The 213,398-nt window shown below is 32.5% G+C and carries 201 protein-coding genes, 6 tRNA genes, 1 pseudogene and 1 riboswitch (1 of these 209 cut by a window edge); of the genes and pseudogenes, 106 read left to right on the top strand and 102 right to left on the bottom strand.

What is annotated here, in order from left to right; translation table 11 throughout:
* The 7 genes from V1T75_RS06150 to V1T75_RS06120 form a co-directional block, all read left to right on the top strand.
* Positions 1 to 774 (top strand): hypothetical protein (locus V1T75_RS06150; RefSeq protein WP_330487676.1); only part of this gene is annotated, 774 nt, incomplete at its 5' end.
* Positions 731 to 1,153 (top strand): hypothetical protein, encoded by a 423-nt coding sequence (locus V1T75_RS06145; protein ID WP_330487675.1) that lies wholly within the window; start codon positions 731 to 733, stop codon positions 1,151 to 1,153. The genes V1T75_RS06150 and V1T75_RS06145, both read left to right, overlap by 44 nt.
* A 28-nt stretch (positions 1,154 to 1,181) precedes the next feature.
* Positions 1,182 to 1,745, top strand: coding sequence for a hypothetical protein (locus V1T75_RS06140; protein ID WP_330487674.1), 564 nt, complete (start codon positions 1,182 to 1,184; stop codon positions 1,743 to 1,745).
* A gap of 12 nt (positions 1,746 to 1,757) precedes the next feature.
* The gene (locus tag V1T75_RS06135; protein ID WP_330487673.1) at positions 1,758 to 2,171 is read left to right on the top strand and encodes a hypothetical protein; all 414 of its coding nucleotides are present in this window, start codon (positions 1,758 to 1,760) and stop codon (positions 2,169 to 2,171) included.
* Positions 2,172 to 2,251: 80 nt separating this feature from the next.
* On the top strand, positions 2,252 to 2,401 hold the full coding sequence (locus tag V1T75_RS06130) for a hypothetical protein (RefSeq protein WP_330487672.1): 150 nt from the start codon (positions 2,252 to 2,254) through the stop codon (positions 2,399 to 2,401).
* Complete coding sequence (locus tag V1T75_RS06125; RefSeq protein WP_330487671.1) at positions 2,355 to 2,846, top strand: hypothetical protein; 492 nt, start codon at positions 2,355 to 2,357, stop codon at positions 2,844 to 2,846. Before V1T75_RS06130 ends, V1T75_RS06125 begins: the two co-directional genes overlap by 47 nt.
* 405 nt (positions 2,847 to 3,251) lie before the next feature.
* The gene (locus tag V1T75_RS06120; RefSeq protein ID WP_330487670.1) at positions 3,252 to 4,106 is read left to right on the top strand and encodes a hypothetical protein; all 855 of its coding nucleotides are present in this window, start codon (positions 3,252 to 3,254) and stop codon (positions 4,104 to 4,106) included.
* A gap of 74 nt (positions 4,107 to 4,180) precedes the next feature.
* Here V1T75_RS06120 and V1T75_RS06115 read toward each other — a convergent pair whose 3' ends face one another.
* Entirely contained in the window at positions 4,181 to 4,633 is a 453-nt protein-coding gene (locus V1T75_RS06115) for a hypothetical protein (protein ID WP_330487669.1), read from the bottom strand.
* 165 nt (positions 4,634 to 4,798) lie between these two features.
* On the opposite strand from V1T75_RS06115, the gene V1T75_RS06110 reads away from it, so the two are divergent.
* The 6 genes from V1T75_RS06110 to V1T75_RS06085 all read left to right on the top strand — a co-directional run bounded on the left by V1T75_RS06110 (position 4,799) and on the right by V1T75_RS06085 (position 11,246).
* Entirely contained in the window at positions 4,799 to 6,634 is a 1,836-nt protein-coding gene (locus V1T75_RS06110; RefSeq protein WP_330487668.1) for a tetratricopeptide repeat-containing sensor histidine kinase, read from the top strand.
* A gap of 1 nt (position 6,635) precedes the next feature.
* The gene (locus tag V1T75_RS06105; RefSeq protein ID WP_330487667.1) at positions 6,636 to 7,385 is read left to right on the top strand and encodes a LytR/AlgR family response regulator transcription factor; all 750 of its coding nucleotides are present in this window, start codon (positions 6,636 to 6,638) and stop codon (positions 7,383 to 7,385) included.
* A gap of 91 nt (positions 7,386 to 7,476) precedes the next feature.
* Positions 7,477 to 7,887, top strand: coding sequence for a hypothetical protein (locus V1T75_RS06100; RefSeq protein WP_330487666.1), 411 nt, complete (start codon positions 7,477 to 7,479; stop codon positions 7,885 to 7,887).
* A gap of 33 nt (positions 7,888 to 7,920) precedes the next feature.
* Entirely contained in the window at positions 7,921 to 8,562 is a 642-nt protein-coding gene (locus V1T75_RS06095) for a hypothetical protein (RefSeq protein ID WP_330487665.1), read from the top strand.
* Positions 8,563 to 8,582: 20 nt separating this feature from the next.
* On the top strand, positions 8,583 to 9,743 hold the full coding sequence (locus tag V1T75_RS06090) for a DUF6882 domain-containing protein (RefSeq protein ID WP_330487664.1): 1,161 nt from the start codon (positions 8,583 to 8,585) through the stop codon (positions 9,741 to 9,743).
* A gap of 12 nt (positions 9,744 to 9,755) precedes the next feature.
* Positions 9,756 to 11,246: a M48 family metallopeptidase gene (locus tag V1T75_RS06085; protein WP_330487663.1), complete on the top strand. Its 1,491-nt coding sequence runs from the start codon at positions 9,756 to 9,758 to the stop codon at positions 11,244 to 11,246.
* Positions 11,247 to 11,288: 42 nt separating this feature from the next.
* Here the strand turns inward: V1T75_RS06085 and V1T75_RS06080 are convergent, their stop codons facing one another.
* From V1T75_RS06080 to V1T75_RS06065, 4 genes are all read right to left on the bottom strand, one after another.
* Positions 11,289 to 11,672, bottom strand: coding sequence for a DUF423 domain-containing protein (locus tag V1T75_RS06080; RefSeq protein ID WP_330487662.1), 384 nt, complete (start codon positions 11,670 to 11,672; stop codon positions 11,289 to 11,291).
* 13 nt (positions 11,673 to 11,685) lie between these two features.
* On the bottom strand, positions 11,686 to 15,324 hold the full coding sequence (locus tag V1T75_RS06075) for a ShlB/FhaC/HecB family hemolysin secretion/activation protein (protein ID WP_330487661.1): 3,639 nt from the start codon (positions 15,322 to 15,324) through the stop codon (positions 11,686 to 11,688).
* Between the two features lie 66 nt (positions 15,325 to 15,390).
* On the bottom strand, positions 15,391 to 15,975 hold the full coding sequence (locus V1T75_RS06070) for a nucleotidyltransferase family protein (RefSeq protein ID WP_330487660.1): 585 nt from the start codon (positions 15,973 to 15,975) through the stop codon (positions 15,391 to 15,393).
* Between the two features lie 4 nt (positions 15,976 to 15,979).
* Positions 15,980 to 16,999 (bottom strand): XdhC family protein, encoded by a 1,020-nt coding sequence (locus V1T75_RS06065; protein WP_330487659.1) that lies wholly within the window; start codon positions 16,997 to 16,999, stop codon positions 15,980 to 15,982.
* Positions 17,000 to 17,096: 97 nt separating this feature from the next.
* Between V1T75_RS06065 and V1T75_RS06060 the strand changes: the two genes are divergently transcribed.
* The gene (locus V1T75_RS06060; RefSeq protein ID WP_330487658.1) at positions 17,097 to 18,329 is read left to right on the top strand and encodes a Pycsar system effector family protein; all 1,233 of its coding nucleotides are present in this window, start codon (positions 17,097 to 17,099) and stop codon (positions 18,327 to 18,329) included.
* Here the strand turns inward: V1T75_RS06060 and V1T75_RS06055 are convergent, their stop codons facing one another.
* The 4 genes from V1T75_RS06055 to der all read right to left on the bottom strand — a co-directional run bounded on the left by V1T75_RS06055 (position 18,330) and on the right by der (position 26,774).
* Positions 18,330 to 20,714: a GAF domain-containing protein gene (locus V1T75_RS06055; RefSeq protein ID WP_330487657.1), complete on the bottom strand. Its 2,385-nt coding sequence runs from the start codon at positions 20,712 to 20,714 to the stop codon at positions 18,330 to 18,332.
* A 322-nt stretch (positions 20,715 to 21,036) separates the two neighbouring features.
* Positions 21,037 to 22,434 (bottom strand): hypothetical protein, encoded by a 1,398-nt coding sequence (locus V1T75_RS06050; protein WP_330487656.1) that lies wholly within the window; start codon positions 22,432 to 22,434, stop codon positions 21,037 to 21,039.
* 179 nt (positions 22,435 to 22,613) lie between these two features.
* The gene (locus V1T75_RS06045) at positions 22,614 to 25,388 is read right to left on the bottom strand and encodes an outer membrane beta-barrel protein (protein WP_330487655.1); all 2,775 of its coding nucleotides are present in this window, start codon (positions 25,386 to 25,388) and stop codon (positions 22,614 to 22,616) included.
* Positions 25,389 to 25,466: 78 nt separating this feature from the next.
* Complete coding sequence (gene der, locus V1T75_RS06040) at positions 25,467 to 26,774, bottom strand: ribosome biogenesis GTPase Der (RefSeq protein WP_330487654.1); 1,308 nt, start codon at positions 26,772 to 26,774, stop codon at positions 25,467 to 25,469.
* A 105-nt stretch (positions 26,775 to 26,879) separates the two neighbouring features.
* Here der and V1T75_RS06035 point away from each other — a divergent pair, with 105 nt between their 5' ends.
* Entirely contained in the window at positions 26,880 to 27,392 is a 513-nt protein-coding gene (locus tag V1T75_RS06035; RefSeq protein ID WP_330487653.1) for a GTP-binding protein, read from the top strand.
* On the opposite strand, the gene era is transcribed toward V1T75_RS06035, so the two are convergent.
* Complete coding sequence (era, locus tag V1T75_RS06030; protein ID WP_330487680.1) at positions 27,389 to 28,315, bottom strand: GTPase Era; 927 nt, start codon at positions 28,313 to 28,315, stop codon at positions 27,389 to 27,391. The two genes, V1T75_RS06035 and era, sit on opposite strands and share 4 nt — an antisense overlap.
* A 94-nt stretch (positions 28,316 to 28,409) precedes the next feature.
* On the opposite strand from era, the gene V1T75_RS06025 reads away from it, so the two are divergent.
* The 11 genes from V1T75_RS06025 (at position 28,410) to V1T75_RS05975 (ending at position 38,441) form a co-directional block, all read left to right on the top strand.
* A tRNA-Met gene (locus V1T75_RS06025) sits at positions 28,410 to 28,482 on the top strand.
* Positions 28,483 to 28,856: 374 nt separating this feature from the next.
* A tRNA-Met gene (locus V1T75_RS06020) sits at positions 28,857 to 28,929 on the top strand.
* 144 nt (positions 28,930 to 29,073) lie between these two features.
* Positions 29,074 to 29,520, top strand: coding sequence for a protein-disulfide reductase DsbD domain-containing protein (locus V1T75_RS06015; protein WP_330487652.1), 447 nt, complete (start codon positions 29,074 to 29,076; stop codon positions 29,518 to 29,520).
* 19 nt (positions 29,521 to 29,539) lie between these two features.
* On the top strand, positions 29,540 to 31,531 hold the full coding sequence (locus V1T75_RS06010; RefSeq protein WP_330487651.1) for a protein-disulfide reductase DsbD family protein: 1,992 nt from the start codon (positions 29,540 to 29,542) through the stop codon (positions 31,529 to 31,531).
* A gap of 544 nt (positions 31,532 to 32,075) precedes the next feature.
* Positions 32,076 to 32,513, top strand: a complete 438-nt coding sequence (locus tag V1T75_RS06005) for a GNAT family N-acetyltransferase (RefSeq protein ID WP_330487650.1) — start codon at positions 32,076 to 32,078, stop codon at positions 32,511 to 32,513.
* Position 32,514: 1 nt separating this feature from the next.
* Positions 32,515 to 33,378 (top strand): sigma-70 family RNA polymerase sigma factor, encoded by an 864-nt coding sequence (locus V1T75_RS06000; RefSeq protein ID WP_330487649.1) that lies wholly within the window; start codon positions 32,515 to 32,517, stop codon positions 33,376 to 33,378.
* A 53-nt stretch (positions 33,379 to 33,431) separates the two neighbouring features.
* Entirely contained in the window at positions 33,432 to 33,626 is a 195-nt protein-coding gene (gene rpsU / locus V1T75_RS05995; RefSeq protein WP_099215800.1) for a 30S ribosomal protein S21, read from the top strand.
* A 78-nt stretch (positions 33,627 to 33,704) separates the two neighbouring features.
* The gene (locus V1T75_RS05990) at positions 33,705 to 35,063 is read left to right on the top strand and encodes a sodium:solute symporter family protein (RefSeq protein WP_330487648.1); all 1,359 of its coding nucleotides are present in this window, start codon (positions 33,705 to 33,707) and stop codon (positions 35,061 to 35,063) included.
* A complete protein-coding gene (locus tag V1T75_RS05985; protein ID WP_330487647.1) occupies positions 35,051 to 36,187 on the top strand; it encodes an amidohydrolase in 1,137 nt (378 codons plus the stop codon). Before V1T75_RS05990 ends, V1T75_RS05985 begins: the two co-directional genes overlap by 13 nt.
* Complete coding sequence (alr, locus tag V1T75_RS05980; protein WP_330487646.1) at positions 36,187 to 37,341, top strand: alanine racemase; 1,155 nt, start codon at positions 36,187 to 36,189, stop codon at positions 37,339 to 37,341. Before V1T75_RS05985 ends, alr begins: the two co-directional genes overlap by 1 nt.
* 2 nt (positions 37,342 to 37,343) lie before the next feature.
* Complete coding sequence (locus V1T75_RS05975) at positions 37,344 to 38,441, top strand: alanine racemase (protein ID WP_330487645.1); 1,098 nt, start codon at positions 37,344 to 37,346, stop codon at positions 38,439 to 38,441.
* A gap of 18 nt (positions 38,442 to 38,459) precedes the next feature.
* Here V1T75_RS05975 and V1T75_RS05970 read toward each other — a convergent pair whose 3' ends face one another.
* Positions 38,460 to 39,770, bottom strand: coding sequence for a S28 family serine protease (locus tag V1T75_RS05970; RefSeq protein WP_330487644.1), 1,311 nt, complete (start codon positions 39,768 to 39,770; stop codon positions 38,460 to 38,462).
* A gap of 130 nt (positions 39,771 to 39,900) precedes the next feature.
* On the opposite strand from V1T75_RS05970, the gene V1T75_RS05965 reads away from it, so the two are divergent.
* Positions 39,901 to 40,854 carry an ornithine cyclodeaminase family protein gene (locus tag V1T75_RS05965; protein WP_330487643.1) on the top strand — a complete coding sequence of 318 codons (954 nt, stop codon included), beginning with the start codon at positions 39,901 to 39,903 and terminating at the stop codon, positions 40,852 to 40,854.
* Positions 40,854 to 41,927 carry a proline racemase family protein gene (locus tag V1T75_RS05960; protein ID WP_330487642.1) on the top strand — a complete coding sequence of 358 codons (1,074 nt, stop codon included), beginning with the start codon at positions 40,854 to 40,856 and terminating at the stop codon, positions 41,925 to 41,927. Before V1T75_RS05965 ends, V1T75_RS05960 begins: the two co-directional genes overlap by 1 nt.
* Positions 41,928 to 41,938: 11 nt before the next feature.
* Here V1T75_RS05960 and V1T75_RS05955 read toward each other — a convergent pair whose 3' ends face one another.
* From V1T75_RS05955 to V1T75_RS05930, 6 genes are all read right to left on the bottom strand, one after another.
* Positions 41,939 to 43,726 (bottom strand): aminopeptidase P family protein, encoded by a 1,788-nt coding sequence (locus V1T75_RS05955; protein ID WP_330487641.1) that lies wholly within the window; start codon positions 43,724 to 43,726, stop codon positions 41,939 to 41,941.
* Between the two features lie 10 nt (positions 43,727 to 43,736).
* Positions 43,737 to 44,981: an NAD(P)/FAD-dependent oxidoreductase gene (locus V1T75_RS05950; RefSeq protein WP_330487640.1), complete on the bottom strand. Its 1,245-nt coding sequence runs from the start codon at positions 44,979 to 44,981 to the stop codon at positions 43,737 to 43,739.
* A gap of 155 nt (positions 44,982 to 45,136) precedes the next feature.
* Complete coding sequence (locus V1T75_RS05945; RefSeq protein WP_330487639.1) at positions 45,137 to 45,502, bottom strand: four helix bundle protein; 366 nt, start codon at positions 45,500 to 45,502, stop codon at positions 45,137 to 45,139.
* Positions 45,503 to 45,701: 199 nt separating this feature from the next.
* Positions 45,702 to 46,709 carry a 4-hydroxyproline epimerase gene (locus V1T75_RS05940; RefSeq protein ID WP_330487638.1) on the bottom strand — a complete coding sequence of 336 codons (1,008 nt, stop codon included), beginning with the start codon at positions 46,707 to 46,709 and terminating at the stop codon, positions 45,702 to 45,704.
* A gap of 155 nt (positions 46,710 to 46,864) precedes the next feature.
* Positions 46,865 to 48,451, bottom strand: a complete 1,587-nt coding sequence (locus V1T75_RS05935; RefSeq protein ID WP_330487637.1) for an aldehyde dehydrogenase (NADP(+)) — start codon at positions 48,449 to 48,451, stop codon at positions 46,865 to 46,867.
* 80 nt (positions 48,452 to 48,531) lie between these two features.
* The gene (locus V1T75_RS05930) at positions 48,532 to 49,452 is read right to left on the bottom strand and encodes a dihydrodipicolinate synthase family protein (protein WP_330487636.1); all 921 of its coding nucleotides are present in this window, start codon (positions 49,450 to 49,452) and stop codon (positions 48,532 to 48,534) included.
* A 157-nt stretch (positions 49,453 to 49,609) separates the two neighbouring features.
* On the opposite strand from V1T75_RS05930, the gene V1T75_RS05925 reads away from it, so the two are divergent.
* Positions 49,610 to 50,452: an AraC family transcriptional regulator gene (locus tag V1T75_RS05925; RefSeq protein ID WP_330487635.1), complete on the top strand. Its 843-nt coding sequence runs from the start codon at positions 49,610 to 49,612 to the stop codon at positions 50,450 to 50,452.
* A gap of 106 nt (positions 50,453 to 50,558) precedes the next feature.
* A complete protein-coding gene (locus tag V1T75_RS05920) occupies positions 50,559 to 51,539 on the top strand; it encodes a PorP/SprF family type IX secretion system membrane protein (protein WP_330487634.1) in 981 nt (326 codons plus the stop codon).
* On the opposite strand, the gene murI is transcribed toward V1T75_RS05920, so the two are convergent.
* From murI to V1T75_RS05880, 8 genes are all read right to left on the bottom strand, one after another.
* Positions 51,536 to 52,330, bottom strand: coding sequence for a glutamate racemase (gene murI, locus V1T75_RS05915; RefSeq protein ID WP_330487633.1), 795 nt, complete (start codon positions 52,328 to 52,330; stop codon positions 51,536 to 51,538). The two genes, V1T75_RS05920 and murI, sit on opposite strands and share 4 nt — an antisense overlap.
* A gap of 68 nt (positions 52,331 to 52,398) precedes the next feature.
* Positions 52,399 to 52,908, bottom strand: coding sequence for an OmpH family outer membrane protein (locus V1T75_RS05910; RefSeq protein ID WP_330487632.1), 510 nt, complete (start codon positions 52,906 to 52,908; stop codon positions 52,399 to 52,401).
* Between the two features lie 37 nt (positions 52,909 to 52,945).
* Positions 52,946 to 53,749, bottom strand: coding sequence for an OmpH family outer membrane protein (locus V1T75_RS05905; RefSeq protein ID WP_330487631.1), 804 nt, complete (start codon positions 53,747 to 53,749; stop codon positions 52,946 to 52,948).
* A 61-nt stretch (positions 53,750 to 53,810) separates the two neighbouring features.
* Positions 53,811 to 56,354 (bottom strand): outer membrane protein assembly factor BamA, encoded by a 2,544-nt coding sequence (gene bamA, locus V1T75_RS05900; protein WP_330487630.1) that lies wholly within the window; start codon positions 56,352 to 56,354, stop codon positions 53,811 to 53,813.
* The gene (locus V1T75_RS05895) at positions 56,347 to 57,099 is read right to left on the bottom strand and encodes an isoprenyl transferase (RefSeq protein ID WP_330487629.1); all 753 of its coding nucleotides are present in this window, start codon (positions 57,097 to 57,099) and stop codon (positions 56,347 to 56,349) included. Before V1T75_RS05895 ends, bamA begins: the two co-directional genes overlap by 8 nt.
* A gap of 2 nt (positions 57,100 to 57,101) precedes the next feature.
* The gene (gene porG, locus V1T75_RS05890; protein WP_330487628.1) at positions 57,102 to 57,782 is read right to left on the bottom strand and encodes a type IX secretion system protein PorG; all 681 of its coding nucleotides are present in this window, start codon (positions 57,780 to 57,782) and stop codon (positions 57,102 to 57,104) included.
* Positions 57,783 to 57,886: 104 nt separating this feature from the next.
* Complete coding sequence (locus tag V1T75_RS05885) at positions 57,887 to 58,783, bottom strand: NAD kinase (protein WP_330487627.1); 897 nt, start codon at positions 58,781 to 58,783, stop codon at positions 57,887 to 57,889.
* A gap of 30 nt (positions 58,784 to 58,813) precedes the next feature.
* A complete protein-coding gene (locus tag V1T75_RS05880; protein WP_330487626.1) occupies positions 58,814 to 59,473 on the bottom strand; it encodes a CBS domain-containing protein in 660 nt (219 codons plus the stop codon).
* Between the two features lie 59 nt (positions 59,474 to 59,532).
* Here V1T75_RS05880 and V1T75_RS05875 point away from each other — a divergent pair, with 59 nt between their 5' ends.
* A complete protein-coding gene (locus tag V1T75_RS05875; RefSeq protein ID WP_330487625.1) occupies positions 59,533 to 60,246 on the top strand; it encodes a pyridoxine 5'-phosphate synthase in 714 nt (237 codons plus the stop codon).
* A gap of 2 nt (positions 60,247 to 60,248) precedes the next feature.
* Positions 60,249 to 61,016: an alpha/beta fold hydrolase gene (locus V1T75_RS05870; RefSeq protein WP_330487624.1), complete on the top strand. Its 768-nt coding sequence runs from the start codon at positions 60,249 to 60,251 to the stop codon at positions 61,014 to 61,016.
* A gap of 72 nt (positions 61,017 to 61,088) precedes the next feature.
* On the opposite strand, the gene V1T75_RS05865 is transcribed toward V1T75_RS05870, so the two are convergent.
* Positions 61,089 to 61,349: a hypothetical protein gene (locus tag V1T75_RS05865; RefSeq protein WP_330487623.1), complete on the bottom strand. Its 261-nt coding sequence runs from the start codon at positions 61,347 to 61,349 to the stop codon at positions 61,089 to 61,091.
* Positions 61,350 to 61,494: 145 nt separating this feature from the next.
* Between V1T75_RS05865 and V1T75_RS05860 the strand changes: the two genes are divergently transcribed.
* Positions 61,495 to 61,866 (top strand): hypothetical protein, encoded by a 372-nt coding sequence (locus tag V1T75_RS05860; RefSeq protein ID WP_330487622.1) that lies wholly within the window; start codon positions 61,495 to 61,497, stop codon positions 61,864 to 61,866.
* Between the two features lie 22 nt (positions 61,867 to 61,888).
* Here the strand turns inward: V1T75_RS05860 and V1T75_RS05855 are convergent, their stop codons facing one another.
* The 3 genes from V1T75_RS05855 to V1T75_RS05845 all read right to left on the bottom strand — a co-directional run bounded on the left by V1T75_RS05855 (position 61,889) and on the right by V1T75_RS05845 (position 63,647).
* Positions 61,889 to 62,338: a TlpA family protein disulfide reductase gene (locus V1T75_RS05855; protein WP_330487621.1), complete on the bottom strand. Its 450-nt coding sequence runs from the start codon at positions 62,336 to 62,338 to the stop codon at positions 61,889 to 61,891.
* A 100-nt stretch (positions 62,339 to 62,438) separates the two neighbouring features.
* Complete coding sequence (locus tag V1T75_RS05850; RefSeq protein WP_330487620.1) at positions 62,439 to 63,017, bottom strand: NAD(P)H-dependent oxidoreductase; 579 nt, start codon at positions 63,015 to 63,017, stop codon at positions 62,439 to 62,441.
* 63 nt (positions 63,018 to 63,080) lie between these two features.
* Entirely contained in the window at positions 63,081 to 63,647 is a 567-nt protein-coding gene (locus V1T75_RS05845; protein ID WP_330487619.1) for a Crp/Fnr family transcriptional regulator, read from the bottom strand.
* 198 nt (positions 63,648 to 63,845) lie between these two features.
* Between V1T75_RS05845 and V1T75_RS05840 the strand changes: the two genes are divergently transcribed.
* The 4 genes from V1T75_RS05840 (at position 63,846) to clpX (ending at position 67,718) form a co-directional block, all read left to right on the top strand.
* Entirely contained in the window at positions 63,846 to 64,193 is a 348-nt protein-coding gene (locus tag V1T75_RS05840) for a phage holin family protein (RefSeq protein ID WP_330487618.1), read from the top strand.
* A 131-nt stretch (positions 64,194 to 64,324) separates the two neighbouring features.
* Positions 64,325 to 65,647, top strand: coding sequence for a trigger factor (gene tig / locus V1T75_RS05835; RefSeq protein ID WP_330487617.1), 1,323 nt, complete (start codon positions 64,325 to 64,327; stop codon positions 65,645 to 65,647).
* A 129-nt stretch (positions 65,648 to 65,776) separates the two neighbouring features.
* Complete coding sequence (clpP, locus tag V1T75_RS05830) at positions 65,777 to 66,436, top strand: ATP-dependent Clp endopeptidase proteolytic subunit ClpP (protein WP_330487616.1); 660 nt, start codon at positions 65,777 to 65,779, stop codon at positions 66,434 to 66,436.
* Between the two features lie 43 nt (positions 66,437 to 66,479).
* Complete coding sequence (gene clpX / locus V1T75_RS05825) at positions 66,480 to 67,718, top strand: ATP-dependent Clp protease ATP-binding subunit ClpX (protein ID WP_330487615.1); 1,239 nt, start codon at positions 66,480 to 66,482, stop codon at positions 67,716 to 67,718.
* Positions 67,719 to 67,790: 72 nt separating this feature from the next.
* Here clpX and V1T75_RS05820 read toward each other — a convergent pair whose 3' ends face one another.
* Positions 67,791 to 68,714, bottom strand: coding sequence for a leucine-rich repeat domain-containing protein (locus V1T75_RS05820; RefSeq protein WP_330487614.1), 924 nt, complete (start codon positions 68,712 to 68,714; stop codon positions 67,791 to 67,793).
* Between the two features lie 128 nt (positions 68,715 to 68,842).
* Here V1T75_RS05820 and dnaG point away from each other — a divergent pair, with 128 nt between their 5' ends.
* The gene (dnaG, locus tag V1T75_RS05815; RefSeq protein WP_330487613.1) at positions 68,843 to 70,852 is read left to right on the top strand and encodes a DNA primase; all 2,010 of its coding nucleotides are present in this window, start codon (positions 68,843 to 68,845) and stop codon (positions 70,850 to 70,852) included.
* Positions 70,853 to 71,066: 214 nt separating this feature from the next.
* Here dnaG and nadE read toward each other — a convergent pair whose 3' ends face one another.
* Positions 71,067 to 71,855, bottom strand: coding sequence for an NAD(+) synthase (gene nadE / locus V1T75_RS05810; RefSeq protein WP_330487612.1), 789 nt, complete (start codon positions 71,853 to 71,855; stop codon positions 71,067 to 71,069).
* Between the two features lie 91 nt (positions 71,856 to 71,946).
* On the opposite strand from nadE, the gene gldB reads away from it, so the two are divergent.
* Both gldB and gldC read left to right on the top strand, forming a co-directional pair.
* On the top strand, positions 71,947 to 72,909 hold the full coding sequence (gene gldB, locus V1T75_RS05805; RefSeq protein WP_330487611.1) for a gliding motility lipoprotein GldB: 963 nt from the start codon (positions 71,947 to 71,949) through the stop codon (positions 72,907 to 72,909).
* Positions 72,909 to 73,247: a gliding motility protein GldC gene (gene gldC, locus V1T75_RS05800; protein WP_330487610.1), complete on the top strand. Its 339-nt coding sequence runs from the start codon at positions 72,909 to 72,911 to the stop codon at positions 73,245 to 73,247. The genes gldB and gldC overlap by 1 nt, the downstream gene beginning before the upstream one ends.
* 28 nt (positions 73,248 to 73,275) lie before the next feature.
* On the opposite strand, the gene folK is transcribed toward gldC, so the two are convergent.
* From folK to tamL, 6 genes are all read right to left on the bottom strand, one after another.
* Positions 73,276 to 74,406, bottom strand: coding sequence for a 2-amino-4-hydroxy-6-hydroxymethyldihydropteridine diphosphokinase (gene folK, locus V1T75_RS05795; RefSeq protein WP_330487609.1), 1,131 nt, complete (start codon positions 74,404 to 74,406; stop codon positions 73,276 to 73,278).
* Positions 74,407 to 74,685: 279 nt separating this feature from the next.
* Entirely contained in the window at positions 74,686 to 76,923 is a 2,238-nt protein-coding gene (locus V1T75_RS05790) for a polyribonucleotide nucleotidyltransferase (RefSeq protein ID WP_330487608.1), read from the bottom strand.
* A gap of 187 nt (positions 76,924 to 77,110) precedes the next feature.
* Positions 77,111 to 77,380 carry a 30S ribosomal protein S15 gene (gene rpsO / locus V1T75_RS05785; RefSeq protein WP_047788611.1) on the bottom strand — a complete coding sequence of 90 codons (270 nt, stop codon included), beginning with the start codon at positions 77,378 to 77,380 and terminating at the stop codon, positions 77,111 to 77,113.
* Positions 77,381 to 77,510: 130 nt separating this feature from the next.
* Positions 77,511 to 78,368, bottom strand: a complete 858-nt coding sequence (accD, locus tag V1T75_RS05780; protein ID WP_330487607.1) for an acetyl-CoA carboxylase, carboxyltransferase subunit beta — start codon at positions 78,366 to 78,368, stop codon at positions 77,511 to 77,513.
* 50 nt (positions 78,369 to 78,418) lie between these two features.
* Positions 78,419 to 79,477 carry a class II fructose-bisphosphate aldolase gene (fbaA, locus tag V1T75_RS05775; protein ID WP_330487606.1) on the bottom strand — a complete coding sequence of 353 codons (1,059 nt, stop codon included), beginning with the start codon at positions 79,475 to 79,477 and terminating at the stop codon, positions 78,419 to 78,421.
* Positions 79,478 to 79,571: 94 nt separating this feature from the next.
* Positions 79,572 to 82,025, bottom strand: a complete 2,454-nt coding sequence (gene tamL, locus V1T75_RS05770; RefSeq protein WP_330487605.1) for a translocation and assembly module lipoprotein TamL — start codon at positions 82,023 to 82,025, stop codon at positions 79,572 to 79,574.
* 71 nt (positions 82,026 to 82,096) lie between these two features.
* Between tamL and V1T75_RS05765 the strand changes: the two genes are divergently transcribed.
* Positions 82,097 to 82,831 (top strand): TrmH family RNA methyltransferase, encoded by a 735-nt coding sequence (locus V1T75_RS05765; protein ID WP_330487604.1) that lies wholly within the window; start codon positions 82,097 to 82,099, stop codon positions 82,829 to 82,831.
* A gap of 5 nt (positions 82,832 to 82,836) precedes the next feature.
* Here V1T75_RS05765 and V1T75_RS05760 read toward each other — a convergent pair whose 3' ends face one another.
* The 6 genes from V1T75_RS05760 to V1T75_RS05735 all read right to left on the bottom strand — a co-directional run bounded on the left by V1T75_RS05760 (position 82,837) and on the right by V1T75_RS05735 (position 88,054).
* Positions 82,837 to 84,072, bottom strand: coding sequence for a radical SAM protein (locus V1T75_RS05760; protein WP_330487603.1), 1,236 nt, complete (start codon positions 84,070 to 84,072; stop codon positions 82,837 to 82,839).
* Between the two features lie 78 nt (positions 84,073 to 84,150).
* The gene (locus tag V1T75_RS05755) at positions 84,151 to 84,378 is read right to left on the bottom strand and encodes a hypothetical protein (RefSeq protein WP_330487602.1); all 228 of its coding nucleotides are present in this window, start codon (positions 84,376 to 84,378) and stop codon (positions 84,151 to 84,153) included.
* 141 nt (positions 84,379 to 84,519) lie between these two features.
* Positions 84,520 to 84,744, bottom strand: coding sequence for a hypothetical protein (locus V1T75_RS05750; RefSeq protein WP_330487601.1), 225 nt, complete (start codon positions 84,742 to 84,744; stop codon positions 84,520 to 84,522).
* Positions 84,745 to 85,098: 354 nt separating this feature from the next.
* Positions 85,099 to 85,713 (bottom strand): deoxynucleoside kinase, encoded by a 615-nt coding sequence (locus V1T75_RS05745; protein ID WP_125069014.1) that lies wholly within the window; start codon positions 85,711 to 85,713, stop codon positions 85,099 to 85,101.
* 90 nt (positions 85,714 to 85,803) lie between these two features.
* Positions 85,804 to 86,484 carry a response regulator transcription factor gene (locus V1T75_RS05740; RefSeq protein ID WP_330487600.1) on the bottom strand — a complete coding sequence of 227 codons (681 nt, stop codon included), beginning with the start codon at positions 86,482 to 86,484 and terminating at the stop codon, positions 85,804 to 85,806.
* A complete protein-coding gene (locus tag V1T75_RS05735) occupies positions 86,477 to 88,054 on the bottom strand; it encodes a sensor histidine kinase (RefSeq protein ID WP_330487599.1) in 1,578 nt (525 codons plus the stop codon). Before V1T75_RS05735 ends, V1T75_RS05740 begins: the two co-directional genes overlap by 8 nt.
* A 120-nt stretch (positions 88,055 to 88,174) precedes the next feature.
* On the opposite strand from V1T75_RS05735, the gene V1T75_RS05730 reads away from it, so the two are divergent.
* The 3 genes from V1T75_RS05730 to V1T75_RS05720 all read left to right on the top strand — a co-directional run bounded on the left by V1T75_RS05730 (position 88,175) and on the right by V1T75_RS05720 (position 92,782).
* A complete protein-coding gene (locus V1T75_RS05730; RefSeq protein ID WP_330487598.1) occupies positions 88,175 to 89,017 on the top strand; it encodes a GLPGLI family protein in 843 nt (280 codons plus the stop codon).
* Positions 89,018 to 89,103: 86 nt separating this feature from the next.
* The gene (locus V1T75_RS05725; protein WP_125343369.1) at positions 89,104 to 89,961 is read left to right on the top strand and encodes a GLPGLI family protein; all 858 of its coding nucleotides are present in this window, start codon (positions 89,104 to 89,106) and stop codon (positions 89,959 to 89,961) included.
* A 34-nt stretch (positions 89,962 to 89,995) separates the two neighbouring features.
* On the top strand, positions 89,996 to 92,782 hold the full coding sequence (locus V1T75_RS05720; protein ID WP_330487597.1) for a carboxypeptidase-like regulatory domain-containing protein: 2,787 nt from the start codon (positions 89,996 to 89,998) through the stop codon (positions 92,780 to 92,782).
* A 47-nt stretch (positions 92,783 to 92,829) separates the two neighbouring features.
* Here the strand turns inward: V1T75_RS05720 and V1T75_RS05715 are convergent, their stop codons facing one another.
* The gene (locus V1T75_RS05715; protein ID WP_330487596.1) at positions 92,830 to 96,501 is read right to left on the bottom strand and encodes a GEVED domain-containing protein; all 3,672 of its coding nucleotides are present in this window, start codon (positions 96,499 to 96,501) and stop codon (positions 92,830 to 92,832) included.
* An 87-nt stretch (positions 96,502 to 96,588) separates the two neighbouring features.
* Between V1T75_RS05715 and lipB the strand changes: the two genes are divergently transcribed.
* Positions 96,589 to 97,293, top strand: coding sequence for a lipoyl(octanoyl) transferase LipB (gene lipB / locus V1T75_RS05710; RefSeq protein WP_330487595.1), 705 nt, complete (start codon positions 96,589 to 96,591; stop codon positions 97,291 to 97,293).
* A gap of 47 nt (positions 97,294 to 97,340) precedes the next feature.
* On the opposite strand, the gene V1T75_RS05705 is transcribed toward lipB, so the two are convergent.
* From V1T75_RS05705 to trxA, 13 genes are all read right to left on the bottom strand, one after another.
* On the bottom strand, positions 97,341 to 97,985 hold the full coding sequence (locus tag V1T75_RS05705; protein WP_330487594.1) for a YceI family protein: 645 nt from the start codon (positions 97,983 to 97,985) through the stop codon (positions 97,341 to 97,343).
* 65 nt (positions 97,986 to 98,050) lie between these two features.
* Positions 98,051 to 98,503 carry a D-aminoacyl-tRNA deacylase gene (dtd, locus tag V1T75_RS05700; RefSeq protein ID WP_330487593.1) on the bottom strand — a complete coding sequence of 151 codons (453 nt, stop codon included), beginning with the start codon at positions 98,501 to 98,503 and terminating at the stop codon, positions 98,051 to 98,053.
* Between the two features lie 72 nt (positions 98,504 to 98,575).
* Complete coding sequence (rsgA, locus tag V1T75_RS05695) at positions 98,576 to 99,517, bottom strand: ribosome small subunit-dependent GTPase A (RefSeq protein ID WP_330487592.1); 942 nt, start codon at positions 99,515 to 99,517, stop codon at positions 98,576 to 98,578.
* Between the two features lie 41 nt (positions 99,518 to 99,558).
* The gene (locus V1T75_RS05690) at positions 99,559 to 100,311 is read right to left on the bottom strand and encodes a DUF5995 family protein (RefSeq protein WP_330487591.1); all 753 of its coding nucleotides are present in this window, start codon (positions 100,309 to 100,311) and stop codon (positions 99,559 to 99,561) included.
* 78 nt (positions 100,312 to 100,389) lie between these two features.
* The gene (locus V1T75_RS05685) at positions 100,390 to 101,472 is read right to left on the bottom strand and encodes a bifunctional 3-deoxy-7-phosphoheptulonate synthase/chorismate mutase type II (protein ID WP_330487590.1); all 1,083 of its coding nucleotides are present in this window, start codon (positions 101,470 to 101,472) and stop codon (positions 100,390 to 100,392) included.
* Between the two features lie 11 nt (positions 101,473 to 101,483).
* Complete coding sequence (locus tag V1T75_RS05680; RefSeq protein WP_330487589.1) at positions 101,484 to 102,350, bottom strand: prephenate dehydrogenase; 867 nt, start codon at positions 102,348 to 102,350, stop codon at positions 101,484 to 101,486.
* Entirely contained in the window at positions 102,350 to 103,492 is a 1,143-nt protein-coding gene (locus V1T75_RS05675) for a pyridoxal phosphate-dependent aminotransferase (protein WP_330487588.1), read from the bottom strand. Before V1T75_RS05675 ends, V1T75_RS05680 begins: the two co-directional genes overlap by 1 nt.
* The gene (locus V1T75_RS05670; RefSeq protein ID WP_330487587.1) at positions 103,489 to 104,313 is read right to left on the bottom strand and encodes a prephenate dehydratase; all 825 of its coding nucleotides are present in this window, start codon (positions 104,311 to 104,313) and stop codon (positions 103,489 to 103,491) included. Before V1T75_RS05670 ends, V1T75_RS05675 begins: the two co-directional genes overlap by 4 nt.
* 264 nt (positions 104,314 to 104,577) lie before the next feature.
* A tRNA-Asp gene (locus V1T75_RS05665) sits at positions 104,578 to 104,651 on the bottom strand.
* 42 nt (positions 104,652 to 104,693) lie between these two features.
* A tRNA-Asp gene (locus V1T75_RS05660) sits at positions 104,694 to 104,767 on the bottom strand.
* Positions 104,768 to 104,822: 55 nt separating this feature from the next.
* The gene (locus V1T75_RS05655; RefSeq protein ID WP_330487586.1) at positions 104,823 to 105,743 is read right to left on the bottom strand and encodes a DUF58 domain-containing protein; all 921 of its coding nucleotides are present in this window, start codon (positions 105,741 to 105,743) and stop codon (positions 104,823 to 104,825) included.
* Positions 105,744 to 105,811: 68 nt separating this feature from the next.
* Positions 105,812 to 108,382 (bottom strand): M1 family metallopeptidase, encoded by a 2,571-nt coding sequence (locus V1T75_RS05650; protein WP_330487585.1) that lies wholly within the window; start codon positions 108,380 to 108,382, stop codon positions 105,812 to 105,814.
* A 76-nt stretch (positions 108,383 to 108,458) separates the two neighbouring features.
* Positions 108,459 to 108,776 carry a thioredoxin gene (gene trxA, locus V1T75_RS05645; protein WP_125068953.1) on the bottom strand — a complete coding sequence of 106 codons (318 nt, stop codon included), beginning with the start codon at positions 108,774 to 108,776 and terminating at the stop codon, positions 108,459 to 108,461.
* A gap of 318 nt (positions 108,777 to 109,094) precedes the next feature.
* Between trxA and metK the strand changes: the two genes are divergently transcribed.
* Positions 109,095 to 110,348 carry a methionine adenosyltransferase gene (gene metK / locus V1T75_RS05640; RefSeq protein WP_330487584.1) on the top strand — a complete coding sequence of 418 codons (1,254 nt, stop codon included), beginning with the start codon at positions 109,095 to 109,097 and terminating at the stop codon, positions 110,346 to 110,348.
* Between the two features lie 243 nt (positions 110,349 to 110,591).
* Complete coding sequence (locus V1T75_RS05635) at positions 110,592 to 111,356, top strand: hypothetical protein (RefSeq protein WP_330487583.1); 765 nt, start codon at positions 110,592 to 110,594, stop codon at positions 111,354 to 111,356.
* Positions 111,357 to 111,409: 53 nt separating this feature from the next.
* Here the strand turns inward: V1T75_RS05635 and sppA are convergent, their stop codons facing one another.
* Together sppA and V1T75_RS05625 are read right to left on the bottom strand one after the other, a co-directional pair.
* Positions 111,410 to 113,155: a signal peptide peptidase SppA gene (gene sppA / locus V1T75_RS05630; protein WP_330487582.1), complete on the bottom strand. Its 1,746-nt coding sequence runs from the start codon at positions 113,153 to 113,155 to the stop codon at positions 111,410 to 111,412.
* Between the two features lie 65 nt (positions 113,156 to 113,220).
* The gene (locus tag V1T75_RS05625) at positions 113,221 to 113,655 is read right to left on the bottom strand and encodes a DUF6146 family protein (RefSeq protein WP_330487581.1); all 435 of its coding nucleotides are present in this window, start codon (positions 113,653 to 113,655) and stop codon (positions 113,221 to 113,223) included.
* Positions 113,656 to 113,754: 99 nt separating this feature from the next.
* Between V1T75_RS05625 and V1T75_RS05620 the strand changes: the two genes are divergently transcribed.
* The 3 genes from V1T75_RS05620 (at position 113,755) to V1T75_RS05610 (ending at position 117,403) form a co-directional block, all read left to right on the top strand.
* The gene (locus tag V1T75_RS05620) at positions 113,755 to 114,315 is read left to right on the top strand and encodes a DNA-3-methyladenine glycosylase I (RefSeq protein WP_330487580.1); all 561 of its coding nucleotides are present in this window, start codon (positions 113,755 to 113,757) and stop codon (positions 114,313 to 114,315) included.
* A 46-nt stretch (positions 114,316 to 114,361) separates the two neighbouring features.
* On the top strand, positions 114,362 to 116,395 hold the full coding sequence (locus tag V1T75_RS05615; RefSeq protein WP_330487579.1) for a dipeptidyl-peptidase 3 family protein: 2,034 nt from the start codon (positions 114,362 to 114,364) through the stop codon (positions 116,393 to 116,395).
* An 87-nt stretch (positions 116,396 to 116,482) separates the two neighbouring features.
* Positions 116,483 to 117,403: an ion channel gene (locus V1T75_RS05610; RefSeq protein ID WP_330487578.1), complete on the top strand. Its 921-nt coding sequence runs from the start codon at positions 116,483 to 116,485 to the stop codon at positions 117,401 to 117,403.
* Positions 117,404 to 117,405: 2 nt separating this feature from the next.
* Here V1T75_RS05610 and V1T75_RS05605 read toward each other — a convergent pair whose 3' ends face one another.
* Positions 117,406 to 117,618, bottom strand: a complete 213-nt coding sequence (locus V1T75_RS05605; RefSeq protein ID WP_299009581.1) for a hypothetical protein — start codon at positions 117,616 to 117,618, stop codon at positions 117,406 to 117,408.
* 39 nt (positions 117,619 to 117,657) lie between these two features.
* Between V1T75_RS05605 and V1T75_RS05600 the strand changes: the two genes are divergently transcribed.
* From V1T75_RS05600 to V1T75_RS05590, 3 genes are read left to right on the top strand one after another with little or no spacing between them, the layout of a single operon-like run.
* Positions 117,658 to 118,389 (top strand): SDR family NAD(P)-dependent oxidoreductase, encoded by a 732-nt coding sequence (locus tag V1T75_RS05600; RefSeq protein WP_330487577.1) that lies wholly within the window; start codon positions 117,658 to 117,660, stop codon positions 118,387 to 118,389.
* Complete coding sequence (locus V1T75_RS05595) at positions 118,389 to 119,069, top strand: HAD family hydrolase (protein ID WP_330487576.1); 681 nt, start codon at positions 118,389 to 118,391, stop codon at positions 119,067 to 119,069. Before V1T75_RS05600 ends, V1T75_RS05595 begins: the two co-directional genes overlap by 1 nt.
* A gap of 11 nt (positions 119,070 to 119,080) precedes the next feature.
* Positions 119,081 to 119,467, top strand: coding sequence for a nucleoside triphosphate pyrophosphohydrolase family protein (locus V1T75_RS05590; protein WP_330487575.1), 387 nt, complete (start codon positions 119,081 to 119,083; stop codon positions 119,465 to 119,467).
* A 46-nt stretch (positions 119,468 to 119,513) separates the two neighbouring features.
* Here the strand turns inward: V1T75_RS05590 and V1T75_RS05585 are convergent, their stop codons facing one another.
* Positions 119,514 to 120,449: a TlpA family protein disulfide reductase gene (locus V1T75_RS05585; RefSeq protein ID WP_330487574.1), complete on the bottom strand. Its 936-nt coding sequence runs from the start codon at positions 120,447 to 120,449 to the stop codon at positions 119,514 to 119,516.
* A gap of 67 nt (positions 120,450 to 120,516) precedes the next feature.
* Positions 120,517 to 121,566, bottom strand: a complete 1,050-nt coding sequence (locus V1T75_RS05580) for a branched-chain amino acid aminotransferase (protein ID WP_330487573.1) — start codon at positions 121,564 to 121,566, stop codon at positions 120,517 to 120,519.
* 120 nt (positions 121,567 to 121,686) lie between these two features.
* Here V1T75_RS05580 and V1T75_RS05575 point away from each other — a divergent pair, with 120 nt between their 5' ends.
* The 4 genes from V1T75_RS05575 to V1T75_RS05560 all read left to right on the top strand — a co-directional run bounded on the left by V1T75_RS05575 (position 121,687) and on the right by V1T75_RS05560 (position 124,221).
* Positions 121,687 to 122,199: a DUF4920 domain-containing protein gene (locus V1T75_RS05575; protein ID WP_330487572.1), complete on the top strand. Its 513-nt coding sequence runs from the start codon at positions 121,687 to 121,689 to the stop codon at positions 122,197 to 122,199.
* Positions 122,199 to 122,618 (top strand): hypothetical protein, encoded by a 420-nt coding sequence (locus tag V1T75_RS05570; RefSeq protein WP_330487571.1) that lies wholly within the window; start codon positions 122,199 to 122,201, stop codon positions 122,616 to 122,618. Before V1T75_RS05575 ends, V1T75_RS05570 begins: the two co-directional genes overlap by 1 nt.
* A 7-nt stretch (positions 122,619 to 122,625) precedes the next feature.
* Positions 122,626 to 123,285 carry a tRNA (5-methylaminomethyl-2-thiouridine)(34)-methyltransferase MnmD gene (gene mnmD, locus V1T75_RS05565; RefSeq protein WP_330487679.1) on the top strand — a complete coding sequence of 220 codons (660 nt, stop codon included), beginning with the start codon at positions 122,626 to 122,628 and terminating at the stop codon, positions 123,283 to 123,285.
* Between the two features lie 216 nt (positions 123,286 to 123,501).
* The gene (locus tag V1T75_RS05560) at positions 123,502 to 124,221 is read left to right on the top strand and encodes a tRNA1(Val) (adenine(37)-N6)-methyltransferase (RefSeq protein WP_330487570.1); all 720 of its coding nucleotides are present in this window, start codon (positions 123,502 to 123,504) and stop codon (positions 124,219 to 124,221) included.
* 86 nt (positions 124,222 to 124,307) lie between these two features.
* On the opposite strand, the pseudogene V1T75_RS05555 reads toward V1T75_RS05560, so the two are convergent.
* The 7 genes and pseudogenes from V1T75_RS05555 to V1T75_RS05525 all read right to left on the bottom strand — a co-directional run.
* Positions 124,308 to 124,688: pseudogene (locus tag V1T75_RS05555) on the bottom strand (acyl-CoA thioesterase); the annotation flags it as partial.
* 65 nt (positions 124,689 to 124,753) lie between these two features.
* A complete protein-coding gene (metE, locus tag V1T75_RS05550) occupies positions 124,754 to 127,078 on the bottom strand; it encodes a 5-methyltetrahydropteroyltriglutamate--homocysteine S-methyltransferase (RefSeq protein WP_330487569.1) in 2,325 nt (774 codons plus the stop codon).
* A 186-nt stretch (positions 127,079 to 127,264) separates the two neighbouring features.
* Positions 127,265 to 127,451: riboswitch (cobalamin riboswitch) on the bottom strand.
* A gap of 111 nt (positions 127,452 to 127,562) precedes the next feature.
* The gene (locus V1T75_RS05545) at positions 127,563 to 128,318 is read right to left on the bottom strand and encodes a DJ-1/PfpI family protein (protein WP_330487568.1); all 756 of its coding nucleotides are present in this window, start codon (positions 128,316 to 128,318) and stop codon (positions 127,563 to 127,565) included.
* 7 nt (positions 128,319 to 128,325) lie between these two features.
* A complete protein-coding gene (locus V1T75_RS05540; protein ID WP_330487567.1) occupies positions 128,326 to 129,600 on the bottom strand; it encodes an NAD(P)/FAD-dependent oxidoreductase in 1,275 nt (424 codons plus the stop codon).
* An 82-nt stretch (positions 129,601 to 129,682) separates the two neighbouring features.
* Positions 129,683 to 130,252, bottom strand: a complete 570-nt coding sequence (locus tag V1T75_RS05535) for a Crp/Fnr family transcriptional regulator (RefSeq protein WP_330487566.1) — start codon at positions 130,250 to 130,252, stop codon at positions 129,683 to 129,685.
* Positions 130,253 to 130,319: 67 nt separating this feature from the next.
* Positions 130,320 to 130,793 (bottom strand): hypothetical protein, encoded by a 474-nt coding sequence (locus tag V1T75_RS05530; protein WP_330487565.1) that lies wholly within the window; start codon positions 130,791 to 130,793, stop codon positions 130,320 to 130,322.
* 134 nt (positions 130,794 to 130,927) lie between these two features.
* Positions 130,928 to 132,298: a saccharopine dehydrogenase family protein gene (locus tag V1T75_RS05525; RefSeq protein ID WP_330487564.1), complete on the bottom strand. Its 1,371-nt coding sequence runs from the start codon at positions 132,296 to 132,298 to the stop codon at positions 130,928 to 130,930.
* Positions 132,299 to 132,378: 80 nt separating this feature from the next.
* Here V1T75_RS05525 and V1T75_RS05520 point away from each other — a divergent pair, with 80 nt between their 5' ends.
* The 15 genes from V1T75_RS05520 to V1T75_RS05450 all read left to right on the top strand — a co-directional run bounded on the left by V1T75_RS05520 (position 132,379) and on the right by V1T75_RS05450 (position 146,664).
* Entirely contained in the window at positions 132,379 to 132,759 is a 381-nt protein-coding gene (locus V1T75_RS05520) for a DUF423 domain-containing protein (protein ID WP_330487563.1), read from the top strand.
* An 86-nt stretch (positions 132,760 to 132,845) separates the two neighbouring features.
* Positions 132,846 to 134,438 carry a phosphoenolpyruvate carboxykinase (ATP) gene (gene pckA / locus V1T75_RS05515; RefSeq protein ID WP_330487562.1) on the top strand — a complete coding sequence of 531 codons (1,593 nt, stop codon included), beginning with the start codon at positions 132,846 to 132,848 and terminating at the stop codon, positions 134,436 to 134,438.
* Between the two features lie 90 nt (positions 134,439 to 134,528).
* The gene (ade, locus tag V1T75_RS05510; RefSeq protein WP_330487561.1) at positions 134,529 to 136,151 is read left to right on the top strand and encodes an adenine deaminase; all 1,623 of its coding nucleotides are present in this window, start codon (positions 134,529 to 134,531) and stop codon (positions 136,149 to 136,151) included.
* Positions 136,152 to 136,159: 8 nt separating this feature from the next.
* Positions 136,160 to 136,714, top strand: coding sequence for a crossover junction endodeoxyribonuclease RuvC (ruvC, locus tag V1T75_RS05505; protein WP_330487560.1), 555 nt, complete (start codon positions 136,160 to 136,162; stop codon positions 136,712 to 136,714).
* A 180-nt stretch (positions 136,715 to 136,894) separates the two neighbouring features.
* Positions 136,895 to 138,019 carry a radical SAM family heme chaperone HemW gene (hemW, locus tag V1T75_RS05500; protein ID WP_330487559.1) on the top strand — a complete coding sequence of 375 codons (1,125 nt, stop codon included), beginning with the start codon at positions 136,895 to 136,897 and terminating at the stop codon, positions 138,017 to 138,019.
* Between the two features lie 12 nt (positions 138,020 to 138,031).
* Positions 138,032 to 138,781 (top strand): cyclase family protein, encoded by a 750-nt coding sequence (locus tag V1T75_RS05495; RefSeq protein WP_330487558.1) that lies wholly within the window; start codon positions 138,032 to 138,034, stop codon positions 138,779 to 138,781.
* A 236-nt stretch (positions 138,782 to 139,017) separates the two neighbouring features.
* Positions 139,018 to 140,235 carry an MFS transporter gene (locus tag V1T75_RS05490; RefSeq protein ID WP_330487557.1) on the top strand — a complete coding sequence of 406 codons (1,218 nt, stop codon included), beginning with the start codon at positions 139,018 to 139,020 and terminating at the stop codon, positions 140,233 to 140,235.
* Positions 140,226 to 140,603, top strand: coding sequence for a VOC family protein (locus tag V1T75_RS05485; protein ID WP_330487556.1), 378 nt, complete (start codon positions 140,226 to 140,228; stop codon positions 140,601 to 140,603). The genes V1T75_RS05490 and V1T75_RS05485 overlap by 10 nt, the downstream gene beginning before the upstream one ends.
* A 47-nt stretch (positions 140,604 to 140,650) precedes the next feature.
* Complete coding sequence (locus V1T75_RS05480) at positions 140,651 to 140,977, top strand: nucleotide pyrophosphohydrolase (RefSeq protein WP_073182681.1); 327 nt, start codon at positions 140,651 to 140,653, stop codon at positions 140,975 to 140,977.
* A complete protein-coding gene (locus tag V1T75_RS05475; RefSeq protein ID WP_330487555.1) occupies positions 140,978 to 141,226 on the top strand; it encodes a hypothetical protein in 249 nt (82 codons plus the stop codon).
* Positions 141,227 to 141,231: 5 nt separating this feature from the next.
* Complete coding sequence (locus V1T75_RS05470) at positions 141,232 to 142,461, top strand: 3-phosphoshikimate 1-carboxyvinyltransferase (RefSeq protein WP_330487554.1); 1,230 nt, start codon at positions 141,232 to 141,234, stop codon at positions 142,459 to 142,461.
* Between the two features lie 67 nt (positions 142,462 to 142,528).
* Positions 142,529 to 143,578: a tRNA preQ1(34) S-adenosylmethionine ribosyltransferase-isomerase QueA gene (gene queA / locus V1T75_RS05465; protein WP_330487553.1), complete on the top strand. Its 1,050-nt coding sequence runs from the start codon at positions 142,529 to 142,531 to the stop codon at positions 143,576 to 143,578.
* A 67-nt stretch (positions 143,579 to 143,645) separates the two neighbouring features.
* Entirely contained in the window at positions 143,646 to 144,686 is a 1,041-nt protein-coding gene (rlmN, locus tag V1T75_RS05460; protein ID WP_330487552.1) for a 23S rRNA (adenine(2503)-C(2))-methyltransferase RlmN, read from the top strand.
* A 4-nt stretch (positions 144,687 to 144,690) separates the two neighbouring features.
* The gene (locus V1T75_RS05455) at positions 144,691 to 145,446 is read left to right on the top strand and encodes a hypothetical protein (RefSeq protein ID WP_330487551.1); all 756 of its coding nucleotides are present in this window, start codon (positions 144,691 to 144,693) and stop codon (positions 145,444 to 145,446) included.
* A 3-nt stretch (positions 145,447 to 145,449) separates the two neighbouring features.
* Entirely contained in the window at positions 145,450 to 146,664 is a 1,215-nt protein-coding gene (locus V1T75_RS05450) for an NAD(P)/FAD-dependent oxidoreductase (protein WP_330487550.1), read from the top strand.
* On the opposite strand, the gene V1T75_RS05445 is transcribed toward V1T75_RS05450, so the two are convergent.
* Complete coding sequence (locus V1T75_RS05445) at positions 146,651 to 147,169, bottom strand: hypothetical protein (RefSeq protein WP_330487549.1); 519 nt, start codon at positions 147,167 to 147,169, stop codon at positions 146,651 to 146,653. The genes V1T75_RS05450 and V1T75_RS05445 overlap by 14 nt on opposite strands.
* 61 nt (positions 147,170 to 147,230) lie before the next feature.
* On the opposite strand from V1T75_RS05445, the gene V1T75_RS05440 reads away from it, so the two are divergent.
* Positions 147,231 to 148,208: a polyprenyl synthetase family protein gene (locus tag V1T75_RS05440; protein WP_330487548.1), complete on the top strand. Its 978-nt coding sequence runs from the start codon at positions 147,231 to 147,233 to the stop codon at positions 148,206 to 148,208.
* A gap of 63 nt (positions 148,209 to 148,271) precedes the next feature.
* Here V1T75_RS05440 and V1T75_RS05435 read toward each other — a convergent pair whose 3' ends face one another.
* The 8 genes from V1T75_RS05435 to miaB form a co-directional block, all read right to left on the bottom strand.
* On the bottom strand, positions 148,272 to 149,252 hold the full coding sequence (locus tag V1T75_RS05435) for a lipase/acyltransferase domain-containing protein (RefSeq protein WP_330487547.1): 981 nt from the start codon (positions 149,250 to 149,252) through the stop codon (positions 148,272 to 148,274).
* A 245-nt stretch (positions 149,253 to 149,497) separates the two neighbouring features.
* Positions 149,498 to 151,132 carry a chaperonin GroEL gene (groL, locus tag V1T75_RS05430; protein WP_330487546.1) on the bottom strand — a complete coding sequence of 545 codons (1,635 nt, stop codon included), beginning with the start codon at positions 151,130 to 151,132 and terminating at the stop codon, positions 149,498 to 149,500.
* 99 nt (positions 151,133 to 151,231) lie between these two features.
* Complete coding sequence (locus V1T75_RS05425; RefSeq protein ID WP_330487545.1) at positions 151,232 to 151,507, bottom strand: co-chaperone GroES; 276 nt, start codon at positions 151,505 to 151,507, stop codon at positions 151,232 to 151,234.
* A 163-nt stretch (positions 151,508 to 151,670) separates the two neighbouring features.
* The gene (gene secG, locus V1T75_RS05420) at positions 151,671 to 152,018 is read right to left on the bottom strand and encodes a preprotein translocase subunit SecG (RefSeq protein WP_330487544.1); all 348 of its coding nucleotides are present in this window, start codon (positions 152,016 to 152,018) and stop codon (positions 151,671 to 151,673) included.
* Positions 152,019 to 152,762, bottom strand: coding sequence for a hypothetical protein (locus tag V1T75_RS05415; RefSeq protein WP_330487543.1), 744 nt, complete (start codon positions 152,760 to 152,762; stop codon positions 152,019 to 152,021).
* Positions 152,763 to 152,766: 4 nt separating this feature from the next.
* Complete coding sequence (locus tag V1T75_RS05410) at positions 152,767 to 153,273, bottom strand: LptE family protein (protein WP_330487542.1); 507 nt, start codon at positions 153,271 to 153,273, stop codon at positions 152,767 to 152,769.
* A gap of 46 nt (positions 153,274 to 153,319) precedes the next feature.
* Entirely contained in the window at positions 153,320 to 154,552 is a 1,233-nt protein-coding gene (locus V1T75_RS05405) for a sigma-54 interaction domain-containing protein (protein ID WP_330487541.1), read from the bottom strand.
* Between the two features lie 74 nt (positions 154,553 to 154,626).
* On the bottom strand, positions 154,627 to 156,081 hold the full coding sequence (gene miaB, locus V1T75_RS05400) for a tRNA (N6-isopentenyl adenosine(37)-C2)-methylthiotransferase MiaB (RefSeq protein ID WP_330487540.1): 1,455 nt from the start codon (positions 156,079 to 156,081) through the stop codon (positions 154,627 to 154,629).
* A 199-nt stretch (positions 156,082 to 156,280) separates the two neighbouring features.
* Here miaB and topA point away from each other — a divergent pair, with 199 nt between their 5' ends.
* From topA to V1T75_RS05365, 7 genes are all read left to right on the top strand, one after another.
* On the top strand, positions 156,281 to 158,767 hold the full coding sequence (gene topA, locus V1T75_RS05395) for a type I DNA topoisomerase (RefSeq protein ID WP_330487539.1): 2,487 nt from the start codon (positions 156,281 to 156,283) through the stop codon (positions 158,765 to 158,767).
* Positions 158,768 to 158,825: 58 nt separating this feature from the next.
* Complete coding sequence (locus tag V1T75_RS05390) at positions 158,826 to 159,986, top strand: formimidoylglutamase (protein WP_330487538.1); 1,161 nt, start codon at positions 158,826 to 158,828, stop codon at positions 159,984 to 159,986.
* A 96-nt stretch (positions 159,987 to 160,082) separates the two neighbouring features.
* The gene (gene porK / locus V1T75_RS05385; protein ID WP_330487537.1) at positions 160,083 to 161,462 is read left to right on the top strand and encodes a type IX secretion system lipoprotein PorK/GldK; all 1,380 of its coding nucleotides are present in this window, start codon (positions 160,083 to 160,085) and stop codon (positions 161,460 to 161,462) included.
* 51 nt (positions 161,463 to 161,513) lie between these two features.
* A complete protein-coding gene (porL, locus tag V1T75_RS05380; protein ID WP_330487536.1) occupies positions 161,514 to 162,155 on the top strand; it encodes a type IX secretion system motor protein PorL/GldL in 642 nt (213 codons plus the stop codon).
* A 43-nt stretch (positions 162,156 to 162,198) separates the two neighbouring features.
* Positions 162,199 to 163,734 carry a type IX secretion system motor protein PorM/GldM gene (porM, locus tag V1T75_RS05375; RefSeq protein ID WP_330487535.1) on the top strand — a complete coding sequence of 512 codons (1,536 nt, stop codon included), beginning with the start codon at positions 162,199 to 162,201 and terminating at the stop codon, positions 163,732 to 163,734.
* Positions 163,735 to 163,753: 19 nt separating this feature from the next.
* The gene (gene porN / locus V1T75_RS05370) at positions 163,754 to 164,614 is read left to right on the top strand and encodes a type IX secretion system ring protein PorN/GldN (RefSeq protein ID WP_330487534.1); all 861 of its coding nucleotides are present in this window, start codon (positions 163,754 to 163,756) and stop codon (positions 164,612 to 164,614) included.
* A gap of 77 nt (positions 164,615 to 164,691) precedes the next feature.
* Entirely contained in the window at positions 164,692 to 165,741 is a 1,050-nt protein-coding gene (locus tag V1T75_RS05365) for an NAD(P)/FAD-dependent oxidoreductase (protein ID WP_330487533.1), read from the top strand.
* Positions 165,742 to 165,798: 57 nt separating this feature from the next.
* Here V1T75_RS05365 and V1T75_RS05360 read toward each other — a convergent pair whose 3' ends face one another.
* Positions 165,799 to 166,194: a DUF983 domain-containing protein gene (locus tag V1T75_RS05360; RefSeq protein WP_330487532.1), complete on the bottom strand. Its 396-nt coding sequence runs from the start codon at positions 166,192 to 166,194 to the stop codon at positions 165,799 to 165,801.
* 119 nt (positions 166,195 to 166,313) lie between these two features.
* Here V1T75_RS05360 and V1T75_RS05355 point away from each other — a divergent pair, with 119 nt between their 5' ends.
* On the top strand, positions 166,314 to 168,230 hold the full coding sequence (locus V1T75_RS05355) for an ABC-F family ATP-binding cassette domain-containing protein (protein ID WP_330487531.1): 1,917 nt from the start codon (positions 166,314 to 166,316) through the stop codon (positions 168,228 to 168,230).
* Positions 168,231 to 168,985: 755 nt separating this feature from the next.
* On the opposite strand, the gene V1T75_RS05350 is transcribed toward V1T75_RS05355, so the two are convergent.
* Positions 168,986 to 170,005: an alpha/beta hydrolase family protein gene (locus tag V1T75_RS05350; RefSeq protein WP_330487530.1), complete on the bottom strand. Its 1,020-nt coding sequence runs from the start codon at positions 170,003 to 170,005 to the stop codon at positions 168,986 to 168,988.
* A gap of 89 nt (positions 170,006 to 170,094) precedes the next feature.
* Positions 170,095 to 170,955, bottom strand: coding sequence for a helix-turn-helix domain-containing protein (locus V1T75_RS05345; RefSeq protein WP_330487529.1), 861 nt, complete (start codon positions 170,953 to 170,955; stop codon positions 170,095 to 170,097).
* Between the two features lie 300 nt (positions 170,956 to 171,255).
* Here V1T75_RS05345 and V1T75_RS05340 point away from each other — a divergent pair, with 300 nt between their 5' ends.
* Genes V1T75_RS05340 through V1T75_RS05330 form a run of 3 tightly spaced genes read left to right on the top strand, consistent with a single transcriptional unit; the run spans position 171,256 to position 173,887 of the window.
* Positions 171,256 to 172,119, top strand: coding sequence for a winged helix-turn-helix domain-containing protein (locus V1T75_RS05340; RefSeq protein WP_330487528.1), 864 nt, complete (start codon positions 171,256 to 171,258; stop codon positions 172,117 to 172,119).
* 32 nt (positions 172,120 to 172,151) lie between these two features.
* A complete protein-coding gene (locus V1T75_RS05335) occupies positions 172,152 to 173,093 on the top strand; it encodes a 1-aminocyclopropane-1-carboxylate deaminase/D-cysteine desulfhydrase (protein WP_330487527.1) in 942 nt (313 codons plus the stop codon).
* Positions 173,093 to 173,887 (top strand): glucosaminidase domain-containing protein, encoded by a 795-nt coding sequence (locus tag V1T75_RS05330; protein WP_330487526.1) that lies wholly within the window; start codon positions 173,093 to 173,095, stop codon positions 173,885 to 173,887. Before V1T75_RS05335 ends, V1T75_RS05330 begins: the two co-directional genes overlap by 1 nt.
* A 175-nt stretch (positions 173,888 to 174,062) precedes the next feature.
* Here V1T75_RS05330 and V1T75_RS05325 read toward each other — a convergent pair whose 3' ends face one another.
* Complete coding sequence (locus V1T75_RS05325; RefSeq protein WP_330487525.1) at positions 174,063 to 175,193, bottom strand: vWA domain-containing protein; 1,131 nt, start codon at positions 175,191 to 175,193, stop codon at positions 174,063 to 174,065.
* A 242-nt stretch (positions 175,194 to 175,435) separates the two neighbouring features.
* On the opposite strand from V1T75_RS05325, the gene V1T75_RS05320 reads away from it, so the two are divergent.
* From V1T75_RS05320 to V1T75_RS05305, 4 genes are read left to right on the top strand one after another with little or no spacing between them, the layout of a single operon-like run.
* Complete coding sequence (locus tag V1T75_RS05320) at positions 175,436 to 176,149, top strand: hypothetical protein (RefSeq protein WP_330487524.1); 714 nt, start codon at positions 175,436 to 175,438, stop codon at positions 176,147 to 176,149.
* Positions 176,142 to 178,331, top strand: coding sequence for a tetratricopeptide repeat-containing sensor histidine kinase (locus V1T75_RS05315; protein ID WP_330487523.1), 2,190 nt, complete (start codon positions 176,142 to 176,144; stop codon positions 178,329 to 178,331). The genes V1T75_RS05320 and V1T75_RS05315 overlap by 8 nt, the downstream gene beginning before the upstream one ends.
* A 2-nt stretch (positions 178,332 to 178,333) precedes the next feature.
* Positions 178,334 to 179,068: a LytR/AlgR family response regulator transcription factor gene (locus V1T75_RS05310; protein WP_330487522.1), complete on the top strand. Its 735-nt coding sequence runs from the start codon at positions 178,334 to 178,336 to the stop codon at positions 179,066 to 179,068.
* 4 nt (positions 179,069 to 179,072) lie between these two features.
* Positions 179,073 to 179,588, top strand: a complete 516-nt coding sequence (locus V1T75_RS05305; protein WP_330487521.1) for a gamma carbonic anhydrase family protein — start codon at positions 179,073 to 179,075, stop codon at positions 179,586 to 179,588.
* Positions 179,589 to 179,666: 78 nt separating this feature from the next.
* On the opposite strand, the gene V1T75_RS05300 is transcribed toward V1T75_RS05305, so the two are convergent.
* Complete coding sequence (locus V1T75_RS05300) at positions 179,667 to 180,131, bottom strand: Spy/CpxP family protein refolding chaperone (RefSeq protein WP_330487520.1); 465 nt, start codon at positions 180,129 to 180,131, stop codon at positions 179,667 to 179,669.
* Between the two features lie 102 nt (positions 180,132 to 180,233).
* Here V1T75_RS05300 and V1T75_RS05295 point away from each other — a divergent pair, with 102 nt between their 5' ends.
* From V1T75_RS05295 to V1T75_RS05285, 3 genes are all read left to right on the top strand, one after another.
* Entirely contained in the window at positions 180,234 to 181,223 is a 990-nt protein-coding gene (locus V1T75_RS05295; protein ID WP_330487519.1) for an endonuclease/exonuclease/phosphatase family protein, read from the top strand.
* Positions 181,224 to 181,329: 106 nt separating this feature from the next.
* Positions 181,330 to 181,551 (top strand): hypothetical protein, encoded by a 222-nt coding sequence (locus V1T75_RS05290; RefSeq protein ID WP_330487518.1) that lies wholly within the window; start codon positions 181,330 to 181,332, stop codon positions 181,549 to 181,551.
* Between the two features lie 64 nt (positions 181,552 to 181,615).
* Positions 181,616 to 182,914, top strand: a complete 1,299-nt coding sequence (locus V1T75_RS05285; protein ID WP_330487517.1) for a hypothetical protein — start codon at positions 181,616 to 181,618, stop codon at positions 182,912 to 182,914.
* 33 nt (positions 182,915 to 182,947) lie between these two features.
* Here V1T75_RS05285 and V1T75_RS05280 read toward each other — a convergent pair.
* Together V1T75_RS05280 and V1T75_RS05275 are read right to left on the bottom strand one after the other, a co-directional pair.
* Positions 182,948 to 183,020: transfer RNA gene (locus V1T75_RS05280), tRNA-Phe, on the bottom strand.
* Between the two features lie 64 nt (positions 183,021 to 183,084).
* Positions 183,085 to 183,157 (bottom strand) — tRNA-Phe (locus V1T75_RS05275).
* Positions 183,158 to 183,266: 109 nt separating this feature from the next.
* On the opposite strand from V1T75_RS05275, the gene V1T75_RS05270 reads away from it, so the two are divergent.
* The 7 genes from V1T75_RS05270 to V1T75_RS05240 all read left to right on the top strand — a co-directional run bounded on the left by V1T75_RS05270 (position 183,267) and on the right by V1T75_RS05240 (position 190,879).
* A complete protein-coding gene (locus V1T75_RS05270; protein WP_330487516.1) occupies positions 183,267 to 183,998 on the top strand; it encodes a type III pantothenate kinase in 732 nt (243 codons plus the stop codon).
* Complete coding sequence (locus V1T75_RS05265) at positions 183,991 to 185,259, top strand: hypothetical protein (protein ID WP_330487515.1); 1,269 nt, start codon at positions 183,991 to 183,993, stop codon at positions 185,257 to 185,259. Before V1T75_RS05270 ends, V1T75_RS05265 begins: the two co-directional genes overlap by 8 nt.
* 15 nt (positions 185,260 to 185,274) lie before the next feature.
* Complete coding sequence (locus V1T75_RS05260; protein WP_330487514.1) at positions 185,275 to 186,585, top strand: hypothetical protein; 1,311 nt, start codon at positions 185,275 to 185,277, stop codon at positions 186,583 to 186,585.
* A gap of 9 nt (positions 186,586 to 186,594) precedes the next feature.
* Entirely contained in the window at positions 186,595 to 187,167 is a 573-nt protein-coding gene (gene lptC / locus V1T75_RS05255; protein WP_330487513.1) for an LPS export ABC transporter periplasmic protein LptC, read from the top strand.
* The gene (locus V1T75_RS05250) at positions 187,167 to 187,364 is read left to right on the top strand and encodes a hypothetical protein (protein WP_330487512.1); all 198 of its coding nucleotides are present in this window, start codon (positions 187,167 to 187,169) and stop codon (positions 187,362 to 187,364) included. Before lptC ends, V1T75_RS05250 begins: the two co-directional genes overlap by 1 nt.
* Entirely contained in the window at positions 187,364 to 188,656 is a 1,293-nt protein-coding gene (locus V1T75_RS05245) for a hemolysin family protein (RefSeq protein ID WP_330487511.1), read from the top strand. The genes V1T75_RS05250 and V1T75_RS05245 overlap by 1 nt, the downstream gene beginning before the upstream one ends.
* 105 nt (positions 188,657 to 188,761) lie before the next feature.
* Entirely contained in the window at positions 188,762 to 190,879 is a 2,118-nt protein-coding gene (locus V1T75_RS05240; RefSeq protein WP_330487510.1) for a peptidylprolyl isomerase, read from the top strand.
* 55 nt (positions 190,880 to 190,934) lie between these two features.
* Here the strand turns inward: V1T75_RS05240 and V1T75_RS05235 are convergent, their stop codons facing one another.
* Positions 190,935 to 191,114 (bottom strand): hypothetical protein, encoded by a 180-nt coding sequence (locus tag V1T75_RS05235; RefSeq protein ID WP_330487509.1) that lies wholly within the window; start codon positions 191,112 to 191,114, stop codon positions 190,935 to 190,937.
* Positions 191,115 to 191,664: 550 nt separating this feature from the next.
* On the bottom strand, positions 191,665 to 193,065 hold the full coding sequence (lpdA, locus tag V1T75_RS05230; protein ID WP_330487508.1) for a dihydrolipoyl dehydrogenase: 1,401 nt from the start codon (positions 193,063 to 193,065) through the stop codon (positions 191,665 to 191,667).
* Between the two features lie 97 nt (positions 193,066 to 193,162).
* On the opposite strand from lpdA, the gene V1T75_RS05225 reads away from it, so the two are divergent.
* Together V1T75_RS05225 and V1T75_RS05220 are read left to right on the top strand one after the other, a co-directional pair.
* A complete protein-coding gene (locus tag V1T75_RS05225; RefSeq protein ID WP_330487507.1) occupies positions 193,163 to 193,633 on the top strand; it encodes a heme-binding domain-containing protein in 471 nt (156 codons plus the stop codon).
* A gap of 4 nt (positions 193,634 to 193,637) precedes the next feature.
* A complete protein-coding gene (locus V1T75_RS05220) occupies positions 193,638 to 194,864 on the top strand; it encodes a glycosyltransferase (protein WP_330487506.1) in 1,227 nt (408 codons plus the stop codon).
* A 32-nt stretch (positions 194,865 to 194,896) separates the two neighbouring features.
* On the opposite strand, the gene V1T75_RS05215 is transcribed toward V1T75_RS05220, so the two are convergent.
* The 10 genes from V1T75_RS05215 to V1T75_RS05170 form a co-directional block, all read right to left on the bottom strand.
* Positions 194,897 to 195,652 carry a hypothetical protein gene (locus tag V1T75_RS05215; RefSeq protein ID WP_330487505.1) on the bottom strand — a complete coding sequence of 252 codons (756 nt, stop codon included), beginning with the start codon at positions 195,650 to 195,652 and terminating at the stop codon, positions 194,897 to 194,899.
* A gap of 421 nt (positions 195,653 to 196,073) precedes the next feature.
* On the bottom strand, positions 196,074 to 196,547 hold the full coding sequence (locus tag V1T75_RS05210) for a DUF4625 domain-containing protein (RefSeq protein WP_330487504.1): 474 nt from the start codon (positions 196,545 to 196,547) through the stop codon (positions 196,074 to 196,076).
* Between the two features lie 57 nt (positions 196,548 to 196,604).
* The gene (locus tag V1T75_RS05205) at positions 196,605 to 197,429 is read right to left on the bottom strand and encodes a hypothetical protein (protein WP_330487503.1); all 825 of its coding nucleotides are present in this window, start codon (positions 197,427 to 197,429) and stop codon (positions 196,605 to 196,607) included.
* 19 nt (positions 197,430 to 197,448) lie between these two features.
* Entirely contained in the window at positions 197,449 to 199,809 is a 2,361-nt protein-coding gene (locus tag V1T75_RS05200; RefSeq protein WP_330487502.1) for a TonB-dependent receptor, read from the bottom strand.
* A gap of 189 nt (positions 199,810 to 199,998) precedes the next feature.
* Complete coding sequence (locus V1T75_RS05195; protein WP_330487501.1) at positions 199,999 to 200,337, bottom strand: hypothetical protein; 339 nt, start codon at positions 200,335 to 200,337, stop codon at positions 199,999 to 200,001.
* Between the two features lie 108 nt (positions 200,338 to 200,445).
* A complete protein-coding gene (locus V1T75_RS05190) occupies positions 200,446 to 201,663 on the bottom strand; it encodes a carboxypeptidase-like regulatory domain-containing protein (protein WP_330487500.1) in 1,218 nt (405 codons plus the stop codon).
* A 55-nt stretch (positions 201,664 to 201,718) separates the two neighbouring features.
* A complete protein-coding gene (locus tag V1T75_RS05185; RefSeq protein ID WP_330487499.1) occupies positions 201,719 to 203,752 on the bottom strand; it encodes a M3 family metallopeptidase in 2,034 nt (677 codons plus the stop codon).
* An 82-nt stretch (positions 203,753 to 203,834) separates the two neighbouring features.
* On the bottom strand, positions 203,835 to 204,314 hold the full coding sequence (gene purE, locus V1T75_RS05180; protein WP_073181718.1) for a 5-(carboxyamino)imidazole ribonucleotide mutase: 480 nt from the start codon (positions 204,312 to 204,314) through the stop codon (positions 203,835 to 203,837).
* Positions 204,315 to 204,351: 37 nt separating this feature from the next.
* A complete protein-coding gene (locus tag V1T75_RS05175) occupies positions 204,352 to 205,509 on the bottom strand; it encodes a 5-(carboxyamino)imidazole ribonucleotide synthase (RefSeq protein ID WP_330487498.1) in 1,158 nt (385 codons plus the stop codon).
* A 66-nt stretch (positions 205,510 to 205,575) separates the two neighbouring features.
* Positions 205,576 to 205,896 carry a Rieske (2Fe-2S) protein gene (locus V1T75_RS05170; RefSeq protein ID WP_330487497.1) on the bottom strand — a complete coding sequence of 107 codons (321 nt, stop codon included), beginning with the start codon at positions 205,894 to 205,896 and terminating at the stop codon, positions 205,576 to 205,578.
* Between the two features lie 283 nt (positions 205,897 to 206,179).
* On the opposite strand from V1T75_RS05170, the gene greA reads away from it, so the two are divergent.
* From greA to V1T75_RS05155, 3 genes are all read left to right on the top strand, one after another.
* Positions 206,180 to 206,653 (top strand): transcription elongation factor GreA, encoded by a 474-nt coding sequence (gene greA / locus V1T75_RS05165; protein ID WP_330487496.1) that lies wholly within the window; start codon positions 206,180 to 206,182, stop codon positions 206,651 to 206,653.
* A gap of 100 nt (positions 206,654 to 206,753) precedes the next feature.
* The gene (locus V1T75_RS05160) at positions 206,754 to 207,146 is read left to right on the top strand and encodes an HIT family protein (protein WP_330487495.1); all 393 of its coding nucleotides are present in this window, start codon (positions 206,754 to 206,756) and stop codon (positions 207,144 to 207,146) included.
* A gap of 13 nt (positions 207,147 to 207,159) precedes the next feature.
* Positions 207,160 to 207,345 carry a hypothetical protein gene (locus V1T75_RS05155; RefSeq protein WP_125343450.1) on the top strand — a complete coding sequence of 62 codons (186 nt, stop codon included), beginning with the start codon at positions 207,160 to 207,162 and terminating at the stop codon, positions 207,343 to 207,345.
* On the opposite strand, the gene V1T75_RS05150 is transcribed toward V1T75_RS05155, so the two are convergent.
* Together V1T75_RS05150 and V1T75_RS05145 are read right to left on the bottom strand one after the other, a co-directional pair.
* A complete protein-coding gene (locus V1T75_RS05150) occupies positions 207,342 to 208,490 on the bottom strand; it encodes a sensor histidine kinase (RefSeq protein WP_330487494.1) in 1,149 nt (382 codons plus the stop codon). The genes V1T75_RS05155 and V1T75_RS05150 overlap by 4 nt on opposite strands.
* Positions 208,491 to 208,564: 74 nt before the next feature.
* Positions 208,565 to 208,795, bottom strand: a complete 231-nt coding sequence (locus V1T75_RS05145; RefSeq protein WP_330487493.1) for a hypothetical protein — start codon at positions 208,793 to 208,795, stop codon at positions 208,565 to 208,567.
* Positions 208,796 to 208,860: 65 nt separating this feature from the next.
* Here V1T75_RS05145 and V1T75_RS05140 point away from each other — a divergent pair, with 65 nt between their 5' ends.
* Positions 208,861 to 209,721, top strand: a complete 861-nt coding sequence (locus tag V1T75_RS05140) for a flavin reductase family protein (RefSeq protein ID WP_330487492.1) — start codon at positions 208,861 to 208,863, stop codon at positions 209,719 to 209,721.
* A gap of 7 nt (positions 209,722 to 209,728) precedes the next feature.
* The gene (locus V1T75_RS05135) at positions 209,729 to 210,094 is read left to right on the top strand and encodes a DUF3127 domain-containing protein (protein WP_330487491.1); all 366 of its coding nucleotides are present in this window, start codon (positions 209,729 to 209,731) and stop codon (positions 210,092 to 210,094) included.
* A 237-nt stretch (positions 210,095 to 210,331) separates the two neighbouring features.
* Here the strand turns inward: V1T75_RS05135 and V1T75_RS05130 are convergent, their stop codons facing one another.
* From V1T75_RS05130 to V1T75_RS05120, 3 genes are all read right to left on the bottom strand, one after another.
* Positions 210,332 to 210,580 carry a DUF1456 family protein gene (locus V1T75_RS05130; protein WP_330487490.1) on the bottom strand — a complete coding sequence of 83 codons (249 nt, stop codon included), beginning with the start codon at positions 210,578 to 210,580 and terminating at the stop codon, positions 210,332 to 210,334.
* A 12-nt stretch (positions 210,581 to 210,592) separates the two neighbouring features.
* Complete coding sequence (locus V1T75_RS05125) at positions 210,593 to 211,228, bottom strand: YqaA family protein (protein ID WP_330487489.1); 636 nt, start codon at positions 211,226 to 211,228, stop codon at positions 210,593 to 210,595.
* Between the two features lie 80 nt (positions 211,229 to 211,308).
* Positions 211,309 to 212,865 (bottom strand): NAD(P)/FAD-dependent oxidoreductase, encoded by a 1,557-nt coding sequence (locus V1T75_RS05120; RefSeq protein WP_330487488.1) that lies wholly within the window; start codon positions 212,863 to 212,865, stop codon positions 211,309 to 211,311.
* Between the two features lie 130 nt (positions 212,866 to 212,995).
* Here V1T75_RS05120 and V1T75_RS05115 point away from each other — a divergent pair, with 130 nt between their 5' ends.
* On the top strand, positions 212,996 to 213,398 hold the 5' portion of the coding sequence (locus V1T75_RS05115; RefSeq protein ID WP_330487487.1) for a short-chain fatty acid transporter. Its footprint extends 977 nt past the window's final position; only the first 403 of its 1,380 coding nucleotides appear in the window; the start codon lies at positions 212,996 to 212,998; its stop codon lies off the right edge, out of view.

Here is a 213,398-nt window from a genome sequence, read left to right as displayed (position 1 = left end):
ACATATACCTATACAAGTTTTTCTTGTGATACTCCCGATACAGGAGACGCTGTTTACAAATCAGAATACATGAGACAACAAATACTTATGGATTGTGGACCAGGGTATGACGATGTAACCTACGATGGAGAATGTGTTCCTATAGATGACGCTATTATAGACAACACCAACAACCCTTGCGTAAGTGCTATTATAAAAGCCTTACAAGAAAAAGATATGAAAGGTGCTTTGGTGCCTGATTTAGAAGGTATGGGGCATTTGTCGCAAACGATTTTAGATTTGTTTGACCATTCTCAAACTTATAACTTAACTTTTAATATAGGGCAATTAAATAACATAGGTTCTGGTGTAAGTGGCAACACCAATGGTTTTGATATTACCTTAGATACCGACTTAGTAAAAGATGCCACAAAGTTATTTATAGCCAAAACGGTTATACACGAAAGTTTCCACGCATATATTCATTACGTTGTGAGGGAAAACCCAGGATCTACAATGACTAGTGTTGTAAAAAAATATTATCAAATTTATAATAGGGATTCAAATCTTTCCGAACACCAATTTATAGGACAATATGTAGAAGCTTTAGCTTATTCTCTTTCGTCGTATGATAACCATCAACAACCTATGGATTATTATAAAGCCTTATCTTGGGCAGGTTTAGAATCGTCTAATAACTACCAAAATTTAAGTAGTGCTGACAAAACAAAAATTCAAAATATAATACAAAATGAAAGACTTAATAAAAGTGGTGCGAAAAGCACTAAGTGTTAGTTTATTATTATTAGTTAGTAGTGTGATTTCATGTAAATCAGTTCGTAATGATATAGTAGATAAAACATATAAATTAGAAAAATTCAAATCTAAGCAAGCTGATTTTTCAAGTATTGTTATCAATGCTTATGATTTTGAGATGAAAAAAAAGTTAGCAGGGATAGTATATGTAAATAATGTGGTTTTTTTTATGGATTTTGATAAAAAAAACAAAGTTAAACCTTTAGTTGTTACACCTAATACAGATAACTATTTTGATGTAGAAATTTCATATATAAGAAAGCATACAGTAAAAGTTGATAAGTTTTTTGTTAAAAGAGGGGATTCAATTGTTATTGATGCCTATTTAAAAGAAGATAAAAGACCCATTATAGATTAGTTTTTTATGATTATTATATTTTGATAAAATGAAAGATTTAATAAAAGTGGTGCGAAAAGTACTAAGTGTAATTAATTTTACTTTAATTATATTAATTTTTTCTTCTTGTGGTTCTACTAATAGAAGTAGAATTTCACAAGAATTATACAAAGAAGAGTATAAAATAATAAATACCTTTTTTACTAAGGATATTAAAGATAATATTTACCTACACAAAAAATTTTTTATAGATACAAAGATTGCTCGATATTTTAATTCAAAAAATATAGACTCAATAATTGAATCTAGAGGTATTCCGTCATACATTTCTGAAGATACATTAAAGGTTCTATTAAATAAGAAAGTTCGTGAAGAGTTTCATGCATTAATTTTGTCTTCAAAGAAAATCAAAATTGATAAGAATAGAATTTTAAGTAAAAATTTAAAATTAACTAACAAAAAAGAGTACTTAATTAGTTTGCCCTTGATTATTGATGATTTAGCTATTTTTTGTAAGCAAAGTAAATTTGAAACTCCTGTTTTCATAATGCAAAAGAAAAAAGGTAAATGGAAAATTATATATACTTTTTATGATAAGTTAATATTAATCTAAGAGATGTTAAAGATGCGAAAAGCACTAAATGTAAATAAAACAGTTATGATTCTAGCCTTTTTAATTCTTTATGCTTCATGTAAAGTAACTAAAAGAGTTAATATCATAAAGGAGGGTACTTATAGTTTAAAAAGATATACCTCTAAAAGTGGTTTTTCAAGTATCAATGTTAAAGCTTATGATTTTGAATATAAAAATGACTTAAATGCAGGTTTAACAATAAATAATATTTACTATGATTTAAGTTTTAATGAGGAAAAAAAAATAGTTCCGTTGCATATTGTCGCTAGTCCTAAAAATAAGTTTAATGTAAGGTTCTTTTTCCCTTCTAGATATTCTGTAAATGTAAAAGAGTTTACATTAAATCAAGGAGACTCTATAGTGATTAAAGCTTATTTAAAAGAAGACAATCGCCCTGTGTATTAAAAAAGCTAATATGCCTGAAAGTTAACTTTCAGGCATGTTTTTTTATAATCTTATCCGCTTATGACAATCATCAACAACCTATGGATTATTATACAGCCATGAGCTGGGGAGGATTGGAAAGTTCAGATGCATATAAAGCATTAAGTAGCACAAAAAAAACAGCAATACAAAAAATAATTAAAAATGAAAGATATGCAAAAAGCGATGCGAAAAGTACTAAATGTCCGTAATTTTATTTGTTTCTTTATTTATTTAATAACGATATCATGTTCTTCGAAAAAGTTATTAATTAGTGAAAATCAAATAAATGTTTTAAATGAAATTCTTCACTCATCAAATAATAATATTTATTATAAAACAATAGTTAATGATTTAGAAAAGCCTATAGAGGCTTATATTTCTAATGAAATGGAATTTCAATTTTGCGAAAATGAAGTTATAACGCCTGATGAAATATCTTTTTTAAAGAAACAACAACTAGAAGTTGTAAATTTATATAAACTACCATTAGATATAAAGGAAAAAGTAACGAGAAAAAAGAAAGGTATTGAAACTTCCCATATTTCGGTACCTATCTTATTTAGAAATAATACTATGGCATTATATGATATGGTGGAAATTTTATGTTGCTCAAAAAAGAAAAATCTAAATGGAAAGTTATTTGTTCGAGTTTAGTTTGGATAGAATAATTGATAATGAACGATATGCAAAAAGCGATGCAAAAAGTACTAAATGTAAATAAATTGATATGCGTATATATGTTTATTAATATTTAGATGCAGTAGTTCAAAAGAAAATTTCAATAAAAACTTTTCTAATTATACTGTAAATAAATTCAAATCTGATCGTAGATCTATTAAAATAAATGTTTTGGATAAAGGGTTTCCTTATGACACAATACCAAGCCCTCTCATAACTATAAATAACCTTTATTTTGGTGAAACGAGTTTTTTAGACCAAAAGTTGGTAAGCATAATATAGAAATAGCATCACCAGGGAAAGTCAGTGTTATATAGCAAGGCAGATCGTTTACTTATTTATTGTATTTAGAGTTATCTTTGTTAACATAGATACTCCAACATGAAAAAGCTACTATTTCTTCTGTTAACCATTTTATTAATTACGAGTTGTACCAATTACGGGCAGCTGAAGTTAGTGTCATACTTATCAGGAGATTTAAAAGAGGTTTCTGGAGTAGAGAATAGCAACGACTTAAATGTACTATGGATGCATAACGATAGTGGTAATGCAGCTGAATTATTTAAAGTGAGTACCCAAGGAGAAATTTTACAAAAGAGAGTATTAGCAGTAAAGAATCACGATTGGGAAGACCTAACTTTTGATGACGATGGAAACATATACATCGCCGATTTTGGTAACAATAATAACAAAAGAAAGAACTTAGTAATTCTAAAAATTAAGGAAGAAGATTTAGTAAATGGAGAGAATATAGAGGTAGAAAAAATAAAGTTTTCATATCCCAATCAAACCAACTTTCCGCCTAAAAAGAAAGACCGTTTTTTTGATGCAGAATCTTTAATTTATAAAGATGGATTTCTTTACATTTTTACAAAAAGTAGGGTTAAAAATAAGTACGGAAAAACAATGCTGTACAAAGTTCCAGCTACAAAAGGGGAGTATACAGCTAAGTATATAGCTGAATATGCAAACTGTGATGATGTACATTGTGCAATTACAGCAGCAACGATATCGCCAGATAAACAAAAAGTGGTTTTGCTAACACATCAATCGGTATTAGTATTTACCAATTTTAACGGAGACGATTTTTTTAGTGGAGACGTAAAAGAACATACATTTAATCATATATCTCAAAAAGAAGGCGTTACTTTTAAAGATGAAAGAACTCTTTATATAACAGAGGAAGCTGACAAAATAGGAAGCAGTAAACTGTATGAATTTGTATTAAAGGATTAAAAAAATCAGTTACCAATGTATGCACATTGATAACTGAGAGAGTTAGGGGAATCATCAACACCTAGTTTGGGTGCCTATACGTAATCAATCTGTCTAGAATAGCCTGCATTTATAGCTAATAAAATAGAATCTTCTCGGCTAAAACTAAACGGAATAATAGAACTTAAAGGTTCTTCAAATTTTTCTTCTATTTTTTGTTTAGATAATATCAAAGCTTGCTCTACCAATTGATGGTATTCGGTTATAAAGTATTTTTTAGGTAAGTTTTCAAACTTAGCAACATCAAAATCATAAAATTTGGTTCTTGTAATAGCTTTGTATTCTTGATCGTTATGTATAAATAAATAGGTAAGACCAACGTGGATAGTAGTGTTCGCTCCACTAGGGTCGTCGGGCCAATTATAAATTAAAAGGTAGGCTCCATCAATACTAACTTTAGGTTTAGAGATTTCTTCAATCTTTTCAAAACTTGTTAAATCACAAGACCCTGTTTTAATAACTTCTTTTATAGTTTGAACTGTACTCATTATTAATTAGTTAATTTTTTAGTCAAATATCATAGAAATTGCGTTTTCATTTTTGGGTGTTTTATAAACGCATACTATTATTTTATAAACGTTTTGTTAAAGTGATGGATAAGGAGGTGAAATGAAAATATATAATTATTTTAGTTGGCTAATTACTTACAAAAAATGCTATTGTTTAAAAGAAGCTACTTTTTATATATCGCCTGCGCCTTTTTAATTTTTTCAGCCTGTAAAAGAAATGATGTAGATAAAGATTTACAAGCGTATTTACACGCTATCGATAGTATTTCTCAGCAAAAACCAAAAGAAGGGCTAAGAAAAATAGATAGTTTACTAGAAAAGAAACAAAATTCTAAAAATAGGGCTTTACTATTGTTTAGCAAAGGAGAACTATGTTACCTAAACGATAAGTTAATAGAGGCAAAAAACATACACTTAGAAACGCATAGGTTATTTACAAAACTAAAAGACGATTATAATAAAGGAAGAAGCTTAATAACATTAAGCGCCACCTGTATGAAGCTAAATGAGTTAGAAGATGCTCAAAAGTATGCGTTGGAAGCTTTAGAAATAGGTAAGAAAATAAAAAATACCAGATTACAGGCTAAGGCAAATAATCAACTATTCAACCTTCACTTTATTTTAAAAGACTATGAAAAAGCATTGTTGTATATAAAAAGATGTGAAGAATTGTTTACTGACCCAAACGATCCTAATTCAATCATAGCAATAAAAAGTAACATTGCAGGAGTGTATTTGAAGTTAAAACAATATAACAAAGCATTAAAACAGTTTTCGGACGCTTTGGCTTTGGGTGAGTCAGCGAAAGACCCTAAAACGATAGTCAGCGTTCTTAATAATATTGGATACACGTATTTGGAAGCAAAACGTTTTGACGAAGCAGAAAAGTTTTTACGAGGAGCAGTAAAGCTTAACCAAAAAATTAAAACAATTAATGGAGCTCCATACAAAGGTTTAGGAGCCCTTTTTTTGATAACCAATAAGCTAGATTCGGCAGCGGTAAATTACAACAAAGCAATGTCAATTTATAAGAGTAAAAATAACCTTTCAGAAGAAGTAGAAATACGAGATAAGCTAATATCAATAGCGATTCTTAAAAAACAGTATCAAAAAGCATTGAACCATCAAATAATACGAGATAGTATAGAGGTGGTGAAGAGTAAAAAGCAAAACCAAAAACTTCTTTATTTTGCCAATGTAAACTATAAAGTTAAAGAGAAAGAAATAGCATTAACCCATCAGAAAGAAATAAACAAACAAAATTGGTGGTTAGGAATTAGTGTAATTGTATCGTTAGTACTCATCCTAATTACAGCCCTGTTTATAGGATATAATAACAAGTTAAGAGCAGCTAACAAAGCTTCTAAACTAGAACAACGTTTGCTGAGAGCTCAAATGAATCCGCATTTTATATTCAATACCTTAGCGGCGATTCAAAACATTACGTTAGAAGGAAATCCTGTAAGGTCTTCAAATTATATAGCTAAGTTCTCAAAACTCATTCGACAAAATTTTGAGTATGTTCGAAAAGAAGAAATTAGTTTAGAAGAAGAACTAGTTATGATTTCTAACTACATGGATACCCAGCAATTGCGTTTTAATAATAGTTTTAATTATCAGATCAATATTTCTGAAAACTGTGATGCAAAACAAGAAAAAGTACCTCCAATGCTATTGCAACCTTTTGTTGAAAATGCTATTGAATATGGGCTAAAAGAAAAGAAATCAGGAGGAATGTTGAACCTAAACATTCGAAAAAAAGGAGAAGAACTGCTTTTTGAAATTGAAGATAATGGAGTAGGAAGAAAGCAAAAAAAGAGTCAAGAAAAAATAGCAAAAGATTTACACGCTACCGATATTTTTATTGAAAGACTACAGATAAGAAATAAAGGAGAAGAAAAATCTTTTACCATAGAAGATTTGCATGACAAAGAAGGAAATCCTTCAGGAACAAAAGTTGTATTTAAATTAAAGGTATAAAATGATAAAAGCTGCTATAATAGAAGATGAGTTTAATGCACTAAATACATTAACAAAACTGTTGCAATACACGCAAAAAGATATAGAAATTGTAGCTAAAATTGATAATGTAGATGAAGCTATAGCTTTTTTGAGCAACAATAATTTAGACTTGGTATTTATAGATATTGAGTTGATTGGAGGAAATGCTTTTCAAATATTAGAAGCCTTAGAAAGCATAAATTTTAAAATGATATTTACCACGGCATACGATGAGTTTGCTATAAAAGCAATTAAGTTTGATACAGTAGATTACTTATTAAAACCTATAGATTCTGACGAATTAAATGCTTGCATAGAACGTTTTAGAGCGGACTTTGAAAAAGAGAAAAAGTACACACAAGCACTAAGTAAAATAAACGAGTTTGATAAAAAAGAGGCTCAAAAAACATTGCTTATTAAAACGACCGAAGAGCAACATTTTTTGCATGTAGATGATATTGTACGTTGCCAATCAGACGGAAGTTATACGCTTTTTTATACTACAGATAAAAAAATAATGAGTGCTCGGAACTTAAAGTATTACGAAAATATTTTAAGTACCCATGCCTTTGCAAGAGTACACCAATCTCACTTAATTAATATAAAATATTTAGCTTCCGTAAGTGCCAATACAGTTAAGTTATCAAGTGGTGAAAACGTTCCTTTATCATCAAGAAAAAAAACGTATTTAAAACAGTTTTTAGAAAATTTTAATACGAATACAAAATAGAAAGTAACACATATAAAACTCATTAAAAGAGTACTAAAGTTCCCTATAATTTTGAGGTAAATAATAGAAAGTAACCTTAAAAAACAATCATATGGGACTTAAAGAAAAAAGATTTACAAAAGCTTTTCAAGAAGAAAAATTTCCTGCATTAAAAGAGCAAATAAACCATGCAGCAGGTTTTGATGTAACAATTGATGTAGTGTGGGATACCATGTTTGAGGATAAGTTTTTACACTTGTATGATGACAGTTATCCTAAAATTTATTTCCAACCACTTATCGATGCCTTTTCTGCCATAACAACTGATGATATGGGGAAAGAAGCCTTGTCAGAATCGTTAAAGAAAGTGGTTATTACCAACAAAGATAACCACTATAATCCAATGCATGCTTATACTTTTGAAGAAGGAGTTTTGCAAGTAAACCATAGCCCAATTTTAAATGCAGACAAAGTTCAAGACAGAACAGATGTGCTTATTAATTTATTAGAGAACAATTTATAGTCTAGTAATCTATAACAAAAAGTAAATATTGCTATGGAAACAGATTATATCAATCAATTTAAAGCACAATCGCCAGCAGCTATAATTCATAGCATGTTTAGTGATAAGAAGCAATTAAAAGTTGCTCTATCACTAAAAAACGGACTTTATATAGAAGGTTTTGTGGTAGATATCACCAAAGAAGAATACCAAACATTTGTATGTATGAGAACCGAAGAACAAGAAGTGTTGTTTTTCGATCTTCAAGAAGTATCCGTTTTACGAATTAAGCATCCTAAAAAAATAGCAGTTTCATTATCCAAAGGAAACATTAGTCGTCCGTTAGGAGAGGAGCCTATTAGCACTTTACAATTAAAAAGATGGACTCTTGAGCAAGAATCGTTGTTAGAGGCAACGATTAACTTATCATTTGAAAAGTTAGTATTACAAGAAGCAAATGCTCGATTAAACTGTAAAGATATTATTACAAGCTTATTAAAAGCAAGACAACGAATAGTAGAAGATGAAATGGGGTTAGCAGCATGGAAAGAAATAAAAACAGTTGCCATTACTAACACAGAAACATTACAAGTAAGTAAAGAAGGAAGTGTATTGAAAATAGGTGTTGAAATTACTAAAGTATTGCCAAAAGAATTAGAGCATCTTTTTATTGATAAGATAGAAAAAGTAGTGTAAAATTATAAAAATATTAAAAAATGGGACTTAAAGAAAAAAGAGCAGTTCAAACATTTAAAAACGAATCATTTCCAGCATTAGAAACAGAAATAAATAATAAAGCAGGATTTAACGTATCATTAAACATAGCTTGGGATACACTGGTAGAAGATAAGTTTTCGCACCTTTACAATGATACGTTTCCAAAAATATATTTTCAACCGTTAATTGAAGCAATCAAAGCTGTAAACATTGATGAAATTGGGAGAGAGTTGCTAAAAAATGGATTAAAAGAAGTAAAGATTGTTAATGAACATAACGAACATAACTTAGAAAGAGCAATCACTTTTGTAAATGGGGTGTTAACCATTAATCACAGCCCTATTATGAATGCTGATAAGGTGGAAGAGAAAACAGAAAGAATTGTACACCTTTTAGAAACGCATTTAGAAGAATTTGCAGGAAGCGAAGCCAGTGTTGAGAGTACAGAAAATCCGAATAATATTGTAGGAGGAAAGGTAGATAACACTATAAAATTAAGTTTACCTCAGTTGCACAACCAATATGTAGCCTTAGCTTTTGAAAAGCAAGATAACTTAGCAGATATTGTTGAAGATTTACCTTGGACTTGTGATATGCTTCAGGGAACGGTAACTTATGGTGATCTTAGCTTTAAAATGCAGGTATTAGGAACCTACTCTCACAATGAACAATCATGGTTATGGGCTTGGGCAAATAAACAAAGTGGTATTCCAGAACAATTTTTAGAAGCTTCATTACAAATGAAAGCTCTAGGAGAACGTCATGGAATAGAAGATTTACTTTCCTCAAAAATAGAAACAGAACACGATCCTGGTCATTATTTTTCTTTCGTAGCAACAGGAGTTAATCAGGCAAGTTGTTATGCGCCATTACCTTTTAAAGGGCTTACGGTGTATGTATTATTATATACGGATATGGTTGATGAAAAAGAGATAAACATTCCTGCTTTAATCTGTTCACACTTCTCAAAAACAACAACTCGTATGGATTTTGAACACAAGCACGCATTGTTTTGCTACTTAGTTCAAAAAGGATATGAGGTTGAGGTGTCAGGAAATAATATCGTTGCAAAAAAAGGAGAGGATCAAATTTTAGGAATTTTTGACCTAAAAGGGAGATTATTAAAATTGTCTAACTCAACAGTTCCTGTAGGAGCTTAAAAAAGAAAAAGTATGTATCAATCTACCACATTATCAGAATTAGAAAAAGAACATCAAGATGCGTTAACGCAAGCGCAAAATAAGATGATGGAAGATCTGAATCTTGCACAACAGAATGGTGACAACGATTTAATTCATCAAGCAAGTGTTCATTTCCAAAACCTAGCTAAAGAATTAGCAGAACAATACACTAAACGTATTGAAGAAATTAACGAGTTGAACCTTAAAAATGTAACAGAGAATATTCAAGAGGTATATGATAACTCGAGAGCAGATATTGATTTAAATGCGTTGGTGTATGACGGAGATCGTGATTATGTTTTAGAGTTTCAGGAAGATGAGTTGATTCAAAAAACGTTGGAAAGAATAAAAGAAAATAATCCAGTTTTTAAATCGAGAAGACATTTGTTGAAATCAAGTTTACGATTAACAAAAATGTTAGCTCCCGTACTTCATGAAATAGGAGAGCATTGTAAAGAGGTATTGAAACTAAAAGCTGATATTGAATTTTTTGTGTATCAGGAAGATAAATTCAACGCGTCATGTTATCCGCCAGACAAAGATAAACTGTATATTATTTTAACTTCAGGAATTTTAGAACGTTTTACAAAAGATGAACTAGCTTTTGTTATTGGTCATGAAATCGGACATGTATTATTCGAACATTTTAATTATCCCGTAAAACATATTTTAGATGAAGGTGCAAACGATTTAGCACCAATTCATGCGATGAAGTTATATGCGTGGAATCGTAACGCTGAAATTAGTGCCGATAGAGCTGGTTTATTATGTTGTAAGAGTTTTGAGGCAGCAGCAAGAACATTCTTTAAGCTATCGTCTGGAGTAACTTCTGATTCTTTAGATTTTAAACTAAACGAGTATATCAATCAGTTTTCAGATTTAGAAGAAGTGTTAAATGACGATACACACGATCCGTCAGATTGGTATAGCAGTCACCCGTTTAGCCCACTTCGTATTAAAGCATTAGAGCTATTCAATAAGAGTAAAACGTATGAGTTATTCAATCCTGAAATTAATGGAGAAATAACAGAGGAAGCGATGGAGTTAGAAATACAACGAATTATGTCGTTAATGGAGCCAGAAGATTTAGGAAACGAAACTGAGCATTCAGAAAAGATTCAACGTTTTATGTTCTTAGGCGGTTATATGATTTCAAAGGCAGATGGAGTTGTGGATGATTCTGAAATACAGGCGTTGAGTAGTGTGGTGTCTCCATCGGTTTTTGCTCAGTGTATGTTAACGATTAAAGGCTTAACAGAGCAAGATATTATTGATGAGATTATAGCGCTAGCAAAAGAGTTGGATATTGTAATTTCTGTGATGCAAAAATTAAATATTCTAAGAGATTTATCTATTATTTCTTATGCGGATGGAAGCATAGATGCTGCTGAAGTAGAGGTATTATACAACTTGGCAAGACAATTATATATAAAAACTGAATTTATTGATAGAATTATCAGTGACGCCCAAGGTGTTGACTAACCATCTTATTTTTGTTTATCCATGTTAGCTAAACCATACATGTTAACCGTGTATGGTTTGGCTTATGTTATATATTAAAAGTACCCATCCGACAATTAGTAGTAAACCACCTAAAGGAGTAATAGGACCTAAAAAGGTCATTTTTTTACCTTTTGCGTCAGATAAAACTAAACCATAAATGCTAAAGGAAAACAGTATAATTCCAATTACAAAAGCGTAATATATTGCTGAACTAGCTACATCAAAATAACTTCCAACGAATAATAAAACGAGTGCATGATACATTTGGTATTTTACACCCGTTTCAAATGATTTTAATTGCTCTTTATTTAAATTTTTTTGTAAAGCATGTGCTCCAAAAGCGCCAAAAATTACAGCGAACATACCAAATAAAGCGCCTGTAATTAATACAATTTGTTGTGCCATATTTTTTTAAGAATTAAAAAGAAAAACCAATACTAAAAGCTACTCTGTCCTCTTGTGAAGTTCCTCTAAAGTATGAAATATTTGCAGTGAATAAATCGATTCCGATTAGCCAAAAAGAACCACCATAACTAGTATGCCATTTTTTTGAATTTGGAGAATACGGAGACCATACACGACCGTAATCAAAACCGCCAGTAACACCAATTTTTATAGGAATAATTCCTGTACGAATGCGTCCAAAACGCAAACGTAAATCGTTACTGTGATAAAAACTTTGAGTTCCAGAAAAACGTTCTCTATTAAATCCGCGTAAACTACGTTCACCACCTAAAGTAGCTGCTTGGTAAACTTCAAAACGATTTCCTACATTAATTTGAGTTCCCACTTCAGAAGCAAAAACTAAGGAACGGTTGAATACTAGGTTTTGATACATAGCCAAAGAACTTTTAATATAACCAAAACGTCTGTCAAAATCGTCTAAGTTGGCTTTAGCCCCAACAGCTAAATCGAAGTTCATACCTTTGGTAGGAAAACTACTATTGTCTACTCGGTTGTGATTAAAATTTAATTCACCTCCCCAAAAATAATTAGTATCAAAAATAGCCGTAGGTTGCTTGTCAAAATTATTGATAAATCGATTAGGAGTATCTTCTACTTCAATAGCTTCGACGATTCCTGAAATTTTAAAAATACTTCCTCCACGTAATCGTTTTAATAACGAAGGAGAAAAGCTAATTTCTTCTTTTTTAACACGGTAATGATCCAAATTGAAACTTTGGTCATAAATACTTTCATTCCCCCATCCGAAGAAATTAAAAGAATAATTATCGCTAGTAGCTTTAGCGCGCAAATGCAAACTCCAATTCCCAATCAGCTCAGTAAATTCACCATTGTACTCTAAATCATATCCACTTGTTGCAGAGTAATAGTTTGCTGCTAAAATATGTTGACTTGCAAAAGGACGTTTTTTAAAGCCTTGTTGTGTATAGGTTACCGAAGCCCCAAAAAAGAAACCATCATCCGGGTTGCTACCTAAGCTAGGGAAAACAATAGTTGTATTGTTGTTAATGTCGTGCGCGTCATAGGTGTTTTTAAAATAACTATCAGAACGTACATCTGCAGTTTCAGAACTTGGATTTATCGTGTTTTTTTTAGATGTAAAATCGTAGATTTTAGTTTTCTTCCCCCAGCCTGCAACCGATGATTTATCGGTATACACATCGTGATTTTGACCCCCTATAATTCGTAGTAAAATTCCATCATGTACCTCACCAGAAATTAAAAACTTATCATCTCCATTTAAACCGTAAAGCTGTATTTCTTTCGTTTCTTTTGTTTTGAAAACACGGTTATAGATTTCATTTTCTTTTCTAAAAACAACAACACTAGTTTCCTCATCATTTAAACGTTTGATGATGAATTTATCGTCTTTATCTGTACCAACTACATGCACAACTTTGTTTAGTTTGGTATAATAACGGTTAGCGATTTTTTTTAATTGATCTCTTCGAGCTTTAATTTTAGCAATGGTTTCTTTTCCATCAATATCATAAATAACCTTTGGTAATTGTTGAATTGATTGTTCAATTACTTCATCGGTTAAATGTTGTTGAATATATTCAGCTTGTTTATTCCAATCATCAAGTGTTAATTGATTTAAAAAGGCAGCATCAAAGAAGCGAGCATAGTTATTGTACCACTTCATGTTTTTAATGTCATTATCGAAAGTTTGCATGTTTTTCACTAAGGGGGCAAATTGCTGAAATAGAGGAATCATAACTCCATCAAACTTAGAAAACGGTTGGTCTCTATCTCTAGGAATAGGACGGTAAAAGGTTTTACCATCTTCAGTTTTAAAAGAGGCCCAACGCCATTGGTCTTCGTGCCTATCCCAATCACCAATTACCATATCAAACAAACGCGAACGAACTACCCATTCTTGGTCGATTGAATGGTTACCGTTTTTCCTGATTTTTTCTAACACATCAAATGTGCTAATAATAGCATCAGAGTTTCCAAAGTTGTCTAATTCACTACGGTCACCAGCAGGTCGTTCTTCCAACAGGTATAATTGCCCTCCAAAAATATCATTGTACTTACCTAAAGCAGGTTGTTTTGGCATGTAATACAGTTTTGGGTTGGTGTGGTAAATGTTTACAGCTTCTGCCATATCAGGAAGTACAAAAGCAGCGTATGGATGCGACATGGTAAAAATATCTTGAACCACATCAACTAAAAAGGTTCTTTTTAAAATACCTCCCATAATACGACTTCCGTCTTTTATCATTGAACGTAAAACATACTGTTTACCTTCAGGGTTTTCTAATCGCAATGAATTGGTTTGGTTGCCACCACCTCTTCTGATAGGAGTTAAACCTCCATAAACATTTTCTAATTCTAGTACAGGAACTTTTACTGTTTTTCCGTATTTATCTCTGTTTAAATCCCCCCACATAAATTTGTAAAAACCACTAACGTCTGTAGATTCTGGAGGATAAATAGAGGTTGTTACAAACTTCTTATGCTCTTCATATTCAGGAAAGTTTGAATAGATTTTGGTTTGTTGTGGTTTTACAATTTCTTTACTGAATAAAAGTTTGTGACCATCTTTGGTATTGGCAGCATAGTATTCAATAACAGCTGAACCATCTTTGTAGTAATTTAATTTAGCATATCCGTGATTACCATAAGTAAACTGAGCGCCATAACCAACTAAAGCAGCTGATTGTTTTGAACCCGAACCGCTAATTACTTGTTTAAATCCGTCTTGCTCTATGTATTGTAAGTTATGATCGTGACCAGAAACGAACACAATATTGTCTGTAAAATCATTAGATACTGCTTGTATTTGAGTAATAAAATCACTGTAGTTTTTATTAAAAATATCCGTTTGAATTCCTGCATGAGAGCGTAGCGCATTTTTCAACGTACCCAAAATTGGTGCTGGTTTTAGGTGGTCTTTTACTGAGAAGCTTCCCCCATGAGGTCCATTACTATATAATGGGTGATGTACAGCAACTACTACATTTTTATACCTGTTTTTCTTAAATAAACTAGAGAGCTCTTGAATAAAACGTTCACGAGTTTTAATATCACAATTGTCGTTCATTTTAGGTTCTTTGTCCCAATCCATAATAAACCAACGGCTATCAATAAGAATTAAGCTAAGGTCTTCGTTAATTTCAACTTTGTCCAATCCACAGCCTCCTTCAGGCAAAAAAGAGTCTTTACCTAACGCTTTTTCAACCATTTTTTCCTGACGTTTCAAGCCATCAACACCATTATACCAATCGTGATTTCCAGGAATAAAAATTGTTTTTCCTTTAAAGTCTTGCAAGGCATCAATTTGTGTTTGTAAACGATGTTCCGCTAAGGCTCTATCTTTATGTTCTTTATTGGGTATTCCGTATGGATATATATTGTCTCCTAAAAACAAGGTAGTTGCATTTTTAGTAGCTTTAGCTAACTCTTTTTGAAAGTAGGTTAGTGTAGGGGTAGTTTGTCCCATTTCGGCATTACCAGCATCTCCAATTAAATAGAAAGAATGCATTAATTCTTTACCTGTTTGAATTGTTTTTGGAGAGACTTTATCTGCGTACTTAGCTTTATAGGATGCGCAAGCACTAACTATGGTAATTATAGCTAGATACATGCAAAACTTGGTTAAGTTCATGTTTTATTTTTTGGTTATGTAAAAATAAGGCTTTTTAAGCTAAAACTATTGCTTTAGCAAATGCTGATAATCTTCAGGAGTATCAATATCTAGTAAGTTTTGATGAGAATTTACTTTAACAACATCATCGTTATGTTGTAATAGAAAACTCTTTGCACCTTTATCTCCTTTTAAATTTAATAACTCATTAAAATAGTTCTTTGGGAATACGGCAGGGACTCCAACACTGTCTTGATAACTAGAAGTAATTATGTTGGAAGGGTTCTTTTTTGAAGCTTCAATCAACGAGTTCAAGTATTCAGAAGTAACATGAGGTTGATCTGCTAGCATTATTAGAGCATTGTCAAAGTTATGTTTTTGTAAGAAGTCAATTCCTGTTACGATGCTAGTACTTAATCCGTCTTTATAATTAGGGTTGTAAATGACTTCAATAGGTTTTGTTGTAAGTTGTTTTTCAATCGCTTCCTTATGGGCTCCTAATACACAAAATACATTTTTAACTATTGATTTTTGAGCTTGTTCAATTGCCCATTCTAGTAAGGTGGTGTTTTTGTAAGGAAGTAATTGTTTCATTTTTCCCATTCGGGAAGCACTGCCTGCAGCTAATATGAGAATTGCTGTTTTTTGCATTGTATTAATTGTGGATTCGTCCAGTAATCTTTTTTAGAGAAAATACTTCTTTGTTACGAATTACCGATAATATTTCTGCTAAGATTGACAAAGCAATCTCTTCTGGGGTTTCTGCCCCAATGTTTAAACCGGCTGGGGTATGAATTTTATCTAAAAATTCATCAGTAATATCGGGTGAAAATTCAAATAGTTCGTTAAATAGTTTTTCTCGTCGTTTGGCAGCACCTAAAATACCTACATAAACAGGGTTTTGCTCCTGTAACTTAATCAACCAACGTAAATCGTATGTAAAATTATGATTCATAATAACAACTGCAGTATTGTTATTTACATGAGAAAGCTGAATTATCTCTGGAGTTTGTGCAACTACCGATTTAGCCCCAGGAAAATCGGCTAACTCTTTTGGATCTTTAATGGAAGTAACAACATCAACTTCCCAACCTAACTGAGTTGCTTGCATACATAGTTTTACAGCATCGTGTTCGCCGCCAATAATAAGTAAGCGAAATAGCGGTTGCAAAGCTTGTTTAAAAGTAGTTAGTTGATTTATTCTTTTAGTATTAAACTCTTTATTGAAAGAATAGATTTGTTGCTCGTTAAATTGAATGGTAGAACCGAAATTTCCGTATGCTTCATCTTCTTTTTGAAAATAAGATGTGATGTTATACGGTTTTCTTTGAATGCTGTTTTCTGAGAAAGCATGAATGAACTCAGTTGAAAGGTAAAAAGGCTCTAAAAGAACATATAATATTCCCTCGCAGCCTAAACGATAACGACCATCATAGGTTATTACTTTAGGTTTGTTGTTTTCAAAAACCGATTGTGCTCTACGTTGTACTTCTTTTTCAACACAGCCTCCGCTAATAGCTCCAATTATTTTTCCGTCTGAAGATAGTAGCATTCTAACTCCTGGTTTTCTATATGAAGAGCCATCTAAATCTACAACTGTTGCTAACACATTTTGTATGCCTTGTTGTTGGTTTATAGTTGCCTGTTGTATTATTTCTTTAAGTTCGTGCGTCATTTTGTGTAAAAAAACTCTTTTAAAAGTACGCTTTTTTATCACTTTATTAAAAATTAATACTGCTTAATAATTTATTATTTTAGCAAAAACCTTTTTCATGAATAGTTTGATACAAGAAACAGAGCAGTTTGTAATTGATTTGCTGAGTGAGAAATTAGATAAGCACTTTGTATATCACAATATAGCTCACACGCAACGAGTGGTTGAAAAATCACTTGAGTTAATTGAAGGAGAAAATTTTTCAGAAGAACAAATACAAGTTTTAACACTAGCAGGATGGTTTCACGATGTTGGATATACGGTTAATCCTGACAATCATGAAGAGGAAAGTATAAAAATAGCTACTGATTTCTTAAAAAATAAAGAGGTTAAAGAAGGTGTTATTGATGAAGTCTCTAAATTAATAGCTTCAACAAAAATGGGGGCCAAACCTGTAACTGAATTGGAAAAGGTTTTAAGAGATGCTGATTGCTCTCATGTGGGGAGTAAAAATTATAGTGATTTTAATGAGTTACTGCGAAAGGAAAGGGAGTTAGTATGTGGAAAAAAAATAAAAACAGATGAATGGGATGATTCTAATCTTGATTTTTTAACAAAGCACCGTTTTTATACCAGTAAAGCTTCTAAACTTTGGGAAAAACAAAAGAGTAAAAATATAGCACAGCTTTTAAAAAAGAAACAAAAGCAGACACAAGAAGAAGCTAAGTTGAAGCAGAAAAAAGAAGAGTTAGCGTACAAAAAAAATAAGATTGAGTTACCAGAGCGAGGTATTGAAACGATGTTTCGTGTAGCGCTTCGTAATCATATTACGTTGAGTGATATTGCCGATACAAAGGCAAATATTTTACTATCTGTAAATGCGATTATTATTTCGATGACATTATCTACGTTAATTCCAAAATTAGACAATACGTCCAATCATTATTTGATTGCCCCTACCGTAGTTTTTGTGTTTTTCACTGTAGTATCTATAGTCTTATCGGTGTTGGCAACAAGGCCCAATGTTACCGAGGGGAAGTTTACTAAAGAGGATGTAGCGAATAAAAAAGTAAACCTACTATTCTTTGGGAATTTTCATCAAATGCAATTGCCAGATTTTGATTGGGCCATGAGCGAAATGATGAAAGACCGTGATTATTTATATGGTTCTCTTACCAAAGATTTATATTTTTTAGGGTTGGTTTTAAATAGAAAGTACAAGTTATTACGAATTACCTATACCGTTTTTATGATTGGTATTTTAGTAAGTGTAATTTCGTTTGCAGTTGCATTTTACGTGCAAGAACAAGGAGCAAAAGCAGGAGAAGTTGTTTCCATGTTATTGCAATAGCTATTTAAACTCTTGAATGAGTTCATCGATAGTCATCGTTTTTTGAGTCTCAAAATTTTTATTGTAGATAACTTCTGCACGCAGTGCTTTTAACCCTGAAACACCTTGTAAATCTTCAATATCTAGTTTTTCTACGCTGCCTAGTAATTTTTTAGATTGTAAATATTTAATGTACTTGTAATATTCTTCAGCATCTTTGTCTTGAGAGTACACAATTGCTATTTTACCAGGAACAGTTAAGCGCTCTTCGGTTCCTTTTATATGAGCTTTATCAATACGTTTTTTTATTATTTCGTATCTAATATTATAGGCACCATCAACGTCAAACTGCTTTTCATCCATTCTAAATTTTATGGCTAATGGAGTGCTGTGGACTAAAATTAACGAAGCTACTCTAAGTTTGTGTTCCATTTTTTCGGCAGCTTTTAAGGCTACGTTTTCCATTTCACACATTACTTGTAATTGCCATAGTCTGAGGTTGTATAAGTACAAGTCGTCGTATTTTTTTTCTTTTGTTAACGATTGTCCTATGTACATGTTGTATTCAACACCATCTGTTTTATAACGTTCAAAATAATGAGGGAACATTTGTTGTGCCTCTTCTTGTCTAGCGTCGATGAAAGAAGCCAATTTATCATTTAGGAGTGTAACACTATCTTCGTAGTCTTTTCTTTTTTCGTATACTACTTGTAAGTCAGGATCTAAACGGCTGATATAAGACTCAACTAAAGTGCTTAAATCGTTGTTAACCTTTTTTATATGATTAAATGCAGGATAAATCTCACGTTTTAAAAAGTCTAAAATAGCTATTTCATCACCAGCTTTTAACCCTTTTTTTACTTCAGACAAATATTCTTCAATTCTAAATCGCAATTCTTTATAAATAGGAAGGCTTTCAACTTTGCAGGCTTCCAATAAGACAGAAATTGCTAAAGACAACTGCGTGGTTAAATCTTCTTTAATTGCTGTATTTCTGGCAATAGATGATCCTTTAATGTCTGATTGACCGTATAACGGATACACATCTGGAAAAATGATATTCTCAATTTTAACTTTTTCTTTCGCCTCATATGACTCTCTATGAAATCGTTCAGCTGCTTCGTAAAAACGCCATTTTACTGTTGGGTGAATTGAGGTGTAATTTTCCTGAATTGTAGCCTCAAGTATGTTTTGATGTTCTTCAGAAAAACGATCAACCGCAATTTTAAATAGCGGAATTAAGTCTTGTAATTTATTTTGATTGATGGAGTTTAACTCAAAAGGTCTGGGAGAGGCAAACTCAATAATTGCTAAGCTATTTTTGGAGGATGCTTGTATGGGAACTAAAATAATACTACCAATGTTTTTATCTTTTAAACGTTGGTAAAAATTTTTATTCTCGGTTTGGTTGCCATATTTATCTACATCAGAAATAGCAAGGGTTTCGTTATTAATGAAAAGTTTTTCTAAAATATAATTACAAAAAATACAATCGCATGAAACATCTTTCTCATAATTTAGAACAAGGCTTTCTTCTTTATTAATGTGTGAAGAAGAAAAGTTGTTAGAGTCGGTTTCAAAAATAGAAAACCCTAGAGATAAGTCATTTATCCCAAAAAACCTTTGAAATATTTCTTGTAGTGTACTAACCAGATCATCGTCTTTTTTTATAAGACTGGTTCTTATCTCAGAAATAATTTCATCGGTTGTAACATCAAATAAATTCATTATCCCAAAGCCTTTAAAAATGTAGGATTCAGGAGGGAATTTTTCTTTCCAAGCGTGAATATCATCAAAGTTGTCAAGTAAAAACTTAATGTCTTCTTCCGTTATTTTTGGCGCACTTTCGGTCGGATAAATCTCCATGAAGTCCGCATTAAAAGCTGCACGATATTTTTTTACAGTATTGGTTGTTTTATCAGGAATATCAAAATAAAAAGGACGTTTTATGTCGATAGAGTAGTTGTATACATCTGTTAATATGATGCTACAAGCATATTTATACATTAAATCGCTTTCAAAATTTCGAACTTTTAATTCGTAATCATCACCAGCGTTTTGTAAAATTTTTTCAAATCGGGAGGTGAATTTAAAAGAAGTAAAAGTGAAAGGAATACTTATTGCTTTAATTTCATTTTCTAATAACAATTCGGGAAATAATGGTTCAAGTAACATTTCAATAGTGTCCTTGTGTTTTTCTAATATAGATTCGTCTGAAAAACCATCTATTAACTCAGGAGCTTTTTTTGCTTCTCGAACTATATTTATAGAAGATTCATGGTATGGATGTTTTTCATACTCTTTGGCTGCATATTTTTGAAATAAAGCAACAATTTTTTCAAAGCTTATTTTAAGTTTAAAAGGAAGCTCTATATTTTGAATGTCTTTTGTTCGTCGAATGTTCATAGAGTAAAGAAATGAATCTGTACAAAGTTACAAAATTGTAGACATGTAGTCGTTTTTATTAGGATGCCCTTTCAAAAAAAATAGTTTTGTCGATGGTGTTAACGTAAGTATCAACTAAATTATGAACAGGCAGTGCCGCAAACTTAATGCCTCGAAGTTTTCTAATTTCTGATAGTGCAAATACAATTGCTATACCAACTTAGGAACACCCATACAAAAAGAGGAAGTTCTTTCGTGCTTCAGCATTTTCAATCGTTTCCATTTGAATTCAAATTTTTATGGAAACGATTGTTAATTGTTATAGTTGCGTGTTTAGTTAAGCCTAAAAACGAGCGGAAGCACATTTTTCATTTAAGATGTCTTCTGAGCTAGGGTTATACGCATTGTCGTAAATAAAGTGGTTTTCATCAAACTCTTTGTGAGTAATTTCGGTGAGTAATTTTTTTAAGCCACAGAAGTTATCAAGTTTACTATTGTTTGAAATACCAATAATTCCACGTTCAAAAGTATGGTTAGAAATAGCATCCAGAGTTGTGATTTCAGGGTTGTTTTGGATAAAAAGTTTCTTTGCTGTTAAATGATTATCATAAACGATATTTTGTATACCGTTTAGAGAAGTTAACTTAGTATTGTCTTTTATTTCTATTAAATAGCTTACAGATGTTAAGTTTGATAAATCAGAAATATTATTTAGTGAAGCATTGTTTATAATTTTGATACTGCCAGTACTTGCTAATTTAGACAGGCCTTTTAAATTGGCAAGTTGGCCATTATTTTCAATTGTAATATATAACTCGCAAGAAGTTAAGTTTTGTAAGCCTTCTATAGTTTTTAAAGAAGGGTTATTTTTAATTACAACAGTGTTTATTGCCTTTATTTGTTCTAGTCCTTGTAAACTTTCTAAAGCATCATTTCCCGTAATGTTTATTTTATGTGCAAAACTTAAGTTCTGTAAGGTATTTAAATGGGTTATTGTAGGGTTTAAGCCAATTGATAATTCTTGTTGAATAGTTTTTAAGTTCTGAAGTCCGTTTAAACTCTGTAGTAAATCATTACCTAAGATCCGAAGAGAACTCACGCTTGTAATATTTGATAAAGCTTCCATATTTGTTAACTCATCATTATTGATAATAACCAATCTTGCATTAACAGAAGTCAACCTTATGTTTTCCAGCCCGACTAAGTTTTCAAGTGAGGTGTTTACAACAAACAAATCACCATTTATTTGATTAAGGTCGATAAAACTAAAAAGGGTTGTTATGTTGGAAGCTTCTCCATTTATAATTAAGTTTCCATTAATAACATTGTATCCTTTTGAGGTAAAGTTGTCAATATCTTCTTGACTTTTTAACTCTATATTACCTTCAAATTGTTTTTTATCTGTAAAAAGCCTGAACTCAGAAGAAGCAATGGTTTTGTTATTTATGTCTTTGGCGATTACTTTACCTTGGTATTCAGTTAAGCCTTTAAGTTCTTCAAACTCGAAAGTGTTCCCGTCAATATGTTCAGCGATTAGTTTATCGTCTAAGTATAGATTGTAATAGATTGTTTTGTTTTGTGAATTATTAGTATTGATCCATTCTATTTTGCTGCTTAAAGGGTTTGTTGAATTAATTTTTACAGTTAGTTGAGTAGAAGGTGGTAGTTGGTTGTCTTCTGACTTAGAGCAAGATATAAAGAGTAAGATGACTACTGTTAATTTGTATAAATTGTAGGGCATTGTATAGCTAATTTTTTAATTTAAAAAAGGTAAATATTGGGGTAAATAAACAAAAAAGGAAAGGATATAAATGAGGTGAAAAGTTAAATTATATGTTAAATATATTAACAAGATGTGAGGTCAAAAAAGAAGCCCCTTACCAGTTTTTGATAAGGGGTGTAGTTTTTTTGAATGGAAGTTTAAAAATGAAAATCGTAATTTTTTATTTTCCCTTTTTTACCTAAGCTGTTAAATTTCCAACTAAAGCCAAGCATAAAATATTGTTGCAATACAGTACTTTCAGAGTCTTCTATATAGTTTGAAGTAGCTCTACGTTGAGCGTTGGTGTTTTGATTCAATAAATCATAAGCTTTTAAACTAATAGTTCCTTGATCTTTTAAGATAGAGTAGGCCAGCGTAGCATTCCAAAACCAAGCAGCTTTATTAAACCCAATTACGTTAGGGTTGTATGTATAACGAATATCATTTCTCCATTCTAATTTTTTAGGAACAGTAGTTTTGGTTCTTATATTAACAGAATGTCTAGTGAAATTTTGATTTTGATCAGTGTTAACGTCGTACTTAGTATTTGAAAAAGAAATAGTATAGTTTCCTTCAATAGAAGCAATCTTATTCCAATCTAAAGTAGCTCTAAAAACAGGGCTTATTGAAGCTGTGTTAGCTCCCTCCTTGATGTCATTTATAATGTTAAAGTTTTTGCTAGCTCTGATATTTGTGCCAGCTCTAAGTTGAAGGCTTACAATAGAATCTAATTTTATTTTTTTACTATAGCTACCACCTCCCCAAAAATCATAACCACCATCTGTATTTTCATAGGTAGTATTTCTTACTAAATCATCATCGATAGAAGTATTTGTTATTACTTGGTTCTCATAAAGAGTACCGCTTAGATATAACCAAAACCCAGTACGGGCTTGCCAGTTAAACTTGTTAAAATTAATGTATGCCCTATGGTTTTGTGTAGGTTTCAGGTTTGGATTACCAGTAATAATGTTAGATGGGTTGGTTACATCAGAAAAAGGTTGTATTTGGTTAATACTAGGAGCATTGTTATTTAAACGATAATCAAAGTAAATAGAAGCTTTAGAGTCAAATCTATATCTGAAACTAGCATCTAAATCTAAATTATTGTATTCTTTTTGTAAACTTAACTCAGGACGTAATTTATCATTGTTTTCTAAGGTTCTGTTTACAAAACCAGTACCAAAATTTAAACGCCATTTTTTAGTTGTATATACCAATTCTACTGAAGGAGTTTTAGTAATATCGTTGTATATAAAGTCAGAACTCAAACCAGTATTAAAATCGCTGTACTGTTGCGTTGTTGAGTTAAAATCAAAGGTGTTTTCCTTGTTTTCTCGCTCATCACGTTGATAACGATACTTAGTATCTAAAAAGAATTTTTTTGCAATCAAAGGGAAACGATAGGTGAAGTTTGTGGTAAGTCCCATCAAGTTGTTTTCAATAGTGCTTTTTTGGTTTCTATTCTCGATATCGGGATCGCTACCAAAAGTTTCAATGGTAGACTGGTTAATTTCTTCGGTATCTGCTTTGTCAATACGATTAGTTATGGAGGCTTTAATAAACGCCCCTTTTACCCCTAGTTTTTTAGTGATATCTAATCTGTTTTGAAAATTATTAGCTTCAGATTTAGAATAAGCAGAGCTCACGTAGCTATTAGTAAGTGTATTGTCTTCATCTAAAGATTCTTCTTGTCTGCGACTACTTCCTTCTCTTTTATTAAATACAAAAGTAGGCTTAATATTAATTAAGAAGGTAGAATCTATTTCAATATCAAAATCAGTGTCAAAACTATGATTGTGATTTTCATCATCAGAAGTAGTAGTGGAGTTAGAAAAATACTTCCTGTCTGGAAGCGTATATTCTCTATTGCTTTTTGATTCATTGTTAGAGGTACTTCCTGAGTAAAAATAATTGGCATTTACATCTAAACTTTTGCCAAACTCATCAGCATAGGTTGCGCCAGCAGTTTTTGATTTTATAATACCGCTACCACCGCCAAAGCGTCTTCCATTAATACTAAAACCACCGTTTCCACCTAGCCAAATATTACCACCTCCTCCAAACATTTTTTGAATTTCTCCAAAGCTAAATCCTGGAGAGTTGATGTTGTTTGTACTGGCTAATACACTAAATCGTTGGTTGTTGTCAAAACGGTTTACCATGGCAGCTCCTTCAAAGCGTTTGTCGGTTCCAGTACCACCAGACACTCTACCAAACCAACCTTTGTTGTTTTCTTTTTTTATAGTTAGGTTAATGGTTTTGTTATTTGCATCTCCATTTTCACCAGTAAAGGCTTCTGATTTTGATTTAGTATCGGTTATTTGAACTTTTTCAATAATGTCTTTTGTTAAATTTTTAGTGGTAATGCTAGGGTCGTTTCCAAAGAAAGGTTTGCCATTGACTAAAATTTTATTAACCTCTTTTCCGTTTACAGTAATTTTTCCATCTTCATCTACTTCAACACCGGGAAGTTTCTTTAAGAGGTCTTCAACATTAGCATCCTTTTTGGTTTTAAAAGATTTTACATTAAACTCTAAAGTGTCTTTTTTAACAGTAATTGGAGCTCGTGATTGAATAACTACTTCACTAAGTATATTACTTTCTTCTTTTAAAAATATGGTGCCTAAATTAAGGTTAGAGGTTTTATCTAGCTGTATTGATTTGGAGTAACTGTCCATTCCAACATAAGAAATAAAGAATTTTACATCCTTACTAAAAGACTTTCCTTCTAACGAAAATTGTCCTTTGTCGTTTGAAATAGTGTAAGTAACAATAGAACTGTCTCTTGCTTTTTCTAGATGAACTGTTGCTGCCTCAATAGCAGTTTTGTCTTTTTCAGAATTAATGGTACCAGAAATTTTAAACGGGTAGGATTGAGCAAAAATTGAGCTGGTGAGAAATAGGGTAAAAATAAAAAGTAGTTTTTTCATTGTTTATAGCAATATGATTTTCAAAGAGCTACAAATAAAAAGAAAAAACTACGTTTTAATAGTTAAATATTGTTAAACTTATTTCTGTCTGAAATAAATACTAATAGGCACTCCGTTAAAGTTATAATGTTCGCGTAATTGATTTTCGATATAACGCTTGTAAGGGTCTCTAATATACTGAGGTAAATTAGCAAAGAAAGCAAACTGAGGTGTATGGGTTGGCAACTGCATACAGTACTTTATTTTTATGAATTTACCTTTGGTTGCCGGAGGCGGATTGTATTCCATAATTTCCAACATCGTTTCGTTTAACTTACTTGTTTGAATACGACGCTTTCTGTTTTCAAAAACTTCAACAGCAGTTTCAATAGCCTTAAAAATACGTTGCTTGGTCAATGCAGAAATAAAGATAATCGGGACATCTGTAAAAGGAGCAATTGCTTGGCGAACTTTAGCTTCAAAATCACGCATGGTATTGGTTTCTTTTTCAACCAAATCCCATTTGTTTACTAAAATGACAATTCCTTTTCTGTTTTTCTCGGCTAGCCAAAATATTTTTTCATCTTGTCCTTCAAATCCACGAGTTGCATCAATAACTAATACGGCAACATCACAATGTTCAACTGCACGTACAGCACGCATTACTGAATAGAATTCTAAATCTTCTTTTACTTTCGATTTTTTTCTAATTCCAGCGGTATCAACTAAGTTGAATTCGAATCCAAAACGATTGTATTTTGTATCGATAGAATCTCGTGTGGTTCCTGCAATGTTGGTTACGATATTTCTATCTTCACCAATCAACGCATTGATAAATGATGATTTACCAGCATTTGGACGTCCAACTACAGCAAAACGAGGTAATTCGTCTTGTTCTTCTTCACCTTCTTCAGGTTCAGGAATTTCTTTCACAATGGCGTCTAATAACTCTCCGGTTCCGCTTCCATTAATAGAAGAAATCGTGTAGTACTCTCCTAAACCAAGGTTGTAAAATTCAACAGCATCAGCATCACGCATTGCATTGTCAACTTTGTTTACAGCCATAAATAATGGTTTTTCAACCTGACGTAAAAGTTTGGCAACCTCAGCATCCATAGGGGTAATGCCTTGTTCAACATCAACTACAAACACAATAATATCAGCTTCATCAATAGCTAACTGAACTTGTTTGCGTATTTCTCCTTCAAAAATATCATCAGATCCAACTATATAACCACCAGTATCAATTACAGAAAACTCTTTTCCGTTCCATTCAGATTTTCCGTAGTGACGATCTCTTGTAACTCCGCTAACAGAATCAACAATGGCTTCACGACGTTTTACTAGTCGGTTAAATAAAGTGGATTTACCTACATTTGGTCTCCCTACAATCGCAATAATACTCATTTTGCAAAAAAATTTGTGCAAAGATACAATTTAGTATATGATTTGTAATGTTTTTTAGATAGTATATAGTTTTTGCTATATTGTTGGCACCTAATCTTTTATTTAATGGATGATAAATTATACAATCAGATTTTTTTAAAACCCCGTTTTCAGTTAGAATATGAAATTAATTCTCAGGTTTTATTAGAAGAAATAAAGAAGCATTTAAACGATGTTTCTAAGTATAAAATGAAGGTTGTAGATAATCACGTAGTGATTGATGTACCTGAAAAAGAATCTCATTTATGGTCACCACAGTTACATATTGAAATAGAAGAGATTTCAGAAACTTCATCAAACATAAAAGGATTGTTTGGTCCTAAACCTCAAGTATGGACTTTTTTCATGTTTTTACATTTTTTAGTAGGGACAGCTTTTGTGATTTTTGCCGTTATAGCTTACAGCAATTGGTCGTTAAAAAAGATAACGATCTTACCTGTAGTAATGCTAGTGGTTTTGCCGATTGTGTGGATTGCTTTATACTTGATAGGAAGCCTAGGGAAATCTACAGGAAAAAAACAAATGGATGAATTGAAAGAGTACACGAAACAGTTGTTGCGAACGGTAAAAAGAGGTTAGTCTTTGTATCCAAACCGTTTTAATTGACGTTCACTAGAACGCCAGTTTTTATTGATTTTTACATGTAAATCTAAAAAAACTTTTTTATCAAAAAACTGTTGAAGGTCTTTACGAGCTTCCGTTCCAACACGTTTAATCGCACTTCCTTTGTGTCCGATGATAATTCCTTTTTGTGTTTCACGTTCTACCATAATAACAGAACGGATTTTTATAATAGTATCTTCTTCAACAAAACTTTCAGTTTCAACTTCTACAGAATAAGGAATCTCTTTTTTGTAATGTTGAAGAATTTTTTCACGAATTTTTTCATTCACAAAAAAGCGTTCAGGTTTATCGGTTAACTGATCTTTTGGGTAAAAAGGAGGAGAATCTGGTAAAAGCTCAATAATTTTATAAAAAACGGTATCTACATTAAAGTTTTCAAGGGCAGAAATTACATACACAAAAGAATTTGGAACCTTCTTTTTCCAATATTCAATTTTAGCTTCAACCTCTTCTTGAGTTGATTTATCGACTTTGTTTAATAATAAAATCACTGGGATTTTGCTATTGATTATTTTGTTGAAAAAAGCTTCGTTTTTAAGAGCCGTTTCACCAACTTCTACCATGTAAATAAGTACATCGGCATCATCAAAGGCCGATTTTACAAAATCCATCATAGATTCTTGCAACTCATAAGCAGGCTTAATGATTCCTGGTGTATCCGAAAAAACAATTTGATAATCGTCTCCATTGACAATCCCCAAAATACGGTGTCTAGTAGTTTGGGCTTTTGAAGTGATGATAGATAGTTTTTCGCCAACTAGTGCGTTCATCAAGGTAGATTTCCCAACATTTGGGTTTCCAATAATATTTACAAATCCTGCTTTATGTGTCATACTGCAAAGATAGGTTGTTTTATGTAAGAAGTATTTATTTTTTATTTGCTTGTTATTTAGAAGGATATGTTTAGATGAAAAATAAATGCTTTTTTTTTGGGTAGAACAAGAAAAAGAATGTATATTTGCAACCGCAAATCGCGGGATAGAGCAGTAGGTAGCTCGTCGGGCTCATAACCCGAAGGTCACTGGTTCGAGTCCAGTTCCCGCTACTAAGTAAAGGCTTTCAAGAAATTGAAAGCCTTTTTTTGTTTGTGAGTAAAAATCCGTGTAGGGATGTTTTAATGCTTAAACACAATTCTTATGAATTTTATTTCAAGTCTTAGAAATCCTAAATCCATCTCTATTTGCTCCTGTTTGATTATATTTTACTGAATTGTATTGATCTTTTTCTTCTGTGATTTGAGGATAATTTAGTAAAAGCTGTCATTTATTATATTTTATTAAGGGAAATGTTTTTCGGGTCAATATCAATGTTTCTGTTTGGTATGTTAGGATATAGTTTCGTCTTTAGAATCAAAATAAGGATTATTAACTTTTTATTTGGATAGAACAAAGAAAAAGACGTATCTTTGCAATCGCAAATCGCGGGATAGAGCAGTAGGTAGCTCGTCGGGCTCATAACCCGAAGGTCACTGGTTCGAGTCCAGTTCCCGCTACTAAGCAAAGGCTTTCGAGAAATCGAAAGCCTTTTTTCGTTTTTGTATTTAGTTGTTAATGTTAAACTTTTTTTAATCTTTTGTGTTTTAGCAAATAAAGGCATTACATTTACAGGTTTAAGATAACGCAACTAAATAAAAACAATGAGAAAATTACTTTTAACTCTGTTGCTGGTTGTTTGCACTTCTGCATTTGCTCAAGTACACGATCCAGTAAAGTGGACTACTTCTGTAAAAAAGATATCCGATAAAGAAGCTGAGCTAGTAGCTACCGCAACAATTCAAAAAGATTGGCATTTGTATTCACAAGAGATTCCAAAAGGAGGGCCAATACCAACCTTATTTACTTTTGAAGGAAATGCGAACTATTTAAAAAAAGGAAATACTAAAGAAGAAGCAGGACATGTAGTGGATGATCCAATCTTTGAAATGAAAATTAAATATTTCGATACCAAAGCTACTTTTACTCAGAGAATCCGTTTAAAAACTACAGAGAAGTTTACTGTTAAAGGAGTGGTAGAGTATATGGTGTGTACAGGAATGAACTGCTTACCTCCAAAAGAAGTAGAATTGACTTTTAATGTAAACTAATCCCTTTTCCCCAAATACGATGAAAAAAATACTAGCATTTTTGCTTTGTTTTACTGTTGGGTTTTCGGCCATGAGCCAAATTCACAATCCAATAGCATGGAAAACGAGTGTAGAAAAAATTTCTGAAACAACATATAACTTAGTAAGCACCGCGACAATACAAGGAAGTTGGCATTTGTATGCACAGGAAGTTCCGAGTGGAGGGCCTATTCCAACAACTTTTACATATGATGATGACGGAGGAAAAATTAAAATTGTAGGAAATACTACAGAGCCAGAAGGTGAAGTTAAGTTTACCACACTTTTTGGTGAAGAAGGAATGAATATTAAATCCTTTGCACACAAAGCCGTTTTTAAGCAAAAAGTAGAACTGGTTGATGCTAGTGTAACCCAAGTAAATGCGTTTGTAGAGTTTATCGCTTGTACTGATGAGATGTGTTTACCACCAAAAGAAGTAGACTTGACATTTGATTTAACAACGGCTACTAAAGCTTCTACTGGTACAACAAAAGAAACAAAAACAACAGATAAAGTTGCATCCAAAGAAAGTAAAAAAGAAGATAAGAAAGGTTTGTGGGCTATTTTCTTTGTAGCCTTTCTGTCGGGGTTTGCAGCCTTGTTGACTCCGTGTGTGTTTCCTATGATACCCATGACGGTAAGCTTTTTTACCAAACAGAGTAAAAGTAAATCGGCAGGAATTCGAAATGCTATTATTTACGGGTTATCAATTATCGGAATCTATGTGTTATTAGGGTCTGGAGTGTCTTTTATTTTCGGAGCCGATGCCTTAAACGCATTGTCAACTAACGTATGGTTTAATTTAATTTTCTTTTTAATCTTGGTAATTTTTGCAGTGTCTTTCTTGGGGGCTTTTGAAATTACCTTGCCAAGTTCGTGGGCAACTAAGGTAGATTCTCAAGCTGATAGAGGAGGTTTAATTGGAATCTTTTTTATGGCATTGGCCTTAGCAATTGTGTCTTTTTCTTGTACAGGACCAATTGTTGGAACATTGTTAGTAGAAGCTGCTTCTAAAGGAGGAATAGCGCCTATTGTTGGAATGTTAGGGTTCTCTTCAGCTATTGCACTACCATTTGCCTTATTTGCAGCTTTTCCAGGATGGTTAAATTCATTGCCAAAATCAGGAGGATGGTTAAACACAGTAAAAGTAGTATTAGGGTTCTTAGAATTAGCCTTAGCATTTAAGTTCTTATCAAATGCCGATTTAGTATTACAATTACATCTACTAGAAAGAGAGGTGTTTATTGCAATTTGGATTGCTATTTTTGGAGCCTTAGCTTTTTATCTTTTCGGAAAAATACAATTACCGCACGATAGCCCAATTAGTCATATATCTGTAGGAAGATTAAGTTTAGGATTGATAGTATTATCGTTTACCATCTATATGGTTCCTGGATTATGGGGGGCACCGCTGAATTTAATCAGTGCTTTTCCACCGCCACAACATTATAGTGAGTCACCTTACGGAGTAGGGTTTACAAAACAAGCAGTAGTAAGTTCAGGGAATCAAGAAAATGGACATGAGCGTTTACCCGAAGGAGCACATTTAATGCCACCGCATGATATTATGTCGTTTCATGATTATGATAAAGGACTAGCCTATGCTAAAAAAGTAGGAAAGCCAGTAATGTTAGATTTTACAGGGCATGCTTGTGTAAATTGTAGAAAAATGGAACAAAACGTTTGGGTAAAACCAAAGGTGTTAGACGTGTTGAAAAACAAAGTAGTCTTAATTTCTTTGTATGTAGACGATAAAAGACCGTTAGAAGAAGATGAGGTGGTAGAATCAAAGTTAAACCCAGGGAAGAAATTAAAATACATTGGTCAAAAATGGAGTGAAATGCAAACCATTAAGTATAAGGCAAATTCACAACCATTTTATGTGTTAATGAATCACGATGAATCGAATATAAATGACCCGATAGCCTACACACCAGATGTAGATGAATATTATAACTGGCTTGAAAACGGGATTACTCATTTTAAAAAGTAATTAAAAATTAGGGTATAATAAAAAAGCACTTCAGATTTTTCTGAAGTGCTTTTTTATTAACATACGTTATGTTACAAATCTGCAAAGCATTGTAAGAGGTTCTTTTACAGTAGCTATTTTGAAATTACCTATAAAATTCGTACCTTTGTACTATATGGTAGATACTACACACGAGAAAAAAAATCAACGAGTTTTTACATTCAACTACCTTGTGTTCCGTAATCAATCGGACAAGTTTATCCCACCAGGGTTCTAATTTAAGTTTACAATAGCTCCTCTTTTTGTGAGAAGCTTCTCTAGTATATTTAAAAACACTTTGTAGAACTATTTACCAGTTAAAAAATAGATTTATAAAATGTTTTTTTTGACCTTACGAGTATCCGTTTACAGATAATCGTACACTTTTCTAAAAAGTATTCCGCATTAAAAGACAAATACCAAAATAAATAGGTTTTGTATTTACTGCTATTTAAGTTTCAATAGAAAAAGAACTAAAGAAACTTATAATTATTACATACCTATTCTTTTTTATAAAAATAAAATTATGACAATAAAAACTTACGATGCATTTAATCGTATAACCCCTTTAGAAATAGAAAGAGTAACTAACTTTTTATACACACACCTTGAAAAATATGGAGATGAAAAATCAGCAATTCGTAAAGCAATAGACTATGCAGCAAAAGAGCGAACAGGATTAGGTGGGTATGTTTTTACGATAGAAGATAAAGGTGAAATTATAGGGGCAGTGGTAATAAATAAAACTGGAATGGATGAGTATATTCCAGAAAATATCTTAGTGTACATAGCCACTCACAATGAATATAGAGGAAAAGGAGTTGGAAGAAAAATAATGACACATGCTATTGAAAACTGTAAAGGAGACATTGCTTTACATGTAGAAAAAGACAATCCAGCTAAGTTTTTATACGAAAAGTTAGGATTTACCACGCCATATTTAGAAATGAGATTAAAGAGATAATATGAGACAGTTAAAAATAACAAAACAAGTAACCAATAGAGAATCAAAATCTATTGAGAAGTACTTACAAGAAATAGGTAAGATTGATTTGATTACTGCAGATGAAGAAGTTGAATTAGCTCAAAAAATCAAAGCAGGAGACCAACGAGCGTTAGAAACTTTAGTGAATGCTAACTTACGTTTTGTTGTATCGGTAGCTAAACAATATCAAAATCAAGGGTTGCGACTTTCTGACTTGATTAATGAAGGAAATATTGGTTTGGTAAAAGCTGCAAGGCGTTTTGATGAAACGCGTGGATTTAAGTTTATATCGTATGCGGTTTGGTGGATACGCCAGTCTATTTTACAGGCCTTAGCAGAACAATCTCGTGTGGTTCGTTTACCGTTGAATAAAATAGGAAGCATTAGTAAAATTAATAAAGCGGTTTCTAAGCTTGAACAAAGTAATGAACGCATGCCTACGCCAGAAGAAATAGCCAAAGTTTTAGATATGACCGTTTCAGATGTAAAACAGTCAATGAAAAACTCTGGAAGACATATTTCTATGGATGCGCCTCTAAAAGAAGGAGAAACATCAAACTTATACGATGTTATGAAAGCTTCTGAAGCTCCCAAACCAGATAAAGATTTAATGCAAGAATCTTTACAGTTAGAAATTAGTAGAAGTTTAGAAACACTATCTCCAAGAGAATCGGATATCATAAAACTATTTTATGGTTTAGAAAACTACCGACCTATGAGCTTAACTGAAATAGGAGAAACTTTTGATTTAACAAGAGAACGTGTTCGTCAAATTAAAGAAAAAGGAATTAGAAGATTAAAACAACGATCGAGAACCAAAGTACTACAAACCTATCTAGGGTAGTTTCGACTTTGTTTAATTCATTAAAAATAATAATTTAAAAAGAGATAAATAATATGTTAATAATACAGGTAAAAGAGGGTGAAAACATCGACAGAGCGATTAAACGCTACAGAAGAAAATATAGGAATACAAAAGTATTACAAGAAATAAGAGAAAGAAAAGAATACACAAAACCATCTGTAAGCAGAAGAGAGCAATTAAAAAAGGCTCAGTACAAAGAGCAGTTTTTATTAGAGCAGGAAAAATAAGATATGGATATACATTTTATTGATCTATTAATATTTGTGTTATATCTGATTTTTATGCTTGGAGTAGGAATTTACTTCATGAATAAAAACAAATCAAAAGACGATTACTATGTAGGAGGAAGAAACATGTCAGCAGGTCATATAGGACTTTCTGTTGTTGCAACGGATGTTGGAGGAGGTTTTTCTATAGGCTTAGGAGGTCTTGGTTTTTTAATGGGACTCTCCGGTAGCTGGATGCTTTTTACAGGATTATTAGGTGCTTGGATAAGCGCCGTTTTTTTAATCCCAAAAGTATACCCTATCGCTAAAAAACATCATTTTTTAACGTTCCCAGAATCGTTAGCGTTTCACTACAATACAAAAGTAGCTCTAATGGCTGGAATTATTTCACTAATAGGGTACATAGGTTTTACAAGCTCACAAATTTTAGCAGGAGCAAAACTAGCATCCGCTACCTTCCCTTCTATATCAATTACTAAGGCAGTTTTAATTATGGGAGTCATTGCAGTGATATATACAGTTATTGGAGGAATAAAAGCAGTGATTTATACAGATACCATTCAGTGGATAATTCTAATGGTAGGATTAATAGGGATTGGAATTCCTATTGGTTATGTAGAAGTAGGGGGATGGAATGGAATTAAAGAGATTTTACCAGTTAGTTTTTTATCACTGACCAATGTTTCGTTTATTGATATGTTTAATTGGATAATCACCATTGTACCTATTTGGTTTGTTGGAATGACCTTATACCAACGAATTTATGCTTGTAAAGATGAAAAAACAGCAAAAAAAGCATGGAAAATAGCGGGACTTTTTGAATATCCAATAATGGCATTTATGGGGGTTGCCTTAGGGTTGTTTTCAAGAGTAGCCTACGAGCAAGGAATGTTTGCAAGTATAGGATATGCACCTGGGGTGGCATTAGATGCAGAATTAGGGCTTCCATTGTTGTTAAGAAGTATTTTACCAGTAGGTTTAATGGGGTTAATGATGTCAGCTTATTTTTCGGCAATCATGTCTACAGCCGATAGTTGTTTAATGGCAGCTTCAGGGAATTTGACAACAGATATTTTGGGGTATTTCAAGAAAAGTATCAGTATAAAAAACTCACAATTGATAACTTTTTTAATAGGAGGCTTAGCTATTGTATTGGCTACAAAAATGCAAAATGTATTAGAGTTAATGTTGTATTCGTACGCTTTTATGGTATCAGGTTTGTTAGTTCCTGTCTTAGGAACATTATTACTGAAAAAGCCATCACCAATTGCCGCTTTTTATGCAATGATTTCAGGAGGATTGACCACTTTACTATTAATTATTTTAGAGGTAAAATTACCTTTTGGTTTGGATGCAAATTTCTTCGGAATTACATTATCAGCTATCGTATTTTTAATAATTCAGTTAATCAATAACCAAAAAACATGGAAAGCCTAAAGGATGCTTTAGAGAAGGTAAGAAAAGAATTACATAAGTTTCCTGAAGTTTCTGAAGAAGAATATGAAACTAAAAAAAGAATACAAACTTTTTTAAAGGAACATACATCGTGCAAAGTGGTACCGGTAGCAAAAACAGGGTTGCTAGCAATATTTAACGAAAATGAAGAAGGGAAAACAGTTATGCTTAGGGCAGACATTGATGCGTTGCCTATTCAGGAAGTGAATACTTTTGAGCATAAATCTGTAAATGAAGGAATTTCCCATAAATGTGGACACGATGGGCATACAACAATTTTACTTGGGGTAGCAAAACTACTTACAGAAAACCCTTTGCGTAAAAGAAAAGTGTTGTTACTTTTTCAACCTTCAGAAGAAAACGGAAGAGGAGCGCAGTTTGTTTTAGAAGATCCTTCTTTTAAAGAACTCAATATAGACTATGTTTTTGCACTACACAATTTACCAGGTTTTACCAAACAAGAAATAGTTGTAAAAGAAAACGAGTTTACTAGCAATGTAAAAAGTGTAGTAATTACTCTAGAAGGAAAAACAGCGCATGCAGCAGAGCCAGAAAAAGGCTACAATCCAGCGAACGCAATTGCTGAAATTCTTCATTTTGTAAAAAAAGAAACTAAAAATACACCTGAAAACCCTGATTTTTTCCTAGCTACACCAGTACATATAATGATGGGAGAAAAAGCCTATGGAGTATCAGCAGGATATGGAGAGGTACACCTTACATTACGAAGTTGGAGTACGCGTTTGATGAAAGAAAAACAGAATAAGTTTGAACAACTACTTCAAAAGCTTCAAGAAAAAGAAAAGTTAAGTATTAATACTTCTTGGTTTGAAGAGTTTTATGCAAATAAAAACAACAAAGAAGCCGTTGAATATATAAAATCGGCAGCAGAACAACTAAATTTATCAATTAATGAAATAAACACTCCATTTAAATGGGGAGAAGACTTTGGATTGTTTACACAGCAGTTTAAAGGAGCTATGTTTGGGCTAGGAGCAGGAAAAGATACACCAGCATTACATAATCCAGATTATGATTTTCCTGATGAAATAACAGTAACAGGAGCACAATTATTTTATAATATTTTAAAAGAAGTTCAACAATAATGACTCATACATCGTATTTAGAATTATCTGAATCAGCAATAAAAAATAATATCAATTTTATACGTGGAATAATAGGAGATACTACTATTTTTTCATCTGTAGTAAAAGGAAATGCTTACGGTCATGGAATTAAAACCTACTGTATGTTGGCATACAAATACGGAGTAAGACATTTTAGCGTTTCTGATGCGAATGAGGCTTTTGATGTAAAAAAAACACTGCCTTATGAAGATGTAACCATTATGATAATGGGAATGATTGAAAACAGTCAGTTATCATGGGCAATAGAAAATGAGATAGAGTTTTTTGTTTTTGAAGAAAATAGACTACAAAAAGCGATAGAAGCAGCTAAAAAAGTAAAGAGAAGTGCTAAAATTCACTTAGAAATCGAAACAGGAATGAACAGAACAGGCTTTGTTCCGAAAGAAACAACAAAAGTTCTTAAATATATTGAGACGCATAAAGAATTTGTTGATGTTAAAGGAATTTGCTCTCATTTAGCAGGAGCAGAAAGTATTTCAAATTACAAGAGAATAACCGACCAAAAGAAAAAGTTTAAAAATGTAAGAAAGAGAGTAAAAGAACTTAATTTGTTTAAACCAACTTACCATTTAGCAAGTTCAGCAGCTACAATTCGATATCCAACAACAAGGTTAGACTTGGTAAGAGTAGGTATTTTACAATTTGGTTTTTTCCCAACAAACGAAATATTAGTTCACTATTTAACCAAAGAAAAAATTGTAGAAAATCCGCTAAAAAGAATCATATCTTGGAAAACACAAGTTATGGATGTTAAAACGATAAAGGCTGGTCAGTTTATTGGCTATGGTACATCCTATTTTACAAATCAAGAAACAAAAATAGCAATCATTCCTGTTGGCTATTCTTCAGGATATAGTCGCTCTCTAAGTAATAAAGGAAAAGTTTTAATTAGAGGACAAAGACATAAAATAGTAGGAACCATCAATATGAATATGATGGCAGTAGATGTAACACATGCTGGCACTATTGAAAAAGGAGATGAGGTTGTGTTGATAGGAAGTCAAGGAGATGTTGAAATAACAGTTTCATCATTCAACGATTCAATACAAATCATTAATTATGAATTACTAACACGACTTCCTGAGAATTTACCAAGAATAATAACAAAATAATTATGGCAGAATTAATTATATATTCTGAAAGAATAAAAGACAACATAAAGAAGTTAAGTGACTTTTTTGAAGAAAATCATATTGAATGGAGTTTGGTAACAAAAGTTTTCTCAGGAGATAAAACATTCTTAAAAGCAATTTTAACCTCTGACGTAACCCAAAAAATAAACTCAATTGGAGACTCAAGGTTAACAAGCTTGAGAAACTTAAGAGAGGTAAACCCAGATTTACGAACCATTTACATAAAACCCCCTGCAAATATTTATGCAGATGAGGTGGTAGAGTACGCAGATATTTCTTTAAACAGTTCTTTATCTACGATAGAGTCGCTTAATGAAGCAGCGAAGAAAAAAAATAAAATTCATAAAATCATTATTATGATTGAAATGGGTGAATTAAGAGAAGGGGTAAAAAGAGATGATATTTTAGGGTTTTATGAAAAAGTATTCAACCTATCGAACATCGAAGTAATAGGGATAGGATCAAATTTAGGATGCATGTATGGTGTAGAACCTACTTATGATAAGCTATTGCAATTATCATTGTATAAAGAACTGATATCGGCAAAATTCAATAAAGATTTAAAGTACGTTTCTGGAGGTTCATCAATTACGTTACCATTGGTGGAAAATGGAGTTGCTCCTAAAGATATCAACCACTTTAGAATTGGAGAAGCTGCATTCTTTGGAGTAAGTCCGTTAGAGAATAAGCAGTTTAAAGATTTGCATACAGAAACATTTGAGTTTTATGCTAACGTAATAGAGTTGGAAAAGAAAAAAATAGTGCCCGATGGCATTATAAGTGAAGCAAGTATTGGACATACATCTACTTATGATGAAAACGATGTACAAGAAACATCGTACAAGGCAATTTTAGATTTTGGTTTATTAGATGTAGATAAAAATGATATTGAAGTTGAGGATAAAAGTATATCTTTTGTGGGAATTACTTCTGATATGTTAGTAATTGATGTTGGGTTGAATAAAAATGAAGCAGGAGATACAAAATATAAAGTAGGTGATAAAGTAAAGTTTACACTTAGCTATATGGGGGTAGCAAGATTGTTAAGTTCTAAATTTATAGATAAAGTTTATATATAAAACAAAGATATCTACCCTCTACTTTTTTAGGGGGTAGATAGTAATAGTATTACCTAACCATGTTTGTAATTTATCATATATAATTTTTTGTTTTTCGTCAGAAAAATGTCTTATTCTAGTAGCATGATTTGCATTAGGTAATACCATTTTTAAGGCATCAACCTTTTTTTTAGGTATAGGGGCACAAGCGTACCAAGGATCATTTTCGCCGTAAATGTATAAAATTTGGTTCCCTCTATTTTCTACATAATTGCGCACTTTTTTAATATAATTGGGGTTGTAGCTTATATCAATATTTTTAGGAGCGAAACGCTTATTAGAACTACTGGTAACCACTTGAAGCAAATCTTTAACAGGTGTTAAGTCATATCCATAATACCCTAATTCTGTCATATGTTGATAAAAGGAAGGAAGGTAATAGTTATATCCCCAATCACTATAAACAGTAATATCAGAGTTCTTTATTAAAAATTTAAATAATACGTTGATATCATTATTGTTTTCAGGTATTTTATCACACTTACCATCTCCCCATTGCCAAAAAGAAAAAGGAAATTCTAATACAGCATATTCTAAAACTTCATTAAAAGGAACTTCATTAAAAGTAATCTCATTAGTCGTAGCATATTCTTTTAGTAATGGAATTATATCGTTTCTTTTATGTAAAATAGTACGTTGAAATGTTTTAATTTTATCTCTACAAGTTTCATTCTTAATAGTATTTATGAAATCGTTAGTTCTAATATCTTCTGTACCGTTTATCAAAGGAGCTACGTAAGGCACAGTTACATCAATATCATTAGGGAAATTATATTTATAAATTAATGCAGTTTCTCCTCCTTTACTAATACCCGTAGAAATCCATTTATTCTTGTACAAAGATTTTAACTTCTCAACAATAAAGTGATAATCGTTTGTGGCATTATCATTTGTTAGGTATTTCCAAGGAATCTCATCAGGTCTAGATTTTCCGTACATCCTGTATTCTACAATAACTTGATTACCCTTAAAAATCTTGCTTAATTCGGTAGTTCTATTATGGGAAGCATACCCATCTGTAACCAGAATAGTAGGGGTATTATAGTCACTATGTGATATATAAATATATTGCTTAAAAGTACCTTCTTCCGGATGTTTATGATCCAAAAATTGATTTAAAATAACTTGATAAGACTCTATAAAATGATCTTCAGTTTTTATAGTATTAATTTTAGCATTAGGAAAAACTTCTTGTAGTTTACTTTTAAAAGATTTTTTATTATTATTTGTGTTACATGAAAGTAAAACAGTAATAATAAAAGTAAAAAGAAAAGCAGGTATAAACTTCATAAAATAATTTTGTATAAAACTATAGGCTTTCATTTTTTTAAATTAATACTATTTTATCTAAGAGTATGCAAATATTAAGTAGTTTAAGGGTAGATTCTATCGCAAGATTTTAAAAAACGTACATTTAGCTATGGAACAAATTGTACAAATTAATAATCAGTTTATAGAAAGCAATACATCTTTTCAAGAGTTAATAAATGAACTTAAAAAAGCATTTTCGGACAACAAGGTACAAGTACCTTTAAGGCACCATCATGATTTTACAAATCCAAAAGCAACTCAAGACTCAACCTTACTTTTAATGCCTGCTTGGAACCCAGGAAAAACAGCAGGAATAAAAATAGTTACCGTTAGTCCAGAGAACCATCAATTTAACTTACCAGCTATTCATGGAACATATATTTTGTTAAATTCTGTAAACGGAACTATTAAAGCAATTTTAGATGCTAAAAGCTTAACAGCAAAAAGAACCGCGGCTGCTTCTGCTTTAGCATCTTCTTTTTTATCAAGAAAGAACGCAGATTCATTATTAATGATAGGTACAGGAGTTTTAGCTACTAATTTAATAAAAGCGCATTGTACAGTTAGACCAATAAAAAAGGTATATGTTTGGGGAAGAAACTATGAAAAAGCGAAAAAAATAGCAAAGCAGTGTAATAGTAATATTGTAAAAGTAGTACCAGTAGAGACAATAGAAGAAAAAATAAAGGAAGTAGCTATTATATCTTCAGCAACATTATCTAAAATGCCATTAATTAATGGTGATTTATTACAAAAAGGGCAACATATAGATCTTGTAGGAGCTTACAAAAAAGATATGAGAGAAGCTGACAACTCAGCTATACTTAAATCAACAGTTTTTGTGGATACTTTTCAAGGAGGGCTTAAAGAGAGTGGAGATATTGTAATTCCATTAAACCAAGGGGTAATAGAAGAAAAAGATATTAAAGCAGATTTATTTAGGCTGTGTGCTAATAACATTTTAGCTAGGACATCAGAAGAAGAAATTACACTTTTTAAATCAGTAGGTCATGCTTTAGAAGATTTAATAGCGGCAAATTATTATTATAAACAATACATATAATGCATACGAGTAAAACATATAAAAATATTATACAAAAAACAACATTTACTATACCCAAAGATTGGATACAGATAGAAACTATCGACATGCATACTGGAGGAGAACCGTTACGAGTAATAATAAAAGGATTTCCAGACTTAGAAGGGAAATCAGTTTTAGATTATAGACGATTTTGTAAAGAAAATTATGATCATTTACGAACAGCTTTAATGTTTGAACCAAGAGGACATGCAGATATGTATGGATGTATTTTATTACCTCCAAATGATGATGAAGGAGATTTTGGTATTATTTTTTTGCATAATGAAGGGTACTCAACTATGTGTGGTCATGCCATTATTGCAATCTCTACTCTTGCAATACACATGAAATGGATAGAGGTTGTAGAAGGAGAGAATATATTGAAAATAGATGCCCCTTGCGGTAGAATTGTTTCTTATACAGAGGTGAAAAACAATGAAGTAATAGGTGTAAAATTTCATTGTGTACCTAGTTTTGTTGTTGGCTTAGATCGTACAGTAAATGTAAAAGGGCTAGGAGAAGTTACATATGATTTAGCTTATGGTGGAGCTTTTTATGCATATGTAGACATGTGTAAAAATAACTTTGATTTTAATTTATCTGCAAAAAACTATAGAAGTTTAATAAACGCAGGAATGGCTATTAAAAATGAAGTAATGTTGCAAGACCAAGAAATTTTACACCCTTTTGAGGATGATTTAAGCTTTTTATACGGAACTATATTTATTGATAACACTAAACAGGTGTCTGGTAATGATAGTAAAAATGTATGCATTTTTGCAGAAGGAGAAGTAGATAGATGCCCTACAGGATCAGGTGTTTCAGGGCGAATGGCAATTCACAAAGCAAGAAAAGAAATAGATTTTAATCAAGTAATGAGTATTGAAAGTATTACAGGTTCTACTTTTAAAGGTTCTGTAATTTCCGAAGAAAATTATGGAGCATTTAAAGCTGTAATTCCTCAAGTTGAGGGAACCGCATATATAACAGCCGTACAAACTTTTATAATAGATCCAAAAGATCCAATGAAAAAAGGATTTATACTTCGATAAACCCCAAAATATTAATTAATTTTTGTGCATTTTTTAGCTAGCCAAATATTTTCTTCTTTAGTTAAGAGAGGAGAAAGTGTTTGGTAAACTTTGCTATGGTAAGCATTTAACCAGTTTTTTTCATTAATAGTAAGTAAGTTTGCATTAATTAATGTGGTATCAATATAGCATAGTGTTAGTGGTTCAAATTCTAAAAAAATGCCAAAACTAGAAGTCTTTTGTATTTTTGAAAGAACTATATTTTCTATCCTAATACCGAATTCTCCAGAAATATATAATCCTGGTTCAATAGTTGTTAGTTGGTTTTCAAAATGTGAACTTGTACCTCTTTCAGTTACTGTAGTGCTAGCAAATCCTTGGTCTGGTTCGTGTACCATACCAAAACTACCAATACCATGTCCTGTTCCATGTGGGTAATCTAATCCATTTTTCCATAATGGAGCTCTAGCAAAAGCATCTAATTGTACTCCTGTTGTTCCTCTAGGAAAAACAAGTTGTTCAAGTCCAATATAACCTTTTAGAACAGCTGTGTATGCTGTTGTTATTTTTTTACAAGGTGTGCCTCCAAGCCAAATAGTTCTGGTGATATCAGTAGTTCCATCTTCATATTGGGCACCACTATCTAATAATAAAATATTTTCATTTTTTACAAGTAAACAATTGTCTTTAGTAGCAGTGTAGTGAATGATGGCTCCATTTTTTTTATAGCCTACAATTGTAGCAAATGACTCACCTTTATATAAATCCTGTTGTTGCCTAAAATAATTAAGTTTTTGTCCTATTTCATATTCAGAAACAACATTTTTGCAGAGTTTTTTTTCAAGCCAAATGAAAAACTTAGTTAAAGCAACTCCATCTTTAATCATACACCTTTTAGAACCTTCAATCTCAGTAATATTTTTAACTGATTTAAGAGTTTTAGCATAAGATTTTTCAGAAATAAGAATTCCTTTTAAATTAACAAAAGACTCATAATTTAAAGTAGAAAAGTCAACTATGGTTTTTTTATTATAAGTTATTTCAGATAGATAAGTTATGACTTCATCATAGTTTTTTATAAAAACATTATTAGCGTCAAAATCATTAATAACTGGGGGTGTAAATCTCTTTTTATCACAAAAAAAATAAATATCTTGTTTACCTATAAGAGCATAAGCTATAACCAAAGGGGTAAAGTCAACATCACTAGAACGAATGTTAAATAACCAGGCAATCTCATCTAATGATGAGAAGAAATAAAAGTCTACATTTTTATCTTTTAACCTTTCCTGAATTTTTCTAATTTTTGATAAAGTTGAAGCCCCACTGTATTTAATTGAATGATGGTAAATAGGTGTATTAGGTAAACTAGGCCTGTTTATCCATATATTTTTTGCAAAATTAGGTTGATTTTTAAGTTGTATGTTTTTTAAAGTTGTATGTGATGTTAAATAATTTATTTGTGATATGGAAAACAACCTAAAGTCTAAGCCAATACAAGTTTCTGTATCCAGTAAACTACATAACCAAGCTACATGTTCTGGAGCATGAGGAATAGACTGTTTATGTAGTTGTACTTCAGAAGTGTTGCACTCTTCTTCAAACTGTAAAAAATATCTAGAATCAGTCCATAAAGCAGCTCTATCTTTTGTGACAATTAGAGTTCCTGCAGACCCTGTAAAACCAGAAAAGTATTCACGAAGTTTCCAATGATCAGCTACATATTCCGATTGATGAGGGTCAGTTGATGGAATTATAAAAGCATCAATCTTTTGAATAGACATGAAATCACGCAAAGCTTTTAATCTTTCATTAACCATAATAGCTTTTTTAAGAAAAACGTTCAATGTTAAACGGTTTTATATCTAAACTTGTTTTTTTATCATTGATAATTTCAGAAACTAATTTACCCGTAGCAGGACCTAAACTCCATCCCATCATAGCGTGTCCAGCTGCTACAGTTACATTTTTAACCTTTGATAGTCTGCCTATGTAAGGTAAACCATCAGGAGAACAAGGTCGTAAGCCAGTTTCAACCTTGTTTATTTCTTCTTGATTGATGTTCAAATTGTTATAATAACTTTTACTCGCAGTAACTATGGCATGTACTCTTTTTTTGTTGACTTTGGTATTAATACCAGCAATTTCCATCATACCTCCAAAACGTGTAAATCCATTCATAGGAGTAACCGCAACTTTGGCTTCTGTTAAAATAGCAGGAATTGTAATGCCAGTATTATTTGTTACATTGATTCGATATCCCTTACCTGCTTGGATAGGAATATTAATTCCAAGTTTTTTAGCTAGTTTTTGGGTCCAAGATCCGGTGGTTAAAATAAATTCATCTGCTACAAAAGTATTGTTTCCTGTGCTAATTGATATTACTTTACCATCAGAAATATGAAAGTCTAAAACGGCTTCATTAGACAAAAAAGTAACATCATTTTGTTCTAAATATAGTTTCATTTGTTTCATATATTCATTTGGAGTCATATGAGCATCAGAATGGTAATATACCGCCCCTTTAACATTCAATTGAATATTAGGCTCTAATTTTTGAGCGTCTTCTGGAGTTAAATGCTCCACTTTTAATCCTTCTTTAATCCCAAGTTTTCCAACATTCCATTCCTCTTCTCCCATTTTATCAGTTTTGTAATACATCATCAATCCTTTATGCTGATAATGGAAATCAAAATCTTTCGAAGTCTTTATTTCCTCATATAATTCTTTGCTAAATAAATTAATGTTTTTAATAACAGGAATAGAAGCAGCTACTTTTTTATGAGTTGCTGATTGCTTAAAAAACCAAGCCCATTGTAAAAAGTCATAATCTAAACGAGGTTTAATAGACAACGGACTGGTAGAACTAAGCATCCACTTAAGTCCTTTTGTAATCATTCCAGGAGCAGCCAAAGAAACGATATGACTGGGAGTAATGATTCCTGCATTAACAAACGAAGCTCCTGAAGAAAAATCAGATTTTTCAATTACAGTTACTTTGTGTCCTTCTTTTTGAAGGTAATATGCGGTAGATAAACCTATAATTCCTCCGCCAATAACTATGCAATGTTTCAATGAGTTAATTGTTTAATGAGTTAGTGATATAATGAGTTAGTGATATAATGAATTAGTGATATAATGAGTTAGTGATATAATGAATTAGTGATATAATGAGTTGGTGATATAATGAATTAATGATATAATGAATTAATGAAATAAAGAGTTAACGATTAATTGGCTTTTGCATTTTTCCGAGCTTTTGAAACAATTTTGACTATTTCTAAAGATTCTGCCATTAAAGGTTTTAATTTTTTTTCTGGAGCTAATTTTGTGTCTTTTAATAATTCTAACCAAAACAATGTTTCGTCTGCTTCTTCAGATACGATAGACATTTTTGCAAAAAACTCTTTTTGAGAACGAGCAATACAAGCAGCTCTGTAATTTGCAGCTGTTGAAGTTACTGAACGAATTAGTTGTTTTCCTATAATTCTTGTTGCATCAGTTTTTTGAATTTGATTGTATAGTAAAATGATTTTCACTGCTAATTGTTTAGTCCTGTTTTTAATATTTTCAATAAACTCCAATTTAGTATTCATAGCTCTTTTAGTTACTAATTTACTAATTTAATGATTTAATGATTTAATGATTTAATGGTTTGATGGTTTAATGATTTAATGGTTTAATGGAATAATGCGTTAATCTTTTATTTATTCATTATATCATTCATTATATCATTCATTATTTCATTCATTATTTCATTCATTATATCATTATTTCATTCACTGAGCTATTGAATTAAATTACTTGAAAACCATGTGCATACGGATCATCTTCATCATCGATCATAATGTTGTTATACCCATATACTTTCGCCCATCCTTGAATACTCGGAATAATAGCTTGTTTACCATCTAAAGTAGTTTCTTTTTCTACTCTACCAATAAATTTACTTCCAATAAAACTTTCATGAATAAATTCTTCACCGAGTTGCAACTTTCCTTTAGCATATAGCTGCGCTAAACGAGCAGAGGTTCCTGTACCACATGGACTTCTGTCAATCGCTTTATCACCATAAAAAACAGCATTTCTTCCCGATGAGGTTGGGTCAATTGGATTTCCTGTCCATAACATATGAGTTACATCTCTGATTGTATCATTTTCTGGATGGATAAACATATTAGGGTATTTTTTATTAATACGGTCTCTAATAACCTGAGAGTATTGAATAATTGTAGAAGCAGTAAAATCGTGAACTCCTGAAAAGTTTTTTTGAGGATCTACAATTGCATAATAATTTCCTCCATAGGCAACATCAAAAGTAATGTTTCCTAATTCAGGACAGTCTATCGTAAGTCCTTCTGCGGCCAAATAACTTTTTACATTGGTTAGTCGAACCCAATCTACTTTTTTACCAGTTTGTTGGTATTCGATTTCAACCAATCCAGCAGGAGCTTCCATTTTAATCTTCCCAGGTATTTTAGGGTTCACTAAGCCTTCTTCAATAGCTATAGTAATTGTTCCAATGGTTCCATGACCACACATAGGTAAACATCCAGAAGTTTCGATAAATAAAATAGCAAAATCATTGTCTGGGTTATGAGGAGGAAATAAAATGGAACCGCTCATCATATCATGACCACGAGGTTCAAACATTAAACCTTTACGAATCCAATCATATTCTTTAAGGAAGTGTTGGCGTTTTTCGCTCATGTTATTGCCTATTAAATTAGGCCCTCCACCAGCAACTACCCTAACGGGGTTACCACAAGTATGTGCATCAACACAAAAAAAAGTTTTTTTCATCTTAAATTGAATCGCCAGCTTGTATTCTGTTGTAGAAAAAACCCTTCAAATTTTTCTATTTGGAAAGACGAAGCTGGCTTTATTTCAATTTCTTTAGATGCCCCAAAAGTAAGGTTTTGGAATCAGATATTTTCTAAAGAAATTATTAAAATTTGTTATATTATTTGTTCTTTTGTTAGTGTACCGTTAATAGAACGTAAAATTAGTAAGGGGTTTTCGTTTTTTAGTGCTTCCGGTAATATCTTGTTGGGCCAATCTTGATAACTAAAAGGACGTACCCAACGTTTAATAGAGTTAATTCCTACTGCTGTGAATCGACTGTCTGTAGATGCAGGATAGGGACCTCCATGAACCATTGAAGGGCACACTTCTACGCCAGTAGGAACACCGTTAAAAATAATTCTTCCAACTCGGTTCTGTAAGGCAGCAATTACAGTTGGGTAGTTTGCTACTTCGTCGTCATCAGAAATAACAGTTCCAGTAAGTTGTCCTTCTAAATTTGAAATTATTTCTTCTAACTGTTTCTCGTTTTCACACTGTACTACCATAGAATAAGGACCAAATACTTCTTGGTGTAAAGTTGGATTGTCTAAAAAAGTGTTTCCTTCAACTGTTGTAACTACTTGAGATGCATAGTTGGCTTGTGTTTCTTCTTTATGGTTGGCAACTACAGTTAAGCCTGCTTGAGCAATCGCTTTGGTTTTGTTATGCTCATATGCTCCAATAATGTTAGGATGTAGCATACAAGTTGGATTGATTTCCACAATTTTTTTAGCTAAAGAGCTAATAAAACTATCCAAACCATCACTTTTTATTCCTAAGATTAACCCGGGATTTGTACAAAATTGCCCCGTACCCAACGTAATAGAATTAGCATAAGTAGTTGCTAAGTTTTCGGCTCTATTTTGCAATGCTTTAGGAAGCATAACAACTGGGTTAATACTTCCCATTTCAGCAAATACAGGGATTGGCTCTTCTCGTTTGGCAGCCAAATCTAACAAAGCTCTACCGCCTCGGATGCTCCCTGTAAAGCCAACAGCTTTTACCTTTGGATGTGCCACTAATTGCTGCCCTACTTCAATACCACTCGAATTTAAGTTAGAAAAAACACCATTCGGCATTCCTGTTTTTTCTGCGGCATTAATAATAGCCGAAGCTATAAGTTCACCTGTACCTGCATGCATTGGATGCGACTTAACTATTACAGGGCAACCAGCAGCTAAAGCTGCTGCGGTATCTCCACCCGCTGTAGAATAAGCAAGAGGGAAATTACTAGCACCAAAAACGACTACGGGACCTAAAGGGATATTCATTTTTCGTAAATCGGACTTAGGGTTTGGTTCTCTATCTGGAACAGCAGTATCAATAGTAGCCTCTACCCATGAGCCTTCTTCCACTAAATCAGCGAAAGAGCGTAATTGAAAGACAGTTCTTCCTCGTTCTCCTTTTGCTCGCCCTTCAGGCAAACCAGATTCAGCACAATACGTTTGTATCAATTCATTATCTAAGGCTAAAATTTCATCAGCAATAGCATTTAAAAATTCAGCTTTTCTTTTACCAGAAATAGTCTGGTACTCTTTAAAGGCAATTGCCGCTAAATCGACAGCATCATTAATTTCTTTTGGAGTCGCTTCAGTAAAAATAGATTTATTTTCCTGATTAGATTCAGGATTGAATGTTTTGTACGTCTTATGGCCTGAGGCAACTAATTGGTTTCCTATGTGGTTTTTTCCTGTAATCATGTTCAAAGAATTAATGAATTAATGAGTAAATGAATTAATGAGTAAATGAGTAAATGAATTAATGAGTAAATGATGAAGCTTTAAATTGCAAACGATTTATAATCAGGTAATGTAGGTCTGTTTTTTAAGCCAGTTTTAATTACCTCTAAAACCTGTTTACGTTCTTCACCAATTAAAGGTAACCTAGGTGCTCGCACATTTTCAGTACCAATACCTGTCGCTACTTCTGCTAGTTTTATGTTTTGTACTAATTTAGGGTTTATATCTAACTCTAACAACGGTAAAAACCAACGATAAATTTCTAAAGCTTCTTGTATGCGTCCAGCTTTTTGTAGTTCATAAATAGCGACGGTTTCTTTAGGAAAAGCACAAACCAACCCTGCAATCCATCCATCAGCTCCCATTAATAGACTTTCTAAAGCTAGTGTATCAACACCTGTCATTATTTTTAAACGATCTCCAAAACGATTTTTAATTCTAGTTACGTTAGAAATATCCCTGGTAGATTCTTTTACAGCTTCGATGTTGTTGCATTTTAATAATTCGTCAAACATATCTAGTGTAACTTCAATTTTATAGTCTACAGGGTTGTTATATACCATAATTGGAAGCGATGTATTAGTTGCAACCGCTTTGAAATATTCAACAGTTTCTCTATCTCCAGACTTATAGCGCATAGGAGGGAGCATCATTAATCCCTTAGCACCATCTTCTTCCGCTTTTTGAGCGGCTTCGATGGCTCCCTTAGTCGTTTGTTCAGCTATGTTTATTAATACCGGAACTTGGTTATTAACTAATTGAACCGTAGTTTTTGTAAGTGTTCTTTTTTCGTCATCAGACAATGTACTGGCCTCTCCTAAAGTGCCACCTAATACGATTCCATGCACACCAGCATCAAGCTGCGCTTTTATGTTTACTTCAAACATTGGTAAGTCTAAAGTATCATTATTTGTAAATTTTGTTGTCACCGCTGGCATTACACCCTTCCAATTTATACTCATCGTAATATTGTTTTTTTATTGCAAAGTTATGTGTAAGGAACAGAGAGTTTTAGTTTCAAATTATCTTAAAATAATACTATATTACCCTGTTGTGTATTTTTGTATGTATTTATTAATAGTATTTGCATATTTTTGATTGAGAGTAGTAATTTTATTCATGAAAGTTTTACCTTTTAAAATACCAAAAACTCAAAATATTGGATTAATTTATCAAGAAGATAAAGAACAATATTTTTATGATAAGTTTCACCAGCATGAAGAAATACAGTTGTGTATAATAGTGAAGGGCGAAGGGACATTGGTTGTTGGTGATACAATTAATAAATATGCATCAGGAGATGTTTTAGTGATAGGAAGTAACTTACCACATGTTTTTAAAAGTGATGCTTCTGTTATTAAAGAATCTTTTATGATTTCGCTTTTTTTTACAAAAGATTCGTTTGGAAAGAGTTTTTTCTTGCTGGATGATTTTAAAGAGTTAACTCCTTTTTTTGAGAAAACGACTACAGGGATTAAACTTCTTGAGAATAGAGAAACAGTGATGAACCTTTTATTACCGTTACAGAAATCAACGAATCTCGATCGGTTTATAGGGCTACTTAAAGTGTTAAAAATATTAGTAAATTCAAAAACAACTGAATTGGCTAACTTCATTTATCCAAAGAAGTATACCGATAACGAGGGGAAGAGAATGCGTAATGTAATGGATTTTACAATGAATAACTTTGATAAAAATATAGACTTATACGAAATTGCTGAAAAGGCAAACATGACTCCTAATGCTTTTTGTAGGTATTTTAAGCAGCGTACAAATAAGACATATTTTACTTTTTTAAATGAGTTACGAATAGAAAATGCCTGTAAATTATTAGTTTCAGATAAAAGTCAACCAATTAGTTCTATAGCCTACAGATGTGGTTTTAATAATTTATCTAATTTTAATAGGAAGTTTAAAGAAGTAAAAAATGTAAGTCCCTCTACGTTTAAGAAAAATAATTGATCTTAAATGCTTTATTTAAGTTAAAACTCGCCTTATTTTTAAAATTTAACATAAAATATAATATCTCTTAACTATATTTGGAGTTCTTTTACTATTAACAAAATTTATGGGGGGAAGAATTGCTACTATTACTTTTTTATTTTTATGCGTAATCTATAGAGTTTCAGGACAAGAAACATTACCTATTTACGCCGATTATTTATCAGACAATGTTTATTTATTGCACCCAGCAGCTGCTGGTATAGGAGATTGTGGAAAAATAAGATTAACCGCACGCCAACAATGGTTAGGAGTAGACGATGCTCCTGCTTTGCAAACAGCAAGTTTTCATGCAAAATTAGGAGAATACTCTAATACAGGACTTGGAGTAATTCTTTTTAATGATAAGAATGGATATCATTCACAAAAGGGCGTCCAAGGTACCTATGCTTATCATATAGATATGGGGAATGAAAACCTTTTTAACCAACTATCTTTTGGATTGTCTTTTTCTGTGGTTCAGAATGAAAGAGATCAAAGAACTTTTGTAAATGATCCTACAGTAAGTCAGGTTATAGAAAGTGATTTTTATTTTAATGCCGATTTTGGGATGGCATATCATAAAAATGGATTGTCATCTTATCTTACTGTAAAAAACATTTTTTTATCAGCAAAGAATAATTTAAATCCAGATTTTGAATCATACAATCTTAGAAATTATATTCTGGGCGGAGGGTATTTTTTTGGAGATAGGGAAAAGTTACAATTTGAGCCCTCATTAATGTTTCAATATAAAGAACAAACTGAAGAAAAAATAGCGGATATAAATTTCAAAGTATACAAAACGCTAAATGCAACTCAGTTATGGGCTGCCTTATCTTACAGAAGGAGCTTTGGAGGCAATGTTTTTGGAGATTCTCAATATATAACACCTATAATAGGGGTTAATTATAAAAAGTGGATGTTTTCATATACCTATACACAACAAACAGGAGATGTGGTATTTTCTAACGGAGGTTTTCATCAATTATCATTAGGAATCAACTTATTCTGTATTAAAAGAAGAGCTGCTGCCTGTCCTAATATCAATGGAAGTTTTACGTATTAAAAATCCAAGAAGCTTATTGTGCTATTTGTATAGTTTTTCAACATAGATTTTAAAACATCAGCCTCTTTGTTAATATAAAATGTATTTTTGGAGATTTTATTATTGTTGTTCAGTAAATTTTGTTGTAGTAAAACATTTTTTACCTGTCTGGCTACAGCCTCACCAGAATCGATAATTGTTACATTTTTACCCGTAATTTTTTGTATTTGAGGTAATAAATAAGGGTAATGAGTACACCCTAAAACAATATAGTCACATTTTTTATCTAGCATCGGCGTTAGGTACTTTTTTAGTAAAAAAGTCATCTTATCAGAATAGATATTGCCATTTTCTATAAGTTCAACTAATCCTTCTCCTACTTGTTCAATAATGTTAATTTGATCGTTTAAGCTCGAGGTTGTTTTTTCAAACAAAGCACTATTTAGCGTACCTTTAGTAGCTAATATGCCAATAGTACCCGTTTGGGTTTGTAAGGAAGCAGGTTTTATCGCAGGCTCTATACCTATAAAAGGTATTTTATAATTAGACCTTAGGTATTCAATCGCATTCGTAGTAGCTGTATTACAAGCAACAACTATAATTTTGGCCCCTTTCTCAATTAAAAATTCGGTGTTTTTAATTGATAAATTAACTATTTCTTGTGTTGATTTTTGACCATAAGGAGCATTCTTACTATCAGATAAATAAATAGTATCTTCTTGTGGGAGTAGTTGATGGATTTCTTTCCAAATAGACGTACCACCAATACCAGAATCAAAAATACCAATTGGTTGTTGTGTAATCGTTTTCATACGTATAACAAAAATAAAAATCCTGCTGTTTAAACAGCAGGATTTTTATATAAATATATTGTGATTTATTAGAATCCTAATTTAGCTCTAACCGCATCGTAAATATCTTCTCCTTTGTCGTAAACGATCAAACCTTTACCAGGAGCAGCATCTAAAACATAAATAATTCCTTTTTCAGCAGCTACAGCTTTAATTGCATCTTCAGCTTTCTTTAAAATAGGAATAGTTTTTTCTTGGTATTTTTTTTGCATTTCCTTACCCGCAGTTTGTTCTGCCTGGCTAATTCTCAATCTTTCTTGTTGAACTTCAACAGCTCTTTTTTGGTTAACTTCTTGTGTTTGACTTTTACCTTCAGCTTCGTATTTCTTCATCTTAGCCTCTAGTTTCTTATACATAGTTTCAATGTCGTCACGGTATGTTTTATTAAGCTTTTCTAATTCTGCTTTCATAGCTTTGGTAGCAGGCATTTCAGCTAATAATTTATCAGTGTTAATATGTGCAGTTTTTTGTGCATTCGCCACACCACCTAATCCAATCGTAAAAATTGCAACTAATAATAACGTTTTTAAATGTTTCATCTTTGTTTAATTTAATTAATGTTATTTTATTCTTGATTTATTTGTTCTCTTTTGTTTCTTCTTCTTTTTTCTTTCTTGCTTCTTCCTGAGCTTTTAACAACGCTTTTCTCTTCTCTTGCAAAAGCTTTCTTTTGTTCGCTCTTTCTTCTAAACGTTGTTTTCTTTTTTCTTCAATTTGCTTAATTTTAGCAAGCCTATCAGCTTCTTTTTTCTTTTTTAAATCTTCTCTTTTAGCTAATTTTTCTTTTTGTTCATCACTTAAATCATCATTTTTAAGTAAGGCTTTTTTAGCTTCTATTTTATCTTTTTTAGCTTGTCTTTTTTGATCAATGTTAATCATTTGAACAATAAGGTCGCTAATATCGTGTTTTTTGTTGGAATATAGCATAACTAAATCGCTAGATTTGTCAAAAACAAAGTCGTACTTTTTTCTAGAAGCAATAGTCTGTACAGCGTTGTATACTTGGTCTTGCACAGGTTTAACCAATTGCTTTCTTAAGTTGTACATATCGCCATTTGGGCCAAAATATAAAGACTCTAATCTTCGTAAAGATTCTTGCTTTATGCTAATGTCTTCTTCACGCTCTTCGATTAAATCTTTAGTTAAAATGGCTTTCTCATTTGTTAAATCAGTTTTTAAAACTTCAATAGCACGAGCCTCTTTGTCTAATCTAGTTTTCCATTTTTCAACTTTTGCATCGAGAGAGTTTTGTGCTTCTAAGTATGCAGGGATACTTTGAAGAATATACTCCATGTCAATATAAGCTATGCGTTGATTTTTTTGGGCAACGGTTATACTTGCTATAAGTAAAAGAACGATTGATAAAATATTTTTTTTCATCTTGTATAATGTGTTTAGAAAAAACCGTGCCAAAACCCAGACGCATTATAAATGCATGATTTTAGAACTGTCTTCCAATTATAAAATGCGTTTGCCAACCTGATTTTTGAGTTAACCCAGGTAACGGATCGAAACCATGTGCGAAATCGATACCTAATAATCCAAATGCAGGCATGAATATACGAACACCTACTCCAGCTGAACGTTTAAGTTTAAACGGATTAAATTCACTAAAATTGTCGTAAGAGTTACCTGCTTCTAAGAATCCAACTGTATATATAGAAGCAGAAGGTTTATCTGTAATAGAGTAACGTAATTCTAGCTGAAATTTGTTGTAAATAGCTCCACCATCGAGAGAAGAAATACGGTTGTTTTCATATCCTCTTAAACCAATAGTTTCACGACCATCTAATTGTCCTTGAGCAATACCATCACCTCCAACAAAATATCGTTCAACAGGAGTTAATCCTAGTTTGTTATTATAAGAACCTAAGTATCCCATTTCAAAATTAGACATTAATACTAATTTGTTTGCTAACGATGTATACCATTTACCTTTTGCAGATATTTTGTAATACTCTAACCATTTGTATTTATCAGCTAAATAAGCTTGTCGTTCATCTGCTGTTGGGTTGGTAGGTTCTGTATAGTCTTTTCCGTTAACTAAAGAATAAGGAAAAGTAGCTTTTGCTTTTAATGTAAATTCTGAACCGTAAGTTGGGAAAATTAAACTCGGACCAGCAGAATTACGACTTAAGGCTACTGTATAGGCTAGGTTGTTTAAGTCTCCTTGGCTAAGTATATTGTTAGATGAACCTACTCGGTATCCATAATCTTGTAACTCAATTCTTTGATAACTTATGTTTTGTGAAAGCGTAAAATAATCGTCAGGCCATTTTAAACGCTTACCAAGTCCTATAGAAGCTCCAATAATACTCAAACTTTCATCTTTGTTTACGTCGTAAGTTGTGTAGTCAAAACGATACTGATTTGATAGGTACACAGAAAAAGATAATGATTGAGGTGTTTTACCTCCTAACCAAGGTTCGGTAAAAGAGAAACTATAGGTGTTATATGTTCTACTAGCTTGCAAACGTAATGATAGCTTTTGTCCATCTCCCATTGGCAAGGGTTTGTATGCTTCTTTGTTAAAAAGGTTTCTAACAGAAAAGTTGTTAAAAGAAAGTCCTAATGTACCAATAAAAGAACCACCACCATAACCACCTTGTAGTTCTATTTGACTTCCTCCTTTTTCAACTACAGAAAAATCGATATCAGCTGTTTTATTTTGATAATTAGGTTTAACGTCTGGAGTTACATTGGTATCGAAAAACCCTAATTGTCCAATTTCACGAATAGATCGAATAATGTTTTCACGGCTAAATAAATCTCCTGGTTTAACACGCAATTCTCTGTAAATTACATGATCGTTTGTTTTATCGTTTCCTGTTACTGTCACTTTTTTTATCGTTGCAGGTTCGTCTTCTCTAATACGAACTTCAACTGTAATAGAGTCGTTTTCTACTTTAGTTTCTACAGCATTTACTTGAGAAAACAAGAATCCATTATTATGATATAATGTTTGAATGTCTTGAGAAGTAGGGGTACCATCACCAGAAATACGTTCTTTTAAAACTTTTCCGTTGTAAATATCTCCTTTGTCAATTCGTAAAATATTACTTAATTGTTCGTCTGTATATTCTTTGTTTCCGATAAAAACAATTTCATTAAAGCGGTATTGACGACCTTCTTCAACTTCAATTTCAAGATTTATAGTATTGTCATCATTCCAAACAACTTTGTCAGATAAGATTCTAGCATCTCGGTACCCGTTTTCACTATACTTGTCTAGAATACTATTTAAGTCTTTTTTATAATCGTCTAAAATATATTTTGAAGCTTTCCAAAAACGACCAAAAATTTTACGTTTAGTGTTTTTCATAGCACCGCGTAAAGTGGCATCAGACATGGCTTTGTTACCTGTAAAATTAATTTCTTTAATTTTTACTCGGTCACCTCTATCAATAAAAATAGCCATGCTAACAGTATTGACATCAGAGGTATCTCTTTTGGTGTCTAAGGATACTTTTGTTTTTAAGAAACCTTTGTCGGTATATTTCTTTTTAATAAAGTTACGGGTAGTTACGATAAGGTTGTCCGTAACCATAGTTCCCTTTTTTAGTTCGGTTTCTTTTTTTAACTCTTTAATTTGAGATTTTTTTACGCCCGAAATACTAACAGTAGTTAACTGAGGTAATTCAGTTACGTCAAATTGAAGATAAACAGTTTCCCCATCGCGTTTAGATAAATACACATTTACTTCACTAAATTGTTTACTTTCGTATAACTTTTTAATAGCGCTAGTAAGCTTGTCACCAGGCAATTTAATTGGCTGTCCTTCAGTTAAACCAGTATATATTCTTACTGTTTGTTCGCTAAATTTTTGCAATCCAGTTACAGTTATGCCTCCTAAAATATATTCCTTTCCTTTTTCATAGGAAATAACATTTGTGACAGTACTGTCTTTAGGAGTTATGTTTTGTGCTTGAGTACTCACCGCAAAAAGGGTGATAAAAAATACTAGTAAATACGAATATTTATTCATTGGTTTCAATCTGTTCACTGGTTTTTCCAAATCTTCTTTCTCTGTTTTGATAATCAATTATTGCGTCATAAAGGTGTTGTTTCCTGTAATCAGGCCATAATACATCGGTAAAATGTAATTCGGCATAAGCCATTTGCCAAAGTAAATAATTGCTTATTCTTTGTTCCCCACTTGTACGTATCATTAAATCAACATCGGGCAAATTAAACGTATATAAATGATTATTTATAATTTTCTCGTTAATTTTTTCAATTTCTATCTCGTTATTAACAACTTTTTTTGATATGTTTTTGATAGCGTTAACAATTTCTTCTCTCGAACCGTAGCTTAAAGCGAAGGTCAATGTAATTTTAGTATTGTTTTTAGTTTCATCAATAACTTTGCTCAATATTTTTTGAGCACTGTTAGGTAAGTTGGTTAAATTACCAATAGCATTAACCCTAACATTTTTACGTTGAAATTCAGGAAGTTCTTTTTTAAGGGTAGATACTAGTAAGCTCATTAAAGCATCGACTTCTAACTTTGGGCGATTCCAGTTTTCGGTAGAAAAGGCATACAAGGTTAAAAACTTAACTCCCAGTTCAGAAGCGGTGTCAGCTGTTTCTCTAATGGCTGTTAAAGCATTTCTATGTCCAAAAACACGTTGCATTCCTTTACCTTTTGCCCATCTACCATTACCATCCATAATAATGGCTATATGGTTTGGTACTTTTTGTAAATCAATGCGCTGTAGTTTTTCTTCCATAATTATTCTGCTATTCCACCAAAGCAAGGTGGTCTTCCAAAGGTATATACAATAGAAACGCCTGAAAACATATACCAGTCATCTCCGTTACCTCCAAAGTTTAATGAGTTTATTTCGTCTGTTGTAAAGTCTATATCGTCTACAAATGTAAATCGTACACCTGTTTCAAAAGCGATAGCAAAATTATCGGCTAATCTTCCTTTAATTCCTATACCTACGGGTAGAGTGTAAGAAAATTTATTCTTTAAAAGTATTGTGTTAATAGAGGAAGTAGGTTCTGGACTTTTATAGTTAAAAGCAGCAACTTCAGCTAAAATATAAGGAGTAAACGTTGTGCTATAATCGTTAATGTTATATTCAAAAAAATTAAATTCTACACCTGCAGCAAATTCATGAATGGTATTAGAGAAGCTAATGTTTCTACTTTGACGAAAAACATTATCGGCATCTTTGTCATTGCCAGAAACAGGAATATAAGTATAGGTTCCTCGCAAGGCAATTCTAGGGTTTAAATTGTATTTGTATACAAGTCCGCCCGCAAACTCATTTGGGTATATGTAATTAGTACGACCTATGTCACCGACATAGTTAGAACCACCGGCAAAAAAACCAATTTCGTGTGTTTGCGATTGTAAAGGTGTTACTACACAAGCCAATAATATTAATAAAATAAGTCCTCTCATTGTAAAATAGCGTGCAAATATAGGGAATTGAATTTGCTTTAAAAAGTTAATAATCCGTCTTTTTGATTAACTTTTTTTTTACGATTTTATTGTAATTACTATCGTTATAACGATTCATTTCGTACATCTTCTCCCCATAAAAGTTTTCCTCGCAAGGTATTTAAATAAGATTGATTTTTAGGCAAAACACTTTTTATGGTAAAAGGAGCTTTTTGTATTCTTATTTTTGTGTCTAAAGGAACCGTCGTAATACGAGAATCTAAAGAAATTAAAAAATCTTTTTCTCTGGCGCTAACTTCCAGAAGAATATCCGTGTCATCAGGAATTACCATTGGGCGCGCATTTAAATTGTGTGGTGCAATAGGCGTAATAACAAAACTTTTTGAATTTGGTAAAATTACAGGCCCATCACAGCTAAGTGAATACCCTGTAGAACCTGTTGGTGTTGCTATTATTAATCCGTCTGCCCAATAATTTGTTAAATACTCAGTATTTAATGAGGTTTTAATACCAATCATAGAGGTTGTGTTTCTTCTAGCAATGGTAACTTCATTAAGTGCAAAGTTAAGTTCAGTAAAATCTTCTGTAGCAGGAGATGTTTCAATTTGTAATAAAGAACGTTCTTGAAGTGTGTATTCTTTTTTTAACATTAAATTTATTGCTTCTTCAATTTGATCTTTTTGAATGGTAGCTAAAAAGCCTAAGCGACCCGTATTAATTCCCATAATTGGAATGTCTAAATCTCTAATATAGGTTACGGCTCTTAAAATAGTACCGTCTCCACCTATGGTAAACATCACATCAAAAGTATTTGATAAATCATTAAAATGTGTATAGGTAGGATATTTTTTGTTTAGCGAATTGTTTTCAATAAATAAAGTATAAAATTGTTGTTCAAAAAAAACAACAATGTTGTGTTTTTCTAAAATAGCTAAAAGAATTGTGACTTCTTTTTCTGCAAGAGTGGTATAAGCTTGTCCGTAAATAGCGACTTTTTTCACTTTTAAAATGTTGTTTGGTTGTTGAAAAAATTACATATCCAAGTACTTCCTTAAATAGGCAACTCTGTCTTTAAGTTCTTCTAAATAAAAATCATCCTTATGCTGCGTAATAACGTTGTAGCCATACCTGCGAAATGTTTGAATGATTTCATTTATTTCTTCAGAAACAATTTTAAGAGTAACTTCAATATTGTTTATGTTTTCAGAAGAAATGTACGCGCCCAAAAGTTTGCCGTTGCTAGATTCTACTATTTGAGCAACTTGACTCATAGAGTAATCTGTTTTGTTCTTATCAACAATTAAAGTATCACTCTCGTTATGTAAAAAAGGACTGTTCGCAAATGCATCTAAAATATCACTTAGTTCGTAATATCCTACATAATGCATGTTCTTATTTAGTACAGGAATTAAATTCGAGTCGTTATCAGCAAACAATGCTATTAAGTCAAGTAATGTAGCATTTTCATTAGTGTAAAAATGATCTAATAAGTAAACGTATTCTCTAAGGGTTCCATCGTTGTTTTCAAGAGTTTGAATATCGCTTTCGGGTAAACAACCTATTAGCCTGTTATTTTCAACAACAGGAATATGGGTTATAGGTAAATCATTGCACAGCTTTTGAGCACTTTTTACAGTGCTGTTGAGTGAGAGTGCTTTTATTTCTTTTAATATAAAATCGTTGATTTTCATTACTACGAATATAGTTTAAAATGTTGGAATGCGTTACCTTTGTAGTCTAATTTTATAGCATGACAAAGTTAAGTGTTAATATTAATAAAATAGCTACACTTCGTAATTCTAGAGGTGGTAATGTACCCAATTTACTTAAAGTAGCAACCGATATACAAGATTTTGGAGCGGAAGGAATTACCATTCACCCAAGACCAGATGAACGCCATATTCGTTACCAAGATGCTTATGATTTAAAATCAATTGTAACAACCGAATACAATATTGAAGGAAATCCAATTGATAAATTTAAGCAAATGGTGTTAGAAATTAAGCCTACGCAAGTAACATTGGTGCCTGATAGTGTTGATCAACTTACATCAAATGCAGGCTGGGATACTATTACACATCAATCGTATTTAAGAGAGGTAATTGCTGAATTTAAGGAAGCGGGAATTAGAACGTCAATTTTTATTGATACAGATTTAAAACTCATTGAAGCTGCAGCAAAAACAGGAGCTGATAGGGTGGAATTATATACGGAAGAATTTGCGACACAGTACGAAAAAGGAAACAAAGAGGCAGTAAAACTGTATGCAGAAGCTGCTGTTTTAGCCAATGAAGTAGGGTTAGGAGTTAATGCTGGTCATGATTTAAGTTTAGATAACATTCAATTTTTTAAACAAAATATTCCTTACTTGGCTGAAGTATCTATTGGTCATGCACTAATTTCTGAAAGTCTGTATTTAGGCTTGGAAAATGTTGTGAATATGTATTTACATCGTTTGCAATAATTATGGAAATAATACATTCAAAAATAGTTGGAGAGGGACACCCGTTACTTATTTTGCACGGGTATTTTGGAATGGGAGACAATTGGAAGTCACTTGCTAATAAGTTTGCAGAAGATGGTTTTGAGGTGCATTTGATAGATCAGCGAAATCATGGACGAAGTTTTCATGCAGAGGCTTTTGATTATGAATTATTGGTTGGCGATTTGTATCGCTATATACAGTATTATAATCTCGATAAGGTAGATTTATTAGGGCACTCTATGGGAGGGAAAACAGCAATGTTGTTTGCAACTGAATATCCTGAGCTGGTGAATAAGTTAATTGTAGCCGATATTTCTCCAAGAATGTACCCACCGCATCATCACGAAATTTTAGCAGCATTAAATTCTGTAGATTTTTCGGTGCAAACCTCACGTAAGTTAGTAGATGAAAAGCTGGCTGAGTTAATTCCAGAAAAAGGAGTCCGTCAGTTTTTAGCTAAAAATGTATACAGAAAAACGAAAGATGAATTGGCGTTTCGTTTCAATTTAAAATCGTTAACAGAAAACAATAATGAGGTAGGGGTGGCATTGCCTTCTTTTACAATTTTTGAGGGAGAAACATTGTTTTTACGTGGGGCAAATTCTGGGTATATTTCAAAAGAGGATGAACCGTTAATTCAAGCACACTTTCCAAAGGCAGTGATAAAAACTATAGCTAATGCTGGGCATTGGCTTCATGCTGAAAATTCAAAAGACTTTTATAAAGAAGCGTATCTTTTTTTAACATAAGAAAGCGAGGAGAATTTATTACTTCCTCCTCGCAAAAAAAAACTCTCACCCCCACCGGCGAAAAACAAAAAATTAAATAGGGAAATCTCTGTTTATTTTATCAATTAAGCTGTTTATATTACTGCTGGTAGCTTGTTGTTCTTTCATATAGTTGAAAAAGACATCTACAATTGCTTTTTCAATAGTTAAATTTTTTCTTTTACCAGAATATACTTTCTGTATGGTTTCTAAGGAAAAATTATGACCTTTTTTGCTCAGGTAGTTTTTTACCTTCTCGCGATATTTTGGTGGTTTAATTTTTTCTAATTCTTTTCGTTGTGTAGCAGTTATCATAAAAACTCAAGTTGTTTTTTAGAAGGAAATAGCACTTTTTAAATTATATTTGTACGTATCCTGTACTTGTTACGGAGTAAAAATACAAACAAAAATCTAAATACACAAACAAAATTAAGTAAAAATTAGAAAAAAGTTATTTTCAATGAGCGATTTTGTAGATGAAACATATAAGAGAGTAGAAGAGATTATTAATTATAATCGGTTGAATATTAGGTCTTTTGAGGAGGTTATTGACGTGTCTAACAATTCTATTGGTACAGCAATACGAAGAAAATCGTCATTTAAAAGTAATGTGTTAAACAAAATTCTACACTCTTTTCCTGAAATAAATCCAACTTGGTTGCTCACAGGAAAAGAAGAAATGTTGTTAAAAGGAACTAATGAACCTTCTTCAGCCTACAAAATAAAAGATATAAACAGTCGTGTAAAAGACAGTTTGTTATACCTGCTAGAAGAAGATAAAGATGTTAAGGAAATAATTGCTTTTCAAGTGGCAGAAGTTCTGAAAAAATAACTGCTAATAGTAACCTTAAAATTTAATCTTCATTTTTAGTTAAGCTTTCTAAAGCATAATACAACCTGTTTTGTGCGTTGCCTTGCGAACCAAAGATAGAGCGATATACTTCACCATCAGGAGTTAGTAGTACCCACTGTGGCGTTCCTTCCGAATTAAAAAAATCATACATTTTGTGGTTGTTATCTATATAAATAGGAAAGGGCAACTCATTGATGGTAAAAATACTTAGAATACCATCTTTGGTAATATTGTTACTGCCAAAATTACTATGAATACCAATAACTTCAATATCCTCGTATGCTCGCTTTAACTTGTAGGCTAGTGGAATGGCTCTACCTGTACAACCCAAGCAAGCATTGTTGTAAAACAACAGTAATAGAATTTTGTTAGCATACTTTTCAAGTAAATCAACTTCGTTATGATAAAAATCAGTGACCTTTATGGAGGTTACAATTTTGCCAGTATTCATTTAGGTTTTTAATTGAAGTTTTAGCAAAGTTATTTAAAAAGAAGAAGTTTTTAATTCTCTACAAGCTAAAAACATTCTTTAGCTCGTAGAGTAGGGTTAGTTACTGTAGGTTTTTACCCAATGTGTATACTTTATTTAGCCACAAATTTCTTTGTTCTATGGTTGAATCTTTTATTACTGATAAGAAAGTGGTTTTAACAGGTGTAATACCGCAAAATTCTAAGGTTCCTTTTTTAAACTGTCTAATAGCAGGTCTTTTCATAAAAAGATAATCATACCAATTAGGCGTATCAGAAGTTATAATAAGTCGAGCAGTTTTACCCTTTAGAAGCTTTTCAGGAAAAGGTTTTCCTTCAATAGGTTGAAAAGTAATTCCTGGTAAAAAAGCTCTGTCAATAAAACCTTTCATTATTGCAGGGTAGCCTGCCCACCAAATAGGAAAGACCCAAACAATATGATCTGCTTTTTTAATTTTAGCCAAAGAAGTTGCCAAATCAGGTTCCAGTTCCATTCTTTTTCGATACCCAAATTTAAGATTCGGGTTAAAGTTGAGGTCGGCTATAGTAATTTCTTCAATAGTAGCGTCAGTTTCCAAAGCACCTTTTTTGTAAGAAGCCGCTAGTGCATGGTTAAAACTTTCTTTATCTGGATGTCCGTTTATTAATAAAATATGCTTCATAATTATAGTTAAGATTAGGAAGCAAAGTACGGGTGGTTTTAGAAGCTTAAAAAGGACAATTGTCTAATAAAAAACCGATTTTCTAATTCGGCTCAAATGTCGTTGCGTAATGCCTAAATAAGAAGCAAGGTATTGCAGAGGTATGGTTTGTAAATAGCTAGGGTGTGTTTCTAGTAGTTTTTTATAACGGTTTTCAGCACTTTCATTTTGTAGTACAAAAATTCTGTTTTCAAGATTTATGTATTCTTGCTCTGCAAAAATTTTAAAAAGGCGTAACCAGTTGGTGCTTGAGTTTTCTAGCGTTACAAATTGTTTTTTGGTAATACTGTAGAGTTCCGCATCGGTTAGTGCCTGAATGTTTTCATTGGTCTTTGTTTGGGAAATAAACGATGAATACGCAGTAAGAAATGAGTTTTCTGATAAAAAACAATACGTAACTTCTTTTTCATCTGAAGAATGATAAAACGACCTAAAAATACCGGAAGTAATAAAAGCTACTTCTTTACACGTGTTTCCTTCTTGAATAAAAAAATCTCCTTTGTTCAGTTTTTTGTAGCTAACTAAACTTACAAAGTTGTCTATTTCTTCTTTAGTAAGAATGTTATATGAGGCTAAGTGTTTTTTGAGCATTTTATTGTTTTGGTTAAAAATAAGACGAAGTTAAAAGAAAAATCCATCAAAAATTAAAACAAAATTTTAAACCTGCCAAAACAGCAGGTTTCTGTTTTTGGTATGGTTGTGGTAAAGTATAATAAAGTGTTATGAATGAATAGTTTCAGTGAAAAAGAGTAAATTTATAATTCATAACCCATTAAATAAAAAAGAAATATGAAAACATTTTTAAAAGTATTGCTAACGGCATTGGCAGTAATTGTATTGGCAAATATTTTACCAGGCGTAACGGTAGCAAGTTATACAACTGCAATAATTGTAGCAGTCGTAATTGCCTTGTTAAACCTGTTTGTACGTCCGTTGTTAGTGTTTTTCACACTGCCAGCAACCATTGTTACACTAGGGCTGTTCCTATTTGTAATTAATGCGGTCATTATATTATTGGCAGATAAATTGGTGTCGGGATTTGCGGTTAGCGGATTTTTTACAGCGCTCTTGTTCAGTGTATTGCTATCAATTTTCAGATCGTTAATGTTTTCGCTATTAAATGAAGGAGACGAATAAGTAACCTAAAACATTAAAAACTAGAAAATAAGGGGGCTAAAAAAGATAATATTCTTATGGCTAAAAGTCTTGGTTATCAATAAATAAAGTAGTAATTTTGCACCCGATTTTTTAAGAAACAGATTTTTAAGATGAATATAACAAAAGAAAACGTAGATGCATTAAATGCAGTTGTAAAAGTTGATATTGTTGCAGAAGATTATCAAGATAAAGTAACAAAAGTATTAAACGATTACCGTAAAACGGCTAACATTCCTGGTTTTAGAAAAGGTCATGTACCTATGGGAATGGTGAAAAAGCAATACGGAAAATCAGTAATGATTGATGAGGTAAACAAGCTTTTACAAGAGTCGTTAAACAAATTCTTAGTTGAAGAGAAGTTAGATATCTTAGGTAACCCGTTACCAAGAGTTCAAGAGGATTTCAATTGGGATACTGATAAATTCTCTTTTGAGTTTGAATTAGGATTAGCTCCTGAGTTCGACGTAAACTTAGAACCAAAAAACAAAGTAACGCAATATAACATTGTTGCTACCGACGAGTTAATCGAGAAAGAAGTTGAAAACATTCAATCTCGTTACGGTAAAATGTCTGCGAAAGACGAAGTTGCTGAAGAAACTAACGTAACTGGTACTTTTGTAAACGAAGAGAAAGAAATCAACAAAAAATCTACCATTTCTGTAAAAGATATTAAAGGAAAAACAAACTTAAAAAAGTTTGTAGGTGCTAAAGTAGGAGACGTTTTAGAATTAAAAACGAAAAACTTATTTGAAGACGAGCACAAGTTACAAGGAGCTTTAGGAGTATCTCACGATGAGGTTCACGATTTAGACATTCCTGTAGCTTTTACTATTGAAGAAATTACTGAGATAGAACCAGCTGAATTAGATCAAGAGTTATTTGATAAGTTATTTGCTGACGGAAGTGTAAAAACAGTTACTGAATTAAAAGATAAAATTAAAGAAGACGCAGAAAAGCAATTCCAACAACAAGCAGATCAACAATTGTTAAACGCAATTACTGAGAACTTAGTAGATAACACAAAGTTTGATTTACCAGTTGAGTTTTTACAAAAGTGGTTACAAACAGCTGGTGAAAAAGAATTATCTGCTGATGAAGCTGTTGAAGAATACAATAAGTCTGAAAAAGGATTACGTTACCAATTAATCGAAGGAAAGATTATGAAGGATAACGATATCAAATTAGACTATGCAGAGTTGGTAGACTATGCAAAAGGATTTATTAGAGCTCAAATGGCACAGTTTGGTAACATGAATCCAGAAGAAAAAGAATTAGAAGATATCGCAGGAAGAATCTTACAAAACCAAGACGAAGCACGTCGTTTACAAGAGCAATTAATTTCTCAAAAATTATTAGCTTTTTATAAAGAAAACATGAGCTTTGACACCAAAGAAGTTTCTTACGAAGATTTCATTAAAGAAGTATACAAATAACAGTTAACTACTGATGTTATAAATAAAAACCTGAATGTACATTCAGGTTTTTTTAGCCATTAACTGTAACAAAATACTAACGAAATAGTTCTTATATTTACATCTTTATAACCCAAAAACATTTTAAAAATGGATTACGGAAAAGAGTTCGAAAAATACGCAACTAAGCACCACGGAATAAATAGCAACTACTTAGGGAAAATAACGAGTAGTTTAACGCCATACATTATGGAAGAACGCCAAATGAACATTACTCAAATGGATGTTTTTTCTCGTTTAATGATGGATAGAATTATTTTTTTAGGTACTGGAATTAACGACCAAGTAGCAAATGTGATTCAAGCACAATTATTGTTCCTAGAAAGCGTAGATGCATCAAAAGATATTTCAATTTATATCAATTCACCAGGAGGTGGAGTATATGCAGGATTAGGTATTTACGATACCATGCAGTTTATTAAACCAGATGTAGCAACAATTTGTACAGGTATGGCTGCTTCTATGGGAGCCGTGTTAATGTGTGCAGGAGAAAAAGGAAAACGTTCGGCATTACCACATTCTCGTATTATGATTCACCAACCATTAGGAGGAGCACAAGGACAAGCATCTGATATTGAAATTACAGCGCGTGAAATTTTAAAATTAAAAGATGAATTGTACGAAATCATTGCTAAACATTCGGGGCAAACAATAGAAAAAGTAAACCAAGATTCTGATAGAGATTATTGGATGAAGGCCGACGAAGCGAAAGCTTACGGAATGGTAGACGAAATTTTAACTAGAAAATAATAAACAGCTAATAGCAGTGAGCTGTTGGCAATAAGCTGATAAGATGTCGAAAGAAGAAAATTTACAATGTTCCTTTTGTGGGCGTAAAAAACCTGAAACCGATTTACTAATCGCAGGTTTAGATGCACATATATGTGATAAATGTATTGAGCAAGCTCATGGAATTGTAGAAGAGGAAATAGCTGAAGCTAAAACAAGTGATTTATCGAAAGACCTTACCTTAAAAAAGCCAAGAGAAATTAAAGCTTTTTTAGATGAGTATATCATAGGGCAAGACCAAACAAAAAGAGCCATGTCTGTAGCAGTATACAATCACTACAAAAGATTGTTACAAACCAGAGATGATGAAGATGAAGTAGAAATTGAAAAATCAAACATTGTTTTAGTAGGAGAAACAGGAACAGGAAAAACTTTGGTAGCTCGTACAATTGCTAGAATGCTAAATGTACCATTTTCTATCGTTGATGCTACTGTATTAACGCAAGCAGGTTATGTAGGAGAAGATGTAGAAAGCATCTTAAGCCGTTTGTTACAAGCTGCCGATTACGATGTAGAAAAAGCAGAAAGAGGGATCGTATTTATTGATGAGATAGACAAAATTGCTCGTAAAGGAGACAATCCATCAATTACACGTGATGTTTCTGGAGAAGGAGTACAACAAGCTTTACTAAAGTTATTAGAAGGAGCTGTGGTAAATGTAGCTCCTAAAGGAGGAAGAAAGCACCCTGAACAAAAATTTATTGAAGTAAATACCAAAGATATTTTGTTTATTGCTGGTGGAGCGTTCTCTGGAATAGACAGATTTATTAGCAAGCGTTTAAATATGCAAGCGGTTGGCTACAGTGCTTCAGTAGAAGAAGATAAAATCGACCACGATAACTTATTGCAGTACATTACACCATTAGATTTAAAATCTTTCGGATTAATTCCAGAAATCATTGGTCGTTTACCAGTATTGAGTTATATGAATCCGTTAGATGAAAAAACACTTAGAGCGATTTTAACAGAGCCTAAAAACTCTATTATAAAGCAATATACGAAGCTGTTTTTAATGGATGATGTAGAGTTTACTATGACAGAAGAAGCATTGCAATTTATTGTTAACAAAGCGGTAGAATACAAATTGGGTGCACGTGGATTGCGTTCGTTGTGTGAAGCTATTTTAACCGATGCAATGTTCGATATGCCAAGTTCTGAAGAAAAAGAATTCAAGGTAACAAAAGAATATGCAGAGTCGAAATTAACGAAATCAGCATTAAAGAAATTAAGAGCAGCCTCTTAAAAGCGTTATCGAAAACAATAAAAACAGCCCTCAATACATTGAGGGCTGTTTTTATTTTAATAAATGAAGCTGTTATTCTGCTTTGTGAAGTTTGCTATATTGTTGAATCCATTTAGTAATTTCTTCATCTTTAATGTCATATTTATACATAAGGTCTTCTCTTATTTGCTTTAAATAGGTTTCGTTTAATACGCTTTTTTCATATTCAGAAACAACTAATTGTATAAAGCTTTCAGCATACTTCTGTACAGGTTTTTTAACTTCCTTAGACTTGCTGTTTTCAGGGGTTTTTACTGCTTTTTGTGCTTCTATAACAACCTTTTCTTCTGCAACAATATTGTTGTCAGCTGCCATACCACTACGTGTTGTGTAGGTAGTTTTTTTGTCTTTATACCATCCTTGAGGAATGTTAGCTAATTGCTCTTCACTAACAATAATAGTTTTAATTTTGTTTCCAGTAACATCCATACTTTCTAAGTTAGGACAGTTTGAAACATCTAATGTAGTAAGTTGATTGTAACTAGCGTATAAACTTTGAATGTTAGGGTTTTCACCAAGTATTAATGAGGTTAATTTATTATAATCGCAACTTATATAGGTTAAGTTAGGGTTTTTACTCACATCTAAACGTTCAATTTTGTTCTCACTACAGTTTAAGAAACTTATAGAAGAACTTTGTGATAAATCAATCTTTTTAATTTCATTGCCAAAACAATCCAAACGTCTTAAATTAGGAAAACTCTCTAAACCAGTTAAATCTTTAATCTTAGAATATACGTTAGGAAGGTCTTTGTTGGTAACAGGATCGTTAACATTTAGGTTGGTCACATATTCTGCATCACTAATTGTAATACTACCGTTTAAACCGTTAGAATCTATTTTTAAATTGATTAAACATTCTTCTAAACCAATATCAGGAATTCGAATGGTTTCTTGTGCGTAAGTATTCAATGCAAAAAATATTGCCAAACAAAAGGGGGTAATTGTTTTCATCATAAGGGGAATTTTTGCCAAAATTATGTAATTATATGTTTTTAGCAAATTAAATTTGCCCAGAGTTTTTTGTAAGAATAAAATAACTTTTAAAACTAGTAGTATATTTGTTTGCTGTATTTGTATAGTATATGATAACCCAACAAACCATAGATAGAGTTTTTGAAAGCGCCCGAGTAGAGGAGGTGATAGGAGAATTCGTTCAGTTAAAAAAATCTGGAAGTAACTTTAAAGGGTTAAGTCCGTTTACAGACGAACGTACCCCTTCGTTTATGGTATCGCCTGTTAAACAAATTTGGAAAGATTTTAGTACAGGTAAAGGAGGAAATGCGATTTCTTTTTTAATGGAACACGAGCATTATACCTATCCAGAAGCGATACGTTGGTTGGCAAAAAAATACAATATAGAAATTGAAGAAACCGAGCAGTCTGATGAGCAAAAGCAACAGATGAATGAGCGAGAAAGTATGTTTTTGGTTTCGAAATTTGCCAAAGATTATTTTCACGATGTACTAATGAATACACAAAATGGTAGAGCAATTGGGTTGTCTTATTTCAAAGAGAGAGGGTTTAGAGAAGATACTATCGAAAAATTTGATTTAGGGTACTGTAAAGACGAATGGGATAATTTTACCAAGGCAGCACTGGCTAAAGGTTATGAGTTAAAATACCTTAAATCTACAGGATTAACAATTGTAAAAGAAGGAGGAGCAGAAGAGAGAAAGTTCGACCGGTTTAAAGGGCGTGTGATGTTTCCTATTCATAGTATGTCTGGTCGTATTCTAGGCTTTGGAGGTAGAATACTAACCAACGATAAAAAAGCGGCAAAATACCTAAACTCTCCCGAGAGTGATATTTATCATAAAAGTAAAATTCTTTACGGATTGTACCAAGCTAAAAAAGAAATTGCTAAAGAAGACAATTGCTTTTTAGTAGAAGGGTATACTGATGTGATTTCATTTCATCAATCTGGAATTGAGAATGTTGTGGCCTCTTCTGGTACTGCATTAACGCCTGATCAGATTCGTTTGGTAAATCGATTAACACAGAATATAACTGTGCTTTTTGATGGTGATGCAGCTGGAATTAGAGCCTCAATTCGAGGAATCGATTTAATTCTTGAGCAAGGAATGAATGTAAGAGTGGTAGCTTTTCCAGAAGGAGAAGACCCCGATAGTTTTGCTAAGGCACATTCGAATGCTGAGTTAAAAGAATACTTAGAAGAAAAATCACAAGATTTTATTGAGTTCAAAGTTTCTCTATTAATGAAAGAAGCAGCGAATGATCCTGTTAAAAAAGCAGGTTTAATTAGAGATATTGTTACGAGTATCTCTAAAATTCCTGATGGAATTCAACGTGAAGTGTACGTACAAGAATGTGCACGCATTATGGATATTTCTGAAAGAGTACTATTTAGTGAGTTAGCCCAGTTGTTAAAAAAGGGAGCAACAGCAGCGAGAAAGAGTAGCGGAGGACAAGACCCTAACCAACCACCTCCAGAATATTTTCAAGAGCAAGGACAAACTTCCATGGAAGCCATCAAGGGGGGGAAAGGAAAATTACAACAAAGCATTAATCAGTTAAATATTCTTGAAAAAGAAGTCATTAGAATATTGTTGCTATATGGAAATGAAGTGGTTGATTTTGTGAATTGGGTAGATGCAGTTGATGAAAGAGGGCGTCCGTTTTTAGAAAAAGAAGAATACCAAAATACAGTATCAAACGAACTGTATTTAAATTTACAAGAAGACGAAATAGAGTTTACTAACGAAATTTTTAGATTAACTTATTATGAGTTAATTCATCAATTAAATCAAGATGAAAAAATAAAGGTAGATCATTTAGTGATGCATGAAAATCCGCAAATATCTAGTTTAGTAACCAATATTTTAATGGATGAAGAAAAATATAATCTAAGCGATTGGGAGCGTAAAGAGGTTTTTGTAACGGAAACCGTTAAAATTCTTCCAAAGTTAGTTACCGATGCTATTTTAAACTTACGTAGGGTTTTAATTGAAGAAAAAATTAAAGAAATTTTACAAGAAAGCCAAGAACAAAAAGCTGTACCCAATTTAGAAGAAATAGGTAATTATACAGGATTGAAAAAACGTCTTTTTGAAAAACTAAATCGCGTAATTTAAGATTGCCAAATTGCTATTTTTTTAAAAAATGAAGCTTCTTAACATTTTTTTTGTAACTTTACTTGCAAAAAGAACAAGAAATTAAAAGAAAATGAGAAAGTTGCTACAAATTCTAGAATTAGTTAGGTTGCTAGTTATGTTACCGTTCAATATTTCTAACGGGCATAAAAAAAGTGCCTACCAAAGAATTAAACGACAAATGATGTCGGTTAACTTACTTTAAGTCTTTAGGAATTTCACAAATAGGAATTGGAATCATTTTGTGTTGATTGATGCGATTCAGATGCGTATATATTTTATATACTGCTAACTCTCTACCAGAGAAGTCAGCTATAGTTTTACCTGCATCTTGCATTTTCATGGCCCATTCTAACTCATCGTAAGAAGCTCCAATTTGGTCCTCATCAGTTCTACTATCTCCAAACAAACCATCAGTAGGCTGTGCTTTTTGAATTGATGTAGGAACTTCTAAATAAGCTGCTAATTCATAAACTTCAGACTTTACTAAATCGGCAATTGGACTTAAATCGACACCACCATCACCATATTTAGTATAAAACCCAACACCAAAATCTTCTACTTTATTACCCGTTCCTGCAACTAATAAACCGTGTAAACCAGCAAAATAATATAAGGTTGTCATACGTAAGCGGGCACGAGTGTTTGCGAGTGCTAAATCTACTTTAGCAGAAGGTTCAACTTGTGGTACTACAGTTTTAAAATCTTCAAAAGTAGAGGTTAAATTTACTTCAGCTTCACTTACATTATTAAAACGTTCTCTTAATAATTTAATATGCTCATTAGCTCTACTTACTTGGCTCTTGGCTTGATGAATAGGTAGTTCAACACACAAGGTAGGTAAACCAGTTTTAGCACATAAAGTTGAAGTAACTGCACTATCAATACCACCAGAAATTCCTACAACAAAACCATTAACTTTTGCATTTGTAGCGTAATCTTTTAACCAATTTATAATGTGTTCAGCAACCTTAGGAGTATTCATTTTGTGATATTTTACGAGTTTACAGTTAAGAGGTAACAACTAATTTAGTAATTTCGACGTTGTAATTTAGAATGTAAATATACTAAAGTTCATGAGAAAAATTTTAGCACTAGTTGCCTTAGTTTTTATAAGTCTTTCATGTAAAAATAATGAAAGTAACAAGTTAGATGTTGATGTGTCTAATCTTAACGTAAAGATTGACCTAGACCGTTTTGATGTTGATTTTTATAATACAAAACCAAACGAGCTTACTAACGTAAAGGAAAAATATCCAATGCTTTTTCCTCCTCAACCAGATAGTGTTTGGATAAATAAGATAAACAATAAAGATGAGCAAGAGTTGTTTGATGAAACTCAAAAAGTTTTCCCAGATTTTGAAGAGGAAAAAGAACAATTAACATCATTATTTAAGCATGTAACATATTATAATCCAAGATTTCTGAGCCCGAAAGTAATTACTATCCTAACGAATATAGACTATGATAAAAGAGTTGTATATACAGATAGTTTATTGTTCATTTCTTTAGATGCGTATTTGGGAAGAACGCATGAATTTTATAATGATTATCCTGAGTATGTAAAGCAGAACAATACCAAAGAACATATTGTAGTTGATGTAGCAAAAGCTATAATTAGCAAGCAAATGTTGCCAAGTAGGGCAAGAAGTTTTATCGATAAAATGATTTATCGAGGAAAAAAAATGTATTTGCTAGATGCCTATTTACCCAAAATACCTGATGCTGTAAAAATAGGATATTCACAAGAAAAACTAAAGTGGGCAAAAAGTAATGAAGAGCAAATATGGATGTATTTTATAACAAAAGATTTGTTATACAGTACTAGTAAAGATGTTGACAAACGTTTTTTAGATTTAGCTCCTTTTTCTAAGTTCTATATGGAAGAAGATAGTCAATCACCAGGAAGAATAGGAGAGTGGATTGGTTGGCAAATCGTACGTTCGTACATGCAAAAGAATGATGTATCTTTGCATACATTATTACAAACAAGTGAAGAGGAAATCTTCAAAAACTCAAGATATAAACCAAAAAGATAATGGCGATAGAGCATACATCAACAATAACATTTAAAGTAGGGTTAGACGAAAACAGAATTCCAGAACAAATTACTTGGAATGCAGAAGACGGAGGTATAAAAGATGAAGCTTCAAAAGCAATTATGCTATCTGTTTGGGATCATAAACAAAAAGATACCTTGCGTATGGATTTATGGACTAAAGATATGCCTGTAGACGAAATGAAGCAGTTTTTTCATCAAACCTTAGTATCTATGGCAAACTCTTTTGAAAGAGCCACAAACGACGAAAAAATGAGTGCTACCATGCGCGATTTTTGTGACTATTTTGCTGAAAAGCTAGAGTTAATTCAAAAATAAAAAAAAGCAGCTTTCAAAGCTGCTTTTTTTATGCATTGTAGTTTTTTATCCTATTAATGATAGTTTCGTAATCTTCATGGTTATTAACAAAATCTAAATCAGAAACATCAACAATTAGAATGTTTAAATCAGGTTGTGTTTTGATAAAATTGCTATACCCATCATGGATTTTTTGTAAATAACTTGCTTCTATATTTTGCTCGTAATCGCGTCCGCGCTTTTTAATATTTTCTAGTAAGCGTTCTGTGTTTTGATATAAATATACATACAAATCAGGCTTTGTAATTTCTTTGTACATTAAATCGAACATTTTTCTATACAACTTATATTCATCACTATGTAAAGTGACTTGTGCAAAAATAAGCGATTTAAAAATGTAGTAATCAGAAACAATAAAGTTTTTAAACAAATCAAACTGCGCCAAATCATCAGAAAGTTGTTGGTAACGATCTGCTAAAAAACTCATTTCTAACGGAAAGGCATAACGTTCATTGTCGTTGTAAAACTTAGGTAAAAATGGATTGTCTGCAAAGCGTTCTAAGACAATTTTAGCATTGAATTCATCAGACATCATATTGGCTAATGAGGTTTTACCAGCACCAATATTACCTTCAATAGCAATGTAATTATACTTCTCGGTAATAGGAATCGGGCGCTTTAACTGTACCTCTAATTTGGTGATTTCAGAAATGTCTGCACAATTTTCTAAACAAATATATAAATGCTTTTTTTCTATTGGGTGAATAACATTGCGGGCAATTTCAACCAACGGAACTAAAGCAAATTTGCGTTCTAACATTCTTGGATGCGGTACGATTAAGGTTTTAGAAAAGATAATCTCATCATCAAATAATAAAATATCTAAATCTATTAGCCTATCAGAATACCCATCGGTGTTTTTTCGAGTTCTTCCAAGTTCTTTTTCTATTGATAGTAGTCTAAGTATTAATTGTTCTGGAGGTAAATGCGTTGAAACTTTAATACATGTATTGTAAAAATTATTACTATCAAACCCCCATGAAGCAGTTTCGTATACAGACGCTACTTTTAATACAGCGCCTACCTTATTGGCAACTAAGTTAATTGCTTGCTGAATATTGGCGAGCTTATCTCCTTGATTGGTTCCTATAGAAATATATGTGATTCGTTGTATTTTCATGAATGGGATGCAAAGAAAACTAAAACTAAAAAAACAAAAGCTAAAAAAAGATTTTTTATTTAAATAAATTTTTCAAAAAGGGGTAGGGTATTTTATTTTTCAACTGTTATAGTAGTGGATTTCTTTATAGAGTAAGATTTTTATATGATTATTGGGGAATGATCTGAAACAACTCTAAGTAAAAGGCTGCTAATTTAGCAGCCTTTCTTCATTTTAAAGATGTATATAAAATAAAAAAGCAACCTTTTAAGGTTGCTTTTTTATATCTAAAATAGAGTCTTACGATTCTTTTTTATCTTGTCTAGGTTTTCTATCGTCACGACGATTATCGCGGTTACGATTATCACGACCTCTATTATCTCTGTTATTGTCTCTAGGTGGTCTAGCTACATAACCTTCAGGTTTAGGTAATAAGGCTTTACGAGAAACTTTTTCTTTACGAGTTTTAGGGTCAACACCAAAGTATTTTACATCAATAACATCACCAATGTTCACTACATCTGTAACGTTGTTTGTACGTTCCCAAGCTAACTCGCTAACGTGTAATAAAACTTCATTTCCTGGAGCTTCTGTATATTCAACAACAGCGCCAAAATCTAATATTTTTATAACTTTTACTTCGTATACAGAACCTTTTTCAGGTTTGAACATCATAGATTCAATACGAGCTATAACTTTATCTATACCTTCTTGGTTAGTTCCTAAAATCTCAACAATTCCTTCTTCTGTAACAGGATCTTCGTTAATAACAATCGTAGTTTCTGTTTCTTTTTGTAACTCTTGGATGTGTTTTCCACCAGGTCCAATAAAGGCTCCTATTAAATCGTTAGGAATTACTCTATTCACCATTTTAGGTGCATGAGCTTTTACATCTTCATTAGGAGTAGCGATAGTGTCCGTTAATTTTTCTAAGATGTGTAAACGACCATCACGAGCTTGTTTTAATGCGTTTACTAAGATTTCATAAGATAATCCTTTAATCTTAATATCCATCTGACAAGCAGTAATACCGTCAGCAGTACCTGTAACTTTAAAGTCCATATCTCCTAAATGATCTTCATCCCCTAAAATATCAGATAATACAGCATAACGATCACCGTCAGAAATTAATCCCATTGCAATACCTGAAACTGGTTTTTTCATTTGAACACCCGCATCCATTAATGCCATAGTACCCGAACAAACAGTTGCCATTGAAGAAGAACCATTAGATTCTAATACCTCAGATACTATACGAACTGTATACGGGCAATCTTCAGGAATCATTCCTTTTAAAGCTCTTTGAGCTAAGTTTCCGTGACCAATTTCACGACGAGACGTTCCTCTTAAAGGGCGTGCTTCTCCCGTTGAAAAAGGAGGGAAGTTATAGTGTAAATAGAATTTTTCTTCACCTTGTAATGTCGGAGAATCTACCATATTTGCATCTCTAGAAGTACCTAAGGTAACTGTAGCCAATGCTTGAGTTTCTCCACGTGTAAAGATAGATGAACCATGAGTTCTTGGTAAATAATCTACTTCACACCAAATAGGTCTAATATCTGTAGTAGTACGCCCATCTAAACGTAAACCTTCATTTAAAGTTAAATCTCTAACAGCTGTTTTGTGAGCTTTGCTAAAGTATTTACCAATTAAGTCTCCGTATTCTTCTAATTCTTCTTCGGTAAACATTGCGGTAACCTCTTCTTTAACTTCAGAAAAAGCTAATCCTCTTTCTTGTTTAGAAGTTCCTTTTTTTGCAATATCATAACATTTTTGGTAAGCTGCATCGTGAATTTTTTGAGCCAATTCTTCATCTTCTCTTTCTCCTTCATACTCACGAGTTTCTTTTTTGCCAACAGCTTCAGCCAAAGCAACTTGAGCAGCACATTGTACTTTAATAGCTTCGTGTGCAAATTTAATTGCATCCGCCATTTCTTCTTCTGAAATTTCTTTCATTTCACCTTCTACCATGGCAACTGAATCGGCAGAAGCACCAATCATCATATCAATGTCAGCTTCTTGTAATTGTGTATAACTAGGGTTAATAACAAACTCTCCGTTAATTCTTGCTACACGTACTTCTGAAATTGGTGTTTCAAAAGGAATGTCTGATAATTGAATGGCAGCAGAGGCTGCTAAACCAGCTAAAGCGTCTGGCATTACCTCTTCGTCATGAGACATTAATTGAATCATCACCTGAGTTTCAGCATGATAATCTTTTGGGAAAAGCGGACGCAATACACGGTCTACTAAACGCATTGTTAAAATTTCTTCGTTTGAAGGACGTGCTTCACGCTTCATAAACCCACCCGGATAACGACCCGCGGCAGCAAATTTTTCACGGTAATCTACCGTTAAAGGTAAAAAGTCAATACCTGGATTTGCAGTTCTTGCTGATACAACTGTTGCTAATAACATTGTATCTCCCATTCTTACAACAACAGAACCATCTGCTTGTTTTGCTAATTTTCCTGTTTCTAATGTGATGGTTCTCCCATCTCCAAGTTCTATTACTTGGTTAAATACTTTTGGAATCATAAATTAATTCTTCTAAATTTTAATTCGTTTTTGTTTGTTGTTGTGTTGTTGTTGCTCCAATGGAAAATCAAAATTGTTGTTAGTAATTTTGAGCTTTTTATATATAAATTTCTGGTTGTTAGTCAGAAATACTATTTAGTTTAAAATAAAAAAGAGGCACGTTTATAGAGCCTCTTTTCTTGTAGAATTATTTTCTAATTCCTAATTCTTTAATAATCGCACGATATCTATTAATCTCTTTTTTCTTTAGATAATCTAATAAGCTTCTACGCTTACCTACCATACGTACTAACGAGCGTTCTGTGTTGAAATCTTTACGATTTTTCTTTAAGTGCTCAGTTAAGTGGTTAATTCTGTGCGTAAATAACGCGATTTGACCTTCTGCAGTACCAGTATCATTTGCTCCTTTACCGTGTTTTGCGAAGATTTGTTCTTTAACTTCTTTTGTTAAATACATGCCAATATTATTTAAATGATTATTATGTACTCAATGCATTTACATTGAAGTTGCAAATGTACGATTATTTTTTGGAATGGAAACGAAAAAGTTAGAAAGCAAAAAAGCTAGCAAACGCCAGCTTTTTTTATTATGCTCTTACAGGTTGGTTTTGTATTAAATCTAAATACAAGTTTACTTGTTTTTTTAAGTCTTTTCGCTCGTAAATAGCATCTAAGAAACCATGTTCTAATAAAAATTCAGAACGTTGGAATCCGTCTGGTAAATCTTTACCGGTTGTATCTTTTACGACACGTGGTCCTGCAAATCCAATCAAAGCATTTGGTTCTGCAATGTTAATATCTCCTAACATAGCAAAGGAAGCTGTAGTTCCTCCAGTAGTTGGGTCGGTACATAAAGATATGTATGGAATTTTAGCTTCTGCTAATTGTGCTAGCTTTGCAGAAGTCTTGGCTAATTGCATCAAAGAAAGTAAGGCTTCTTGCATACGAGCTCCTCCAGATTTAGAAATCATTAAAAAAGGAACGTTGTTTTGGATAGAGTAATCTATAGCTCTTGCTATTTTTTCACCAACAACACTTCCCATAGACCCTCCAATAAAAGCAAAGTCCATTGAAGCAATTACCAAATCTTTCCCCATTGATTTACCAACAGCAGCGCGCGCAGCATCTTTTAAACCTGTTTTCTTTTGAGCTGCCTTTAATTTTTCAGGATATTTTTTTGTGTCCTCAAATTTTAAAGGGTCTTTAGCTGACAGTTTAGGAGCAAGTTCTGTGAACTCATTATTGTCAAAAAATATTTCAAAATATTCTTTACTTCCCACACGTACATGGTAGCCATCTTCTGGACTTACATATAGGTTTTTTTTAAGTTCGTCAGTGTCAATTATTTTTCCGCTTGGGGTTTTATACCACAAGCCTTTTGGGGTGTCTTTTTTTTCTTCTGTTGGGGTTTGAATCCCTTTGTCTGTACGTTTAAACCAAGCCATAATTTAGTTTTTTATTCTTTAGTTGTTTGGTTTTTCTTTTTCAAAAAATATTATAATGTGTTCACATTATTTAAATCTTCAAAAGCTTTTTTTAATCTAGCTTTAAAAGTTTGCTCTCCTTCACGTAACCATTTACGAGGGTCGTAATATTTTTTATTAGGAACATCATCTCCTTCCGGGTTACCAATTTGAGCTTGCAAATATGCAGATTTTTCTTTCATATAATCACGAACTCCTTCGGTAAATGCATATTGTAAATCGGTATCGATATTCATTTTTACAACTCCGTAGCTAATTGCTTCACGAATTTCTTCTAAAGTAGAACCAGATCCTCCGTGGAATACAAAGTCAATTGTGTTGTGAGGAACATTATATTTTTCTGTAATGTGTTCTTGTGAGTTCTTTAAAATTTTTGGAGTTAACTTTACGTTTCCTGGTTTATATACTCCATGAACATTTCCAAAAGCAGCAGCGATGGTAAATTGTGAACTAACGCTCATCAATTCTTCGTAAGCATACGCTACTTCTTCTGGTTGAGTATATAACTTAGAGCTGTCTACATCTGTATTGTCAACACCATCTTCTTCCCCTCCTGTAATTCCTAATTCAATTTCTAAAGTCATTCCCATTTTACTCATACGAGCAAGGTATTCTTTACAAATTTCAATATTTTCTTCTAAAGGTTCTTCACTTAAATCAATCATGTGAGAACTGTATAACGGTTTTCCTGTTTCTTTATAAAATTGCTCACTAGCATCTAACAAACCATCAATCCAAGGCAATAGTTTTTTAGCAGCGTGATCTGTGTGTAAAATAACAGGAATTCCATAAGCTTCTGCTAATAAATGTATGTGTTTAGCCCCCGCTACTGCCCCTGCAATGGCTGCTTTTTCGTTGTCGTTCGATAAGCCTTTACCTGCATTGAATTGAGCACCTCCATTAGAGAACTGAATAATTACAGGCGAGTTAAGCTCTTTAGCTGTTTCTAAAACTGTATTAATAGTGTTTGATCCCACAACATTAACAGCTGGTAAAGCAAAGCCTTTTTGTTTGGCTAATTCAAAAATTGCTTGAACTTCTTTTCCGGTGGCAACTCCAGGTTTAATCATTTTTTTGTTGTTTAGTAGTGTGTTACATAAATTATGGAACAAATCTACACTTTTTTATACAAGTTGCGATAAATTTTTAACAGAAAGTACTTTGTTAAAAAGGGTAATTAATACCTATGTTTAGTACAGAGTTGGTGAAATTGAAGTTTTGAAACCACTTATTATCTGTTAGGTACGGTTCGTGTGCTTTGAACCCTAAATCCAATCTGGCTATTAAAAATTTAAAGTCATAACGAAGCCCAAAACCAGCTCCTACAGCGATGTCTTTTAATGACTTAAAACCGTTAAATTTAGCTGGGTCATCAACAAATTCTGTATTGGTTATATCCCAGATATTTCCTGCATCTACAAATAAGGCAGACTTTAAAGAACCAAAAACATTAAAACGATATTCGAAGCTAGTTAAAAATTTTAAACTTCCTATATTATACTCAAGAACAGGCGCTCGTGTACCTGGCCCTAAATCGTAAGTTCTCCAGGCACGTATATCGTTTGAGCCACCTGCAAAATAACTACGAGAAAAAGGAACACCAGAATTGTCGTAAGTAAAAATAGCCCCAAGAAAGGTTCTGTGAGCCAGTACATTGTTATCACCTAAATCCCAATACTTTTTATATTCTAAGTCCGTTTTAAAATATTGAGCAATGGGGATTTTAAATACTGTTTTTTGTCCAGAACTATTGGTCTTTTTAGATAAAAGGCCCATAATATTTCCTGAATTAGCGATTCGGAACTTAAAAAAGGAAAAGCTTGCATCTTTAATATTTTCTTGGTTATTGTAGGTATAACCATAAGCTATTTCAGGAATTAAAAAGTCAGAAGTAACAATATTGTATCGGTTGGCAAGATTTAAAATATTTTGAAACTCATTCGGGTTTGAAGCTGCAAAACCAGCATCAGTAAGCACATTTGAAACAAAATTAATAATCTCATTAGAATTGTTAGGTGTGTTCTCAGGAAAAGTATAAGAAGGGTCATAAATTTGAGCAACTTCTGCTAATTTTCGATATTCTGAATTATAAATTGAAAAATAATTATCAACATTTAAGTTTCTAATATATTGGGTATTTAACAGTTCTAGTTGAATAGACTTTTTCTTATTGTAGTCCCATTTATAATCAATTCCAACTGAGATGTTTTGCTTGTCTAAACCAATATTTTTTTGAATTCCAATTCCTGAATAAAATTTAGTTCTAGGAAACATTCTTTTTGGAACTAGCTTATTAAGTCCAAAAGGAGCCATAAAACGAGGTACTTCTAATGAAATATCAGAACCAATTTCCCAACCAGGGCCATTGTTAGAGTTAAAATAAGAACCAAAAGTTGATAGCTTAAAAAGCTCTGCCCCTTTGAAGGTATTTCTGTTTGTTAAAGAAAACTTTAACGAAATGTCAAAGTTTCGAATATTTGAACGTGACAATTCAGATTCAAAACCGAGCGTATATTTTTCTATTGGGGTTAAATATACATTTGCTTCTAGTTCATTTTCACTTAGCTCATTATACCGAATAGAAGTGGCTTTAAAATTTTTCAGTCCTCTTAAATGGGTACGAGTTAAATTTCTTAACGAATCACTATAAACGGTATTTGGTTTTATAAATATTGATTGAGATAAGTACTTAGGATTGTATTTTAGCTTTCGAAGTGCGTAAAAGTTAATTCCATTATAAGTAGTAGTATCCTTATGTTTAGAATTTCGTGTGCTATAAGTATAGTCGGTAAAAACGTTTACTTTTTTTAATTTCTGAATTTGAAAAGGAATAGTTTTATCAGAAATATTAATATCTACATCGGTTTTTTCATAATTCTTTAAAGTGTCATTTTCAAAGGAGATATAATTTTCATTGAATTGATATATTCCTTTGTTTCTAAAAAGTTTGACTAGTCGGTTGGCCTCTTTTATAAAGTTGTCGTTTTTATAGTGATCTCCAGACTTTAAGTAACTTTTGTTTTTTGTAAGCTGGTATAAAGAATCCAGAACAGGTGAGGTGATAAAAGTTTTTATAGAGTCAAGATAAGAAGGTTTTCCTTTTGAAATATAGTAACTAATCTTTCCTTTCTTTTTACCAATGGTATCTTTTTTTGAAAAAACTTTAGCTCTAAAATACCCTTCGGTTTGAAAGTAAGCTTTTAAATTATCTACAGTTCTATTCGTTTTCTTATCGTCAATTATAATAGGTGCTTCACCGCTAGTTAAAAACCAATTGTTGAAACCAATAAATGTTTTGGCGACTGCAATACTTTGTTTTTCTGAAAAGACATCTTTGTAAAAGTGATAGGTTTTTGGATGTTTCTTCGCCCATTCGCTTGGTGTTTTTGGAGCTTCTGGGTTACCTAAATTATAAAAATGTAATGATAAAGGCATACCCAAAGCCTTTGCATTAGGACGCTGTAATAGCAATTCAGAAATGTTTTCACTTGAGTTTTTTACACTGTCAATATACACGGTGTTTTTGGCTAGCAATAACTCGTTTTCTTTAACATATTTAATCGTGCTACAAGAGCTGAATAAGACTACTAATAAAAAGAAGAAAGAAAGTTTTTTCATTAACTTTACGCCTCGTATTAAGAATCAAAAATACTATTTTTTAGTGGTTTTAGAGTGTTAAAAACAATTTAATGAGTTTATCTAAAAACAATATAAAGTTAATAACTAGTTTACAGCAAAAAAAGTATAGACAAAAGCATCAATTATTTGTTGCGGAAGGGCTAAAGGTGGTTAAAGAATTGTTAGCATCTTCTTTGGAGCTAGAACAATTATATACTACAGATGAGTCATTTATTTCCAAAGAAAGTAAAGAGGTTACTTTGATTTCTGAAAACGAATTAAAAAAAATAAGTACTCTAAAGACACCAAATAAAGTATTGGGAGTGTTTAAAATTCCGAAGAAAAAAGAGATTAGTAAAAGTAACTTTATGGTTGCTTTAGATGGTATAAACGACCCAGGGAATTTAGGGACAATTATTCGGTTGTGTGATTGGTTTGGAGTTTCTGAGTTGGTATGCTCTAAGAATACAGTTGATTGCTATAATCAAAAAGTGGTGCAATCTAGCATGGGGTCGTTAACAAGAGTTCAGATTTCATATGTTGATTTATCTGAGTTTTTAACAAATACTTCACTACCTACATTCACAGCCGATATGCATGGTGATAATGTATATACCTCCTCGTTGCCTCAAAAGGCTATTTTGGTAATGGGAAATGAGGCAAATGGTATTTCATCTGAAATTGCAGAACTTGTAAAAAACAGTGTAACTATTCCAAGATTTGGAGATTTACAACAAACAGAAAGTTTGAACGTAGCTACTGCAACAGCTATTCTATTAAGTGAGTTTAAAAGACGAGTGGTTTAATTTGACTAAGCAACCGATGCTTTATTTTCCTTAGAAAAAGATTCTAATTCTTCTTGGTAAGGAGAGTTAGTGCTTTTATAAAAAGCAGAAAGATAATTTGTGATTTCCTTAGGTTTTATAGGTTCTATATTTTCTTTTTTGTGTAACTCAGGATAACATGATATGAAAAACGTTTGTATATGAGCTATTAGTTTAATTAGATCGTTACAATAAACTGAAGGATTATTGAAACCACTTTTTTTGCTATAACGATGAACTAACCTACCTCCTTTACAAATTTCATTTAATGGGCATTCCAAGCATTGTTTACAAAGCTTAGTATTAAAATCATTAAAATATAGTTTGCCTAAAGATGTATGCTGTATATCTTGAAAACTATTTTCTTTAATATTGAGTCCCGTTTTTGTAAAACCATTACCACAAGCTTTTAGAGAGTCAATAGCTTCGATTTCTCCATTGGTTTCTATAACTAAAACAGTTGATTCGTTTTTTGTTTTTTCATTAACTCTCATAAGAGAGTTTAACAAGCCTAAAAATAGTGGGATTTTAAACCGTTTGGAGTCGCTAATCCAAATGTCAAATAAATTAATTAACCAATCAGCCATTAAGGTTTTATCCTTATCGAAAGGAAAATTGTCGTGTGTGTAATCTGGAATTAAAAAATTTACATAGCTAGCATTCATTTTCTTGAAACTATCATACATCTCTTTTGGACTTTCTTTAATGTTAATAACACAAGCGATATCCGCAAAATTCATTTCATTTTTTAATAACTTAACACTTTCAAAAACGGTATCGTAGCTGCCATTTCCTTTATGGTCTACTCGATACATATCGTGTGCTTTTTTTGTGCCATCAATACTAACACTAGGGTAAATATCTAGTTTTTTAAATAGCTCTATCCAGTTTTTATCTAAAAGGACGCCATTTGTTTGTAAGTCGTATGAGAACGAAACATCAGTAAGCTCTTTTTGAATTTCTTTTACCTTATTTATAAAATCTATGAAAAAATCTTTGGAAGCAAGTAGAGGTTCACCTCCATGAAAAATAAAAGAGAACTCTTTTCTCTGATATTTTTTTATGTAGTTTTTCGTTTTTTCAATGATATTATCAACTACTTCTGTAGACATAAACTTTGGCTGGCTTTTGTAGGTAGTATCTCCAAGATTATACATGAAGCAGTATGAGCAATTAAGGTTACACCTACTAGCAATTTTTATGGCTAAAGAATTAAAATTCATAATTTGAAAAGTATTGATTAAAAACAAGGAAATTGTACTTATTGTATAATTTCCTTGATAAGATTTTATAAAGTTATTCTATAATTTAAAGACCTCTTTTTCAGCTTCAACTTCTATAATTCTTACACATTTTTGTAGTTTATCACTCCAAACTAATCCGTCAGGGCATACTCTTCCTCCACCACTAGTAGGGTAATAAATTTCTTCTTCAATATAAATAGCACCTCCTCTAATAAGGTCTAAATTGTCAGTTTGTAAGTTTGAAAACTTTTCCAACCCTTTTGGTAAAAAAAATGTTTTTTTCATGATTATTAATTTTAAGTTAATTGCTTACTCTATTTTTTAGTTTAAAATCACATTTTCAGCTGCCTGTGAAAAAAGTAACTCATACTCATTTTTGTTTAGTGTATAGTTGAATATGAGAGTAATTAATATTATGGTGTTATTTTAAGGGATAAGATTTGGAACTAATAGCGAGGATTCAGAAGATAAACGCTTTGCTGTAATAGCATCATCATCTTCATCCATATCGTCATCATCTTCGTCTGGATCAACAATTGCTGAATAGCTAGTAGAAGTTTGAATAGTTCCCCCTTTAATGGTATTTAAGTTACTTATTTGATAGATTGAAAATTTTTCAATTTCTTCAAGAGAGAAAAATGTTTTTTTCATAATTATTAATTCTAGGTTAATTCCTTACTTACTCTATTTCTTCTTTAAGTTTAAAGATTACATTTTCAGCTACCCGTAAATGATTAAACTAATAGAAGTTAATAAGCTTATTTCTTGAATAAGTTGTCACAAATATTAGCTATTTGATAAGAAAAAGTAAGGTGACTATGTGACTATTTATAAAAAAGGGAGGTACAATTTTAAAATTATAACACTCTTTAAGTAGTAATAACTAGTTTGTTCTAAAAGAGAGCTCTTTTAAAGTTTATGAAAAATATATGACAATAGAAAACCCTTTGTTTTTCTAGTATAAAAACAAAGGGTTTGTTTATTGTGGTTTTAAGTTTTTAAAACTTAAAATAATCCGTTTATCTGAGCATCTATCCGATCAATAATATAGCCTAAATCTTCTTGATTGTCTACAAAGTCTAAATTATCAACATCAATAATTAATAATTTTCCTTTGGTGTATTGACTAATCCAAGCCTCATAACGTTCATTTAACCTGCTTAAGTAATCAATACTTATAGAGTTTTCATATTCTCTACCACGTTTGTGAATTTGACCTACCAATGTAGAAATATCTGCGCGTAAATAAATTAATAAATCTGGTGGTGTTACTAAATTTTCCATCAATTCAAATAATGAAGAATAGTTGCTAAAATCTCGGTTAGTCATAAGTCCCATAGCATGCAAGTTGGGAGCAAAAATATGAGCATCTTCGTAAATAGTTCTGTCTTGAATTATTTTTTTACCAGATTTACGTAGCTCTAACACTTGACGGAAACGACTATTTAAAAAGTAAACTTGTAAATTAAAAGACCAACGCTCCATCTCTGCATAGAAATCGTCTAAGTATGGATTTTCATCAACCGATTCAAAATGAGCTTCCCAATTGTAGTGTTTTGCTAATAATTTTGTTAAAGTGGTTTTACCTGCGCCAATGTTCCCGGCAATTGCTACGTGCATAATTGTCTGTGTAAAATGTTTTTTAATGTTGCTGGCACTGCCAGATTAGGGGATGGTAAAATTACATAAAAAAAGGAATTGATAAAGAATTTAACAGATCAATTTATAACCATAGCCTCTTACGTTTACAATTTGAATATTTTCATCATGTTTAAGCTTCTTTCGCAATTTAGAAATAAAGACATCCATGCTACGAGCATTAAAAAAATCGTCATCTCCCCATAATTTCTTTAAAATAAAAGACCTGTCTAAAATTTCATTTTTCTTTTGTGATAGATGAAATAGTAATTCTGATTCTCGATGTGTTAATTTTTTAATATCATCATTAAAAGACAAAACCTGTTTGGTGTAGTTAAAAATATAATTACCAATCTTAATTGCCTCGTGGTTTTTTCTTAACTCAATTCTATTCATTAGGGCATGAATACGAACAATCAATTCTTCCATTGAAAATGGTTTTTTTAGATAGTCGTTTCCGCCATGTTCAAAGCCTTCCACAACATCTTTAGCTTGCGATTTTGCAGTTAAAAAAATAATAGGAAGGTGTTTGTTTTCCTGTCGTATTTCTTTGGCAAGAGTAAAACCGTCTTTTTTAGGCATCATTACATCTAAAACTAAAATATCAGGAGAGCTTGCTTGGTAAATTTTATAAGCTTCTTCTCCATTAAGAGCATGAAATACTTCAAAACGTCTAGTTTCTAAACTTTCTTTTACAATTTGCCCTAAACTAGGTTCGTCTTCAGCTAACAGTACTTTAATAATTTCACTCATTATTTAAAATAATTTTAAAAAGGGTATTATTGGGTTTTGAAGTTAACGAGATAGCGCCACCATGTTTTTCAATAATCTTTTTGGTGTAGTATAAACCTATTCCAAAGCCTTTTACATCATGGGTGTTTCCTTTAGGAATACGATAAAACTTATCGAATATCTTTTCTTGTTGATTTTTATCAATTCCTTTACCGTTGTCTGCTACAGTTATTTCAATAGCGTTTAACACTTGGTTAATGTGTACTTCTATTTTATTCCCACCATATTTGATAGCATTATCCAATAAGTTTGAAATGGCATTCTCAAAATGAAATACATCAATACCTGTGATTATTTCAGGTTTGTTTGATGAAAATTGAATTGTTTTTTCTGAGTTGGTAAACTGATGTTTTTTAGTGTTGTTTTCTATCAATTCAACTAAATTGACAGGCTCTTTCTTTAAAAGTAATTTTTCACTATCAAGGGTAGCTGTTTCTAATAACTTCTCTACCATTAAATGTAATTTTTCTATTTGTACAGATGAAATGGAAATGTATTTTTTGGTTTTTTCCTTATCATCTATAGCATTAAAATTATTAATAGCTTCTAGTGCAGTTGAAACAGTAGTTATAGGAGTTTTGAATTCGTGAGTAATGTTGCTAATTAAATCGTTCTTAATTTCAGCTAGTTCCTTTTGCTGATTGATGATTTTTAACAAGTAAAATAAACTGATAACCACGGACAATGAAAGTAAAAGAGATAGTACAATTCCTGTTGAACTTCTTTTAAGAATTTCACTTGATGGGTTCTCATACAATAGGGTTAGCTTTTCATCACTTTTAACATAAGTAGACTTAGCATCGCTTTGTAGGTGTAGTGTAGGTGTGCCTTCTTTTTTTGAGGAATAAAACAGCGTATCGTGTTTAAAATGATTTAAGTAAAATGGAGTAGGAATGCCTTTAGCTGTTAATTGTTTTTTTATAATTGAATCTAGCTTTTCATGATCTAAAGCATCATTTTGGACAGAAATAAATATGGTTTGTAATCCTTTTATTAGTTTTAAGCTATCGGTAGCTCTCTTTCCTTTAAAAACTTTTACTTTTTTAATTCCTGAAGAATCGAGATGAATACCAGATGTATGATTTTTACTAAATTGAGTAATCTGGGTGATTTTAGAATACTTCTTAGGTATAGAGTCGCTAATTTTATGCTTCATATTTTTAAGAAGTGAGTCAACAAAATAAGAATTCATCTTTTTAAACTCTTTTGGATCGTCTGTTTTTATATCAAAAGAAGAAATTTTAAATTCTATACTGTCCTTTTTTTTGTCAACTTGTGAAGAGAAGACTTCTTTCCAAATATTATTTTTAGAAGATGTTTTACCAGATTCTACTATGGCAAAAAAGTTTTGCTTAGTTAAAGCGGCATAATATTCTTCAACAGCATTATCCAAGCTTAATTGAATTTCATTTATAACACGTTGCTTGTTTTGTTGGTAGTTTTTATAGTTCCAATAAAATTGTATCAGAATTGTAACAACAATTGTCGTACTAATTAAATATAGTATCCAGCGATGTTTTTTTGTATTCATGTTTCAAAGATAAAGTGTTAAAGCGAATAAAAAATACGGTTAACACTCGTTAACACTCATTAACTCAAAAAGATAATATAGCTAAGCATATTTGTAGTGTTGAATTTAAAAACTAAAGAAATGAGAAATATCACACTATTCATATTGTTGCTGAGTGCCTCAATGTTTTCGCAAAACTTTCAAGGGAAAGCCACTTATAAGACTCATCGAAAGATTGACCTTAAAATAGATAATGATAAAAAGGGTAAGGGCGCCCCAAATGCTGAAATGCAAAAAAAAATACAAGCCCAAATAATGAAGCAGTTTCAACAAACCTACACGTTAAATTTTGATCAATCAACATCTTCCTACAAACAAAATAAGAAACTTTCTTCGCCTCAAGTTCAAACAGGAGGAATGCAAATTCAAATAATGGGCAATGGTGGAGGAACAGATGTGTTGTATAAAAACATAAAAGATAAAAGGTATGTGAACAAGACAGAGATAAGTGGTAAACGTTTTTTAATAAAAGACAAGTTAGAAAACTATGATTGGAAAATGACGGGAGAAACTAAGAATATTGGAAATTACACTTGTTATAAGGCAACTAAAACTAGAAAAGAAACCAGAACATCAATGTCTATGACAGATGGAGAAACTGAGGAGAAAAAAGAAGAAGTAACTATTGAAACAGTGGCTTGGTATACTCCTGAAATTCCTATTAGCAATGGCCCAGAACAGTTTTGGGGGTTGCCAGGATTGATTTTAGAAGTACAAGATGGAAAACAAACAATTGCATGTGCCGAAATTGTTTTAAATCCTTCAGAAAAAATAGAGATAAAAGAACCGACCAAAGGTAAAAAGGTTACTCAAAAAGAATTCGATACTGTAATGGATAAACATACTAAAGATATGATGGAGCGTTTTAAAAACAGACGAAAAAGTAACGACGGAAACTCTTTTCAAATAGAAATACAAGGGTAGTTAAACCGTGTTAAACCTTTTGTGTTTTTGAAAGTCTAATTCTTATACTACAAAAAAGGTATAAGTATCATTTAAAAACGAAAGTAATGAAAGGTTTAGTTACAGCTCTTCTCTTAAGTGTTTCCATGACTGTTTTTTCACAAACTAATTTTCAAGGAAAAGCAATTTATCAATCAAAAACAGCTATAGATCCTAGTTTTGGAGGGCGACAACTATCCGAAGAACGAAAGAAACAAATTTTACAACGTATGAAAAGCATGTTAGAGAAAACATACGTTTTAAATTTTACCAGAAGTAAATCTATTTATAAGGAGGAAGAAAAGCTCGAAACTCCTGGAGCTAGTAGAGGATTTCGGTTTGGAGGTTTTGCTGGTGGAGGGACAGTTTACAAGGATTTTAAAGTGGGAAAAATACTTGAGTCTACAGAGTTTTTCGGAAAGAAATTTTTGATTTCTGAAAACAAAGAACTACCCAAATGGGAACTTGGAGAGGAAACAAAACAAATTGGTAATTATACTTGTTTCAAAGCAACCATGGTAAAGAAAGCGACAGGTTTTGATTGGAGAAATTTGCGAAGAAGAGAGAGGGATTCCAAAGTAAAGCGAGATACTTCTACGGTAAAAAAAGAAACTGAAAATCTTGAAGCTCCCAAAGAAACTTTAGTCACGGCTTGGTATACACCGCAAGTGCCTATAAGTAGCGGACCAGGGAATTATTGGGGATTACCCGGTCTTATATTAGAAGTTAACGAAGGTAGAACCACTATACTGTGTTCAGAAATCATAATGAACCCTTCTGAGAAAATAGAAATAAAAGAACCTGTTAAAGGAAAAAAAATAACAAGAGAAGCATACAATAAGGTTGTAAAAGAAAAAATGGAAGAAATGAGAGAGCGATTTAGAAACAGACGTGGAGGAAATAGAGAGGGAAGAGGCTTTCATTAAACGACAACAACTCGCCTAATAAGAAAATCACATAATGAAAAAAATATTACTCATAGCTATTTGCATAGCTACTTGGACTTCTAATGCTCAAATTACACTGAGAGGAGTTGTAAAAGATAGCATTGGAACTCCTTTAGAAATGGCAAACGTAATTGCCGTAAACAAAGCGACCAAAAAACTAGACTCTTATGGTTTTACCGACGCTAAAGGGAACTATAAATTAAACCTAGCTAAAAATACAAGCTATAGCATAAAGGTAAGTTATATAGGACTGAAAACAGCAGAAGTTGATGTAGAAACCAACGAGGTCAATTTATTTAAAGACCTTGTTTTAGAAGAAGATGATCGTTTAGATGAAGTAAATATTACTTATAAAATGCCAGTAACTGTTAAAGGTGATACAATTGTGTATGATGCGGATAGTTTTAAAAGTGGAACGGAAAAAAAACTAGGAGATGTACTTCAAAAGTTACCTGGAGTTGAAGTAAACGACGATGGTGAAATTGAAGTAGAGGGGAAAACTGTAAAAAAGGTAATGGTGGAAGGAAAAGACTTTTTTGACGGAGACTCTAAATTAGCTACAAAAAATATTCCTGCAAATGCAATAGATAAAGTTCAAGTACTTAAAAATCATAGTGAAGTAGGACAAATGAGTCGTGTTACCGATAACGAGGATAATGTTGTGATAAATATTAAATTAAAAGAAGGGAAAAAGAATTTTTGGTTTGGAGAAGTTGCTGCTGGTTTAGGGTTAGGGATGTTAGATAGTCGATACATAGTGCATCCTAAGTTGTTTTATTATAGTCCGAAATACAGCTTAAATGTTATAACCGATGTAAATAATATTGGAGAAGTACCTTTTACAATGAGAGACTATTTTAAATTTACGGGAGGTTTTAGGCAATTTGGAGACAATAACGGAACAAACTTTAATGTAGGGTCTAACGATATTGCTTTTTTAACTTTAAGAAATAATAGAGCGAAAGAAATTGAGTCAAAATTTGGTGCTTTAAACTTTAGTTATTCTCCAAAGAAAACTTGGGATATTAGTGGGTTTGCTATCTATTCAGGAAATAAAACTGACATGGAAGAAACAACTCAACGTGTGTATTCAAATGCAGAGGTTGATAGCAATAGCCTACCTCCGTATGATGAGAATACCCCGTCTTCAATAAAGTATATTGATACCGAACAAACACAAGATGTAACAAATCAAACAAGTAATTTGGGCTTGTTTAAATTGAGTTCAAGTTATAAGTCAAACGCAAACAACCAACTCGATTATGATATTTTTGCTAAGGTTTCACAGCAACAGCAACGACAAACAACATTGTCATCAAGAACATATTTAAATGCAGATGATGAGGTAGTGCCTATTTATCAAGTTTCAGAGCAAAGCCCGTTTTCAATCAATCAAAACTTAAATTATTACTATACCTTAAATGATAAAAATATTTTTGCTTTTGAGGCGCAACATTTATGGCAAAATGAAGACCCGTTTTACAATGCTGAACTAGAAAAGTTATCTTTTTATAACTTGTTGTCATTAACCAATGTTAATCCAAACCCAGGAGACCATAATTTATTTAATGTAAGTCAGAATAAAAGAATAAAAACAAACAAGTTAGATGCAAAATTAGATTACTATTATGTGTTAAATTCTAAAAGTAATTTAAATATGACTTTGGGAGCGACCCTAAGTAATCAACAATTTAACACTACTATTTTTGAAATTTTAGAAGGAAATAAAAATGAAATTACTGAGCCAAATACAGTTAACGACGTAGATTTTTCTTTTGATGATTTGTATATGGGGCTACATTATAAATTCATAACAGGTATTTTTACCTTTAACCAAGGTTTTACATTACATAACTACGTATCTAAAAACACCCAATTAGGTGCTGTTTATGAAGATAATTTCATCAAATTATTACCAGATGCTTCGGTAAAAATTAATTTAAAAAAATCGGAAACACTACGTTTAAACTATGCCATGCAAACTAGTTTTACTGATGTAAATAAATTAGCGGAAGGGTATGTTTTTAATAATTACAATAGTTTATATTCAGGAAATAGAACTCTTGATAACTCATTATACCATAATATAAATTTGAATTATTTTAGTTTTAATATGTTTAATTATACCAATGTTTTTGGAGCAATTAGCTATAGTAAACGCATTAAAGAAATTAAGAGTAATACAGAGTTTATTGATGTTAACCAAGTAAGAACTTCGGTAAACTCTGCTTTTCCTGATGAGTCCATTTCTGCGAGGGCAAACTTTCAAAAGAGTTTCAGAAAGTTTAAGTTACGATTAGGAGGGAATATATCTTATGGAAAATCGAATAGTTTAATTACCGATCGCCAAACGAATGAAACAAGAAATCGATTGGCGAAAACATTTTCACAAACCTATACCTCAAAATTTAGTACAAACTTTAAAGAAGCTCCGAATTTCGATGTCGGTTATAACGTATCTATTAATAACTCAGATATTGGAGGAGTTGAAAACACTTTTACAACACATAGTCCGTATATAAACGTTGATGCCTTTTTCTTAAAAGAATTTATTTTTACATCAAAGTACGCCTATAACAACGTGCTTAATAATGGACAAACAATAGATAGTTATGGTTTTTTAAGAGCCGATCTTACGTATCAGAAAAAAGGGAGTAAATGGGAATATAAAGTAGGAGTTACCAATTTGTTAAATTCAACAGGGTTGAACCAGAATAGTAGCAATGATATTTATGTGAGTAATTCTTCGTACGTAATTCAACCTAGAATAGCCATGTTTACAGTAAAGTATAATTTATAAAAAAAGCAACCCTTTTGGGTTGCTTTTTATGGTAAGCTTAAAGTTATTTATTTAATCGCTATTTTTTTTGTTACTTGTTTGCCTGCATTTTCAATTTGTAAAAGATAAAGTCCGCTAGCAGCTTTAGTTAGTTGTATATTTTCATTAAACTGGCTAGAGATAGTGGAGAATTTTTGTGTTTCAATCAATCTCCCTCTAAAGTCAAAAAGTCTTATAATTGTAGATTCTTTGTCTTTTACTTTAAAACTTACTGTTAATGCTCCATCTGAAGGGATAGGGTACGCTAGTAAATCATCAAATAAAGTGTTGTCTGTAGCAAAGCTTTCTTCAACAATAATGGTATAGTCTTCTACCTCACCGTTAAAATTTAATCCACAAGAGTTAGGGTCACTATTTGTTTTTGTAGAAATTCTCATAGTTGTAGAACCTAATGGAGCATTTTCAGGAACAGAAATCGAAAGAGTGTTTGAAGAAGTTAAATCATAAGCTTCATCGGTGTCAAATGTACAGTTTTGGTTCCAATCAATCCATGCAACTGTGTTTATGTCGCTATTTCCAGCTGTATTGATAGTGGTTGTTAACTCGTAGGTTTCCCCTCTAACCACTTGAGTTGTTACTGATTTAAAATCAGAGTAACCATTTGTTTTATCAGAATTATTATTGATACCGTTAAAAGTAACATTTGTAATGCTTAATTGTGACTCAGTATTTCCAGAAGAATTACAAAGACTATTGTTTACATTTAAAAGTATATTTACCGACTTGGTCATTGAGGTGCTATTAGCGGTAACAGTTATTGTATAATCTCCTATAGCTACATCGGTTAAGTTAGTGACTGTTAAGGTAAATTTTCCACTGCTATTTATACTCGTAGGATTTAACGTAATAGTTGAGTTTGTTGGCGTTCCAGAATAAGAAAGGTTCACAGTTTCATTAAAACCATATAGGGCGGTATAATCTAAATCAAAGCGAATTTCATTTGTAGCTTGTTTACATACCGATAAATCTCCTGTGCTATTCGAAATAGAAAAAGTAGGTTCTAGAACTGTAATAGTATAATCTTCTACTTCGCCGTTAAAGCCCAATCTACAAGAATCGGGGTTTGCGTTTGACCTTGTCGAAACTCTCATTAATGTTGCCCCTGTAGGGATTCCTTCTGGAACAGTAATTGAAATAGAACCAGTAGAGGTTAAGTCATAAGTCTCATTAGTGTCAAAAACACAGTTTTGGTTCCAGTCTATCCATGCAATTGTTTTTACATTACTATTTCCGTCAGGATGAATAGTGGTCGTTAAATTATAGTTTTCACCTCTAACCACATCTGTACGTTGACTAGTAAAATCAGAATACCCTGTTGTTTTGGTAGAGTTGTTGTTTATACTGTTAAAAGTAACATTTGTAATGCTTAACTGTGAGGCCATATTACCAGTAGAGTTACAAAGACTATCGTTTACGTTTAAAAGGATGTCAACAGACTTAGTTATAGAGCCTGATGTAGCTGTAACTGTAATTGTGTAATCTCCTTTGGTAACATTGGTAAGATTGGTTACGGTTAAGCTAAACTTACCACTGCTACTTATTGAAGAGCTACTCAATGTTATTGTAGAATTAGTAGGAGCTCCTGAATAAGATAAATTTACAGTTTCATTAAAGCCGTATAAAGCATTGTAGTCAAAATCAAAAATTTGTTCATTTGTAGCTACATTACATACAGATACATCTCCTGTATTGTTAGTTATTGAATAAGTAGGAGCTGTTGGGAAAATGGAGAAGTTGGTATTATTTATATTATAAAAAATATTATCTGCCGCTTCTACTAGTATTCTAGCATTAGTAGTAGGAGTATCGGGTATAATAACAGCTTCAGAACCGTCATTTGGTGTGTTGCTCTTTAAAGTAATTGGATAGCTAAGACCGCCGTCTGTTGAAAGTTTTATGTTTACGGTAGCACAGTTAATAGGAGCTATATCTGTAGTTCCCTTATTCCAAGTAATAGTTTGAGTTGAGTTTACTCCCCAAGATACCGCAGAATTAGGGCTAGTTACAGTAAAAGCTTCAGCTTCCGTAACCGTTACTCTAATATCATCTCTAGCTGAATTTCCACCTCCAGAATGATTGTCTCTAACTGTAAGTGCAAAATCTAATTCTCGTGCTACTGAAGGTAAAACTTCCCATGTGGTAGCAGTATTACCGCTTAATACAGTAGATAGTGCCGGGATGTATCTATTAGGAGAAGAAGATGGAAGTAATGATCTAAACATAGGGCCTTCAGTATTTGTAGCTAATGGAGACATTGTTGCAATTTCATTATCAATTTGCTCCCAGGTATATGTTAAAGAACTTGGCCCCTCTGCATCAGTAGCCTCTCCTTTTAAAACAAACGGAGTAGACTTAGGAATGCTTACATCGTTTCCAGCGTTAGCGGTAGGAGCATTATTCCCTGTATTTGTGGTAGAAGCACAACTTCCAGATCCTTGAACATGACTCCACATTTGAGCGATACTAACCGCATGAAAATAATCATCACTTACACTTTGTACATTCGGTGAGCAAATACCGGCATAGCCCATAATTGTAGAACCACTTCCAGGTTCAACGGCTGTACTACTACTTCTATTACCATCACAAGAATTGTTAAAGGTATGAGTTGCTCCAAATTGATGTCCAACTTCGTGAGCAACATAGTCTATGTCGTAGGTATCACCAATAGGTTGACCCCTACCTGTAACTCCTTGAGCTTTGTAGTTTGTAACACATACAGAATTTAGTTGCGCAAGTCCACCAGCTCCAGTACTAAAGGTATGTCCGATATCATAATTAGCATTGCCAATAATATTATCGCATTTTTCCTGACTTTCATCAATTAAAATGCTGGCAGTATCATTGGTTAAGCCATCTGTGCTGGCATCTAAGAAAATTAATGCATCATTATTGTCTACAAGAACCATTCTAACAGCTAAATCTTTTTCATAAACTCCATTCACACGAGTAATAGTAGTGTTCATGGCAGACAGTACAGCTGCTTTTTTTTCTGCTTCACTAGCCGATGATGATACTCCTTGGTTGTTTATATGAAACTGAGCATACTCACCTGTACAAGCAATGGCCATTCTATAGGTTCTTAAATTTCCATCGTTAGCGTTTTTTCTTTGAGAAGTAAATTTGTCTTTCTTTTGTACTGTGTCTTCTACCGTACATGAAAATTCATCTTTAGTAGGAGGTAAACTACTCTTTTTATAAACAATGTATTCTTTATAGTCTTTGGTATATGGATTTATATAGGAAGTGCCTTCGTTTGCTGAAAAAATGATTGCGTGAACTCCATCATTACCAATACTTATCTTAGCAGAAGACGAAGGATTGTCTATTCCTTGAGCCGAAAAAGATTTAATCATAGGGAATTTTTCAGCTAAAGCAGGAGCTAGATAAGAAGTTTCTTCTATAGAAAACCTTTCTAGTTGCCCATTAGCATTTGGAAGTTGTATTATTTTCGAATTTGAAGTGCTTTTAGATTGTAGATTAGGCAATGTGTTTTTAAAACCGTCTAAATTCAAACTCATCAAAACGTATTGTTTTGGTAAAGAATTGGTGTTGAAAACCTCTTTTTTTTGTTGAGTAATGGCCTCTTTATGAACTTTGGTCCATAGTTGCTGTGAAAACAAGTTGGCTATAGACAAATAAAAAGCAAATAAAAAAGGAAGGGTACTTTTTTTAAACATAATTTCTGGAATTGATATAGGTTTAGTTTATAAACAGTAAAACTTTAAATTTCCCTACCTTTGTAAGGCAGTTTAGCGGTACAATTTATGAATAAAAAAATAAGAATTAGTGATCTAGGAAGAAAAGATTACAAAGAAACATGGGATTATCAAACAAGCCTTTTAGATGAAATAGTATCATTAAAAAGAGAAAGAAGGAAGGGAGAAAGTGAAATTGAAACCCCTAATTATTTTTTATTTGTTGAGCATCCACATGTATATACCCTAGGAAAATCGGGAGATATTAATAATTTATTATTGAACGAAGAGAAGCTTAAAGAAAAAGAAGCTACTTTTTATAAAATTAATAGAGGAGGAGATATAACTTATCATGGACCGGGGCAAATTGTTGGTTATCCAATTTTAGATTTAGAAAACTTTTTTACTGACATCCATAAATATTTACGTTTGTTAGAGGAATCAATTATTTTAACAATTGCAGAATACGGATTGGAAGGTGAAAGGAGTGAAGGAGAAACTGGGGTGTGGCTAGGTGTAGGTACACCATTTGCAAGAAAAATTTGTGCCATGGGTATTCGAGCAAGCAGGTGGGTTACCATGCATGGTTTTGCCTTGAATGTAAACGCTAACTTAGGGTATTTCGATAATATCATTCCTTGTGGAATTCGTGGGAAAGCGGTCACTTCAATGGAGGTTGAGTTAGGAAGAAAAATATCAGAAGAAGAAGTAAAAGAAAAAATTATAAAGCACTTTAAAGAGCTATTTGAAGTGGAAGAATTTATAAAAGCATAAAAAAGGGGCGACAATTGTCGCCCCTTTTTTATGCTTAAAAACTAAAATTATTTTTTAGCTTTAATCTCAAAAGAAATTTCCATTAAGTCATTGATAAACTTGTCTTTTAAAGCAGCATCAATTTTCTTAGATTTATAAGTAACACCAAAGTCAGTTCTGTCAATACTAAAAACATCACTTTTAAAAGTTAACATATCATCAGCTTCTGTAACAGTAGCAGGAATAGTAATACTTTTTGTAACATCTTTAAGAGTTAAGTTACCAGTAACGTGAGCTTTTCCGTCTTTTAACTCAGAACTAGCTACTTCAAACTTAGCAGTTGGGAATTTTTCAACATCAAAGAAATCCCCTGCTTTTAAGTGATCTTCCAATTTTTCTTTACCGTTTCCAGCTTCTAAATCTTGACAAACAATAGTAGTCATGTCGATAATGAACTCTCCAGATTTTACGTTTCCGTTTTCAACTTCTAAAGTTCCTTTTTCTAAACTAACGACACCGTTGTGAGAACCTGTTGGCTTGCTCCCTTTCCAAGTTACAGTAGATTCTGCAACATTAGCTTTATAAGTATTGATAATGTTTTCTGTTTTTGCAACTTCTTTAACTTCGTCGCTAACAACAGCTTTGTTTTTTTCTGTCTTACAAGAAACTGCTCCGATTGCAATAAAAGCAATAGCTAAAATTGTTTTTTTCATTTTTGTGTTTTTAATAATGATTATTAATCAAGTACAAATATAACTAAAAATAATTCCCATGGAAATTATTTTTTATCTTTAGAATCGATAATAATGGTTACAGGGCCATCATTTAATAACTCTACTTTCATGTCGGCACCAAATTGACCTGTTTGAACTTTCTTTCCCAAGTCAAGTTCAACTTGTTGGATAAATTTTTCATACAAAGGAATCGCTATCTCTGGTTTGGCAGCTTTAATATAGCTAGGACGATTCCCTTTTTTGGTAGAAGCATGTAGGGTAAACTGACTTACGGTAATGATATCTCCATTGATATCTTTAATCGATTTATTCATAATGCCTTCATCGTCATTAAAAATACGAAGGTTTGTTATTTTGTTAGACAGCCACTGAATATCTTCTTGAGTATCTTCATTAACAATTCCAAGTAAAATTAAAAGTCCCTGTTGTATGTTGGCGACTCTTTCACCTTCAATAGTAACGCTAGCTTTTGAAACGCGTTGAATGACAATTTTCATTTTATATAAATTGTTGAATTTTTAAATATTTGGATGTTCTGAACCTTGGTGGAGATTAGACTAAAAATTTTATTACTCCCAAATGTCGGTTCTGTAGTGTTCGTCTTCGCCTTCTAAAATTTGTAAATAACTTTTATAACGAGACCAAGCTATTTCTTCATTTTCCAAGGCTTCTTTAACTGCACATTGGGGTTCGTTAATGTGAATACAATTGTTGAATTTACAGTCTTGTTTTAAAGCAAAAAACTCAGGAAAATAGTCGCCTAATTCATCTTTGTCCATGTCAACTACACCAAAACCTTTAATTCCAGGAGTGTCAATAATACGAGCATTAAAACTTAAATCGAACATTTCAGCAAACGTAGTAGTGTGTTGCCCTTGTTTGTGTTGTTCAGAAATTTCTTTTGTTTTTAGGTCTAAAGAAGGTTCAATAGCGTTAACTAAGGTGGTTTTTCCAACCCCCGAATGCCCCGCAAACATACTTACTTTGCCAGTCATTAACGCTTTAATTTTATCGATATTAATGTTTTGGATAGCAGAAACTTCAATACATTCATAACCGATGGCTTCATAAATGTCTTTTAGATACAAAATTTCAGCACGTTGCTCAATTTCATACGAATCAATTTTATTAAAAACCAATATGGTTTTGATCGAATAGGCTTCAGCAGTGACTAAAAAACGATCGATAAATGTTGTAAAAGTAGGAGGGTTGTCTATCGTAATCAATAAAAATACCTGATCAATATTAGAAGCAATGACATGAGTTTGCTTTGATAGATTTACCGATTTACGAACAATGTAGTTTTTACGTTCGTGAATATTGGTAATTAACCCCGTTTCTTCATCATTTTTTGTTTCCAATGAAAAATCAACAATATCACCTACAGAGATAGGGTTGGTGCTTTTAATTCCTTTGATGCGAAATTTTCCTTTAATGCGACACTTATATAGTTCGCCTTCAGACTTTACCCAATACCAACTTCCTGTAGATTTATAAACCGTTCCTGTCATAGAACAAAGATGAGAATAAAAATTGAATGTTATAGTATTGTTTAATCTGTTAAATCGTTAATTTTCTGAGCTACTGTTCCTCTTTCTGAAACTCTAATAATCATAAAAATTAATTTAGGGATAAAACCTGGAGAAATAACCAAGTCTGCTTTTTCGGTTATTTCAATGTTTCTTTTATGTACAGTATTGTTAAAATCAATAGCTGGTGTATTGGCTAATTCTACAGCAAAATCCCAAGCACCGTTTCTTGCTAATTCCATGCTGAAGTCAACTAAAAAATCATCAACATCTTTAGTCCAGATAAGAATTTTCTTTAAAAAAGGATATACTTTGGCTAAGTCATCTTGAACATCATTAACTAAAGAGGATAAAATTTTATTAATCTTATTAAAGTCACCATGTAAGTTTTGGATATTTTGCTCTTTAGAAACTTCTGCGGCCGCTATTCCTAAATCTAAATTAATATGTGCATTCATGCCAACTAGTAAATGTTGTAAAACTATATACCAATATTTATTAGCTATGCCAAAAGCTTTTTCCCAAGAGGAAGTGATAGGTATATTGTTTTGGTAATTGTAATAAGCTTCTATATATCTTTTAGCAAAAATTATATCGAGTTTTTCTATTCGTTGGTTATCATCAAAATAATTGCTTTTTATGCCTTCTTTTACCTTGATTGTTACTTTTTGGTATAAAGCTGCAAAATATCCTAACGGACTTTTGTTGTTGATAGATTCGTTAATTATATCTTGTAGTATATCTATAACCTCATCAATTGTATGAATAGGTTTCATTTAGTTAAAGTTTGGTAGGAAGAAAATACAATAAATAGAATAAAAAAGACCGCTATTTTGTAGCGGTCTTTTAAATATTTAACTGTTAATAATTTTCTCTTGATGATTGATACTTTCTTGGTGTATTGCTTTGAACATTTTAAGTACAAATTCTTCGCTTAAACCGCGTTCATCACCTTCTAAAATCATTTTACCTAGTATCTCATTCCATCGTTTGGTTTGTAAAATGGCAACATTTTTCTCTTTTTTCAATTGACCAATTGAATCTGCTATTTTCATACGTTTACCTAACATTTCAATTAATTGATGATCCACTACGTCAATTTGAGTACGTAGGGTGTTCAATGCGTTTCTATATTCAGTTTCTGTATCTGTGGCTTTTCTAACTTTTAAATCAATCATCATTTGAATTAATGATTTAGGAGTAATTTGTTGTGCAGCATCACTCCATGCATTATCTGGATCATAATGAGTTTCAACCATTAAGCCATCAAAGTTTAAATCTAAGGCAGTTTGACAAACATCAAAAATAATATCACGACGACCAGCGATGTGTGACGGATCACAAATTAATGGTAAATCGGGGAAACGGTTTTGCAATTCAATAGGGATTTGCCATTCAGGATTGTTGCGGTACCTTGTTTTTTCGTAAGTAGAGAAACCTCTATGGATAACTCCTAGTTTTTTAATGTTTTTAGCATATAAACGTTCTATGGCGCCTAGCCACAATGGTAAATCAGGGTTTACAGGATTTTTGACTAAAACAATCTTATCTGTGCCTTCTAAAGCATCGGCAATTTCTTGAACAATAAAAGGACTTACAGTAGTGCGGGCACCAATCCATAAGATATCTACGTCATGTTCAATTGCAAGTTTTACGTGATCTTTGTTAGCTACTTCAGTAGCAGTTAACATTCCTGTTTCTTGTTTTGCTTTTTGGAGCCATTTTAAGCCCAAAGCCCCCACGCCTTCAAAATTACCTGGCCTGGTACGAGGTTTCCAAATTCCAGCTCTTAAAACTGTAGCATCTGTGTCTTTTAATTCGTGTGCAATTTGTAATACTTGTTCTTCTGTTTCGGCACTACAAGGTCCTGCGATTACTAATGGATGCCCTAATCCGAAAGCATCTAACCATGTTTTTAATTCTTTTGTATTCTCCATGTTGATATTTTTTATTGTTGAGGAGCTCCCTCTAAAATTCCATTTAATATTTGTTTTATATGATTGGTGTTTTCCATTTCTGCATATATTTCTGGAAAATCGTTGTTCTCTAATAAGGTCTTGAATTGTTGTAAGTTATGAATATATTCATTTAAAGATTCAATTACATTTTCTTTATTTTGCTCAAAAATAGGAGTCCACATTGCGGGTGAACTTTTAGCCAAACGTACGGTAGATGCAAACCCACTACCGGCCATATCAAAAATATCACGCTCGTTTTTCTCTTTTTCAATAACGGTTTTACCCAACATAAAAGAGCTGATGTGTGATAAATGCGATACATAAGCAATGTGTTTGTCATGTGATTTTGGGTCCATATATCGTATGCGCATTCCTAATTTTGAAAATAAGTCTAATGCTTTTTCCTGTAATTTGAATGCTGTTTTTTCTACTTCACAAATAATATTGGTTTTACTTCTAAATAAATTTGTCAACGCAGCATTGGGTCCTGAAAACTCGGTTCCTGCAATAGGGTGTGTTGCTAAAAAGTTTCTTCTTTTAGGATGGTTTTTAACAGCGTCGCAAATCAGTTCTTTAGTCGAACCTACATCGAAAACCAAACAAGTATCTGAAATAGTGTCTAAGGTTTTTAAAATTACTGTTTGTGAAATGTCTACAGGAATGGCAATAATTACCATATCTGCATTTTTCAACGCTGGAAATGTTGCTTTTTGATGAATAATACCTCTTTCTATGGCAAGATTTCCATGCTCTTCGTTAGAGTCAATTCCATAGATGGTAGCGTTTTTAAATGCTTGTTGAATATCTAAAGCAAGGCTGCCGCCGATTAATCCTAGTCCTATGATAAATATGTTCATTATATGCTGTTGATTGCTTCGTTAATTTTTTCTTCTGGAACGCATAATGAAAAACGAATGTATCCTTCACCTTGACTGCCAAAAATGGTTCCAGGAGCAGCAAAGATGTGTTTGTTGTATAACAAATCATCAATCATTTTTTCTGATGTTTTTCCTTTTGGAAGTTTGCACCAAACAAACATCCCTGAGGTGTTTTTATCGTATGTACAATCTAGCTTATCAGCTAGTTTAAAAACTAATTTTTGTCTTTTTTTATAGTTGTCGTTTAGTTGGGTAAACCAATCTTTGTTCAATTCTAATGCTTTGGTTGCTCCTTTTTGAATTCCGTAAAACATACCAGAATCCATTTGCGTTTTTACTTTTAAAACTTCGGTTAAGAATTCAGGTTTGCCTAATAACATCCCAACACGCCATCCGGCCATGTTGAAAGATTTGCTTACCGAGTTTAACTCGAGAGCAATATCTTTAGCGCCTTTAATTTGTAAAATGCTCTGAGGGTGTTCGTTCAATATAAAACTATACGGATTGTCATTTACTATAACGATATCGTGTTTTTTACCAAAGTCAATCAACTTCTGAAAGGTTTCTATAGTTGCATTTGCTCCTGTTGGCATATGCGGGTAGTTTACCCACATCAACTTTATTTTTGAGGTGTCTAGTTTTTCCAAAGCTTCAAAATCAGGTTGCCAGTTAGTAGCTTCATCTAAATTGTAAAAAATAGGGTTTCCTCCTAGTAAATTAGTAACAGAACTGTAGGTTGGGTACCCTGGATTAGGAATTAATACCTGATCTCCTTCGTTTAAAAAAGCTAAAGAAATATGCATTATTCCCTCTTTACTTCCCATTAAAGGGAGTACTTCATTGGTGGGGTTAACTGCAACTTTATAATGGTTTTGATAAAAATTTGAAACAGCGTGTCTAAATTCAGGTAAGCCTTGATAGCTCTGATAGCTATGTGCTCCAGTATCTTGTAAACTATCTTGAATAGCTTTCAGTACAGATGTTGGAGGTTGTAAATCGGGGCTGCCAATTCCAATGTTGATAATAGGATTGCCTTCTGAAATTAACTGACGTACTTCTTGTAATTTTTTTGAGAAGTAGTACTCTTGTACGGTTTGTAGTCTGTTAGCAAACTGTATCATGATCTTCCGTTTTTATATTCACCTAATATTTTAAATTCTTCTGCCATAATTTGAATTATAGCCTTTGCTTTTTCATAATCTTCATATTTGTCAAAGGTTACATCAACAAAAAAAGCATACTTCCAAGGGGTTTCAATTTTGGGTAACGATTGTATTTTGGTAAGGTTTAACTTGCAATCACTCATTACGTTTAACATCGCTGCTAAACTGCCTCTTTTATGATCTAATTCAAATTTTAAAGAAGCTTTGTTAATTTCATTTTTACCGTTTTTAGGAAGGCTTGTTTGAAGAAAGACAAAACGAGTTGCATTATTTTTAATCGTTTGAATTTCATCTTCAATAATTGATAAACCAAAAATATCAGCTGCCATTTTGGGAGCAATTGCCGCAACTCCTTTTAGTTGTTGTTCTGTAATTCTTTTAGCTACCGCAGAAGTGTCTACATCTTCAATGAGTTTTATGTGTTTATGTTGTTTAAAAAACTCTTTACACTGTAATAAAGCCATCGGATGTGAGCAAACCTCAGTAATATCTTCAATTTTCTGGTTTGCTAAGGCCATCAAGTGATGATGTATGGGGAGATAATACTCGCCAGAAATATGTAAATTATACTTGTCAATTAGGGCGTAATTAGGAATAATTGACCCTGCGATAGTGTTTTCTAGCGCCATGACTGCTTGCTCAGTTTTTGAGCTTAACAGGCTATCAACTAATACATCAAAAGATAAACATTCGTGTAGGTTGATGTTTTCTCCGTAGTAGTTGTTTGCAACAATATGATGGTTGCTTCCTTGAATTCCTTGAATGGCTATTTTTTTCATTTAAAGTCAAAAAAAAAGCCTCGATAAATTCGAGACTTTGATTGGGTATATTATTTTTTGTTAGTTTAACAATACGGTACAAAGTCTCGTCTCTTACTAAAAAAGTAAAAGTAAAAATAAAAACCTTGCCATACGTTTTGTAACATCATTGTATTTGTGCTTTTTGTACGGGACAAATCTTAGAAATAAATTTAACTAAACCAAACTTTTTTTTAAAAAAATAGAAAATAAAAAAAAAGCCTCTCTAAAAAGAGAAGCTTTTTGCGGTCTGGACGGGACTCGAACCCGCGACCCCATGCGTGACAGGCATGTATTCTAACCAGCTGAACTACCAGACCGTTGCTTGAAGCAATATATTGTATGTTTTAGAGAAACTTTAGCGGTCTGGACGGGACTCGAACCCGCGACCCCATGCGTGACAGGCATGTATTCTAACCAGCTGAACTACCAGACCGTTGCTCTAAGCGGATGCAAATATATAACCTTTTTTTAAATAAAAAAGAGTTATTTTATAAAAAATTCTGTCTACTGATTAGATAAGAGCTAAGGACTTTATCATAGTCCTCATTTATAGCTACAGGAACATAATCAATCTTGTATTGTAAGCATTTGTTTTTTAGGTTATTGAAGTAGGAGCTGCTTAGTTCTTGGTATTTTTGTTGTACGTTTTTTGCGTATAAATTTATTTCTTCGCCAGTTTCAACATCCACAAATTTTTTGGGAGTATTGTCGAAATCAAACAAAAATTCTGTTTTCTTATCGTAGGTATGGAATAAGATTACTTCATGTTTGTTAAATTTTAAATGTCGTAAAGCGTTCAAAAGCTCTTCTTCATTTTTACGAGTCTGAAACATATCTGTAAATAAGAAAATCAAAGATCTTCTATGAATTTTTTCAGCTATTTCATGTAAGTATTGATAGGTTTCTGTTGTGGTATTTGATTTAGAAGATAATAACAGCTCTAATTGATTTAAAAGCATTTTGCGGTGACGTTCACTTCCTTTCTCAGGAGCATAGTATTCATAGGTATCTGAATAGATACTTAATCCAACAGCATCTCGTTGTCGTTTTAAAATATCCATTAGTGAAGCCGCAGCTACAACAGAAAAACCAATTTTATTTAAATCATCTATTGATTGATTCTTACTTATAGGATAATGCATAGAAGCAGAATTGTCGACAATTAAATGACATCTAAGATTTGTTTCTTCTTCGTATTTCTTGGTATACAACTTTTCTGTTTTAGCAAACAACTTCCAATCTATATGGCGAGTGCTTTCACCTTTATTGTATAGCTTGTGTTCAGAAAATTCAACTGAAAATCCGTGAAACGGACTTTTATGCATACCTGTGATAAAACCTTCTACCACTTGTTTAGCAAGTAGCTCTAGGTTGTTTATTCTTGAAGTAGTACTGTTTAAATCAATCATACAGTATCGAAAATAACAAAAGGTTTAGCAATAGCCAAACCTTTTGTATAATAAAAAAAGAAATTGGTTTATCGTTTAATTGTATGTTGGACTCTGTCCATATCATCTACTACAATTAATAATTTTTTCAATAAAATAGGATTGTAGTTTTTATGATTGTTTAAAAATTCTTGCACAATTGCGTTAGCTTCTTTGGAAGTGTAGTTTCCAAGAGAACTCGTTAACCAGTTTTTAGGAAAAAAAATGTCCCCTGTAAGTTGTACTTCTTCTAATAAACTTAAACAGAGTTTAAGGTGTTTGATTGAAGATTGTTGACGCAAAGGGTGATGTATAGCAGTTAAGGCAGCTTCTACCCAAGATTCTTTTTCACGATTTTTGGCTTCTTTTAATGAAAGCATAAAATCATCTCTTAACTTTTCATTATTAGATAACGCTGGAAGCAACCATAAAAAGCGTTCTTTTTTGTCTTTATTTGTAATGTTTTCAAGTTGCTGCTTATTTATTTCTTCTGATTTAACATGTTTGTAGATAGAAAGCTTCGTTACCAGCTTAGTTAAATCAGTTTCATTTAAAGTTAAGTTGTCTATTACAAGAGTTTTATTCCATAATTGAAATAGATTCTCTTTTCCATTTTCATTATAGGCAAGATTACTGTATAGGTTAAACAGTGTTTTTTTAATATTCTTGGGAAGCTCTGTTTGAAGCAATTCAAAAACGGCACTTTCAGTAGTGTTTAAAAGCTCATTGTGTTGATCTTTTGATAAAAACTTCCAAAAAATGGCAGTAATACCTCCAGATAAATAGTTAACAATTAATTCGTTTTTTTCAGATTGAATTCCTTTTAAAAATAAGTTAAAAGTATTCAAAGGGGTAATATTACCGTGAAGCATGTTTTCGTAAAGGTTTATATAAGAATGCCCTCTTGCAACATCGTCTTTAATTAAATGAATGTCGATTGTGTTTAAAGGAAAAATTCCGTAGCCCAAACCAGTATAGTTATAAATAATATCTTTAGGTTTGGGGAAACCAATTGCTTCGTTAATAGTATTTTCTTGCTTGTTTAGGTTAACATGAATTGTTTTTATTTCATCTTCATAAACTAAACCAATAGAAAAAGATTGTTCCCATATATTGTTGGACTTGTCTTCTGCCTTTTGATAGATGTTAAAAGCGTTTATTTTTCCGTCATTATAACTAATAGCATCAGAAATTATTGGACGACTAGGAGAGTTTACCCAAACCTGACTCCATTGTGTAATGTCTTTAGGAGACAAATCGTTAAAAATAGCGACCAAATCGTTCCAGTCTGCATTGTCATTAGCGTAGGTAGCAATGTATTGTTGCGTTCCTTTCTGAAAGTTTTCTTTACCCAGTAAAAGTTCGAGTTGACGCATCATTATAGGGGCTTTGTTATAAATGATGCGCCCGTATAAAGCCCCTGCATTTTTCAAGTTGTCTAAGGGTTGTCTAATAGGGTTTGAACCTTTGGTCCGGTCTTCAGAATAGGCGCTCGGATAGTGAGACATCATAAAACCTAAATTGTGGTTTATTTCAGGAAACACAGGGTTCATAATTTTGTCAGCCATAAAGTTGGCAAAGACTTCTTTCATCCAAACATCATTAAACCAACGCATGGTTACCAAATTACCAAACCACATATGAGAAGTTTCATGAGCAATTAATTTAGCCCGATTTAACTTGCGAGTTTGTGTTGCATTTTCGTCCAAAAAAAGAGAGCTTTCTCTATATTGTATTGCTCCTGTGTGTTCCATTCCACCGTATTGAAAAGGAGGTAGCGTAGCAAAGTCCATTTTTTGAAACGGAAATTTATACAGAGTATAGTCTTCTAAAAAAGCTAAAGAATTTTGATGTGTGTTAAAAATTGTAGCTAAACTTTCTTTAATTTTTATACTATCTGATTCTCTATATAACAAGCGCATGTTAAAAGCACCAGGATTGGTATTGTTTTCCTTAAATTTACCAGCGACAAAAGAAAATAGGTACGTACTCATTTTATCTGTCTGTTTAAATTGATGTTCAATAAAATCACCTTTTTCTAGTTGCTGTTTTTCAAAAGCACCACATAAAACTTTCCAGTCTTTGGGGGCAGTTATAGTAAGATTGTAAAGGGCTTTAATATTAGGTTGATCAAAACAAGGGAATAAAGTGCTAGCCCTATCAGGAACTAATAGCGTATATAAATATTCTTTGTTTCTGTTTAATGAAAGTTCTCCAGCATCAAAATTTATGTCAATAATGTTTTTCCCCGATTTTAATAAGTTTTTATCAATAATAATATGCTCTTTAGTATGTATTATAGGGGTATTTATGGCATTGACTTGTATTTTTTTTAAATGATTTGTTTTCTCATTAAAATCTAAAATTAAATCGTTTTCAGCATTGGTAAGGTCGAAACTAATTTCAAGTACTGAAGGAATAGCATTTTCCTTTTGTGAAGGAATTGAAAAATGAAGTTTGTATACTACGTTAGATATTTGTTGCTTTCTAAACTGAGCAAGTTCTAAAGAAATGCCAGAAGTAATTTTTGGAAGTTTATTTTGCTCTTTTTTACAAGCGATACTTAAAAGTAAACAAAAAAATAGGAGGTATTTATACATGGAGTTTAGTTGTTTGTTCATTAGCTCAAAATAATAAAAAAGGTTTGGCAATTGCCAAACCTTTTTTATTATTTCAAATTAAAAGACTATTTGTATGTTATAAAGCAGCATCAATTTTATCAGTATATGCTTTTTTAGGAGCAGCACCTACTTGCTTGTCAACAACTTCACCATTCTTAAAAATTAATACGGTAGGAATGTTTCTTACCCCGTATTTAGCAGCAAATTCTTGATTTGCATCTACATCTACTTTACCAACTACAGCTTTTCCTTCATACTCGCTACTGATTTCATCAACGATAGGAGATACCATTCTACAAGGTCCACACCAAGCTGCCCAAAAATCTACTAATACTGGTTTGTCAGATTTTAATACTACTTCTTCAAAAGAAGCATCTGTAATTTCTAATGCCATTTTATTTATGTTTTTATCTAAAGTTATTTTCTTGTTTATTCACTTACAAATGTAAACAAATATTTTACCAATACAATTGTACAGAAATTACTTTTTATTATCATAATATCAATACTTTCTATTTACTTGTAAGTTTGTTTTTAAGTGTGTAAAATAATTGATAACTTTGTCGAATATTTTTTGAGGAAAAATTTGACTGATTGCAACCTCATTGAACCAAGGTTCAGAATAAAAATGCTAAAGCAGTAATTTTCTACTCCTTTTAGCGACTCAGCAATCCAAGTTTTCCTTTTAGTTAAATTTTAAAAAGAAGTATTTATGTCATATTTTTTTACTTCAGAAAGTGTTTCTGAAGGACATCCAGATAAGGTAGCAGATCAAATATCTGATGCTTTGATAGATAATTTTTTAGCTTTTGATTCAGATTCTAAAGTAGCATGTGAAACATTGGTAACCACTGGTCAGGTTGTATTAGCAGGAGAAGTAAAGTCTTCTACTTACTTAGATGTTCAAAAAATTGCTCGTGAGGTAATTAATAAAATTGGATACACGAAAGGTGAGTATATGTTTGACGGGAACTCTTGTGGAGTATTGTCTGCAATTCACGAGCAGTCAGATGATATTAACCGTGGGGTAGATAGAGCGTCTAAAGAAGAGCAAGGAGCAGGAGACCAAGGAATGATGTTTGGGTATGCAACGAACGAAACAGAGCATTACATGCCATTAGCGTTAGACTTGTCGCACATAATTTTAAAAGAATTAGCAGCAATTCGAAGAGAGAATAAAGAGATAACTTATCTACGTCCAGATGCTAAAAGTCAGGTAACTATTGAGTATTCTGATGATAATGTACCACAACGTATTGAAGCAATTGTTGTTTCTACACAGCACGATGATTTTGCTGATGACGAAACAATGTTAGCAAAAATTAGAAAAGATATTGTTGAGGTTTTAATTCCTAGAGTTAAAGCACAGTTAACTCCAGAAATTCAAGCATTGTTTAATGATGATATCAAGTATCATATCAACCCAACAGGAAAGTTTGTAATTGGAGGACCACACGGAGATACAGGATTAACAGGTCGTAAGATTATTGTAGATACCTATGGAGGAAAAGGAGCACACGGTGGTGGAGCATTCTCTGGAAAAGATCCGAGTAAGGTAGATCGTTCTGCTGCTTACGCAACACGACATATAGCAAAGAATTTAGTAGCTGCTGGAGTTGCCGATGAGGTGCTAGTACAAGTATCGTATGCGATCGGGGTAGTAGAGCCAATGGGAATTTTTGTGGATACTTACGGAACATCAAAAGTTGGTTTAACTGATGGTGAAATAGCTCAAAAAGTTTCTGAAATTTTTGATATGCGTCCACATGCTATTGAAGATCGTTTAAAGTTACGTAATCCAATGTATAGCGAAACTGCAGCTTATGGACATATGGGAAGAAAAAATGAAGTAGTTTCTAAAACATTTACACAACCTAATGGAGAAAGTAAAACAATAGAAGTTGAATTGTTTACTTGGGAGAAATTAGATTATGTGTCTAAAGTAAAAGAGAGTTTCGGTTTGTAATAAACGAAACAAAAACATAGTGAAAAATACCTGTAATTTTTATTGCAGGTATTTTTTTATACAGCTATTTTTGTGTGAAATTTAAAAACAATATGAACCGAACTTGTTTTTATATTTTTCAAATTGCTAAAAATTGCTGTTTTTTCTTTTACTCATTTTTTATTGTCTTAAAAACTTTATGTAAGAGGAATGCTTAGTTTTTTACTTAAAAAATAAAAATAAGTTCATTAAAAATCACAAAAAATGAAAAAATTAAAGTATGTTTTTGCTATTGGATTAGGAGTGGCATTATTAACCTCATGTAATAGCTCTGCTTCAGACGATTTTGATGAAGTTAACGGAGAAGCTAAAAAGAAAAGATTAAAAACTGTTGCAGCGACAAACCAAGAAAATGAAACAATTACTACTCAGTTTATGTATAATGCTGAAAAAGAATTGGTAAGTATTTCTGGAACAAATGGAACAGACGCTACTTTAATAAACTATAACAATGATGGGAGTACTATCAAAGTAACTGCAGATAGCGATCCTTCAGAAAGTCTTTCAATAGAGGAGTTGTATCAATCACCATATAATATTTATGAAACAGGAATAACATTAGAATATGATTCTAACAAAAATCCTAGTAAAGTTTTATTTCAAGTAGAGGTTTATGACTGGGAAACTGAAATGAATGTTATTGAAAGTTATACCGCTGAAATGTTTTATGACAATAAGCCAAATATGTATTTTTCTACTTTAGAAGCCGCAGGAGTTATAGAAATTTTAGATGGTGTTGATGTTAGTTTCGGGGTGAATCCTCAAGCTTCAGAAATAATAAAAGCTAGGAAATTATTAGCATTAAATAACGTAACGAAGGTTATTTATAAAGATGCAGATGATAACGTTGTAGGTACCTTAACTGTAGAGTATACTTATGATTCAGATGGGTATCCTTTAACGGGGAAAGGGTTAGCTGTTGGTGGTAAGGAATCAATTGCTATAAATGCTACTTATAGTTATGAATAAACTAAACTATAAAATCAAAAAAAACCTCGACATTGTCGAGGTTTTTTTTGATTTTATTTCACTTGAAATACAAAAGGTATTCTAGCTTGAATTCCTTTTAGGTTTTTCATTTTGTGAATATTATGGTATAATTGGTAGTTTTCATCACCTAAAGTTTCTTTAAGTATTTCTTCTTTTGAAGCTTTCATAAATGGAGAGAATTTTAGAGCCTCTTTTAAGTCAGTTTTGTAATTAGGGTAATTACGAACTCTAAAATTTTGAACTTCTGCTAATTCAGCGGCAGCTTTAATGGCATCATTTAATCCTCCTAGTTGGTCAACTAACCCATTTTCAATAGCTTCTTTACCAGTCCAAACCCTACCTTGTGCAATTTCGTTTACTTGCTCAAAAGTCATGTTACGCCCTGCAGAAACACGGTTAACAAAAGTAGTGTAGATTTGTTCAACGCCTTCTTTAGTTACATCGTAAAATTTCTGGTTCATCGGCTCAAAAACACTATAAGAAGCACTGTTGTTAGTAGATACTTGCTCTGCATTAATACCAATATTATCGGTAAATTGACTAAAGTTAGGAATGGCACCAAAAACTCCAATCGATCCTGTAATTGTTGTAGGCTCTGCAATAATTTTATCGGCATTACAAGCAATATAATAACCACCAGAAGCAGCTAAATTACCCATAGAAACTACTAAAGGTTTTTCTTTTTTAGACAATTCCAATTCGCGCCAAATTAATTCAGAGGCTAAAGCACTACCTCCAGGTGAATTTACGCGAAGTACAATAGCTTTTACATTATCATCTTTTCTAGCTTTTTTAATTGCTTTATTAATAATTCCTTGTCCGATATAGTCTTCGCTTCCTTCTCCGTAGATAATATCTCCCTGTGCGTATATTACAGCAATTTTATCTTTAGAAGTTGAAGAAATTCTTCCTTTTCCTGAGTTTATGTAGTCTTTAATAGAAATGGTGTTTGTTTTTTCATCAGAACTCCCTGCTAGTTTTTCTTGATATTCATCCTCATAAATAGAAGCATCAATAAGGTTGTTTTTTAAAGCTATTTCAGCATTTCTTCCGTTAGAATTATCAGCAATAAGATTTAGTTTTTCAATAGAAATGTTTCTACTTTTACTAATATCTTCAGTGATTTCTGACCAAATAGATTTTAAAAATGAAGTAGTTTGCTCACGATTTGCATCACTCATTTTATTTTCTAAAAATGGCTCAACAGCACTTTTGTATTTTCCATGGCGTACTACTTCCATTTTAATACCATATTTGTCTTCAAAGTCTTTAAAATATAAAATTTCGGTAGATAATCCTCTAAAGTCAATAGCGCCTACTGGGTTTAAGAATAAACTATCGGCAACAGAACTTAAGTAGTAATTTTTTTGAGTATAAATATCATTGTAAGCGTACACAAATTTACCACTCTCTTTGAACTCTTCAATTTTGTTTCTAATAGCTTGTGTTTGCGCAATACCAGCATTTATAAAGGCTGTTTTAATACTTATTCCTTTTATTTTATTGTCAGTTTTAGCATTTTCAATAGCATTGATAATTTTATTTAAAGCTAACTTTTCATCTGTTAACTCCAGAGCTTCTGCAATAGGATTGTTTTCTTTCGGGGCATAATCTTTAATAGGAGTTGATAAATCTAATTCTAAAACCGAGTTTGATTTGACAACAATTTTCTCTTCAGCTCCAATAAAAGAAGCAATTACAAAAAAGAAAACAAATAGTAAAAATAGGGCAGTGAAAAAGCCTAGAATCGAGGCGAGCAAATTTCTTAAAAAATTCATGTTGTATGGTTAATTTTTTGAGCAAATATACAGTTTTTCGAAAGACGCTTTTTATGATGAGATTGCTAGTTCCAACGATTTATACCAATCCCTAAGTTTATGCGGTATTTTCGTTGAGCAAACTCAAAATAATTAAACAATTTATAGTTTACTTCGTAACCATAATCAATATGCGAACCGTAGTCGATTACGTTTTCATAAATGGTTGAATTAAATTGTAGAGGGTTTCTAGCTCGATAATTCCATGTGTTTACATACAACCGGTTTTTATTTTCTAGGTATTGTTGTGAGTAAAAGCCTTCTGGTTTAGCAATGCTGTTTAAATAGGCAGTAAAACCAGGGTCAATAATTATAATTTCATACTCTAAACTGTCATTAGCAATTACAACAGGTTCCTCTTTTTGTTGAGTGTTTGAAGCATTTTTTATAGGAGTAGAACTACAAGACCATAACAAAACTCCGATAATACTAAGAAATATAATGTGTTGTAAGGTTTTCATAATCAGTATGATTTGTAATTATAAAAGTGCAAAAATTATTCCGTTTTTAATTGATTTTTAACTTGTTTAACAGTAATTTTCAGCATTAAATAATAGAAAATGAAGAAAAGGTGTTTTTGGGTTAGTGATGACCCATTATATATTGAGTATCATGATCATGAGTGGGGAGTGCCCGTATATGATGATGATAAATTGTTTGAGTTTTTAATATTAGAAACCTTCCAAGCAGGTTTAAGTTGGATTACAGTTTTAAAGAAAAGAGAAAACTTTAGAAAAGCATTTGATAATTTCGACTATAAAAAAATAGCAAAATATTCTGAAAATAAATATGAAGAATTGCTTTTGGATGCTGGAATTATAAGGAATAAGCTGAAGATAAAAGCTACTATAACTAATGCTCAGGCTTTTATGAAGGTGCAAGAAGAGTTTGGGACATTTTCAAAATACATTTGGGATTTTACTAACGGAAAGCCGATAGTAAACAAGTTTGAAAAGAGAGAAGAAGTACCAGCAACAACAGAACTTTCAGATGCGATTTCAAAAGATTTAAAAAAACGTGGGTTTAAGTTTGTTGGCTCAACTGTAATTTATGCACATATGCAAGCGACGGGAATGGTAAACGACCATACAACCGACTGTTTTCGATATCATGAAGTTTAAATTTCGTAATTTTAGCATTCAAAAAAATAAATTTAAAACTATATAAATGAAACTAAAACAAATGCTTTGTGCATTTGCAGCAGCAGGAGTATTAACTTCTTGTGGTGTAGATGCAAAAAAAGAGCCTAAAGTAGTAGAAAAAAAGGCAAAAGAGTTTGAATATGTTGTTGAGCAATTTGCTGATATAAAAGTGTTACGTTATCAAATTCCTGGGTTTGATGAGTTAACACTAAAAGAAAAAAAATTAGTGTACTATTTAACACAAGCTGGTTTATCTGGGCGTGATATTATGTGGGATCAAAACTACCGTCACAATCTTGAAATTAGAGCTGCTTTAGAAAACATTCATAATAACTTTAAAGGAGATAAGGAAAGTGAAGATTTTAAAGCATTCACTACTTATTTAAAAAGAGTATGGTTTTCAAACGGAATCCACCACCATTATTCTAACGATAAGTTAAAACCTACCTTTTCTAAGGAGTATTTAGAAACGTTGTTAAAAGAAACTAATACTGAGTTATCTACGGAAGCATTAGACGTTATTTTTAATGATAAAGATGCTAAAAAAGTAAACAAAAAAGCTGGGGTAGATAATGTATTAGCATCAGCAGTAAACTTTTACGGAGCAGATATTACAAGTAAAGATGTAGAAGATTTTTATGCTAAAGCTGATAAAGGCCCAGAAGGACAACCAATTGAGGCTGGATTAAACTCGAAGTTAGTTCGTGAGGAAGGAAAATTAGTGGAGAAAGTTTGGAAGTCTGGTGGAATGTACGGGCAAGCAATCGATAAAATTGTTTATTGGTTAGAAAAAGCTAAAGAAGTAGCAGAAAACGAAAAGCAAGCAAAAACATTAGAGCTGTTAATCGAATACTATAAAACAGGAGATTTACATACTTGGGACGAATATGCAATTGCTTGGGTAGAATCTACCGAAGGAAATATTGATTGGATTAATGGTTTTATTGAAGTATATAATGATCCTAAAGGGTACAGAGGTTCGTACGAAACAATTGTACAGATCAAAGACTTCGATATGTCTAAAAAGATGAAAGTATTATCAGACAACGCTCAATGGTTTGAAGATAATTCTCCATTAGATCCAACTCACAAAAAGAAAGATGTGGTAGGAGTTTCGTATAAAACAGTAAATGTCGCTGGTGAAGCAGGAGATGCATCTCCAAGTACACCAATTGGAGTGAACTTACCGAACAATAACTGGATTCGTCAACAACACGGTTCTAAATCGGTATCGTTAGGAAATATTATAGGTTCTTATAACAATGCTGGAGGAACTGGACGTTTAAAAGAATTTGCGAATGATCAAGAAGAAATCGATTTAGAGATTAAATATGGTAAGCTAGCTGATAAATTACACACAGCATTACACGAGGTAATTGGTCATGCTTCTGGGGTTATTAATGACGGTATAGGGCAACCAAAAGAAACTTTGAAAAACTACGCTTCTACAATGGAAGAGGGTAGAGCAGATTTAGTTGGACTGTATTACTTAATGGATCCTAAGTTACAAGAATTAGGTTTAGTTGATGATTGGCAAAAAGTAGGTAAAGCTGCTTATGATGGATATATCAGAAACGGATTAATGACGCAGTTAATCAGAATTAACTTAGGAGATGATATTGAAGAAGATCATATGGTAAACCGTCAATGGGTTTCAGCGTGGGCTTTTGAACAAGGAGCGAAAGATAATGTAATTGAAAAAGTTACCAGAGATGGAAAAACATTTTATAATATCAATGATTACGAAAAGCTTCGTGAGATTTTTGGTCGTTTATTAAAAGAAGCACAAAGAATTAAATCAGAAGGAGATTTTGAAGCGGCAAAAGCATTAGTAGAAGGTTATGGAGTAAAAGTAGATCAAGATATTCATAAAGAAGTTTTAGATCGTAATGCTCAGTTTACATCTGCTCCTTATAGTGGATTTGTAAATCCAGTATTAGAACCAGTGACCGATGCTGACGGAAATATTACAGATATTACAGTTAAACAAGCAGAAACATTTGAAGAGCAAATGAAATTCTATGCTAAAAATTATAACTTCTTACCTGTTAAAAATTAAGAAGCTCCGTTTTAGCAATAGTAAAAAATCAAAACCGATTCTAATTAGAATCGGTTTTGTACTTTTAGAGAGATTAATAAATGATACATGGCAAAAAAAGTAAAAGACCCTGGTTTAGGTTATGGTTCAAGTCGTAATGCACAAAGTGTAATTAACGCAGATGGTACTTCTAACGTAGTGCATGCCAATAGAAAGTTTGGGGCTGATGATTTGTATACTTTTTTTATAGAATTACCGTGGTGGCAATTTTTTGCATTTATCCTCATTGGGTATTCATTATTAAATATTCTTTTTGCATTTGTATATGTGTTTATAGGGATAGAACAAATAACACCTTCAAAAGGAAATTTTTTAGACGATCTTTTAAATGGATTTTTCTTTAGTGCACAAACCCTAACAACGGTAGGGTATGGAGGGATTGCCCCTAAAGGTATTGCAGCAAATGTTATTGCAGCTTTCGAAGCTATGATAGGTTTATTGAGTTTTTCATTTATTACAGGATTGTTGTATGGGCGTTTTTCAAAAGCAAAAGCAGCTATTCGTTTTAGTGAAAATTTAATTTTAAGAGATTTTAAAGATCATAGAGCTTTAATGTTTCGGTTAATGAATCGCCGAAAAACAGTAATGATAGAACCTGAAATAACAGTAACCTTATCGATTTCAGAGAAAGCATCTAAAGGAGAATACAAACGACAATTTTATGAACTAGCATTGGAAAGGAATAAAATTATGTATTTACCAACTGTTTGGACAGTTGTACATGAAATAGATGAGAAAAGTCCGTTATATAAATATTCAAATAAAGAACTAAGTAAGTTAGACGGAATTCTTTATGTTTTAATGCAATATCATGAAGAATCTTTCGGGCAAAAAGTATATCAAATTACTTCGTACAATTTTTCTTCTCTTGAAGTAGATGTGAAATATACTTCATCGTTTTATTTTGATGAAGCAGGTAATACCGTATTAGATCACTCTAGGTTAAGTGAAATATCAAAAATAAATTAGAATTACTTCGTTAGTAGTTTCGACAAGAATAACAGTGCAATTACTACTGCAATTCCTATAGCTACATAAATAGCTGCATTTTGATAGTATTTCTTGTTGTTTTTAGCATCCTTTTTGTAGCTAAAAAACATCAAAATAATAAAAGCTATAACAAATAAACTCGCAAAAATGATTCTGCCTGTAGTAAACATTTTAGCAGCAATAAGTATAAACATAAAATTGTATTTTTAGCAAAGTTAAAGAATGATTTTAGAATGGAGAAAACTAAAACAGCAATTATTTTTGGAGGTACTTCTGGTATTGGAAAAGGACTTGTAGAAAAACTAATACAAGAAAATTATATTGTAGCGGTAACGGGGAGAAGACTCGAAAAACTAGAAGAGTTAAAGGGGAAATATTCGAACCAAATACTCACCAAACAAAATGACATTCAGCAAGTTGAAGAGGTAGAGGAAGTGTTTAATGAGTTCGTAAATGAATTAGGAGAAGTTCATTTGGTGATACAATCTTCAGGAGTGGGGTTTGTAAACCCAAAGTTGAATTGGGATAAACAAGAGCAAACTATAAACACGAATGTTTTAGGAGTAACAAAACTTTATGCTTTAGCTTATAAGTTATTTAAAAAACAAGGTTTTGGTCATTTAGTCGGTATTTCTTCTATCGCTTCACTACGTGGAAATAGAGCAGCACCAGATTATTTCTCTTCTAAAGCATATCAAAAAGCGTATTTAGAGAGCCTGTATATCAAAACAAAATCTATTAAAACAAAAAAAGTTTTTATTACAGATATCCGTCCGGGGTTTGTTGATACCGCAATGGCATTAGGTGATGGCGTTTTTTGGATGGTTCCTTTAGAAAAAGCAGTTAATCAAATTTATGCAGCAATAAAACGAAAAAAACGAGTAGCTTATATCTCAAAAAGATGGAGATTAATAGCTTGGGTATTAAAAATAGTACCAGCAAGAGTTTTAAAAATGGCAACATAATGAAGAAAGAAAACTTAATAGTGTTTGATATTGATGACACACTAACTAAAAGTGAAAATCAACATCAAGAAGCGTATGTAGAGGCAATGAAAAGTTTTGGAATAACTAAAGTAAACCAAGACTGGAAAAGTTATAAAAACATGACGGATAGTTATATTTTAAAAAGAAACTATGAAGTTAATTTTAATACAACTTTTAGTTTTTCTTTTATTCCTGAGTTTGAAGAAAAAATGACGGAACTACTATTGTCTTTAACAAAAACCGAAGAAATACAAGGTGCAGGAGAAGTCGTCGATTTTTTTATGAAAGAAACTGATTATGCCATTTGTTTTGCAACCGGATCACTGTTAAAACCAGCATTAATTAAATTAGAACAAGCAGGTATAAATTTTGTTCCGAATTTAGTAGAAGCATCAAATAATTTATTCACAAGAGAAGAAATTGTAAACTCGGCAATTCAAAAAGCAAAAAGTTATTTTCAAGTAGAAGAATTTAAAAATATTATTTCGGTAGGGGATGGTATTTGGGATTTAAGAACTGCAAAAAACGTAGGAGTTAATTTTTTAGGTATCAGAAATAAAAATTTATCAGATTTTAAAGAAGAAGGAATTAAGAGTTATATTCAAGATTGGACACAATTTAATTTTCAAAAAGTAAAAACAGAATTACAAATCACATAAGTCATAATAGAATGAAAAAAAGAATTGAAGCAGTACATGAATTTCATAGTGCATTCGGGTTAGGAATTAAAAATAAACCCACAGCTAACATAGGTGAAGAAAGAAATTTACTTCGTTATAATTTAATGAAAGAAGAGAATGAAGAATATTTAGAGGCTGCTCAAAATAATGATTTGGTTGAGGTAGCAGATGCTTTAGGAGATATGCTGTATATTTTATGTGGAACTATTATAGAACATGGAATGCAACATAAAATAGAAGAAGTATTCAATGAAATTCAACGAAGTAATATGAGCAAGTTAGGAGAAGACGGTAAGCCAATTTATCGTGAAGATGGCAAAGTGTTGAAAGGACCTAATTACTTTAAGCCAAACATTAAAGAAATTTTAGATAAATAAAAAAAGCTCCTCATTGAGGAGCTTTTTTTACATTTTGTTTTTCTATTTATTTACCCATAATTCTTTTTAATTCTGATGTTAATGTTTTAACATTACTAACCATTTTAATAATAACACCATTAGCATCTACAATTAAGTGAGTAGGGTATTGTTTTACTTTTAGCTTTTTCGCCATATAATCCTTTTGTTCAGGAATGGTTGGGTATTTAAACTCTTTAGTTTCTAAAAACTCAACAAGTTCATTTTTTTTATCAAAAGCCAAGCTAACAAACTCTATTTTGTCATCCTTATATTTATCAACCAATTCATTTAGTTCAGGGAACTCTTCAACACATACCTTACAGGTAATAAACCAGCATTTTAATACGAGTAATTTTCCTTTTGTATCTGCTTTATTATGAGCTTTTCCTTTTAAATCAACAAAATTGTAATTGGGAAGTTTTTTACCTTCCATTTTAAAATACTGATGGGCTATTGAAGCTTTACTAACAATTGATTTCTTAATTTTTTCATCTGCAGATTCATCAATATTTGTTAGTTGATATTGTAGTTTGCCATCTTTTTCAGACTTGATAGGGATGTATGCACCTGTGCGAAGTAGCGTTAAAAAGATCCCTTTCTCCATAGCTGTTCCTTCATTGTCTAAAGGCGTAAAAGTAGCCATCAAATCAATGTTTTCTTTTGTGTAAGCCTCCCAATTATCAAAGCTTTTTTGAATATCTTCAACATCTATAGAAGTGGCTCCAGTTGAAGGTTCTTCAGCAGTCATAGCTTCCTTAGGCATGTCATTTTCACTAACAGGTTTAGGAAGTGCTTCTTCTTTCGAAGAGGTTTCTACAGTTTCTATAGGAGCAGTAACCTCATTGCTTTGGGCTATGATTTTGTTTTCATTTTTTAATGAATCAGAATAAAAATCTAATCCAAAAAATGAAATAGCAAAACCAACCCCTATTGATAATAAAGTAGGTATAATATCTCTCATTTCTTTAGAATTTTTTGTTAAAATAACTTAATTCTGTTCACTAATATAGCTTTTTTTAATGAAACGATTAAATTTTAACTCTCCAGTTGTGCTTGTCTTCTAACTTGTTATACTGAATGTTAAGTAGCTTGTCTTTAAAGAAAGAGGCATAAGAATCACTTATCTCAGGCAGTTCAAAAGTATCATTTTGATGTTTAAAACCTTTTATAGGGTTTATAACAGCTGCTGTACCAGAACCGAAGATTTCTTTTAGTTCACCTTGTCTTGCGGCCTCTTTAATTTCAGCAACAGAAACTCTTCTTACCTCAATAGCTATTTTGTAATCTTTAGCAAGTTGAATAATCGATTTACGAGTAACCCCATCTAAAATACGATCATTGGTTGGAGCGGTTACAAGTTTGTCTCCTATTCTAAAAAAGATATTCATTGTTCCTGCTTCCTCAAGGTATTCATGAGTGTTGGCATCAGTCCAAACAATTTGTTGATAGCCTTCCTTATGCGCTAAACTAGTAGGGTAAAATTGAGCTGCATAGTTACCAGCGGCTTTAGCAAAACCAACACCACCATCAGCAGAACGACTGTACTCTTCAGCAAAAATAACTCTTACTTCACCAGCGTAATATGACTGAGCAGGTGAACAAATAATTATAAATTTATACTCTTCAGCAGGAGACGCAGCAATGGCGCCTTCAGAAGCAATAATAAACGGACGGATGTATAATGAATTTCCAATTCCTTTCTTAATCCATGCATCATCTATTTCAAGCAGTTTTTTTAAGCCTTCAAAAAATACATTTTCAGGAACTGGAGGCATTGCTAAACGAGCGCCAGATGTATTAATTCTATGAAAATTCTCATCTGGACGAAATAAAAACACCTCATCATTATCATCCTTGTAAGCTTTCATTCCCTCAAAAACAGCTTGCCCGTAATGAAAAACTCTAGCCGAAGGTTCAAACAATAAAGGTCCATAAGGCATAATTTTAGGTGTTTTCCATTCTCCGTTGGCAAAGTCACAAACTAACATGTGGTCAGTAAAAGTGCGACCAAAAGTTAAATTATTAAAATCTACGGTGTCTATTTTTGACTCTTGTATAAGCTCAATATCAATATTCATTGTGTTGTTGTTTTTAGAAGTGCTACGAAGATACAAAATCTAGTGGTATATTTTGAGTCTAGCTCCTTGCTTAGGGAAATATAAGTATATTTGTTGAATGTTAATTTTAAATTTTTGAAAATGAAAAGACTATTGGTTTTTGCTACGGTTTTAAGTATAGGGTTTGTAGCTTGTAAAGTTGAAAAGAAAGATGAGACATCTACTATAAGCACTACTAAAGAACAAAAAATAGCGTATGCATCGTTTGGAAATGAGATTACAGATATCGATGCTATTTCTGCTGAAGAAATGCGAGCTAAATTCAAAAGTTTAAAAAAGGGAGATACCTTGAATATAAAATTTGCTTCAACAATAAATGAAGTATGTAAGAAAAAAGGGTGTTGGATGAAGTTAGATTTAGGAAAAGAAGAAGAATCAATGGTACGTTTTAAAGATTATGGTTTCTTCATGCCTTTAAATGCAGATCATAAAGAAGTGGTAGTAAATGGTAAAGCTTTTGTTACTGAGATTTCTGTAGATGAATTACAGCATTATGCTAAGGATGCAGGAAAATCTGAAGAAGAAATAGCAAACATTACAGAACCAAAATACACCTATGCTTTTGAAGCAGATGGAGTATTAATGAAGAAATAATGAAACAATTAATTGTTGTTTTATTGATGTCTTTGGTATTTTTTTCTTGTAAAGAGGAAAAAAAAGAACCAAAAGAGGAACTTATTATGTATCAATCTTCCGAAATGGCAGCTTTAATGAATGCTATGTACGAAGGAAATATGACCATTAAGAATAAGATTTTAGAAGGAGCATCTATAGGTGATTTTCCAGAAACTTATCTGAATATTCATACTGCTGTTTTAACGGATCCAGCAGATAGGAATGTAAGTTTTGAAGCTTTTTCAAAACAGTATATTCAAAATTTACAGCGAGTATATTCGGGATCAAAAGATTCTTTAAAACAAAATTTTAACCAAGCAGTAAACAGTTGCATTGCTTGTCATAAAACAACTTGCACAGGGCCAATACCAAGAATTAAAAAGTTACTGATTAAATAGTTTAGTTATCAAACGAGAAATTATCATAACGTCCGATGGTTCCACCACCATTCATTTACCCGAATGGAATGAACAATATCATTCTAAACACGGAGCAATACAAGAAGCCTATCATGTATTTATTAGAAATGGACTAAAATATGTAGATACCAAAAGTGTTTCTATTTTAGAAATAGGTTTTGGTACAGGACTCAATTGTTTTATTACGCTTTTAGAAGCAGATATAAATATTGATTACGTTGGTGTTGAAGCTTATCCAGTAGCCAAGGAAGAAGTAGTAAAATTGAATTATGTTACGGAGTTAGAGGCAGGTGATAAACAAGACCTTTTTGATAAAATTCACGAAGTTTCTTGGGAAGAAAAGCACAAGATTACTCCTAATTTTTCATTGACTAAACGCAAGCAATTTTTTGCCGAAATTACCGATGAGAATTACTTCGATTTAATTTATTTTGATGCTTTTGGAGCAAGAGTACAACCCGATTTATGGACGGAAGATATTTTTAAAATTATGTTTGCTGCGTTAAAACCAGAAGGGATTTTAGTAACCTATTCAGCAAAGGGAAGTGTACGACGAGCAATGCAAGCAGTAGGTTTTGAGGTGGAACGTTTACCTGGGCCTCCAGGGAAAAGAGAAATGTTACGAGCTACGAAAGTAGGCGAGTAATATTCAGCGTAGCTAAATGTTACGAGAACAAAAGTTAGGAAATAATATTTTACGTAATTAATATAGAAATTAGAAAACAAACAAATGGAGTTTAAAAGACGTTTCGGTAATCGAAAAAAAGGAAATCCTAAAAGAGGGGTATTCTTAGTGATTTTATTAATTGTTGTATTGTATTTATTTTTCAATGCAGAAAAAATTCTTGGGAGATTTTTATAAATGAAACCATTTCAATTTAAAGAGTTTGCTGTACATCAAGATAAAACTGCAATGAAAGTTGGTACCGATGCAGTATTGTTAGGTGCATGGTGTAATTTAGGAGATTATCCAGATACAATGCTAGATGTTGGTTCTGGTACAGGTGTTATTTCATTAATGTTAGCACAACGAAGTGGTGCCATGACAATTGATGCAGTAGAGGTGGATGGAGATGCTTATGAACAAACTGTAGAGAATTTTGAGCAATCAGATTGGGGGGATAGACTCTTTTGTTACAATGCTTCTTTTGTGGAATTTGCAGCAGAAATGTCTGAGGAAGAAGAAGAGTATGATATAATTGTATCCAACCCACCATTTTATACCGATAATTACGAAACAGAAGATGTTGCGAGAAATAAAGCACGATTTACGAGTTCATTGTCTTTTAAAGAGTTGTTAAAAGGAGTGGGTCAAATTTTATCTGAAAATGGAAGATTTTCAACCATTATCCCATTTAAAGAAGAAGAAAGTTTTATCGAACTAGCTAAGAAGTATAATTTATACTTAAACAGAGTTTGCCGAGTAAAAGGAACTCCTACTACTGAAACCAAGCGTAGTTTATTAGAGCTGTCGTTTACTGAAAGTTCTATACAAGAAGAAGAATTAATTATAGAAACACAAAGGCACCAGTATACTGATGCCTATATTAATTTGACGAAAGGTTTTTATTTAAAGATGTAACCTGTTATGAGGTTATATTATCAAAATTTCTGTTTAGTTTTAAGATGTTCTTGTTGTGAGTAATGTAGCTCTTCAGCGCTATTTTTTATTACTGCAATAGGATTTTTGTTTTCATCAATTGCTACAAAGGTAAACTCCCCTTCAATGGCTTTTTCTCTGTGATGCGAATACATGTGTTCAGTGAAAATTTTAACAGTAACTTGTAAACTTTTATTACCTATATAACTCACTCGTCCAATTAATTCAATAATAGTTCCAGCTGGAATGGGTTTTTTAAAATCAATTTTATCACTACTTACAGTAACTACTTTTTGTCTGCAAAATCGTGTTGCAGTAATAAAAGCAACTTCATCCATTAATTGCATGGCAGTTCCTCCGAACAGTGTATCATAATGATTGGTTGTATTTGGAAATACGGCTTTGAAAATTCGTGTTTCAGATTGAGTTATTTTTTTTTCTGTGGTCATTTTTTATTTCTTTAGTATGATTAGTGCCTGAACATGATAGTATTCAGGCACTTTTTAAACCATTATTAGTTTACAGTTTCTAAGGTGTTAGTACTGTAGCTTAATGAAGCTTCTTTTGCAGCGGAAACCATAGCGAGTAATGCTTTTTCAGTTTCGTCCCAATGTCTGGTTTTCAAACCGCAATCCGGATTTACCCAAAGTTGAGAAGCTGGAATAACTTTTTGTGCTTTTTGTAGTAACTCAACCATTTCTTCTTTTGAAGGAACTCTTGGTGAATGGATATCGTAAACTCCAGGACCAATTTCGTTCGGGTATTTGAAATTGGCAAAGGCATTCAATAGCTCCATTTGAGAGCGTGAACATTCAATAGTAATCACATCGGCATCCATATCAGCAATGTTTTGAATAATGTCATTAAACTCTGAATAACACATATGTGTATGTATTTGAGTAGCGTCATCTACACTACATGATGAAATTTTAAAAGCTTCTACAGCCCATTTTAGATAATCATTCCATCCTGATTTTCGAAGAGGAAGTCCTTCTCTTATAGCAGGTTCGTCAATTTGAATAACTCGAATACCAGCATTTTCTAGATCTTTAACTTCATCTCGTATAGCCAGTGCAATTTGTTTACAAGTAATGCTACGAGGTTGATCGTCACGCACAAAAGACCATTGTAAAATGGTAACTGGGCCTGTAAGCATTCCTTTAACCCATTTGTCAGTTAAAGATTGCGCGTATTGCGACCAGTAAACAGTCATTGGATGAGGTCGGTAAACATCGCCATAAATGATAGGAGGTTTTACACAACGACTACCATAACTTTGAACCCAACCTTTTTTAGTGAAAGTAACCCCAGCAAGTTGCTCACCAAAATACTCTACCATGTCGTTTCGTTCATATTCACCATGAACCAATACATCAAGACCTATTTTTTCTTGCCATTGAATGGTCTTTTGAGTTTCCTTTTTAAGTAAGTATTTATATTCTTCACTACTTAAATTTCCTTTTTTATACTGAGCCCTCCAGCTTCTTACTTCTTTGGTTTGAGGGAAGGAGCCAATGGTTGTGGTTGGGAATAGTGGTAAATTCAGTACTTTTTCTTGTGCTTCTTGACGAACTGAAAAGTCATTTTTTCTTTGAGAATCTAATTTAGTAACGGCATCAACACGCAGTTTTACATCGTTATGATGAATTAATGTTGAAGATTTTCTGTTTTCAATAGCTTTTTTGTTTTCTTCAAAAGCATTTAAAACACTTTTATCACTAGTGCTTTTAGATAACTCTTTTAATAAGCTTACTTCGGTAAGTTTTTGTTTAGCGAAGGCAAGCCATTGTTTAATTTGATTATCTAAAGTTGTTTCTAACTCTAAGTCGCAAGGCGTGTGTAATAAAGAACATGAAGGAGCTATAAAAACTCTGTCAGAGCCCAATTTATCAGTAGCTTTTTGAATAAGTTGCAAGGACTTTTCAAAATCATTCTTCCAAATATTTCTACCATCTACAATACCTAATGATAAAATTTTGTTTTCAGTAAATGTGTTCAATACATCATCTAATTGTTCTTCGCAGCGAACTAAGTCGATATGTAGTGCATCTATAGGGAGAATATTGGCTAACGAAAGGTTATCTTTTAGTCCTTCAAAATAGGTAGTCACTATAAATTGTAGTTTAGGGAACTTTTTTCTAATCTCATTATAGATAAATTGATAGGTTTCTTTAGTTTTTTCACTCAAGTCTAATGCTAAGAAAGGTTCGTCAAACTGAATCCACTCAGCGCCATGTGTTTGAAGCTCTTGTAGAATTTCAAGATACACAGGAAGTAGTTTTGAGGCCAAATCTAATTTGTCAAAACCTTCTTCTTTTTCTTTTCCTAAAAGAAGGTAGCTAACCAAACCAATAATTACAGGTTTGGCATTAATTCCCGCTTGTTTTGCCCCCACAAACTCATTAACAATTTTGTTGGAAAACAGTTTAAACTCTTGATCTCTATAAAATTCAGGAACGATATAATGGTAATTGGTGTCAAACCATTTGGTCATTTCCATAGCAGTAATATCAAGGTTATCTTTTTGATATCCTCTTGCCATAGCAAAGTAAAGATCCAGTTCAGAGTTTGAAGTTTTTAAAGCTACTTCATTGTAACGTTTAGGAACTGCACCAACAGTAAGTGTCATATCTAACACCTGATCGTAATAAGAAAAATCATTACAAGGAATGAGGTCTATGCCTGCTTTTTGCTGTGTTTTCCAGTTTTGTTGACAGATGTTTCTTCCTGTTTCAAGAAGTTCCTGTAAACTAGTTTTGCCCGACCAATATTGCTCGCAGGCTTTTTTGAGTTCTCTGTTGCTACCAATACGCGGATAGCCAAGAATGTGCGTTTGCATTTTCTTTTAAACTTTTATAATTAAACAATAATTTAAAAGCTCTTTTAGATGCTTCGCAATGCTAAAAACGATAAGATGTTTGAGGAAAAATAATGGTATACCAAAACAAGCACGGCATTCTGTAAAAGAAAGTGTGCGTTAAAATATAACATCGGTATGACCCAAAAGCTTCAAATCGCGAAAGCATTGTCAATATCCGAATAGGCAGGTCTCCTGACTTATAACAGCTTTTATCATCCTTCCCGCTTTTGGCAGTGGATATGCTAGGATAAAAACCTTTGGTGTGTTACTTACAGTTGCGCGACAGTTCGTGATTTGCACACGATTCCCTATTAATCTACAGCTAAGTAAAACCTTTTCGGTTGATGAAGTATGTAAAGAACTTATCGGAGTAAATGTAGGTATTATTTTTTGAGAAAAGAGCATAAAAAAAGCATCAATTAATTGATGCTTATGTTTGAAAAAGAACAATAATAGTGAATGTTTACTGTTCCCATTTTTTAAGTTGATCTAGGTATAAGTAACTTTCAACAAATTTTCTGTGTTCTGTATTTGTCATAATTTCAAGAAGCTCCAATGCTGAAATATAACTAGCTAAATTTCCATTTGAAGATAAAAACTTACCGTCTTTAATAAAAGTTACCAAGCTGTCGTTTTGCACTTTTAAATTTGGATAGTCTTTTTGTAGTTGTTCACCACCACCAATCCATGTTACAATTTTATGACCATCTGCTATACCTGATTTACCAATTAAATTTGCCCCAGCACAATTACTAACAGTGTATTGGGTTTCTTGATTTTTTGTTTTTATAAAATTTACCACTTTATTATTATGTACTTGAGCATACATATCGTAAGCGCTTGGTACAAATAAAGCTGTTAGCTTAGGACAGTTGTCAAAAGTATAATCAGGAACAAAATGCATTCCTTCTTCGGTAGTAATGGGTTTAGGAGTCTCAGCTATTGCTACTACATTAAAAAGTTGTTTACCATCTTTGTCTACTTTACCAAAAACATCTGACGTTGCTATAACTTCTCCTTGTAAAACTCCGTTAAACATTAAAAGTCCAATTGTTGGTAGATCGGGATTAAAAGGTTTTAGGTGTTTAGTTAGGGTGTCAGTTGGAGATATAACTTGTTCAACTTCTTCAGTTTTGTTATCTGTTTTCGATTTTTCTGAATTACAACTAACAGTAATAATTGTAAAAATTAGTAGTGTTACAATGCTTAAATTTTTCATGCGTATTTTATTTAGTATCTCTTTGAGTAGGTTTAATAATCATTCTAAAATATTGGTCTTTGTATATGTAGTAGCCTAACCAGTTGTATAGAGTTCTTACTTTGTTTTTAAAGTTTACAAGCCCCATAATGTGTACAAAAATCCAAATTAACCATGCAACAAAACCTTTTAAGGATTGTTTTTGACCAGGAAAGTCAAGTACAGCCTTATTTCGTCCAATAATAGCTAAAGAGCCTTTGTCGTTGTACTGAAAAGTCTTCCAGTTATCGTTTTTCCTATTAAGATTTTTAGCTAAGTTCTTTGCCTGTTGTAATGCTGGTTGGGCTAATTGCGGGTGCCCATTAGGATAGTTCTCATCGCCTAAAACTAAGGCGCAGTCTCCTAAAGCATAAATGTTATCATATGAATGTACTAGATTAAATGAATTTGTTTTTAATCTTCTACCGGGACCAAAGCTTTCTGTTGAAAAACCATCAAATGTTTTTGCACATACACCAGCTGCCCAAATAAGGTTTTTGGTTTCTATTTTTTCTCCGTTTGATAAGTACACAGTTTCACCATCAAAGTCATTAACCATAGTATTCATCGTTAATCTAACTCCGAGCTCACTTAACTTTTTAGAAGTGTATTTTTGTGCTTTTTTAGACATAGGAGCTAACACAGAGCTTTGACCATCGATAAGGTGAATTTCTCCAAAGTCGTTTTCATCTAACTCAGGATAATCTTTTATGATAATTGACGTTTTAATTTCAGATAAAATTCCTGAAAGCTCAACTCCAGTAGGACCTGCGCCAGCGATTACAAAAGTTAAACATTTTTTTCTTTCCTCTGGATTGTGAATTCTAGTAGCTCGGTCAAATCTAGTTAAGATAACATTTCTAAGAGATAAGGCATCACTAATCGTTTTCATAGGTAAACTGTACTTTTCAATGTTTTTGTTTCCAAAAAAGTTAGTTTCTGTTCCAGTAGCCATTACTAAGATGTCGTATTCTATTTCTCCATTACTTACCACTATTTTGTTTTTTTCGGGAACAACTTTTTCAAGAGTACCGAGTCGAAAACGAGCGTTTTTAAACTTTCTTAATATTTTTCTGAATGGATAACTAATTGCAGATGGTTCCATAAAACCTGTAGATACTTGATAGATTAAAGGAGGAAAGAAGTTGTAGTTATTACTATCTACTAAAATAATCTGATAATTTTCTGAATTTCCTAATCCTTTTATAAGTTCTAATCCAGCAAACCCGCCGCCAACAACGACAAGTTTTTTCATATTTTTCATAATGCTATTATGCCCTTAAATTAATATAAGTACAAAGGTAGTTAAGAAGATTTCAGTAAAAAATAAACTAGCTTAAGAAATGTTATTTTCTTTTAATTTCACTTAAATATTCAGGAGTTAAGCCTAAAAAGCTAGCTAATAAATATTGAGGTACTCGTTGCACAAACTCAGGAAAGTCTTCTCTAAACCTAAAAAACAGTTCTTCCTTAGAGTAGCTGTTTATGTATTTTAAACGCATTAAAGCAGCTCCGTAAGCTGTTTCGTATATGTTTCTGAAATATTTTTCTAGTAATGGGAATTTGCTTAATAATTCATTGTATTTCGAAAAGGAGATTGATAAAACTATAGAGTTTTCAACTGCCTCTATCGTAAAGTTAGCGTGTTTTTGGTGTTGAAACGCTAAAAAGTCTGTTAACCACCAATTCTCCAAAGCAAACTGTGTAGTTTTTTTATAGCCTAAATCATCAATAAAATATAATTGTAAACAACCTTTGGCAACAAAAAATAGTTTATCACATCGTTGGTTAGTAAATAATAAAGTTTCTTTTTTCTTGTAGGGTTGATGATCGAAAAATGTTGCTATTTCTGATAACTCTTCTTCAGAAAAAGAAGTGTATCCTTTAATATGCTCTGTTAAAATACGTTCGACCATTTGTTAGTGTAGTGTTGAAATGTAAAAATACGAACTTTTAGTATAGGTCTTTCTGTGATTTAAGTTGTTATGATTGTTGTTGAGTAAGATTTATTGATAATAATTTTCGCAAATATTCTACCTCTCCTTTAGTACCTACTCCTTTCATTTCGATTAAATCTCCATTTTTTTTATAGATAGTGAGTAAGGAATCTTTATGTGATTTTGCGGCAGAGCGAATAATAGCATTGAGAAGGAAAATAGTTAAAGAGAACTTGTTATGGGTAAATCGAATATCACTAATTTCAGAATAGCGAATATATTGTTTTGAAGCTGATATTTTAAGAAGGTTTGAGTGGGATACTTCAATTCCTCTACTGTCAGCTGTAATTGTATAGGCTTCATCATTTACAAGTAATTGAAAGGATATTATAAATATACAAATACCATAAATACTAGGGTTGTCATAAAAGTTGAAAACTAAATAAGAAATGATAACTAAACCTACCGTTCTTGAAATTACTCTGGTGATAGAACCTTCTTTGATTTCAATTTTTTCCATAATTGTAAAATACGTACAAATAATTTGTTGGTTACAATTCTTTTTAATGATGATTGAGGATATAAACCAGTATAATACCAGAAAATATCCTCAATTGCTAATTTATTAAAAAAGAGTAAATATTTAAAGTTTAACTACCCCTTTACACTCTCAGGGTTATAACCTAAATAAGGAACTTCTTTTTCAATAAAGTTAATTCCGTAGTCTTCTAATTCTTTTAAAATCGGTTCGTACACTTCTTTATTGATTGGTAATTGTACGCCAGGAGTTGTAATATCACCATTTAAAATACGTACCGTAGCCATGGCTACAGGTAAACCAACCGTTTTTGCCATGGCAGTATAAGTTTGATCATCACCTTTAATAACCATACTGCTTTCAATTTGATACTTGTCTTCTTTGTATTGGTATCCAAAAATATGATGCATTACAATCATATCTTTATCTTCAGCTTCAAGAGTCCAAGAATCCATCAATATTTTTTGTAAAATTTCAGCAGGAGTAGCGTTTTTCAATCCTACTTTTTTATTTGGGTTGAAGATGTCTAACTCTACAAATTTATCCCACATTAAATCATCTTGATCAATCTTTGTATACGAACGAAACTTTAACTCAACAGAATCTGAAGGAGAGTAGGCTAAGAAAAGGTTTGTGAAATCACGATAACTCATATTTTCTGAATCTTCAATCGTGTACGTATCGTCAGTCATTCCTAATTGAACAAATACGTTCCAAGCACGAGAAAATCCCACCTTACGAATTGTTCCGCGATACATAGTTTTAATATCTTCTAAACCATAAATACTTCTGTATTTTAAAGAATCACGGTTAGCGTATGCTTCAAATCTTCCACTACCATTAATAGTTAAAAATTCAGTTCTTCTAAATAATTTTTGATATGGAATGTACTTGTAGGTTCCTTCCTGTATAAACATTGAAGCTCCACCCTGACCTGCTAATACCACATTTCTGGGATTCCAAGTAAATTTATAGTTCCATAAATTAGTATCACTTTCAGGAGCTACTAATCCGCCACAAAAAGATTCAAATAATAGCATTTTACCTCCCTGTTCTTTTATGCGGTCAATAACTTGCATCGCACTCATATGGTCAATTCCTGGATCCAGACCAATTTCGTTCATAAATACTAATCCTTTTGCTTTAGCTTCTTCATCTAACGCTTTCATTTCATCAGAAATATATGAGGCGGTAACCATGTGTTTTCCGTAAGTAATACAATCTTTAGCTACTTCAATATGAAAACGAGCGGGTAACATTGAAATAACGATATCTGCTTTTTGAATTGCACTTGAGCGTTCTTCTGTATTAAAAACATCTAACTGTATTGCTGTAGCATTAGAATGATTGTTAACTTTAGATTGAGCACTTTCTAATGAAACATCACCAATAGTTATGTGTAGGTTTTCCTCTGAAGATTTATCTACTAAATATTTTATAAGTGAAGAGCTTGATCTACCAGCACCAATTATCAATATATTTCTCATTATAATGTATTTTTGTTATCACTAAATTTTGAGGCGACAATATCGCTAAAAAAGTTTAAATTTAAACAAAAACTAAAATAATGTATAAAAATTTAACAATAGCAGCGATTTTAGGAGGAATTGCTGTTGTTTTAGGAGCCTTTGGAGCTCATGCCTTAAAAACAAGACTAGCACCGGAAGCTTTAGAAAGTTTTGAAACTGCTGTACGTTATCAGATTTTTCATGCGCTATTATTACTTTTAGTAAACATGTTTGCTGAGTTTACAAACAAAGAAAAGAACAGGATTAGTTATTTTTTAATAGCTGGAATTTTATTGTTTTCAGGATCCATTTATTTAATTTACTTAGCAAACGTTCCTGCAATAGCCATTTGGTTTGTTACACCTTTAGGAGGAATGCTATTAATTATGGGTTGGAGCCTATTAGCATATCGCTTTTTAAAAAAAGTTATTAAAAGTTAAAGTTGATAAAATCTTTGTATGATTCATCTTTTTAATCAAAAAGAACTATTTTTGTCCAAAATTAAACACAACTAAAATCTTTTAAGATGACAAATCTTGATACGAAAACGATATCGTTAGATAACTTAGGCATAAAAGACGCTACGGTTCGTTATCAATTAACTTCAGACGAGTTACACGACATCACTATTGAAAAAGAACAAGGAGAAGAAACCAGTTTTGGAGCATTAGCTGTTAAAACAGGTGAGTTCACAGGTCGCTCTCCAATGGATCGTTTTATCGTTAAAGACGATATAACTGAAGACCAAGTTTGGTGGGGAGATATCAACATTCCTTTTGATTCAGAAAAATTTGACAAGCTATACGATAAAGTAACTAACTATTTATCAAACAAAGAGGTGTTTGTGCGTGATAGTTATGCATGTGCAGATGAAGACTACAAGTTAAATATTCGTGTTGTAAACGAATATCCTTGGAGTAACATGTTTGCATACAACATGTTTTTACGTCCTACAGCTGAAGAGTTGAAAAACTTTTCTCCAGAGTGGACAGTAGTAAACGCTCCAGGTTTTATGGCAGATCCAGCAATAGATGGAACACGCCAACACAACTTTGCTATCTTAAACTTTACTAGAAAAGTAGCATTAATTGGTGGTACAGGATATACAGGAGAAATTAAAAAGGGTATTTTCTCTGCGTTGAACTTTATTTTACCAGTATTTAAAAATACCTTACCAATGCACTGTTCTGCAAACGTTGGTAAAGATGGAGATACTGCTATTTTCTTCGGGTTATCAGGTACAGGTAAAACGACCTTATCTACGGATCCAAATCGTAGTTTAATTGGTGATGATGAGCATGGTTGGACTGCTGAAAACACAATCTTCAACTTTGAAGGTGGTTGTTATGCAAAAGTAATCGACTTGTCTCAAGAGAAAGAACCAGAGATTTACGGAGCAATTAAAAGAGGAGCAATCCTTGAAAATATCGTGATGGACGATAAAGGAAAGGTAGATTTTGCTGATACATCAATTACACAAAATACACGTGTAAGTTACCCTATTTATCACATTGAAAATATTCAAACACCGTCAAAAGGTGCAAACCCAAAGAACATCTTCTTTTTAACAGCAGATGCTTTTGGAGTACTGCCTCCAATTTCTAAGTTAACACCAGGACAATCAGCTTATCACTTTATTTCTGGATATACTGCTAAAGTAGCAGGTACAGAGGCAGGAATTAACGAGCCATTACCAAGTTTTTCAGCTTGTTTTGGAGCTCCATTTATGCCGTTACACCCAACGCGTTACGCTGAAATGTTAAGCAAGAAAATGCAAGAAGCAGGTGTAAACGTTTGGTTAATTAATACTGGATGGACAGGTGGTGCTTACGGTACTGGTAGCAGAATGAAATTAAAGTACACTCGTGCTATGATTACAGAAGCTTTAGAAGGTAATTTAGAAAATGTTGAATTTGTACAACACCCAATTTTTGGATTATCAATGCCAACTACTTGTGAAAATGTTCCTGATGAAGTATTAAATCCAAAGCAAACATGGGCAGACAAAGATGCTTATGATGCAAAAGCTATGGAATTAGCGAATTCATTTAGAAAGAACTTTGCTCAGTTTGAAGAAATGGCAAGCGAGGAAATTATTAAAGGTGGGCCAATAGCGTAACCTTTAAAACATAAATACTAAGAAAGCATCCATAACGGATGCTTTTTTTGTGAAAAATACTCAGTATTTTAGCAATAAATAAATTTTAGCATGATTGTACAAGGAAATATAGTCGACATACAAAATAAACGAATCTTTAAAGGAGAAGTTGAGGTTAAAGAAGGAAAGATTACACAAATTAGAGCAGTAGAACATACTGTAGAAAACTATATTTTACCTGGATTTATAGATGCGCATATTCATATTGAAAGCTCGATGTTAGTTCCTTCAGAATTTGCTAAAATAGCCGTAACACATGGTACGGTAGCAACCGTATCCGATCCACATGAAATAGCCAATGTGCTAGGGGTGAAAGGAGTTGATTTTATGATTGAAAACGGAAAGAAAGTTCCGTTAAAATTCAATTTTGGAGCGCCATCTTGTGTGCCAGCGACTTCTTTTGAAAGTGCAGGAGCTGTGATTGATTCAGAAGATATCAAAAAAATGATGCAGAACCCTGATATCAAGTATTTAGCAGAAATGATGAACTACCCAGGGGTCATTTATCAGGATGAAGAAGTGTTGAAAAAAATAGCTTGGGCAAAACATTATAATAAGCCAGTAGATGGACATGCACCAGGATTAAGAGGAGAAGATTTAGACAAATACATAGCAGCAGGAATTTATACCGATCATGAATGTTTTACCTATGAAGAAGGTTTAGAAAAGCTTCAAAAAGGAATGAAAGTCATCATTAGAGAAGGAAGCGCAGCGAAAAACTTTGAAGCGCTGATTGATTTACTTCCTGAATATTATGAGAACATGATGTTTTGTTCTGATGATAAGCATCCAGATGATTTGTTATTAGGACATATCAACCAGTTATGTGAGCGTGCTGTTGCTAAAGGAATAGATGTATTCAAAGTATTGCAAGCTGCTTGTATAAATCCAGTAGAGCATTACAAACTGGATGTAGGAACTTTAAACGAAGGAGATGACGCTGATTTTATTGTAGTGAATGACCTACAAAAGTTTGAAGTACTACAAACGTATATTAATGGAGAATTAGTGGCTGAAAATGGAAGGTCATTTGTAGCACATGTAGATTTTGAAGTGTTGAATAATTTTGACACTGATGCAAAAAACGTTTCCGATTTTGAATTCCATTCAGCATCTGAAAAGATTCGAGTTATTGAGGCTTTGGACGGAGAATTAGTGACAAATGAAATAGAAGCAGATTCGTTGATAAAAGATGGAAGTTTAGTTTCTGATGTAGCAAACGATGTGTTAAAAATGACCGTAGTAAACCGTTATCAAAATGCAGAACCTTCTATTGCGTTTATTAAGAACTTCGGATTAAAAGAAGGGGCGATAGCGAGTTCAGTTGGTCATGATTCTCATAATATTATAGCAGTTGGAGTGTCGGATGAATTGATTTGTAAGGCAGTAAACTTACTGATTGAAAATAGAGGAGGCGTTTGCGCTGTAACCTCTTCTGAAGAAAAAGTGGTTCCACTTCCTGTGGCAGGAATCATGTCTGAAAAACCGGCGATTGAAATAGGAAAAGCCTACGCAGAATTGGATACCATGGCAAAACAACTAGGTAGCAAATTACGAGCTCCGTACATGACCTTATCTTTTATGGCGTTGTTGGTAATTCCATCCTTAAAGCTATCAGACAAAGGCTTGTTTGATGGAAATACATTTAAATTTACTTCTTTAGAAGTTAAATAAACGAGAGTTTGAAGACAGAAAAAATTATATTAGGGATTGACCCAGGAACTTCTATTATGGGGTTTGGAATTATAAAGGTAGTAGGGAAAAAGATGGAATTTGTTCAAATGAACGAACTGCTCTTAAAAAAATATGACGATCATTACTTGAAATTAAAAATCATTTTTGAACGTACTATTGAGTTGATTGATACCTATAATCCAGATGAAATAGCCTTAGAAGCTCCTTTTTATGGAAAGAATGTACAGTCGATGTTAAAATTAGGACGCGCACAAGGAGTGGCGATGGCAGCAGGATTGTCAAGACAAATACCTGTAACCGAGTATGCGCCCAAGAAAATTAAAATGGCCATTACAGGTAAAGGAACCTCTAGTAAAGAACAGGTAGCGCTTATGCTAAAATCGCTATTAAACTTAAAAGAGTTGCCTAAAAATCTAGATGCGACTGATGGTTTGGCAGCCGCGGTATGTCATTACTATAATTCAGGAACAAAAGTAGGAGGTAAGAACTATACAGGTTGGGCAGCGTTTGTAAAGCAGAATCCGAAAAAAATCAAAAACTGATTTTTTTCAATGTTAAATGAACAGTAAACAATAGTTTGAAAAAACTGACGAAATAGCTAAAATTCTATTTTCAATTTTAAAGAAAACAAGAATTAATAAGTAATCTTGATAACTGATAACTGATAACTGATAACTGATAACTGATAACTGATAACTGATAACTGATAACTGATAACTGATTTGGCAGGAATTTATCTACATATCCCATTTTGTAAGCAAGCATGTTATTATTGCGATTTTCACTTTTCTACCTCTTTAAAAAAGAAAGAAGAGCTTGTATCTTGCTTGGTAAAAGAATTGGAGTTAAGAAAAGAAGAACTTCTAAATGAAACTATAGAAACCATCTATTTTGGAGGTGGAACACCGAGTTTATTGTCGATTGAAGAATTACAATTGTTGATTGATACTATTTATCAAAACTATGTTGTAATAGCAAATCCAGAAATTACCTTAGAAGCAAATCCAGATGATTTATCAGAAGAAAAAATAATAGAATTATCTAAAACTTCGGTTAATCGCTTAAGTATAGGGATACAATCTTTTTTTGAAGAAGATTTACAGTTAATGAACCGAGCTCATAATGCACAAGAAGCAAAAAAATGTCTGTCAGCTGCCACTCGCTACTTTGATAATATTACCATTGATTTGATTTACGGAGTCCCGAATATGAGTAATGAACGTTGGAGAGAAAATTTGCAAATAGCTTTTGATTTCGGTATCAATCATATTTCATCATATGCGTTAACGGTAGAACCTAAAACAGCATTAGATTCATTTATCAAGCAAGGAAAATATCCTGATGTTGACGAAACAGTAGCCAAAGAGCATTTTGATATTTTGGTAGCAAAAACCGCTAAAAATGGATTTGTTCATTACGAAATTTCCAACTTTGGAAAACCAAACTATTTCTCAAAGCACAATACCAGTTATTGGTTAGGGAAAAAGTATATAGGCATTGGTCCTTCAGCACATTCGTTTAACAAAACACATCGTAGCTGGAATGTAGCTAACAATGCTAAATATATCAAAGCAATTCAAGAAGGAAAACTCCCTTTGGAGCAAGAGAAACTCACTAAGAAAGATCAGTTTAATGAATATTTAATGACAGGATTAAGAACCATTTGGGGAGTGTCGTTAGAGAAAATTGAGGAGGATTTCGGGGAAGAGTTTAAAATAGAATTGCTTAAAAATGCTGAGAAGTTTATCCAACAAGGGCTATTAGTCATTACAAATGAAGTTTTGAAGACTACAGAAAAAGGAAAGTTCTTAGCAGATGGATTGGCTTCCGAATTATTTATTATTTAAGTATCTTTGAGTATGATCGCAACAATTGAATACAACTCAAGAAAATACAAGATTGATTTATCAAAACCACTAGACATTTCAATAGCTATTGATACCTCAAAAGAAAATGTAAATGCGTGGTATTTAGACGATCCTAAGATTTTTCCTGTTTCTGATGGCAATTGGATTGGGAGTGTACAAAAAGGCGCTGATGTAAACTTTAATAATATCCAGTTTAATCCGCACTCACATATTACACATACCGAATGTGTGGGACATATTACAGAAGAAGTTTATTCAGTAAACAAAGAACTATCAAAATTTTTCTTCTTAGCTGAAGTAGTGACGATTGCTCCAGAACAGTTAAAAAATAAGGACTTTGTAATTTCAAAAAAACAATTACAAAATGTTTTAGGAAACAAAAAGCGCGATGCAATTGTAATTAGAACCTTACCGAACCTATCAGACAAAAAATCGATGCGTTATTCAAATACAAATCCGACCTATTTGTTAGAAGAAGCTGCTGTATATTTAAAAGAGAAAGGAATAGAACATTTACTAATTGATTTACCATCGGTAGACAAAGAAAAAGACGAAGGAAAATTGTTAGCACATAATGCTTTTTGGAATACACAAGGAGAAATCAGAATGAAAGCAACAATTACTGAATTTATTTATGTATCCAATAAAATAAAGGACGGAACTTACTTTTTGAACTTGATGGTAGCACCATTTGAAAACGACGCTACACCTAGTAAACCCACACTTTACGAAATTATTTAAAACTTTTTTGTGGGTATATTTCTTTTTTTACTAGTTTTACAGCTCAATCAAGAAACAATAATGACAATTTTTAATACATATAAGCAATGTAAATCGACTGTGGTAAGACACAGAAACGATCGGGCGATGTATGTATTATAATTATGTTTATATAAAATATAACGATAATAAAAAGTCCGACTGCAAAGTCGGACTTTTTATTTTTATATCAACAATCAACACTAAAACCAAACCAAATGAAAAAACTCTATTTTAATTATTTAGACACTTTTAAAGGGCTCTCGAGCGAAGTATGGTGGCTTGCTTTAATAACATTGATAAACAGAGCAGGAACCATGGTAATTCCGTTTATGTCATTGTATTTGAGAGAAAGTTTGCATTTTTCTTTAAATGATGTAGGTTGGATTATGACTTGTTTTGGATTAGGGTCTGTAGGAGGATCTTGGTTGGGAGGAAAGTTAACTGATAAAATAGGGTTTTACAAAGTGATGAAAACAAGTTTGTTTTTGACTGGAATCCTTTTTATAGTCTTACAGTTTGTTAATACTTTTTGGGGGTTTTGTGTTGGTATTTTTTTGGTGATGTTAGTAGCAGATACGTTTAGACCCGCTATGTTTGTAGCCTTGAATACTTACAGCAAACCAGAAAATAAAACACGTTCAGTAACCTTAATTCGTCTGGCAATTAACTTAGGTTTCTCAGCAGGTCCAGCTGTTGGAGGGTTAATAATTACTTCAATGGGGTATAGTGGATTGTTCTGGGTGGATGGAGTTACGTGTATTTTAGCAACTATGTTATTGATAAATGTGTTACATCCTAAAAAAGCAAGAGTGTTGGATGAAATAAAAGTAGAAAATCCAGAGTCGGTTTTTTCAGATAAGGCTTTTTGGGTGTTTTTTGTAGGGATGTTTGTGTTCGGATTTATCTTCTTGCAATACTTCTCAACAATGCCTTTGTATTACAAAGATGTTCATCATTTAACAGAGTTAGAAATAGGCTTGTTAATGGGAATGAACGGATTTTTCATTTTCCTGTTAGAAATGCCACTCATTACTTGGTTAGAAAAAAGTAAGTATACTAAAGAATTTTTAATGTTTTTGGGTTTACTATTAACAGGATTAAGTTTTGTAGTAATTAACTTAACTGGTTGGGTAGGAATTTTAATTATAGGAATGTTATTGATGACCATAGGAGAGATGATTGCATTTCCTTTTTCAAATGCCTTTGTAATGGAACGTGCAAAAAAAGGAAATCAAGGAGAGTATATGGCATATTACAGTATTGCATTTTCTATGTCGCATATATTTGGACACAATTCAGGAATGCAATTAATAGATAATATTGGATTTGATAATACATGGAATTTTATGATTGTATTATCAGGAATTGGAGTGTTGTTTTTATTAATGTTAATACGAATTGTGAAAAGAGAGAAAGTAATCGCATGGACTTAAATCAAGTAACAATTCCGTCTATAGATGTAAATGCATCTGTACTATTTTATAAAAAACTAGGCTTGCATCTTATTGTAGATGCAAGCCCTAGGTATGTCCGATTTGAAGTGCCTGATGGAGATGCAACCTTCTCAATTCATCAAGTAGAGAAGTTATCTAAAGGAGAAGGGATTACATTGTATTTTGAAGACGAGAATTTAGATGAATTAGTAAGGGAGCTACAAGAAAAAGGAATTCAATTCACCCAATTACCCAAAGAGCAAACATGGTTATGGAGAGAAGCCCATTTGTTAGATCCAGATGGTAATAAATTAATTCTGTTTAAAGCAGGAGAACACAGAAAAAATCCGCCTTGGCGAATCGATTAAGAAATAGAAGTTTTTATCTTTGAATGTTTAATAAGAAAGCAGAAAACATGAATATACAAGACGCACAAAAACAAGTAGATGATTGGATTAAAAATCACGGAGTTCGTTACTTTAACGAGTTAACAAATATGGCGCAACTAACAGAAGAAGTTGGAGAAGTAGCTCGAATTATTGCGCGTCGTTATGGAGAGCAAAGCGAAAAAGAAAGTGATAAAAACAAAGATTTAGGAGAAGAGTTAGCAGATGTAATGTTTGTCGTGTTGTGTTTAGCAAACCAAACAGGTGTAAATTTACAAGAAGCCTTTGATAAGAAGCTAGATATTAAAACTAAAAGGGATCACGATCGTCATCACAATAATAAAAAACTACAATAAATGAGTCTCATTAAAAATATACAAAAGGGAAGTTTTTGGATTAATGTTTTAAAAGTAGGAACCCCATTTTTACTAATCGTAGCTGTTTTTTCTTTATTGTTTAAAACGGGAGGGGCTGTTTTTTCAGGAGACTTTGAAACCGTATACAATGTGCACTTTGCAAATAAACAGTGGATTCGTTTTTGGCTGAGCAAGATTGTAATCGCACTTATTTATAGCATATACATTGTAAATAAAAAAACGAAGTAGTTTTTATGGATTTAAGACTAAAAACTGAAGAATTTAATTCAGGTACTCATATAACCATTTCAGGTTCAAAAAGTGAATCAAATAGATTGTTGATTTTACAGCAGTTATATCCAGATTTGCAGATAGAAAATTTATCAGACTCTGATGATACACATCATTTACAAGGAGCGTTAACTTCTGATAATACGATTGCAGACATTGGACATGCAGGAACAGCAATGCGTTTTTTAACTGCTTTTTTTGCAACCCAAGAAGGTGTTACAAAAGTATTGCAAGGATCAGACCGCATGCACAATCGACCAATTGAAATCTTGGTTAATGCGCTTCGCGATTTAGGAGCAGCTATAGATTATGTAGAAAAAGAAGGATATCCCCCGCTTAAAATATCGGGAAGAAAACTAACAAAAGAGAAAGTTTTAATTAATGGAAATGTAAGTAGTCAATACATTTCAGCATTAATGCTAATTGCTCCAAGCTTAGAAAAAGGATTGGAAATTGAATTGGTCGGAAAAATTACGTCGGTTCCCTATATCAATATGACTTTACAATTATTAGCTCAATTAGAAGTTGAAGCTAAATTTGAAGGGCAGCTTATTAAAATAGAGCCAAAAGCAACTGTAAGAAAGCAAACAGTTGTAGTTGAGTCTGATTGGAGCTCTGCATCTTATTTTTATTCGATTATAGCGTTGAGCAAAGTAGGTTCTTCTGTGAAACTATCAGCGTATAAAAAAGATAGTTTGCAAGGAGATAGTTGCTTGGAAAAAATTTATAAAGATTTTGGAGTGACGACCACTTTTAAAGACCATTCAATTCTTCTAACTAAAGAAAGAGAACATAGTTTAGCTGTATTAAAAGAAGATTTAAAAAATGCACCAGATATTGCTCAAACCATAGCAGTTACGTGTTTTGGGCTTGGTATTGCTTGTGATTTAACAGGGTTACACACGTTAAAGATTAAAGAAACCGATCGCTTAGAAGCATTGCGTGAAGAGTTAACAAAATTAGGGGCAGATATTTCTGTAACTAATGAAAGTTTACACTTAAAACCATCTTTAAAAATTAAAGAAACTATTCAAATAGCTACTTATAACGATCATCGAATGGCAATGGCATTTGCTCCGTTAGCTTTAAAAGTTTCTATAGAAATTTTAGAAGCTGAAGTAGTAACCAAATCCTATAGAAATTTTTGGGAAGATATGTTTAATGTAGGAATTCAGAATGTTACCATAAAATAATAGAGCAATCGCTTGACAACCCCTATGTTGAAATTGTATATTTGCCACCGTTAAGAAAATTTTACAAATGAAATTATCAAATTTTAATTTTGAATTGCCAAAAGAATTATTGGCAGAATATCCTTCAGAGCACAGAGATGAAGCACGATTAATGGTATTGCACCGTGACACACAAAAAATCGAGCATAAACTATTTAAAGATTTAATCGATTATTTTGATGAAGGAGATGTAATGATGTTGAACAATACGAAAGTATTTCCAGCCCGTATGTACGGAAACAAAGAAAAAACAGGAGCTCGTATTGAAGTGTTTTTATTACGTGAGTTAAATGCTGAAAATCGTTTGTGGGATGTCTTAGTAGATCCAGCAAGAAAAATAAGAATAGGGAATAAATTATTCTTTGGAGATGATGAAAGTTTAGTAGCTGAAGTTATTGATAATACTACTTCACGTGGAAGAACATTACGTTTCTTATTTGATGGCCCTTACGATGAATTTAGAAAAAAATTAATCGAGTTAGGAGAAACTCCATTGCCAAAATACATAAAGCGTGAGGTAGAGCCAGAAGACGAAGATCGTTACCAAACTATTTTCGCTAAGCACGAAGGAGCAGTAGCAGCACCAACAGCAGGATTGCACTTTTCTAAGCATCTAATGAAGCGTTTAGAAATTAAAGGAGTAGACTTTGCTGAAACAACATTGCATGTAGGGTTAGGTACTTTTAATCCAGTTGAAGTAGAAGATTTATCAAAGCACAAAATGGACTCTGAGCAAATTATCATTCCTCAAGTCAGTGCTGATATGGTAAATAATGCTATTGCTAACAAGAGGAGAGTATGTGCTGTAGGTACTACAGTAATGAGAACGATTGAATCATCTGTATCTTCAAGCAAGCAATTGAATGCTTTTGAAGGGTGGACAAACAAGTTTATTTTTCCGCCATATGATTTTAGTATAGCGAACTGTATGGTGACAAACTTCCACACGCCAAAATCTACATTATTAATGATGGTTTCTGCATTTGCAGGACACGATTTTGTTATGGAGGCATATCATGAAGCAATTAAAGAAAAATATAAGTTTTATTCGTACGGAGATGCGATGTTAATTTTATAAAATAGTTTTTTAACCATTTACAAAACCTCACAAGCTACTTGTGAGGTTTTGTGTATTTTTGTACCTGATGACAGTAAAAAAGAAAGACATACGTGCATTAACCAAAGAACAACTCCGTGTTTTTTTTGTGGATAATGGAGACAAGGCTTTTCGCGGTAACCAAGTGTATGAGTGGTTGTGGCACAAAGCAGCGCATTCGTTTGAGGATATGACAAGCTTATCCAAAGCAACAAGGAAAATGCTTGATGAGAACTTTGTAATCAATCATATTGAAGTTGACGCAATGCAACGTAGTAATGATGGTACAATTAAAAATGCAATTAAACTTCATGATGGATTAATTGTAGAATCAGTTTTAATTCCCACTGAAAAACGTACTACAGCTTGTGTGTCTAGTCAAGTAGGATGTAGTTTAGATTGTAAATTTTGTGCAACAGCTCGTTTAAAACGTATGCGTAATTTGAATGCAGATGAAATTTATGATCAAGTTGTCGCTATTGACAAACAAAGTAAGTTATACCATAACCATAAATTGTCTAACATTGTTTTTATGGGAATGGGAGAACCTTTAATGAATTACAATAATGTAATTAAAGCTATCGATAAAATAACATCGGAAGAAGGTTTAGGAATGGCAGCTCGTAGAATAACGGTATCAACTTCTGGTGTGCCTAAAATGATTAAGAAAATGGCAGACGATGAAGTGCGCTTCAATTTAGCCGTTTCGTTACATTCGGCTATAGATGAGGTACGAACATCTATTATGCCGTTTAATGCTAACTTTCCGTTAAAAGATTTAAAAGAATCGTTAGAGTATTGGTATGAAAAAACTAAACGAAAAATAACGTATGAGTATGTTGTTTGGAACGGTATTAACGATCGAAAAGAAGATATTGATGCGTTGGTGGAATTCTGTAAGTATGTTCCGTGTAAAGTTAATTTAATAGAATACAACCCTATAGATGACGGAGAATTTCAACAAGCATCTGATAGGGCTTTAAACAATTATATTTCTAATCTTGAAATGAATGATATTGTGGTAAATGTGCGTCGTTCTAGAGGAAAAGATATTGATGCAGCTTGTGGGCAGCTAGCTAATAAGTCGTAATCCTATGTCGTTTTTGTCAAAATCTCTTTTAGGTCAAACATTGCAAACAATAGGAGTATTGATGTTAGTGATGCTTGTAGGCCTGTTTTTAGATAGCGAATTTGTAGCTAAAAGCTATTATAAGCATGCGCAATGGATTAATAATGTACTAGTTGTTATACTCTTTATTTTCTTGTATTTGAAATCACCAAAAAGAACAAGAGAGCAACTTATTTATGCTTTTCTTATAGCCATAGTTGGAGAGTATGTATTTTCTAAATTTTTAGGAATGTATACATATCGATTAGAAAATATTCCACACTATATTCCCCCTGGCCATGCAGTTGTTTTTTTATTAGTCTATAATTTTTGCAAAAAATCAGAAGTAAGAAAGCACAGCCATTCCATAGAAAAAGTACTCACAATTGTTATTGCAATTCTAGCCATATCTTTTTTGGTAGTTAAAAATGATATTTATGGCTTTTTACTAACAGTGTTGGTTTTTTATTTTTTAAGAAAACACCCAAAAGAAAAATTGTTTTATTTAACAATGTACGTTTTTGTAGTATATACAGAAATTATAGGAACCGCTTTTAATTGTTGGGAGTGGCCGCCAATAGCATTTGATAAATTTAGTTTTTTACCAAGCGCAAATCCACCAATAGGAATTAGTTTTTTTTATTTTGGATTGGATAGAGGCACAATGTCAATATATAAACGAAGGCATAAGAAAGAGTGGAATAGATTAAAACAAATTAGAGCAATTAGCTTAAAAGTTTAAATAATGAGAAAAGAATACGATGTAATTGTAGTGGGGGCTGGTCCTGCAGGCGGACAGTGTGCTAGAAATCTTGCAAAGAAAGGCCTTAGTGTGTTGCTTGTAGAAAGGTATCATTCTTTTTATGATAATGATTTTTCTAGTGCAGGGATGTCGCTTGATGGTTTTAATGAATTTAACTTTCCTGAAAGTATTGTGGGAAGGTATTGGAAAAACTTCACAATTCAAACCTCCAATGAATTAGCCCAATGGAAAGGAAATACTAATAAAGGAGTGGTTTTAGATTTTGCTAAACTTAGAACTTTCTTGGCTGATGAGTGTAAAGATAACGGAGGTGACGTTTTAATGGGGTATTCATATATCTCAAAAGACTATACTAACGATGGTGTCATTGCTCACTTTTATTCAAAAAAGGAAGACAAGAAAATAACTCTTAAAGCCAAGCTTTTAGTAGATGCAACAGGTCCTGCGAGAAAAGTTATTTACGATACGCTAAAAGAACAACCAGAAATGGAAACCAGTGCTGGTGTAGAGTATTTGATAAAGGTAGATGATGTTGTGTATGATAAATTTAAAGACGATTTGTTTTTCTTTTTAGGAGATAAATGGAGCTATAAAGGGTATTCATGGATATTTCCTATGAAAGAAAATACTCTCAAAGTAGGGTCGGCTAAATTACTTTATAAAACTCATGAAAAATCAGCGGAATCTCTCAAAGAAATTACTGAGAGAATTATAACTGATTATATGAATGCTACAGATTATAAAATAATAGATGTTCATGGCGGAGCAGTTAGGACTACCAGAAATTTTTCAGAAGCTTTTTATAAAGAAAGAATAGTAGCTATAGGTGATTCTGTATCAACAATAAACCCTTTAGGAGGTGAAGGGATAAGGTATGCTTTAAGATGCGCTAATGCTGTAACGCCTCATGTTGTAAACTTTGTAAAAAAAGATAAAAATACATTCAGTACCTATAGAAGAAGGTGGCGAAAGAAATATCTTTTTACTTGGAAATTATGCTTGTTTTTATCAGATACTGTTTATTATGATTTTTCTGATGCAATTATTGACGAAAAAATTAGAAAGTACAAGAAACTAGTAGATGTAGATCAATTAGTTGATATTGTTTTTGAATTTAAGTTTACAAACCTATTCAGAAGAGTGTTCTCTTACGTATGGAAAAAAATAAAAACAAAACTTTCTTTTACTGCAGCTTAGTTAAAAGAGCTTTTTGAACAACAGAAATAGGGTATCCATATACAAACGGAATTTCTTTGGTTCCTTTACCTGTTGTAGTCTTGTGTGTAGTAGCTGTAAATAAAATTTCAAAATCTAATTGATTTTTAGAAAAAGCTAAACGAGAACTGAGTAAATTTCCTTGTACCTCAAAAAAGCTGTACAAGGTATTATTTGCTAATTTGGCAGGTAAAATAATTCCATTATTTTCATCAATTTCAAAAATACCTTTCTTTTTATCTTTTACTATCAAGGTGTAATTTCTAGGTTGGTTATTATAAACTAATGTATACTCAAACTTGAGTAGAGAGTCCGATTGTTTCATATGAAATTCCATGGGGGTTTCTTGTTGCCCTTTAGCAGAATGAATGTATAAAGTACCTTTATAAACCCCTAAAAAGTCGTTGGGAAAAGAGACGCTTTGTTCTTGAGCAATACTAGAGAAAATCAGTAAAAAAAGACTACAAAAAAAGAAAAGGTTTTTCATTAAAAGAATTGTTTTTTTCAAAGATACCAAATCCTAATTATTTCTTACTTTTGATGTTTAGATGAAGCCAGTAGAGCAAATAAAACTTCCGATTGCTAAAGAAATGGAACTCTTTGAAACCAAGTTCAAAGATTCGATGTTGTCTAAAGTTCCATTATTAAACCGAATTACGTATTATATCGTTCGTAGAAAAGGAAAACAAATGCGACCAATGTTTGTGTTTTTGGTGGCGAAAATGGTGTCTAATGGAGGTTTCGATGAACGTACGTATCGAGGGGCATCAGTTGTAGAGCTAATTCATACTGCAACATTGGTACACGATGATGTAGTTGACGACAGTAACCGACGACGTGGATTTTTCTCGATCAATGCGCTTTGGAAAAATAAAATAGCTGTTTTAGTAGGAGATTATTTACTGTCGAAAGGATTGTTGCTTTCGATAGATAATGAAGATTTCGATTTGTTAAAACTCATCTCCATAGCAGTACGAGAAATGAGTGAAGGAGAGCTGTTACAGATTGAAAAAGCTCGTAAACTTGATATAACAGAAGCAGTGTATTTTGAAATTATTCGTCAAAAAACAGCAACATTAATTGCAGCTTGTTGTGGTATAGGAGCAGCATCAGTTGGTGCCAATAATGAAACAGTACAACAAATGCGTAAGTTTGGTGAATATATAGGTATCGCTTTTCAAATTAAGGATGATTTGTTCGATTATACAGAAGACAAAATAGGAAAACCAACGGGAATTGACATCAAAGAACAGAAAATGACACTTCCATTGATTTATACATTGAACACTTGTTCTCCCAAAGAAAAATCGTGGCTAATCAATTCGGTTAAGAAGCATAACAAAAACAAAAAACGAGTAAAAGAAGTTATTGCTTTTGTAAAAGAAAATGGTGGGTTAGAATATACAACAGCCAAAATGCACGATTATAAAAACAAGGCATTGGCTATTTTAGATAATTTTACTGATTCAGAATATAAAAGCTCCTTACGTCAAATGATTGATTATGTTGTGGAGCGTAAAATTTAAAAATAAATAAAAACCCTCGAGAGAATTTTTATCTCGAAGGTTTTTGGTTAACAAATTAATTACTTAATAAGTACTGTGATATTTTACCATTTGTAATTGATAGTATCCTGATAAGTTTTTTACACCAAAATGTCCATAAGGAGCAGAACTATAATATTTTTCTCCATCTTGTGTATTAATTCTACAGGTATTTTTTCCATAAACAATACAACCATAACCAACAACTTGATCAGCAGAACTCCATATAGAATACACATTATTGGCTTCCTTTGCAGGGTTGTTATTTAATTCAGTTAAAAAGTCGGAAACACCATAAGGACCAGCTCCCCAAAAAAGATATCCAGGATAAAAACCGTTAACATCATTACAAGTTGGTATTCCCGTACCAGAATAATAGCATGAAGTTAAACCTCGGTTCGCACCAGCAATTCCTACAAAAGTATCTACATAGCTTAATGAACTGCCCAAGTTATAAGAGCCATAATTTTGGTCGTAAGCACTACCTCCTTTTATTGCCTTTCTACCTAATGTAACTCCCATTGAGTGGCCTATTACGTCCACTTTTTGAGCTCCTGTATAGCTTTTTACAGCTTGTATAAAAGCTCTAACTCTTTGTAAAAAATCTTTGCTATGATAGTTCGAAGAAGCGTTGTAAGGATTTGCATCTCCCCAGGTAAAAGCATAAAGCTCGTTAGTGTTGTATCCGTTATTTAAAAAATAGTTGATGGAATCTTCCCAACCATCAGCTTTGTCACTATTACCATGTATAAAAATTACAGGTTGATTATTTAACGTGCTAGAATTTGAAGTTTTACCTCCATAACTATACCCTGCACTTCCCTTAAAATTATAAGAGCCATACCCGTTTTGTTGAAGCCAATTATCAAAGTGACTAGTAATTTGGAATGTACCAGCACTTTTACTTAATATTGATTGAGTTTCATAAGAACTATTACCTTCTATTAATTCGTCTTCATTTTCATTAGAACACGCCACTAAAAAAACAGAAAAAATAAAAACAATAAAACCATACTTTTTTAACATAATTAATTCGTTTTTGAGGTTTTTACATGCACAATTTACACAAGAAGCGTATTGTAAATTTTAAAATGTAAGAAATTATAAATCAGACTATTATGTTTTGTGTATTTGTTGTTGTTTTAATTAGGTTTTTCTCTGTTGTATTTTCAGGCTTTTGAAGATATTATTGATAAAGTGAGACTTTTGATAATAAAAAACCTCGAGACTTGTCTCGAGGCTTTTAAATATTTAGGTGTCGAGCTTATCGACTACATCATTCCTGGCATTCCACCACCCATTGGAGGCATTCCACCACCTGGGTTATCTTCTTTAATGTCAACTAAAGCACACTCGGTAGTTAAGATCATACCAGCAACCGATGCAGCATTTTCTAAAGCTACACGAGTTACTTTCTTAGGATCGATAATACCAGCTTCAAGCATGTCTACATATGTTTCAGATTTAGCGTCATAACCAAAGTTCTGATTACCTTCTAATACCTTATTGATAACTACAGAACCTTCTCCACCAGCGTTTTCAACAATCGTACGCAAAGGAGCTTCAATTGCTCTGTTTACAATTTGAATACCTGTAGTTTCATCCAAGTTTTCTGTAGTGATAGTTTCTAATACTTTTTTAGCACGTACTAAGGCAACACCACCACCTGCTACGATACCTTCTTCTACAGCGGCTCTTGTTGCGTGCAAAGCATCATCTACGCGATCTTTCTTTTCTTTCATTTCTACTTCAGAAGCGGCACCAACGTATAGTACAGCAACTCCACCCGCTAATTTAGCTAAACGCTCTTGTAATTTCTCACGATCGTAGTCAGAAGTAGTCGTCTCAATTTGTGCTTTGATTTGATTTACACGTGCCTTGATTTGTGCTTCGTCACCAGAACCATTAACGATGGTAGTATTGTCTTTGTCGATAGTAACTGTTTCAGCAGTTCCTAATAAGTCTAAAGTGGCATTTTCTAAAGAGAAACCTCTTTCTTCTGAAATTACAGTACCACCAGTTAAAATAGCAATGTCTTCTAGCATTGCTTTTCTACGATCACCAAATCCAGGAGCTTTTACAGCAGCGATTTTTAACCCACCACGTAATTTGTTTACTACCAAAGTAGCTAAAGCTTGTCCGTCTACATCTTCAGCAATAATTAATAAAGGTCTCCCAGATTGAGCTACTGGTTCTAAAATAGGTAAGATTTCTTGTAGGTTAGAGATCTTTTTATCGAATAGTAAAATGTATGGGTTTTCTAAATCAGCAATCATTTTATCGGCATCTGTAACAAAGTATGGAGATAGGTATCCACGATCGAATTGCATTCCTTCAACAACATCAACATAGGTATCTGTTCCTTTTGCTTCTTCAACGGTAATAACACCTTCTTTGCCAACTTTACCAAATGCTTCAGCAATTAAGTTACCAATTACGGCATCATTATTAGAAGAGATGGAAGCAACTTGTTGAATTTTTTCAGAAGAATCGCCAACTTCTTTAGCTTGTTTCTTCAAATCTTCAGTAATAGCAGTAACAGCTTTATCTATACCGCGTTTTAAATCCATTGGGTTTGCACCCGCAGCTACGTTTTTTAATCCTTCTTTTACGATAGCTTGCGCTAATACTGTTGCAGTTGTGGTACCATCACCCGCTAAATCGTTAGTTTTAGAAGCTACTTCTTTTACCATTTGAGCTCCCATATTTTCTAGCTCATCTTCTAATTCTACTTCTTTAGCTACAGAAACTCCATCTTTGGTTACATGAGGAGCTCCGAAAGATTTAGAAATAATTACGTTACGTCCTTTAGGTCCTAAAGTTACTTTTACTGCATTTGCTAATGCATCTACCCCGCGCTTTAATCCGTCGCGAGCGTCTACATCAAATTTTATATCTTTTGCCATGTTTGTTTTCGTTTTTTAGCCGTTAGCTTATTGCTGTTGGCTTGGTTTTTTAGTTTTTATTTAGTGGGCTAATAGCAAAAAGCTAAAAGCAAAGAAGTTTTAGATAATAGCGAAGATGTCGCTTTCTCTCATAATTAAATAATCATTTCCTTCTAGTTTAAGCTCAGTACCAGCGTACTTTCCGTATAAAACAGTATCACCAACTTTTACAGTTAAAGGCTCATCTTTTGTTCCGTTACCTACAGCAACGACAGTACCTTTTTGTGGTTTTTCCTTTGCGTTGTCAGGGATGATGATTCCTGATGCTGTAGTCGTTTCTGCTGCAGCTGGTTCAACAAGAACTCTGTCTGCTAAAGGTTTAATGTTTAATCCCATTTTATATATTTTGATTAATTAAATTAATATTTACTGGTTAAGTTTTGTCAGAAATTATGCCATTAGATTTTTGCTGACAATTTTTCTAATAGATTAGGATAGTAAATAAAAAAAATGCCAACGTGTCATTAACGTTGGCATTTTATATTCTATTTTTTAAAAACTACTGTGCGCTGTCTTTTGCAGTATCTGTCGCTGCTGGAGTAGCAGGAGTTGTTGTCGTAGTTTCAATATTGTTTAATGTTTCATTTAATTGAGGAGCATCTGCGGCATTACCTCTTGGAATAGCGAAGTTTGCTAATAAAATTAAAGCAAACATAGTAATAGCTAATGTCCAAGTAGTTCTGTCTAAAAAGCTATTTGTATTTTGTACACCTCCAATATTTTGAGCTCCACCGCCTCCAAATGATGAAGATAATCCTCCACCTTTAGGATTTTGAACCATTACAATTAAGATTAATGCTATTGCAACAATCAATATTAAAACTAAAAGTAAAGTATACGTTGTCATCTATTTATTGTTTTGTAAAATTTGTATTCTTTTAATTTGGTCTGCAAAGAAACTACTTTTTTCTGGATATTTCAAACTTAATATTTTATATGCTTGAATTGCACTGTCATATTTCTTTTGTTCTAAATATACCTTAGCCAAGGTTTCGGTAGCTAATTGATTATTTTGTTGGTTTTCGGATATTTTTATATCCAAAGTATTTGCTTTGCTAGGACGAGAAATTTTAGGAGCCGTTTCAATAAAACGATTAATAATAGCTTCGTGTTCAGATTTAACTGGGTTTTTTTTTGTTTGTTCTTCTGAAATTTCACTATCCGAAGTTCTAACAATGGCTTTTTTTGACGATAGCTGTAACCATTGATTGAAAGAAAAAGTTTCGTTTTGTGTGAAAGAAAATGGCTTTCCAATAGCTAACTCTTCCTCTACTGTTGAAGCTTTAGGCTGTTTTCTTTTGGAAAGAATTTTGTTTTTTAAGCTAGTTTTTTCTTCTTTTTTAGGCGTTTTTTTAAATGCTTTAGAAGTAATAAAGTCAAATAAAACAGTTCTGTCACTCGTGTGAGCTGCTGTTGTTTTTAACTCGTTGTTGTATTTGTAGCTTTCTTGGTTTTTTAAAATTTTTAAACGAAGTGCCCTAGCAGATTGAAAATAGGGGTACTCTTGAATAATAGCAGCAATGTCTGAAAGATGTTCTTGCGAAATCAATTCAGGTTTTTCTAATAATTGTATGTAAGAATTCGTATTCAAAAAATTACCATTTTGCCACTGAGGCATTAAAAATATCTTGCGTAATCTGACCTAGAATTTTATTTAAAGCTACTTCTAAAACTTCTCCTGTTAATTGTTGATTGGCTCCATAATCGGCGTAAAAAGAAAAACGTTTTTCAAAATTATCTTTCTCTTTAAGAGTGTTTATGAAGTTTACATTTATAACAATTGTTAATCGGTTTTGAGCAGCAGTTTGTTGTGCTGTTGCACTCATTGGAGTAATACGGTAGTCAACTATTTCACCATAAAAATGTAAATCACCGCCAGAATTCACCAAGGTTAAATTAGTTTGACGTGTGAATAAATCTTGTAAGTCTTGTGTAAATCTTTGACTGAGTATTGGTTCAACCAAAGGTGCTTGGTTAGAGAAAAAATCAACTTGAATTGTTTTAGCATCTCCTGTGTTTCCCCCGGTAAAAGAATATACCCCACAGCCTAACATTACGAGCGTGGAAGTAATAAAAATAACAATGTAAATTAGTTTTTTCATAAAGTCAAATGTAATCAATTCAAGGTTTAATAGTGTGTTAAGGGTGTTATAAGTCGTATTGTTTTATTTTTCGATATAAAGTTCTTTCAGATATTCCTAACTCTTTAGCGGCTAATTTGCGCTTGCCGTTATTTTTTTCAAGAGACTTTTTTATCATTTCAATTTCTTTTTCTTGTAATGATAAACTTTCATCCTCTTCAATGGTCTCAGCATAATCATAAGCACTTTGGAGAGAAGGTGATTTCGGAATTTGTACAACTTCAATATTTGACGCTTCCGATAAATCTTGGTCTTGATAGATGCGCTCAATCAAGCGATGGTTATCTTCTTGAACTTGTTCAGAATCGCCGTTTTGCATTAAATCTAACGTTAGTTTTTTCAAGTCGTTAATGTCGTTACGCATATCAAACAAGATTTTATACATAATATCGCGTTCGTTAGCAAAATCGGATTGAGCAGTAGTTTTACCTCCAACAATTGCGGGTAAATTACTGCGGTTTTCAGGTAAATATTGAACTAGTTTTTCAGGAGTAATCACCCTGTCTTCTTCAACTATTGATACTTGTTCGGCAATATTTTTTAATTGACGAATATTGCCCGGAAAATGATAATTTAATAAAACTTTTACAGCATTTTCATCTAATCTGATAGTTGGCATTCTGTATTTTTGTGCAAAATCAGCAGCAAACTTTCTAAATAGTAAATGTATGTCTTCTCCACGTTCTCTTAAAGGAGGTAGCGGAATTTCGATAGTACTTAAACGATAATATAAATCTTCACGGAATTTCTCTTTAGCAATAGCTTCATGCATATTTACATTGGTTGCAGCTACAATACGAACATTTGTTTTTTGCACTTGAGACGAACCAACTTTTATAAATTCTCCATTTTCGAGTACACGTAGTAAACGTACTTGAGTTGTTAGGGGTAATTCACCAACTTCGTCTAAAAAAATGGTACCTCCATCTGCTACTTCAAAATATCCTTTACGGGTTTGCGTGGCTCCTGTAAAAGCTCCTTTTTCATGCCCGAATAACTCACTGTCAATAGTTCCTTCAGGAATCGCCCCACAGTTTACTGCAATATATTTTGCGTGTTTTCTATGGGATAATTGATGAATTATTTTAGGGATATTTTCTTTTCCAACACCACTTTCACCAGTAACGAGTACTGAAATATCGGTAGGAGCAACACGAATCGCTTTTTCAATGGCGCGATTTAGTTGCACATCGTTACCAATAATGCCAAAGCGTTGTTTTATAGCTTGTAAATTTTCCATTTCTTTTTTAGAATAGCGAAAAAAGAATAGAGAGAAAAGACACAGTCTTTTCTCTTGACTCTCTTCTCTATAAATTAATTATTGTCAGAATATCCAACAGCCGTACCTTTTAAGGTAGTAGAAGTACAATCTTCAATTTTTACATTTACAAAATCACCCATTTGATAGTGTTCCTTAGGGAAAACAACAACGGTGTTTTGTGTGTTACGACCTTTCCATTCGTTTTCGTTTCTCTTTGAAGTTCCTTCAATTAAAACTTCTTGAATTTTACCTACATGTTCTATAGCTCTATATAAGCTATGTTCTTGTTGTAGGTTAATGATTTCTTGTAAACGACGTTTCTTCGTTTCTAAAGGAACATCATCTTCCATCTTTTTAGCGGCTAAGGTTCCTGGTCTTTCCGAGTAGGCAAACATAAATCCGAAGCTATATTTTACATAGTTCATCATATCTAAAGTATCAAGATGGTCTTCTTCAGTTTCTCCACAGAAACCAGCAATCATATCTTGACTTAAAGCCATTTCAGGAACAATCTTGTAAATATTGTCTATTAAAGCCATGTACTCTTCGCGTGTATGTTGACGATTCATGGCTTTTAACATATTGTTACTTCCACTTTGAACAGGTAGGTGAATGTATTTACAAATGTTTTGGTGTTTTGCCATCACGTGAATCACATCCAAAGTCATATCCTGCGGATTCGAGGTAGAAAAGCGAAAACGCATTTTTGGGAATTCAGTAGCACACATATCTAATAATTGTGCAAAATCTACAGCGGTTGCTTGTGCCAATTCTGAAGCCTTTTTAAAATCTTTTTTCAATCCGCCACCATACCATAAGTAAGAATCTACATTCTGACCTAGTAAAGTAATTTCTTTGAAGTTCTTTTCTTGCATACTGCGAATTTCTTCGATAATACTCTTAGGGTCACGGCTACGCTCACGACCACGAGTAAAAGGAACCACACAGAATGTACACATGTTATCGCAGCCACGAGTAATTGAAACAAAAGCAGAAACTCCGTTAGAGTTTAAACGAACAGGAGAAACATCAGCATACGTTTCTTCCTTTGATAAAATTACATTTACAGCATCTCGACCCGCATCAACTTCTTCGATTAAATTAGGTAAATCACGATAAGCATCAGGACCTACAACTAAATCAACGATTTTTTCTTCTTCTAAAAATTTCTCTTTCAATCGTTCAGCCATACAACCCAATACTCCAACTTTCATCGTTGGATTTGTTTTTTTTACGGCGTTGTATTTTTGAAGTCTGTTACGAACCGTAGTTTCTGCTTTTTCACGAATGGAGCAGGTATTTACCAATACTAAATCAGCTTCTTCCAGACTTTGTGTAGTATTAAAACCTTGTTCAGCTAAAATTGACGCCACAATTTCGCTATCGTTCATATTCATTTGACAACCATAACTTTCTATAAAAAGTTTTTTGTTGTTTCCTTCTTTGTGTTCTGTAACAAGGGCTTTTCCTTGTTTGTTCTCATCAATTACTTTCTCTACGTGTTCCATAAATCCTTAAATCGTACTAAAATAGGCTGCAAAGATACAACCAAAAAGTGTAATTTGTGACAAATTGACATGGATAGTTTTTTTAAGAAAAAGTAAAATTTTGTTAAAAACGACCCATTAAAAAAAAACTATATACTTTTGCAAACTGAATTATACCTATATTATTAAGGTGTAAAATGAGATAAGAGATATAAGACGTATGGCAAAAAATTTAGTAATAGTTGAGTCACCTGCTAAGGCGAAAACAATAGAAAAGTTTTTAGGAAAAGACTTTCAGGTTGAATCGAGTTTTGGACACATTGCAGATTTACCATCTAAAGAGTTAGGGGTAAATGTAGAAGGAGATTTTAAACCGAAATACATAGTTTCTACCGATAAAAAAGCGGTGGTAAAAAAGCTGAAAGACTTAGCAAAGAAAGCAGAGACTGTTTGGTTAGCATCCGATGAAGACCGCGAGGGAGAGGCTATCGCATGGCACTTAGCGGAGCAGTTAAAGTTAAAAGAAGAAAATACCAAACGTATTGTTTTTAACTCTATTACTAAAAAAGCAATTTTAAAAGCAATAGAAAATCCACGTACCATTAATTATAATCTTGTTGATGCGCAGCAAGCAAGACGAGTGTTAGATAGAATTGTTGGATATGAATTATCTCCTGTCTTATGGAGAAAAGTAAAACCAGGATTGTCAGCAGGTAGAGTGCAATCGGTGGCTGTACGTTTAATCGTAGAACGTGAAAGAGAAATAGAAGGGTTTACAGCAGTGGCTTCTTACCGAGTTGATGCAGAGTTTGTAAATGCAGAAGGGAAAAAGTTTAAAGCAAAGCTAGCAAAGAATTTTTCAACCAAAAAAGAGGCAGAAGATTTTTTGAACTCTTGTTTAGGAGCGGTATTTTCTGTGGCTGATTTACAAAAAAAACCAGCAAAAAAATCTCCAGCGCCTCCCTTTACAACCTCTACTTTGCAGCAAGAAGCATCAAGAAAATTAGGGTTTCCTGTTGCCAAAACCATGATGGTTGCACAACGTTTGTATGAAGCAGGGTTGATAACCTATATGAGAACAGATAGCGTAAATTTATCTGATGACGCAAAAAATGCTGCCCAAGCAGAAATTATAGCTTCTTATGGAGAAGAGTATAGCAAGCCACGTAATTATGCGACTAAATCAAAAGGAGCACAAGAGGCACACGAGGCGATTCGTCCGACGAATATGGAGCATCATGAGATTACAGGAGAGTATGACCAAACAAGATTATATAGCTTAATTTGGAAACGTACATTAGCCTCACAAATGAGTGAAGCTCAGCTAGAACGTACCGTTGTAAAAATTGATAACGATAAAAACAAAAAGCAGTTTACTGCAAATGGAGAGGTAATTACTTTTGAAGGTTTTCTAAAAGTATACTTAGAAGGTACTGATAATGAAGAGGAAGAGCAAGCAGGAATGTTGCCTAAAATGGAAGTAAAAGAGCACTTGACAAACGAATTAATTACAGCAACTGAACGCTATACGCGTCCACCAGCAAGGTATTCAGAAGCATCGTTAGTAAAACAATTAGAAGAGCTAGGAATTGGTCGTCCTTCTACGTATGCGCCAACAATTTCAACAATACAAAGAAGAGAGTATGTTGAAAAGGGAACTGTTGAAGGGAAAGAAAGAAATTATACACAGTTAAGTTTGGCAAATCAAGAAGTATCAGAGCAAGTTTTGACTGAAAGAGTAGGCTCAGATAAAGGAAAATTAGTGCCAACAGATATAGGAAATATAGTAAACGATTTCTTAGTAGCTAATTTCGATACTATTCTAGATTATGGATTTACAGCCAAAGTAGAGAATGAATTTGATGATATTGCAGAAGGTAAAGAAGACTGGATAGCGATGATTAAAGATTTTTATAACAATTTTCATGTTGTTGTAGAAGATGTAGCAGCCAATGCAGAAAGAGCAAAAGGAGAACGTTTGTTAGGAGTTGATCCAGAAAGCGGAAAGAATGTGTATGTGCGTTTAGGACGTTACGGAGCGATGGTTCAGATTGGAGAGGCAACTGATGAAGAGAAGCCTCGCTTTGCAAGCTTACAAGGAGACCAAACAATGAACTCAATTACCTATGAAGAAGCAATGGACTTATTTAAGTTGCCAAAAACCTTAGGAGATTATGAAGATAAAGAAGTGGTTGTAGCCAATGGAAGATTTGGTCCTTATATTAAGTTCGACGGTAAATATGTTTCGTTAGATACAGGAGAAAATCCAATGTCGGTAGATATGGATAGAGCTATTGAGTTGATAGAAGCAAAAAGAAAAGCAGATGCTCCTATTGGAGAATACGAAGGTATGCCAATTCAAAAAGGAGTAGGACGTTTTGGTCCGTTTATTAAATGGAATGCTATTTTTATTAACGTAAATAAAAAGTACGATTTTGATAATTTAAGTCAAGCAGATTTAGAAGAATTAATAGAAGATAAAAAACGAAAAGAACGTGAAAAGTTACTTCACAACTTTGAAGAAGTAGGGATTCGTGTAGAAAAAGCACGTTGGGGACGTTTTAATGTAATAAAAGGAAAAATAAAAGTTGAGCTTCCTAAAACAACAGAAATAGAAAAACTAACACAAGAAGAGGCTGTTAAAATGATAGAGGCAAAAACACCTAAGAAGAAAGCAGCTAAAAAGAAAGCAACCAAAAAAAAATAAAGAAGCTTTCAGAAAAAAAATAGTTTAGTATATTGCGACTCTTAAATTCCCCCTTATAATGAATATAGACTTCTTTACACCTATTGAAGATGCTGTAGCTGCTCATGTGGTTTTACAGCCTTCTTCTGTATTGGGAAGAACTATTCAGCTTCATACTGTTCAAGATGGTTTTCCAGAGTTAACAGAAGTGACTATCGCAATTCTAGGGGTTAAAGATGATAGAGGTGCAGTAGGTAATTTTGGTAGTGGTATAGAGTTGCACGAAATTCGTAAGCACTTGTACCAATTATTCCCTGGGAATTGGCATACCCATATTGCAGATCTAGGAAACATAGAAAAAGGAAATACATTAGAAGATACCTATTTTGCTGTTAAATCATCAGTAGCATTTTTACTGAAAAAAAATATACTTCCAGTAATAATTGGAGGAGGACAAGATTTAACTTATGCAAACTACAGAGCTTATGACGAATTAGAACAAACAGTTAACTTAGTAGCTGTGGATAGCCGTTTTGATTTGGGAACACTAGAAGATGAGCTGAGCTCTAGATCCTATATGAGTAGAATTGTTATGGAGCAACCTAACAACCTTTTCAATTTTAGTAATATAGGCTATCAAACGTATTTTAATTCTCAAGAAGAGATAAGCTTATTAGATAAACTATATTTTGATGCTTACCGGTTAGGACAGGTGAAAGATGTAACTTTAGTAGAGCCTATAATGCGTGATGCAGATGTAGTAAGTATAGATATTGGTTGTATTCGACAAAGTGAAGCACCGGCAAATAGAAATGCCTCGCCAAATGGCTTTTACGGAGAAGAAATATGTGCAATAGCCCGTTACGCTGGAATTAGTGATAAAGTAACATCCTTTGGAATATATGAATATAACAGTAAGTTAGACTCTAATAGTCAAACGGCCAATTTAATTGCTCAAGTAATTTGGTATTTCATAGAAGGAGTAAATTCTAGAGCCAAAGATTACCCATTTGTTACAAAAGAAAGCTACCAAAAGTTTACGGTGCTTTTGAATGATGATGACCCAATTAACTTTTACAAGAGCGATAAAAGTGGGCGTTGGTGGATGGAAATAAATTTAATATCGAATAATAAACACAAAAGACATGCGTTAATACCATGTAACTATAGAGATTATGAACAGGCGTTGCAGCAAAAAACACCAGAGAGGTGGTACAAAGCATTACAAAAGCTTGTTTAAAAGAAAGTTGTGTGTTCTGTAAAAAATAATAACTCGTAATTGTTTTTTAATAAAAAAAATAATAGGTTTACGCCTCTTTTATAAGAAAGATATAATATGAAAAAAATAACAGTACTTGCATTGTTAGCATCTATCATCTACTCTTGTGGTTCAAGTGGAGATAGAGGAGAATTGGTAGGAGTTAAGTCAAAAAGAAAATGGTTTGCTGAAAAACCATATGGTATGGCTAAAATCCCAGGAGGATCTTTCACAATGGGTAAACAAGATGAAGACCCTATGGGAGCTATGAATGCTCCAACAAAAACTGTTACAGTACAACCATTTTATATGGATGAGACAGAGATAACAAATAGTGAGTACAAAGCATTTGTTTATTGGGTAAGAGATTCTATTACAAGAACTAAATTAGCTTACCAAGCTGAATTTGCCTCTTTAGGTGGAGATGATGCAGTAAATGTAGGCAAAAATGCACAAGGAATTCAATTATATGCTTTTGCGTCAAAAGATACTGTAAATGAGACGCCGTATGAAAAATACATGCGTGAAAATTACTACGAGTTAGGAGAAGGGCTAGACTCTTTAAAACCTTTGAATTGGAGAGAAGAAATTATTTGGGATTCTCAAGAGTATCCAGATGCTGATTATGTGGAAGTAATGGACTCTTTATATTTAAGAAAAGAAGAGGCTTTAAACGGAATAAGAACATTTAATACGAAATTATTAAACTATAGGTATTATTGGTTTGATAATGAGGCTGCAGCAAGAATAGGAAAGAATAGAAAGGATTTCTTAAAAGACGAGGTAATCAATGTATATCCAGATACTACTGTATGGATTAAGGATTTTAATTATTCGTACAATGATCCAATGCACCAAGAGTACTTTGCGCACAAAGCTTACGAAAATTACCCAGTTGTAGGTGTAACGTGGAATCAAGCAAAAGCTTTTTGTCACTGGAGAACTCAAACAAAAAATAATTATCAAAGATCAAGAAAGAAGTTAGGATTGGTTCCCGCTTTTAGATTGCCAACAGAAGCGGAATGGGAATATGCAGCTCGAGGAGGTTTAGATTATGGAAAGTATCCTTGGGGTGGTCCTAGTACTACGAGTGATAGAGGATGTTTTTTAGCAAACTTTAAACCAGTTCGTGGAGACTATGCAGCAGATGGAGCTTTATACACTGTAGAGGCGATGTCTTACAATCCTAATGAGTACGGATTGTTTAATATGGCAGGAAATGTTTCTGAATGGACCAATACAGCTTACAACCAAATGTCTTATTACATGGGATCTACAATGAACCCTAACGTTGAGATTAAAGAAAATAGAAGAAAAATTATCCGTGGAGGGTCTTGGAAAGACGTAGCATATTTCTTAGAAGTAAGTTCTCGTGATTGGGAATATGCAGACACAGCAAGAAGTTATATCGGATTTAGAACTGTACAAGACTACTTAGGTACTAATAAAAGTAATTAAATAAGAAAACAAGAATAAATATTAATCCCCAAAATTTAAAAATCAAGAATTATGGCACAATCAAAATCAACTAAGAAAATGTTCAATATGGCTTACGGTTTAGGAGCCGCAGTAGTTATCATTGGAGCATTATTTAAAATTTTACACTGGCCTTTTGGAAATGAAGTATTAATGGTAGGTATGATTGTTGAAGCAGCAGTTTTCGCATTGTCAGCGTTTGAAGCAGTTGAAGACGATTTAGATTGGACAAAAGTATACCCAGAGCTAGCAGATGGTCAATCATTAGGTAATAAAAAAGGTAAAGAAGCATCTCCAGAAGAAGCACAAAGTATGTTGTCTCAAAAGTTAGATAACATTTTAAGTGAGGCTAAATTAGATGCTCAATTAGTATCTCGTTTAGGGGATAGTATTAAAAACTTCCAAGGAGCAGTAGAGCCTTTAGCTTCAGCATCTCAGTCAATTTCAGCTACCAATAGCTACAATGAGCAAATGTCTAGAGCAGCGGCTCAAATGGAGTCTTTAAATAGTTTATATCAAACACAAGTAGAAAATGCTAGTAAACAAGCTGATTTAAATTCTGCTATGGTAGAAAATTCTCAACGTTTACAAGAGCAAATGCAGTCGTTAGCAACAAACTTATCTTCATTAAATGGAGTATATGGAGGAATGTTAACTGCAATGTCTAACAAATAATTAATTAGTTTATCTAATTTATTAACTAAACAAACTAATTAATATGGCAGGAGGACAACTATCACCAAGGCAGAAGATGATTAACCTTATGTACTTAGTGTTTATTGCAATGTTAGCAATGAACATGAGTAAAGAGGTATTATCAGCCTTTGGATTAATGAATGAAAAGTTAACAGTAGCAAACGAAAAGGCAACTGAAAAAAATAAAATAGCTTACGAAACGTTAGCTCAAAAAGCAGCAGAACAAGCTAAACAATATGGTGAAGCTAAGGAGAAAACAGACAAGTTAAAAGTAGCTGCGGATGAATTATATGCATATGTTGGAGAATTAAAGAGCCAAATGACAGGTGATTTAGAAGACAAGCAAGCATATGAAACAATGGATAAGTCTAAGTTTTTAGATGAGTTATTCTTTAAAGGAGGTAAAATATCAAAAAAAGGACAAGAGTTTGTTGCTAAAATTGATGCCTTTAGAAATGATGCTGTAGCCGCTTTGGAAGGTACAGAGGTTGCAGGTGTAATCGCTGCTCGCTTTAGTACAGATAAAGAAGAGAACAAAGATGGTAAGAAAATTGACTGGTTAAAATATCACTTTGAAGGATTTCCTTTAATCGCATCTTTAACTAAGTTAACACAAATTCAAGCAGACATTAAAGCTACTGAATCTGATGCTTTAACCGCTTTATTACAAGGAGAGTTACAAAGTGCTGTGTCTATGACCAAGTATGAAGCTATGGTTGTATTTGATAAAAGTGCTTACTATCCAGGAGAAAACTTATCTGGTAGAATTGTATTAGGTAAAAAAGATCCTAATTTAACTGCAGAGAAAGTTATTATTAACGATAAAGAAGTTGAACAAGAGAAAATTCAAGCAGGTCAGGTTATTTTAGACGGTCCAGCTGGAAATGTAGGAGATAAGGAGTTAAAAGGTGAGTTCCAATTTAAAGAAGGAGATTCTATTGTAAAGATAGATATCAAAGGAGCTTATGCCGTTATTCCTAGACCTAATGAGGCATTAGTAGCTGCAGATAAAATGAATGTTGTATACCGTGGTTTATCTAACCCAATGACAATCTCTATTCCAGGAGTACCAGGAAACAAAGTTACTGCAAAAGCACCAGGATTAAGAAGAGTTAAAGGAGACAAATATGTAATGAGTCCAGGTAAAGGAAGCGAAGTAAATATCGTCGTTACAGGAACTCCAACAGGTGCATCAAAAGGGGTACGTTCTGTAAAGAAATTTAGAATTAAAGACATACCACCAGCGGTAGGTATGGTAAGAGGTCAATATGGTACCGTAAAAATGCCAAAAGCAAGTTTAGGAAGAATTAGTGTTGCTGCCGGACTACCTGATTTCTTATTTGATTTAAAATTAAATGTATCTAGTTTTAAAATTAAAGTACCAGGTCAAGTTGCAATTCCTGTGAACGGAAGAACCTTAAATGCAAGAGCAAAAGCAGCTATTACTAAAGCAAGGAGAAACGATGTAGTGACTATTTTTGATATCAAAGCATCCGTATCTGGCTCTAATTATAGCATAAAAAAGGTACTGCCTGTTGCTATAGAAATTACAAATTAATAAGTAAAAACAAGAAAGTATGAATTGGAAGCGTTTTTATATGGTTTTATTCGCGTTTGCAGCAACAAGCTATGCAAATGCACAGGCTAACCTTTTAAATGCTAAAAAGGTAGATGAAATTGGAGTTAAATCTGAAGCTCAAATTGCTTCAGAAGATGACAAACCACTTCCTTATGGCTATATTAGTGATAGAGATGTGTTGTGGTCTAAAGTGGTGTGGGAGTATGTAGATTTAAACCAAAAAATTAATCTGCCTTACTATTTCCCAATTGATACTACCAATGCTGGGTTAACAAGACGTTCTTTATTTGATACGTTGCTAAAAGGTATTAAAAATGGAGAAATAAAAGAAGTGTATAACGACTCTTATTTTACCACAAAAATAGGAATGGACGAAGTTAAGTTGATGACCTATAACGAGCGTCAAAACGGTGACTACGTAGATCCTTATTATGTACAATCTCAAGATATTAGAGGTTATATGTTAAAAGGACTGTGGTATTTTGACAAACGCCAAGGCGAATTAAAGTATCGTTTATTAGCATTAGCTCCTATGGGACCAGATGTACAGGTTATGGGAGTTGAGGAGATTGATGACAAAGAAAATGTATATGAGCTCTTTTGGGTATTTTTTCCCGATGCAAGAGAAACTTTACACAACTCTAAAGTATTCAATCCTGAAAATTCAGCGCAACCACTTTCTTATGACAACTTGTTAAACGCTCGACGCTTCAATTCTACAATATTAAGAGAAGAAAATATTTACGGAGACAGAGCAATATCTGACTATATCAGAGGGAACTCTTTATTTCAGTTGTTAGAAGCAAATAGAATTAAAGAAGGTATTCGTAATAGAGAAATGGATATGTGGAATTATTAATATTCCCTTTCAAATACAATAAAAAAGAGCTTGCATTGCAAGCTCTTTTTTATTGTAATAAATAGTATTTTTGAAGCATGAATACAGAGGTAGATTACATCATTGTCGGTTTAGGCTTATCGGGGATAGCTTTTGCAGAACAGCTAATTAAAAATAATAAAAGCTTTATCGTTTTTGAAGATGATTCACAAGTATCTTCAGTTGTGGCTGGTGGAGTATACAACCCTGTCATTTTAAAACGATTTACACCGGTTTGGAATGGGCATGAACAACTAGAAAAAGCCATCCCTTTTTATCAAGAACTAGAGAAGAAGTTACAACTTACCTTAGATTATAAATTTACCACTAAAAAAGTATTTACCAGTGTAGGAGACGAAAATAATTGGTTTATAGCCTCAGATAAACCGATGTTGTCTTACTATATGAATCCAAAGATAGCAAAAGAAAAAATCAAAGGAATTATAGGGGATTATGGATTTGGAGAGCTTAAGGGTACAGGAAGGATTGATACGCCTTTGTTAGTGAAATCCTATAAAGAATATATCAAGTCATTAAAAAGTCTCGTAGAACAAGCTTTTGACCATTCGAAAGTAGAGATTTTAGAAGATAAAGTTATATACAAAGAGATCAATGCAAAAAGAATAGTGTTTAGTGAAGGGTTTGGTTTAAAGAAAAATCCATTTTTTAACTACTTACCGTTAAATGGCACCAAAGGAGAAACGATAACAATTCACGCCCCTCAATTACAAATCAATTTTTTATTAAAAGGAAGTGTTTTTGTAATGCCTTTAGGGAACGATACATACAAAGTAGGAGCTACTTTTAATTGGACAGACAAAACATCGATTCCAACAGAACAAGGTAAAAAAGAACTAGAAGAAAAGCTACAAAAAATAATAGCAGTTCCCTATACCGTGATTGAACAATCAGCAGGAATACGTCCTACTGTAAAAGACAGGAGACCTTTGGTAGGAGTACATCCAGAACATTCCAGATTAGCTATTTTAAATGGTTTAGGAACACGAGGTGTAATGATTGCACCAACCGTTGCTGAAAACTTGTTCAATCACCTTGAAAATAATGAAGAATTAGATAAAGAAATAAATATAAAAAGGTTTGTTGAATAACGAACCTTTTTATATAGTTGTACTTTTAAGAAAGTATAGTTCGATTTCTTAAAAAGCTTACTTTTCCGATTGTAACACTTTAGCATCCTTTTTGTAACTTACAAAAAGGTTAATCCATATAATCCTTGAAAGGCGTAATGTGATAGGTGTTAAAATTAGAGAAACGACCACAATTGCTATAAAACTATGTAAAATAGAGAGGCCAATAAATACCTTAGCAATAATAAAAATAGCAACGAAAAGAGCCACAGCAAGAGCATAATTTACATACATGGCACCAAAGAAAAAAGAAGGTTCCATCATGTATTTTAAATTACATTTAGGGCAGTTTTCGTGCAAAGTAGTTACCTTTTTAGGATTGAAGTTAAGTTTGTATTTAAAAAACTCACCTTCATGGCAACGAGGGCATTTACTGTTAAAAATACTATATAATTTACTTCCTTTTCCAAACATTTCTTCTGGGTATTAAGTTCGATTAACTATTTGCTTTTTGTAAGTTTGCACAAATTTCAACAAAAATAAAACTCTCGTTTGTAACTCTAGTTACAAAACCATAGTAATTTGCTAAAAATATGTTAAACGTACACGATGTATCAGTTTCATTTATGGGAACAGATTTGTTTTCAGGAATCACCTTTAAATTAACAAAAGGAGACCGAATAGGATTGATTGGAAAAAATGGAGCTGGAAAATCAACTTTATTAAAAGTACTTTCTAAAGATGTTGAAAGTAGTGGAGGAACCTTAGCGTTTGATAAAGACGTACGCATTGGTTTTTTACGTCAGGATATCGATTTTGTGCAAGGAAGAACTATTCTAGAAGAAGCCTACCAAGCATTTACTGAAATAAAAGAAATTGAGTTAGAGTTAGACGAAATAAACCAACAGTTAGCAGAAAGAACCGATTATGAAAGTGAAGCTTACAATCAGTTAATTATCGATTTAAATGAAAAAACTGAACGTTACGAATTATTAGGAGGGTATAATTATCAAGGAGAAACCGAAAAAATCTTACAAGGATTAGGGTTTCAACGAGAAGATTTTGATAAACTGACAGATACGTTTTCTGGAGGTTGGCGTATGCGTATCGAATTAGCAAAACTACTGTTACAGAATAATGATATATTATTGCTCGACGAGCCTACCAACCACTTAGATATCGAATCGATTATTTGGTTAGAAAATTTCTTAAAAAATTATGCAGGCGCCATCGTGCTAGTATCGCACGATAAGATGTTTTTAGATAACGTAACGAACCGTACGATAGAAATTTCGTTAGGACAAATTTACGATTATAAAAAACCGTATACAGAGTTTTTAAAGTTGCGAACCGAAATCAAAGAAAAGCAACTACAAGCACAAAAAAATCAGCAAAAAGAAATAGAACACACAGAGAAGCTGATTGAAAAGTTTAGAGCGAAAGCCAACAAAGCTTCGATGGCACAATCATTAATTAAAAAGCTTGATAAGGTTGAGCGCATTGAAGTTGATCAAGATGATAACGCGGTAATGAATGTTCGTTTTGCTATTTCGAAAGAGCCAGGTAAAATTATTGTAGAAGCTGAAAATCTATCTAAGAGTTATGGCGAAAAAGAAGTGTTAAAGGGGGTTGATTTATTGATTGAGCGTAATAGTAGAATTGCCTTTGTCGGACAAAATGGGCAAGGAAAATCTACTTTAGCGAAAATGATGGTAGGGGAAATTCCGTTTGAAGGAAACCTAAAATTAGGACATAATGTTGAGATAGGATATTTTGCTCAGAACCAGTCTGAAGAATTGCCACCAGAGAAGACCGTATTGGAAATCATGGAAGATGCGGCTAACGATGCCAACCGAGTAAAAGTGAGAGATATGTTAGGAGCCTTCTTGTTTGGCGGAGAAGCGGTAGATAAAAAAGCAAAAGTACTATCAGGAGGGGAACGAAACCGCTTGGCATTGTGCAAGTTATTGCTATCACCGTTCAATGTGTTGATAATGGATGAGCCTACCAACCACTTAGACATAACTTCTAAAAATGTACTAAAAAGAGCCTTGCAAAATTTTGACGGAACCTTAATCGTAGTATCTCACGACCGTGATTTCTTACAAGGATTAACCACTACGGTTTACGGATTTAAAGACCAAGAAATAAAAGAATATTTAGGGGATATCGATTATTTCTTAGAGCAACACAAAATGGAAAGTTTACGTGATGCTGAAAAAAGAACCGTAGTAACTAAAGAAAAAGATACGTCTAAAAAAGTAGCCTATCAATTATCGAGAGAGCAAGAAAAAGAGCTGAAAAAGTTAAAAAACCGACTCAATAAAATAGAAAATAAAATAGCGGATTTAGAAGCTGAAATTGAAAAAATAGATTTAGAACTAGCTCAGAATTACGACGAAGTATCTTCACGACCTAACTTTTTTGAAAACTACAAAGCTAAAAAAGCGAAAGTAGATGAGTTAATGGAAGAGTGGGAGCAAGTAGAAGAACAGGTGTCTGGTTTTTAACAGTTCATATAACCGTCAGTTAACTGTTTAACTTATTTTTTTGATAGAGAAGAATCACTATTAGAAAAATTGAGTATTCTTGATCTTCTGAAATTGACGGTTAAGTATTGATATTTATGGTATCGATTCAGCAATACTTTTTATTAGGTTTAATGTTTCTTCCCGGTTTTAATTGGAGTGTTTGTACATTGTTTGATTTTTAATTTCAGAATACATTAGTTTTAATGAGGTCTATAAATTTTTTCTTCTAGTTCAAATCTAATTTTTGAATAATTTTCAGGTTTATCGGTTAGTCCTGAAAAGTGACTCTAATAGGTATAGGGAAAAAGATATTTTCATCAAGCGTTATAATATTTCCTTTATCTACAAATTGTTTTCCATCCCAAGAAAATTTAAAGAGCAAGTTACTGTTAACTGTCCAGTCTGCTGCTGTTACATCCAACCATTTTTTAATATATTCTCAGGTGTTGTCAAAATATTACAAACTGTTGTTAAAGATGTTTTTATTGTACGTGCTAATATATTTTGTTTTTATTATTCAAGGTTTGTTAGTTGTAATATTCTAAGAAATAAGTACTGTGTTTTGTTTTGTATAGCTTATACTGGTAACGGGTTTATGTATGAGTAGTATCGGGTTTAATAGAATTACTTTTCAGACTACATTATACCGTTTTTTATGAAAATAACGGTTTGATTGTTAATTCAAACCGTTACTACTTGTAAGAGTTATTGGAGGTGTTTTTTTACTTATTCACCTAGCTCATATACCTATCCAAAAAAGCAAGAATTTTTTCTGGATGTCTACCAAAATAATTGTAACCATCTTTAAATCGTAATGGAGTGTTTTCAATCCAATGAATTTCTTTTTCTTTACTACCAAGAAGGTCAAAAGTTTTTTGCCCATCCTCAGGATTTTTAGTCCAAGCGTCATCTTTAACTTGTATCATAAATACGGGCATTTTTACATTTGGCGCAGCTGTGTGTGGAGTCATTTCATCCATTAACCACCCACCCATTTTTAATAGTTCAAAATCAACTAAATCTAAATATTGACTTACACCTTGTAATTCAGAAAAAGCCTCATAAATAGCTCTCATAGATACAACCATTGGGCTTACCATACATTTTACATTTTTAAATAATTCAGGATAGCGACTAATCGCTTCGTATTGTGAGTTACCACCCATACATTGGCTGTAGAGAGCAACTTTCATTTTACTCAATCTAGGATGATTATCTACATATTGTTTTACTCCAGCACAATCTCTCCATTCTAATTGACCTATTCCGCTTACTCCATTGTTAGAAGAACCACTTCTTCCGTGATTTCTTATATCATATGCCAAAACATTATAACCAGCATCAGTTAAATGTTTCATTTGAATTACAAAATCAATTTCTACATTGTCATATCCACTAAAAGGTAGGCCAAAGTGCCCTTGAAACCCTGAACGACACATAGGTAATGCATGATTAAAGATTACTAGCTTGTCACTTTCTCCTCCTTTTGCTGGAATATACCAACCATCTAAAGGTACATTATCAATACCGTGAAGAAAAACATCTTTCCAATCAGCCATACCATAATCATCTGGTGTTTTATGAATAACACTTCTAAAGGGTTTACATACATTAGCTAACCCAAGCACTTTTTCATAGTCAGCTTCTGAAATTTCATTTAACTGCTTAACAGCGTTTTCCATTCTTTTTGTAGACATTCTTGATTTATGAGTTGAAGCTCTTTCACTTCCCGCAAGGTTTACTTGATTTTCCATTGTATTTAACTTTTAAATTAATAATACAACAAAATTATAGTGAGAAGTCTGTTTAGTACTAAAACAGATTACTTGAAGACTGAAACAAATTACTGATTGCGAAAAACAGTTGGAGTTACACCAACTTCTTTTTTAAAAAAACGGGTAAAATAAGTTGGATAATCGAAGCCTAAGCTATAAGCAATTTCACTTATTGAAAGTGATGATTGTTTTAATTTTGATTTAGCAATTTGTAAAACATATTGTTGAATATAGCTTTGAGCTGATTCTCCTGTGAAATGCTTAATTAAATCACCAAAATAATTTGAAGAGAGATTAGATTTTTTTGCAAAATAACCTACCGTTGGTAGTTTTTTGATTTCTGTGTTATCATTAAAAAAGTCATCTAAATTCTTGCGAAAATCTACTACGACTTTGTTGTAAAGTGAACTTCTGGTATCAAACTGACGTTTATAATATTTTTCAATATATGTTAAAATTAAATTAGCATACGACGTTACAATTTCTTTTGAAAACTGTTTCGAATTATATTCGGAGTAGGCTTTTTCGAATAAGTCTAATAAAATTGTTTTTTCTTCACCTTTTACAAATAGTGCCTCATGATTGTTATAATGCATAAAACTATATTGTTTTGCATACTTATCAAAAAAGGTTGAACTGATTAAGATGTTATAACCAGTCATAGGCTTTTCTAAATCCCACTCTATATTGTTGTTTGGAGCATCAAAATAAAGAAGAGATTCAGGATCGTCAAAGGCTGTTTGTCCATAATTGATGTTTTTATCAAAATCCAATTTTATGGCTAAAAGATAAAAGTCTATTTTTATTGGTTTTGACTTAAGAGGGATTTTACTTTTATCATCATATAAAATCATTAAAATATCTTCGTCTTTTGAGTTGCTTATATTTAGATATTTAGCAAAATCTGATATGTTATATTTTTGGTTCAATATTTTGTTTGTTCAATAGGGTTCTTCTCTGTTTTAGTAAAACACTAAATTTTATAGTTCTCTGTTAACTGGTAAATTAAGTAAGAAATTAAATAACACTTATCCTCTTTGTTAATTATTATAAAGGGAAGTTTTAGTAATTCTATTTCATTTAAATTTTTTAAGTTTAAATATAATAAATAAAAATGTTATTTCAGTTGTTTCCTTTTGTACTACTAGGGGTAAAAAATGTCAAAAAAGTGTAAAAGAAATGTCAACTATTGCTTAAAGCGATTGAAAAGTAGGATATTTGTAAACAGTATGAGTAAGAATTCTAATTTAATAACTAACAAAATAAGTGTCTCCTTATTTGTTGTAATAACACTGTTTACTTCGTGTACTGTTAACAAAAATTTTTCAGAACGTGTAAAAGTTTCACTTCGAAATGTAGGACACCAGTTATTGCTAAGCAATGAAGATACTACCTCATTAGTTTTACCTGTGCAACAGTTGAGTAAATCAACCTTTAAGCTAAGTTTTCAGAACAATTTGGAGATTGAACCAGGTGGTTTGGTAACTTTAGTGAATAGGAGTTTTAAAAAGTCAAGTTTTCCAACAAATTACATTTTAGAGGTTAAAAATTGTGATGATGAGGAAGTAGTGTATAGCTACGAAATGCAAAAAAAAGAAGAAAAAGCAATCATCCCTTGCAAAGGAAGAACGTTGCCTACTAACTGTTATTTTATAGAAGTTCAATTTCTTAAAACAAGCACGTCAAATAATAATCAGTTTATTTTTTATGGATTACTGTTTTTAATAATTGTACTTGTAGGTGTTGTATATCAAAAAAAGAGGAAAAATAAAACAGCGACAACTAATAACCTAACGAATGTAGTAAGTTTAGGGATTTTTGAGTTTTACCCAGAGCAACACAAGTTAGTAAAACAAGCTGTAGAAATCAGTTTATCTAAAAAAGAATGCGAGTTGTTAGAAATTTTTATCAGCAGACCTAACGAGATTATAAAACGAGAAGAATTAACCAAAAGAGTTTGGGAAGATAACGGAGTGGTTGTTGGAAGAAGCTTAGATACCTATATCTCTAAACTTCGTAAAAAGTTACAAGACGATACTTCTATAAAAATAACTAATATTCACGGAGTAGGGTATAAGCTAGAAATAGATTAAAGACTTATTTTTGCGTTGATAATTTTTTAAAAATGCTGTTTCAACTAGAAATTCCTATTCCTGAGAATCAACAAATTGATTTGCCTATTTTAAAAACAAAAAGAATTGAGCTTTTTGTAAAAAGGGAAGACACCATCCATCCATTTGTTTCAGGGAATAAGTTCAGAAAACTGAAATACAATATTGAAGAAGCAAAACGACAGGGGAAAGAAACCTTGCTGACTTTTGGAGGCGCTTTTTCAAATCATATTGCAGCTACTGCTGCTGCAGGGAAAATAGCGGGATTTAAAACTATTGGAGTTATCAGAGGTGATGAACTGGGAAAAGATGTAGCAAAGACGCTTTCCAAAAATGAAACTTTGAGAAATGCATCTGAGAATGGTATGCAGTTTAAGTTTATTACAAGAGAAAGCTACCGAAACAAAACTTCTGAAGAATTCATCAATCAGTTAAAAAAAGAGTTTGGTGATTTTTATCTAGTTCCAGAAGGAGGAACGAATGCATTAGCGGTAAAAGGTTGTGAAGAGATTTTAACAAATGAAGATGAAAAATTCGATTATATTTGTTGTGCAGTAGGTACTGGAGGAACCATTTCTGGATTGATAAATACCGCAAAAAAACATCAAAAAGTAATTGGGTTTCCTGTGTTAAAAGGCGATTTTTTAGTAAATGAAATCAAACCTTTTATAAATCAAAATGAGCATTGGAGTATACAAAATGAGTATCATTTTGGAGGCTACGGAAAATATAATGAGGAGCTAATCCGTTTTATAAATAAATTTAATGAACAAACAAGTATTTTGCTAGATCCTATTTACACAGGAAAAATGTTGTTTGGAATTTTGGATTTAGTAGCAAAAGGTACATTTCCTATAAGTAGTAAATTATTAGCAATACATACAGGGGGGGTACAAGGTATTGCAGGAGTAAATCAGAAATTAAAAAATAAAAAACAAGAGTTAATAAAGGTTTAATGAGAATAAAGGTAGTTTTTTTAGCAGTATGTGCTGTAATATTGACAAGTTGTGGATCAGGTAAAAATGTAGTAAAAAATACACCGAATGAGGTGGTTTTAGAGCCCAGAGAAGAAAAAGTGCCTGAGTTACCTCAGTTAGAACAAATACAGAAACCATTAAAAACTACAACGAATCATACCGAGGCATATATTCAAAAGTTTGCTCCAATTGCAGTTAAGAAAATGCACGAACACGGTATACCAGCTAGTATAACTTTGGCGCAAGGAGTGTTAGAATCAGGTAGTGGAAGAAGTCCATTAGCCCTTAGATCTAATAATCATTTCGGAATTAAATGCCATAGAGGTTGGCAAGGACATAGTGTAACTCATGATGATGATGAAAAAGGAGAGTGTTTTAGAAAATACAAATATCCGGAAACTTCGTATGAAGACCACTCGCAGTTTTTATTAACCCGTAAACGATATGCAAGCCTGTTTAGATTAAGACATACAGACTATAAAGGTTGGGCCTATGGATTAAAAAGAGCAGGATATGCAACGGACAAAAAATATCCTCAAAAATTAATTTCTATTATAAGAAAGTATAATCTAGATAAATACGATAGAGTAAGACGAGACGGTTCTCTAGCAGCGAAAACACCAACTTATAAAACAAGTTCTCATAAAGTTCAAAAAGGCGATACGTTGTATTCTATATCGAGACGATACAATATTTCGGTACAACGATTAAAAGAAGTAAATGGACTAAGTGATAATAACATTAGTATTGGTCAAGATTTGCTAGTAAAATAAACGAAATGTCATTTCGAACTGTAGCGTAACGAAAGTGAGAAATTTGAAGGGCTTTGATGCTATTTATTAAAAATATTTGCTGTTTCTTTGAAGGAGATTCCTCTCGTTGGTCGGAATGATGATATAAAAAAAGCGGAGTTTTACTCCGCTTCAACTAACCAAACCCCAATCAAAACTACCAAGAGTAATTTTTCTTTTTTGCTTGTTTTTTGATGGCTTTAATCATAACACTTTCTAACTCATTTTTTTTAGAACTTTCCTGTTGTTTTTTAGCTACATAAGCCTTTCTTTTTTTATTTAACTCTTGAATTTTTTGCTGAATTTCAGCACGTTCTTTACGTTTCTTTTCAACATACACTTTAATTTCTTTGGTAGATTTGTTTTGTAACTGTTTAGGAAGTTGTTTCTTTTTTAATGCGCTGTAATCAATTTCTTTTTCTTCTGAAGCATCCACCAAATCCCATTCAGCATTTTTATATAGTTTAGAACTTTTAGTTACGGCACGTTTTACTACTACAGCTTCATCTAAACTTTCAGCATTCATATCTTGTTTTGCTTGGTTACTGTATTTAGAATATCCGTAAGAACCATAGTGAATGTAAGTGTCATTTAAACGCTTGTTTAAAATAATAATATCGTTATCATAAGGTGTTACAATATGTACAATGTGTTTGTTTTGATTAATAGTCATATAATCACCACCTCCGTAAATAGCTCCATCTTGCCATCTTCCAGTAATCCCTTGGTTATAATCACCACAAAAAATAGTATTTATAGTAATATCTTTTTCTTTGGCATTGGTAATAGCATCTTTATAATTAATTTTTCCTTGTGTAAAAGGTTCGTTTCCCGCAATAAAAATCATTTTTAAATCACGTTTATTAGCTCCCCAATCTAATTCGTTTAAAGAAGTTTGTATTACTTGCCCGCAATATTCACTTCCACCATTAGTATTTAAAGAAAAAAGATGTTCAGAAATTTCATCTAAATCGCTAGTAAATTGTAAAACTTGTCGGATATACCCCTCTTTAGAAGATAAGTTAGAGTTTCCGTATTCGTACAAAGCAATTTCTAAGTTAGGAGTAATACCGCTGCATTTAGCAAACGATAATTCATTTACAATCTCCCATAATTGTGCTTTTGCCTGATTGATAAGTCCGTCCATACTATTACTTGTATCCAGTAATAAAGCAACTTTTACAGTTTGCTTTTTAGCTTTTTTTGCAGGTTGATTTTCATTGGCAAACGTAGTTGTCGTTAGTAGTACTAAGCAAAAGAAAAATACTTTTAATGTGTGCGTTTTCATGATTTTTGTTTTTAGTTATTAATTGGGTAAAAGTTTGATTGGTGTTAATTTCTACTCAAAACTACTTCCAACTTTCTTCTTAAAAAATCGAAAATGAGTGAACGGGTTATTTCATTTAGGAAAAAGGTTAACTAAATGAGTAAGCTCCATTTTTTGACTACTTTTTATAATGTTCTGGTGTGATAGTCGTTTTTTTGTGTGGTTTTTAGTAAGTATGTTTACAGAAATAAAAGTTAATAAGTATGAAAAAAGAAACGATTTTGGGATTCCTTTTTTTGGGGGTCTTACTTGTTAGTTGTAAGCAGAATGCTAAAAATGAAATTAAAGAAGTAACCGTTTTAGATAAAAACAGAAAAGAGATTAAAATTGATACAACTCTAATAAGAGTGGCCGATTTACCATTTCATATTGATAGCACATTGTATCTTATTCATCCAATAGGATATGTAAAAAGTAATATGGATAAAAGTTATTTCTTAAAGTCTTCAAGTAGTGAAGGAGTTTATCATTTGACTAATTCCTATGAAAATCAGCTTAATGGAATGATGACAAATCTAAAGTTTCAAAAAATAGGTTCAGATGTATTAACCTCTTTAACTAGAGAGAATATTAAAATTTCTTCTGTAGAGTTTTTAAGAACTATTTTTGATAAAACAAAACAGCAAATTCTTTTATATAAAGTTATTGATGCTGATACAAATGATGATAAGAAGTTAGGTTTAGAGGATGATACTAGTTTGTATATTAGTAAAATTAATGGTTCTGGATTTAAGAAGATCTCACGACCAAATCAAAAGCTGTTAAACACACAGTTAGTAGAGGTAAATAATAGGTTGTATTTTAAAACACTACATAATGTAAAGTCAGAAAAAAATGAAGAGAAAATACACTATTTTTATATTGATTTGACAGATGAAAGATTTAAAGCCATTGAATATTATCCTGTAAATGATTAAAAAAATATACATATTATTTCTTTTTCTGTCTTTGGGAGTCTTCTCTCAAGTAGATAAAGAATTGCCGAAAGAATTTTCAGTAAAAGTTCAAGTGGTGAGTAGAGAAACGCGCCAGCCTATTAAAGATGCAATAGTAGAAGTAAACGGACGAACTTTTCAGTTTTCTGAAATAACAGGAAATTATACTGTAAAAGCTACAGCAGGAAGCCAATTAGAAGTGTCGCACCCTAATTTTAATCGTGTTTTTTATACGATTAAAGATGATGAAGATATAAAGGTGGAAGTAGAAGGCTTTACAGCTAAAAGAAAATCAAAACGAAGTTCTTATAGTGCAAGAAAACAAACAAGCTTATATTTACAATATTTAGATTCTGTTCAGTTTTATAAAAAGAAAGATATTGATAAAAGCTTGTCTTTTGTTGAAAAGACTTTGTTAACGAATCCAAGTAAAAGTCAAAGAGCTAATGTATTCAAAGAATTAGCAGATGTATACCTTTATTGGAAGCAATACGATTTGGCAATAGAGAATTATCAAATTTCTTTGCAAGAAGTAAATTCACCTAGGGTTCGTTTGAAACTGGCAAAAGCAGCGTTTTTATCAGAAGATTATAACAAAAGTGAACAAAATTTTTTACAAAGCTTACAAAGCGGAGTGCTTAATAATTATTTGCGTTTAACTGCTTATCAAGGATTGGGAGATGTACACTTAGCACAGCAGAATTACAATCAAGCAAAGTCCAATTACGAAAAAGCACTAGAAATTGCGAAAAAGAATTTAATTACTCCAAAAATAACAGATCTAAACTCTAAGTTAGCAGAAGTTTTTGCGGCAGAAGGAAACACTCAAAAAGCAGATGGTTATTTTAAAAACTCGTTAAAATTAGCATCCGAAGAAAACAAAAAACGATCGTTAAAAGAGCAACAAAAAGTGGCTGATTTTTATAATAGATCTCAACGATATGATGAAGAAATTCAGTTGCGAAAAGAAAGTTTAAAAGAAGCAGATGACATAGTTATAGAAGCGGAAAATAACGAATCTTTGGTCGATTCAATTACCTCGCAAAAGATTAACTATAAAATAGGGAGTGCATACTTACAAAAATCTGAATATGAAGAAGCAATTCCATATTTGAAAAAAAGTATTGAGGATGCTGATAAAAATAAGGATTTAATTATAGGAAAAGATGCTACTCGTAGGCTTTCTGAAGCATATGAAAAGGTAGGTAATTATATAGAAGCGCTTGAAGCTTATCAAAGCTATGTACAATTAGTAGATACTTTATATTCACGAAAAGAACAAGAAATCCAACAAGTAAAACGTTTTAGTAAACGTATTTTAGATAATCAAAATAGAATAGTAAGTCTAGAGAAGGATAAAAAATTAGCTGACAGTAAAATTAATTTAGCCTATAAAGATCAGCAATTAGTAGCGGAAAGTAACAGGCGTCAAAAATGGATTATTTATTCATTAATCGGGAGTTTTTTATTAATGATTTTGTTAGTGTATTTTATGTTTAGAACGAATAAACAACAAAAGTTAGCGAATAATTTACTGGCATTGAAGTCGATGCGTTCACAAATGAATCCGCACTTTATTTTTAATGCACTGAACTCTGTGAATAGCTTTATCGCAGTAAATGATGAGCGAAGCGCTAATCGATATCTGTCAGAATTTTCAGCATTGATGCGTTCGGTGTTAGAAAATTCAGATGAAGATTTTATCTCATTAACGAAAGAAATAGAGTTATTAGAATTGTATGTAAGGTTAGAGCACAACCGGTTTAAAGACAAGTTCGATTATAACATTCATATTGAAGAAAGTATACCGCTAGAACAATACTCAATTCCACCAATGTTATTGCAACCGTATATAGAAAATGCCATTTGGCATGGGCTTCGATACAAAAAAGAAAAAGGAAAACTTCAAATTTCAATGCTTCCCAAAAACAATGATTCTATTACTATTTTAATTAAAGATGATGGGATTGGTAGAGAGAAGTCAATAGAAATGAAGACGAAGAACCAACTCAAACAGAAATCAAAAGGAATGAGTACCATTAAAAATAGAATTGCTATTTTAAATGATATGTATCAAGATAAAATATCAGTGGTGGTTTCAGATGCTTTTGAAGACGGAAGCGGAACTAAGGTTGAATTGACACTAAAAAAAGACGAAAAGTAGCGATGAACATAAAAGCAATTATAGTTGAAGATGAGCAAATAAGTAGAGATATACTACGAAATTATGTAGCTAAATATTGTCCCAATGTTGAGTTGTTAGGGGAAGCAAGTAATATTGAAGAAGCGCAAAAACTAATTGAAAAATACGAATTAGATTTGGTGTTCTTAGATGTAGAAATGCCTTTTGGAAATGCTTTTGATTTGTTAGAAAAAGTAACACACCAAACTTTTGAAACGGTTTTTGTAACTGCTTATGATCATTACGCTATTGAGGCGTTAAACAATCAGGCAACTTATTATTTGTTAAAGCCAATTTCAATAGACGAATTGATTAAAGCAGTAGGCATTGTAACTGAAATAAAAGAGAGAGAAAATGAGTTAGAAGCAGCTGTGTTAACTCCAAAAATAACACATCAAGTAAATGGTAAAATTACGATTCCTCAACAAGATGGATTTGAAGTAGTTGCGGTGAATGAAATTTTGTTTTGTAAAGCAGATGATAATTATACCGAAATCTATTTTGAGAATTCTAAAAAATTAGTCAGTAAAACACTAAAATATTTTGAAAAAGCTTTAAAAGATAGTTCTTTTGTTAGAGTACACAAATCGTTTTTAGTCAATGTTAATGAAATAACAAAGTATAAAAAAGGAAAAGGAGGAAGTGTTGTGCTGTCAAACGGAAAAGAAATTATGGTCTCAGCATCTAAAAAAGCAAATTTATTATCATATTTTAAATAAAATTATGCCAATTATAAAAGCAGTAAGAGGGAAACAGCCTCAAATTCCAAAGGATTGTTACATTGCTGAAAATGCAACTATTGTAGGAGATGTAGTAATGGGAAAAGAATGTAGTATATGGTTCAATGCAGTTATTCGAGGAGATGTACATTATATAAAAATGGGCAACAAAGTAAATGTGCAAGATGGCGCAGTTATACATGCAACGTATCAACAATCGCCAACTACTATAGGAAATAATGTATCGATAGGTCATAATGCGTTAGTGCATGGATGTACTATTCACGATAATGTATTGATAGGTATGGGAAGTATTATTATGGATGATTGTATAGTAGAGTCAAATTCTATAATAGCAGCAGGAGCAGTTGTAACTAAAAATACGCATATTGAAAGCGGAAGTATTTATGCAGGAGTACCTGCAAAAAAAGTAAAAGATATTTCTAAAGAACTTATTTCAGGAGAAATTGACAGGATTGCCAATAATTATGTAAAATACTCAAGCTGGTTTAAAGAGTAATTGAATAGTAAAAAGCCCGGTTCTGTTTCCAAAACCGAGCTTTTTTCAATCAAAAACTAATCTACTAATAAGTTAAATTTATTTTTCTTCCTGATGTGTTTTTGTAGGCTTACCTTTTTTTGATTTTTTGTGAGCTGCTTTCTTTTTATGCCTTTTCATTTTTCTTGCAGTCATTTTTTCATAACGCTCATATTGCTGTTCATTCAAAATGCGCTTCATTTCAGATTTGTATGCAATTTGTTTATCAAGCATTTTAGTTTTCATTGCATAACGTTCGTCTGCTGTAGCTTTTTTACCGCTTTCTTTCATTGCTTTTTTCTTAGCCCACATATTCTGTCTCTCAGCAACCTGTTTAGCTATTAAAGGAGTAATTTGTTTTTGTTGAGCCTCAGTTAAATCGAGTTGTAAGGTCATTTTTTTTATCGCTAGTTCCGTTTTTTGTGCTACGGTTAATTTTTCATGCTCAGCTTTATTTCTTTTTTGTGCTTGAGTGGTAGCAGTAAAACCAACTGCTAAAATCAAGAGTGTTAGTAATTTCTTCATGTTATTAAATTTTAAGGTTTTAATTATTTTACATCTCTAAGACCACAGGAGCTTAAAAAAGTTTAAATTTGAAAGCATTTTTTAACATTTTTTTAATTTTTTATGAAGTCTATTTTTAGAATTGCATTAAGGTTTTTATTATTAGTTGTTGGGGGATTTGCGGTATTTTTTTTCTGGGCATCGTCTCCAACAATGAATGAAGCAGAATACGCAAAAATCATTACGCACAACTACACAAGTACAGTAGATAATGATTCCATATATAGTATTGTAACATACAATATTGGATATTTGAGCGGGATGACAAATAATCGAGCAATAGCTAAACCTAAAGAACTATTTGAATCAAACTTAAAAAAAGTGCTTACAGAGGTTAAAAAAGTGAATCCAGACATAATAGCGCTTCAAGAAGTTGATTATAATGCGGCGAGATCATATGAGGTGAACCAAGAAGAAAAATTAGCAGAATTAGGTTACAATTATGTGGCTAGAGGTGTAAATTGGGATGAGCATTACGTGCCTTTTCCATATTGGCCACCAAGCATGCATTTTGGTAAAATAGTTTCAGGGCAATCAATTTTAAGTAAGTACGAGCTAAAAGATTATGAACGTATAGTTTTAGAGCGAGTAGCGGATAATCCTTTTTATAGAGATGCGTTGTATTTAGACAGACTGGTACAAGTGGTAAAAATTATGATAGAAGGAAAAGAGGTAGTAGTAATAAATTTGCATTTAGAAGCATTTGATAAAACAACCAGAGCAAGGCAGTTTGAGTACGTATTGAATCTTTTTAACAAGTATAGAAAGACATCTGCTACAATTTTATTAGGAGATTTTAATTCAAAAGCAAGAGATAGTGAAGCTGTTATTCAAAAAATGTTTGCAATGGATGGAGTAGGCAATGCTGCTTTCTTAAGTGAAAATCCTGAAAATACATTTGACACAAAAAAACCAGTAGAGCGTATTGATTATATTTTTTATACTGAAGATTTTATAGAATATGTAGGGGGTGCTGTGTTAAAAGAGTTCGGGAAAGCATCAGACCATTTGCCTGTTGAAATGAAATTTAAGTTAAAAAAAGCATTAAGATAGTTTATTAATTACTTATTCTTTATATTTGGATTAAATGTGATAAATAAATTCTAAATTTATTTGTTACTTAATAAATGAAAAAAATAATTTTAAAATTCAATGAATTATGAAAAATCTTAAAAGTATGAAAAAAGAATTGTTATCTAAAATTGATAACATGAGTGTTCTTACTGTGGAAGAGAAAAAAAGTATAATGGGAGGACAGTATTCTTCAGAAGAAGAATGTAAAAAGGAATGTGGACATTGGCATACAGGGCACGGGGGACCAACTGGTACAGGTACTTGTCATGAGGATTCTCCAGGTGTTTGGGATTGTTATGATAGTTAAAAAAATAAAAAATAGTTATAAAGAGGGTTTTTAAAACCCTCTTTTTTGTATAATGAAATATTAAATGAATACAAAAAGTAATATTTTAAAGTTGCTTGAGGAGCTAACTAGTTTGACCTTCAATAAAGAAGTTAAACTAAATTCTATAATCATTGTTGGAAGTAATTATGATTGTTGTAAAAAAGAAAATTTAGATAGTCTAGAGTCAGATATCGATGTTATAATCTTAACGGACTCCGAAAATTTTTCTATCAATCAAGAGTATAATAACGTAAACTTTGATGTGTCCTTTCTGAACCAAAATGATGTTATAAGTTTGGTATTGGGAGCAGTGAACGGATCTTCTTTTTATGGAAAGGTTTTTTCTTCTATAAGTCAATATAAAATCATAAAAGATACTAATAATGTTGGTTTTACATTCATAAGTGTAGTCAAGAATCTTTATGAATTGTTTACAAATTCTTGTTTGCCAAACTATAAGGTTTCTGATGTTTTATTACATAATATTTTGGTAAATGAGAGAGATTTGAAAAAAAGAAATAAAGAAGAGTCTTTTTTTGCTTTACATAGGCTTTCGGAACATCTTTTTAATTATATATCTTACTTAGTTTATCCTTTTCAGACTAGCGGTTCATATAGAGGTAAAGTTATCGGGAAGTATTTAGAGGGGTTTCATAACAGTAATTCTAAAGAGAAAGTTTTAGATAAAGCATTGATAGAGTCAAATATTTCAATGTTTTGTCCTGTTTTAAAATCGAATTTTAGATGTGTTTTTTATGATGAGAAAATTAAGGAAGCGATTTCTAACAATAAAATAAATACTTATTATTTTGGTTGTAATGAACTTGTTTTAGAAAAAATAGTCATTTTCTTATTAGAAAAAGATATTCTAGATAATAACTTAAAGCTAGAAAAAATGGTTGATATTATTCCTTTCTTATCTAAAAAAGAAATAGAGGTGTATACTAAAGTTGTAGTTTTTTTATCTAAGAAGTACTTTAATTCTTCAATAAAAGAAAGAATTGAAATATTACTTTCAATATTTAATGATTTTGTAAAAATTAAATTAGACAAGGTAATTGTAGAGTCGCTTAAGAGTGTGCTTATCCTTAAAAGTATAGAAGAATTAACAAAAGAAGGTTATAAAATAAGCATCTTGGGTTTTCATGACTGGTTATTTGATCTGAAATTAGCTCTTTTACCAAATAAGAAAAGTATTCCAGAAGAGTTATGTTTTCAGAAGATCATAAAAATGATTTTAGAGAGTAAAACAATAAAGGAGAGAGAAATAAAAACAAGTTATATTTTTTTTGGAGTAATGAAATCGTTAAGAGTTAATGTTGGAGATTTAAATTTTAACTAAAAAACCCGAACAAATTTGTTCGGGTTTTTATCGTGGTGCCTCCAGGAATCGAACCAGGGACACAAGGATTTTCAGTCCTTTGCTCTACCAACTGAGCTAAGGCACCAGTCATAGCTTAAAAAGTAACATCTTTAAAATAAAACTCGTAACAAGCGCTACGAGTTTTATTGTGGTGCCTCCAGGAATCGAACCAGGGACACAAGGATTTTCAGTCCTTTGCTCTACCAACTGAGCTAAGGCACCAGTTGCTACTTTCGTTAAGCGGATGCAAATATACAATCGTTTTTTAATTATACAAAGTAAAAACTTTAAAAAAATGTGACGTAAATTTACACGTTCTAAAAAAAGAAATATGTACCTAATTATAGACGTAGGCAATACAAGAGTTAAAGTCGCTGTTTTTGAAATAGATACTGTTAAAGAAGTCGTTGTTTTTGAAAAAGAAAATATAATTTCTGCGCTAAAAAAAATAATTTCAAGTTTTCCAATTTCGAAGAGTATTGTGTCATCTGTAGCCAATTTTTCAGAGAAAGAGATGCAAGAAATGGAAAAACTCTTACATCCCTTTTTTTTAGATTCAAATACAAAGGTTCCATTTAAAAACTTATACAAGACCCCAAAAACATTAGGAGTCGATAGAATCGCTTTAGCGTCGGCAGCAATAAAAAAATACCCCAACCGAAATGTACTGGTATTAGATGCTGGTACTTGTATAACCTATGACTTTATTAATGAAAAAGGGGAGTATTTAGGAGGAGCAATTTCACCAGGGATTGCTATGAGGTATAAGGCATTACATACTTTTACCTCTAAATTACCGTTACTAGAAGCTAATGAAGTAGAAAATTTTATTGGTGTAGATACTCAAAGTTCAATGCATTCTGGAGTAATCAATGGAATTTGTAATGAAATAGACGGAATTATAGCACAATATCAAAAAAAATATCCAGATTTAACAGTAGTTTTAACAGGTGGAGATACATATTTTTTGTCAAAACAATTAAAAAGTGTCATATTTGCCCATCCAAATTTTGTTTTGGAGGGGTTACATACTATTTTGATACACAATTTAGCGAATGATTAAGAGATTTATATTAGGAGTTTTTGTACTAACTACGTCAGCAATATTAGCACAAAGAAATAGTGCTTCACCGTATTCTTATTTTGGAATAGGTGAAAATTTTGAGGCAGTAACAGTAGAACAAGCTTCTATGGGAGGTATTGGTGTTGCAATGAAAGATTATCACCACCTAAATTTTACAAACCCAGCGTCAAATGCTGACTTAAGAGCGGCAACTTATGCTTTAGGAGGTAGTTTAACCTTTTTAACAATAAAAGAACAAGACGCTTCTCAAACAGCAAACTCAACAAGTTTAAGGTATATTTCATTAGGTTTTCCAATAGGAAAAAAAGCCGGGTTATCTCTAGGGTTACAACCATTCTCTTCTGTAGGGTATTCTTTATTAGATGGAGAAAATACTGATGATATTACTTTGTTCACAGGAGAAGGAGGAGCTAATAAAATCTACGCAAGCTTTGGTATGTATGTATACAAAGGATTGTCGGTAGGTGCAGAAGCGGGCTTTATTTTTGGAAATGTTGACAACAGTATTTTAAATAAAAGATCGGATGTAACGTTGGCAACTAAACACGAAGAATCATTCAATGTTAGAGGCGGACAGTTTAAATTAGGTTTACAGTATAAAACCGAGCTGAAAAATAAATTACAACTATCTACTGGTGCCTCATTTACGATGTCTACCGATTTGTCTGCTAAAGGGTCTGAAAAAATGTACTCATTATCGTTTAATGGCTCTGGACAAGAGGTTCCAAGAGATGAGTTATTTAACAGAACACTTGATGGAAACATAAATGTACCTTTAAAAAGTACTTATGGTTTTGGTTTAGGAAAAGAAAATAAATGGTATGTAGAAGTGAATCAAGAATTCCAAAGTGCACTTGGAAGTAACAGTGTTTTTATAGCTGATGGTTCATCACATAAGTATGATGATTCAAGTAAGTTTGCCATAGGAGGGTATTATATTCCTAAAATTAATTCTATTTCAAGTTATTGGGATAGAGTAACCTACAGAGCAGGATTGCGTTTTGAAGATACTGGATTGTTAGTAAAGACAACGGATAATTTTACTGCAATAAAAGACTTTGGCATAAATGTTGGATTAGGATTGCCATTACCGAGACAATTATCAAACGTAAATGTAGGATTTGAGTACGGACAACGAGGAACGACTAACAATAACTTAATAAAAGAAAACTATTTTAACCTAAGATTAAGTTTATCTTTGAACAGTATTAACTGGTTCGAAAAAAGACGAATAGATTAACAAAAACTGAGAACGATGAAAAAAATTACGTATTTACTAACAGGATTATTTTTGTTTGTAGCCGTAAATGGAGCGAAAGCGCAAGCAAGCCAAGAGTGTCATATCAAGTATAATCTTTTTAAAGGAGATGCTACTACGAAGAAATATGCTCAAGCAAAACCTAATTTAGAATATTTATTAGATAACTGTGCTACATTATCTATTAACATTTATAAGTATGGAGCTAAAGTTGCTGAAAGCTTAAAAGATCCGGTTTTAGCTAAGAAAGTATATGAAACGAGATTAGCTAACTTTCCAGACAATGGTACAGCTAAAGCGCATAGTGATTATGCAGAGTTTTTAATAGACAATAAATTAGCATCAGATGCAGAGGTTTTTGAAATCTTAAAGAAGTCTTACAATATTTCTCCTAAGGATATGGGGGTTAAAAATATCTTTAGATATTTCCAAATGATTGCTGATAAATACCAAGATGCCAATCCTCAAAAAGTATTTGATACATACGATGATGTAATGGAGTCTGTAGGTGAAAAATTAGAAGATTACAGCAAGAAAATAGCACAATTACAAGAAAAAGATTCTGTAGGAACGATTACTTCTAGAGAAAAGAGCCTTTTAAGAGCATACACAATCAACTCTTCTTCATTAGGTCAAGTAGAGGGTGGTTTAGACGCTAAAATTTCTAAGATAGCAACTTGTGAAAGATTAATACCGATTTACTCTAGAGATTTCGAAGAAAACAAAACAAACGGAGTTTGGTTAAAAAGAGCGGTATCAAGAATGTATAATAAAGAGTGTCAAACAGATCCTTTGTTTGAGAAATTAGCAAATGAGTACGCTAAAGTAACACAATCAGCTGATGCTTATAACTTCTTAGCAGGGGTTTTAGCTAAGAATGGAGACAACAGCGGAGCTGCTGAAATGAGAAAAAAAGCATTCGATTTAGAAACGGATCCATTTAAAAAGGCGAAATATAAGTTAAGAGAAGCTCAAAGTGCAGGAGGAAGTAGAGCAAGAGCTTTGGCTTATGAAGCTTTAAAGTATAACCCTAATATGGGGAAAGCTTACTTATTCATTGCAAGTTTATACCAAAGAAGTGCAAACTCTTGTGGTAGCGATGAGTTTGAAAAAAGAATGGTATATGTAGCAGCCTTAAACAAAGCTTTAAAAGCGAATAAAGTAGACCCAGGTTGTGGAGCAGGAAGATATATTTCTAGTTATAAAAAGAATGTACCATCTAAAAAGTTAATTTTCCAAAAAGGAATGTCTTCAGGAGCAAGTTATAGAGTAGGGTGTTGGATTGGAGAAACTGTTCGTGTACCTTAATAGAAGTTAATGCTTAAAAGAGCAAAACATATATACAATAGCATTGCTACCATTTGTTTGGTGGCAATGTTTTTTTCTTGTACCAATTCAAAGAAAGAGGTGCGAGATTTTTTGGCAGATAAAAATTTACCAGTAGGTTCGGCAGTAAATATTTATCATGTTCATAAAGATTCTGGAAGAATAAGTTCAAAAACAAAAGCCCCTGTTTTTTATGACTATTCAAACAGAAAAGATCACCCATATAGTGAGTTTCCTAAAGGAATCGAAATTGTAACTATTGATAAAAACGGAATAGACTCTACCACAATCTCAGGTAATTATGCACTAACTTATAATAAGACAAAAATATCTGAAATTAGAGGAAATGTGGTGATTACGAATCATACCAATCAAACAATATTAGAAACCAATCAGTTGTTTTGGGATCAAAATGAACATTATTTTTTTACTGAGGATGGTTTCCGATTTTCAACTCCTGAATCAGAAATCAATGGCTTTGGATTCGAATCGAGTGAAGACTTGTCTAAATGGATAGCTAAAGATATTACAGGAGATATAGAAACCACACAAAAAGATATATAATGAACGCACTTTGGAAATATTTACAATACGGATACTTGATTATAGGAGTAATCTTTTTTGTTGAGGGAATCTTGAAATGGAATTCCGATAGACAAGAAGCATTTATTATGTTTGGATTTGCTATCTTTATCATATTAATTTTCTTCTTCAAACGACACTTTAGAAGAAAAGTAGAAAAAAGAAACAAAGAACGTTAATGCAACCCGAACTCTTAATTATTCTTACTTCTATTTTATTTTCAGCCTTTTTCTCTGGGATGGAAATAGCCTTTATTTCGGCAAATAAACTTCATATAGAGCTTGAGAAAAAAGGGGAAGGAATACTTTCTAAAATACTAACTAGATTAACAGAGAAATCTTCTAAGTTTATTACCACTATGCTTGTAGGTAATAATGTGGCTTTAGTAGTTTATAGTTACTTTATGGGAGAGTTGTTAATGAACTGGTTTCAATCTTTTATACCATCAGATTATACGGTTGTAAACTATGTGTTATCAGATGTAAGTTTATTAACGCAAACACTTATTTCGACAGTAATTATTCTGGTAACAGCAGAGTTTTTACCCAAAGCTATCTTTAGAATTTATGCAAACGAAATGTTAAAGTTCTTTGCAATACCTGCTTATATTTTTTACGTTATTTTTTATGGGGTTACATGGGTAATTACTAAAATTTCAGATTTTTTCCTACAGGTATTTTTCAGTACAAAAGAAGATGAAATTCAAACCGAATTTAGTAAAGAAGAATTAGGAAATTATATTTTAGAACAATTAGATGCAGGAAATGATGAAGAAGAAGTTGATTCTGAAATTCAAATATTTCAAAATGCATTAGAGTTTCACAAGGTAAAATCTCGTGAAATTATGGTACCTAGAACAGAAATTGTTGCGGTTGATTTACACGAAACGGTAAGCAACCTCAAAAAGATGTTCATCACAACAGGATTGTCAAAAATCTTGGTTTATAAAAATTCATTGGATGATATTTTAGGCTATGTAAATGCCTTTGAGCTTTTTAAAAAACCACGAACTATTAAGGCAATTTTATTACCTGTAGAGTTTGTGCCTGAATCTATGATTATCAATGATGTGCTTAATAATTTAATTAAAAAACGAAAGAGCATAGCAGTTGTTGTTGATGAATATGGAGGAACTTCAGGGATTATTACAGTTGAAGATATTGTAGAAGAATTGTTCGGAGAAATAGAAGATGAACACGATACGCAGCTACTACTAGAAGAACGAATTAGTGAGTACGAGTTTAATTTCTCAGCGCGTTTAGAGGTAGATTATTTAAATGAAGAATACGGTTTAGGAATCCCCAAAGAAGAGGCTTATGAAACCATAGGAGGCTTTATTTTAAACCACACTGAAACAATACCACTACAAGATGAGGTATTAGATATCGAAAACTTCCAAATTAAAATCTTAAAAGTAAGCGCCACTAAGATTGATGAAATTTATTTTAAAGTAATTGGTAAAGAAGATTAAGTTTCCCTCTTTTGCTTAGAACTCCCTCAAAAACAGCGTAAAAAAACATTGCATTATTTAATGTGAAATTGTATTTTCGCACACTGTTAATAAAATAAATGACGTATGGCAATTTTATCGAAAATTAGAGAACGTTCAATGTTCTTAATTCTTGTAATTGGTTTAGCACTTTTTGCTTTTGTATTAGACCCTTCTACAATATCAGACTTTTTCAGCGCAAGTAAAGTAAACGAAATAGGTGAAGTTAATGGCGAAGCCATTTCTCGTCAAGAGTTTGCTGAAGCGCTAGAAGCTTACAAAGCACAAACAGGAAATAACATGTCTGAGATGCAAGCTGCAAAAGCAGTATGGAATAATTTAATCCGTCAAAAAATATATAAAAAGCAATTAGAAGAAGCTGGAATTACTGTTGGAGATGCAGATATCTTAAACGCTTTATATGAAACTCCAGTAATTCAAAACGATGCTAGATTCCAAACTTCAGGAATTTTCGATAAAAACAAGTTAAAAGAGCATTTGGCTACCATTAAGGAAGAAAAAGGGCAAGAGTGGGGTGCTTGGCAAAACTATATGGCTTCTATAAAAAGCAATATCGAAAAAACAACATACGATAACTTAGTAGCCGCAGGTTTGGGAGCTTCTTTAAAAGAGGGAGAATCTAAATACTTAACTGAAAACACAAAAGTATCTGGGAAGTATGTATATGTACCTTATACAACAATTGCAGATAGCTTAGTAACGTTAAAGAAAAGCGACGTTCAAAATTACATTAACCAACATCAAGATGCTTTTCAGGTTGAAGCTTCAAGAGATATTAACTTTGTAAAGTTTAATATAGAGCCTACTGAAGGAGATGAAGAAGCAATTAAAGCTAACATAGCTAAATTAATTGAAGATTCTGAAGTAAACAATACACCGGTAAAAGGATTGAAAAACACTACAAACTATAGTGAGTTTTTAGAAGAAAACGATTCTGATTTAAGATTAGATAGCAACTATAAGTTTAAGGTGCAAGTTCCTCAAGTAATTGCTGAAGAGGTTTTCAACGGTAAAGAAGGAGATGTTTTCGGTCCATACAAAGATGCTGGATTCTTTAAACTATCTAAAATTACTGAAGTAAAACAATTACCAGACTCTGCACAAGCAAGTCATATTTTAATTCCTTTTGTTGGTTCTGCTAGTGCTGATGCTACTGTGGTTCAAAATGAAGAGGAAGCTAAGAAAACAGCAGATAGTTTATTAGCAGTTGTAAAAGGAGATAAATCTAAGTTTGCAGATTTAGCAAAAGAAATGTCATCAGATCAAGGTTCTGCTGAAAAAGGAGGATTCTATGATTGGTTTGCTTATAACAGAATGGTACCATCATTCAGAGACTTTGTTTTTGAAGGGAAAGAAGGAGATATGGGAGTTGTAAAATCTCAATTCGGATTCCACGTAATTAAAATTGATGGGCAAAAGAATTTCCAACCGGTAGTTAAACTAGCTACTTTCGGACGTAAGATAGAGGCTTCAGAAGAAACAGAAAATACAGTATTCCAAAATGCTGAAACATTAGCATTAGAATTAGCCAATGGAAAAGCTTTTGAAGAAGCTGTAAAAGAAAAAGATTTAACATCATTGCCAGCAGTAGGATTAAAGTCGTTAGATGAAAATGTACCGGGTATTGGTAACGAAAGACAAATTATTACTTGGGCATTTGAAAAAGAAGTAAACGAAGGAGACTTTAAACGTTTTGATGTAGAAGGTGGTTATGTAGTAGCTGTATTAACTGCAAAAACAGAAAAAGGATTAATGCCAGTTAATAAAGCAACTGCAAGTGTACGTCCTATCTTAACAAACGAGCGCAAAGCAAAAATGATTGAAGATAAAATTAGTGGTTCAACATTAGATGAAATCGCTAAGTCTGTAAGTCAAACAGTAAGAGTTGCTACCGATGTAAACTTACAATCACCAACTATTTCAGGTGTAGGTTTCGAACCAAAAGTAGTAGGAGCAATGATCAATGCAAAAGAGAACGAAGTAGTTAAAAATGTAGTAGGAGATAAAGGGGTGTTTGCTTTTGTTGTTGAAAAGAAAGAATTACCAACAGCATTACCTAATTACGACACGTACAGAAAGCGTATTGCTAACGAAAGACAGAACAAAACGTTCCAGATGTATGAGGCGGTTAAAAAAGCGTCTGATATTGAAGATAACATGAGTTCTTTCTACGGAATTCAATAAGAAATAACGTCATACCAATAAAAAATCCCGAACCATTTAGTTTGGGATTTTTTATTTAGTTGTTGTCTATAAATATTTCTAAGTCCTTAATTATTGGTGGTGGAGGAAGTATTTCTATTCTTCTGTTTACAAATATATTTAACTTAAGAGAGTCAGATGATTCTTGTTGAATTTCGTTAAAAACTTCACATACTTTTATAATTAAGTTTTCTAATTCATCTATTTCACAGGTCAAAGAAATAATAAGTTTCTCTGGAGAGTCTGAATAGTTATAATCTTTTCCGAAATTTGAAAAGTCCTTTTTAAGAACATTTTTTAAATTTTGGATGGGATAGTTTTTTCCTTTTCTTAGGCTATCTCTTGAAATACTTAAGATGTTTTTAAGCTTTATGAATACAGGATAACATTTGCCAAAAGTTGTTGATACTAGAACGTTATATCTTCTTTTATTACTATCAATTTTTAAATAAGCTCTTTTTTCGTCATAGTTGAAGTTTTCAAGGCTATCGACTAATTGGTTAAAGTCATTAAATCCATTCAGTTCTATATATTGATAATTTTTACTTAATGAAAAATCAGAGGAATTGGGATAATAAAATTCTTTTTCGAAATCTTTTCTATCAGTTTTACAAGAAGCTAGATTAAATAAGAGAAATACAGAAAATAAAAGGTTTATTCTTTTTTCATTTAAGGGTTGTATTTATCGATAACTAAACTAACTTAATTAAAACAAAAAAGCAACCTCAAACGAGATCGCCTTTTAAAATATGTTTTAAAGCTTTTTATTAAGCGTTTAATGGTTGTCCATCCCAAGCTGCTTTCGCTGCTTCTTTTACAGCTTCAGAATACGTTGGGTGTCCATGACAAATACGAGCTAAATCTTCCGCAGAAGCTCTGTATTCCATTGCTACGGCTGCTTCCATAATTAAGTCAGCTACACGAGCACCTACCATGTGAACTCCTAATACTTCATCAGTATTTTTATCAGCCAATACTTTTACAAATCCATCTAAATCTCCACTTGCACGAGAACGTCCTAATGCACGCATAGAGAATTTTCCAACTTTGTAATCAACTTTAGCTTCTTTTAATTCATCTTCTGTTTTACCTACAGCCGCTACTTCTGGCCATGTATAAACAATTCCAGGAATTAAGTTATAGTCAATATGAGGTTTTTGTCCTGCTAAATATTCAGCAACCACAACACCTTCTTCTTCTGCTTTATGTGCTAACATAGCGCCACGTACTACATCACCAATGGCATAAATGTTAGAAACGTTGGTTTGTAAATGATCATTTACTTCAACCATGCCTCTTTCCGTAACTTTTACCCCTGCTTTTTCCAAAGCTAATCCTTCAGTATACGGACGACGACCCACTGAAACTAAACAGTAATCACCAGTAAAAGTAACCTCTTCACCTTTTTTATTGGTAGCTTTTACCACAACTTCGTCACCATTTCTTTCAACAGAAGTCACACCGTGGCTAGCATTAATTTTCATTCCTTGTTTCTTTAAAACTTTAGTCAATTCTTTAGAAACATCTTTATCCATCGTTGGAGTAATCGTTGGAGCATACTCGATAACAGTTACATCAGCACCTAAACGCTTATAAACTGAACCTAACTCTAAACCAATAACACCACCACCAATAACTAATAAGTGCTTAGGAACTTCAGGAAGTTTTAACGCTTCAGTAGAAGTTATTACACGCTCTTTATCAATCGTAATAAAAGGTAAAGAAGATGGTTTAGAACCTGTAGCTATTATAATGTTGGCACCTTCAATTACTTCTTCAGTACCATCATTTTTAGTGATTTTTACGTGAGTAGCATCTTCAAAAGATCCTAAACCTTCGTAAACTTCAATATTATTTTTATCCATTAAATATTTGATACCTCCTGTAGTAGTTTCTACTACATTTGCTTTACGAGCTACCATTTTTCCGAAGTCAAAAGAAGGTTTCTCAACAGAGATACCATGCTCTTCGAAATGATTTACTGCATCATAGTAATGATGAGAAGAATCTAATAAAGCTTTTGAAGGAATACATCCAACATTTAAACAAGTTCCACCTAAAGTTGAGTATTTTTCAATGATAGCAACTTTAGAACCTAATTGAGCAGCTCTGATAGCAGCAATGTACCCTCCTGGACCAGAACCAATAACGATTAAATCGTATTTCATGAGTTGTGTTTTATTTTTTCATAAATAATGAAGCACAAAAATACAATTATTTGTCGATAAAATTAGTTTTCATATCTTTAAAACTTAAATCTATTGTATGAAAATTTTCAAAAAAATTATAGGATTATTACTGATACTATTGGTAATAGCGCAGTTTTTTCAACCAGAAAAAAATCAAGGAGAAATAACTACAGTTGAAGCTTTTATAAAAGAAACCAAGCCAAATGATCAGGTGCACAAAATATTAAAAACAGCATGTTTTGATTGCCATAGTAATTCAACACGTTACCCTTGGTATAGTAGCATTACACCAGTAAATTATTGGTTAGCTGACCATGTAAACCACGGAAAAGAAGAATTGAATTTTTCTGAGTGGGCTACTTATTCTTTAAAAAGAAAAGAACATAAGATGGAAGAAGTTTGGGAGGAAGTAGAAAAAGGGAAAATGCCGTTAGATTCATATACTTGGACCCATGCCGATGCTCGTTTAACTAAAGAAGAAGTAGAGCAAGTAATTAACTGGGCTAAAGGTGTACAAAGTGATTACAAAATGCAGTTAGCGAACTAAATTAATGCAACAACTTTTAATAATTGGGTATGTTTGGATAGAAAAAACTACAGGAGCTGGTAACCGAATGTTACAGTTGGTGAATGTTTTTAAAAATCAAAACTATACCATCACTTTTGCAACTCCTGCTCAAAAAACTGAAAATTCTTTAAACTTAATAGAGTTAGGAGTTCAAGAGCAATCGATTGAATTAAATTCAAGTTCTTTTGATGATTTTATCAAAGAATTGCAACCTGATGTTGTGTTGTTCGATCGTTTTATGATGGAAGAACAATTTGGTTGGCGTGTAGCAGAACATTGCCCGAAAGCTTTACGAGTTTTAGATACAGAAGATTTACATTTTTTACGCAAAACACGTCATCAACAATTAAAGAAAGGAGAGCAATTTTCAACAGAAGTTTTATTGAAGTCGGAGGAAGCAAAGAGAGAAATTGCTGCTATTTTACGTTGTGATATGAGTCTGATTATTTCAGCTTATGAAATCCAGTTGTTGAAAGACGTTTTTAAGATAGATGAAGTTTTGTTGTATCATTTACCTTTTTTGTTAGATACAATAACTGCTAAAACTATTCAGAGTTGGAAATCTTTTGAAGAACGAGAACATTTTGTATTTGTAGGGAATTTTTTCCATGCTCCAAATGTCGATGCTGTTTTACAATTAAAAATAATATGGAAGCAGATCAGAAAACAACTACCCAAAGTAGAAGTACATATTTACGGAGCCTATATTACGCAGCAAATTCAACAATTGCATAAACCAAAAGAAGGGTTTATCATTAAAGGTTTTGCAGAAGATGCGCTCGAAGTAGTTAAAAATGCTAGGGTCGTGTTGGCTCCCATTCGTTTTGGGGCGGGAATTAAAGGAAAGTTAACTGAAGCAATGGAATGTGGAACACCAAGTGTTACTACTTCAATAGGCGCAGAAGGGATGCATGGGAATTTGCCTTGGAACGGATTTATAGAAGATGATTTTGAGAAGCTGGCCAACAAAGCTATAGAACTGTATACTTATGATATTCTTTGGAAAAAGGCTCAACAAAAAGGTGTAGTGATTATAAATTCACTGTATGATAAAGAAGTGTTAGAGGTATCTTTTATGAAGAGAGTTAGAAAAACCCAAGAAAATCTTGAAACACATCGAACACAAAATTTTTTGGGAAGTTTGTTACAACATCAAACCTTACAGGCTACAAAATTCATGAGCAAGTGGATTGAGGAAAAGAATAAATAAAAAAAGAGCTTTCAAATTTGAAAGCTCTTTTTTTATTTATAATACATAGCCCATTCATCTGCAACATCAATAAATGTTATAGTTGTGTTATTGGTATTAGGGGTAAAGTATAGCATAATATTATCATAGTTTTGAAGTCCGCCGTTTCCTGTAGTCTTGTCTACTCCCCAATAAGGATAGTTGTTTTCATAGGGTTCTGGAGTAGTTGAAATGTGTTTTATACCATTCGCATATTGATAGGCTACTGTAAAATCTATACCATTGTATTTTTCATACGAAGTTATAGAAAAATCTTTACTGATGATTAACTTACTTCTTTCAGTTCTATCATGGCTACCATGATTATAATGACCATCGTACTTCATAAAATTCCATTCACCAACTAAAGCTCTTTGATTGTTTATACCTACTGGTGCATAAAAATCTTTAACATCATTCCCTAAGAATACAATAATGTTAGAAGAGTCAACATTTAAATCACTAGGCTGCCAATTACTGAGCACAAAATCAGGAGTAAAAATATCTATATAATAGCTGTTTGGCTGGATATTTTTCGATATTGAGAATTTTCCTGAACTATCAAAATTACCAACATGTATTGGGTTAGTTTCGTTGAAATAGTCTTCCTTGCTAGCATAAATAGCGATGTTAAAATCAGCAAAACTATATTGATCAGTATATTCCTGCGGTATTGCAGGTAACTGAATGTTGATGTAGTATTCGCTAATAGAGTCACTACTACAGCCAATAATGAACAAACCAATTAAGGTATACATAAATTTTTTCATGTGATTTATTTTTTTTAAAAAAGCTAAAGTAAATAAATTAGATCAATTAGCATGCTTCAATAAAACTACAGTTTTAGGTACTCTATCACTAAAAAAAATGTGGGGTTTTATAGGTTCTCAACAAACCCTTAAAGAGTATAAGAGAAAGCAGTCTATTTGAGTTGCATCAAGATGGAGTTGAGTGCTCTCGACAACTTTTATAGTAAAAGTAGCTTTAGAAAATGAAGGTTACATTTGCTACTCTAAAATAGAAAAGAGTGTACAGTTTGTAATTTTTTTTTTAAAACAATTAAAAGAAATCCAAGAAAACCCTGATGCACATCGTACACAAAATTTTCTTGGAAGTTTGTCACAGCATCAAATCTTACTGTCTACAAAACTTATAAGTAAGTGGATTGAAGAAAAGAATAAAAAATAAAGTTTATTCAATTTTAATATCTACCGAGGTTCTATTTTGCCACCCTGTAACGTCAATTACAGAGATCTGACAATGATAATCACCCGAATCAATATTCGTTGGAATTGTAATATTACGCACTATTTCATATGCTTTAGGATTGTTATCAATAGCATAGTTTTCCATAAAAATTAAAGGAGAAATAGGGTCTTTTACAGGAGATAATTCACAACTTGAACCCTGATCATCGTGTGTATGATGGTCAAAATTATGATGGATATCGATAGCATAAGTAGCCAATGCAATGTTGTCAGATACTTTTACGCGTATCGTGTATTCTTTCCCTTTTTCTAATACAGTACACGACTTGGGAAAACCTTCGTTGTAATTTATGGTAATGGTTGGTTTTTCAGTGTCTGGCTCTTCTGACTCACTACTACAACTTGTATTTAATAAGATTAATAGTAAAAAAGCACTTGTAATTTTTAATAATTTCATAATAGTTTGTTGTTACAAAAGACTACTTGATTTTTCAAGTAGTCTTTTGGAGTATGATTACTTTATTTCGATTGGAATAGATAATTTTACCGTTTCATTTTCACCGCTTTCTTTAGCGTAGATGTTTAACCAGTAGCTTCCTACAGGAGCTCCAGGAATTAAATCGTAGTGATAATGTATGTGTGGATTTTTAACTCCTTCATACAATTCTTTTGGTAAAACAGTAATTACTTTGTCCCACTTTCCGACTTCAACACTTTGTCCTTCTCTCCATTCTTCGAACCAAAACTCATATTTAATTTCAGTAACAGTATTATTACCAGAAACGTATTCAAATTCTGTGTGTAACTCATCTTTTCCAAAGGCAATAGCGTTATTATCACCAATTTCTAAGTCTTTAAATTTTTGAATGATATGTAACTTTTTAGTGATGGCACTTTTAGTTCCGTCTTCATGCTCAACTGTAATTTTGAACTTATAAATTCCTTCAGCAGGTGTAAAAGAAGGAGTGTACTTGTTCTCTTCATCAAAATATACATGGTAATGTATGTGAGGATTTAATTGACCTTCATAACGATCAACAGGAACTAAATGCTTATTTAATTCCCAAATTAGCTCACCTGTCTTGACTTTTGGAACATCGAAAGCTTCAACGTCAAAATAAATTTTAGAAACTTTACTAGTTCCTTCATAATCAAATTCAATATGAACATCTACGTTTGATTGGGGTAAAACAAAATCAGAATTGCCTAATTCTATACCTTTAAAGCGTTCTGCATTGATATTTTCATCAAAAGTTTCCGGGATGTTGTCTTCATCACTACAAGAAATGATTAAAAGACTTACAAAGAATAAGATTGCGGATTTAAATGTGTTTTTCATGATTAAAAAAATTAAATGATTAAAATGTTTGTATAATGGTTATTGAAAAGTTTCTTCCAGGTTCAGGAACTTCTATAAGTCTATAAAAGCTCGTATGGTCGAATACTTTGTTGTTTAAAAGGTTATTTATTTTTCCTTGAATTTTTAGCGGTTGTTTTTTAGAGAAAAGAGCTACACTCGTATGCAAGCCAACATTTATTAAAGAATATCCTTGGGTAGTTTTTTCTGGAGGAACAATATTGTTTTGATCTGAAACCAATCGTACACTTGAGAATAGTTTAGTGTCTCCGAAAGTCAACCAAGGATTCAATGTGTATTCAAGTGAGACAACTCCTGTCAATGGAGGGGCAAAAGGAAGGGTGAAGTTTTTCTTTTTCCCGCTCAATTGCCTTGCGTTTACATACTCTAAAGAGCCTGTAATTGATAATTTATCAATAGGTTCATATTGAGCCATTACTTCCCCACCATATCTAAAAACACGGCTCTGACTGTATTGATACTTTTGAAGTGTTTCGTAATACTCTGAAGTTGGACTTAAGTAAATATAATTATCAAAATAATTAACAAAAGGTGTAATTTGAATAAAAGCATTGTTAACGTTGGCTTTAAATTCTCCATCTATTTGATAAGAACTTTCGGGTTCTAAATCAAGGTTTCCTTCTTCATAACGATACATGTGATAGTTTACCCCATCTGAAGCCAATTCGTTTGCTAACGGAATTCTAAAACTCTTACCTATATTTATTTTATACGATGTGTTTTTAAATCCATAACTCAATCCAGCAGAAGCACTGAAACTTCCAAAAGTCAAGTCCTTTCTTTCCGAACGCTGAAGTTGTTGTTGAGTAGTATTTCCGTTTTCGTCGGTAACTGGAGATAAAAACCATTCGTAATAGGGTTGTGTTTTTACGATACCATAATCGTAACGCACACCACCATCTAAATATAAATTGCTATTGAGTTTTATTTGATCGTATACAAATGCTCCAACGGTAAAACGAGTATATTCAGGAATAAGAAATCCCCAACCATCAATCGCATTGTCTTGGTATTCTAAGTTTATACCTGTGGTAACTTTATGCTTTTCAAAATGATGCAATTGATTTTTTAGATTAAGACTATAGGTGTTCTTTTTAAATAAACGTTCCATTGTAGATGGTGGCTTGGGCATGTAGCCATGCGGAACAGGTTCTGAGTGTTCTTCGCGATGATTATTCTGAAGCCCAAGCTCAACATCTAACGTATAATTAGGGAATAGAAAACTGGTATTATTCGTTATTTTAAAATGATTGACTTTATGATGGGGTAAATCAATATCTCTATGGTCAGCATCGTACGCTATTTTAGAAGTTCTCACTTCAAGACCATGTGCATTAGCAAAAAAACCATTTTTAGAATTTACATTGCTAAATGAAGTTGTTGAACTAAAATTGTCCGATACATAGCCAACTGAGATTCCAACATTATGATTGTACCCCGCTGTGTTACGCAAGTAGTTTTTATGCAAGTCAAAAATGTAATTATCGTATGTGATTTTTTTGGTAGGAACTTTATAGTCTCCATACTCTTCATGAGTAATTCTAGCTTTGTAATACCAGTGATTGTAACGGTGTTTAACACCTAAAGAAATTCCATAAAAATCGTTATTACTTCTATTGGTGAGGTTGAGCTCTCCCGAAAAAGAATTCGCATCAGGCAGAAGGTTGTTTTTCAGACTAATTACACCTGAAATTGCATCAGAACCGTAGCGTAGAGAAGCAGCTCCTTTGGTAACCTCTATATTGTCAATATTATATTGATCTATTTCCAAACCATGGTCGGCTCCCCATTGTTGCGCTTCGTGTTTGATACCGTTTTCAACCATTACAACCCTATTAAACCCTAAACCTCTAATGGTAGGTTTGGACTGACCAGAACCAATAGTTATTGTGCTAACTCCGGGAATATCTTTAAGAGTTTGCATTAAACTATTATCTCTGTTTTTTTCCAAGAAGTTACCATCAATCTTTTGTGTATTACTAGAGAACTTTGTTAGTGTTTTTTTAGGGTTTTGCGTAATTATCACCTCATTTAAAACCGAGTTGTCTTGGAGTATAGGGATGACCATTACAGAATTAGCTGGAGAAATACTTGCTTTATAAGTAACATATCCAACATGAGTAATAGTTAAGAGGTACTCTTTGTTTAAAAGTTTGTGAAAAGTACGATTGCCTTTCGTATTTGTGTACGCGTGCTTTGCACCAATACTTACGTGAGCATTGGGTAACGCATTTTGTGTTGTTCCATCAATTACCTTAATAGTAACAGAATGAGTGTTCTGACTAAAAAGAATGGTATGAAACAATGCACAAAATAAAGCACCTAAGCTTTGTTTTGTCATTGTAAACGGTATTTAAAAAACGAATTGTGATAGCCGATATGAAAAAATCGACCGTTGATTATATAATTTAGAACCCCCAGAATAGTAGGAGTAAATGAATGTAATTACGATGTGAAACCTAATATTAAGTTTGCATAAATACATATCTTACACTCCGACAAAGGGTGAAAATGTTCTGAAATTAATATGTTAGGAATTTGTAGGAGGCCCCCTAAGTTTTCTATTCAGTGAATAGCAAGAAGGTAAGAGAACCGATTTGTAATTATCTACTATTGTCTTACCAGGAAGAATAGTAACAACTTGCGATGAATTTTGTATAGGTACATCGAAAGAAGTAAAAGAAAAATAACAAATGTCACAATGGTCGTTTACCGATTCGTGTAAGTGAGTAGATTTTTCTTTACAGTTATGATGGTGTGCTTCATTTTCATGATGATGCGTAGCTTTGATAAGAATAGGAAGCATAAGAAGAATCACCAAAGACAAAGAGGCGATTTTACTAAATATGCTATGTTTCTTTAAGCTCATTTTTTTGTAACTGTAGGGAAGCAAAAATAAGGGCTTGACAAACTTTTTATGTGTGAAAATGTGTTAATTTTTTCTAAAAAAGAAGGAGGGTATTGGTTGATTAAAAAGTTATTCTTTTCCTGAAATTTTGTAATCCAAAGGCAGCATATTAGCAAAAGCTTCAAAGCCCCAGTAGCCTTCGTTAAACACCGCATTAGGATTTATAAGAATTCCCGATTTATCTATTTGAGCATTTCCTTCTAATAACACAATATTTGAGGTTTGTACACCACTCGCTTTTTTTCGCTTTCCAAACATACCGATTAAATAATTTTCTTCTTCAGGTTCTTTAGTGTAAATAACCATTAAGTAATTTTTAAAATTTAAATAGGGGATATTGTTATTGTACGTAATCATATTGTGATAAGAAAGATTTGTTTTGTAAAGATAATCTTGATATTTAGGAAGTTTTGCTTTTTGAAGAGTCACAATCATACTATCTAAGGTCGTTTTTGGATAGGATATGTTTCTAGATAAATGAATGGGTTTGTTATAAAGCTTAATAAATTCTCTGGCAAAGTTAATTTTCTCTTCGAAGGGTCTATCGGGATTAAGAACTCTTTTAAACTGATTGACTACAAAACCAGTTTCTTCTAGGTTCTTTGAAGTTAGACTTCTTAAAAAATGCATTTGAGAGCCGTTGTATGCTTCAAGCCTGTTTTGTTTCCATCTCCTTGTTACCTTTTTTTTAAGGTTTTTGTAGCGAGCCAATCCACTAAAAAATAACTGTTGTCCTTTTAGGGTAAAATCAACTAAATCATAAGTAATTATATAACCCAAGCCTTGATGTTTAATTCTAAGAGGTTTTTTAGCAAAGGCTGTAAGTGTGTTTTTTTTGGGGCTATATTCAAAATAGATGTCTTTTTCATTTATAATTTTACACGTTTCTGCGAGTTTTGTTCTTCCTAAAAAGGCTTGTTTAAAACGAGCTAAATTATATTCCCAGTTTTTATCGTAAACAGTTTTCTTGATTACAACTTCGTTTAAAATACTACTGTCTTCTTCAAGTTTAATGTTAATATTTACATCTTTTTTTTGAGGAGTAATTAAAAGCTGTTTTGTTTTATAGCCTAAAAAAGAAATAACTAATGTATAGTTTCCTTCTTTGATTTTTAACTCAAATTCTCCTTGAGAATTTGTTATTGTACCAGTAGTAGTGTTGTTAAAGTAAACAGAAGCTCCTTCTAGAGGTTCATTGGTTTTTGAGAAAACATTTCCTTTAATTAAGATTTGAGAAAATGAAATTGCGTTTACGAAGAGTAAGAAAAGAAAAAGTCCCTTTTTCATGAAAATTATTTTCCATAAAAATAGGGACTTATTTAAAGTGATAAAATTTTATGTATTAATTCTCATCAATCAATCCAGCACGCCTTAATAAAGCATCTGGTTTTGGCGCTCTTCCTCTAAAACGTTTGTATAATTCCATAGGCTCTTCTGTTCCTCCTTTAGATAATACGTTGTTTTTAAATTTATCGGCAACCTCTTTGTTAAAAATACCTTCCTCTTTAAAATATTCAAAAGCATCGGCATCTAACACTTCTGCCCATTTGTAAGAGTAATATCCAGCGGAGTATCCGCCTTGAAAAATATGAGAAAAAGAAGTACTCATACAGTTTTCTGCTACATCAGGGTATAATTTAGTTTCAGCAAAAGCATTGGCTTCAAATTCTTTAACATTAGTAATCGTTTCAGGAGCATCTCCAGAGTGCCAAGACATATCTAATAACCCGAAGCTTAATTGACGTAAGGTTTGCATTCCTTCATGAAAACTTGCAGATTCTTTAATTTTTTCAACATATTCCATAGGAATAACCTCACCAGTCTCAAAATGTTTAGCAAACAGTTCTAATGCTTCTTTTTCGTAACACCAGTTTTCTAAAACTTGGCTAGGTAACTCTACAAAATCCCAAGAAACAGAAGTCCCTGATAAGCTTTTGTAAGTCGTATTAGCAAGCATTCCGTGTAAGGCGTGACCAAATTCGTGGAATAAGGTAGTAACCTCGTTAAAAGTTAATAAAGAAGGTTTAGTTTGTGTTGGTTTGGTAAAGTTACAAACGATAGATACTTGAGGTCTTTCGTTAGTATCGTTACTCATGTATTGTGATTTATAAGAAGTCATCCATGCCCCGTTACGTTTTCCTGGTCTTGGATGAAAATCAGCGTATAAATAGGAAACAAAAGTACCCTCTGTATCTGTTACAGCATAGGTTTTAACATCTTCATGATACTTGTCAATAGTGTCAATTTCTTCAAACTGTAAATTATACAATTTGTTAGCAACAGTAAACACCCCGTCAATTACATTCTCTAACTTAAAGTAAGGTTTCAATAACTCTTGATCTAAGTTAAATAATTCTTTTTTTAGCTTTTCTGAATAGTAAGCACCATCCCATTTTTGCAACTGGTCTATTCCGTCGAGTTTTTTAGCATAGGCTTCTAAATTAGTAAATTCACGTTGTGCAGCAGGTTTTGCTTTTGCTAAGAGTTCATGTAAAAACGCCATCACTTTTTCAGGAGTTTCAGCCATACGCTCTTCTAATACAAAATGAGCATGGGTTTTATATCCTAAAAGATTTGCTCGTTTGTGGCGCAAGGTTACTATGTCTTTTACAATTTGCTCGTTGTTGTATTCATTTTGCTGAAATCCTTTTTTACCAAAAGCGATTGCTAATTTTTTTCTCAATTCTCTATTATCAGCATAGGTCATAAAAGGAATATAACTTGGATAAGCTAAGGTAATCATCCAACCCTCTTTATCTTTTGAGTTCGCTAGTTCTTTAGCAGCTTCTTTAGTGCTTTCTGGTAAGCCAGCTAAATCATCTTCATTGGTAATTAATAATTCAAAAGCATTGGTTTCAGCCAATACATGCTCTCCAAACTGTAACGATAATTTTGCTAACTCAGTATCAATTTTGCGAAGCTCAATTTTGTCAGTTTCCTTTAAATTCGCTCCGTTACGTGCAAAGCTTTTGTATTGCTTATCTAACAACATTTCTTGTTCAGGAGTCAGGTTTAAATCTGCCAATTGATCGTACACGGATTTTACACGTTTAAATAGCTTTTCATTCAGAATTTTATCATTTTCAAATTCACTCAACCAAGGCGAAATATCTTTTGCTATTTTTTGGATTTTAGTGTTAGTTTCCGCAGAATTTAAATTGAAAAAGATAGCAGCAGCTCTATCAAGCGTATTACCTGTATTGTCTAAAGCAACTGTAGTATTTTCAAACGTTGGAGTTTCAGGGTTCTCTACAATTGCATTAATTTCGTCTTTGGCTATGCGTATGGCTTCTTTTATAGCAGGGATGTAGTGTTCTTCTTTAATTTGAGAAAAAAGAGGAGTATTAAAGTCTTGTAAAAGTGGGTTTTTAGTCATGAAAAATTCGTTTTAATAATTGAAGAAACCTCACAAATAAAAAATTTATGAGGTCTTCAAGTTAAATAGAGTACTAAGGTACTTATTTTTTTACGCTTTCAGAAGCTTTTTCAACTTTCAGTTTTAAGCCTTCTTTATAAGCGATTATTTTATCTAATACACATTTGTCTGAAGCTCCAATAATTTGTGCAGCTAAGATTCCTGCATTTTTAGCTCCATCTAAAGCTACAGTAGCCACAGGAACGCCCCCTGGCATTTGAAGAATAGATAAAACAGAATCCCAACCGTCAATAGAGTTTCTACTTTTTACAGGAACTCCAATTACAGGTAGCGGACTCATACTGGCTACCATTCCAGGTAAATGAGCAGCCCCCCCAGCACCAGCAACAATAACTTGTACGCCACGCTTGTGTGCATTATTAGCATAATCGAATAATTTTTCAGGAGTTCTATGCGCAGATACGATATCTACTTCAACTTGAATATCAAAACTCTCTAAAATATCAATTGCTTCTTGCATAATTGGAAGATCTGAATCGCTTCCCATGATAATTCCTACCATAAATTTATGTTTTTGTCATCTCGAGCGTATCGAGAGGTTATTTTGCTATTACCTTAATAGTTTCTTTTACTTGTTGAGCGACTTTTCTCGCCTCATTTATATCTTCGTTCACAATAGTTACGTGTCCCATTTTACGGAAAGGCTTGGTTGTCTTTTTTCCGTAGATATGAGGAGTAACTCCGTCAATTTTTAAAATCTCCTCAATGTTTTCGTATACGACATCTCCAGTATAGCCTTCAGCACCCACTAAGTTTACCATAATACCGGCTACTTTACTATCGGTATTTCCTAACGGAAGGTTTAAGATACTGCGTAAATGCTGTTCAAATTGACTAGTATAACTTGCTTCAATAGAATAATGTCCTGAATTATGAGTTCTTGGGGCAGCTTCATTGACTAAAATTTCGTCATTTTCAGTTTGAAACATTTCTACAGCTAACAATCCAACAAAATCAAAAGCATCCGCAACTTTTAAAGCAACTTCGCGTGCTTTTTTGGCAACTGCTTCTTCAATTCTTGCAGGACAAATTACATATTCTACCTGATTTGCTTCTGGGTGAAACTCCATTTCAACTACAGGGTAGGTCTTAGTTTCTCCACTGGCATTTCTAGCAACAATAACAGCTAATTCATTTTTAAAAGGAACTAGTTTTTCAGAAATACATTCCCCAGTAGGGAGGTTTGCTAAATCGTTAAAAGTACGAACTATTTTTACTCCGTTACCATCGTATCCAAATCGAGCTGATTTCCATACAAAAGGATACGTAACTGCTTCGTTACTTATGGCGTGTTTCAACTCTTCTAAAGAAGTAAATCTAGAAAAATCAGCAGTAGGGACGTTATTATCGTGATAAAACACCTTTTGATGTGCTTTATTTTGAATAGTTCTTAAGTTTTTAGGCTTCGGAAAAATGGTTAATCCTTCAGCTTCTAAAGCATCTAAGGCCTCAATATTTACGTTTTCAATTTCTATGGTTAACAAATCTACTTGTTTTCCAAAATTGTAAACAGTATCATAGTCTAATAAATCTCCTTGATGGAATTCGTTACATAGCTGGGCGCAAGGAGCGTCAGCATTTCCGTCTAAAATAACAGTATAGATATCGAATTTTTGCGTTTCGGTAAGTAACATTCTTCCTAATTGACCGCCTCCTAGAACACCCAATTTAAAGTTTGAAGAAAAGTAGTTTTTCACGATAAATGTGTTAATTGTGTTGTTGTTGCTGCAAAAATAAGAATCTAATTGTTAGTACAAATAGTATTAACGAGATATTCTTAACTGATTGCTACTAATAGGAGTCACAAAATACATTAAAGCACTGCAGCCTTCACCGTCTAAAGGAGCACCACCAGAAAGGTAGTTGTATTTTTTATCATCACAAGGACAGGTAATTTCTACTCCGTTGAAAGTCATTAAAGAGTTACAGTTTTGCTCTGGGCATTGTTGGTCAAAAGCTCTGTAACCAGAAGTTCCTGTTCTAAAAATAAAAACATTTCTTCCCTGTATCACATTTTGTGATTCTCCTCCAGGAACTAATAAACCACTAAATTCTGGAAGCGATAAATCAATAATGGCATTCATTTTTATTCCCGAAAAACAATTATTAATAGGAGTGTTATCACTACAGTTAAAACAAATTATCACGAGAAATAAATAAAATATTTTTTTCATTTTTTAGTATAGAAGTTGTTATTGTAACGCAACGAAGTTACAAATATTTTGTACATTTGTAAGACAATCTCATTCCTAACGGCGTGAGATTTTTAAATTTAACCCACAGGGTTCTAGGAAGAAAAGTTATACGCTTTATATAAACGTTAAGCAAAGCGTATAAAAGTTTGTTGATTTTAAAAAGAGAGAAGAGATGAGTAATGTATCATATTATACGGAAGAAGGATTAAAGAAACTTAAAGAAGAATTAGCGCATTTAGAGCAAGTAGAAAGACCACGTGTTTCTCAAGAAATTGCAGATGCTCGTGATAAAGGAGATTTGAGTGAGAATGCAGAATACCACGCTGCAAAAGAAGAGCAATCGTTGTTAGAAACAAAAATTGCAAAATTAAAAAACGTAGTAGCAAACGCTCGTATTATTGATGAAAGTCAGTTAGACATGTCTAAAATTTTAATCCACTCAATAGTGAAGATTAAAAATTCAGTTAACGGAATGGAGTTTACGTATACGCTGGTAGCAGATAGCGAAAGTGATGTTAGAAATGGAAAGTTATCTGTTAATTCACCAATTGGTAAAGGATTGTTAGGTAAAAAAGTAGGGGATGTTGCCGAAATACAAGTACCTAACGGAATTATGAAGTTTGAAGTAATGGAGATTTCTCGATAAGAGAAAAAACAAATACAAAAGAGTAAAGATTTATTCGGGTTTTAGCTTCGCTAGAACCCGATTTCTTTTTTATTTTTACTGTAAAATTAAATTTAAAAAAATGGCAAGTATTTTTACAAAGATTATAAACGGAGAAATTCCATCGTATAAAATAGCAGAAGATGATAACTATTTTGCTTTTTTAGATATCAATCCAAATGCAAAAGGACATACGTTGGTAATTCCTAAACGAGAGGAAAATAAATTATTTGACTTATCGAAAGAAGAGTACGACGGATTAATGTCTTTTTCTTACAGAGTAGCCAAAGCGATTGAGAAAACTATTCCTTGTGAGCGTGTGGGAATGAGTGTAATTGGCCTAGAAGTACCTCATGTGCATGTGCATTTAATTCCGTTACAAACCATGGAGGACATCCGATTTGTAAAGAAAGAAAAATTAACAAATGAAGAGTTTTTAGCAGTTGCTGAAGGGATTGCTAAGAATTTTGAATAAATAAAAAAAAGCTATGAAAAAGTGGATAAAAGAGGGGATAGTCTGGGGAGTAATTATGTTTATAATGATGATGATTATTTTCCCTTGGATTGAAGGAGAAGAAATAACTTTAAAAAGAATGCTTGTAGGGGCGCTTATATGGGGAGCTGGAGGATTGTTTTACGGTTTTTTAATGAGTAAAGTAAAGGCAGATAGTTAAACCTTATTCAATAAGATTTCAAAAGTAGTTCCTTTTCCTATTTCAGATTTTAATACGTGTATTCTTCCGTTGTGGTAATCTTCAATAATACGTTTAGAGAGTGATAAACCCAGACCCCAACCACGTTTTTTTGTGGTAAACCCTGGGTTGAATATTTGTGAAAACTGTGTTTTAGGAATTCCTTTACCAGTATCAGTAATTAGAATTTTTACATTTTTAGCGTTTTTGCTAATGCTAACAGATAAACTTCCTTTACCTTGCATAGCATCAATAGCGTTTTTAATTAAGTTTTCTATTACCCAACCATACAATTCGGTATTTAAGTTGGTGCGGATTTCTTCAGCTTCAGTAGTAAAAGAAAAAGAAATTTGTTTGGAGCTTCTATTTTCTAAGTAGTCATAAGCAGCTTTAGTAATCAATACAATGTTGAAAGGTTTTAACTCTGGAAGAGATCCAATTTTAGAAAAACGATTTGCGATGGTGTTTAAGCGTCGCACATCTTTTTCAATTTCATCAACATAATCACTGCTAACATTTTCAGTACGTAAAATAGCAATCCAACCCAATAAGGAAGAAAGTGGGGTTCCTATTTGATGCGCAGTTTCTTTGGCCATACCTGTCCACAGCTTATTTTGTTCGGCTACTTTGTTAGATTTGTATACCATGTAAATAATGGTGAGAAACAAACCTAAAATTAGTACTAAGGCAAGCGGGTAGTATTTGAGTTTGTATAAAAGATCAGAATTTCTATAGTAGATATGTTCTTTAATACCTAGGTATTCTATAGCAATTGGTTCATTTTGGTGTTTCATAATGTTCAATTGCTGTTGAAGATACTTTGGGTCTGTAGATTTTATAGAATCTAAGTTGTGGAACTGCTTTATCTGTCCATCTTTACCAACTAAAATAGACGGAATATTCTCTATGGTTTCGTAAACTTTGTTTACTAAATTAAAATTACCATTAGAGTCAGGGTTTGAAGCTACTTCCTTAATTGCAGTAGCATAAATCTCCATTTTAGCGCGTTCATCCTTTTTAAATTTTTGAAAAAACACATAGGTATTCCATAAAATAAATAAAACGATAAGTAAAGAAATACTAATCGCTATTCGCTTAATCCAATAAGTATTTGTAAAAAAAGCCATCTATCAAATATAAACTATTCTCTAGAATAACTTGATAATTGAAATTTTAGTTCAATTAAAATAAAACTATATAGTTAATTTGGTTGCGGAAGAGGTTTAAACTGTAAAGGTTCATATGAGCATCCAATGATACAGGTGTTTACTTTATTTGGTGCTGCGTAATTATAATCTAATACATCAATTAATTCTGCTAAAGGAATAAAAGCAAAAATCAGAATAAAAAGAATACATGTATATTTAATAAAAGGAGAAACACTTTTTGTTTCTACATATTCAATATTAAGTTGATCATATCTGTTTTTCATAAAGTAAAAATAGTAAAAATAGAATTAAGTAAAACTGTAGTATATTTACACTAAAATTATACAGAATGTTATCAATAAATCCTAAAGATATACCAACTTCTAAACTGCATGGATATTTATTAGGAGCTGTAGCTCCAAGACCTATTGCTTTTGCAAGTACTGTAGATGCAGATGGAAACCCCAATTTATCACCATTTAGCTTTTTTAATGTATTTGGGGCAAACCCGCCAATTATGATTTTTTCTCCAGCACGTAGTGTACGAGGAAATAAAACCAAACATACGTTAGACAATGCTGAAGCAACCAGAGAAGTAGTTATTAATATTGTAAATTACGATATTGTTCAGCAAATGTCGTTGAGTAGCACCATGTATCCTAAAGGAGTAAACGAGTTTGTAAAAGCTGGTTTTACAATGTTACCATCAGATGAGGTAAAACCGTTTAGAGTAGCGGAGTCTCCTGTACAATTTGAATGTAAAGTAAAAGACATCATTTATACGGGTGAAGAAGGTGGAGCAGGAAACTTAATTGTGTGTGAGGTAGTAAAACTACATGTAAATGAAGATGTGTTAGCAGAAGATGGTAGCATAGATCAACATAAAATAGATTTAGTAGCCAGAGCAGGAGGAAATTATTACAGTAGGGCTAGAGATGGCTTTTTTGAAATACCCAAACCATTAACTACCTTAGGAATTGGAGTAGACCAAATACCTACAGAAATAAGAAATAGTAGCGTGTTAACAGGAAATAATTTAGGGATGTTAGGTAATGTAGAACAGCTACCTACGGAGGAAGCTGTTAATAACTTTGCGAAAGAACATTTACAATTTGTGGGGGTTTCAACTGAAAAAAAACATACTTTTGCACAAGAGTATTTACAAAATAATGATGTAGAAAGTGCTTGGAAGGTACTTTTAATTAAATAGATTAGAAATGGAAGTAATAGGGAAAATCAAATTAATTAACGAAACGCAAACATTCGGATCTAACGGATTTAGAAAGCGTGAAATGGTCGTAACTACTGATGAGCAGTACCCACAAATGATAATGATTGAATTTATTCAAGATAAATGTGATTTATTAAATACTTATCAAGTAGGGCAAGACGTAAAAGTTTCTATTAATTTAAGAGGTAGAGAGTGGATCAATCCACAAGGAGAAGCAAAATACTTCAACTCTGTTCAAGGATGGAGAATTGAAAACTTAGCACAAGCTGCTTCTCAAAACATTCCACCAGCTGACCAATTTGAGCCAGCTCCAGATTTATCTGCAAACGAACCAGATGATTTACCTTTCTAAAAGAATATTTAGAAGACTATGAATACAAAAAGAGCGCTAATTTAGCGCTCTTTTTTTTGTTTTGCGGAAAACTACATATATCCTTACGGATATCCCTTTTAATGTATCAAAAGACGGTCATATATTTGTATCATAATCATTCAATAAATAATTATTGATTGAGAAATTTAAGGGGAAAATAAAAACCTTCTGATTCAATCAGAAGGTTTTTTACTTATATGAGTGTTAGTGGTGTGGTTACTTTTTGTTTGGCTTTTTCTCTGGCATCGGACCTCTTAAATGAATAACTAATCCGTTTAAAAAGTTACGTAAAAACTGATCTCCGCACTCCACATACTTAGGATGGTCTTCTTTTCTAAAGATTGCGTTGATTTCCGATTTAGAAACTTTAAAATCTACCAAAGCGCAGATGTCAATAATATCAGTATCTCTTAATTTATGTGCTACTCGTAGCTTTTTAAAAATATCGTTGTTAGTTAGTCCCATAATTGTTTTAAGTTAATTTACTACCGAAAAAATAGCCCATGCATAAATAGCAAAACGAGCAAAACGAAATAAGCCTACAAAAACTACATTCTTAAAAGGGTATTTAATCATACCAGCAGTTAAACAGCTAATGGCAAAAGGTAGTGGTAATAGTGCACCTACTAAAATTAAAAATCCACCCCATTTACTAGTGTTTTTAAGGTTTTTAGCCATTTTAACTTCTAAGTAATTTTTTACAGAATCTATCTTTAAAGAAGCTCTACCTATAAAATAAGCACACAAACCTCCTACATAAGATAAGGTAGCTAACAAAGAAATATTTACAATAGGGTCGGCTGTTTTCTTAGACCATGCGATGAAAATCTCTGGCGGAATTAATCCTAAAATTGTTTCCGAAATAAAAAAAGTAACTAAAACTCCTGTTCTAGAAAAAGTTTCGGTCATATGTTGTAAACCATCGTTAATATTATAAACATACTTGTTAAATAATAATATCCCTACAACAGCTCCAACAATTGGCCAAAAAGCTTTCTTCAAGCTAATCCAAATGAACATGTAAAAACCAGTGCGATTATAATAGTTGTGTAAACGTTTATAATGCGGCTTATCTATTTTCTTTTTGTTATTTTTTTTATTCTTTTTACTCATCGCTAAAAAAGCCTCTAATTTTTAGGAATAGCAAAAGTACGAGGTAATTGGAAATTACACCAACAAATATTTGTTAATTATTACAGGTTTGCAATGGCAGCCTCAGCACAACGTTCACCGTCCATTGCGGCCGAAATAATACCACCCGCATAACCACCCCCTTCACCACAAGGAAAGAGTCCTTCAATTTGTGGATGTTCAAGGTTTTCTTTTCTGGGAATATTTACGGGTGATGAGGTTCTAGACTCCACTCCAACAATGTTTGCTTCCGCAGTATAATAGCCATGCATTTTTTGTCCGAAAGCTGCAAAACCCTTACGTAATCTGCTTCCAATCAATTTAGGAAGTAATGAGTGTAGCGGAGAAGAGTTCAATCCGGGTTGATACGAACAATCATTTAAAGAAGAAGACAATCTACCTTCCACAAAATCGGTTAAACGTTGTGCTGGGGCAACTTGACTTTTTCCGCCTGCGTTAAAGGCTAACTTTTCTAAATCTTTTTGATATTGTAAGCCTTTTAAAACTCCGTATTTTTCATACTTCGGTAAATCTTTATCTACATTAATTTCAACTACGATTCCCGAATTTGCAAACTTGTTATTACGACGCGAAGGCGACATTCCGTTTACCACCACTTCACCATTGGCAGTTGCCGCAGGAACAATGAATCCACCCGGACACATACAGAATGAATACACTCCACGGTTTCCAACTTGGTGTACTAAACTATACGCAGCAGCAGGCAATAACTCATCACGTTGACCCGAACAACTATACTGAATTTGATCAATAATTTCTTGCGGATGTTCTACACGAACTCCCATCGCAAACGACTTCGCTTTTAGCAAAATGTCTTTTTTATGCAATAGTTCGTATATATCTCTTGCAGAATGCCCAGTAGCCAAAACAACAGCATTTACAGCCATTTCAGTCCCGTTTTGGAGTTGTATAGCTTGTAGTTTATTGTTTTTAACGATAAAATCGGTCACACGGGTTTCAAAATGTACTTCTCCACCGTGTTTTAAAATCGTTTCGCGAATATTTTGAATAATCTTCGGAAGTTTGTTCGTTCCTATGTGCGGATGTGCATCGACTAAAATTTGATCGGTAGCACCGTGATATACTAAGTTTTCAAATATTTTACGAACATCACCACGCTTTAAACTACGGGTGTATAACTTTCCATCCGAATAGGTTCCTGCACCACCTTCACCAAAACAATAGTTAGAATCTGGATTTACCTCATGAAATTGGTTAATAGCACGTAAATCTCTACGACGGTCTTGTACATTTTTACCACGCTCTAACACTATAGGTTTGTATCCTAACTCAATACAACGAAGCGCTGCATACATTCCCGCAGGACCAAAACCTACAATATGAATTTCTTTCGCATTCGATACGTCTTGATATTCAAAAATATAATCAGGAGTATCAGGTTGCGGTTCGTTAACGTATACCGCTACCTTATAGTTAAAAATAACTTCTTTTTTACGTGCATCAATCGATTTACGTAACACCTTTACGCTCGTAATATCAGCAATAGGAATACCTAGCTTCTTAGCAGCTTTTAGCTGTAATATATTGTCTTTGCGTTCTTCTACTAGATTAACACGTAATTGAAGTTCTTTTACCATACTGCAAAACTAGTTAAAAAAACAATCTGCTCATATCAATTTAAGTAATCCGTTGGTTGAATTTAGTATTTTCTACTTTTGTCTAAAGTCTATTGCTATTTAATTATTTTAGCAAATCAAACCCTACACTATGAAAATTACGCAGGTTATAGAAAATGTTTTTAAAAAATATGTACCCTCACCTTTTACCATCGCCATATTATTAACACTAGTAACTCTTTTATTAGCACTGCTTTTTACAAAACCAGCAGAAAGCTCAGTAGTAAACTATTCTTTAGAGGTGTTACAATTTTGGGAAAACGGAATTTGGTCTAACGGATTACTCGTTTTTGCTTACCAAATGATGTTGATTTTGGTGCTAGGGCATGTATTGGTGTTGAGTAAGCCTGTGAGTAATTTAATTTTAAAAGTAACAAAATTCTGTACCAACACAGCAAACAGTGCAGCTATTGTAAGTTGTACTACTATGTTGGTAGCTTTCTTTAATTGGGGATTAGGGCTCATCTTTGGTGCTTTGTTGGCACGTAAAGTAG

The organism is Tenacibaculum sp. FZY0031 (assembly GCF_036350695.1).
GTDB lineage: Bacteria > Bacteroidota > Bacteroidia > Flavobacteriales > Flavobacteriaceae > Polaribacter.
Note: the sequence above shows the minus strand (reverse complement) of the source record. Positions and strands in the feature narration are given on the sequence as shown.

Coding starts and splice junctions, on each gene's coding strand:
- V1T75_RS06145 (WP_330487675.1), top strand. CDS start 731: ATGAAAGACTTAATAAAAGTGGTGCGAAAAGCACTAAGTGTTAGTTTA.
- V1T75_RS06140 (WP_330487674.1), top strand. CDS start 1,182: ATGAAAGATTTAATAAAAGTGGTGCGAAAAGTACTAAGTGTAATTAAT.
- V1T75_RS06135 (WP_330487673.1), top strand. CDS start 1,758: ATGCGAAAAGCACTAAATGTAAATAAAACAGTTATGATTCTAGCCTTT.
- V1T75_RS06130 (WP_330487672.1), top strand. CDS start 2,252: ATGGATTATTATACAGCCATGAGCTGGGGAGGATTGGAAAGTTCAGAT.
- V1T75_RS06125 (WP_330487671.1), top strand. CDS start 2,355: ATGAAAGATATGCAAAAAGCGATGCGAAAAGTACTAAATGTCCGTAAT.
- V1T75_RS06120 (WP_330487670.1), top strand. CDS start 3,252: ATGAAAAAGCTACTATTTCTTCTGTTAACCATTTTATTAATTACGAGT.
- V1T75_RS06115 (WP_330487669.1), bottom strand. CDS start 4,633: ATGAGTACAGTTCAAACTATAAAAGAAGTTATTAAAACAGGGTCTTGT.
- V1T75_RS06110 (WP_330487668.1), top strand. CDS start 4,799: ATGCTATTGTTTAAAAGAAGCTACTTTTTATATATCGCCTGCGCCTTT.
- V1T75_RS06105 (WP_330487667.1), top strand. CDS start 6,636: ATGATAAAAGCTGCTATAATAGAAGATGAGTTTAATGCACTAAATACA.
- V1T75_RS06100 (WP_330487666.1), top strand. CDS start 7,477: ATGGGACTTAAAGAAAAAAGATTTACAAAAGCTTTTCAAGAAGAAAAA.
- V1T75_RS06095 (WP_330487665.1), top strand. CDS start 7,921: ATGGAAACAGATTATATCAATCAATTTAAAGCACAATCGCCAGCAGCT.
- V1T75_RS06090 (WP_330487664.1), top strand. CDS start 8,583: ATGGGACTTAAAGAAAAAAGAGCAGTTCAAACATTTAAAAACGAATCA.
- V1T75_RS06085 (WP_330487663.1), top strand. CDS start 9,756: ATGTATCAATCTACCACATTATCAGAATTAGAAAAAGAACATCAAGAT.
- V1T75_RS06080 (WP_330487662.1), bottom strand. CDS start 11,672: ATGGCACAACAAATTGTATTAATTACAGGCGCTTTATTTGGTATGTTC.
- V1T75_RS06075 (WP_330487661.1), bottom strand. CDS start 15,324: ATGTATCTAGCTATAATTACCATAGTTAGTGCTTGCGCATCCTATAAA.
- V1T75_RS06070 (WP_330487660.1), bottom strand. CDS start 15,975: ATGCAAAAAACAGCAATTCTCATATTAGCTGCAGGCAGTGCTTCCCGA.
- V1T75_RS06065 (WP_330487659.1), bottom strand. CDS start 16,999: ATGACGCACGAACTTAAAGAAATAATACAACAGGCAACTATAAACCAA.
- V1T75_RS06060 (WP_330487658.1), top strand. CDS start 17,097: ATGAATAGTTTGATACAAGAAACAGAGCAGTTTGTAATTGATTTGCTG.
- V1T75_RS06055 (WP_330487657.1), bottom strand. CDS start 20,714: ATGAACATTCGACGAACAAAAGACATTCAAAATATAGAGCTTCCTTTT.
- V1T75_RS06050 (WP_330487656.1), bottom strand. CDS start 22,434: ATGCCCTACAATTTATACAAATTAACAGTAGTCATCTTACTCTTTATA.
- V1T75_RS06045 (WP_330487655.1), bottom strand. CDS start 25,388: ATGAAAAAACTACTTTTTATTTTTACCCTATTTCTCACCAGCTCAATT.
- der (WP_330487654.1), bottom strand. CDS start 26,774: ATGAGTATTATTGCGATTGTAGGGAGACCAAATGTAGGTAAATCCACT.
- V1T75_RS06035 (WP_330487653.1), top strand. CDS start 26,880: ATGGATGATAAATTATACAATCAGATTTTTTTAAAACCCCGTTTTCAG.
- V1T75_RS06015 (WP_330487652.1), top strand. CDS start 29,074: ATGAGAAAATTACTTTTAACTCTGTTGCTGGTTGTTTGCACTTCTGCA.
- V1T75_RS06010 (WP_330487651.1), top strand. CDS start 29,540: ATGAAAAAAATACTAGCATTTTTGCTTTGTTTTACTGTTGGGTTTTCG.
- V1T75_RS06005 (WP_330487650.1), top strand. CDS start 32,076: ATGACAATAAAAACTTACGATGCATTTAATCGTATAACCCCTTTAGAA.
- V1T75_RS06000 (WP_330487649.1), top strand. CDS start 32,515: ATGAGACAGTTAAAAATAACAAAACAAGTAACCAATAGAGAATCAAAA.
- rpsU (WP_099215800.1), top strand. CDS start 33,432: ATGTTAATAATACAGGTAAAAGAGGGTGAAAACATCGACAGAGCGATT.
- V1T75_RS05990 (WP_330487648.1), top strand. CDS start 33,705: ATGAATAAAAACAAATCAAAAGACGATTACTATGTAGGAGGAAGAAAC.
- V1T75_RS05985 (WP_330487647.1), top strand. CDS start 35,051: ATGGAAAGCCTAAAGGATGCTTTAGAGAAGGTAAGAAAAGAATTACAT.
- alr (WP_330487646.1), top strand. CDS start 36,187: ATGACTCATACATCGTATTTAGAATTATCTGAATCAGCAATAAAAAAT.
- V1T75_RS05975 (WP_330487645.1), top strand. CDS start 37,344: ATGGCAGAATTAATTATATATTCTGAAAGAATAAAAGACAACATAAAG.
- V1T75_RS05970 (WP_330487644.1), bottom strand. CDS start 39,770: ATGAAGTTTATACCTGCTTTTCTTTTTACTTTTATTATTACTGTTTTA.
- V1T75_RS05965 (WP_330487643.1), top strand. CDS start 39,901: ATGGAACAAATTGTACAAATTAATAATCAGTTTATAGAAAGCAATACA.
- V1T75_RS05960 (WP_330487642.1), top strand. CDS start 40,854: ATGCATACGAGTAAAACATATAAAAATATTATACAAAAAACAACATTT.
- V1T75_RS05955 (WP_330487641.1), bottom strand. CDS start 43,726: ATGGTTAATGAAAGATTAAAAGCTTTGCGTGATTTCATGTCTATTCAA.
- V1T75_RS05945 (WP_330487639.1), bottom strand. CDS start 45,502: ATGAATACTAAATTGGAGTTTATTGAAAATATTAAAAACAGGACTAAA.
- V1T75_RS05940 (WP_330487638.1), bottom strand. CDS start 46,709: ATGAAAAAAACTTTTTTTTGTGTTGATGCACATACTTGTGGTAACCCC.
- V1T75_RS05935 (WP_330487637.1), bottom strand. CDS start 48,451: ATGATTACAGGAAAAAACCACATAGGAAACCAATTAGTTGCCTCAGGC.
- V1T75_RS05930 (WP_330487636.1), bottom strand. CDS start 49,452: ATGAGTATAAATTGGAAGGGTGTAATGCCAGCGGTGACAACAAAATTT.
- V1T75_RS05925 (WP_330487635.1), top strand. CDS start 49,610: ATGAAAGTTTTACCTTTTAAAATACCAAAAACTCAAAATATTGGATTA.
- V1T75_RS05920 (WP_330487634.1), top strand. CDS start 50,559: ATGGGGGGAAGAATTGCTACTATTACTTTTTTATTTTTATGCGTAATC.
- murI (WP_330487633.1), bottom strand. CDS start 52,330: ATGAAAACGATTACACAACAACCAATTGGTATTTTTGATTCTGGTATT.
- V1T75_RS05910 (WP_330487632.1), bottom strand. CDS start 52,908: ATGAAACATTTAAAAACGTTATTATTAGTTGCAATTTTTACGATTGGA.
- V1T75_RS05905 (WP_330487631.1), bottom strand. CDS start 53,749: ATGAAAAAAAATATTTTATCAATCGTTCTTTTACTTATAGCAAGTATA.
- bamA (WP_330487630.1), bottom strand. CDS start 56,354: ATGAATAAATATTCGTATTTACTAGTATTTTTTATCACCCTTTTTGCG.
- V1T75_RS05895 (WP_330487629.1), bottom strand. CDS start 57,099: ATGGAAGAAAAACTACAGCGCATTGATTTACAAAAAGTACCAAACCAT.
- porG (WP_330487628.1), bottom strand. CDS start 57,782: ATGAGAGGACTTATTTTATTAATATTATTGGCTTGTGTAGTAACACCT.
- V1T75_RS05880 (WP_330487626.1), bottom strand. CDS start 59,473: ATGAAAATCAACGATTTTATATTAAAAGAAATAAAAGCACTCTCACTC.
- V1T75_RS05875 (WP_330487625.1), top strand. CDS start 59,533: ATGACAAAGTTAAGTGTTAATATTAATAAAATAGCTACACTTCGTAAT.
- V1T75_RS05870 (WP_330487624.1), top strand. CDS start 60,249: ATGGAAATAATACATTCAAAAATAGTTGGAGAGGGACACCCGTTACTT.
- V1T75_RS05865 (WP_330487623.1), bottom strand. CDS start 61,349: ATGATAACTGCTACACAACGAAAAGAATTAGAAAAAATTAAACCACCA.
- V1T75_RS05860 (WP_330487622.1), top strand. CDS start 61,495: ATGAGCGATTTTGTAGATGAAACATATAAGAGAGTAGAAGAGATTATT.
- V1T75_RS05855 (WP_330487621.1), bottom strand. CDS start 62,338: ATGAATACTGGCAAAATTGTAACCTCCATAAAGGTCACTGATTTTTAT.
- V1T75_RS05850 (WP_330487620.1), bottom strand. CDS start 63,017: ATGAAGCATATTTTATTAATAAACGGACATCCAGATAAAGAAAGTTTT.
- V1T75_RS05845 (WP_330487619.1), bottom strand. CDS start 63,647: ATGCTCAAAAAACACTTAGCCTCATATAACATTCTTACTAAAGAAGAA.
- V1T75_RS05840 (WP_330487618.1), top strand. CDS start 63,846: ATGAAAACATTTTTAAAAGTATTGCTAACGGCATTGGCAGTAATTGTA.
- tig (WP_330487617.1), top strand. CDS start 64,325: ATGAATATAACAAAAGAAAACGTAGATGCATTAAATGCAGTTGTAAAA.
- clpP (WP_330487616.1), top strand. CDS start 65,777: ATGGATTACGGAAAAGAGTTCGAAAAATACGCAACTAAGCACCACGGA.
- clpX (WP_330487615.1), top strand. CDS start 66,480: ATGTCGAAAGAAGAAAATTTACAATGTTCCTTTTGTGGGCGTAAAAAA.
- V1T75_RS05820 (WP_330487614.1), bottom strand. CDS start 68,714: ATGATGAAAACAATTACCCCCTTTTGTTTGGCAATATTTTTTGCATTG.
- dnaG (WP_330487613.1), top strand. CDS start 68,843: ATGATAACCCAACAAACCATAGATAGAGTTTTTGAAAGCGCCCGAGTA.
- nadE (WP_330487612.1), bottom strand. CDS start 71,855: ATGAATACTCCTAAGGTTGCTGAACACATTATAAATTGGTTAAAAGAT.
- gldB (WP_330487611.1), top strand. CDS start 71,947: ATGAGAAAAATTTTAGCACTAGTTGCCTTAGTTTTTATAAGTCTTTCA.
- gldC (WP_330487610.1), top strand. CDS start 72,909: ATGGCGATAGAGCATACATCAACAATAACATTTAAAGTAGGGTTAGAC.
- folK (WP_330487609.1), bottom strand. CDS start 74,406: ATGAAAATACAACGAATCACATATATTTCTATAGGAACCAATCAAGGA.
- V1T75_RS05790 (WP_330487608.1), bottom strand. CDS start 76,923: ATGATTCCAAAAGTATTTAACCAAGTAATAGAACTTGGAGATGGGAGA.
- rpsO (WP_047788611.1), bottom strand. CDS start 77,380: ATGTATTTAACAAAAGAAGTTAAAGAACAAATCTTCGCAAAACACGGT.
- accD (WP_330487607.1), bottom strand. CDS start 78,368: ATGGCTTGGTTTAAACGTACAGACAAAGGGATTCAAACCCCAACAGAA.
- fbaA (WP_330487606.1), bottom strand. CDS start 79,477: ATGATTAAACCTGGAGTTGCCACCGGAAAAGAAGTTCAAGCAATTTTT.
- tamL (WP_330487605.1), bottom strand. CDS start 82,025: ATGAAAAAACTTTCTTTCTTCTTTTTATTAGTAGTCTTATTCAGCTCT.
- V1T75_RS05765 (WP_330487604.1), top strand. CDS start 82,097: ATGAGTTTATCTAAAAACAATATAAAGTTAATAACTAGTTTACAGCAA.
- V1T75_RS05760 (WP_330487603.1), bottom strand. CDS start 84,072: ATGAATTTTAATTCTTTAGCCATAAAAATTGCTAGTAGGTGTAACCTT.
- V1T75_RS05755 (WP_330487602.1), bottom strand. CDS start 84,378: ATGAAAAAAACATTTTTTTTACCAAAAGGGTTGGAAAAGTTTTCAAAC.
- V1T75_RS05750 (WP_330487601.1), bottom strand. CDS start 84,744: ATGAAAAAAACATTTTTCTCTCTTGAAGAAATTGAAAAATTTTCAATC.
- V1T75_RS05745 (WP_125069014.1), bottom strand. CDS start 85,713: ATGCACGTAGCAATTGCCGGGAACATTGGCGCAGGTAAAACCACTTTA.
- V1T75_RS05740 (WP_330487600.1), bottom strand. CDS start 86,484: ATGAGTGAAATTATTAAAGTACTGTTAGCTGAAGACGAACCTAGTTTA.
- V1T75_RS05735 (WP_330487599.1), bottom strand. CDS start 88,054: ATGAATACAAAAAAACATCGCTGGATACTATATTTAATTAGTACGACA.
- V1T75_RS05730 (WP_330487598.1), top strand. CDS start 88,175: ATGAGAAATATCACACTATTCATATTGTTGCTGAGTGCCTCAATGTTT.
- V1T75_RS05725 (WP_125343369.1), top strand. CDS start 89,104: ATGAAAGGTTTAGTTACAGCTCTTCTCTTAAGTGTTTCCATGACTGTT.
- V1T75_RS05720 (WP_330487597.1), top strand. CDS start 89,996: ATGAAAAAAATATTACTCATAGCTATTTGCATAGCTACTTGGACTTCT.
- V1T75_RS05715 (WP_330487596.1), bottom strand. CDS start 96,501: ATGTTTAAAAAAAGTACCCTTCCTTTTTTATTTGCTTTTTATTTGTCT.
- lipB (WP_330487595.1), top strand. CDS start 96,589: ATGAATAAAAAAATAAGAATTAGTGATCTAGGAAGAAAAGATTACAAA.
- V1T75_RS05705 (WP_330487594.1), bottom strand. CDS start 97,985: ATGAAAAAAACAATTTTAGCTATTGCTTTTATTGCAATCGGAGCAGTT.
- dtd (WP_330487593.1), bottom strand. CDS start 98,503: ATGAAAATTGTCATTCAACGCGTTTCAAAAGCTAGCGTTACTATTGAA.
- rsgA (WP_330487592.1), bottom strand. CDS start 99,517: ATGACAGGAACGGTTTATAAATCTACAGGAAGTTGGTATTGGGTAAAG.
- V1T75_RS05690 (WP_330487591.1), bottom strand. CDS start 100,311: ATGAAACCTATTCATACAATTGATGAGGTTATAGATATACTACAAGAT.
- V1T75_RS05685 (WP_330487590.1), bottom strand. CDS start 101,472: ATGGAGAATACAAAAGAATTAAAAACATGGTTAGATGCTTTCGGATTA.
- V1T75_RS05680 (WP_330487589.1), bottom strand. CDS start 102,350: ATGAACATATTTATCATAGGACTAGGATTAATCGGCGGCAGCCTTGCT.
- V1T75_RS05675 (WP_330487588.1), bottom strand. CDS start 103,492: ATGATACAGTTTGCTAACAGACTACAAACCGTACAAGAGTACTACTTC.
- V1T75_RS05670 (WP_330487587.1), bottom strand. CDS start 104,313: ATGAAAAAAATAGCCATTCAAGGAATTCAAGGAAGCAACCATCATATT.
- V1T75_RS05655 (WP_330487586.1), bottom strand. CDS start 105,743: ATGATTGATTTAAACAGTACTACTTCAAGAATAAACAACCTAGAGCTA.
- V1T75_RS05650 (WP_330487585.1), bottom strand. CDS start 108,382: ATGAACAAACAACTAAACTCCATGTATAAATACCTCCTATTTTTTTGT.
- trxA (WP_125068953.1), bottom strand. CDS start 108,776: ATGGCATTAGAAATTACAGATGCTTCTTTTGAAGAAGTAGTATTAAAA.
- metK (WP_330487584.1), top strand. CDS start 109,095: ATGTCATATTTTTTTACTTCAGAAAGTGTTTCTGAAGGACATCCAGAT.
- V1T75_RS05635 (WP_330487583.1), top strand. CDS start 110,592: ATGAAAAAATTAAAGTATGTTTTTGCTATTGGATTAGGAGTGGCATTA.
- sppA (WP_330487582.1), bottom strand. CDS start 113,155: ATGAATTTTTTAAGAAATTTGCTCGCCTCGATTCTAGGCTTTTTCACT.
- V1T75_RS05625 (WP_330487581.1), bottom strand. CDS start 113,655: ATGAAAACCTTACAACACATTATATTTCTTAGTATTATCGGAGTTTTG.
- V1T75_RS05620 (WP_330487580.1), top strand. CDS start 113,755: ATGAAGAAAAGGTGTTTTTGGGTTAGTGATGACCCATTATATATTGAG.
- V1T75_RS05615 (WP_330487579.1), top strand. CDS start 114,362: ATGAAACTAAAACAAATGCTTTGTGCATTTGCAGCAGCAGGAGTATTA.
- V1T75_RS05610 (WP_330487578.1), top strand. CDS start 116,483: ATGGCAAAAAAAGTAAAAGACCCTGGTTTAGGTTATGGTTCAAGTCGT.
- V1T75_RS05605 (WP_299009581.1), bottom strand. CDS start 117,618: ATGTTTATACTTATTGCTGCTAAAATGTTTACTACAGGCAGAATCATT.
- V1T75_RS05600 (WP_330487577.1), top strand. CDS start 117,658: ATGGAGAAAACTAAAACAGCAATTATTTTTGGAGGTACTTCTGGTATT.
- V1T75_RS05595 (WP_330487576.1), top strand. CDS start 118,389: ATGAAGAAAGAAAACTTAATAGTGTTTGATATTGATGACACACTAACT.
- V1T75_RS05590 (WP_330487575.1), top strand. CDS start 119,081: ATGAAAAAAAGAATTGAAGCAGTACATGAATTTCATAGTGCATTCGGG.
- V1T75_RS05585 (WP_330487574.1), bottom strand. CDS start 120,449: ATGAGAGATATTATACCTACTTTATTATCAATAGGGGTTGGTTTTGCT.
- V1T75_RS05580 (WP_330487573.1), bottom strand. CDS start 121,566: ATGAATATTGATATTGAGCTTATACAAGAGTCAAAAATAGACACCGTA.
- V1T75_RS05575 (WP_330487572.1), top strand. CDS start 121,687: ATGAAAAGACTATTGGTTTTTGCTACGGTTTTAAGTATAGGGTTTGTA.
- V1T75_RS05570 (WP_330487571.1), top strand. CDS start 122,199: ATGAAACAATTAATTGTTGTTTTATTGATGTCTTTGGTATTTTTTTCT.
- V1T75_RS05560 (WP_330487570.1), top strand. CDS start 123,502: ATGAAACCATTTCAATTTAAAGAGTTTGCTGTACATCAAGATAAAACT.
- metE (WP_330487569.1), bottom strand. CDS start 127,078: ATGCAAACGCACATTCTTGGCTATCCGCGTATTGGTAGCAACAGAGAA.
- V1T75_RS05545 (WP_330487568.1), bottom strand. CDS start 128,318: ATGAAAAATTTAAGCATTGTAACACTACTAATTTTTACAATTATTACT.
- V1T75_RS05540 (WP_330487567.1), bottom strand. CDS start 129,600: ATGAAAAATATGAAAAAACTTGTCGTTGTTGGCGGCGGGTTTGCTGGA.
- V1T75_RS05535 (WP_330487566.1), bottom strand. CDS start 130,252: ATGGTCGAACGTATTTTAACAGAGCATATTAAAGGATACACTTCTTTT.
- V1T75_RS05530 (WP_330487565.1), bottom strand. CDS start 130,793: ATGGAAAAAATTGAAATCAAAGAAGGTTCTATCACCAGAGTAATTTCA.
- V1T75_RS05525 (WP_330487564.1), bottom strand. CDS start 132,298: ATGAGAAATATATTGATAATTGGTGCTGGTAGATCAAGCTCTTCACTT.
- V1T75_RS05520 (WP_330487563.1), top strand. CDS start 132,379: ATGTATAAAAATTTAACAATAGCAGCGATTTTAGGAGGAATTGCTGTT.
- pckA (WP_330487562.1), top strand. CDS start 132,846: ATGACAAATCTTGATACGAAAACGATATCGTTAGATAACTTAGGCATA.
- ade (WP_330487561.1), top strand. CDS start 134,529: ATGATTGTACAAGGAAATATAGTCGACATACAAAATAAACGAATCTTT.
- V1T75_RS05495 (WP_330487558.1), top strand. CDS start 138,032: ATGATCGCAACAATTGAATACAACTCAAGAAAATACAAGATTGATTTA.
- V1T75_RS05490 (WP_330487557.1), top strand. CDS start 139,018: ATGAAAAAACTCTATTTTAATTATTTAGACACTTTTAAAGGGCTCTCG.
- V1T75_RS05485 (WP_330487556.1), top strand. CDS start 140,226: ATGGACTTAAATCAAGTAACAATTCCGTCTATAGATGTAAATGCATCT.
- V1T75_RS05480 (WP_073182681.1), top strand. CDS start 140,651: ATGAATATACAAGACGCACAAAAACAAGTAGATGATTGGATTAAAAAT.
- V1T75_RS05475 (WP_330487555.1), top strand. CDS start 140,978: ATGAGTCTCATTAAAAATATACAAAAGGGAAGTTTTTGGATTAATGTT.
- V1T75_RS05470 (WP_330487554.1), top strand. CDS start 141,232: ATGGATTTAAGACTAAAAACTGAAGAATTTAATTCAGGTACTCATATA.
- queA (WP_330487553.1), top strand. CDS start 142,529: ATGAAATTATCAAATTTTAATTTTGAATTGCCAAAAGAATTATTGGCA.
- rlmN (WP_330487552.1), top strand. CDS start 143,646: ATGACAGTAAAAAAGAAAGACATACGTGCATTAACCAAAGAACAACTC.
- V1T75_RS05455 (WP_330487551.1), top strand. CDS start 144,691: ATGTCGTTTTTGTCAAAATCTCTTTTAGGTCAAACATTGCAAACAATA.
- V1T75_RS05450 (WP_330487550.1), top strand. CDS start 145,450: ATGAGAAAAGAATACGATGTAATTGTAGTGGGGGCTGGTCCTGCAGGC.
- V1T75_RS05445 (WP_330487549.1), bottom strand. CDS start 147,169: ATGAAAAACCTTTTCTTTTTTTGTAGTCTTTTTTTACTGATTTTCTCT.
- V1T75_RS05440 (WP_330487548.1), top strand. CDS start 147,231: ATGAAGCCAGTAGAGCAAATAAAACTTCCGATTGCTAAAGAAATGGAA.
- V1T75_RS05435 (WP_330487547.1), bottom strand. CDS start 149,252: ATGTTAAAAAAGTATGGTTTTATTGTTTTTATTTTTTCTGTTTTTTTA.
- groL (WP_330487546.1), bottom strand. CDS start 151,132: ATGGCAAAAGATATAAAATTTGATGTAGACGCTCGCGACGGATTAAAG.
- V1T75_RS05425 (WP_330487545.1), bottom strand. CDS start 151,507: ATGGGATTAAACATTAAACCTTTAGCAGACAGAGTTCTTGTTGAACCA.
- secG (WP_330487544.1), bottom strand. CDS start 152,018: ATGACAACGTATACTTTACTTTTAGTTTTAATATTGATTGTTGCAATA.
- V1T75_RS05410 (WP_330487542.1), bottom strand. CDS start 153,273: ATGAAAAAACTAATTTACATTGTTATTTTTATTACTTCCACGCTCGTA.
- V1T75_RS05405 (WP_330487541.1), bottom strand. CDS start 154,552: ATGGAAAATTTACAAGCTATAAAACAACGCTTTGGCATTATTGGTAAC.
- miaB (WP_330487540.1), bottom strand. CDS start 156,081: ATGGAACACGTAGAGAAAGTAATTGATGAGAACAAACAAGGAAAAGCC.
- topA (WP_330487539.1), top strand. CDS start 156,281: ATGGCAAAAAATTTAGTAATAGTTGAGTCACCTGCTAAGGCGAAAACA.
- V1T75_RS05390 (WP_330487538.1), top strand. CDS start 158,826: ATGAATATAGACTTCTTTACACCTATTGAAGATGCTGTAGCTGCTCAT.
- porK (WP_330487537.1), top strand. CDS start 160,083: ATGAAAAAAATAACAGTACTTGCATTGTTAGCATCTATCATCTACTCT.
- porL (WP_330487536.1), top strand. CDS start 161,514: ATGGCACAATCAAAATCAACTAAGAAAATGTTCAATATGGCTTACGGT.
- porM (WP_330487535.1), top strand. CDS start 162,199: ATGGCAGGAGGACAACTATCACCAAGGCAGAAGATGATTAACCTTATG.
- porN (WP_330487534.1), top strand. CDS start 163,754: ATGAATTGGAAGCGTTTTTATATGGTTTTATTCGCGTTTGCAGCAACA.
- V1T75_RS05365 (WP_330487533.1), top strand. CDS start 164,692: ATGAATACAGAGGTAGATTACATCATTGTCGGTTTAGGCTTATCGGGG.
- V1T75_RS05360 (WP_330487532.1), bottom strand. CDS start 166,194: ATGTTTGGAAAAGGAAGTAAATTATATAGTATTTTTAACAGTAAATGC.
- V1T75_RS05355 (WP_330487531.1), top strand. CDS start 166,314: ATGTTAAACGTACACGATGTATCAGTTTCATTTATGGGAACAGATTTG.
- V1T75_RS05350 (WP_330487530.1), bottom strand. CDS start 170,005: ATGGAAAATCAAGTAAACCTTGCGGGAAGTGAAAGAGCTTCAACTCAT.
- V1T75_RS05340 (WP_330487528.1), top strand. CDS start 171,256: ATGAGTAAGAATTCTAATTTAATAACTAACAAAATAAGTGTCTCCTTA.
- V1T75_RS05335 (WP_330487527.1), top strand. CDS start 172,152: ATGCTGTTTCAACTAGAAATTCCTATTCCTGAGAATCAACAAATTGAT.
- V1T75_RS05330 (WP_330487526.1), top strand. CDS start 173,093: ATGAGAATAAAGGTAGTTTTTTTAGCAGTATGTGCTGTAATATTGACA.
- V1T75_RS05325 (WP_330487525.1), bottom strand. CDS start 175,193: ATGAAAACGCACACATTAAAAGTATTTTTCTTTTGCTTAGTACTACTA.
- V1T75_RS05320 (WP_330487524.1), top strand. CDS start 175,436: ATGAAAAAAGAAACGATTTTGGGATTCCTTTTTTTGGGGGTCTTACTT.
- V1T75_RS05315 (WP_330487523.1), top strand. CDS start 176,142: ATGATTAAAAAAATATACATATTATTTCTTTTTCTGTCTTTGGGAGTC.
- V1T75_RS05310 (WP_330487522.1), top strand. CDS start 178,334: ATGAACATAAAAGCAATTATAGTTGAAGATGAGCAAATAAGTAGAGAT.
- V1T75_RS05305 (WP_330487521.1), top strand. CDS start 179,073: ATGCCAATTATAAAAGCAGTAAGAGGGAAACAGCCTCAAATTCCAAAG.
- V1T75_RS05300 (WP_330487520.1), bottom strand. CDS start 180,131: ATGAAGAAATTACTAACACTCTTGATTTTAGCAGTTGGTTTTACTGCT.
- V1T75_RS05295 (WP_330487519.1), top strand. CDS start 180,234: ATGAAGTCTATTTTTAGAATTGCATTAAGGTTTTTATTATTAGTTGTT.
- V1T75_RS05290 (WP_330487518.1), top strand. CDS start 181,330: ATGAAAAATCTTAAAAGTATGAAAAAAGAATTGTTATCTAAAATTGAT.
- V1T75_RS05285 (WP_330487517.1), top strand. CDS start 181,616: ATGAATACAAAAAGTAATATTTTAAAGTTGCTTGAGGAGCTAACTAGT.
- V1T75_RS05270 (WP_330487516.1), top strand. CDS start 183,267: ATGTACCTAATTATAGACGTAGGCAATACAAGAGTTAAAGTCGCTGTT.
- V1T75_RS05265 (WP_330487515.1), top strand. CDS start 183,991: ATGATTAAGAGATTTATATTAGGAGTTTTTGTACTAACTACGTCAGCA.
- V1T75_RS05260 (WP_330487514.1), top strand. CDS start 185,275: ATGAAAAAAATTACGTATTTACTAACAGGATTATTTTTGTTTGTAGCC.
- lptC (WP_330487513.1), top strand. CDS start 186,595: ATGCTTAAAAGAGCAAAACATATATACAATAGCATTGCTACCATTTGT.
- V1T75_RS05250 (WP_330487512.1), top strand. CDS start 187,167: ATGAACGCACTTTGGAAATATTTACAATACGGATACTTGATTATAGGA.
- V1T75_RS05245 (WP_330487511.1), top strand. CDS start 187,364: ATGCAACCCGAACTCTTAATTATTCTTACTTCTATTTTATTTTCAGCC.
- V1T75_RS05240 (WP_330487510.1), top strand. CDS start 188,762: ATGGCAATTTTATCGAAAATTAGAGAACGTTCAATGTTCTTAATTCTT.
- lpdA (WP_330487508.1), bottom strand. CDS start 193,065: ATGAAATACGATTTAATCGTTATTGGTTCTGGTCCAGGAGGGTACATT.
- V1T75_RS05225 (WP_330487507.1), top strand. CDS start 193,163: ATGAAAATTTTCAAAAAAATTATAGGATTATTACTGATACTATTGGTA.
- V1T75_RS05220 (WP_330487506.1), top strand. CDS start 193,638: ATGCAACAACTTTTAATAATTGGGTATGTTTGGATAGAAAAAACTACA.
- V1T75_RS05215 (WP_330487505.1), bottom strand. CDS start 195,652: ATGAAAAAATTTATGTATACCTTAATTGGTTTGTTCATTATTGGCTGT.
- V1T75_RS05210 (WP_330487504.1), bottom strand. CDS start 196,547: ATGAAATTATTAAAAATTACAAGTGCTTTTTTACTATTAATCTTATTA.
- V1T75_RS05205 (WP_330487503.1), bottom strand. CDS start 197,429: ATGAAAAACACATTTAAATCCGCAATCTTATTCTTTGTAAGTCTTTTA.
- V1T75_RS05200 (WP_330487502.1), bottom strand. CDS start 199,809: ATGACAAAACAAAGCTTAGGTGCTTTATTTTGTGCATTGTTTCATACC.
- V1T75_RS05195 (WP_330487501.1), bottom strand. CDS start 200,337: ATGAGCTTAAAGAAACATAGCATATTTAGTAAAATCGCCTCTTTGTCT.
- V1T75_RS05190 (WP_330487500.1), bottom strand. CDS start 201,663: ATGAAAAAGGGACTTTTTCTTTTCTTACTCTTCGTAAACGCAATTTCA.
- V1T75_RS05185 (WP_330487499.1), bottom strand. CDS start 203,752: ATGACTAAAAACCCACTTTTACAAGACTTTAATACTCCTCTTTTTTCT.
- purE (WP_073181718.1), bottom strand. CDS start 204,314: ATGGTAGGAATTATCATGGGAAGCGATTCAGATCTTCCAATTATGCAA.
- V1T75_RS05170 (WP_330487497.1), bottom strand. CDS start 205,896: ATGAATGCCATTATTGATTTATCGCTTCCAGAATTTAGTGGTTTATTA.
- greA (WP_330487496.1), top strand. CDS start 206,180: ATGAGTAATGTATCATATTATACGGAAGAAGGATTAAAGAAACTTAAA.
- V1T75_RS05160 (WP_330487495.1), top strand. CDS start 206,754: ATGGCAAGTATTTTTACAAAGATTATAAACGGAGAAATTCCATCGTAT.
- V1T75_RS05155 (WP_125343450.1), top strand. CDS start 207,160: ATGAAAAAGTGGATAAAAGAGGGGATAGTCTGGGGAGTAATTATGTTT.
- V1T75_RS05150 (WP_330487494.1), bottom strand. CDS start 208,490: ATGGCTTTTTTTACAAATACTTATTGGATTAAGCGAATAGCGATTAGT.
- V1T75_RS05145 (WP_330487493.1), bottom strand. CDS start 208,795: ATGAAAAACAGATATGATCAACTTAATATTGAATATGTAGAAACAAAA.
- V1T75_RS05140 (WP_330487492.1), top strand. CDS start 208,861: ATGTTATCAATAAATCCTAAAGATATACCAACTTCTAAACTGCATGGA.
- V1T75_RS05135 (WP_330487491.1), top strand. CDS start 209,729: ATGGAAGTAATAGGGAAAATCAAATTAATTAACGAAACGCAAACATTC.
- V1T75_RS05130 (WP_330487490.1), bottom strand. CDS start 210,580: ATGGGACTAACTAACAACGATATTTTTAAAAAGCTACGAGTAGCACAT.
- V1T75_RS05125 (WP_330487489.1), bottom strand. CDS start 211,228: ATGAGTAAAAAGAATAAAAAAAATAACAAAAAGAAAATAGATAAGCCG.
- V1T75_RS05120 (WP_330487488.1), bottom strand. CDS start 212,865: ATGGTAAAAGAACTTCAATTACGTGTTAATCTAGTAGAAGAACGCAAA.